At 67.7% G+C, this 225,411-nt stretch carries 228 protein-coding genes, 1 tRNA gene and 1 pseudogene (2 of these 230 cut by a window edge); 102 read left to right on the forward strand and 128 right to left on the reverse strand.

Annotated features, from left to right (window positions below):
* Nucleotides 1-1,025, reverse strand: partial view of an ROK family transcriptional regulator gene (locus tag DMH03_RS04835; RefSeq protein WP_125790754.1) — the 5' portion only. It extends 55 nt beyond the left edge of the window; only the first 1,025 of its 1,080 coding nucleotides appear in the window; it begins with the start codon at nt 1,023-1,025; its stop codon lies off the left edge, out of view.
* Between the two features lie 55 nt (nt 1,026-1,080).
* Between DMH03_RS04835 and DMH03_RS04840 the strand changes: the two genes are divergently transcribed.
* Entirely contained in the window at nt 1,081-2,130 is a 1,050-nt protein-coding gene (locus DMH03_RS04840) for a Gfo/Idh/MocA family oxidoreductase (RefSeq protein ID WP_125790755.1), read from the forward strand.
* 55 nt (nt 2,131-2,185) lie between these two features.
* Here DMH03_RS04840 and DMH03_RS04845 read toward each other — a convergent pair whose 3' ends face one another.
* The 3 genes from DMH03_RS04845 to DMH03_RS04855 all read right to left on the reverse strand — a co-directional run bounded on the left by DMH03_RS04845 (nt 2,186) and on the right by DMH03_RS04855 (nt 8,200).
* On the reverse strand, nt 2,186-4,732 hold the full coding sequence (locus DMH03_RS04845) for a transglycosylase domain-containing protein (protein WP_125790756.1): 2,547 nt from the start codon (nt 4,730-4,732) through the stop codon (nt 2,186-2,188).
* A 161-nt stretch (nt 4,733-4,893) separates the two neighbouring features.
* Nucleotides 4,894-7,281 carry a transglycosylase domain-containing protein gene (locus DMH03_RS04850; RefSeq protein ID WP_125791546.1) on the reverse strand — a complete coding sequence of 796 codons (2,388 nt, stop codon included), beginning with the start codon at nt 7,279-7,281 and terminating at the stop codon, nt 4,894-4,896.
* Between the two features lie 505 nt (nt 7,282-7,786).
* The gene (locus DMH03_RS04855; RefSeq protein WP_125780012.1) at nt 7,787-8,200 is read right to left on the reverse strand and encodes a DUF5318 domain-containing protein; all 414 of its coding nucleotides are present in this window, start codon (nt 8,198-8,200) and stop codon (nt 7,787-7,789) included.
* A gap of 248 nt (nt 8,201-8,448) precedes the next feature.
* Here DMH03_RS04855 and DMH03_RS04860 point away from each other — a divergent pair, with 248 nt between their 5' ends.
* Both DMH03_RS04860 and DMH03_RS04865 read left to right on the forward strand, forming a co-directional pair.
* Nucleotides 8,449-8,994 (forward strand): PadR family transcriptional regulator, encoded by a 546-nt coding sequence (locus DMH03_RS04860; RefSeq protein ID WP_005168208.1) that lies wholly within the window; start codon nt 8,449-8,451, stop codon nt 8,992-8,994.
* A 63-nt stretch (nt 8,995-9,057) separates the two neighbouring features.
* Complete coding sequence (locus tag DMH03_RS04865) at nt 9,058-10,140, forward strand: inositol-3-phosphate synthase (protein ID WP_125790757.1); 1,083 nt, start codon at nt 9,058-9,060, stop codon at nt 10,138-10,140.
* Between the two features lie 90 nt (nt 10,141-10,230).
* Here the strand turns inward: DMH03_RS04865 and DMH03_RS04870 are convergent, their stop codons facing one another.
* Nucleotides 10,231-10,872 (reverse strand): HAD family phosphatase, encoded by a 642-nt coding sequence (locus DMH03_RS04870; protein ID WP_125780009.1) that lies wholly within the window; start codon nt 10,870-10,872, stop codon nt 10,231-10,233.
* A gap of 77 nt (nt 10,873-10,949) precedes the next feature.
* Between DMH03_RS04870 and DMH03_RS04875 the strand changes: the two genes are divergently transcribed.
* The 8 genes from DMH03_RS04875 (at nt 10,950) to DMH03_RS04910 (ending at nt 21,979) form a co-directional block, all read left to right on the forward strand.
* A complete protein-coding gene (locus DMH03_RS04875; protein WP_125790758.1) occupies nt 10,950-11,411 on the forward strand; it encodes a MarR family winged helix-turn-helix transcriptional regulator in 462 nt (153 codons plus the stop codon).
* On the forward strand, nt 11,401-12,618 hold the full coding sequence (locus DMH03_RS04880) for an MFS transporter (protein WP_125790759.1): 1,218 nt from the start codon (nt 11,401-11,403) through the stop codon (nt 12,616-12,618). The genes DMH03_RS04875 and DMH03_RS04880 overlap by 11 nt, the downstream gene beginning before the upstream one ends.
* A gap of 98 nt (nt 12,619-12,716) precedes the next feature.
* On the forward strand, nt 12,717-14,759 hold the full coding sequence (locus tag DMH03_RS04885; RefSeq protein WP_125790760.1) for a PhoX family phosphatase: 2,043 nt from the start codon (nt 12,717-12,719) through the stop codon (nt 14,757-14,759).
* A gap of 179 nt (nt 14,760-14,938) precedes the next feature.
* Nucleotides 14,939-17,041 (forward strand): PhoX family phosphatase, encoded by a 2,103-nt coding sequence (locus DMH03_RS04890; protein WP_125790761.1) that lies wholly within the window; start codon nt 14,939-14,941, stop codon nt 17,039-17,041.
* A 125-nt stretch (nt 17,042-17,166) separates the two neighbouring features.
* Nucleotides 17,167-18,771 (forward strand): SdrD B-like domain-containing protein, encoded by a 1,605-nt coding sequence (locus DMH03_RS04895; RefSeq protein WP_125791547.1) that lies wholly within the window; start codon nt 17,167-17,169, stop codon nt 18,769-18,771.
* Nucleotides 18,772-18,803: 32 nt separating this feature from the next.
* A complete protein-coding gene (locus DMH03_RS04900) occupies nt 18,804-19,427 on the forward strand; it encodes a class I SAM-dependent methyltransferase (RefSeq protein ID WP_125790762.1) in 624 nt (207 codons plus the stop codon).
* A 53-nt stretch (nt 19,428-19,480) separates the two neighbouring features.
* Nucleotides 19,481-21,208, forward strand: coding sequence for a hypothetical protein (locus tag DMH03_RS04905; protein WP_125790763.1), 1,728 nt, complete (start codon nt 19,481-19,483; stop codon nt 21,206-21,208).
* A gap of 84 nt (nt 21,209-21,292) precedes the next feature.
* The gene (locus tag DMH03_RS04910) at nt 21,293-21,979 is read left to right on the forward strand and encodes an SDR family oxidoreductase (RefSeq protein ID WP_125790764.1); all 687 of its coding nucleotides are present in this window, start codon (nt 21,293-21,295) and stop codon (nt 21,977-21,979) included.
* Nucleotides 21,980-22,241: 262 nt separating this feature from the next.
* On the opposite strand, the gene DMH03_RS04915 is transcribed toward DMH03_RS04910, so the two are convergent.
* From DMH03_RS04915 to DMH03_RS04925, 3 genes are read right to left on the reverse strand one after another with little or no spacing between them, the layout of a single operon-like run.
* Nucleotides 22,242-23,549: an amidohydrolase family protein gene (locus DMH03_RS04915; protein ID WP_125790765.1), complete on the reverse strand. Its 1,308-nt coding sequence runs from the start codon at nt 23,547-23,549 to the stop codon at nt 22,242-22,244.
* 14 nt (nt 23,550-23,563) lie between these two features.
* Entirely contained in the window at nt 23,564-24,214 is a 651-nt protein-coding gene (locus DMH03_RS04920) for a response regulator transcription factor (protein WP_125790766.1), read from the reverse strand.
* On the reverse strand, nt 24,211-25,986 hold the full coding sequence (locus DMH03_RS04925; RefSeq protein WP_125790767.1) for a sensor histidine kinase: 1,776 nt from the start codon (nt 25,984-25,986) through the stop codon (nt 24,211-24,213). The genes DMH03_RS04920 and DMH03_RS04925 overlap by 4 nt, the downstream gene beginning before the upstream one ends.
* A 180-nt stretch (nt 25,987-26,166) precedes the next feature.
* Here DMH03_RS04925 and DMH03_RS04930 point away from each other — a divergent pair, with 180 nt between their 5' ends.
* Nucleotides 26,167-26,862, forward strand: coding sequence for an ABC transporter ATP-binding protein (locus DMH03_RS04930; RefSeq protein WP_125790768.1), 696 nt, complete (start codon nt 26,167-26,169; stop codon nt 26,860-26,862).
* Nucleotides 26,862-29,111: an FtsX-like permease family protein gene (locus tag DMH03_RS04935; protein WP_125790769.1), complete on the forward strand. Its 2,250-nt coding sequence runs from the start codon at nt 26,862-26,864 to the stop codon at nt 29,109-29,111. Before DMH03_RS04930 ends, DMH03_RS04935 begins: the two co-directional genes overlap by 1 nt.
* 316 nt (nt 29,112-29,427) lie before the next feature.
* Here DMH03_RS04935 and trmB read toward each other — a convergent pair whose 3' ends face one another.
* From trmB to DMH03_RS04965, 6 genes are all read right to left on the reverse strand, one after another.
* Entirely contained in the window at nt 29,428-30,111 is a 684-nt protein-coding gene (gene trmB, locus DMH03_RS04940; protein WP_233611374.1) for a tRNA (guanosine(46)-N7)-methyltransferase TrmB, read from the reverse strand.
* 43 nt (nt 30,112-30,154) lie between these two features.
* On the reverse strand, nt 30,155-30,706 hold the full coding sequence (locus DMH03_RS04945) for a hypothetical protein (protein ID WP_125791548.1): 552 nt from the start codon (nt 30,704-30,706) through the stop codon (nt 30,155-30,157).
* A 159-nt stretch (nt 30,707-30,865) separates the two neighbouring features.
* Nucleotides 30,866-31,618 (reverse strand): hypothetical protein, encoded by a 753-nt coding sequence (locus DMH03_RS04950; RefSeq protein WP_125790771.1) that lies wholly within the window; start codon nt 31,616-31,618, stop codon nt 30,866-30,868.
* Nucleotides 31,615-32,535, reverse strand: a complete 921-nt coding sequence (locus DMH03_RS04955; protein WP_125790772.1) for an ABC transporter ATP-binding protein — start codon at nt 32,533-32,535, stop codon at nt 31,615-31,617. Before DMH03_RS04955 ends, DMH03_RS04950 begins: the two co-directional genes overlap by 4 nt.
* A gap of 149 nt (nt 32,536-32,684) precedes the next feature.
* Nucleotides 32,685-33,416, reverse strand: a complete 732-nt coding sequence (locus DMH03_RS04960) for an ABC transporter permease (protein ID WP_125790773.1) — start codon at nt 33,414-33,416, stop codon at nt 32,685-32,687.
* Nucleotides 33,417-33,444: 28 nt separating this feature from the next.
* Complete coding sequence (locus DMH03_RS04965; protein ID WP_125790774.1) at nt 33,445-34,383, reverse strand: ABC transporter ATP-binding protein; 939 nt, start codon at nt 34,381-34,383, stop codon at nt 33,445-33,447.
* A 190-nt stretch (nt 34,384-34,573) separates the two neighbouring features.
* Here DMH03_RS04965 and DMH03_RS04970 point away from each other — a divergent pair, with 190 nt between their 5' ends.
* Nucleotides 34,574-35,152 (forward strand): TetR/AcrR family transcriptional regulator, encoded by a 579-nt coding sequence (locus DMH03_RS04970; protein ID WP_125790775.1) that lies wholly within the window; start codon nt 34,574-34,576, stop codon nt 35,150-35,152.
* Nucleotides 35,153-36,064, forward strand: a complete 912-nt coding sequence (locus DMH03_RS04975; RefSeq protein ID WP_125790776.1) for an SDR family NAD(P)-dependent oxidoreductase — start codon at nt 35,153-35,155, stop codon at nt 36,062-36,064.
* Nucleotides 36,065-36,305: 241 nt separating this feature from the next.
* Here the strand turns inward: DMH03_RS04975 and DMH03_RS04980 are convergent, their stop codons facing one another.
* From DMH03_RS04980 to DMH03_RS04990, 3 genes are all read right to left on the reverse strand, one after another.
* Nucleotides 36,306-36,719 (reverse strand): VOC family protein, encoded by a 414-nt coding sequence (locus DMH03_RS04980; RefSeq protein ID WP_125790777.1) that lies wholly within the window; start codon nt 36,717-36,719, stop codon nt 36,306-36,308.
* A gap of 85 nt (nt 36,720-36,804) precedes the next feature.
* Nucleotides 36,805-37,461: a response regulator transcription factor gene (locus DMH03_RS04985; protein WP_125790778.1), complete on the reverse strand. Its 657-nt coding sequence runs from the start codon at nt 37,459-37,461 to the stop codon at nt 36,805-36,807.
* Nucleotides 37,458-38,654, reverse strand: coding sequence for a sensor histidine kinase (locus DMH03_RS04990; RefSeq protein ID WP_125791549.1), 1,197 nt, complete (start codon nt 38,652-38,654; stop codon nt 37,458-37,460). Before DMH03_RS04990 ends, DMH03_RS04985 begins: the two co-directional genes overlap by 4 nt.
* Before the next feature lie 165 nt (nt 38,655-38,819).
* Here DMH03_RS04990 and DMH03_RS04995 point away from each other — a divergent pair, with 165 nt between their 5' ends.
* The 11 genes from DMH03_RS04995 to DMH03_RS05045 all read left to right on the forward strand — a co-directional run bounded on the left by DMH03_RS04995 (nt 38,820) and on the right by DMH03_RS05045 (nt 50,721).
* Nucleotides 38,820-40,394, forward strand: coding sequence for a dynamin family protein (locus DMH03_RS04995; RefSeq protein ID WP_125791550.1), 1,575 nt, complete (start codon nt 38,820-38,822; stop codon nt 40,392-40,394).
* Nucleotides 40,395-40,506: 112 nt separating this feature from the next.
* Nucleotides 40,507-40,986 (forward strand): hypothetical protein, encoded by a 480-nt coding sequence (locus DMH03_RS05000; protein ID WP_125790779.1) that lies wholly within the window; start codon nt 40,507-40,509, stop codon nt 40,984-40,986.
* Nucleotides 40,983-41,639 carry a TetR/AcrR family transcriptional regulator gene (locus DMH03_RS05005; protein ID WP_125790780.1) on the forward strand — a complete coding sequence of 219 codons (657 nt, stop codon included), beginning with the start codon at nt 40,983-40,985 and terminating at the stop codon, nt 41,637-41,639. Before DMH03_RS05000 ends, DMH03_RS05005 begins: the two co-directional genes overlap by 4 nt.
* Before the next feature lie 39 nt (nt 41,640-41,678).
* The gene (grpE, locus tag DMH03_RS05010; RefSeq protein ID WP_125790781.1) at nt 41,679-42,164 is read left to right on the forward strand and encodes a nucleotide exchange factor GrpE; all 486 of its coding nucleotides are present in this window, start codon (nt 41,679-41,681) and stop codon (nt 42,162-42,164) included.
* Nucleotides 42,161-43,996: a dynamin family protein gene (locus tag DMH03_RS05015; protein WP_125790782.1), complete on the forward strand. Its 1,836-nt coding sequence runs from the start codon at nt 42,161-42,163 to the stop codon at nt 43,994-43,996. Before grpE (DMH03_RS05010) ends, DMH03_RS05015 begins: the two co-directional genes overlap by 4 nt.
* A gap of 91 nt (nt 43,997-44,087) precedes the next feature.
* Nucleotides 44,088-44,810 (forward strand): DUF6802 family protein, encoded by a 723-nt coding sequence (locus DMH03_RS05020; protein WP_125790783.1) that lies wholly within the window; start codon nt 44,088-44,090, stop codon nt 44,808-44,810.
* Between the two features lie 396 nt (nt 44,811-45,206).
* A complete protein-coding gene (locus tag DMH03_RS05025) occupies nt 45,207-47,030 on the forward strand; it encodes a phosphoenolpyruvate carboxykinase (GTP) (RefSeq protein WP_125790784.1) in 1,824 nt (607 codons plus the stop codon).
* 323 nt (nt 47,031-47,353) lie between these two features.
* Entirely contained in the window at nt 47,354-48,226 is an 873-nt protein-coding gene (locus DMH03_RS05030; RefSeq protein ID WP_125790785.1) for an LLM class F420-dependent oxidoreductase, read from the forward strand.
* Complete coding sequence (locus DMH03_RS05035; RefSeq protein WP_125790786.1) at nt 48,223-48,828, forward strand: ABC transporter ATP-binding protein; 606 nt, start codon at nt 48,223-48,225, stop codon at nt 48,826-48,828. The genes DMH03_RS05030 and DMH03_RS05035 overlap by 4 nt, the downstream gene beginning before the upstream one ends.
* Nucleotides 48,822-50,069 carry a DUF6297 family protein gene (locus tag DMH03_RS05040; RefSeq protein WP_125790787.1) on the forward strand — a complete coding sequence of 416 codons (1,248 nt, stop codon included), beginning with the start codon at nt 48,822-48,824 and terminating at the stop codon, nt 50,067-50,069. Before DMH03_RS05035 ends, DMH03_RS05040 begins: the two co-directional genes overlap by 7 nt.
* A 76-nt stretch (nt 50,070-50,145) precedes the next feature.
* Complete coding sequence (locus tag DMH03_RS05045; protein WP_125790788.1) at nt 50,146-50,721, forward strand: EndoU domain-containing protein; 576 nt, start codon at nt 50,146-50,148, stop codon at nt 50,719-50,721.
* Here the strand turns inward: DMH03_RS05045 and DMH03_RS05050 are convergent.
* Both DMH03_RS05050 and DMH03_RS05055 read right to left on the reverse strand, forming a co-directional pair.
* Nucleotides 50,718-50,993, reverse strand: a complete 276-nt coding sequence (locus DMH03_RS05050) for a helix-turn-helix domain-containing protein (protein ID WP_125790789.1) — start codon at nt 50,991-50,993, stop codon at nt 50,718-50,720. The two genes, DMH03_RS05045 and DMH03_RS05050, sit on opposite strands and share 4 nt — an antisense overlap.
* Before the next feature lie 156 nt (nt 50,994-51,149).
* A complete protein-coding gene (locus DMH03_RS05055) occupies nt 51,150-52,766 on the reverse strand; it encodes an alpha/beta hydrolase (protein WP_125790790.1) in 1,617 nt (538 codons plus the stop codon).
* A gap of 205 nt (nt 52,767-52,971) precedes the next feature.
* Here DMH03_RS05055 and DMH03_RS05060 point away from each other — a divergent pair, with 205 nt between their 5' ends.
* Together DMH03_RS05060 and mctP are read left to right on the forward strand one after the other, a co-directional pair.
* Nucleotides 52,972-53,250 carry a DUF3311 domain-containing protein gene (locus DMH03_RS05060; RefSeq protein ID WP_199746190.1) on the forward strand — a complete coding sequence of 93 codons (279 nt, stop codon included), beginning with the start codon at nt 52,972-52,974 and terminating at the stop codon, nt 53,248-53,250.
* Nucleotides 53,247-54,890, forward strand: coding sequence for a monocarboxylate uptake permease MctP (mctP, locus tag DMH03_RS05065; protein WP_125790791.1), 1,644 nt, complete (start codon nt 53,247-53,249; stop codon nt 54,888-54,890). The genes DMH03_RS05060 and mctP overlap by 4 nt, the downstream gene beginning before the upstream one ends.
* 1 nt (nt 54,891) lies before the next feature.
* On the opposite strand, the gene DMH03_RS05070 is transcribed toward mctP, so the two are convergent.
* From DMH03_RS05070 to DMH03_RS05095, 7 genes are all read right to left on the reverse strand, one after another.
* Complete coding sequence (locus DMH03_RS05070) at nt 54,892-55,512, reverse strand: hypothetical protein (RefSeq protein WP_125790792.1); 621 nt, start codon at nt 55,510-55,512, stop codon at nt 54,892-54,894.
* Between the two features lie 268 nt (nt 55,513-55,780).
* Nucleotides 55,781-56,986 (reverse strand): RNA polymerase sigma factor, encoded by a 1,206-nt coding sequence (locus DMH03_RS05075; protein ID WP_125790793.1) that lies wholly within the window; start codon nt 56,984-56,986, stop codon nt 55,781-55,783.
* A 19-nt stretch (nt 56,987-57,005) separates the two neighbouring features.
* Nucleotides 57,006-57,353 carry a YciI family protein gene (locus DMH03_RS05080; RefSeq protein ID WP_125790794.1) on the reverse strand — a complete coding sequence of 116 codons (348 nt, stop codon included), beginning with the start codon at nt 57,351-57,353 and terminating at the stop codon, nt 57,006-57,008.
* Nucleotides 57,354-57,422: 69 nt separating this feature from the next.
* On the reverse strand, nt 57,423-58,346 hold the full coding sequence (locus tag DMH03_RS05085; protein WP_125790795.1) for a helix-turn-helix domain-containing GNAT family N-acetyltransferase: 924 nt from the start codon (nt 58,344-58,346) through the stop codon (nt 57,423-57,425).
* Between the two features lie 235 nt (nt 58,347-58,581).
* Nucleotides 58,582-58,731, reverse strand: a complete 150-nt coding sequence (locus tag DMH03_RS42260; protein WP_007032374.1) for a hypothetical protein — start codon at nt 58,729-58,731, stop codon at nt 58,582-58,584.
* Nucleotides 58,732-59,316: 585 nt separating this feature from the next.
* Nucleotides 59,317-60,507 (reverse strand): ATP-binding protein, encoded by a 1,191-nt coding sequence (locus DMH03_RS05090; protein WP_125790796.1) that lies wholly within the window; start codon nt 60,505-60,507, stop codon nt 59,317-59,319.
* Nucleotides 60,508-60,695: 188 nt separating this feature from the next.
* Entirely contained in the window at nt 60,696-61,457 is a 762-nt protein-coding gene (locus tag DMH03_RS05095; RefSeq protein WP_199748675.1) for a MerR family transcriptional regulator, read from the reverse strand.
* Nucleotides 61,458-61,528: 71 nt separating this feature from the next.
* Between DMH03_RS05095 and DMH03_RS05100 the strand changes: the two genes are divergently transcribed.
* Complete coding sequence (locus DMH03_RS05100; protein WP_125790798.1) at nt 61,529-62,560, forward strand: glycerophosphodiester phosphodiesterase family protein; 1,032 nt, start codon at nt 61,529-61,531, stop codon at nt 62,558-62,560.
* 129 nt (nt 62,561-62,689) lie between these two features.
* Nucleotides 62,690-63,196 carry a DoxX family membrane protein gene (locus tag DMH03_RS05105; protein ID WP_125790799.1) on the forward strand — a complete coding sequence of 169 codons (507 nt, stop codon included), beginning with the start codon at nt 62,690-62,692 and terminating at the stop codon, nt 63,194-63,196.
* Nucleotides 63,197-63,256: 60 nt separating this feature from the next.
* On the opposite strand, the gene DMH03_RS05110 is transcribed toward DMH03_RS05105, so the two are convergent.
* From DMH03_RS05110 to DMH03_RS05125, 4 genes are all read right to left on the reverse strand, one after another.
* A complete protein-coding gene (locus tag DMH03_RS05110; protein ID WP_125790800.1) occupies nt 63,257-63,628 on the reverse strand; it encodes a YciI family protein in 372 nt (123 codons plus the stop codon).
* A 99-nt stretch (nt 63,629-63,727) separates the two neighbouring features.
* Nucleotides 63,728-64,531, reverse strand: coding sequence for an ABC transporter permease (locus DMH03_RS05115; protein ID WP_125679465.1), 804 nt, complete (start codon nt 64,529-64,531; stop codon nt 63,728-63,730).
* On the reverse strand, nt 64,528-65,481 hold the full coding sequence (locus DMH03_RS05120) for an ATP-binding cassette domain-containing protein (RefSeq protein WP_125790801.1): 954 nt from the start codon (nt 65,479-65,481) through the stop codon (nt 64,528-64,530). The genes DMH03_RS05115 and DMH03_RS05120 overlap by 4 nt, the downstream gene beginning before the upstream one ends.
* A 69-nt stretch (nt 65,482-65,550) precedes the next feature.
* Nucleotides 65,551-66,840, reverse strand: coding sequence for an acetyl-CoA C-acetyltransferase (locus DMH03_RS05125; protein WP_125790802.1), 1,290 nt, complete (start codon nt 66,838-66,840; stop codon nt 65,551-65,553).
* A gap of 92 nt (nt 66,841-66,932) precedes the next feature.
* Between DMH03_RS05125 and DMH03_RS05130 the strand changes: the two genes are divergently transcribed.
* Nucleotides 66,933-68,267: a 3-oxoacyl-ACP reductase gene (locus DMH03_RS05130; protein WP_125790803.1), complete on the forward strand. Its 1,335-nt coding sequence runs from the start codon at nt 66,933-66,935 to the stop codon at nt 68,265-68,267.
* A gap of 2 nt (nt 68,268-68,269) precedes the next feature.
* Complete coding sequence (locus DMH03_RS05135) at nt 68,270-69,115, forward strand: MaoC/PaaZ C-terminal domain-containing protein (protein WP_125779916.1); 846 nt, start codon at nt 68,270-68,272, stop codon at nt 69,113-69,115.
* On the opposite strand, the gene DMH03_RS05140 is transcribed toward DMH03_RS05135, so the two are convergent.
* Nucleotides 69,098-69,763, reverse strand: a complete 666-nt coding sequence (locus DMH03_RS05140; protein ID WP_007032385.1) for a TetR/AcrR family transcriptional regulator — start codon at nt 69,761-69,763, stop codon at nt 69,098-69,100. The two genes, DMH03_RS05135 and DMH03_RS05140, sit on opposite strands and share 18 nt — an antisense overlap.
* Nucleotides 69,764-69,890: 127 nt before the next feature.
* Here DMH03_RS05140 and DMH03_RS05145 point away from each other — a divergent pair, with 127 nt between their 5' ends.
* The gene (locus tag DMH03_RS05145) at nt 69,891-70,526 is read left to right on the forward strand and encodes an SCP2 sterol-binding domain-containing protein (protein WP_125790804.1); all 636 of its coding nucleotides are present in this window, start codon (nt 69,891-69,893) and stop codon (nt 70,524-70,526) included.
* A 92-nt stretch (nt 70,527-70,618) separates the two neighbouring features.
* Nucleotides 70,619-71,203, forward strand: a complete 585-nt coding sequence (locus DMH03_RS05150; protein WP_125791551.1) for an SCP2 sterol-binding domain-containing protein — start codon at nt 70,619-70,621, stop codon at nt 71,201-71,203.
* Between the two features lie 462 nt (nt 71,204-71,665).
* Here DMH03_RS05150 and DMH03_RS05155 read toward each other — a convergent pair whose 3' ends face one another.
* The 7 genes from DMH03_RS05155 to pdhA form a co-directional block, all read right to left on the reverse strand.
* The gene (locus tag DMH03_RS05155; protein ID WP_125790805.1) at nt 71,666-72,148 is read right to left on the reverse strand and encodes an FxsA family protein; all 483 of its coding nucleotides are present in this window, start codon (nt 72,146-72,148) and stop codon (nt 71,666-71,668) included.
* Between the two features lie 58 nt (nt 72,149-72,206).
* Nucleotides 72,207-72,713 carry a DNA topology modulation protein FlaR gene (locus tag DMH03_RS05160; protein ID WP_233611281.1) on the reverse strand — a complete coding sequence of 169 codons (507 nt, stop codon included), beginning with the start codon at nt 72,711-72,713 and terminating at the stop codon, nt 72,207-72,209.
* The gene (locus DMH03_RS05165; RefSeq protein ID WP_125791553.1) at nt 72,710-74,659 is read right to left on the reverse strand and encodes an ABC transporter ATP-binding protein; all 1,950 of its coding nucleotides are present in this window, start codon (nt 74,657-74,659) and stop codon (nt 72,710-72,712) included. Before DMH03_RS05165 ends, DMH03_RS05160 begins: the two co-directional genes overlap by 4 nt.
* A gap of 26 nt (nt 74,660-74,685) precedes the next feature.
* Nucleotides 74,686-75,264: a TetR/AcrR family transcriptional regulator gene (locus DMH03_RS05170; RefSeq protein ID WP_125791554.1), complete on the reverse strand. Its 579-nt coding sequence runs from the start codon at nt 75,262-75,264 to the stop codon at nt 74,686-74,688.
* A 142-nt stretch (nt 75,265-75,406) separates the two neighbouring features.
* On the reverse strand, nt 75,407-76,759 hold the full coding sequence (locus DMH03_RS05175; RefSeq protein WP_125790806.1) for a dihydrolipoamide acetyltransferase family protein: 1,353 nt from the start codon (nt 76,757-76,759) through the stop codon (nt 75,407-75,409).
* Nucleotides 76,760-76,775: 16 nt separating this feature from the next.
* Nucleotides 76,776-77,768 (reverse strand): alpha-ketoacid dehydrogenase subunit beta, encoded by a 993-nt coding sequence (locus DMH03_RS05180; protein ID WP_125780070.1) that lies wholly within the window; start codon nt 77,766-77,768, stop codon nt 76,776-76,778.
* 1 nt (nt 77,769) lies between these two features.
* Nucleotides 77,770-78,975 carry a pyruvate dehydrogenase (acetyl-transferring) E1 component subunit alpha gene (pdhA, locus tag DMH03_RS05185; protein WP_125790807.1) on the reverse strand — a complete coding sequence of 402 codons (1,206 nt, stop codon included), beginning with the start codon at nt 78,973-78,975 and terminating at the stop codon, nt 77,770-77,772.
* Nucleotides 78,976-79,348: 373 nt separating this feature from the next.
* On the opposite strand from pdhA, the gene DMH03_RS05190 reads away from it, so the two are divergent.
* Together DMH03_RS05190 and DMH03_RS05195 are read left to right on the forward strand one after the other, a co-directional pair.
* A complete protein-coding gene (locus DMH03_RS05190; RefSeq protein WP_199748677.1) occupies nt 79,349-80,761 on the forward strand; it encodes a M20/M25/M40 family metallo-hydrolase in 1,413 nt (470 codons plus the stop codon).
* An 84-nt stretch (nt 80,762-80,845) separates the two neighbouring features.
* A complete protein-coding gene (locus DMH03_RS05195; protein WP_125790809.1) occupies nt 80,846-81,703 on the forward strand; it encodes an alpha/beta fold hydrolase in 858 nt (285 codons plus the stop codon).
* A 108-nt stretch (nt 81,704-81,811) separates the two neighbouring features.
* On the opposite strand, the gene DMH03_RS05200 is transcribed toward DMH03_RS05195, so the two are convergent.
* Nucleotides 81,812-82,810 (reverse strand): ABC transporter substrate-binding protein, encoded by a 999-nt coding sequence (locus tag DMH03_RS05200; protein WP_125790810.1) that lies wholly within the window; start codon nt 82,808-82,810, stop codon nt 81,812-81,814.
* Nucleotides 82,811-82,924: 114 nt separating this feature from the next.
* Here DMH03_RS05200 and DMH03_RS05205 point away from each other — a divergent pair, with 114 nt between their 5' ends.
* Both DMH03_RS05205 and DMH03_RS05210 read left to right on the forward strand, forming a co-directional pair.
* Nucleotides 82,925-83,908 (forward strand): iron ABC transporter permease, encoded by a 984-nt coding sequence (locus DMH03_RS05205; protein WP_125790811.1) that lies wholly within the window; start codon nt 82,925-82,927, stop codon nt 83,906-83,908.
* Nucleotides 83,905-84,909 (forward strand): iron chelate uptake ABC transporter family permease subunit, encoded by a 1,005-nt coding sequence (locus tag DMH03_RS05210; RefSeq protein ID WP_125790812.1) that lies wholly within the window; start codon nt 83,905-83,907, stop codon nt 84,907-84,909. Before DMH03_RS05205 ends, DMH03_RS05210 begins: the two co-directional genes overlap by 4 nt.
* A gap of 160 nt (nt 84,910-85,069) precedes the next feature.
* Here the strand turns inward: DMH03_RS05210 and DMH03_RS05215 are convergent, their stop codons facing one another.
* The 3 genes from DMH03_RS05215 to DMH03_RS05225 are packed head-to-tail and all read right to left on the reverse strand — an operon-like array spanning nt 85,070 to nt 88,530.
* A complete protein-coding gene (locus DMH03_RS05215; RefSeq protein ID WP_125779889.1) occupies nt 85,070-85,912 on the reverse strand; it encodes a transglutaminase family protein in 843 nt (280 codons plus the stop codon).
* On the reverse strand, nt 85,909-86,856 hold the full coding sequence (locus tag DMH03_RS05220; protein WP_125790813.1) for an alpha-E domain-containing protein: 948 nt from the start codon (nt 86,854-86,856) through the stop codon (nt 85,909-85,911). Before DMH03_RS05220 ends, DMH03_RS05215 begins: the two co-directional genes overlap by 4 nt.
* 12 nt (nt 86,857-86,868) lie before the next feature.
* Nucleotides 86,869-88,530 carry a circularly permuted type 2 ATP-grasp protein gene (locus tag DMH03_RS05225; RefSeq protein WP_125790814.1) on the reverse strand — a complete coding sequence of 554 codons (1,662 nt, stop codon included), beginning with the start codon at nt 88,528-88,530 and terminating at the stop codon, nt 86,869-86,871.
* A 148-nt stretch (nt 88,531-88,678) separates the two neighbouring features.
* Between DMH03_RS05225 and DMH03_RS05230 the strand changes: the two genes are divergently transcribed.
* The 3 genes from DMH03_RS05230 to DMH03_RS05240 all read left to right on the forward strand — a co-directional run bounded on the left by DMH03_RS05230 (nt 88,679) and on the right by DMH03_RS05240 (nt 91,129).
* The gene (locus DMH03_RS05230; RefSeq protein WP_125790815.1) at nt 88,679-89,500 is read left to right on the forward strand and encodes a transporter substrate-binding domain-containing protein; all 822 of its coding nucleotides are present in this window, start codon (nt 88,679-88,681) and stop codon (nt 89,498-89,500) included.
* A 70-nt stretch (nt 89,501-89,570) separates the two neighbouring features.
* Nucleotides 89,571-90,377, forward strand: coding sequence for an amino acid ABC transporter permease (locus tag DMH03_RS05235; protein ID WP_125779879.1), 807 nt, complete (start codon nt 89,571-89,573; stop codon nt 90,375-90,377).
* Nucleotides 90,374-91,129 (forward strand): amino acid ABC transporter ATP-binding protein, encoded by a 756-nt coding sequence (locus DMH03_RS05240; RefSeq protein ID WP_125790816.1) that lies wholly within the window; start codon nt 90,374-90,376, stop codon nt 91,127-91,129. Before DMH03_RS05235 ends, DMH03_RS05240 begins: the two co-directional genes overlap by 4 nt.
* Here DMH03_RS05240 and DMH03_RS05245 read toward each other — a convergent pair.
* The 5 genes from DMH03_RS05245 to DMH03_RS05265 all read right to left on the reverse strand — a co-directional run bounded on the left by DMH03_RS05245 (nt 91,126) and on the right by DMH03_RS05265 (nt 94,958).
* Nucleotides 91,126-91,869 carry an ESX secretion-associated protein EspG gene (locus DMH03_RS05245; protein ID WP_125790817.1) on the reverse strand — a complete coding sequence of 248 codons (744 nt, stop codon included), beginning with the start codon at nt 91,867-91,869 and terminating at the stop codon, nt 91,126-91,128. The two genes, DMH03_RS05240 and DMH03_RS05245, sit on opposite strands and share 4 nt — an antisense overlap.
* Nucleotide 91,870: 1 nt before the next feature.
* Entirely contained in the window at nt 91,871-93,076 is a 1,206-nt protein-coding gene (locus tag DMH03_RS05250) for a hypothetical protein (RefSeq protein ID WP_125790818.1), read from the reverse strand.
* Nucleotides 93,073-93,690 (reverse strand): DUF3558 domain-containing protein, encoded by a 618-nt coding sequence (locus DMH03_RS05255; protein ID WP_125790819.1) that lies wholly within the window; start codon nt 93,688-93,690, stop codon nt 93,073-93,075. Before DMH03_RS05255 ends, DMH03_RS05250 begins: the two co-directional genes overlap by 4 nt.
* Nucleotides 93,691-94,194 carry a hypothetical protein gene (locus tag DMH03_RS05260; protein WP_125790820.1) on the reverse strand — a complete coding sequence of 168 codons (504 nt, stop codon included), beginning with the start codon at nt 94,192-94,194 and terminating at the stop codon, nt 93,691-93,693.
* Nucleotides 94,195-94,367: 173 nt separating this feature from the next.
* Nucleotides 94,368-94,958: a DUF3558 domain-containing protein gene (locus DMH03_RS05265; protein ID WP_125790821.1), complete on the reverse strand. Its 591-nt coding sequence runs from the start codon at nt 94,956-94,958 to the stop codon at nt 94,368-94,370.
* Nucleotides 94,959-95,222: 264 nt separating this feature from the next.
* Here DMH03_RS05265 and DMH03_RS05270 point away from each other — a divergent pair, with 264 nt between their 5' ends.
* Together DMH03_RS05270 and DMH03_RS05275 are read left to right on the forward strand one after the other, a co-directional pair.
* Nucleotides 95,223-97,568 (forward strand): oxidoreductase, encoded by a 2,346-nt coding sequence (locus tag DMH03_RS05270; RefSeq protein ID WP_125790822.1) that lies wholly within the window; start codon nt 95,223-95,225, stop codon nt 97,566-97,568.
* A 35-nt stretch (nt 97,569-97,603) separates the two neighbouring features.
* The gene (locus DMH03_RS05275; RefSeq protein ID WP_125790823.1) at nt 97,604-98,101 is read left to right on the forward strand and encodes an SRPBCC family protein; all 498 of its coding nucleotides are present in this window, start codon (nt 97,604-97,606) and stop codon (nt 98,099-98,101) included.
* Here the strand turns inward: DMH03_RS05275 and DMH03_RS05280 are convergent.
* A complete protein-coding gene (locus DMH03_RS05280) occupies nt 98,068-98,637 on the reverse strand; it encodes a hypothetical protein (RefSeq protein ID WP_125790824.1) in 570 nt (189 codons plus the stop codon). The two genes, DMH03_RS05275 and DMH03_RS05280, sit on opposite strands and share 34 nt — an antisense overlap.
* Before the next feature lie 179 nt (nt 98,638-98,816).
* Here DMH03_RS05280 and DMH03_RS05285 point away from each other — a divergent pair, with 179 nt between their 5' ends.
* Genes DMH03_RS05285 through DMH03_RS05295 form a run of 3 tightly spaced genes read left to right on the forward strand, consistent with a single transcriptional unit; the run spans nt 98,817 to nt 102,834 of the window.
* A complete protein-coding gene (locus DMH03_RS05285) occupies nt 98,817-100,625 on the forward strand; it encodes an NHL domain-containing thioredoxin family protein (protein ID WP_125791555.1) in 1,809 nt (602 codons plus the stop codon).
* 40 nt (nt 100,626-100,665) lie between these two features.
* The gene (locus tag DMH03_RS05290) at nt 100,666-100,959 is read left to right on the forward strand and encodes a co-chaperone GroES (RefSeq protein WP_007032412.1); all 294 of its coding nucleotides are present in this window, start codon (nt 100,666-100,668) and stop codon (nt 100,957-100,959) included.
* Between the two features lie 30 nt (nt 100,960-100,989).
* Nucleotides 100,990-102,834: a VanW family protein gene (locus DMH03_RS05295; RefSeq protein WP_125790825.1), complete on the forward strand. Its 1,845-nt coding sequence runs from the start codon at nt 100,990-100,992 to the stop codon at nt 102,832-102,834.
* A 104-nt stretch (nt 102,835-102,938) separates the two neighbouring features.
* Here the strand turns inward: DMH03_RS05295 and DMH03_RS05300 are convergent, their stop codons facing one another.
* The 6 genes from DMH03_RS05300 to mug all read right to left on the reverse strand — a co-directional run bounded on the left by DMH03_RS05300 (nt 102,939) and on the right by mug (nt 108,076).
* On the reverse strand, nt 102,939-103,655 hold the full coding sequence (locus tag DMH03_RS05300) for a leucine-rich repeat domain-containing protein (protein ID WP_125790826.1): 717 nt from the start codon (nt 103,653-103,655) through the stop codon (nt 102,939-102,941).
* Nucleotides 103,656-103,687: 32 nt separating this feature from the next.
* On the reverse strand, nt 103,688-103,987 hold the full coding sequence (locus DMH03_RS05305) for a GlsB/YeaQ/YmgE family stress response membrane protein (RefSeq protein WP_125790827.1): 300 nt from the start codon (nt 103,985-103,987) through the stop codon (nt 103,688-103,690).
* A 71-nt stretch (nt 103,988-104,058) separates the two neighbouring features.
* Entirely contained in the window at nt 104,059-104,334 is a 276-nt protein-coding gene (locus DMH03_RS05310; RefSeq protein WP_125790828.1) for a GlsB/YeaQ/YmgE family stress response membrane protein, read from the reverse strand.
* Between the two features lie 123 nt (nt 104,335-104,457).
* Nucleotides 104,458-106,302 carry an acyl-CoA dehydrogenase gene (locus tag DMH03_RS05315; RefSeq protein WP_125790829.1) on the reverse strand — a complete coding sequence of 615 codons (1,845 nt, stop codon included), beginning with the start codon at nt 106,300-106,302 and terminating at the stop codon, nt 104,458-104,460.
* Nucleotides 106,303-106,441: 139 nt separating this feature from the next.
* Entirely contained in the window at nt 106,442-107,242 is an 801-nt protein-coding gene (locus DMH03_RS05320; RefSeq protein WP_125790830.1) for a response regulator transcription factor, read from the reverse strand.
* A gap of 282 nt (nt 107,243-107,524) precedes the next feature.
* Nucleotides 107,525-108,076, reverse strand: a complete 552-nt coding sequence (mug, locus tag DMH03_RS05325) for a G/U mismatch-specific DNA glycosylase (RefSeq protein ID WP_125790831.1) — start codon at nt 108,074-108,076, stop codon at nt 107,525-107,527.
* A 28-nt stretch (nt 108,077-108,104) separates the two neighbouring features.
* On the opposite strand from mug, the gene DMH03_RS05330 reads away from it, so the two are divergent.
* From DMH03_RS05330 to DMH03_RS42265, 3 genes are all read left to right on the forward strand, one after another.
* Nucleotides 108,105-108,296: a methyltransferase domain-containing protein gene (locus tag DMH03_RS05330; protein ID WP_125790832.1), complete on the forward strand. Its 192-nt coding sequence runs from the start codon at nt 108,105-108,107 to the stop codon at nt 108,294-108,296.
* On the forward strand, nt 108,257-108,529 hold the full coding sequence (locus DMH03_RS05335) for a hypothetical protein (RefSeq protein WP_125790833.1): 273 nt from the start codon (nt 108,257-108,259) through the stop codon (nt 108,527-108,529). Before DMH03_RS05330 ends, DMH03_RS05335 begins: the two co-directional genes overlap by 40 nt.
* 97 nt (nt 108,530-108,626) lie before the next feature.
* Nucleotides 108,627-108,803 carry a hypothetical protein gene (locus tag DMH03_RS42265; protein ID WP_199748678.1) on the forward strand — a complete coding sequence of 59 codons (177 nt, stop codon included), beginning with the start codon at nt 108,627-108,629 and terminating at the stop codon, nt 108,801-108,803.
* Here the strand turns inward: DMH03_RS42265 and DMH03_RS05340 are convergent.
* Nucleotides 108,744-109,391 (reverse strand): VanZ family protein, encoded by a 648-nt coding sequence (locus DMH03_RS05340; RefSeq protein ID WP_125790834.1) that lies wholly within the window; start codon nt 109,389-109,391, stop codon nt 108,744-108,746. The genes DMH03_RS42265 and DMH03_RS05340 overlap by 60 nt on opposite strands.
* 150 nt (nt 109,392-109,541) lie before the next feature.
* On the opposite strand from DMH03_RS05340, the gene DMH03_RS05345 reads away from it, so the two are divergent.
* The 4 genes from DMH03_RS05345 to DMH03_RS05360 all read left to right on the forward strand — a co-directional run bounded on the left by DMH03_RS05345 (nt 109,542) and on the right by DMH03_RS05360 (nt 113,070).
* Nucleotides 109,542-110,030: a GNAT family N-acetyltransferase gene (locus tag DMH03_RS05345; protein ID WP_125790835.1), complete on the forward strand. Its 489-nt coding sequence runs from the start codon at nt 109,542-109,544 to the stop codon at nt 110,028-110,030.
* A 14-nt stretch (nt 110,031-110,044) separates the two neighbouring features.
* Entirely contained in the window at nt 110,045-110,830 is a 786-nt protein-coding gene (locus DMH03_RS05350) for an alpha/beta fold hydrolase (RefSeq protein WP_125790836.1), read from the forward strand.
* A 106-nt stretch (nt 110,831-110,936) separates the two neighbouring features.
* A complete protein-coding gene (locus tag DMH03_RS05355) occupies nt 110,937-112,622 on the forward strand; it encodes a bifunctional UDP-sugar hydrolase/5'-nucleotidase (RefSeq protein WP_125790837.1) in 1,686 nt (561 codons plus the stop codon).
* A 109-nt stretch (nt 112,623-112,731) separates the two neighbouring features.
* Nucleotides 112,732-113,070: an MmcQ/YjbR family DNA-binding protein gene (locus tag DMH03_RS05360; protein ID WP_125779836.1), complete on the forward strand. Its 339-nt coding sequence runs from the start codon at nt 112,732-112,734 to the stop codon at nt 113,068-113,070.
* Here the strand turns inward: DMH03_RS05360 and DMH03_RS05365 are convergent.
* Nucleotides 113,067-113,594 carry a GNAT family N-acetyltransferase gene (locus DMH03_RS05365; RefSeq protein ID WP_125790838.1) on the reverse strand — a complete coding sequence of 176 codons (528 nt, stop codon included), beginning with the start codon at nt 113,592-113,594 and terminating at the stop codon, nt 113,067-113,069. The genes DMH03_RS05360 and DMH03_RS05365 overlap by 4 nt on opposite strands.
* Nucleotides 113,595-113,632: 38 nt before the next feature.
* The gene (locus DMH03_RS05370) at nt 113,633-114,022 is read right to left on the reverse strand and encodes a pyridoxamine 5'-phosphate oxidase family protein (RefSeq protein WP_125790839.1); all 390 of its coding nucleotides are present in this window, start codon (nt 114,020-114,022) and stop codon (nt 113,633-113,635) included.
* Nucleotides 114,023-114,058: 36 nt separating this feature from the next.
* Between DMH03_RS05370 and DMH03_RS05375 the strand changes: the two genes are divergently transcribed.
* Nucleotides 114,059-114,460 (forward strand): DUF4279 domain-containing protein, encoded by a 402-nt coding sequence (locus DMH03_RS05375; RefSeq protein ID WP_125779830.1) that lies wholly within the window; start codon nt 114,059-114,061, stop codon nt 114,458-114,460.
* Between the two features lie 61 nt (nt 114,461-114,521).
* Nucleotides 114,522-115,175 (forward strand): hypothetical protein, encoded by a 654-nt coding sequence (locus DMH03_RS05380; protein ID WP_125790840.1) that lies wholly within the window; start codon nt 114,522-114,524, stop codon nt 115,173-115,175.
* Nucleotides 115,176-115,178: 3 nt separating this feature from the next.
* On the opposite strand, the gene DMH03_RS05385 is transcribed toward DMH03_RS05380, so the two are convergent.
* From DMH03_RS05385 to DMH03_RS05395, 3 genes are all read right to left on the reverse strand, one after another.
* Nucleotides 115,179-115,667 carry a GNAT family N-acetyltransferase gene (locus DMH03_RS05385; protein ID WP_125790841.1) on the reverse strand — a complete coding sequence of 163 codons (489 nt, stop codon included), beginning with the start codon at nt 115,665-115,667 and terminating at the stop codon, nt 115,179-115,181.
* A gap of 14 nt (nt 115,668-115,681) precedes the next feature.
* Complete coding sequence (locus tag DMH03_RS05390) at nt 115,682-116,206, reverse strand: hypothetical protein (RefSeq protein WP_125790842.1); 525 nt, start codon at nt 116,204-116,206, stop codon at nt 115,682-115,684.
* Between the two features lie 344 nt (nt 116,207-116,550).
* Nucleotides 116,551-116,621 (reverse strand) — tRNA-Gly (locus tag DMH03_RS05395).
* Nucleotides 116,622-116,733: 112 nt separating this feature from the next.
* Between DMH03_RS05395 and DMH03_RS05400 the strand changes: the two are divergent.
* Nucleotides 116,734-117,940, forward strand: a pseudogene (locus DMH03_RS05400) (oxygenase MpaB family protein).
* Nucleotides 117,941-117,953: 13 nt separating this feature from the next.
* Nucleotides 117,954-118,535, forward strand: coding sequence for a dCTP deaminase (gene dcd / locus DMH03_RS05405; protein WP_125679521.1), 582 nt, complete (start codon nt 117,954-117,956; stop codon nt 118,533-118,535).
* Here the strand turns inward: dcd and DMH03_RS05410 are convergent.
* Complete coding sequence (locus tag DMH03_RS05410) at nt 118,532-119,704, reverse strand: NAD(P)/FAD-dependent oxidoreductase (protein WP_125790843.1); 1,173 nt, start codon at nt 119,702-119,704, stop codon at nt 118,532-118,534. The two genes, dcd and DMH03_RS05410, sit on opposite strands and share 4 nt — an antisense overlap.
* Nucleotides 119,705-119,777: 73 nt before the next feature.
* Here DMH03_RS05410 and DMH03_RS05415 point away from each other — a divergent pair, with 73 nt between their 5' ends.
* Nucleotides 119,778-120,245, forward strand: coding sequence for a MarR family winged helix-turn-helix transcriptional regulator (locus tag DMH03_RS05415; protein ID WP_125790844.1), 468 nt, complete (start codon nt 119,778-119,780; stop codon nt 120,243-120,245).
* A 121-nt stretch (nt 120,246-120,366) separates the two neighbouring features.
* Nucleotides 120,367-121,059: a CAP domain-containing protein gene (locus tag DMH03_RS05420; RefSeq protein WP_125791556.1), complete on the forward strand. Its 693-nt coding sequence runs from the start codon at nt 120,367-120,369 to the stop codon at nt 121,057-121,059.
* Here the strand turns inward: DMH03_RS05420 and DMH03_RS05425 are convergent.
* The 3 genes from DMH03_RS05425 to DMH03_RS05435 all read right to left on the reverse strand — a co-directional run bounded on the left by DMH03_RS05425 (nt 121,053) and on the right by DMH03_RS05435 (nt 125,030).
* Nucleotides 121,053-122,036, reverse strand: a complete 984-nt coding sequence (locus DMH03_RS05425; protein WP_125790845.1) for a cation diffusion facilitator family transporter — start codon at nt 122,034-122,036, stop codon at nt 121,053-121,055. The two genes, DMH03_RS05420 and DMH03_RS05425, sit on opposite strands and share 7 nt — an antisense overlap.
* A 30-nt stretch (nt 122,037-122,066) precedes the next feature.
* Entirely contained in the window at nt 122,067-122,579 is a 513-nt protein-coding gene (locus DMH03_RS05430; protein ID WP_125790846.1) for a DUF742 domain-containing protein, read from the reverse strand.
* Nucleotides 122,580-122,735: 156 nt separating this feature from the next.
* Nucleotides 122,736-125,030: a (Fe-S)-binding protein gene (locus tag DMH03_RS05435; RefSeq protein ID WP_125790847.1), complete on the reverse strand. Its 2,295-nt coding sequence runs from the start codon at nt 125,028-125,030 to the stop codon at nt 122,736-122,738.
* A 152-nt stretch (nt 125,031-125,182) separates the two neighbouring features.
* Between DMH03_RS05435 and DMH03_RS05440 the strand changes: the two genes are divergently transcribed.
* The 3 genes from DMH03_RS05440 to DMH03_RS05450 are packed head-to-tail and all read left to right on the forward strand — an operon-like array spanning nt 125,183 to nt 126,527.
* Nucleotides 125,183-125,509, forward strand: coding sequence for a multidrug efflux SMR transporter (locus DMH03_RS05440; protein ID WP_125790848.1), 327 nt, complete (start codon nt 125,183-125,185; stop codon nt 125,507-125,509).
* Nucleotides 125,510-126,070, forward strand: coding sequence for a TetR/AcrR family transcriptional regulator (locus tag DMH03_RS05445; RefSeq protein ID WP_125790849.1), 561 nt, complete (start codon nt 125,510-125,512; stop codon nt 126,068-126,070). It begins immediately after the preceding gene.
* A 22-nt stretch (nt 126,071-126,092) separates the two neighbouring features.
* Nucleotides 126,093-126,527 (forward strand): GNAT family N-acetyltransferase, encoded by a 435-nt coding sequence (locus DMH03_RS05450; protein WP_125790850.1) that lies wholly within the window; start codon nt 126,093-126,095, stop codon nt 126,525-126,527.
* Between the two features lie 325 nt (nt 126,528-126,852).
* Here DMH03_RS05450 and DMH03_RS05455 read toward each other — a convergent pair whose 3' ends face one another.
* On the reverse strand, nt 126,853-127,392 hold the full coding sequence (locus tag DMH03_RS05455; RefSeq protein WP_125790851.1) for a YbhB/YbcL family Raf kinase inhibitor-like protein: 540 nt from the start codon (nt 127,390-127,392) through the stop codon (nt 126,853-126,855).
* Nucleotides 127,393-127,716: 324 nt separating this feature from the next.
* Between DMH03_RS05455 and DMH03_RS05460 the strand changes: the two genes are divergently transcribed.
* From DMH03_RS05460 to DMH03_RS05490, 7 genes are all read left to right on the forward strand, one after another.
* Nucleotides 127,717-128,484 (forward strand): DUF4097 family beta strand repeat-containing protein, encoded by a 768-nt coding sequence (locus tag DMH03_RS05460; protein ID WP_125790852.1) that lies wholly within the window; start codon nt 127,717-127,719, stop codon nt 128,482-128,484.
* Between the two features lie 27 nt (nt 128,485-128,511).
* Nucleotides 128,512-129,183: a DUF4097 family beta strand repeat-containing protein gene (locus DMH03_RS05465; RefSeq protein WP_125790853.1), complete on the forward strand. Its 672-nt coding sequence runs from the start codon at nt 128,512-128,514 to the stop codon at nt 129,181-129,183.
* Nucleotides 129,180-130,586, forward strand: coding sequence for an alpha/beta hydrolase (locus DMH03_RS05470; protein ID WP_125790854.1), 1,407 nt, complete (start codon nt 129,180-129,182; stop codon nt 130,584-130,586). Before DMH03_RS05465 ends, DMH03_RS05470 begins: the two co-directional genes overlap by 4 nt.
* A gap of 167 nt (nt 130,587-130,753) precedes the next feature.
* Nucleotides 130,754-132,640 carry a molecular chaperone DnaK gene (dnaK, locus tag DMH03_RS05475; RefSeq protein ID WP_125790855.1) on the forward strand — a complete coding sequence of 629 codons (1,887 nt, stop codon included), beginning with the start codon at nt 130,754-130,756 and terminating at the stop codon, nt 132,638-132,640.
* Nucleotides 132,637-133,413: a nucleotide exchange factor GrpE gene (gene grpE, locus DMH03_RS05480; protein WP_125790856.1), complete on the forward strand. Its 777-nt coding sequence runs from the start codon at nt 132,637-132,639 to the stop codon at nt 133,411-133,413. The genes dnaK and grpE (DMH03_RS05480) overlap by 4 nt, the downstream gene beginning before the upstream one ends.
* Nucleotides 133,414-133,446: 33 nt before the next feature.
* Complete coding sequence (gene dnaJ / locus DMH03_RS05485) at nt 133,447-134,622, forward strand: molecular chaperone DnaJ (protein ID WP_125790857.1); 1,176 nt, start codon at nt 133,447-133,449, stop codon at nt 134,620-134,622.
* Nucleotides 134,623-134,627: 5 nt separating this feature from the next.
* Nucleotides 134,628-135,056, forward strand: coding sequence for a heat shock protein transcriptional repressor HspR (locus DMH03_RS05490; RefSeq protein ID WP_125790858.1), 429 nt, complete (start codon nt 134,628-134,630; stop codon nt 135,054-135,056).
* Between the two features lie 174 nt (nt 135,057-135,230).
* Here the strand turns inward: DMH03_RS05490 and DMH03_RS05495 are convergent, their stop codons facing one another.
* The 4 genes from DMH03_RS05495 to DMH03_RS05510 all read right to left on the reverse strand — a co-directional run bounded on the left by DMH03_RS05495 (nt 135,231) and on the right by DMH03_RS05510 (nt 139,491).
* The gene (locus DMH03_RS05495) at nt 135,231-135,830 is read right to left on the reverse strand and encodes a DUF305 domain-containing protein (RefSeq protein ID WP_125790859.1); all 600 of its coding nucleotides are present in this window, start codon (nt 135,828-135,830) and stop codon (nt 135,231-135,233) included.
* Nucleotides 135,827-136,579 (reverse strand): lytic polysaccharide monooxygenase, encoded by a 753-nt coding sequence (locus DMH03_RS05500; protein WP_125790860.1) that lies wholly within the window; start codon nt 136,577-136,579, stop codon nt 135,827-135,829. The genes DMH03_RS05495 and DMH03_RS05500 overlap by 4 nt, the downstream gene beginning before the upstream one ends.
* A gap of 160 nt (nt 136,580-136,739) precedes the next feature.
* A complete protein-coding gene (locus DMH03_RS05505) occupies nt 136,740-137,840 on the reverse strand; it encodes a globin domain-containing protein (RefSeq protein WP_125791557.1) in 1,101 nt (366 codons plus the stop codon).
* 445 nt (nt 137,841-138,285) lie between these two features.
* A complete protein-coding gene (locus DMH03_RS05510) occupies nt 138,286-139,491 on the reverse strand; it encodes a globin domain-containing protein (RefSeq protein ID WP_199748679.1) in 1,206 nt (401 codons plus the stop codon).
* 270 nt (nt 139,492-139,761) lie between these two features.
* On the opposite strand from DMH03_RS05510, the gene DMH03_RS05515 reads away from it, so the two are divergent.
* The 4 genes from DMH03_RS05515 to DMH03_RS05530 all read left to right on the forward strand — a co-directional run bounded on the left by DMH03_RS05515 (nt 139,762) and on the right by DMH03_RS05530 (nt 145,084).
* Complete coding sequence (locus tag DMH03_RS05515; protein ID WP_125790861.1) at nt 139,762-140,226, forward strand: MarR family winged helix-turn-helix transcriptional regulator; 465 nt, start codon at nt 139,762-139,764, stop codon at nt 140,224-140,226.
* 75 nt (nt 140,227-140,301) lie between these two features.
* Nucleotides 140,302-141,486 carry an MFS transporter gene (locus tag DMH03_RS05520; RefSeq protein ID WP_125790862.1) on the forward strand — a complete coding sequence of 395 codons (1,185 nt, stop codon included), beginning with the start codon at nt 140,302-140,304 and terminating at the stop codon, nt 141,484-141,486.
* Between the two features lie 88 nt (nt 141,487-141,574).
* A complete protein-coding gene (clpB, locus tag DMH03_RS05525; RefSeq protein WP_125790863.1) occupies nt 141,575-144,172 on the forward strand; it encodes an ATP-dependent chaperone ClpB in 2,598 nt (865 codons plus the stop codon).
* Between the two features lie 201 nt (nt 144,173-144,373).
* Nucleotides 144,374-145,084, forward strand: coding sequence for a hypothetical protein (locus tag DMH03_RS05530; protein ID WP_125790864.1), 711 nt, complete (start codon nt 144,374-144,376; stop codon nt 145,082-145,084).
* On the opposite strand, the gene DMH03_RS05535 is transcribed toward DMH03_RS05530, so the two are convergent.
* Nucleotides 145,081-146,205 (reverse strand): hypothetical protein, encoded by a 1,125-nt coding sequence (locus DMH03_RS05535; RefSeq protein ID WP_125790865.1) that lies wholly within the window; start codon nt 146,203-146,205, stop codon nt 145,081-145,083. The two genes, DMH03_RS05530 and DMH03_RS05535, sit on opposite strands and share 4 nt — an antisense overlap.
* Nucleotides 146,206-146,326: 121 nt before the next feature.
* Between DMH03_RS05535 and DMH03_RS05540 the strand changes: the two genes are divergently transcribed.
* Nucleotides 146,327-147,094 carry an SDR family oxidoreductase gene (locus DMH03_RS05540; RefSeq protein WP_125790866.1) on the forward strand — a complete coding sequence of 256 codons (768 nt, stop codon included), beginning with the start codon at nt 146,327-146,329 and terminating at the stop codon, nt 147,092-147,094.
* Nucleotides 147,095-147,102: 8 nt separating this feature from the next.
* Here DMH03_RS05540 and DMH03_RS05545 read toward each other — a convergent pair whose 3' ends face one another.
* Nucleotides 147,103-147,783: an MgtC/SapB family protein gene (locus DMH03_RS05545; RefSeq protein WP_125790867.1), complete on the reverse strand. Its 681-nt coding sequence runs from the start codon at nt 147,781-147,783 to the stop codon at nt 147,103-147,105.
* Nucleotides 147,784-147,843: 60 nt separating this feature from the next.
* On the opposite strand from DMH03_RS05545, the gene DMH03_RS05550 reads away from it, so the two are divergent.
* The 6 genes from DMH03_RS05550 to DMH03_RS05575 all read left to right on the forward strand — a co-directional run bounded on the left by DMH03_RS05550 (nt 147,844) and on the right by DMH03_RS05575 (nt 153,666).
* On the forward strand, nt 147,844-148,326 hold the full coding sequence (locus DMH03_RS05550; RefSeq protein WP_125790868.1) for a PepSY domain-containing protein: 483 nt from the start codon (nt 147,844-147,846) through the stop codon (nt 148,324-148,326).
* Between the two features lie 71 nt (nt 148,327-148,397).
* The gene (locus DMH03_RS05555) at nt 148,398-149,156 is read left to right on the forward strand and encodes an ABC transporter ATP-binding protein (RefSeq protein WP_125790869.1); all 759 of its coding nucleotides are present in this window, start codon (nt 148,398-148,400) and stop codon (nt 149,154-149,156) included.
* Complete coding sequence (locus DMH03_RS05560; protein ID WP_125791559.1) at nt 149,156-151,690, forward strand: FtsX-like permease family protein; 2,535 nt, start codon at nt 149,156-149,158, stop codon at nt 151,688-151,690. The genes DMH03_RS05555 and DMH03_RS05560 overlap by 1 nt, the downstream gene beginning before the upstream one ends.
* Before the next feature lie 58 nt (nt 151,691-151,748).
* Complete coding sequence (gene pyrE, locus DMH03_RS05565) at nt 151,749-152,312, forward strand: orotate phosphoribosyltransferase (protein ID WP_125790870.1); 564 nt, start codon at nt 151,749-151,751, stop codon at nt 152,310-152,312.
* Nucleotides 152,313-152,605: 293 nt separating this feature from the next.
* Nucleotides 152,606-152,998, forward strand: a complete 393-nt coding sequence (locus DMH03_RS05570; RefSeq protein ID WP_125790871.1) for a DUF2784 domain-containing protein — start codon at nt 152,606-152,608, stop codon at nt 152,996-152,998.
* Between the two features lie 14 nt (nt 152,999-153,012).
* Complete coding sequence (locus DMH03_RS05575) at nt 153,013-153,666, forward strand: TrmH family RNA methyltransferase (protein ID WP_125790872.1); 654 nt, start codon at nt 153,013-153,015, stop codon at nt 153,664-153,666.
* Between the two features lie 70 nt (nt 153,667-153,736).
* Here DMH03_RS05575 and DMH03_RS05580 read toward each other — a convergent pair whose 3' ends face one another.
* Nucleotides 153,737-155,872 carry a molybdopterin oxidoreductase family protein gene (locus DMH03_RS05580; RefSeq protein ID WP_125790873.1) on the reverse strand — a complete coding sequence of 712 codons (2,136 nt, stop codon included), beginning with the start codon at nt 155,870-155,872 and terminating at the stop codon, nt 153,737-153,739.
* 73 nt (nt 155,873-155,945) lie between these two features.
* Between DMH03_RS05580 and DMH03_RS05585 the strand changes: the two genes are divergently transcribed.
* On the forward strand, nt 155,946-156,962 hold the full coding sequence (locus DMH03_RS05585) for a glycoside hydrolase family 76 protein (RefSeq protein WP_125790874.1): 1,017 nt from the start codon (nt 155,946-155,948) through the stop codon (nt 156,960-156,962).
* Nucleotides 156,963-157,324: 362 nt separating this feature from the next.
* Here DMH03_RS05585 and DMH03_RS05590 read toward each other — a convergent pair whose 3' ends face one another.
* The 3 genes from DMH03_RS05590 to DMH03_RS05600 all read right to left on the reverse strand — a co-directional run bounded on the left by DMH03_RS05590 (nt 157,325) and on the right by DMH03_RS05600 (nt 159,898).
* Nucleotides 157,325-157,858, reverse strand: coding sequence for a GNAT family N-acetyltransferase (locus DMH03_RS05590; RefSeq protein WP_125790875.1), 534 nt, complete (start codon nt 157,856-157,858; stop codon nt 157,325-157,327).
* 47 nt (nt 157,859-157,905) lie between these two features.
* A complete protein-coding gene (locus DMH03_RS05595) occupies nt 157,906-158,775 on the reverse strand; it encodes a LacI family DNA-binding transcriptional regulator (RefSeq protein WP_199748680.1) in 870 nt (289 codons plus the stop codon).
* A gap of 88 nt (nt 158,776-158,863) precedes the next feature.
* On the reverse strand, nt 158,864-159,898 hold the full coding sequence (locus tag DMH03_RS05600) for a LacI family DNA-binding transcriptional regulator (protein WP_125790876.1): 1,035 nt from the start codon (nt 159,896-159,898) through the stop codon (nt 158,864-158,866).
* Nucleotides 159,899-160,027: 129 nt separating this feature from the next.
* Between DMH03_RS05600 and DMH03_RS05605 the strand changes: the two genes are divergently transcribed.
* The 7 genes from DMH03_RS05605 to DMH03_RS05635 all read left to right on the forward strand — a co-directional run bounded on the left by DMH03_RS05605 (nt 160,028) and on the right by DMH03_RS05635 (nt 165,725).
* Complete coding sequence (locus DMH03_RS05605; RefSeq protein WP_125790877.1) at nt 160,028-161,044, forward strand: substrate-binding domain-containing protein; 1,017 nt, start codon at nt 160,028-160,030, stop codon at nt 161,042-161,044.
* Nucleotides 161,041-162,030 carry an ABC transporter permease gene (locus DMH03_RS05610; protein ID WP_125790878.1) on the forward strand — a complete coding sequence of 330 codons (990 nt, stop codon included), beginning with the start codon at nt 161,041-161,043 and terminating at the stop codon, nt 162,028-162,030. Before DMH03_RS05605 ends, DMH03_RS05610 begins: the two co-directional genes overlap by 4 nt.
* Nucleotides 162,027-162,836, forward strand: coding sequence for an ATP-binding cassette domain-containing protein (locus DMH03_RS05615; RefSeq protein WP_125790879.1), 810 nt, complete (start codon nt 162,027-162,029; stop codon nt 162,834-162,836). Before DMH03_RS05610 ends, DMH03_RS05615 begins: the two co-directional genes overlap by 4 nt.
* Before the next feature lie 28 nt (nt 162,837-162,864).
* A complete protein-coding gene (locus DMH03_RS05620; protein ID WP_125790880.1) occupies nt 162,865-163,740 on the forward strand; it encodes a PfkB family carbohydrate kinase in 876 nt (291 codons plus the stop codon).
* Entirely contained in the window at nt 163,737-164,384 is a 648-nt protein-coding gene (locus tag DMH03_RS05625; protein WP_125784801.1) for a nucleoside/nucleotide kinase family protein, read from the forward strand. The genes DMH03_RS05620 and DMH03_RS05625 overlap by 4 nt, the downstream gene beginning before the upstream one ends.
* A complete protein-coding gene (locus DMH03_RS05630) occupies nt 164,381-165,127 on the forward strand; it encodes an SDR family oxidoreductase (protein ID WP_125790881.1) in 747 nt (248 codons plus the stop codon). Before DMH03_RS05625 ends, DMH03_RS05630 begins: the two co-directional genes overlap by 4 nt.
* A 184-nt stretch (nt 165,128-165,311) precedes the next feature.
* Nucleotides 165,312-165,725, forward strand: coding sequence for a VOC family protein (locus DMH03_RS05635; RefSeq protein ID WP_125679557.1), 414 nt, complete (start codon nt 165,312-165,314; stop codon nt 165,723-165,725).
* On the opposite strand, the gene DMH03_RS05640 is transcribed toward DMH03_RS05635, so the two are convergent.
* From DMH03_RS05640 to DMH03_RS05650, 3 genes are all read right to left on the reverse strand, one after another.
* Nucleotides 165,722-166,390 carry a DedA family protein gene (locus DMH03_RS05640; protein ID WP_125790882.1) on the reverse strand — a complete coding sequence of 223 codons (669 nt, stop codon included), beginning with the start codon at nt 166,388-166,390 and terminating at the stop codon, nt 165,722-165,724. The genes DMH03_RS05635 and DMH03_RS05640 overlap by 4 nt on opposite strands.
* 259 nt (nt 166,391-166,649) lie before the next feature.
* Entirely contained in the window at nt 166,650-168,911 is a 2,262-nt protein-coding gene (locus tag DMH03_RS05645; RefSeq protein ID WP_125790883.1) for an MFS transporter, read from the reverse strand.
* A gap of 4 nt (nt 168,912-168,915) precedes the next feature.
* Nucleotides 168,916-169,434: a MarR family winged helix-turn-helix transcriptional regulator gene (locus DMH03_RS05650; RefSeq protein ID WP_125784806.1), complete on the reverse strand. Its 519-nt coding sequence runs from the start codon at nt 169,432-169,434 to the stop codon at nt 168,916-168,918.
* A 204-nt stretch (nt 169,435-169,638) separates the two neighbouring features.
* On the opposite strand from DMH03_RS05650, the gene DMH03_RS05655 reads away from it, so the two are divergent.
* Nucleotides 169,639-170,061, forward strand: a complete 423-nt coding sequence (locus DMH03_RS05655) for a PPOX class F420-dependent oxidoreductase (RefSeq protein WP_125790884.1) — start codon at nt 169,639-169,641, stop codon at nt 170,059-170,061.
* Between the two features lie 71 nt (nt 170,062-170,132).
* On the opposite strand, the gene DMH03_RS05660 is transcribed toward DMH03_RS05655, so the two are convergent.
* Nucleotides 170,133-170,660, reverse strand: a complete 528-nt coding sequence (locus DMH03_RS05660; RefSeq protein WP_125790885.1) for a TetR/AcrR family transcriptional regulator — start codon at nt 170,658-170,660, stop codon at nt 170,133-170,135.
* Nucleotides 170,661-170,751: 91 nt separating this feature from the next.
* Between DMH03_RS05660 and DMH03_RS05665 the strand changes: the two genes are divergently transcribed.
* Complete coding sequence (locus tag DMH03_RS05665) at nt 170,752-172,236, forward strand: MFS transporter (protein ID WP_125790886.1); 1,485 nt, start codon at nt 170,752-170,754, stop codon at nt 172,234-172,236.
* Between the two features lie 19 nt (nt 172,237-172,255).
* The gene (locus DMH03_RS05670; protein ID WP_125790887.1) at nt 172,256-173,644 is read left to right on the forward strand and encodes an FAD-binding oxidoreductase; all 1,389 of its coding nucleotides are present in this window, start codon (nt 172,256-172,258) and stop codon (nt 173,642-173,644) included.
* A gap of 67 nt (nt 173,645-173,711) precedes the next feature.
* On the opposite strand, the gene DMH03_RS05675 is transcribed toward DMH03_RS05670, so the two are convergent.
* The 4 genes from DMH03_RS05675 to DMH03_RS05690 form a co-directional block, all read right to left on the reverse strand.
* On the reverse strand, nt 173,712-174,434 hold the full coding sequence (locus DMH03_RS05675) for a DedA family protein (protein WP_125790888.1): 723 nt from the start codon (nt 174,432-174,434) through the stop codon (nt 173,712-173,714).
* Nucleotides 174,435-174,487: 53 nt separating this feature from the next.
* Entirely contained in the window at nt 174,488-174,874 is a 387-nt protein-coding gene (locus tag DMH03_RS05680; protein WP_125790889.1) for a hypothetical protein, read from the reverse strand.
* A gap of 17 nt (nt 174,875-174,891) precedes the next feature.
* Nucleotides 174,892-176,094: an N-acetylglucosamine-6-phosphate deacetylase gene (gene nagA / locus DMH03_RS05685; RefSeq protein WP_125791561.1), complete on the reverse strand. Its 1,203-nt coding sequence runs from the start codon at nt 176,092-176,094 to the stop codon at nt 174,892-174,894.
* A gap of 91 nt (nt 176,095-176,185) precedes the next feature.
* The gene (locus DMH03_RS05690; RefSeq protein WP_007032484.1) at nt 176,186-176,761 is read right to left on the reverse strand and encodes a SigE family RNA polymerase sigma factor; all 576 of its coding nucleotides are present in this window, start codon (nt 176,759-176,761) and stop codon (nt 176,186-176,188) included.
* Nucleotides 176,762-176,902: 141 nt separating this feature from the next.
* Between DMH03_RS05690 and DMH03_RS05695 the strand changes: the two genes are divergently transcribed.
* Complete coding sequence (locus tag DMH03_RS05695) at nt 176,903-177,187, forward strand: YciI family protein (protein ID WP_125790890.1); 285 nt, start codon at nt 176,903-176,905, stop codon at nt 177,185-177,187.
* Nucleotides 177,188-177,191: 4 nt separating this feature from the next.
* On the opposite strand, the gene DMH03_RS05700 is transcribed toward DMH03_RS05695, so the two are convergent.
* From DMH03_RS05700 to DMH03_RS05725, 6 genes are all read right to left on the reverse strand, one after another.
* Nucleotides 177,192-178,196 (reverse strand): PDR/VanB family oxidoreductase, encoded by a 1,005-nt coding sequence (locus DMH03_RS05700; RefSeq protein WP_125790891.1) that lies wholly within the window; start codon nt 178,194-178,196, stop codon nt 177,192-177,194.
* On the reverse strand, nt 178,193-179,059 hold the full coding sequence (locus DMH03_RS05705) for a metal-dependent hydrolase (RefSeq protein WP_125790892.1): 867 nt from the start codon (nt 179,057-179,059) through the stop codon (nt 178,193-178,195). The genes DMH03_RS05700 and DMH03_RS05705 overlap by 4 nt, the downstream gene beginning before the upstream one ends.
* Nucleotides 179,056-180,528, reverse strand: coding sequence for an NAD(P)/FAD-dependent oxidoreductase (locus DMH03_RS05710; protein ID WP_125790893.1), 1,473 nt, complete (start codon nt 180,526-180,528; stop codon nt 179,056-179,058). The genes DMH03_RS05705 and DMH03_RS05710 overlap by 4 nt, the downstream gene beginning before the upstream one ends.
* Nucleotides 180,529-180,609: 81 nt before the next feature.
* Nucleotides 180,610-181,083, reverse strand: coding sequence for a pyridoxamine 5'-phosphate oxidase family protein (locus tag DMH03_RS05715; protein ID WP_125790894.1), 474 nt, complete (start codon nt 181,081-181,083; stop codon nt 180,610-180,612).
* Nucleotides 181,084-181,089: 6 nt separating this feature from the next.
* The gene (locus tag DMH03_RS05720) at nt 181,090-181,980 is read right to left on the reverse strand and encodes an SDR family oxidoreductase (RefSeq protein WP_125790895.1); all 891 of its coding nucleotides are present in this window, start codon (nt 181,978-181,980) and stop codon (nt 181,090-181,092) included.
* A 148-nt stretch (nt 181,981-182,128) separates the two neighbouring features.
* Entirely contained in the window at nt 182,129-183,040 is a 912-nt protein-coding gene (locus DMH03_RS05725; RefSeq protein WP_125790896.1) for an aldo/keto reductase, read from the reverse strand.
* Between the two features lie 50 nt (nt 183,041-183,090).
* Here DMH03_RS05725 and DMH03_RS05730 point away from each other — a divergent pair, with 50 nt between their 5' ends.
* Together DMH03_RS05730 and fbaA are read left to right on the forward strand one after the other, a co-directional pair.
* A complete protein-coding gene (locus DMH03_RS05730; RefSeq protein WP_125790897.1) occupies nt 183,091-183,912 on the forward strand; it encodes an LLM class F420-dependent oxidoreductase in 822 nt (273 codons plus the stop codon).
* Nucleotides 183,913-183,995: 83 nt separating this feature from the next.
* Nucleotides 183,996-185,024 carry a class II fructose-bisphosphate aldolase gene (gene fbaA, locus DMH03_RS05735; protein ID WP_125790898.1) on the forward strand — a complete coding sequence of 343 codons (1,029 nt, stop codon included), beginning with the start codon at nt 183,996-183,998 and terminating at the stop codon, nt 185,022-185,024.
* A gap of 230 nt (nt 185,025-185,254) precedes the next feature.
* On the opposite strand, the gene DMH03_RS05740 is transcribed toward fbaA, so the two are convergent.
* Genes DMH03_RS05740 through DMH03_RS05755 form a run of 4 tightly spaced genes read right to left on the reverse strand, consistent with a single transcriptional unit; the run spans nt 185,255 to nt 187,987 of the window.
* On the reverse strand, nt 185,255-185,545 hold the full coding sequence (locus tag DMH03_RS05740) for a hypothetical protein (protein ID WP_125790899.1): 291 nt from the start codon (nt 185,543-185,545) through the stop codon (nt 185,255-185,257).
* Between the two features lie 54 nt (nt 185,546-185,599).
* On the reverse strand, nt 185,600-186,013 hold the full coding sequence (locus DMH03_RS05745) for an Imm1 family immunity protein (RefSeq protein ID WP_125790900.1): 414 nt from the start codon (nt 186,011-186,013) through the stop codon (nt 185,600-185,602).
* Entirely contained in the window at nt 186,010-186,798 is a 789-nt protein-coding gene (locus DMH03_RS05750; protein WP_125790901.1) for a DddA-like double-stranded DNA deaminase toxin, read from the reverse strand. Before DMH03_RS05750 ends, DMH03_RS05745 begins: the two co-directional genes overlap by 4 nt.
* 58 nt (nt 186,799-186,856) lie before the next feature.
* Nucleotides 186,857-187,987, reverse strand: coding sequence for a helix-turn-helix transcriptional regulator (locus DMH03_RS05755; RefSeq protein WP_125790902.1), 1,131 nt, complete (start codon nt 187,985-187,987; stop codon nt 186,857-186,859).
* Between the two features lie 1,023 nt (nt 187,988-189,010).
* Here DMH03_RS05755 and DMH03_RS05760 point away from each other — a divergent pair.
* Genes DMH03_RS05760 through DMH03_RS05770 form a run of 3 tightly spaced genes read left to right on the forward strand, consistent with a single transcriptional unit; the run spans nt 189,011 to nt 190,092 of the window.
* Nucleotides 189,011-189,301, forward strand: coding sequence for a hypothetical protein (locus tag DMH03_RS05760; RefSeq protein WP_125790903.1), 291 nt, complete (start codon nt 189,011-189,013; stop codon nt 189,299-189,301).
* A 9-nt stretch (nt 189,302-189,310) separates the two neighbouring features.
* A complete protein-coding gene (locus tag DMH03_RS05765; protein ID WP_125790904.1) occupies nt 189,311-189,748 on the forward strand; it encodes a hypothetical protein in 438 nt (145 codons plus the stop codon).
* 17 nt (nt 189,749-189,765) lie between these two features.
* Nucleotides 189,766-190,092, forward strand: coding sequence for a helix-turn-helix domain-containing protein (locus tag DMH03_RS05770; RefSeq protein ID WP_125790905.1), 327 nt, complete (start codon nt 189,766-189,768; stop codon nt 190,090-190,092).
* A 52-nt stretch (nt 190,093-190,144) separates the two neighbouring features.
* On the opposite strand, the gene DMH03_RS05775 is transcribed toward DMH03_RS05770, so the two are convergent.
* From DMH03_RS05775 to DMH03_RS05790, 4 genes are all read right to left on the reverse strand, one after another.
* Entirely contained in the window at nt 190,145-190,570 is a 426-nt protein-coding gene (locus DMH03_RS05775) for a hypothetical protein (protein ID WP_125790906.1), read from the reverse strand.
* A 194-nt stretch (nt 190,571-190,764) separates the two neighbouring features.
* A complete protein-coding gene (locus DMH03_RS05780; protein ID WP_125790907.1) occupies nt 190,765-191,190 on the reverse strand; it encodes an Lsr2 family protein in 426 nt (141 codons plus the stop codon).
* A 377-nt stretch (nt 191,191-191,567) separates the two neighbouring features.
* Complete coding sequence (locus DMH03_RS05785) at nt 191,568-192,092, reverse strand: hypothetical protein (RefSeq protein ID WP_125790908.1); 525 nt, start codon at nt 192,090-192,092, stop codon at nt 191,568-191,570.
* Between the two features lie 33 nt (nt 192,093-192,125).
* A complete protein-coding gene (locus DMH03_RS05790; RefSeq protein ID WP_158633060.1) occupies nt 192,126-193,067 on the reverse strand; it encodes a sigma factor-like helix-turn-helix DNA-binding protein in 942 nt (313 codons plus the stop codon).
* Nucleotides 193,068-193,547: 480 nt separating this feature from the next.
* Between DMH03_RS05790 and DMH03_RS05795 the strand changes: the two genes are divergently transcribed.
* Nucleotides 193,548-193,727: a hypothetical protein gene (locus DMH03_RS05795; protein ID WP_125790910.1), complete on the forward strand. Its 180-nt coding sequence runs from the start codon at nt 193,548-193,550 to the stop codon at nt 193,725-193,727.
* A 46-nt stretch (nt 193,728-193,773) separates the two neighbouring features.
* Here DMH03_RS05795 and DMH03_RS05800 read toward each other — a convergent pair whose 3' ends face one another.
* From DMH03_RS05800 to DMH03_RS05850, 11 genes are all read right to left on the reverse strand, one after another.
* The gene (locus tag DMH03_RS05800) at nt 193,774-194,220 is read right to left on the reverse strand and encodes an endonuclease VII domain-containing protein (protein ID WP_125790911.1); all 447 of its coding nucleotides are present in this window, start codon (nt 194,218-194,220) and stop codon (nt 193,774-193,776) included.
* Entirely contained in the window at nt 194,217-194,882 is a 666-nt protein-coding gene (locus tag DMH03_RS05805; protein ID WP_125790912.1) for an HNH endonuclease, read from the reverse strand. The genes DMH03_RS05800 and DMH03_RS05805 overlap by 4 nt, the downstream gene beginning before the upstream one ends.
* Nucleotides 194,883-194,946: 64 nt before the next feature.
* On the reverse strand, nt 194,947-196,806 hold the full coding sequence (locus DMH03_RS05810) for a DNA polymerase (protein WP_125790913.1): 1,860 nt from the start codon (nt 196,804-196,806) through the stop codon (nt 194,947-194,949).
* An 83-nt stretch (nt 196,807-196,889) separates the two neighbouring features.
* Entirely contained in the window at nt 196,890-199,295 is a 2,406-nt protein-coding gene (locus tag DMH03_RS05815; protein ID WP_125790914.1) for a phage/plasmid primase, P4 family, read from the reverse strand.
* A 173-nt stretch (nt 199,296-199,468) separates the two neighbouring features.
* On the reverse strand, nt 199,469-200,152 hold the full coding sequence (locus DMH03_RS05820) for a hypothetical protein (protein WP_125790915.1): 684 nt from the start codon (nt 200,150-200,152) through the stop codon (nt 199,469-199,471).
* 55 nt (nt 200,153-200,207) lie between these two features.
* Entirely contained in the window at nt 200,208-200,624 is a 417-nt protein-coding gene (locus DMH03_RS05825) for a hypothetical protein (RefSeq protein WP_125790916.1), read from the reverse strand.
* Between the two features lie 20 nt (nt 200,625-200,644).
* The gene (locus DMH03_RS05830; RefSeq protein ID WP_125790917.1) at nt 200,645-201,442 is read right to left on the reverse strand and encodes a hypothetical protein; all 798 of its coding nucleotides are present in this window, start codon (nt 201,440-201,442) and stop codon (nt 200,645-200,647) included.
* 139 nt (nt 201,443-201,581) lie between these two features.
* Nucleotides 201,582-202,163 carry a hypothetical protein gene (locus tag DMH03_RS05835; RefSeq protein WP_125790918.1) on the reverse strand — a complete coding sequence of 194 codons (582 nt, stop codon included), beginning with the start codon at nt 202,161-202,163 and terminating at the stop codon, nt 201,582-201,584.
* Nucleotides 202,164-202,238: 75 nt separating this feature from the next.
* Entirely contained in the window at nt 202,239-203,027 is a 789-nt protein-coding gene (locus DMH03_RS05840) for a hypothetical protein (RefSeq protein WP_125790919.1), read from the reverse strand.
* Nucleotides 203,028-203,220: 193 nt separating this feature from the next.
* Complete coding sequence (locus DMH03_RS05845) at nt 203,221-203,478, reverse strand: hypothetical protein (RefSeq protein ID WP_125790920.1); 258 nt, start codon at nt 203,476-203,478, stop codon at nt 203,221-203,223.
* Nucleotides 203,475-204,020 (reverse strand): hypothetical protein, encoded by a 546-nt coding sequence (locus tag DMH03_RS05850; protein WP_125790921.1) that lies wholly within the window; start codon nt 204,018-204,020, stop codon nt 203,475-203,477. Before DMH03_RS05850 ends, DMH03_RS05845 begins: the two co-directional genes overlap by 4 nt.
* A 322-nt stretch (nt 204,021-204,342) precedes the next feature.
* Here DMH03_RS05850 and DMH03_RS42015 point away from each other — a divergent pair, with 322 nt between their 5' ends.
* Nucleotides 204,343-204,507 (forward strand): hypothetical protein, encoded by a 165-nt coding sequence (locus DMH03_RS42015; RefSeq protein WP_158633061.1) that lies wholly within the window; start codon nt 204,343-204,345, stop codon nt 204,505-204,507.
* 58 nt (nt 204,508-204,565) lie between these two features.
* On the opposite strand, the gene DMH03_RS05855 is transcribed toward DMH03_RS42015, so the two are convergent.
* The 15 genes from DMH03_RS05855 to DMH03_RS05925 form a co-directional block, all read right to left on the reverse strand.
* Nucleotides 204,566-205,495: a peptidoglycan-binding protein gene (locus DMH03_RS05855; protein WP_125790922.1), complete on the reverse strand. Its 930-nt coding sequence runs from the start codon at nt 205,493-205,495 to the stop codon at nt 204,566-204,568.
* 106 nt (nt 205,496-205,601) lie between these two features.
* Nucleotides 205,602-206,312, reverse strand: a complete 711-nt coding sequence (locus tag DMH03_RS05860; protein ID WP_125790923.1) for a hypothetical protein — start codon at nt 206,310-206,312, stop codon at nt 205,602-205,604.
* A 175-nt stretch (nt 206,313-206,487) separates the two neighbouring features.
* Nucleotides 206,488-207,573, reverse strand: coding sequence for a hypothetical protein (locus tag DMH03_RS05865; RefSeq protein ID WP_125790924.1), 1,086 nt, complete (start codon nt 207,571-207,573; stop codon nt 206,488-206,490).
* A complete protein-coding gene (locus tag DMH03_RS05870) occupies nt 207,570-208,724 on the reverse strand; it encodes a hypothetical protein (RefSeq protein WP_125790925.1) in 1,155 nt (384 codons plus the stop codon). The genes DMH03_RS05865 and DMH03_RS05870 overlap by 4 nt, the downstream gene beginning before the upstream one ends.
* Nucleotides 208,725-208,748: 24 nt before the next feature.
* The gene (locus DMH03_RS05875; protein ID WP_158633062.1) at nt 208,749-209,681 is read right to left on the reverse strand and encodes a phage tail domain-containing protein; all 933 of its coding nucleotides are present in this window, start codon (nt 209,679-209,681) and stop codon (nt 208,749-208,751) included.
* 4 nt (nt 209,682-209,685) lie between these two features.
* Nucleotides 209,686-212,013, reverse strand: coding sequence for a phage tail tape measure protein (locus tag DMH03_RS05880; RefSeq protein ID WP_125790927.1), 2,328 nt, complete (start codon nt 212,011-212,013; stop codon nt 209,686-209,688).
* Between the two features lie 183 nt (nt 212,014-212,196).
* A complete protein-coding gene (locus DMH03_RS05885) occupies nt 212,197-212,451 on the reverse strand; it encodes a hypothetical protein (protein WP_125679284.1) in 255 nt (84 codons plus the stop codon).
* Between the two features lie 15 nt (nt 212,452-212,466).
* Nucleotides 212,467-212,859 carry a hypothetical protein gene (locus DMH03_RS05890; RefSeq protein ID WP_125790928.1) on the reverse strand — a complete coding sequence of 131 codons (393 nt, stop codon included), beginning with the start codon at nt 212,857-212,859 and terminating at the stop codon, nt 212,467-212,469.
* Between the two features lie 92 nt (nt 212,860-212,951).
* Nucleotides 212,952-213,950, reverse strand: a complete 999-nt coding sequence (locus DMH03_RS05895) for a phage tail tube protein (RefSeq protein ID WP_125790929.1) — start codon at nt 213,948-213,950, stop codon at nt 212,952-212,954.
* Nucleotides 213,951-213,962: 12 nt separating this feature from the next.
* Entirely contained in the window at nt 213,963-214,400 is a 438-nt protein-coding gene (locus DMH03_RS05900; protein WP_125790930.1) for a hypothetical protein, read from the reverse strand.
* A 5-nt stretch (nt 214,401-214,405) separates the two neighbouring features.
* On the reverse strand, nt 214,406-214,771 hold the full coding sequence (locus DMH03_RS05905; RefSeq protein WP_125790931.1) for a hypothetical protein: 366 nt from the start codon (nt 214,769-214,771) through the stop codon (nt 214,406-214,408).
* Between the two features lie 111 nt (nt 214,772-214,882).
* Nucleotides 214,883-216,637, reverse strand: a complete 1,755-nt coding sequence (locus tag DMH03_RS05910) for a phage major capsid protein (protein ID WP_125790932.1) — start codon at nt 216,635-216,637, stop codon at nt 214,883-214,885.
* Nucleotides 216,627-217,985, reverse strand: a complete 1,359-nt coding sequence (locus DMH03_RS05915; protein WP_158633063.1) for a phage portal protein — start codon at nt 217,983-217,985, stop codon at nt 216,627-216,629. The genes DMH03_RS05910 and DMH03_RS05915 overlap by 11 nt, the downstream gene beginning before the upstream one ends.
* 251 nt (nt 217,986-218,236) lie before the next feature.
* Nucleotides 218,237-219,712 (reverse strand): terminase large subunit domain-containing protein, encoded by a 1,476-nt coding sequence (locus DMH03_RS05920; RefSeq protein ID WP_125790934.1) that lies wholly within the window; start codon nt 219,710-219,712, stop codon nt 218,237-218,239.
* A 12-nt stretch (nt 219,713-219,724) separates the two neighbouring features.
* The gene (locus DMH03_RS05925) at nt 219,725-220,180 is read right to left on the reverse strand and encodes a phage terminase small subunit P27 family (RefSeq protein WP_125790935.1); all 456 of its coding nucleotides are present in this window, start codon (nt 220,178-220,180) and stop codon (nt 219,725-219,727) included.
* Between the two features lie 164 nt (nt 220,181-220,344).
* Here DMH03_RS05925 and DMH03_RS42020 point away from each other — a divergent pair, with 164 nt between their 5' ends.
* Entirely contained in the window at nt 220,345-220,638 is a 294-nt protein-coding gene (locus DMH03_RS42020; RefSeq protein WP_158633064.1) for a hypothetical protein, read from the forward strand.
* Here the strand turns inward: DMH03_RS42020 and DMH03_RS05930 are convergent.
* The 4 genes from DMH03_RS05930 to DMH03_RS43015 form a co-directional block, all read right to left on the reverse strand.
* Complete coding sequence (locus DMH03_RS05930; RefSeq protein WP_233611290.1) at nt 220,635-221,231, reverse strand: transglycosylase SLT domain-containing protein; 597 nt, start codon at nt 221,229-221,231, stop codon at nt 220,635-220,637. The two genes, DMH03_RS42020 and DMH03_RS05930, sit on opposite strands and share 4 nt — an antisense overlap.
* Before the next feature lie 167 nt (nt 221,232-221,398).
* The gene (locus DMH03_RS05935) at nt 221,399-222,244 is read right to left on the reverse strand and encodes a DNA cytosine methyltransferase (protein ID WP_233611292.1); all 846 of its coding nucleotides are present in this window, start codon (nt 222,242-222,244) and stop codon (nt 221,399-221,401) included.
* Nucleotides 222,241-223,167 (reverse strand): site-specific DNA-methyltransferase, encoded by a 927-nt coding sequence (locus DMH03_RS05940; RefSeq protein WP_125790938.1) that lies wholly within the window; start codon nt 223,165-223,167, stop codon nt 222,241-222,243. The genes DMH03_RS05935 and DMH03_RS05940 overlap by 4 nt, the downstream gene beginning before the upstream one ends.
* A 395-nt stretch (nt 223,168-223,562) precedes the next feature.
* Nucleotides 223,563-223,886: an HNH endonuclease gene (locus tag DMH03_RS43015; protein ID WP_125790939.1), complete on the reverse strand. Its 324-nt coding sequence runs from the start codon at nt 223,884-223,886 to the stop codon at nt 223,563-223,565.
* 323 nt (nt 223,887-224,209) lie between these two features.
* Here DMH03_RS43015 and DMH03_RS05950 point away from each other — a divergent pair, with 323 nt between their 5' ends.
* A complete protein-coding gene (locus tag DMH03_RS05950; protein WP_125790940.1) occupies nt 224,210-224,398 on the forward strand; it encodes an AlpA family transcriptional regulator in 189 nt (62 codons plus the stop codon).
* On the opposite strand, the gene DMH03_RS42275 is transcribed toward DMH03_RS05950, so the two are convergent.
* A complete protein-coding gene (locus DMH03_RS42275; protein ID WP_199748682.1) occupies nt 224,395-224,532 on the reverse strand; it encodes a hypothetical protein in 138 nt (45 codons plus the stop codon). The genes DMH03_RS05950 and DMH03_RS42275 overlap by 4 nt on opposite strands.
* Nucleotides 224,533-224,683: 151 nt before the next feature.
* Here DMH03_RS42275 and DMH03_RS05960 point away from each other — a divergent pair, with 151 nt between their 5' ends.
* Nucleotides 224,684-225,411: the 5' portion of a tyrosine-type recombinase/integrase gene (locus DMH03_RS05960; RefSeq protein WP_125790942.1), read on the forward strand. 481 nt of this gene lie beyond the right edge of the window; only the first 728 of its 1,209 coding nucleotides appear in the window; the start codon lies at nt 224,684-224,686; its stop codon lies beyond the right edge, outside the window.

The raw sequence follows: 225,411 nt of genomic DNA on the forward strand, positions 1-225,411 counted from the left end.
GCGCCGAACGCGACGACGTCGTCGCCCATCTCGTCGAGATCGACCTGGATCCGTTGCCAGTGCGGCAAAGGCAGGAGTTCCCGCAGTCGAGCGGCGACGGTGTCGCGGTACACCTCGGGTTCCGCGCGGACCGAACGGCCGGTCAGCACGACACGTTCGAGGTCGAGCACCTGGACGAGGTCGGCGAGCCCGATTCCCAGCAGGCCTGCCGCCTCCTCGGTGGTCGCCGCCGCGTTGTGCAGCACCTCGACGCAGCCGCGACGGCCGCATGCGCAACGCGGTCCGTCGAAGGCGAGCGTGGTGTGCCCGAATTCGCCCGCGTTGGTCCGCGGCCCGCGGTACAGCCTGCCGTCGATCAGCAGGCCGACGCCGATCCCGGTGCCGACGAGCACGACGGCGGTCGCGGTCTGGTCGCCGCCGGTCCACTGCTGGGCGAAGGCGGCGGCGTTGGTGTTCTTGTCGAGCCGCACGGGCAGTCCGGTGCGTTTCGCGAGCAGGTCGCGCAGGGGGACGTGGTGCCAGCCCGGCATGTTGGTGGCGTCCCGGACCACCCCTTCACGGTGGTCGAGCGGGCCGACGGAGCCGACGCCGAGGCCGAGGACGCGTTCACGCTCGACACCCTCCAGTAGCTCTTCGGTCGCTTCGCCGAGGGCGGAAACCGCCTGGTCTGGAGTGAAGCCGGGTGACAGCGGCCCGCCGCGCGACGCGATGATCTTCCCGGTCAGGTCGGTCATGAGTACCCGGAACGAGTCCCGGTCGAGCTGGGCGCCGAGCGCGTGCCGGGCGTCCGCGCGGACCCGCAGGAGTGTGCGCGGTTTGCCGACGCCGGACGCGGGCTGGCGTTCTTCGTCCAGCAGGCCGGCTTCGAGCAGTTCGGGGACGATCTTCGAGACGGCCTGCTGCGTGAGCCGGGTGCGTTCGGCGAGTTCGACGCGGCTGAGGCCGCCCGCGCGCAGGATGTGCGTGAGCAGCAGCGCCCGGTTGTGCTGGCGCAGGCCGCGCAGATTGACCCCGGTCTCCGGCATAGCGCGCATCCTGCCATGACTGGCTGATTACGCAACACTGTTGTTTAATGGGCGCATGGCTGACTTGCGAGTGGGGATCTTCGGATACGGCACCGGCGGGCGCGTCTTCCACGCCCCGTTGGTCAACGCGACGCCGGGGCTGACCCCGGCCGCCATCGTCACCTCGAACCCGGACCGGGTGGCGCAGGCAGGCGCCGACCATCCGGACGCCGACGTGCTGCCGGACGCGGACGCGTTGTTCGCGAAGGCCGGCGAGCTGGACCTGGTCGTGATCAGCACGCCGAACCGCACGCACGTCCCGCTCGCGCTTCGGGCGATCGAGGCAGGGCTGCCCGTTGTCGTCGACAAGCCTTTCGCGCCGACAGCGGCCGAGGCGGCGAAGGTCGTCGAAGCGGCGAAGGCCAAGGGCGTCGGTCTGACGGTGTTCCAGAACCGGCGGTTCGACTCGGACTTCCTCACCGTCCGGAAGGTCCTCGACGCGGGCCGCCTCGGCGACGTCTTCCGCTTCGAGTCGCGCTACGACCGCTGGGTGCCGAAGCCGCGGGAAAACTGGCGCGAGTTCGGCGATCCCGCCGAGGCCGGCGGGCTCCTGTACGACCTCGGTGCGCATATCGTCGACCAGGCGCTGCAGCTGTTCGGCCCGGTCACCGAGGTCTACGCGGAGGTCGACAAGCGCCGTGCCGGGGTGTCGGTCGACGACGATGTCTTCGTCGCCCTCCAGCACACGAACGGCGTGCGCTCGCACCTGTGGGCGTCCGCGCTCGCGGGGACCCGGAACCCGCGGTTCCGCGTGCTCGGCGACAAGGCGACCTTCACCAAGTACGGCCTCGACGTGCAGGAACCCCAGATCAAGGACGGACTGCGGCCGGGCGACCCCGGCTGGGGCGTCGAACCGTCGTCGGACGCCGGCGTGCTCGGCGTGAACGACGACGTCGAAACCGTGCCCACCGAAGTCGGCCGCTACGAGGACTTCTACGCGCAGGTGCGTGACGCGCTGCTCGGCAAGGGTGATTTCCCGGTCGATCCCGCCTCCGCCGTCGAGGCGCTCCGGGTCATCGAAGCCGCTCACCTTTCGGGTGCCGAACGGCGCGTGGTCACCCTCTAGCTCGGGGAGCGAAGGGGCCCTTCACCGCATGACATGCGGTGAAGGGCCCCTTCAGCTACTCGTTGTCGCCTCTGCCGCCCCCGCGGCCGGGACCGTTGTTGCCGCCGCCTTCTTCGCCGCCGTTGTTCTCACTGGACGTAGGCGGGTTCCGCGAGCTGGACGGCGGTTCTTCCTCGTTCCGCGAAGAGGAAGGCCCGGTCGACGGTCCGGTCGACGGCGTGCCGGTCTCGGTCGAACCCTCGTCCTCGCCCGGCGGCGGGGTCTGCGTCGACGGGACGGTGTTGTTGTCGTCCCCGCCGATGATCTTGACCTTGTCGAAGCGCTCCCCCGGTTTCCCGTTCAGGTACAGGGAAAGGAACTTCTGCCAGATCGGCCCGGCGATCGTCGAACCGAAGATCGCCTTGCCGTTCTTGCCCTTCAGCGGCTTGTCACCGTCGCCACCGACCCAGACCGCGGCCGAGATCGACGGCGTGTAGCCGACCATCCAGGTCTGCGAGTTGGAGTCCTTCGCCGACGCGGGCTCGCCCGACCGATAGGTGTGCTGCTGGGTTCCCGTCTTGCCCGCGCACTCATGGCCGTTGGGGCACTTGAGCTTCGAGAACGGGATGACACCCTTGAGCGACTCGGTGACGTTGCCGGCGATCTGCTTGCTCTTGTCGGAGTTGTCGGAGAACGCGGGCTTCGCCTCTTCCGGGGCCGAGTAAGCGGCCTCGTCCTGCGAGTTGGTCACCTTGGCGACGAAGTGCCTGGTCCGCCGCTGGCCATCGCCCGCGAAGGTCGCGTACGCGGCGGCCATGTCCTCCGGGCTGACGGCCGTCTTGCCACCGCCGAGCGCGATGTTGTTGTCGGCGAACAGTTCGGAGGCGCCTTCGGGGGCGGGTTTGATCCCGGCGTCCTTGGCGGCCTGCGCCACCGGCCCGGGCTTGGTCACGTTCACGACCATGTCGTAGAACACCGTGTTCGCGGAGCGCTGCATCGCTTCGGACACCGTGCACTGCGCCGAACACGAGCTGCCGGGACCGGCGTTTCGGATCATCTGCTTCCCGAACTGCCGGTTGTTGGAGCCGTCGAACGTCGAGTTGATGCCGCCCTTGCCCATCTGCAGGTACGCGGTGAGGTCGAACGGCTTCATCGACGACCCGGGGTTCTGCGGCGTATTCGCCCAGTCCCGGCCCTTCTGGTCTTTGCCGTCGGGCCCCTTCACGATGGACGGCCCGCCGTAGTACGCCTTCACCCCGCCGGTCTTCGGGTCGATCGCGACGAGCGCGTTGAGCAGGTTCTCGTCGGTCTGGCCCTTCATCCCGTCGGCGACCGCTTGCTCGGCCGCGGCCTGCGCCTTCTGGTCGATGGTCGTGTAGACCTTGTAGCCGCCCCGGTAGTAGACGTCGTCGGTGATGCCGTTCGCGGCGAGCTCTTCCTTGACCTTGTCGCGGATGAACGGGTTGACCACGCCGGCCTGCTCCTTGTCGGCCTGCGGGATCGGCGTCGGGAACTGCAGGTTCGCGCGGTCGGCGGCGGAGAGGAAACCGTTCTGCACCATACGGTTCAGCGCGACGGTCCAGCGTTCGTTCGCGACCTTCGGGTTCTCCGAACGGCCCGGCTGCTGGATGAGGCCCGCGAGCAGCGCCGCCTCGGACGCGTTGAGTTCACCGGCGGGCTTGCCGAAGAACGCCTGCGAGGCTGATTCGATCCCGTACGCGCCGCGCCCGAAGTAGATGATGTTCAGGTACGCCGAGATGATGTCCTTCTTCTCGTACGTCTGGTTCATCTTGAAGGATTTGGCGAGCTCGGTCCATTTACGGGCGAATGTCGATTCGTCGTCCCCGCTGGCGACCTTGATGTACTGCTGGGAGATGGTGGAACCACCGCCCTTGCCCGCGGTGACCTGGTTGTAGACCGCGCGCAGGATGCCGCCGATGTCGAAGCCCGAGTTCGTCTCGAACGAGGCGTCCTCGGTGGCGATGACGGCCTTCTTGACGATGTCCGGGATCTGCTCCGGCGTCAGGATCTGCCGGTTGCCGCCCTTGGGGACGTCCTTGCCCATCTCGGTGTTGTCGGCGTAGTAGTACGTCACCGCCTGGCCCTGCGTGGCCGCGATGGCCTGCGGCGACGGGACGTCGACGGCGAAGTAGGTGATCACGAACGCGATCGCCGGGAGCACGAAGAAGAGACAGAACAGCGCGAGCAGCACTCGCCGGATGCGTCTCCACCGGCGCTTCTTGCGCTGCGCCGGGGTGAGGATCGGCTTCCCGTTCTCGTCGGTCTCCGGGGCGTACTGCTCGTCCTCGTACGGCTCTTCGTATTCACGACCGCCGCGATCGACGGTGCCGTTGTGCTCGTGATGCGTGATGAGGTCCGGCTCGTGCTGCGGCGCGACCGGCGGCCGCTGCGAACGACGCGGTGGCGGTGGGGGCGGCTGCTGCTGAGGCCCGCCCTGCCGTTGCCACGGTGCCTGCCCTTGGCCCTGCTGGCCGGGACCCTGCTGCTGCCCGTAGCCCGGAGGCGGTCCGGCGGGGCGGCGGGGCGGTCCGGCCGGGCGTTGCGGACGACGTGCGGGGTCAGGGTCCTGACCTGGCCATCCGCCGTGGGGATCGTCGTTCACTGGGACGTCCTCCGAACCTTCCGTGGGTGAGCGCGGTCCTGCGGTCGCAGGTCTCCTTCTAGTTAAGACGTATCGGATCGGTTCAGGTTCACCGGCGTGAAGAAAAAAGGTGTGCCGGGCGACCGCCCGGCACACCTTCCTTCATGCGTTTCGCCCGGTCATCACGGGTCTTCGGCGTTCGGGAACAACGGATCCGAAGTCCCCGGTCCAGGCCGTGTCGGTTTGGTGGGCTTTGTCGGCTTTGTCGGCCAGCCGCCGGTTTCCGTCGGCTCCGTCGGCGAGGTCGGCGTCGACGGTGTCGGGGTGGTCGACGGCGTCGAGGGCGGTGTCGACGGCTCCGGCGGCTTCTGTGCCGTCGTGGACGGCACGTACCGCGCGTCCTTGCCGATCGGTTTGACGCTCTCGAACTTCTCCGAAGGCTTGCCGGTCATGTACCGGGACATGAAGTCTTCCCAGATCGGACCGGCGATGGTCCGGCCGTAGATCGGCTTGCCGCTCTTGTCGTGCAGCGGCTTGTTGCCGTCGCCGCCGACCCACACCGACGTCGAGATGCTCGGCGTGTAGCCCACCATCCAGGTCTGCGCGTTGCGGTCGCGGTAGCTCGCCGGGTCGCTGTCCTTGAAGTCGTACTGCTGCGTCCCGGTCTTGCCCGCGCACTCGTGGCCCTTCGGGCACTTGAGCTTCGAGTACGGGATGACCTCTTCGAGCGCGTCGGTGACGTTGCCCGCGATCTGCTTGCTCTTGCCGGCGTCGTCACTGAAGGCGGGGGCTCCCTTGGGAGCCGTCTCGTCGAACTCGACCTCGTCCTGCGAGTTGGTCAGCTTGGCGACGAAGTGCTGCTTCTGGCGGACGCCTTCACCGGCGAACGTGGCGAAACCGGCCGCCATGTCCTCCGCGGTGGTGACCGTGCCACCACCGCCGAGCGCGATGTTGATGTCGGGGCTCAGCTTCGCCTTGCCGCCGTCGGCCTCCACCATCACGCCGGCTTCCTTCGCGGCCTTCGCCACCGGGTCGACCTTCGTCTCGTTGCGCACCATGTCGTAGAACACGGTGTTCGCGGAGACCTTCATCGCCTCGGCGACCGTGCACTGCGTGCCGCAGTTGGAGCTCTCGCCCGCGTTCCGGATCGTGCGACCGTCGAACTTCCGGTTGTTGGAGCCGTCGAAGGTCTCGCCGAGTCCCTTGCCCATCTTGAGGAACGCGGCGAGGTCGAAGGCCTTGAACGCCGAACCGGGGTTGTGCGGCACGTTCGCCCAGTCGATGGCCTGGACGTCCTGGCCCTGCGCGTTCTTCGTCCAGTCCGGACCGCCCCAGTACGCGACCACGCCGCCGGTCTTGGGGTCTATCGCGACCAGCGCGTTCAGGATGTTCTCGTCCGTCTGGCCCTTCATCCCCTCGGCGACGGACTCCTCGGCCATCTTCTGCGCCTTGGGGTCGATCGTCGTGGTGATCTTGAAGCCGCCCTGGTGCAGCCGGTCCTGGTCGTAGCCGCGGGCTTCGAGTTCGTCGATCACCCGGTTGCGGATGTGCAGGCTCAGCGTCCCGGCGTCGTCGGCCTTCGCCTGCGCCTTGGGGATCGGCTTCGGGAACTGCGCGGCGGCGCGCTCACCCGGATCGAGCCACTTGTTCGCCACCATCTGGTCCATCACGAAGTTCCAGCGTCGCTGCGCGTACGCGTCGTTCTCGGACTTGCTCGGGCCCTGGATCAGCCCGGCGAGCAGGGCCGCCTCGGACGCGCCGAGCTCCTTGGCCGGCTTCTTGAAGTAGGCCTGCGCGGCCGCTTCGATGCCGTTCGCGCCGCGGCCGAAGTAGATGGTGTTGAGGTAGGCGGTGATGATCTCCTCTTTGGACATCTGGTTGTTCATCTTGAAGGATTTGGCCAGCTCGGTCCATTTACGGGTGAGCGTCGGCGCCTCGTTGGCCGTGGCCTTCTTGATGTACTGCTGGGAGATCGTCGAACCGCCGCCCTGGCCGCCGGTGACGTTGTTGTAGACCGCGCGCAGGATGCCGCCGACGTCGAATCCGGAGTTCGTCTCGAACGACGAGTCCTCGGCCGCGTACACGGCCTTCTTGACGGTGTCCGGGATGTCGCCGGGCTGTAGCAGGTACCGGCTGCCGCCGCTGGCGGGCGCGATCTTGCCCATCGGGCTGCCGTCGGCGTACATCAGCGTGATCGGCTGGCTCTGCAGGCTCGCGACGCTTTCCTGCGTCGGGACGTCCACGAAGAAATAGGTGATGACGAACGCGATCGCCGGCACCACGACGAACAGGCCGAACATCGCGTAGAGGACGCGGCGGATGATCCGCCAGCGTCGCTTCTTGCGCTGCTTCGGCGTGAGGACCTTCTTCTTGTCGCCGTCCTCGTCTCCGGCGGGCTCGTCCTCGTACGGGTCTTCGCCCTCGGCACCGAGTGCGGCGCTTTCGTGACGATCGTCATAGCGATCGTCGTACGGGTCGTAGCCGTACGGGTCTTCGGTGCCGTTGTGCGCGTGATGCGTGATGAGGTCCGGCTCACGCTCGTACGGCTCCGGTTCGACCGGCCGGACCAGCGCGGTCGCCTGGTCGGCGGGAGCCGGGGGACGGCGGTTGCCGGGCGGAGGCGGCGGCGGACGGTGGCCGGCGGCGCCCTGACGGACACGATGGTCACCGGCGGGGCCCCGGGCGGGCACCGGCGGCGGGGGTCCCTGCCTGCGCGGCGGCATGCCGTTGGGGCGGCGCGGGGCCGCGGGACGGCGCGGTTCGTCGTCTGACGGCCACTCCGGTCCGCCACCGTCACCGCCGGGCCACTGCGGATTCGGCGGGTTCGGTGGAGTCACTGAGCGTGGCGGGGTCGAGCGGGGAGTGCCGTTCGGAGGTGTCCGGCGCTGGGGGCGGCGCGGGGGTTCTTCGCTCGGCCAGCCGGGTTCGTCGGCTTCACCCGGCCACTGGGCACGGCGAGGTGCATCAGGCTCCTGGCCTGGCCAGGAGCGGTTGCGGTCGTCGTTCACGAATGGGCCTCCCAGACCGGCGCTTCGGGGGACGCCGCTCTGTGCTCAACTGCGTTTTCGATACCTGTCACTGACCCGCTGTCCTCTGCGAACGGGTCCGTGGCCGGGTGGTTCCCGGATCTCCTGTTCCGAGGACGTAGGAGCGCACCAGGTGGTTCCAGTGACAGCTCCCGCAGACCTCGACCTCGTAGACGGTGAACTCCGCGAAGAGCCCGTCCATCCGTACCAGTTCTTCCGGTGTCTTGGCCGATCCGGCGGCGTGCTTGAGCTCGTCGCCGTACACCCAGGACACCAGGGTCAGTTCCTCCCGATGGCAGACCGGGCAGTCCTGCTCACCTGGTCGTCCGTGGAATTTCGCGGCCCGCAGGAGGTACGGGCCCGCGTCGCAGACGTCGTACGTGCCGACGCGTCCGGAGTGGACGCCCTTGAGCAGCGAGCGCCGCTGTAAGGCGTAGTCCACGACCTGCCGCTGGTTTCGCACGCCAACAGAGTACGGGCTATTGCTGTGTGGTCCACGCCCCGTTCGCGAGGGGACCGTCCGTGCGCGGTCGGACACGCCGAAGATTCGATAACTGTCCGATGAATTTCGGCCGGATTTCCGGGTACCCGATCGGGGTTAGCTACACCACTTCGATGTATCGGCGCGATATAGTGGGCCGGTAGGTTGACCGAGCCGGTCTCGGTGGCCAACGCGACCGGTCGCGGTTTGTTCCCGGAAGGGGGTGCGGTGTGCTCGAGCTCGCGATCTTGGGGCTGCTGCACGAGACCCCCATGCACGGTTACGTGCTGCGCAAACGTTTGCATGAGACGCTCGGGATGTTCCGGACGTTCTCGTACGGCTCGCTGTACCCGACCTTGCGCCGGCTGCTTCGCGCCGGTTACCTCGTCGAGGAACTCGAAGAGGTGGAAGACCGGGCATGGGCACGCCGGGGCAAGCGCGTGTACAAGCTCACCGCCGAGGGCAAGGAACGGTTCGCCGAACTGCTCGGCGACGCCGGGCCGCAGACGTGGGACGACGAAGGCTTCGGCGTCCACCTGGCGTTCTTTTCGAGGACACCGGCCGACGTCAGGATGCGAATCCTGGAAGGCCGTCGTCGTCGGGTCGAGGAGCGCCGAGAAGGGCTTCGGACGGCAATGGCGCGGGCCGAGGAGAAGATCGACCGCTACACCCGTGAACTGCACCGGCTCGGGCTGGAGTCCAGTGAGCGGGAGGTGCGCTGGCTCAACGAGCTCATCGCGCACGAACAGGCCGAGCAGCGTGGACCGGAGACCTGAGGCGCTCCGGAGTGCTCGCTGCGCACCACCTACAACTGTTGAACTAATGAAGGAGAAACCGGCATGGGCGAGAACCGCCGCGTTCGGGTGGCCATCGTGGGCGTCGGCAACTGTGCGGCCTCGCTGGTCCAGGGCGTTCAGTACTACCGCGACGCAGATGCCGGCACTCGCGTGCCCGGTTTGATGCACGTCGTGTTCGGCGAGTACCACGTCCGCGACATCGAGTTCGTCGCCGCGTTCGACGTGGACGCCAAGAAGGTCAGCCGCGACCTGTCCGAGGCGATCTTCGCCTCCGAGAACAACACCATCAAGATCGCCGACGTGCCGCCGCTGGGCGTCACCGTGCAGCGCGGTCACACCTACGACGGACTCGGCCGCTTCTACCGCGAGACCATCGAGGAGTCCGACGAGACCCCGGTCGACATCGTCGCGGCACTGCGCGAGGCCGAGGTCGACGTGCTCGTCTCGTACTTGCCGGTGGGCTCCGAAGAGGCCGACAAGTTCTACGCGCAGGCGTGCATCGACGCCGGTGTGGCGTTCGTCAACGCGCTGCCGGTGTTCATCGCCTCCGACCCCGAGTGGGCGGAGAAGTTCCGCGCGGCCGGCGTCCCGATCGTCGGTGACGACATCAAGTCCCAGGTCGGCGCCACCATCACGCACCGTGTGCTGGCGAAGCTGTTCGAAGACCGCGGCGTCCAGCTCGACCGGACGATGCAGCTCAACGTGGGCGGGAACATGGACTTCCTGAACATGAAGGAGCTGGAGCGGCTCGAGTCGAAGAAGATCTCGAAGACCCAGTCGGTCACGTCGCAGGTCGACCGCGAGCTCGGCAAGGGCAACGTCCACATCGGGCCGTCCGACTACGTGCAGTGGCTCGACGACCGCAAGTGGGCCTACGTCCGGCTCGAGGGCCGCGCCTTCGGCGACGTGCCGCTGAACCTGGAGTACAAGCTCGAGGTGTGGGACTCGCCGAACTCGGCGGGCATCATCATCGACGCCGTGCGCGCCGCGAAGATCGCGAAGGACCGCGGCATCGGCGGCCCGATCCTCTCGGCTTCCTCGTACTTCATGAAGTCGCCGCCGGAGCAGTACGACGACGGCACCGCGCGTGACGAGGTGGAGAAGTTCATCGCCGGCGAGGCGTGACCCTCCCGTAGCGCGCTATGAACGGTCCGTTCCTTGCAAATTTCGCAAGGAACGGACCGTTCCTTGCATTTGAAGCGAGGTACGCCCGCTTCAGTCCTTCGCGTCCTGAAGCGCCGCCGGCAGGTCCGTGATCTTCCCGACCACAGTCGTCTCCGCCAGCACCGCCGGATCCGGCGGGAAATGCGGATTCGGCACCGCGTACACCTTCATCCCCGCGGCCAGCGCCGCGCGCAGCCCGTTCGTCGTGTCCTCCACGGCCGCGCAGTTCTTGGGCTCCGCGCCCAGCAGCTCGGCCGCCTTCAGGTACACGTCGGGCGCCGGTTTCCCCGCGCCGACCTGCTCCGACGACACCGCCGTCGGCACCGGCAGCCGCGTGATGTCGAGGAACGCCTTGATCAGCAGCGGCGGTGAAGAGCTCGCGATCGCCACCGGCCAGTGCTTCGCGACCTCGCGCACGACCCCCGGCGCGCCCGGGATGATCGGCGGTTTCTCCGCGTATCGCCGCGCCATCCGCTCGATCACCACCTGCGCGACGTCCGACGGCCGGAGCCGTACGCCGAGGTCGTGCGCCAGGTAGGCGGCCCATTCGGGGGTGCTCATCCCCTGCATCGCCCTGGTCGATTCCTCCCGCCAGGTGCCGTGGAACTCGTGGACGACGGATCGCCGGACCTCGTCCCACATCGTTTCCGAATCCACCAGGACACCGTCGAGATCGAAGATCACCGCTTCCACGCCCCCAAGCCTAGGCGGTGGAAACCTGTGCGGCATATTACTTAGCCATGCTCAGTACTTTTAGTTAGCATGGCTAAGTGACCACGAAAGTCGCCGACCTCGCCCACCGGCTCCGCCCGCTGGTGTTCCGGCTGTACTACCTCGTCCGCCGGGAGACGCCGCAGGTGCAGCTCACCCTCACCCAGGGATCGGTGCTGTCGGAGCTGCTGAACGGCGGTCCGCGCCGGATGAGCACGCTCGCCGGCCTGGAACGGGTCCGGATGCCGACGATGACCGACGTCGTCCGCCGTCTCGAACGGCTCGGCCTGGTCAGCCGCCGTCGCGATCCCGCCGACGGCAGGGCGGTGCTCGTCGAGGTCACCGAACAGGGGCAGCGGTTCCATCGGCGGTTGATCGTCGCCAGGGAGGAATTCCTCCGCGAGCGGCTCTTCGAGCTGGACGAGACCGACCGCACCGCGATCGAAGCCGCGCTCCCCGCCCTCACCAGGTTGCTGCAGGACGACAACAAGAAGGAGGAACTGATCCGCGATGAGCGCTGAGCACCACTCGAGCCTGTTGGACGCCGTCAAGGGACAGCCCAAACAGGTATGGATCACCGCGTTCGCCGCGGTCATCGCGTTCATGGGCATCGGGCTGGTCGACCCGATCCTGCTGTCGATCGCCGAAGGCCTGCAAGCGACACCGTCCGAAGTGACGCTGCTGTTCTCCAGCTACCTCGGCGTCCAGGCGGTCGCCATGCTGGTGACCGGCGCGATGAGTGCCCGGTTCGGGGCCAAGCGGACCGTGGTCGCCGGGCTGACACTGGTCGTCGTCGCCACCGCGCTGTGCGCCGCGTCCGGGTCGATCGAGCAGCTCATCGGGCTGCGCGCGGTCTGGGGTCTCGGCAACGCCTTCTTCATCGCGACCGCGCTTTCGGTCATCGTCGGCGCCGCGACCGGCGGCCAGGCGAGCGCGATCCTGCTGTACGAAGCCGCGCTCGGTGTCGGTCTCGCGGTCGGTCCGCTGCTGGGCGCCCTGCTCGGCAGCATCTCGTGGCGTGGCCCGTTCTTCGGCACTTCGCTGCTGATGCTGTGCGGTCTCGTGCTGTGCTCGATCTTCCTGACCGCCGACGCGAAGGAGCAGCGGCCCAAGATCCGCCTGCTCGACCCGTTCCGCGCGCTGAAGCACGGCGGCCTGCTGCGTACCTCGATCGGTTCCGCGCTCTACACCGCCGCGTTCTTCGTGGTGCTGGCCTGGTCGCCGTTCGTGCTGGAGTGGAGCGCCGTCGCCGTCGGCCTGATCTTCTGCGGCTGGGGCCTTTCGGTCGCCGTCGCGGGCGTGGTGCTGGCGCCGAAGCTCGCCGCGAAGCTCGGTGAGCGGCACGCGACCGTGGTCGCCGTCTTCGGCTACGCCGTGCTGCTGCTGGTCATGGCGATCCCGAGCAAGCCGGTGCTGGTGGTCGGCATCATCCTGTCGGGGCTGGTGTCCGGTCTGCTCAACACGCTCTTCACCGGTACGGCCATGTCGATCAGCGGCGCCCCGCGTCCGGTCGCGAGCGCGGGCTACAACTTCTGCCGCTGGCTCGGTGGTGCGGTCGCCGCGACCGTCGTCGGTCACCTGGCCGAGTGGTTCGGCGCGAAGCAGGCGCCGTTCGTCATCGCCGCGATCCTGTGCGTGCTCGCCGGTGCCCTGCTGACGATCCGCGAGAAGACCGCCGACCCGCACACGATCCCGGCCGGAGCGGTCCTCGTGGGCGAAGAGATGTGAATCGGAACAAAAGGTGAACGCCGGACCAACGAGGGGTTTCCTCTCGTTGGTCCGGTGCCTTAGCGTCGACCTCCCGAACTGCCTGACCGGAGGTCCGAGTGAAGTTCCTTCCGTTGCTGGCCGGCCACTCACCAAGCCGGGCCTCAGTGACCTGTACCTACCGCTGTGGCGACGCGTGCTTCCACGACGCGCCGAACACCTCGGACAACCCCACCTTCGCCGACGTGCTCGGCGCGGTGAGCCGCCGTGGCGCGTTGAAGGCAACAGCCGTCGTCGCGCTGGCCGCCGGCACCCCGCTCGCGCTCGCCGCGCCCGCGTCGGCCGCCCCCGAGGGGCGTCCGAAACCGCCACCCGGCACCGACTACAAGCGGGTCCAGCCGAACACGCTCGACGCCGTCGTCGTTCCGGAAGGCTACGAGCAGGGCATCGTGATCCGCTGGGGTGACGCGGTGCTGCCCGGCGCGCCGGAGTTCGACTTCGACCACCAGACCGCCGAAGCGCAGGCGAAGCAGTTCGGCTACAACTGCGACTTCGCCGCGCTGCTGCCCCTTGATCATTTCGGACTCTCCTCGCTCCTGGTCACGAACCACGAGTACACGTCGGAAGAGTTCATGTTCCGCGGTTACGACCGGGACAACCCGACCGAGGAACAGGTCAAGATCGCGTGGGCCGCCCACGGGCTGACCGTCGTCCAGGTGTCGCGCGGACGCGACACCGGGCATCTGCGGCCAAGGATGTCCCGCTACAACCGGCGGATCACGCTGCACACGCCGTTCAAGGTGACGGGTCCGGCGGCGGGCAGCGACCTGCTCAAGACCGCCGCGGACCCCACCGGAACGGTCGTGCTGGGCACGATGAACAACTGCGCGGGCGGGGTCACGCCGTGGGGCACGATCCTGTCCGGCGAGGAGAACATCAACCAGTACTTCGGGAACGCGGACACGGTGGCCGACCCCGTGAAGCGCAAGCGATACGCGCGCTACGGCATCAGGGGCACCGCGACCACCCGCAAGTGGGAGCGGTTCGACGCGCGCTGGGACATCGCCAGGGAACCGAACGAGGCCCACCGCTTCGGCTGGGTGATCGAGCTGGACCCGAACGATCCGGACAGCACCCCGGTCAAGCACACGCATCTGGGCCGGTTCAAGCACGAGACGGCGAACATCCGTATCGCCAAGGACGGCCGCGTGGTCGCCTACTCCGGCGACGACGAGCGCTTCGAGTACATCTACAAGTTCATCTCGAAGGGCCGGATGAAGCCGGGCGACAGCGCGCACGCCCGGCGGCACAACATGACCCTGCTCGACGACGGCACGCTCTACGTCGGCCGGTTCACCGGCGACAGCCCGGCCGCCGAAATCGACGGAACCGGGAAACTGCCCAGTGACGGCGAATTCGACGGCAGTGGCGAGTGGATCCCGCTGGCGTCGGGCAACAAGTCCTTTGTGGACGGAATGACCGCCGAAGAGGTGTACGTCTTCACCCGCGAGGCGGCCGACAAGGTGGGCGCCACCAAGATGGACCGCCCGGAGGACATCCAGGCGCATCCGCGCACCGGCCGCATCTACTGCGCGCTCAGCAACAACGTCGAGCGCGGCAACCCCGGCAAGGAAGGCGCCACCGAGCCCAACCCGCGGCTGAACAACAAGCACGGTCAGGTGCTGGAGTTCGAGGAACGACGCGGCGACGCGCTCGCGCTGACGTTCAGCTGGCGGTTGTTCCTGGTGTGCGGTGATCCCGCGTCGCCGGACACCTACTTCGCCGGTTTCCCCAAGGACCAGGTCTCGCCGATCTCCAGCCCGGACAACGTGGCCTTCGACGATCACGGCAACCTGTGGATCTCCACCGACTCGGCGGGCGCGCTCGGCATCAACGACGGCCTCTACTCGGTGCCGCTGGAAGGCCGCAACCGCGGGGAGCTGAAGCTGTTCCTCACCGTGCCCCGCGGCGCGGAGACCTGCGGGCCGATCGTCGAACGGAAGATCGTCACGGTCTGTGTCCAGCATCCGGGTGAAGTCGACGGTGCGAACGCCGACAAACCGGCCTCCCATTGGCCGGACGGCGGGGAAACCCAGCCCCGGCCCTCGGTGGTGGCGGTCTGGAAACCCGGCAGGCACGGCCTGTCCGACATCGGTTCTTAGTCGGTAAGCAACGATCTAGCAGTACTTTTCGTCGATGGCGCGCGGCCGGGTCCGGCAGCGCGCCATCGCTCGTTCGCGCGCTGTTCATCTGCTGGCCAGAGCTGGATCGTTTTGGTCGCTTACCGTCACGACGTTCCCCCGACTGGACTACGTGTACCCACCGCGACCATGGAGGCCCTGTGTCCTTCGAGCCTCAGCGGCTGCTGCCGTTGATCACCTCCCACCCCGGTGGCCGCTCCGCGGTCACCTGCGAGTACCGCTGCGGCAACGCGTGCGCCCACCCCGAGCCGAACACGTCGGACAACGAATACTTCGGCGACGTCGTCAAGAACATGCTGTCCCGTCGTGGCGCGCTGAAGGCGAGCGCCGTGATGGCCGCGGCCGCCGGTGGTTTCGCCGCGCTGTCCGGTACGGCCGCCGCCGAAACCCCCGCCGATGTCTCGGCCGCGGGCCACGGCAAGCCGGGCCGTCCTGGGCGTCCGGTGCCCGGCACCGACTTCGAAGCGGTGCCGCCGAACACGCTCGACGCGGTCACCATCCCCGAGGGTTACGAGCAGCGCGTCGTCATCCGCTGGGGCGACGCCGTCGAATCCGGCGCGCCGAAGTTCGACTTCACCAAGCAGACCGCCGCCGCGCAGGCGAAGCAGTTCGGCTACAACTGCGACTTCGTCGGCCTGATCCCGCAGGATCCGCTGGGGATTCGCAACCTCATGGTGGTGAACCACGAGTACACCACCGAGGTCCACATGTTCCCGGTCGACCAGTACGACCCGAAGAACCCGACCGAGGAGCAGGTCAAGATCGCGTGGGCCGCGCACGGCCTTTCGGTCGTCCAGGCCTTCCGCGACCCGATCGGTGGCGCGCTGCGCGTGACGCCGAGCCCGTTCAACCGCCGCATCACGCTGAACACCGCCTTCGAGGTGCGCGGCCCGGCCGCCGGTTCGAAGTACCTCAAGACCTCCGCGGACCCGACCGGCCGCAAGGTCTTCGGCACGCAGAACAACTGCGCCGGCGGCGTGACCCCTTGGGGCACCGTGCTTTCCGGTGAGGAGAACGTCAACCAGTACTTCGCCAACGCGGCCAAGGTCACCGACCCGGTCGCGGCGGCACGCCTGAAGCGGTACGGCTTCTCCGGCACCGAAAGCACCCGCAAGTGGGAGCGGTTCGACAAGCGCTGGGACCTCGCGCAGGAGCCCAACGAGGCCAACCGGTTCGGCTGGGTCGTCGAGATCGACCCGAACGACCCGAACTCGACGCCGATCAAGCACACCGCGCTCGGCCGGTTCAAGCACGAGGCCGCGAACATCAAGATCACCAAGGACGGCCGCGTCGCCGTCTACTCGGGTGACGACGAGCGCTTCGAGTACATCTACAAGTTCGTCTCCAAGGGCAAGTACAAGCCCGGCAAGAGCGCGCACGCGCGTCGTCACAACTCGGCGCTGCTCGACGACGGCACGCTGTACGTCGGCCGGTTCACCGGCGACAGCCCGGCAGCCGAGATCGACGGCACCGGGAAGCTCCCGGCGGACGGCGAATTCGACGGTGTCGGCGAGTGGATCCCGCTGGCCGCCGGTGACAAGTCCTTTGTGGACGGTTTCACCGCCGAAGAGGTCTACATCTTCACCCGCGAAGCCGCGGACAAGGTCCAGCCGACCAAGATGGACCGGCCGGAGGACATCGAGCCGAACCCGGTCAACGGCCGGATCTACGCGGCGTTGACCAACAACAGCCAGCGTGGCCCCGCAGGCAAGGCGAACGTCGACGAGGCGAACCCGCGGCCGAACAACCGCAACGGCCACATCCTGGAGTGGGAAGAGAACGGCGGCGACGCCGCGTCGACGAAGTTCTCCTGGCGGCTGCTGCTGGTCTGCGGTGACCCGAAGACGGCGGACACCTACTTCGGCGGCTTCCCGAAGGACCAGGTCAGTCCGATCTCCTGCCCGGACAACGTCGCGTTCGACCGGCACGGCAACCTGTGGATCTCCACCGACGGCAACGCGCTCGGCTCGAACGACGGCCTTTTCTCGGTCCCGGTCACCGGTCCTCAGCGCGGGCAGGTCAAGCAGTTCCTCACCGTGCCGAACGGCGGAGAGGCCTGTGGCCCGGTCGTGACCGATCACCTGGTGCTCGTCGCGGTCCAGCACCCCGGTGAGGACGCGCCGAACTCGGGTAGCCCGGTGTCGCACTGGCCGGACGGCGGCACTTCGCAGCCGCGGCCGTCGATCGTGTCGGTGTGGAAGAAGGGCCGCTGGGGCCAGGTCGGCCGCATCGGCGTCAAGTAGTGCCTCCGGCGCCCCGATCACTCTCGGCGAGACTCTTCTGCCTGATCGGGGCGCCGGACGACACCGTTCGGTGATGACGGGACCCCGTCGCGCTCATTAGCTTCAGCCCTGTGAAAAGGGCACTGGTGTTCATGGCGGCAGGCGCACTCGTGGCGGGTACCGTTCCCGCGTCCGCGCAGGCCGCGACCGTCCCGTCCGGCTGCACCGGCGGCGCCGCGCCGAATCCGAGCGTGGAACAGGGCAGCCCGCCCGCCGGGTACACGTTCAACCCGGCCGCCCCGGTGCCCAACGGAACGCCGAGGAGCAAGCAACCGCGGCTGTCGACGGCCGGCGGCTACCAGTCCGACGGCGGCAAATACGCCCTGATCTCGACGCCGGACAAGATGATCAGCACCGCCTACGCGGCGATGAAGTTCGTGCCCGGCGCCGTCTACACGCTGACCGACTGGACCGGCACGAACGACGGCAACCTCCGGCGCGCGGACGCCGTCCAGGAGACGGGGCTGCGGTTCTACGACGGCTCCGGCAAGGTCGTCCTGGAGAACAAGCTCAAGGTCGTGCACGCCGTCGAGGCCGACGGCAGACTGGCCCGGCAAGACTTCCCGCCGTCGACCGCCCCGCCGTCGGCCGGTTCGGTGAAGTTCTTCGCCGCCACCGACCGCAACTGGGTCATGTGGGACTGCGTCCACCTGCGGGTCGACTCGTTCTCGGCGAAGGCGGAGGTGCGGGATCCGGCGAGCGGCGCCTGGGGCGCCACGGCCACCCTGGAGGCGGGCACCACCGCGAACTACCGGTTCACCGTCACCAACGACGGCACCACGACGCTGACCGACATCAAGGTCGAAGACCCGTATTGCGACGTGAAACCCGCCCCGATCGCGACCCTCGAAGGCGGTAAGTCCGCGACCGTCACCTGCGACCACAAGAACGTCACCGAAGCGGACAACGGCCACGTCAGCACCGTGACCGTCTCCAGCGGCACGGTGCCGAAGAAGACCGCGACCACGACCATCAAGGTCACCCCGCCACCCGCGATCGACGAGATCGGCGAGTTCGTCTGGAACGACCTGGACCGCAACGGGCTGCAGGACTCCGGGGAACCGGGCGTGCAGGGCGTGAAGGTGACGTTGAAGGACGCGTCGGGCACGGCGCTCGGCACCCTCACGACGGACGCCGGCGGAAAGTACCGCTTCACCAAGCTGAAAGACGGCATCTACCAGGTCTGCTTCGACATCAGCGGACTTCCCTTCACGTACACGACGAAGGACGCGGGCGACGACGCGAAGGACTCGGACGCCGACCCGGCGACCGGCTGCACGGCGACCACCACGGTCGGCCCTCGTAAACGCCTCGACCTGACGCTCGCGGCGGGGTTGACCGCGCCGACGAGCAAACTGGGCGACTTCGTGTGGCTGGACAAGGACAAAGACGGCATCCAGAGCCGCGACGAGCTCGGCGTCCCGGACGTGAAGGTGACGCTGAAGGACGCTTCGGGCAAGGAAGCAGGCTCGACCGTGACCGGGCCCGACGGGCGCTACGCCTTCGAAAGCCTGCGTCCGGGCTCGTACCAGGTGTGCTTCGACGTCGGCTCCCGTCAGCTGACCCGGCCAGGCGCGGCGCGGTACAACGGCACCGATTCGGCGGCGGATCCCGCGACCGGCTGCACGCCGGTGGCCGAACCGGGGGCGCCGGAGGACCTGACCAGGGACGCCGGACTGCTCGAACCGTGAATTGTCGGTGGGTGCCGCTAACGTCGCCCATCGTGACCGAACCTTCGTTCCTGACCAGCACCCGCGAGTCCTACGACACCGTCGCCGAGGACTACGTGGCGCGGATCGCGCCGCTCTTCGAACAGGAGCCGATCAGCCGCGCGATGCTCGCCGCGTTCGCCGAGCAGGTGCGCGGCCCGGTCGTCGACGTCGGTTGCGGCCCCGGCCATGTCACCGCCCATCTGGCGTCACTCGGCCTCGAGGTCACCGGTGTCGACTTGTCGCCGAAAATGATCGACATCGCTCGCCGTCAGCACCCTGAGCTGCGGTTCTTCCTCGGCTCGATGACCGCCCTCGATCTCCCGGACGGCGAACTGGGCGGTCTCGTCGCCTGGTGGTCGATCTTCCATCTGCCGCCGGAGGTGCTCCCGGCGGCGTTCGCGGAGTTCCGCCGCGTGCTCGCGCCGGGCGGGCGGCTGCTGCTCGGGTTCCACGTCGGCGACGAGCGCCTGAGCCCGGAGACGGCGTACGGCCACCCGGTCACCTACGACGCGTACCTGCTGGACCCCGGCAAGGTCGCCGACCTGCTGGTGAGGGCAGGCTTCGAGGTCACCGCGCGGCTGGCCATGGAAGGGAGGAAGCTGCCACAGTCCTGTCTCGCCGCCAGGGCGGTTTGACTCTTGGGTCGCGGACCTGATCTCCTGCGCACGCAACCGAGGCGGGCGGGGCCATGACGCAGACGAACACGACGATGGGTGAGAACACGCCCGACTGGCCTTCGCGTACCTGGTTCCGGCGGCCGTCGACCTGGACGTGGTCCGGGTTCGGCCTGGTGCTGATGGTCTACGCCGAGCTGGCCTGGCGCCGCCGCTGGATGAGCGACGACGGGCTGATCGTGCTGCGGACGGTCCGCCAGATCCTGGCGGGCAACGGGCCGGTGTTCAACATCGGCGAGCGGGTCGAGGCCAATACCAGTCCTTTGTGGACAGCGGTGCTGAGCGTGCTCGGACTGATCCCGGGAGTGCCGCTGGAGTGGATCTCCGCGGTCACCGGGCTGCTCTTCTCGGTCGCCGGGCTGTTCTTCGGTCTGGACGGCGCCCGGCGGCTCTATCAGCCGCTGGCGTTCCACGGGCTCGCGCCCGCCGGCGCGCTGGTGGTGTGCGCGTTGCCGCCGTTCCGCGACTTCGCGACGTCCGGGCTCGAGACCGGCCTGATCACGTTGTGGCTGGGCGGTACCTGGTGGCTGCTCGTCCGCCGTATGTCCACAATGGACGAGCTGCGCACTTGGCCGGTCGCGTTGGTCGCCGGGCTGGGGCCGTTGGTACGGCCCGATCTCGCGCTCTTCAGCGCCGTCGCCTTGGCCGCGCTGTTCGTGCTCGCGCGGCCGGGACGTCGTCGCGTGCTGGGTCTGCTGGCGGTGGCGGCCGCGCTCCCGTTGGCCTATCAGGTGTTCCGGATGGGCTACTACGGTCTGCTGACACCGAACACCGCGCTGGTCAAAGAGGCGTCGGAGGCGAACTGGGCTCGCGGCTGGGCGTACCTGACCGACCTCGTCCAGCCGTACTGGCTGTGGCTCCCGTTGCTGGCGCTCGCCGCCGCCGTGGTCACCGTCGCGTCCACTGTGGACAAGACGTTCGCGGTGCTCACCGCGGTCCCGGTGGTCGGCGCGGTGTTGCTCGCGCTGTACGTGATCCGGGTCGGCGGGGATTTCATGCACGGGCGCATGCTGCTCCCGGCGCTGTTCTGCCTGCTGTTGCCCGTGCTCGCCTTGCCGGTGACGAGGGTGACCGTGGTGCTTCTGGCCGTCGTAGGGATCTGGGCGGTCGTGGCAGCCGGGTCGCTTCGCCCGTCGTACTCGGCTTCTCCGCGCGCTGTCGGCGTCACGGATGAGCGCTCGTTCTGGTCGCGAGCGACCGGGCACGAGCACCCGGTCCTGGCGGAGGATTACGCCGATCACCTGTTGATGCCGACGACACTGGAAGCGATCCGCGGCGTGAGCGGCCCCGCGGTGCTGATCCAGGACTACGCGACGAGACGCTGGTACGCGTACTCGACGGATCGGCCATACGTGACCGTCGCCGCGGACAGCATGGGCGCACTCGGCCTGCTGATCCCGCTCGACATGCGACTGCGTGACGGATACGGCCTCGCCAACCCGTTCGCCGCGCATTCGACGTCGCTCGTCAACGGCAGGCCCGGCCACCAGAAATGGCTGCCCCCGGTGTGGGAGCTGGCGAATTCGGCGCGGCTCCCGATCGCCGAGGGCGGTCCGGCCCGCGGCGAGGACGTCGCCGCCGCACGAGCGGCACTCGACTGCCCGGCCATCGTGGAGATCGACGCGTCGGTGCGGGATCCGCTGACGGCCGGACGGTTCGCGGACAACCTCATCGGGTCGTTCACGCGCGGTTCCGTCCGGTTCCCCCGGGTGGCGACGCCGCCCGTCGTGTGCGGCAACTGAACACGCGAGTTCCGCGCTCAATCACGCGAGATCGCTCTCTGGACACGCGCGAGCGGTTCAAACCCGAACCACTAGCGTGGCGGTATGGCTGATCTCCCCTTGGCTCTCGTCACCGGCGCCACCCGCGGTATCGGCGCCGCGGTCGCCCGCGCGCTCGCCCCGACCCACCGGTTGCTGCTCGGCGGTCGCGACGCCGACGCGCTCGGTGCGCTGGCCGGCACACTGCCCGACGCCAGGCCGTGGCCGATCGACCTGACCGACACCGAGACACTGGAAGCGGCGACCGCCGAATTCGGCGAACTGGACGTGCTGGTGCACTCGGCGGGCGTCGCGCGGCTCGGCACGGTCGAGGCCGCGACCGACGCCGACTGGCGGGCGAACTTCGAGGTCAACGTCCTCGGAGTCGTCACGCTGACCAGGCAGTTGCTGCCCGCGCTGCGGGCCGCGAAGGGGCACGTCGTCGTGATCAACTCGGGTGCCGGGCAGAACGCGCGCCCCGGCTGGGGTCCGTACGCGGCCAGCAAGTTCGCCGTCCGCGCCTTCGCCGACGCGCTGCGGGACGAGGAGTCCGCGCTGCGGGTGACGTCGGTCTACCCCGGCCGCACGGACACCGAAATGCAGCAGGCGATCGTCGCCGACGAAGGCCGCGCGTACGAGCCGGAACGCTTCCTGCGCCCCGAATCCGTCGCGGCCGCCGTGCTCGCCGCGGTTTCCGCCACCGGTGACGCGCACCCCACGGACGTCACCCTCCGGCCGCGCGGCCTGGTCTAGCCGCTCGCGCTTGCTTCGCCGCTCGCGTGTTCCGGACTCGGGTTCCACCCCCAGCCGCGTTTGCGCCCAATGTGGCATTAGGGTCGCTCAACGTCCCCAATGCCACATTGGGCGCCCAGGCCCAGCGGCGAGTTGCCCACAGCCTCGCACCGTTGTGGACAACCAGGCCCTGATCAGCGCTTTTCCGCAGGCCCCAGCCCCAACCCCGATAGACTGGCCTCGGGGCCGCCCCCTGGGCCGGGTGGGGGGCTGGGTAGGTGAGTTAAGAGCGCAGCCGCGCCGAGGTCTCCGCGACTTCGGCCTGCACCTTCGCGCGGTCGACGCGCAGGGATTCGCCGTCGCCGACGACCTGCTCGCCCGCCACCCACACGTCGCGGACGCGCCGCGAGCCCGCGGCCCAGACGAGGTTCGAGAGCAGCTGCTCGTCCGGGACGTCGATGCCCGCCGCGAACGCCGGGTCGTCGAGGTCGACGTGCACCATGTCCGCCCATCGGCCGGTTTCCAGCGCGCCGATGTCGGTCCGGCCCAGCGCGTCCGCGCCGCCGCGGGTGCCGAGCAGGAACGCGTCGGCCGCGGTCAGCACGGTCGATTCGCCGGTCGCGAGCCGCGCGAACATCGCCGAGAGCTGCAGTTCCTCCCACAGGTCGATGTCGTCGTTCGACGCCGGGCCGTCCGTGCCGAGCCCGACGGCGACGCCTGCCTTCCGCAGTTCCGTCACGCGCGCGATGCCCGAAGCGAGCTTCGCGTTCGAGCCGGGGCAGTGCGCCATCCCGACGCCGCGTGCGGCGAACAGCGCGATGTCCTCGTCGGACAGGTGGATGGCGTGCGCGGCGAGCGTCCGGCCCCGCAGCATCCCGACCTTCTCCAGCAGCGCGGGCACCGAACCGTGCTCTTCACGCTGTTTGACGTCTTCGAGCGCCGCCTCGGCCACGTGGATCTGCACCAGCGCACCGCGTTCGGCCGCCGATTCCGCGGTCGCGCGCAGCGCTTCGGCGTTCAGCATGTACGCCGAGTGCGGCCCGTAGCCGACCTCGATCCGCTCGCCGGGCCCGAACCGGAGGCCGTCGGTGTCGATCCAGCGTTCGATGCTCTTCAGCATCGCGCGCCAGTCCATCCCCGGCAGTTCCATGATCGGCGGACCCAGCACCACCCGGCCGCCGGTGGTGAGCACCGCGTCCGCGAGCTGCTCGCCTTCGAAGTACATCTCCGCGCTGGTCGTGACGCCGTGCCGCAGCATTTCGACCGAGCCCAGCATCATGCCGGTGCGGATGTCGGCGGGCTTCAGCTTCGCCTCGGTCGGCCAGATGATCTCGGTGAGCCACCTCAGCAGCGGCAGGTCGCCGCCCATCCCGCGCAGCAGCGTCATCGGGCTGTGCGCGTGCGCGTTGACCAGGCCGGGCAGGAGAAGACCGCTCAACCGGGTCACGGGAGCGGACGTCTCGGGAGCCCCGGACGCGGGACCGACATGGGTGATACGCCCCGTTTCGTCCACGTCGACCACGGCGTCACGCAGCAACGAGCAACCGGGGTCGGCGGGGAGTACGACGGGAGCGTGGAAACGGCGTTGCATGTAAAGAGCTTAGGTCAGTCCACGACACCGCTCCGCCACGCCCAGGCCGCGATCTCCACCCGGTTCCGCGCGCCGACCTTGCCCTGCACCGACGCGAGATGTGTCTTCACCGTGGACAGCGAAAGGAACAGCTCGGCGCCGATCTCCGTGTTCGTCAGCCCCTTCGCGGCCGCCTTGACCACATCGAGCTCGCGCGCGGTCAGCGGTTCCGAAGGCGGGCTGACGTCGCGTTTCACCGTCCCGCCGTCGAAATGCTTCAGCAGCCGGACGGTGATCTGCGGCGAGACCAGCGCGTCCCCGCGTGCGGCCGCGCGCACCGCCTCGATCAGCAGCGCGGGCCCGGCGTCCTTCAGCAGGAATCCGCTCGCGCCGTTCCGCAGCGCGGTGTGCACGTATTCGTCGAGATCGAACGTCGTGACCACCACCACCTTCAGCGGATCGACGACGTCCGGCCCCGCCAGCTGTTTGGTGACCTCGAGCCCGTCGATCCCCGGCATGCGGATGTCCAGCAGGCAGACGTCCGGCCGCAGCTCGCGCGCCTTCGCGACCGCCGAGACGCCGTCCGCCACGTCGGCGACCACCTCGATGTCGTCCTGCGCGTCCAGGATCATCCGGAAGCCGATCCGCACCATGTCCTGGTCGTCGGCGATCAATACCCGGATCACTCTTCTCCTTCAAGTGGTAGCCACGCTTCGACGCGCCATCCGCCGCCCGGCGCCCGTCCGGCGGAGAGCCGGCCGTGGAGCAGGGCGACACGTTCGCGCATGCCGATCAGACCGTAGCCGCCCGACCCGCCTGCCGGACGGCGCTCCGGCTCGCGTCCGTCATCGGTCACCTGGAGGTGCAGTTCGTTCCCGGTCACCTCGGCGATGACCAGCGCCTCCGTGGCGCCGGACGCGTGCTTGCCGACGTTCGTCAGCGACTCCTGCACCAGCCGCAACGCCGACCGCCCGACCTCGTGCGGCACGTTCGACGGCAGTTCGAGCTTCATCGACGTCTTCACGCCGTGGTTCGACCGTTCGATCAGCGTCCGCAGGTCGGCGGCGAGATCGGTGGTGGCCTGTTCGCTGAACTCGCTGCTCCCGGCCGGGGCGTCGCCGCGCATACTTCGCACGAGCCGCCGCATCGCCGCGAGCGCCTCCACTCCGGCGTCCTCGATCCGGCCCATCGCCTCGACCGCGACCTGCGGATTCTTCTCGCCCATCATCTTCGCCGCCTGCGCCTGCACGACGATCCCGGTGACGTGGTGGGCGACGACGTCGTGCAGTTCCCGCGCCAGCGCCATCCGCTCCGAGGTCTGCGCGTCGCTGATCGCCGACTGGATGACCTGCGTGCGTTCCGAATCCCGCGACCGCAGCGCCAGGCCGACCGCCACCGAGATGCCGAGCAGCAGCAGCGCGATGACGGCGAAACCGGCGAGGTCGTCCGGGTCGGTCGTCAGGTTGGGGGTCGGCCGCTTGGCGTTGAGGACGCAGGCCAGGGCGACCACCACGGACAGTCCGGCGATCCGGGGCACGGCCTTGCTCAGCCCGACCGCGCGGACCAGGGTGACGACCAGGCCCATCCCCGCGACGACCTGTGTTCCCGGCACTCCGCCAGGTGTCGGGTAGCCGTACTTCAAGCGCAGGAACGGCGTCACCAACGCCGAAAGCAGCATGACCGCGGTGAGCGCGATCATCGCGTCGGCAGGCCGTCGCGGCGCGGCGACCGCGATGACCGCGGCGATGATCGAGCACACCAGGATCGGGAAGCCGTGCGCCCCGCTCTCGTAGGTGAAGCCGAATTCCAGGATCAGCGCGATGCCAAGCAGGCCGATGAGCGGCCATTGGCCCATCACCAGCTTGTTGAGCTTCTGCAGCTTCTCGTAGCGGTTCGGGTGCGCCGTGCGGTCGCGTCCCGGGATCGCGAAGACCAGGGTGCAGCCCAGCAGGATGCCACCGAACAGCATCGCCTGCGCCATGGTGCCGTTCGAGTTGTCGCCGGAGTAGTACCGGCCGGACACCGCGGTCAGCGTGGCCAAGACCAGGCCGGAGATCACGGCGAACGCGACACCCGGCCGCGTCCGGCGGGCGGCGTAGAACAGGATCTCGACCCCGGCCACCACCTCGGTGATGGACAGATGGGCGAGCACGCTCGAGTAGGTCGGGATGTCGAAATACCGGACGACCAGGGTGTACGCCACCAGGACGACCGACGCCGCGACCGCCGCGACGGCTGCCCGTTTCTGCGCCCAGAGCGCGCAGAACACCATTGCGAAGATGCCGGGGAACAGCAGCAGGTCGATACCGCGAGGGCCCGTGTCGTCGAGTGCGGCGTCGGTGATGAAGAACAGGTCGAACGCGAGCGCGGCCAGCAGTACGACGGTGGGCATGCCGAGGCGGCGCGCGAGCGAACCCGCGCGTGCGTAGAACTTGTTCTGGGATGGACCTGCTGTCACACCGTGACGGTAGAGGATCCGCCGCCGTCCGCACCTTGGCCGACCGGCCCGACCCGGGTCGGCCGATCGGCCGATGCGCGCGTGATCAGCACTGGCCGTCTGCCCGAAGTGGACACAGGTGGTTCACCGCGAAGCTCTTCCCCGAAGCCGAACACAAGTGACTGATTAGGGAGACTCGCGGTGGTAGATCCACAGTGGACAGGGCAGCCGGTACTCGCCGGGCGTGGACTGGTGAAGCGGTACGGCACGCAGCACGCGCTGGCCGGGATCGACATCGACATCCAGGCGGGGGACGCGGTCGCCATCGTCGGGCCTTCCGGCTCCGGCAAGACCTCGCTGCTGCACGTGCTCGCCGGGATCCTCCGCGCCGACTCCGGGCAGATCTTCCTTGCCGGGCAGCGGGTCGACCAGCTCAACGAGCGCAAGCGCAGCGAACTGCGGCGCACCGAGTTCGGTTTCGTGTTCCAGTCCGGGATGCTCGTCGCCGAGCTGAGCGCGGAAGAGAACGTCGCGCTGCCGTCGCTGCTGAGCGGCAAGGGACGCAAGGAATCCATCGAGGCCGGCCGCGAATGGCTGGCGAAGCTCGGCCTCGCGGGCAAGGAGAAGCGCCGCCCCGGCGAGCTCTCCGGCGGTGAGGCGCAGCGCGTCGCGATCGCGCGGGCGCTGACGCACCGGCCGAAGGTGATCTTCGCCGACGAGCCGACCGGCGCCCTCGACACCCGCACCGGCCGCGCCACCATGGACGCGCTGCTCGCCGCGGCCGCCGACAGCGGTGCCGCGGTGATCGTGGTGACCCACGACCGCGAGCTCGGCGAAGCCATGCCGCGCACCGTCTCCATCCGCGACGGCCTGATCGCGACGAGGCTGGCCGCGTAATGAACAGTTTCCAGCTGGCCATGCGGGTGCTCCGGGTCGACCGCCGGACCCGCACGTCGGCCATCCTCACCGCGGTCGGGGTCGCCGTCGCGACCAGTCTGGTGATCCTGCTCGCCTCCCTCCCGGGTGCCACGCAGGCCCGCGCCCAGCGCGCGATCTGGCAGGACATCCACAGCTACTACTCCGAGTCCGATCAGCCCCAGCGCGCGGCGCCGCTGCTGATGGCCGCGAACAAGGACTACTCGGGTGACCGCGAGATCACCCGCGTCGACATCGCCCAGACCGGCACGTCGCCGATGCTCAGCCTGCCGCCGGGCATCCCGCGGCTGCCCGCGCCCGGCGAGGCGATCGTCTCCCCGGCGCTCGGGAAGCTGATCCAGTCGACGCCGCAGGCGCAGCTCGGGGACCGGTTCGGCAAACTCGTCGACTCGCTCGGACCCGATTCCCTGCTGTACCCGGAGCAGCTGGTCGCCGTCGTCGGCCACACCCCGGAGTCGATGCCGACGTCGGCGATGGCCGCGGACGGCTTCCCCGTCAAGGAAGCGAAGCCCGACCCGCTGCTCGCGCTGCTCGCCTGGGTCGGTGTCATCGTCCTGCTCGTGCCGAGCCTGGTGCTCGTCGCGTCTTCGGCCCGGCTGACCGCCGCCCGGCGTGAGCTGCGGATGGCCGCGTTGCGGCTGGCGGGGGCGACCCCCGGCCAGGTGACGAAGATCGTCGCCGCCGAGACGGCGTTGTCCGCCAGTGTCGGTGCCCTGCTCGGCATCCTCGTGGCACCCGCGCTGCAAGGTCTCTCGACGTTCGTCCCGTGGGGCGGCGGCACGTGGCTCGCGTCGGACTTCAGCCTTTCGATCGGCTCGACCATCGCGATCGCCGTGGCGATCCCGCTACTGGTGGTCTTCGCCGGGATCCTCGGCATCCGCCGCGTGCTGAAGACGCCGCTGTTCGCCGCTTCGGCGCACGCTCGCAAACCACTGCACTGGTGGCGTCTTCTCGCGGTGCCCGTGGCCGGTGCCTTCTTCCTCTTCGCGGTCAGCCAGGACAACGCCAGCATGATGATGGTGATGCTCGGCCTGTTCCTGCTGGTCGGCTCTGCGGCCATCGTCGGACCGTGGGTCACCTCGGCGGTCGGCGGCACGTTCGTCCGGATCTGGCGCAAACCGGCGTCGCTGCTGGCCGGCCGCAGGCTCCGCGACGACCCGAAGAGCGCCTACCGCGCCACCGCGGGTGTCGTGCTCGCCGTCTTCACCGGTTCGATGGCGCTCACCCTGCTGCCCTCGTTCGAGTCGATGGCGGGCGGCGGCCGGACCTTCAAGGACAACGTCCTCTACGCCGAGTCGGACGCGGCCCACGCGGGGCAGACGGTCGAGCAGACCAACGCCTCCCTCGCCCGAAACGGGATCCCCGACAAGGCCATCGCGGTCGGTCAGGTCTACCTGGCCACCGGTGAGACGGGGACCCGCAGCCAGTCGCTGAACCGGGCGTTCGTGATGACCTGCGAGGACGCCACGAAACTGCTGCGGGTGAACATCGGCGGCTCCTGCGCGCAGGGCCCCGCGATCTACAGCACGCACAAGATCGACCCGGCGGCGTACCGCGTGACGTCGGAGTACGACAAGGCGGGAACGGCGCTGGATCCGAAGGTTCCGGTGCAGCTCTACCCGAACGGCGACGAGGACACGTCCAGCACGATCGTGATCGACCCGGCCCTGCTGCCCGCGGGTGTCGAGCCGAAATACGTCGACGTGGTGGTGCCGACCACCCCGGCGAACGCCGAGGTCGTCCGGACCGCGCTGGTCGGCGCGGCACCCGGCCAGGAGGTCGGCAGCCGCGGCCTGCACCTGATCGGCCAGCAGCAGGAACTCGGCGACCTGCGCCGGGTCACCGTGATCGGCCTGATCGCCGCCGGCGTGCTCGCCGGATGCAGCGCGGCCGTGGCGACCGCGGGTTCGGTGATGGACCGCCGCCGCACCTTCGGGGCACTCATCGCGGCCGGGACACCGGTCCGGGTGCTGTCGAGGGCGCTGCGGATGGAAGCGGCCCTGCCCGCGATGGTGGCCACCATCGGCGCGGGTGTGGTCGGGATCGGCGTCGGCATGGGGCTCTACAGCCTGGTCGAGAAGGAAGCGGTCGTGCTGAGCCCGTGGCTGCTGGCGCCCGTGGTGCTGGGAATCGGGGTGGCGTTGCTCGGGGCATCCGTCTCGACCCCGGCGCTCAAGCGGGTGCAGTCGGAGCCCCTGGCCGACGAATGAGAAAAGTTCGCCCGAATGGCGTCATGGCATCCGGGCGGGCAGGTCTCGTGGGTGGAGTCGGTGATGATCCACCCACGGGCCGGGTGCCCGGTCGTCCCTCTGTCGGGGGAGGGATGAACGGGCGCCGGGGATACGCAGGGGGTATCCCGAGGTGCGGGGTGTGAGAAAGGGCCGGTCAGGGACGTGGGGACGTCCTGACCGGCCCTTTCCGTCGTTCTCGTGAGCAGCGGAGGACGGTTAGAGCCGAGGGTGCGCTCACGTGAGTTTCACGACATAAGAGCTCGGCGCCGGCCAATCTCTTACGGCTCACGACTCGCTAGACCCGCTCGAAGATCAGGTCGTGCGAGACCCGGCCTTCGACGTCGGCACGGTTCTCGAACTTCGTGACCGGCCGCCACTCCGGCCGCGGCGCCCAACCGCCGGGCTCGCCGGCATGACGGTTGCGCAGGAGCGGCTCGGCCGAGCAGACCTCCATCATCTGTTCGGCGTAGTTCTCCCAGTCGGTCGCCATGTGGAAGGTCCCGCCCGGCGCGAGCCGCGAGGCGATCAGCGACACGAACTCCGGCTGCACGATCCGCCGCTTGTGGTGCCGCTTCTTCGGCCACGGGTCCGGGAAGAACAGCCGGACCCCGGACAGCGAGCCCGGCTCGACATGCGAGGTCAGCAGCACGACGGCGTCACCGTGCATCAGCCGCAGGTTCTCCACCCCGAGCTTCTCGGCACGCAACATCAGCTGGCCGAGGCCCGGTTCGTACACCTCGACCGCGACGTAGTTGAGCTCCGGGGCGGCGGCCGCGAGCTGGGACGTGGTCTCGCCCATGCCCGAACCGATCTCCACCATGACCGGGGCCCGCCTGCCGAACCACCCGTCGAAGTCCACTGGGCCCTCGGGCAGTTCGCCGACGGTGCGGCCGAGCGACGGCCAGAGTTCGTCCCAGGCTCGTTGCTGCCCGACGGTCATCCGGCCGCCGCGGTTGACATAGCTGACCACGCTGCGCATCCGTGGCTGGTCCTCGTTTTCCACCCACCCATTAAACGTGGGGTTACCGGACCGCTTCGAACTCCCCCAGCCGCGAGCGCAGGCCCGCGAATCCGGCGACCGGGATCGGGGCCGGCGTCGTACTGGAATGGGCGGGGAGGACGTCGATCCAGCCGTCGTGACGGCTGGTGTTCAGCACGGTGGTCGGGATCGAAAGTCCGGACGCTCCACGTTCGGAAGGCATGAACTCCCAGTAACCGGATTCTCCGTCCGCGGCCCACGGGACGAATTCCCAACCTGGTCGCCTGCCGAGCAGGCCTGCGATGCGATCTTCGATGCGGAAACCGAGTTCCCGCGATTCGAGCCTGCCTTCCACGACGGCGCGAAGCCACCACGGCGCGGGAATTTCACCGTGCATTCCACTGGACGCGCGGTACAGCGCGACAACGAGATCTTCGGGTGCGCGGTGCACCCACGCGCGGCGGATATCGGATGGCCGCGTCGCGGACGCGACCGTGCGGGGCAGTTCGATCGCCTGTGACCATTCCAGGTCGAGCATGGGCTCGAGCCGGGGCTGCATACTTTCCGTGCGGGCTTGCGGGATCTTGCGTTCCACTCCCTGACCGGAATCCACCGTCAAGGATCACCTCCGGGGCCGAAGAGCCGAAATAGGCTCATCCCGAGCATCGCCCGGTCGGGAACAGTATGTCCGCTTCCTGTGAGAGAAGCCACAGCCTCTTAACGTGGACTTAACTCCTTTGGAGGCGGTAAAAGCTCACGCGTCACGGCGATGGGTGATCATCAGCCCGGCCGCATACACAATCACGCAGATGCCGCCGAAATAAGCCAAATAACCCCACGGCCCCAACGGCGGCTCGAGTTTCAACATCGCCACCGTGAGATCCGGTCCCGAAAACTGATTGGCCGCGAAGAACGGCATCCACTGGTAGATGTCGCCGCCCACTTTCGGAATCAGCACGACGAGGCCCTCGATCAGCTGCGTCCAGACCAGCGCGAACCCGAGGGCGAACGCGGGGTTGCGGAACAACAGGCCGAGACCGACGCCGAGCAGCCCGGTCAGGAGGAAGGTCAGGCCCTGGCCCGCCACCGCGCGCCAGTCGGCTCCCGAAGCGATGCCCAGGCCGGCGGCCGGTTCGATCAGATACGCGACCGCCCACGAGCCGAAGCCCACCAGCAGCCCGATCAGCCCCGAGAACACTCCGACGACGGCGCCCTTCGCCAGCAGTGCGGGCACCCGCGAGGGCACCGCCTGGAAGGTGAGCTTCATCGTGCCCCAGTTGAACTCCGTCGCCGCCGCGAGGATGGCGAGGACCAGCACCACGGTGCGGCCGAGCGCGCTGGCGACCTGGGTCGAGTTGACGCCCGTCTGGCCTTCGAGCGGTACGAAGCCGAAGAAGAGCGCGGTGTAGGCGAGCGCGACCACGACCGCGATCCCCGCGCACCACCAGGGCGCGCGGGTGCTCAGCAGTTTGATCCGTTCCGCGCGGAGCATGTTCGCCGCGGTCATCGGACGACCTCCGGAACCGGGCCGGTGCCGTATTCGACGGCTCCGGCGGTGAGCTGCATGTACGCCTGTTCGAGCGAGCCGGTGAGCGGCTTCAGCTCGTGGAGGGTCGCGCCGGCGGCGAACGCGAGTTCGCCGATGTCGTCGCTGTCCATTTCGGACACGATGAGCGCGCCGTCCTCCTCGCGGAATCCGGCGCCCTTCTCGGTCAGCGCCGTCCGCAGTTCGGGCAGCTGGGGGCTGCGGACCCGGACGCCGAGGCCCTTCGCCCGGCCGATGAAGTCCTCCATCGTGCCCTGGTAGATCAGCTTTCCCCGGCCGATCACGACGAGGTCCTGCGCGGTCTGCGCCATCTCCGGCAGCAGATGGCTGGACACGAACACGGTGCGGCCCTCGGCGGCGAGCGCGTGCATCAGCTGCCGGATCCACACGATGCCCTCGGGGTCGAGCCCGTTGACCGGCTCGTCGAACAGCAGCACGCGGGGGTCGCCCAGCAACGCCGTGGCGATCCCGAGCCGCTGCGACATCCCGAGCGAGAACTGCCCGGCCCGTTTGCGGGCGACCGAGTCCAGCCCGACCAGCCGGAGCACCTCGTCGACGCGCTTGTCCGGCAGGCCGTTGGTCGCGGCGATCCACCGGAGGTGCTCGCGCGCGGTGCGGCCGGGATGCCGCCAGGTGGCGTCGATCATGCCGCCGACCGTCCGAAGTGGATCATGCAGTTCGCGGTAGGCCTTGCCGTCGATCGTCACCGTGCCCGACGTCGGGTTGTCGAGCCCGAGCATCATCCGCATGGTGGTGGACTTCCCCGCCCCGTTGGGGCCGAGGAATCCCGTCACCCGCCCGACTTCGGCGGTGAAGGAAAGGTCGTCGACGGCGAGCTTGTCGCCGTAGCGTTTCGTGAGTCCGGTGGCCTCGATCATCAGCCCTCCCTCCGGTGGATTCCGACATTACGCGGGAAAGGACCGGGCTGCCCCCCGATTAGGCGGCCCGGTCCTTGTTCCCCTTTTTCTCCCCGGCCGGACGTCTCACTCCCCCGAGTGAGGCGTCCGGCTTTCCCCTGTGGAAGTCCTTACGCGTCGCGCTTGTTCGCGACGAACAGCGAGATGACCAGCAGCACCAGCGCGAAGCCCGCGAAGTAGGCCAGCGATCCGGCCTGGCTCAACGGTGCTTCCACCCTGGCGGGCCCCGAACCGGTGAGGAACCTGTCGGCGACACGGAACGGCATCCACTCGTAGATGTCCTTGCCGATCTTCGGGATGAGCTGGATCAGGTTCTCCACCGCGAGGGCGTAGATCAGCACGAGCGAAATGGCCCCGGCGCTGTGCCGGATCAGGATGCCGACGGCGATCGCGATCACCGAGGCGAGTGCGAACACCACGCCGACCCCGGCGACGCTGGTCCACTCCGCGGCGGTGTTCAGTGCGAGGTCTTCCGGCCGCATGACCGAGGCGAGGCCCCAGGCGCCGAACACGGCGATCTCGCCGACCACGAGCGACAAGATCGCGACGACGCCGGTCTTGGCCAGCAGCGCCGCGGTGCGGTTCGGCACGGCCTGGAAGGTGGTCCGGATGGTGCTGAAGCGGTATTCGGTGGTCACCGAAAGCGCGGCGAGCACCATGATCACGGCCATGCCGAAGCCGTAACCGAACTGGGTCAGGCTGACGTCGGTGAGTTCCCCTTCGGGTGCGGCACCGGAGACGATGGCGGCGAAACCGATCACGACCGCCAGTGCGGCCAGCGCGCACCACCAGGGTGAGCGTGTGGTGAACAGCTTGATGCGTTCCACGGCGAGCAGAGTCATGGCTTTTCTTTCCTCGGAAGGTGAGCGGCTACTGGGCGGCTGTGACCACTTCGGCGGCTTCGGCTTCGAGACCCGTGTGGTACTCGACCGAATCGCCGGTGATCTGCATGAAGGCCTGCTCCAGGGAGCCGGTCTGCGGGCTGAGCTCGTGCAGCACGATCTGGTTGGCCGCGGCGATCTCGCCGATCTTGTCACTGTCCATACCGGACACGACGAGCGACTTGTCGGCGTCGGTGACCTGTGCGCTCGCCTGCGCCAGCGCGGCGCGCAGCGCGGGCAGTTGCGGCGACCGGACCTTGACCGTGTTCTCGGCGGCCCGCGAGACGAAGTCCTCGGTGGAGGACTGGGAGATCAGCTGCCCCTTGCCGATCACGACCAGGTGGCTCGCGGTCAGCGCCATCTCCGAAAGCAGGTGCGAGGAAACGAATACCGTGCGGCCTTCGTCGGCGAGCCGGTGCATGAACTTCCGGATCCAGAGGATGCCCTCGGGGTCGAGGCCGTTCACGGGCTCGTCGAAGAGGAGGACCTCCGGGTCACCCAGCAACGCCGCCGCGATCCCCAGCCGCTGCGACATGCCGAGGGAGAAACCGCCGGCGCGCTTTCCGGCGACGCTGGTGAGCCCGACGGTCTCGAGTACCTCGTCGACCCGGCTCTCCGCGATCTTGTTGGACTTCGCCATCCACCGCAGATGCGACCGAGCCGACCGGTTGGGGTGCACCCACTTGGCGTCCAGCAGCGCGCCGACCGTCCGCAGCGGTTCCTTCAGCTCGCGGTACAGCTTGCCCCCGATGCGCACCTGGCCCGCGGTCGGATTGTCCAGGCCGAGGATCATCCGCATGGTCGTCGACTTGCCCGCCCCATTGGGGCCGAGGAATCCGGTGACCTCCCCGCCCGCGACGGAAAAGGACAGGTCGTTCACCGCCAGTGTCTTGCCGTACCGCTTGGTGAGGCCCACTGCCTCGATCATGTCTGCTCCCCTCGGCGACTGCGAAAACAATCGTCGTCCATGTGGGTGGTCGAGCGCGTCATCCTGAGGTGCCAACCTGATACCCGACCTGAGACGTAGCTTGCCGTCTCCAGGCGGCGTACGCGATCGGTGATCCCCCTGAGAATGACCCTGATTCGCCAGGGTTAATGAATCGTGGTTCAATAACCACATGGCGAGGCCTCGCACCATCACCGACGAACGACTGCTGACCGCGGCGGAGACCGTGATCGGCATGGTGGGCCCGGGTTTCACGCTCGCCCAGGTGGCGGCGGAAGCCGGGGTCGCGGTCGGCACCGTCGCCCAGCGATTCGGCTCGAAAAACGGCCTCTTGCAGGCATTGAGCCGGTTGAACACGCGGTCGGTCGTAGGGCGGATGCGGGACTGCGGCGAGCTCGCCGATCCCGTCGAGGCGCTGCGGGCGGCGGTCGTCGTGGTCTACGAGGGTCTGGGTACCCCGGAGACGGCGGCGAACCATCTCGGGCAGCTGGGGGTGGACATCGGGGAGCCGGAACTCCGTGCCCTGCTGGGTGAACATTTCACCGCCGTGGAGGCGGAATTGCGGCGGCTGACGCGCGTCGCGGCACGGGACCTGCCGGGCGCGCCCGGCGTCGTCCGTGCGGCGCGCGTGCTGCTGGGGGTGGCGAACGGGGCCGCGCTGGACTGGTCGATCCGGCCGAAGGGCCGAATCGCCGACCGGCTGGGGCAAGACGTGGACGCGGTGCTGACCGCATGGAAAGGAGTGTCCTGAATGGACCGGAAAGTGGCCGTGGTCACGGGGTCGACGCGGGGCTGTGGCCGCGCGATCGCGGTGGAACTGGGCAGGCTCGGCTGGACGGTGTTCGTCACCGGCCGCACGACGCGCGAACAGCGGTCGCCGATGAAGCGGTCGGAGACGATCGAAGACACCGCGGAACTCGTCGACGCGGTGGGCGGCCGGGGCATCCCCGTCCGGACCGACTTCACCGTCGTGTCCGATGTGGACGCCTTGAAGGCGCGTATCGAGTCCGAAGTGGACGGCCGGATCGACGTACTCGTCGACGACGTCTGGGGTGGCGACCCGTTCGCGGACTTCGAAGGGGCGTACTGGGACTCCAGCCTCGACGACGCGCTCACGCTGGTGCACAACGCGATCGACACGCACCTGATCGCGTTGCACCGGCTGCTTCCGCTGGTGGTGAAGCGGAAAGGCGGTCTCGTCATCGAGGTCACCGACGGCGACCACGACGAGTACGTCGGCGCGGGGATCCCGTACTTCCTCGCGAAATGCGGCATCCGCGCGATCGGCAGGGCGCTCGGCGCCGAACTGAAGAAGTACGACTGTGTCGGCATGACCGTCACGCCCGGCTTCCTGCGCTCGGAAGCCATGCTCGACCACTTCGGGGTCACCGAGGAGACGTGGCGTGACGCGGTCGGCAAGACGGCGCCGGTCGACTTCGCCATCTCGGAGACCCCGGCGTTGCTCGGGCGAGGTGTCGCGAAGCTGGCGACCGACGCGGAGGTCTCGCGGTTCGCGGGCAAGACGCTCGCGTCGTGGACGCTGATGAACGAGTACGGCCTGACCGACGTCGACGGCTCACGCCCCGACTTCGGCAAGTGGATGGCCGAAGTCCGGGACGCGGGCAAGGATGCGGAGACGGCGGACCACGCCCTGTACCGCTGAGAGCGTGCTGGCGGGCCCGATTTGGGCGGTTTTGCGAGGGGTCGTGAGTGGTAAAGAGGGTTAGAACGCTACTTGCCACTCACGACCCCCGCCGAAAACCGCACATGTAGTCACAAAGTAGACATTTGCCGCCAGTGGCTCCCGTCGACCGTCCGGAACAATGCCGTGAGGGCCTCCTTCCCTACTCTCAAGGTAGGGAAGGAGGCCCTCACGGCATGGCACGTTGGCCTTGCCTTCACGGCTACTTCGTTCCGGCCAGCACGTCCAGGTAGTGCTGGTTGAACATGACGCCGAGGACGTTGCCGAAGGGGTCGACGACGGCCGCGGTCACGAAGCCCGGCCCGCGCTCGATGATCGGCTCGTACTCCTTCGCGCCCTTCTCGAGCAGCTTCGCGAAGGCGTCCTCGACGTTGTCGACGGCCCAGTTCGCGATGGCTCCGCCAGGACCGGGCTGGGCCAGCGGCGGCCGGTAGTCGCCCCGGACCACGCCGAACTCGTGCTGGTAGTCGCCGATCCGGAACTCGACGTAGGCCGGAGCGCCGTCGGGACCGTTGCGGACGAAGTACGGCTCGATCCCGAAGAGATCGGAGTACCACTCGATCGCGGCGGCCATGTCGTCGGCGTAGAACGTGGTGGTGGTGAGACCTCGCAGCATTTCCTTCTCCTCCATCAAGTGGCTCTGGAGACAAGGATCCACCGCAAAGTGCTCACCGAATGACCACTTTTCCGCAGAGATCGCCTCAGCTGACCCCGGGGCGCGCCAGACCGGTCTCGTAGGCGAGCACCACGGCCTGCACCCGGTCGCGCAGGTCGAGCTTCGACAGGATCCGCCCGACGTGCGTCTTCACCGTCGCCTCGGACAGGAACAGCGTCTCGGCGATCTCCAGGTTCGAGAGGCCCTTCGCGATCAGCACGAGCACCTCACGCTCCCGTTCGGTGAGGACGTCGAGTTCGGCCGCGTCCCGCATCGGCTTCCCGCCGGCGCCGACGAAGCGGTCGAGCAGCCGCCTGGTCACCGAAGGCGAGACCACGGCGTCGCCCGAAGCGACCGCCCGCAGCGCCGACACCAGGTGATCCGGCTGGGTGTCCTTCAGCAGGAACCCGCTCGCGCCGCCCTGCAACGCCGAATAGACGTACTCGTCCAGGTCGAACGTCGTCATCACGAGCACCCGCGCCGTTCCGGCCTCGACGATCCGTTTCGTCGCCTCGACCCCGTCCAGCACCGGCATCCGGACGTCCATCAGCACGACGTCCGGCCGCAGTTCCTCGGCGAGGCGGATGGCCTGCGCCCCGTCGCCGGCCTCGCCGACCACCTCGATGTCGGCCTGCGCGCCCAGGACCATCCGGAACCCGACGCGCATCAATTCCTGGTCGTCGACGACCACCACCCGTATCACGTCGCCAACCTAACCGGGAGCCTCGCGTGCACCTGCCACCCTCCACCGGGAGCGGGTCCGACCTCCAGCGTGCCGCCGAAGACGTTCGCCCGTTCCTTCATTCCGATCAATCCGTTCCCACCGGGGACGGTGAGTCTCCGCGGCCCCGACGGCGCGCCGTGCGACCCCGTCTTCGTCGCGGCGGGTACCAGCTGTTTCGCGCGGCCGGCGCCGTCGTCGGTGATCCGGACGTCGATCATCTCGGCCTCGCGGCGCACCAGCACTTCCGCCTGCGCGCCCTGTCCGGCGTGTTTCAGCGTGTTCGTCAGCGACTCCTGGACGATCCGGTACACGCCGAGCGAGACACCGGCGGGCAGCCCGGCCAGCGCGTCGGAACCGATCGCCAGTGTCACCGGCACACCGGCCTGGCGGATCCGGTCCGCGAGGTCGGTCAGCGCGCTGGCGTCCGGCTGCGGCACCCGCGGCTCGTCGTCGCCGTCACTGCGGAGCACGTCCAGCAGCCGCCGCAGCTCGGCGAGCGCGCCGCGGCCCGTTTCCGAAATCGTCTGCAAGGCCCGTTTCGCCATCTCGGGATTCCCGTCGACCGCGTAGGACGCGCCGTCGGCCTGCACGACCATCACGCTCACCGCGTGCGCGACGACGTCGTGCAGCTCACGGGCGATCCGGCCGCGTTCCTCACCGACGGCGATCCTGGTCGCCTGGTCTCGTTCCGTCTCAAGCAGATGCAACCTGGCTTCCACCTCCTCGTGATAGGCGCGCCTCGCGCCGGCGAACTCGCCGAGCGTCCAGCACAGTGCGCTGGAGAAGATGCCGATGATCGCCAGCACCCACACGTCCTCCGGCGGGTCGGCCCACAGCTGGAGCCCTGAGGTGACCAGCGTCGCCAGCAGATACAGCAGTCCCTGTTTGCGTCCGACGTAGACCAGCACCGAGTAGATGCTGATCATCACCGCGAACGCGCTGGCCGCGCCCAGCTCCAGCGCCCCGTGCGGGATGCCGATCAGCAGCACCAGATACGCCGACCACAGCGTCGCCTTCCGCCGGAAGACCAGCGGCGCGACCATCGCGATGTCCAGCGGCACCGCCACGTACCAGGGCGGCATCGACGGCACTTCCGGCGTCTCGGCGGCGGCGACGTAAAGCAGCAGGTCGGTCAGCAGCAGGATGACGGCGATGGAACTGTCCCCCGCCATGGGGTGGGCACGCATCCAGAGGCTCAACCGTCGCACCTGGTAACACTATGTCGGCCTGTGCCGTCCGCGCGTCGGTCGCCGGTACCACCTTCGGTGCGACCCGAGGATGAGCGGCATGGCACGATTCTCCTCGGCAGGCTCGACGACTGGGAGGGGCAGAGCGCCGTGACGTCACCTTCGGAGCAGGGACGGCTCGCCGGTCCGCTGTCGATGTCGGTGGCCAATCTCTGCCATCGTCTGCAACCGCAGGTGTCCGCGCGGACCGCCGTCGGCTTCGCCGAAGTGCTGCGCAGGCTGGGCGGACCGCTGCAGGTCGCCGTCGCGGGCCGGATCAAATCGGGTAAGTCCACCCTGGTCAACGCCCTGATCGGGCGCCGGGTCGCGCCGACCGACGTCGGCGAGTGCACGCGACTGGTGACCAGGTTCCAGTACGGCACCGTCGACCGCGTCGAGATCGTCTTCAACGACGGCCGCAAACAGGTGCTGCCCTTCTCCGCCGACGGGATGATCCCGGCGGAGCTGGGCATCGACATCGACAAGGTCTCGCATATCGAGGCGTACCTCACCAACGCGGTCCTGCAGGGCATGACCGTCATCGACACGCCCGGCCTCGGCTCGCTCGACGCCGCCTCGGTGTCGCGGACCGAGGAGCTGCTGGGCGCGGCGAAGCACCGCAAGCCCGACGGTGACGAGGACGAGGACGAAGAAGAAGGCTCCGACGAGCTGGACGACACCTCGCGCAACGCCGTCGCCGGTGCCGAAGCCGTGCTTTACGTCGTCACGCAGGGCGTCCGCGCCGACGACCAGCAGGCCTTGGCCGCGTTCACGGCCGCGACCGCGAGCCGCGAGGCGGGTCCGGTCAACGCGATCGCCGTGCTCAACAAGGCGGACACCATCGCGCCGGAGTCGGTCGAAGGCTCGGGCGGCGACGTGTGGAAGGCCGCCACGCTCCTGTCGGAGAAGCAGGCCTCGACGCTGAAACCCCGCGTCGCGGACGTGCTGCCGGTGATCGGGCTGATCGCGGAGTCGGCCGAGTCCGGCGGCTTCACCTCCCCTGACGCCGAAGCACTGCGCCAGCTGGCCGAGATGGACGACGACATCCTCGAGACCATGCTGATCTCGGCGGACATCTTCACCAGCTGGGAATGCGACGTCGCGGCGGGCACCCGGCTGCGGCTGCTGGAGAAACTGGACCTGTTCGGCGTCCGGTACGCGGTCGAGGCGATCCGCAAGGAACCCGAGATCACCGCGGGCTCGCTGCGGCGGAAGCTGCTCGACGCCTCCGGGCTCGAAGCCGTCCGCCAGCGGCTGAGCATCGTCTTCGCCGCCCGCGCCGACGGCATCAAGGCCGCCGCCGCGCTGGCTTCGGTCACCGCGCTGGCCCACGCTTCCGGCGACCCGGCCGAACGGCAGCGCGTCCACGACGCGATCGAGGTCCTGCTCGCCAAGCCCGAGGCACACCAGCTCCGGCTGCTCGAAGCGCTCACGCTGGTCGCTTCCGGCGCGGTCGACATGCCCGAGGACCTGTCCGAGGAGGTCCTGCGGGTCGGCAGCAACGCCGACATCGGCGCGCAGCTCGGCAAGCCGGGTGCTCCGCGCGCCGAGCTGGCGGCTCACGCCCTGGAACGCGCCGGCTGGTGGCGGTCCTTCGCGTCCTTCGGCGCGACGCCCGCCCAGAGCCGCGTCGCGCACGTCGTGCACCGGGCGTACTTCCTCATCTGGCAGCAGATCCGCGACTGACCTCCCGCATTTAGTCCTCTGGATGCGGTCCTTGCACGCGCAACTACCGCATCCAGAGGACTAAACGCGCCCCGAGATTGATAAACCGAGCGCTCGGTCTAATAATGGGCGCATGGAAACGATCGTCGACGAGCCCCAGTGGCTGCGCACGGCCTCCTGGCTCGGCTGTCCGCTGGCAGGCGCCGCGCTCGGCTGGTTCCTCCAGTCGATTTCGGGCTGGGTGGCGTCCTTGAGCTGGGTCCCGTTCAAGGGCCCCTTCCAGCTCGTCTCGGATATGCCGCGGCCATGGGGCATGGTCACCGGGATCGGTGTCGGCCTGGTGCTCGGCCTGTTCTTCGCCGCGGTCTGGGCGCACGAAAGGCTGATCGTCAAGGTGACGCCGACTCGCATCACGCTGACCACCAAGGGCCGCAGCCGCGCCTACGAAGCCCGGCTCGAGGCCGTGTTCCTCGACGGCAAGGAGCTGGTCCTGCTCGCCGCGGACGGCCGTGAACTGGTGCGGCAGAAGGCCGACGTCGACCGCGAAGCCGTCGCCAAGGCCTTCCTCGACCACGGCTACCCGTGGCAAGACGAGCCGCCGGCGGTGAAATGAGGACGGTCGACCCGGCCAAACACGAGGCGAAACGCCGCGCCATCCTCGACGCCGCCGCGGGCTGTTTCGCGATGAAGGGCTTCGAGAAGACCACGACGGCGGAGATCTGCCGCGCGGCGGGGATCAGCACCGGCAGCCTGTTCCACTACTTCCCGAACAAACGCGCGGTCTTCGTCGGCATCTTCGAGCAGGACGGCGACGAGACCGCGGCCCTGCTCGCGGCCGCCGGGGAGATCGAGGATCCGTGGGAGGCCATCCTCCACGTCATCACGTATGTGTCGGAGCAACTCCTGCAGCCTCTCGCGGCCAAACTCGTCCTCGAGGTCGCCGCGCAGTGTTCCCGCGACGCCGATCTGGCCAGGCTCGTCCAGGGCAACGACCGTGCCCTCCGTGACGGGTTGACCGACCTCGTGACGGGGGCGATGGAAGCGGGCCGGATCGATCCCGGACTCGATGCGAAGACGGTGGCGAGCTGGCTGGTCGCGTTGGTCGACGCACCGCTTTCACGCGTGATTCTGGAGCCGGACCTCGATCCGAAAGCGGAACTCGCGGTGATGAAGGAGCTGATCACCAGATTCCTTCGTCCCGTTCTGTCGATTTCGCCCCCGGCCGACGGGCGATTGGTCGACACTGGTGGAATCTCCCCGGGCTGATCAGCAGGCCCGGGACACCAGTTACGGGGGTCGATTCGGGTGGGTGCTTGGCTGCGCAAGAAGGCGGTCGACGAGGTGGACCCGGACGAAGTGCCGACCGGCCAGATTTCGGCGGCGATCATCGCCGAGGCGGATGGCGTGACTTCGCCGCCCGAGGGAACCGTGGCCGTCGAAGCCGCGTCGAAGACCGATGTGGAGTCCACGACCACGGGTCCGGCCGACCTCGAACAGGCTCTCGCCGACCGGCAGGCGCTGATCCAGCTCTGCCTGTACGCCCTCGATCGCGCCCGCAGCGGCGGCGTCGTCGAGCGGCTGGAACACGGTCTCGCCGGGATCGGTGTCCGTGCCCTGCGCCCGGACGGTGAGCGGTTCGACCCCGCCGTGCACGAGGCGGGCGGCGCGGTCGCGACCGAGGATCCGGCGCTCGAAGGGCTCGTCGCGGAGACCGAGGTCGTCGGGTTCGCCGATCACGACCGGGTCTTGCGCGCGCCGATCGTCATCGTCTACGCGAAGAAGGCCCAGTGACCGCTCCGAGCGCGGCGACCAATCTCCCGGCGGTCGTGAAGAGCACGCGCGAGCAGCTGCTCACCGTCGTCCGCGAAGCCGATCCTCAGGCCGCGAAATGGGTCGAGGACATCCGGAAGGCGCGGCCGAAGAAGCCGTCGGTCGTGGTGGTCGGCGAGACCAACCGCGGCAAGAGCTCGCTCGTGAACGCGCTCCTGTCCATGCCGGGACTGTCCCCTGTGGACGCAGACGTCGCCACGGCGACGTATCTGGTCTTCGAGCACGCCGAGCAGTGGTCCGCGCAGGCCTGCTACCCGGGCCAGCTGGCGTCGGTGCCGATCAACCTCAACGACCTGATCCACTGGGTTTCGGCCGCGCACGAACTGCCGGAAGGGCAGATCCCGCCGCGTTACGTCGAGGTCTCCGGTCCGGTCCCGCTGCTCGAACGAGTGTCCATTGTGGATACCCCGGGCGTCGGCGGGCTCGACTCGATGCACGGCGAACTGGCGAAGGAGGCCGCCGCGGGCGCCACCGCGCTGCTGTTCGTCGTCGACGCCTCCTCGCCGTTCACCGCGCAGGAGCTGCACTTCCTGCAGGACATGGGCGAGCGCGTCGAAACCGTGCTGTTCGCGCTGACCAAGACCGACCAGTTCCGCGGCTGGCGCGAGGTTCTCGAAGCCGACCGGCGGCTGCTCGCCGAGCACGCTCCCCGGTTCGCCGACGCGGTGTTCCATCCGGTTTCCGCGCGGATGTTCGAGACGGCGGCCAAGGCCCCGAACGAGCAGATGGCCATGATGCTGCGGGAAAAGGCCGGGATCGGCGCACTGCAGGGCGCGTTGCAGGAGATGCTGGTCGGTCGCTCGGCGATGCTGGGCGAGGCCAACACCCTGCGGGCGCTGTCGAGTGCCCTCGGCGAGCTCAAGGCGAAGTTGCAGGCGGAAAGCCGTGCGCTGTCCGCCGGCGAGGCCGAGGCGGAGCAGCTCCGCCAGCGCCGCGACGACCTGACCACCGAACGGCGCTCGTCGACCCGGGGCTGGCAGCTGAAACTGCGCGCGGAGATCCAGCGGACCCGCGTCGAGGTCGGACACGAGACCAGCAGGCAGATGCGCGACGCGTCGACGCATTTCCGGCAGCAGATCGACGGCGCGAAACGGGACGCCCTCGCCGCGCTGCCCCAGCAGGTCGACATCGCGTTGCAGACGACGTCGCAGCGGATCTCGATGCTGCTCTCCCAGCGGCTCAATCAGGTCACCAACGTCGCGCTTTCGGAGCTTTTCTCGGCCGAAGAGCTCGCCATCATCCGCGGTCAGTTCGCCAGGGCGGGCGGCCCGCCGGTCGTGCTTCGCCCGCCGGACAAGAAACCGCCGACGGCCGAGGACAAACTGCTCATCTTCATGGGCGTTTCCGGTGGTCTCGGTGCCGGGAAGGTCGCCGCGCTGCCGCTGGCCGGCGTCGCGATCCTGAACCCGGTGATCCTGCCCGCCACGATCATCATCGGCCTCGGCGCCGGCTGGTGGATGGCACGCACCCGCAAACACGCCTCGGACAAGCAGCATATGAAGCAGTGGCTGGTCGAGGCGATCGCGGACGCGCGTTCCACGCTGGACCAGCTCGTCGCGGAGCAGCTGATCGAGGCCGAACAGCAGCTGTCGATGGCGCTCGACGAAGCCCTCGGCCGCCGCATCGACGCGATCGAGGCGGAGCTGAAGGAAGTCGACAAGACGATCAAGATGGGCGCGCAGGAACGGGCGAAGAAGATCTCGGTCGTCGCGAAGCGCCTGAAGGACGTCTCGGACGGTCGCGATCGCGCTGAGGCACTGCTCGGTCGCATTCGGTCACTGCGCGACGCCTGACCAGGGTGGTCCTGTTGTGGACCGGAACCGAACCGGCCTACGGTGAGTCCTAAGCTTCGACACACCAGCAGGTCAACGAGGGGGTTATCCCATGTGGGTCGACGAGAGCGGCGGCACGGACACCGAGGCGGGCTCCACGGAGGCGGTCACGGTCCACGTTGACGGCGAGGAGTACCAGGCCGAGCTCAACTACGACCTCGACAAGGACGGCGTCAACGACGCCGCGGTCATCCAGCACGAAGACGGCACCGGCCAGGCGTTCGTCGACACCGACGGCGACGGCGAGGCCGACCAGTACGCGGTGCTGGACGAGAACGGCAAGGTCGTCCAGGAAGCCGTCTACGACGAGGCGTCCGGCGCCTGGGTCGAGGCCGGTGGCGGTAGCGACGACGGCGGTTCCGACGCGGGCACCAGCGGCACCATGCACGCCGACATGCCCAGCGGCGACGTCGAGATCGGCCCGCCGACGATCGACACGAACGGTGACGGGACTCCCGACACCGCCGTCGTCACGACGGAGGACGGCCGCACGATCGCCTTCACCGACAAGGACGGCGACGGCAACGCCGACATCGCGGTGGAGACCGACGCCTCCGGCAACTCCAAGACCTACGAGCACACCGGCCCCGGCCAGTGGACCGAGGTCAGCAGCGGCGTGGTCAACGACGACATCGGCTCGGCCTTCGCGAGCACTCCGGCCGCCGTCGATGGCGACCCCGCGGGTGACGCGGCGTGGGGTGGCGCGGGCACCGAAACACTCGAAGGTGTGGCGAAGATCGATTCTTCGACCGGCCAGTGGATCAGCCTCAACTGATTCCGGAAATGGTTTAAACCACCGCTAGAATGGTCTAGGCCATTTTAATAGCCGAATTCGTGTAATCCTGGTCACAGAGCAGCCCGGTACGAGACCTCGTGCCGGGCTTTCTCATGTCCGATTCGCCCCGTCACCGTGCTGTCGATCACCGGAAGAATTTCTGCGTATGGCCCATTCCGGTGATACTGAATCGATTCCCTTATCGTTCTTGTGAGAGAACCGACAGGTCAGCTCTCGGTTACCTGCCGGTCATCCGGCTACTCTCGGGGAATCCCAAAACCTGCACACCGGCCTTCCCGCCGGTGTGCGAAGCCATTCGGTCGCCGGCATCGAAGCCCGCATCGGAACAGCGTCGTTCCCGGTGTGGGCTTCTGCCGTCGGAAGTCAGGAGTAGAGATGACCGCAGTCGCCATCCCCGGACTGGAAAATGCGCCGACGACGCACAGTGGCGTGCTGTCCTGGGTCCGGGAGGTCGCCGAACTGACCACTCCGGACCGCGTGGTGTGGGTCGACGGGTCCGACGAAGAGGCCGCGCGCATCAACGCCGAGCTGGTCTCCGCCGGCACGTTCGTGCAGCTCGACGCGAAGCCCAACTCGTACTGGGCCGCTTCCGACCCGAATGACGTCGCCCGCGTCGAAGAGCGCACCTTCATCTGTTCGGAGAACGAAGACGACGCCGGTCCCACCAACAACTGGATGGACCCGGCCGAGATGAAGGCCACGATGACGGAGCTGTACCGCGGCTGCATGCGCGGTCGCACGATGTACGTCATCCCCTTCTGCATGGGCCCCCTCGGCGCCGAAGACCCCAAGCTCGGCATCGAGATCACCGACTTCGCCTACGTCGTCGCCTCCATGCGCGTGATGACCCGCGCCGGCAAGGCCGCGCTGGACAAGTTCGTCACCGAGGACGGCACCGAGCGCGCGTTCGTCCCCGCCCTGCACTCCGTCGGCGCGCCGCTGGAGCCGGGTCAGGAGGACGTCTCCTGGCCGTGCAACACCACCAAGTACATCTCGCACTTCCCCGAGACCCGCGAGATCTGGAGCTACGGCTCCGGCTACGGCGGCAACTCGCTGCTGGGCAAGAAGTGCTACTCGCTGCGCATCGGCTCGGTCATCGCCCGCGACGAGGGCTGGCTGGCCGAGCACATGCTGATCCTCAAGCTGATCTCGCCCGAGGACAAGGTCCACTACGTCGCGGCGGCGTTCCCGAGCGCCTGCGGCAAGACCAACCTCGCCATGCTGCAGCCGACCATCCCCGGCTGGCGCGCCGAGACCCTCGGTGACGACATCGCGTGGATGCGGTTCGGCGAGGACGGCCGCCTGTACGCGGTGAACCCCGAGTTCGGCTTCTTCGGCGTCGCGCCGGGCACCGACTGGCACACCAACCCCAACGCGATGCGCACCATCGAAAAGGGCAACACGGTCTACACGAACGTCGCGCTCACCGACGACGGCGACGTCTGGTGGGAGGGCATGGGCGAGAAGCCCGCGCACGCCACCTCCTGGAAGAAGCAGGACTGGACGCCGGAGTCGGAAGAGAAGGCCGCGCACCCGAACTCGCGCTACTGCACGCCGATGTCGCAGTGCCCGATCCTCGCGCCCGAGTGGGACGACCCGCAGGGCGTGCCGATCTCGGCGATCCTGTTCGGCGGCCGCCGCAAGACCACGGTCCCGCTGGTGAACGAGGCCCGCGACTGGCAGCACGGCGTGTTCATGGGCGCCACCATGTCGTCGGAGACCACCGCGGCCGCCGCCGGCGCGGTCGGCAACGTGCGCCGCGACCCGATGGCCATGCTGCCGTTCCTCGGCTACCACGCCGGTGACTACTTCAAGCACTGGCTGGACCTCGGCAAGAACGCCGACGCGGACAAGCTGCCGAAGATCTTCTACGTCAACTGGTTCCGCCGCGGCGACGACGGCCGCTTCCTGTGGCCGGGCTTCGGCGAGAACTCGCGGATCCTGAAGTGGGTCATCGAGCGCGTCGAGGGCAAGGGCAACGCGAACGAGACCCCGGTCGGCTTCGTGCCGAAGGCCGAGGACCTCGACACCGAGGGCCTCAAGGAGCCGCTGGCCGACATCCAGGCCGCGCTGGACGTCTCCGCCGACGAGTGGCGCCAGGAACTGCCGCTCATCGAGGAGTGGTTCGAGAAGATCGGCGACAAGGTCCCGGCTTCGCTGCGTGACGAGCTGGACGCACTGAAGCAGCGTCTCGGCTGATCGACTGAACGACATCGGCGTCACTCGACTGCTCTGTGTGTGCGTGACGGAGGAACGGTGCCGAGGCACACTCGCGACGATGTAGGAATCGGGACACTGAACGTCCCGATTCCTACATCGTCAGCGCCGGGGACAGGTCAGGCGTGGGTAGGCGAATACTGCCTCACCTGCCCCACAGACCATCCGGTTCACGCGGTGCTGGTGCTGTGTCACATCAGGCGTCGCGAAAGTGGCTTTCGCGACACGCCACCGTTGTGAGCCTCATCCTCGGAGTCATTCCCGGGGATGAGGCCTTCTTCTTTCGCGCTCGGTACCGTGGCCGCATGGTCAAATTCGGCGTCAACATGGTCGTCCCGGAGACCCGCGCGGCGTGGGTCGGCAAGTGCCGCAAGGCCGAAGACCTCGGGTTCGACGTGATCGGCGCGGCGGATCACCTCGGCATGGCACCGCCCTTCCCGGCGCTCGTGCTCGCCGCCGAGGTGACGAGCCGCCCCAGGCTCAACACCTTCGTCATCAACACGGCCTTCTACAACCCGGTGCTGCTCGCCCGCGACGTCACCGGCACCGACCAGTTCACCGAGGGCAGGCTGGAGCTCGGCCTGGGGGCCGGGTACGTGAAGGCCGAATTCGAAGCGGCGGGAATGGAGTTCCCCCGCGCCGGACAGCGCGTCGCCCACCTCGAAAAAACGATCAAAGAACTCAACCGGCTCTATGCCGACGAAAAGCACAAACCGGCCACCGTACAGAAACCGGGGCCGCCGCTGATGATCGCCGGCCGCGGCGACAGGCTGCTCACGCTCGCCGCCGAACACGCCGACATCATCGCGTTCACCGGCACGGCCGCCGTTCCCGACGGAGGAGAACTCGCCGTCGACGACGCCGCCGGAATCGCGGAGCGGGTGGACTTCGTCCGCGGAAAACTGAAGGGCCGTGCCGCCGAATTCAATATCCTCGCGCATTTCGTCGCCGTGGTCGAAGACCGGCGAGAGGGTTTGGAGAGCTTGCGAGAGCTGCTCGGGGGCAAGCTCACCGTCGACCAGCTCGCCGAACTTCCGACGGCGCTGGTCGGCACGCACGAGCAGATCGCCGAACAGATCCTGGCGCATCGCGAGCGGTTCGGGTTCACCTACTTCACCGTGCTGGAGCACAACATGGACGCGCTCGCACCGGTGATCGAGTTGTTGCGCGCCACATGATCGACGTACGCGGGCTCGGCGTCCAGGCCGGGGATCTCTGGTTGTTCGACGGCCTCGACTTCGAGGTCGATGCGGGCGAATGCGCGGTCATCGTCGGCCCCAACGGGGTGGGGAAATCGACCCTGTTGCGGTGTCTGTACGGCACGCAGACCCCGCAGCGCGGACGCGTCGTCGTCGCGGGCGGGAAACCCGACGAACGCGAGGTTTCCTTTCGCCGCAAGGTTTCCGTGCTGTTCGACGATTCCGATTTCTTCGCCGAACTGACTCCGCTTCAGCATCTCGAACTGCTGGAGGGCTCGTTCGGGGCCGATCTCGGCGATTTCGACGCGTTGCTGGCGGACGCGGGCCTCTCGGAACGCGCGAAGGTCACCGCGGGCAAGTTCTCCGCCGGGCAACGCCGTCGCCTGCTGCTGCTCGGCGCGACCGCGCGGCCGCACGACGTCCTGCTGCTCGACGAGCCCGAGCGGGCGCTCGACGTCGCGGGGAAGGAATGGCTGACGTGGTTGATCAAGCGCTCGACCGACGCCGGGGCGGCCGTCGTCGTGGCCACGCATCATCCGCCGCTGCTCGAAGCGGCCGACTCCACCCTCGAGTTGTGGTGACCACGAAAGCCCCCACGCATGTCCCGGGACGACAGCGATTCGGCGGGTTGTTCAACGGGGATTACCAGACCTTCCTGGCACTGTTCGGCTTCGGCGCGCTGTTCACCGCATTCCAGAACCTGCCGAAACTCCGCGACTTCCTTTTTGGACAGTCCGTTGTGGACTTCCCGGCGGTGTTCGGCCTGCTGGTGGTGCTGTGCGCGATGTTCTGGCGCAGCCTGCTCCGCCGCGGCTTCGTCTGGGCCGAGCCGGCGGCGCTGACCTGGATGGACTTCGCCCGCGTCGACAGGCGCCGTGTCGTCGTGAAGCGGATGTGGACGCTCTGGTCCGGGCTGGTCGTCGTGGTCGGCTACACCGGGGCGCTGGTCACCGCGATCGGTGGCGGGTCGAAGGACGTGTGGATCGCGATGTCGGCGTTGACCGCCTCCGGCGCGATCCTGGCCGCCGTCACCGCGCGGCGGACGGCGATCCGCGGGGAAACAGCCGGCCCGGTCGTACTCGCGCTGGCCGGTCTGGCGACGGCGTCCGCGGGGCTGGGCCCGATCGCGATCGAGGTGCTGGCAGGCGCGCTGTTCGTGGTGGCGGTGGCGGTGGCCTTCGGCGGCGAGCCGATGTCCGGGGTCGGGCGCCAGGAACTCGTCGACGGCTGGAACGCGCGGCTCCTGCGGGCGATGGCCGCGGTCTTCATGGACCCCATGCTGCTGATCCCGGAATCGAAGCCGGTGCCGTGGCTGACGCTGCGGCGTCCGACCACGCTGCGGCTCGCGTGGGCGGGCGTGCTCGGCCGGATGCGTTACGCGGCGGCCGGCGTGGTGATCGCTTGTCTGGTCGGTCTCGGGCATCTGGCCTTCTCGGCCGTCCCCGTGGTGCCGCTGTTCGCGCTCGGCGCGTACGCGGCGCTCGTGCCGTTCGTCGGCGGGCTCGGCGAACTGTGGCGCAATCCCGGCCGCAGGCGATGGCTTGGCGCGTCCGACTGGGAGTTGCGGCTGGTCAACGGCCTGGTGTTCGCCCTGCTCGGCCTCGGCTGGGGAGTGCTGCTCGGCCTGGTGACGCTGACCCTCGGGGTGACCCCGGCCTGGCCGGTGTGGCTCGCGATCCCGCTCGCCGTGGTCGCGGCGCTGCGGACGGCGACCCGGCCGCCGATGAACTATGACGTCGGCGGCGGCGCGGCCGGATTACAGGCCCTGCGAGGCGTGGACGTCCTGGCCGTCGGCACCGTCTTGCTCAGCGTGATCGCCTGAGGTCACCCGTTCCCGCGTTCGGATCATCCGGATACTCCGAATGCGGGTTACCCTCGATGCGACGAAAGGAGCACGAGTGGGCGGCGGGCACGCACCGGGAAAGGGACGGCGGGCGACCAGCGAGTTCCCCGCGGGCTGGACCGACGAGCAGATCATCGCGGTCATCAAGGACGTCGCGAACGATCCGAGCGAACCCCGCGTCAGACTGCCCAACGGCCGCTGGCGCTGTGCCGGCGAGCGCTACGGCGTGCATCTGATCGTGCTGGTCGAGGACAACGGCCACGTCAAAACGGGCTATCCGGTGGCGGGTCCCGGCGTGGTCCGCAATCCCGACACCGCGGCCGACCCGGCGAACCCGACCGTCGCCGACCTCGCCGCCGGCCGCATCAGCTTCTTCGGCGACAGCCTGCTCGACCAGATCGCCGACCGGATCACGCCGGACGTCCTGGCCTTCTACCGCACGCTGCACTGGTCCGGCGAGTGGGAAGAGCTGGCCGACGTCCTCGTCGCACACGCGATGAAGGAGAACCTGCGGCTCGGCGTGGACGAGTACGCCACCCTGGAAAGCCTGCTGAGCAGCTTCGACCTGCCGATCGACGGCTTCCTCTACCTGAACGACCGGGCACACGCCCTGGCCGCCCTTCGCCCCTAACTCGCCTCAGCGACCTGTTCGGTACTGCCCTCGGCCGCCGCGCGCAGCGAGTCCAGCGGCAGCCCGACGGCGTCCGCGATCGCCATCACCGTGAAGAAGGCGGGCGTCGGGATCCGGCCGGTCTCGATCTTGCGGAGTGTCTCCACCGAGATCCCCGCCTCCGCGGCGACCTCGACCATGCTCCGCGACGCCGACGCGCGCGCGTCCCGGAGCGCCAGCCCCAGCCGCTCGCCGCGTTCGCGTTCCTCGTCCGTCAACGGCACTCGCACCATGACGCCAATACTAATACCGGTCCGGCCAGGCGCACGCGAGTTGTCCCCACCAAGTTACCCCCAGCCTGTGGATAACTCTGTGCACAGGTCGTGGACAACCCCAAAGAAAAGGCCCCGCCGAGCCGAAGCTCGACGGGGCCACAATCCCTAGTGGCTTCAGGCGCCCGCGGGCACCGGAAGTGGGAGTCCGGGGAGGCTCTGGTCGTTCGGCACCTTGCCGTCGACGAGGAAGTCCTCCACGACCTTGTCCACACCCGCGTTGCCGCCGGCGTAGATACCGTGGTCGCCTTCGCCGGTCACCGTGATCATCCGCGAGCCGGCGAACGCGCGGTGCGCACGGGTCGCACCCTCGATCGGGGTCGCGGGGTCGTTCACCGACTGGACGATCAGCACCGGCGGGACGCCGCGGCCGTCGAGCTTCGGCAGGTCGACCGGCTTGTTCTTCCAGAAGATGCACGGCTGGATCAGCCAGCCGGCGCCGAGCAGCGGCAGGTCGCGGTCGATCAGCTTCTGCGACTGGCGGATGACGCTCTGCCGGTTGCCGGTCCACTTGCCCTCGTTGCAGGGGATGGTCCAGAAGCTGGCGTTGTAGGAGTCGCCGTCGGTCGGGACGAACAGCGGCTGCGGGCCGATGACGCCGTCACCGTCCACCGTCTCCGCCTTGACCTTCTGCGCGGCCGCCGACTTCTGCTGCTGCGTCGAGGTGCCTTCGGTCAGCGTCTTCAGGTTGACCAGGTAGTCGGCCAGCGCGGGGAAGTTGCGCTTCGAGTAGAGGTACCCCGCGATGGTCGAGTCGAGGGCGTTGGCCGAAACCGGGACGCCGTCCACCTCGACCGGGTTCTGCGTCAGCGCGAAGCGGACCTTCTCGTACGTCTGGCGCGCGGCTTCACCGGTCTTGCCGAAGCCGTAGACCTTGTCGTACTTGCCGATCCACGGCAGGAAGTCCTGACGCCAGCGGCGCTCGAAGCCGAGCGGCTGCCCGTCGAACGAGTTCTGCCAGGTGGTGGTGAACTCGGTCGAGGAGTCGAGCAGGAACTTGCCGGTCCGGGTCGGGAACTGCTGCGCGTAGTGCGCGCCCATCCAGGTGCCCGCCGAGTAGCCGACCCAGTTGATCTTGTCGCGGCCGAGGAGGACGCGCAGCAGGTCGATGTCGCGGATGGTCTGAGCGGTGTTGATGAGCGGGCCCAGCTCGCCGGACTTCACCTGGCAGGAGTCCGCCGCGTACTTGGTGGCGTCCAGGATCAGGTTGAGGTTCGCCCGGCTGCGGTCGCGCGGGTCGAGGTCGGAGCCGGTGCCGATCGCGTTGCCGCAGGTGATGTTGGTGCTCTTGCCGGTGCCGCGCGGGTCGAGACCGATGATCTCCTGGTTCGCGCGCAGCTTCGTCTGGTTACGCAGCCGGGCCGGGAAGTTACGGCCCGGAGCGCCGGGGCCACCCGGGTTCGTGATCACGCTGGCGGTCGCGTTGCCGCTGGTGGCGGCGAGGCGGCTGACGGCGATCGTCAGGTCGATGGCCTCGTTCGTCTTGTACCAGTTGCGCGGTGCGCGGTAGGTCGCGCACTCGATGTTCTCGGCCCCCGGAGGCGGCGCGGACGGCAGCTCACCGGCGGTGCACTTGTGCCAGTCCAGCTTCTGGTCCGCGTACTTCGCCGGAATGTTGGTGGAGTTCAGCGGCTGCTGCCGAGCAGCCTCCGGTCCTGCGAACGCAGGCGTGAACCCGGCCAGCATGGTGCCGGCGACAGCCGGGATCACCACCGCATAGCGGAGTTTCTTCATCCGATGCCCCTTTGATCTTGCGTGCGAAGTTCCTGTTCGCGACTTGCGGCTATTGATATCCGGCGGGGAGCGGGACGGCAACCGCCCTTCGTCGTATGGGGCGCCGCTGATCAAATCGATATCGGGCACGCGTGACCCGGGTGGGGGAGAGGTTCTAGGGTCATCGGGACCATCCGGGGGTACGGGAAACGTTAGGTGAGGTCCGATGGCGTCAGGTAAGGCAGACGGGAAGGTGAGGGGCTTTCAGTTCAGCCCCTGGAACCTCCTGTTGATCATCCCGTTGCTGGTACTGATCACGTCCTTGTTCAATTCGGACGGGCCGCGCGTGTTCGGGATGCCGTTCTTCTACTGGTTCCAATTCGTGTTCGTGGCCGTCGGCGTCCTGTGCACCTGGATCGTCTTCGTGATGACCAAGGACAAGCCGACCAGTGAGCGTCCCGACCGGCTGTCCGTGGACGAGCTCGACGAGGGGGACGCCAAGTGAGCAACATCCAATGGCCAGAGCTGATCATCTTCACGATCCTCTTCGCGGTGGTTACCGTGCTCGGCTTCGTCGCTTCGCGCTGGAAGGCCGGCAACACCCTCGACCACCTGGACGAATGGGGCCTCGGCGGCCGCAAGTTCGGTTCGTGGATCACCTGGTTCCTGCTCGGCGGTGACCTCTACACGGCGTACACGTTCGTCGCCGTCCCCGCGCTGATGTTCAGCGCCGGCGCGATGGGCATGTTCGCGCTGCCGTACACGATCATCGTCTACCCGATCGTGTTGATGCCGGCGCTGCGCATGTGGTCGGTTTCCCGCGTCCGCGGCTACGTCACCCCCGCCGACTTCGTCCGCGGCCGTTTCGGTTCGCCGACGCTGGCGTTGCTGATCGCGATCACCGGCATCATCGCGACGATGCCGTACATCGCGCTGCAGCTCGTCGGCCTCGAAGCGGTGCTGCGGACCATGGGCATCAACGGCTCCGGCGTCGTCGGCCACCTGCCGCTGCTGGTCGCCTTCATCATCCTGGCGGTCTACACCTACCAGTCCGGCCTTCGCGCGCCCGCGCTGATCGCGTTCGTCAAGGACATCCTGATCTACCTCGTGATCATCGTGGCGATCATCTACCTGCCCTCGAAGCTCGGCGGCTGGTCGGCGATCTTCGACGCGGCCGACGCCAAATTCGACAAGACGCCGTCCCAGGCGGACGGCATCCTGCTCAACGCCAACAACCAGTTGCAGTACGCGACACTGGCGCTCGGTTCGGCGCTCGCGCTGTTCCTGTACCCGCACTCGCTCACCAGCGTGCTCGCTTCGCGCGGCCGCAGCGTGATCAAGCGGAACATGGTCGCGCTCCCGGCGTACTCGCTGGTGCTGGGCCTGCTGGCGCTGCTCGGCTACGTCGCGATCAGCGCGTCGGTCTCGCCGATCACCAACAACGCCACCGGCAAGCCCGATACGAACACCGTCGTCCCGGTGTTGTTCGACTCGCAGTTCTCGTCGTGGTTCGCCGGGATCGCGTTCGCCGCGATCGGCATCGGCGCGCTGGTGCCCGCGGCGATCATGTCGATCGCGGCGGCCAACCTGTGGACCCGCAACATCTACAAGGAGTACATCAAGAAGGACGCGACGCCGCGCCAGGAAGCGAAGCAGGCCAAGCTCGCTTCGCTGATCGTGAAGTTCGGCGCGGTGGCGTTCATCCTGTTCATCGACCCGCAGTTCTCGATCGACCTCCAGCTCATCGGCGGCGTGCTGATCCTGCAGACGCTGCCGGCGGTCGCGATCTCGCTCTACACGCGGTGGTTCCACCGCTGGGGCCTGATCGCCGGCTGGGTGGTCGGCATCGGCTGGGGCTTGGTCATGCTCTACAACATCCCGAACGCGTCGACCGGCAAGGCGCACTTCGGTGGCTCGGCGCTGAAGCTCGGCGACCTGTCGATCTTCGGCTGGCACCCGCTCAGCGGGTCGCAGTTGCAGATCTACGTCGGTTTCGTGGCGCTGGCCGCGAACCTGCTGATCGCCGTGATCTTCACGGTGATCGCGCGGCAGATGAAGGTCTTCAACGGCACGGACGACACCGAAGCCGAGGACTACCACGCCGACGAGCACGACAAGGATCTCCGCGAGATCGGCGTCCACTGAGTCAGCTGTGAGAGGGGGCCGCGTCCTGCCGGGACGCGGCCCTTTTCGTTGAGGCGTCCGCGACGAGATAGAGCACGAGCCCGTTCAGCAGGTGCCACAGGAAGTGGGTGCCGGCGGGGAAGTTCCCGCACACCGTGTGGTCGGCCGTGCGGAACGAAAGGGACACCCCGAAGACGCCCGCGGCGACGGCGAATCTGCGGCGGTGCTCACCCTTGAGGATGACCGCGAAGATCACCAGGCCGATCAACGCCGAGAGGTACAGCCCGCCGCCCAGCGACGCGACAAGGGCGGTGAACGCGAGGAACACGGGGACGCCGATCCAGGACAGCCTGCGGCCGACGCCGAAGAACACGTGCGGGAACACGGCGGCGTAGTACAGGACGAACACCAGGATGAAACCGGTGTCGGCGGCCGCGGACCAGCGGGTGGCGAGCAGGTGGAAGGCCGTGCTGCCGAGGAACACCAGTCCGATGAGGACCGCGAGGACACGGCCGTTCGGTCGTCGCCAGACGGCGATCGCGGCGACCAGGAACGCGAGATTGCTGAGGCTGTTGAGCGGCTCACCCCAGAGGCCGGGGGCCAGGCGTTCGCAGTAGCCGTCGATGTACGCCGTCCAGTTCACCTCTCCAGATAACCGTGCCCACGTGAACTGCGGGTGTCGCCGGTCAGCAGGCCCGAACGCCGACGTGTCGCGAACGCCCACTTTCGCGTGTCTGGATGGACGACACGCGTGATTGGACAGACAGCACCCGTGTCCAGCCGGACGACTCGCGACGGAACTCGTCCGCCTCGCGTGTCGTCCATCCAGTCACGCGTGTCGTCCGTCGGATCACGCGTGTCGTCCACTCAGTCACGCGCACTGCCGTCTGAACCGTTCAGGGTGTCGCCGGTCAGCAGGCCTCCAGGCGTCGGGTCAGGAAGCGGCGTTGCGGCTCCGAGCAGGGCAGCGCGAGCGCTCGCCGATAGTGCTCCGCGGCTCGCACAGGATCGCCTGCCCGCAGCCACAGCGCGCCGAGTACGGCGGGCAGCAGGGTGTAGTCCGGCAGGTCGGCCTCGACGGCTTCGAGTTCGGCGATCCCGGCGACGGCACCGTCCACCATGGACAGAGCGATCGCGCGGTTCAGCCGCGCCACCGGCGACGGGCGCAGCGCCAGCAGGTCGTCGTACAGGCCGACGATCCGGCGCCAGTCGGGCGGCTGGGCCGTGCTGTGGCACAGTGCGATCGCCGCCTCGACGTGGTACGCCGACATCTCCGGCCCGGTGCACGCCCGTTCGAACTGCCGTGTCCCCTCGGCGATCATCGCGTGATCCCAGCGGTCGCGGTCCTGTTCGTCGAGCAGCAGCAGATCACCGTCGCGGTCGACCCGCGCGGGCAGCCTGCTCCCCTGCAACAGCATCAGCGCCACGAGCGCCCGCACCCTCGGCAGATCCGTCTTCGGCTCGGCGAGCAGCAGCCGTCCCAGCCGGATCGCCTCACCGCACAGCTCGCCGCGCACCGCGACCTCGCCGGCCGTCGCGTCGTAGCCTTCATTGAACAGCAGGTACAGCACGGCCAGCACACTGTCCACTCTGGACTCCAGTGCGTCCGGCCCCGGCAGGCTGAGCGGTTTCCCCGACGCGCGCAGCCACTTCTTCGCCCGCACGAGCCGCTGCGCCACCGTCGCCGGTTTCGTCAGCAAGGCCGCCGCGATCTCGTTCACCCCGAGCCCGCCGACGGTCTTCAGGGTCAGCGCCACCTGCGACACCATCGGCAGCGCGGGATGGCAGCACAGCAACATCAACACGAGTTCGTCGTCCGTGCGCCGATCGGCTTCGTAGCCGTCGAGCTCCACGAGCCGCGGCAGCAGCGCGCGCAGGGTCTGCTCGCGCCGGACGACGTCCATCGCCCGGTTCCGCGCGGCCCGGAACAGCCAGCCCCGCGGATTGTCCGGGATCCCGCACCGCGGCCAGGTGCGCAGCGCCTGTTCCAGCGCGTCGGCGACGGCCTCTTCGGCCAGGTCCAGCCGTTCGGGGCCGAGCGCCCTGGCCAGCGTGGCGACGATCCGCCCGGCACTGTGCCGGAACAGATGCTCCACCACGCCGGCCGGGCGGCTCATGACGACTCTGCCTTCGGCATCATTCCTCGCAACCGCGTTCGCCGACCTTGCGTACCTCGATCGGCCCGAACTCCAGATGCGGATGCGTCGCGAAGATCTTCTCCGCCTGGTCGAGGTCCGCGGCCTCGATCACCTGGTAGCCGCCGACGATCTCGGTGGCCTCGGTGTGCGGTCCGTCGGTCGCGCCTCCGGAACCACGCAGCACCCGGCCGCTCTTCGACAGCCCGCCGCCGTCGACGAAGCGGCCTTCCTTCGTGCGCTCCTCCGCCCAGGCCAGGTAGTTCTCGAGCACACGTTGCGCTTCGTCAGGGCCGAGGTGGTCGTGCGAGTCCTTCGTGGCGCGGATGAAACCGATGTAGTGGGGCATGGCGTCCTCCTTGGGATCGATGGTCCCTAGACGAACAAGCGCTCCGCGAATCGACATCATCCGAACAGGTCACAGCTCCAGCCGCCAGGTCTGGCCGGTCAGCTCGTAACCGAAGCCCTCGATCGTCTCTTCGCCGACCAGCCGGAAACCCGCCTTCCGGTAGATCGCCCTCGCCGCGTCCAGCAGTGAGACCGTCCAGAGTTCCATCGCCGGGTAGCCGGACGCCCTCGCGAACTCGACGCACTCGCTGACCAGGCGTTTCCCGACGCCGCGGCCACGCGCGGCCGGTTCGAGGAGCAGCATCCGCAGCTTCGCGGTGATGCCGTCTTCGGCGGGCATGCAGAAGATGCTGCCGACGCGTTCCCCGTCGAGTTCGGCGATCCAGCCCGCTTGGCGAGGGTCGCCGCGCCTGTCGACGTACTCGGCGACGACGCGGGCGACGAGCGCTTCGAAGCGTTCGTCCCAGCCGTATTCGCGGGAGTACAGGGCGCCGTGGCGGTGGACCACCCAGCCGAAGTCGCCGGGCCGGGGCGGGCGGAGGACGAGCGTGGGATTCGGGGCGCGCTCGCCGACCAGCGAGGTGATCGTGTCCATGGCGCCGAGCAGCCGATCTTGCTCGTCTTCGCCGAACTTGCCGAGCAGCGAGCCGATCCTGCCGACCGAGCGTTGGTCGAGGACGGCGAAGGCCTTGCGGCCGTCTTCGGTCAGCCGGACGATCTGACGGCGGGCGTCCTCGTCGCTGCGCTCGCGAGTGAGGAGGCCTCGCCCCTCGAGCCTCGCGAGCAGCCTGCTCGCGTATCCGGCGTCGAGGTCGAGACGTTTGCGCAGGTCGGTGACCTGGGTGGGGTCCTGCTGTGCGAGTTCGAAGAGGACCCTGGCTTCGCTCAGGGAGTACTCGGCGTCGGCCGGTCCTTCGTCGAGGACGCCGATCACGCCGGTGTACAGGCGGTTGAAGGCCCGGACGGTCGCCACCCGGTCCGCGGAACGATTCATTTGACCACCTCAACAGATTCGTTGACTAGGTCAAGTGTTACTCCACCGAGCGGTGAAGGCAAGAAATCTTTCCGGGGGTGGACATATGGAAACCCCGTGATGCTGCCAGGTCGGGGGTCCGCCAGCATCACGGGGTCGTAGTGGGTATCGACGCCACGTTCAGCGGCGTTACACCTCACGCACTATGTGTCGTAGGTCACTCGAATGGGCGACACCTACAACGGTTGTTGTCGGGTCAGCGCATGTGCGTGTGACGCGCCTGGGAGATAGCGATGAGCTCCTGACGAACGGTCGCGGTGGCCGCGGTGTCGATCGCCCGGTTCAGGGCCCGGCGAGTGCGAGCCTCGGCGCGACGGGCACGGAGCTTGGCGGCGATGTTGTTCATCGGTTTTTGTCATCCCCTTGGGAGTAGATCTTGCGTCTTCGTGGCTGTGCTTCTAGTATGCACCCTTTTTCACAAGGAAGCCAACGATTATCCGGTGACTTGGCACACCTGCCGATGAATCATCGGCAACAAGAGCGTAAAACCGGAGAGATTTGGTGGTGCCGGTCACTTCTTGGTAACGCTGGAGGTCTCTAGCGTCTGGCCTATACAGCGGAAGAGGGCGCGATGAAGCGGCGGTAGGACTCTCTACCGCTTTCTAGCGCTGAGGCGATAAAGCCGCAGAGGGGCTTAGTCGCTGTCCTGCCTGTAAGTGATGTTCGCGGTGATGCTGTGGACGGGCCGGGTGGACCGACCCGGAGGCGAGAGCAAAGGTCCCTTGCTCTCTTGCGCGGTGACCGTGTGGATTTCGGGACATCTGACGCCCCAAAATCCACACAGTCAGCGATGGTCCTGACAGTGAGTGAGAGGTGTGTGGATACAGGGACACTCAACGTCCCTATATCCACACACCCCCTCCCGCGAGAGCAAAGGTCCCCCGCTCCCTTTCCGCAGGTCAGCACACCGGCGATAAAGCCTGAGAGAGGCTTAGTCCCGGCCGAGCAGGTAGTGGCCGAAGTGCGGGACGGTGAAGGCGATGTGGCCGCGCTCGGCGGAGTACACGAGGCCCTTCTTCATCAGGCTGTCCCGCGCCGGTGACAGCGACGAAGGCTTGCGTCCCAGGTAGACGGCCACATCGGCGGTGCCGGCGGACTCGTCCTTGCCCTGGGTCAGCTCGGCCATCGCGAGCAGGTACTCACGCTCGGCGGGCGTCGCGCGTTCGTACCGGGAGCCGAAGAAGCCGACCGCGAGCTCCGATTCGGCCTCCGGCGCGGCGACCTGGACGTCCTTCACGGTGATGGGGTCGGCGGGCGCGGCATCCCAGGCGGCTTTGCCGTACGCCTGGATGAAGTACGGGTATCCGCCCGACGCGTCGAACAGGGCGTCCAGCGCCTCCGGTTCGATGCCCGCGTCCTCGCGTTCGATGGGCGCCATCACCGCGAGGTCGGCGTCTTCGCGATCGAGCCTGTCGATGCGCGCGTAGCGGAACAGGCGCTCCGAGTACGACTTCGACGCCGAAAGGACCGCGGGCACGTGCGGCAGCCCCGCGCCGACCACGACCAGCGGCGCCCCGGACTGCGAGAGCTCGTGGCAGGCGGCGCAGAGCGCGGAGACGTCCTCGGGCAGCAAGTCCTGGATCTCGTCGATCAGCAGCGCGACCCCGGTGCCGACGTCGGCCGCCAGCTCCGCGACCTCGGTGAACAGCTCGACCAGGTCGATCTCGATGTCACCCGAATCGGCGCGCCCCTGCGCGGCGGGCACGTCGATGCCGGGTTGCCAGCGGTCGCGGAGCTTCGCGTCCGGTTTGTTGGCGCGCAGCGCGAACGCCTTGAGCACGCCGAGCACCTGCTCGACCCGGTCCGGCGCGCGATGGCGCACGGCGAGGTCGCGGATCGCGCGATGCAACGCGGCCGAAAGCGGCCGCCTGAGCTCGGTGTCCGGGCGGGCTTCGATCTTGCCCGCACCCCAGCCGTGCTTGATGGCCCGCGAGCGCAGCTCGCCCAGCAGCACGGTCTTCCCCACGCCACGCAGGCCGGTCAGCATCAGGCTGCGTTCGGGTCTCCCGCGGGCGACCCGTTCGAGCACGACCTCGAAGGCCTGGAGCTCGCGCACGCGGCCTGCCAGCTCGGGCGGCCGTTGACCGGCGCCCGGGGCGAAGGGGTTGCGGATGGGATCCACTCTCACACGCTATCGGCGTTTCTAGCGTGGAGCCGATATTCCGCCATAGAGGGATAGGCGTGTCGCGCCGGGTTACGCCGACCGGCGTGCAATGAAGGGGCCTTTCATAGCAAATTTTGCCATGAAAGCGTCCTTCATAGCGTCCTGGTGGCTCCGAACGGACGGGTCTGCAGCCCCGCCCCTCGGTCTTAGTCGCGCAGGTTGCGCTCGGCGTAGACAGCCATCGCGTCACGGATGTACTCCGCGGTGCCCGCGCCGTGCTTCTCGTCGTACTGCCCGTAGCGCGGGTCGTCGACGTACAGCTGCCCGAGACCGGCGAAGTAGCCCTTCGACACGGCCCGCACGGCCGGCCGGAGCCACTCGTACAGCCGCTGCGTGATCGCCTGGGCCTCGTCGCCGTCGGCGGGCAGGCCCTTGGCGTGCGCTTCGCCGAAGGCCGCCGCGATGTCCTTCTGTTCCTGCTGGTGCGCCTTCTTGTCCTCGGCGCTCAGCGACTTCCACCACCGGTCCCCCTGCTTGTAGGCGTCGGCGCCCCAGCGTTCGGTGACCTCCTTCTCGTACTTCGTATGGTCGAAGCCGTCGAACACTTCCGTTGCCATCAGTTGTTCACCTCTTTCTGTCTTCTTCAAGGTCGTCCTGACCGATTCGATCTGCCGTCCGAGCCGCTGTCGCTCCTGCTCCAGCCACTTCAGGTGCGTGCGTAGTGCCGCTGTCGTGTCCTGCTCTCCTTCGAGCACTTCGCCGATCGCGGGCAGGCTCAGCCCGAGTTCGCGAAGCAGCAGGATCCGTTGCAGCCGCACCAGCGCGTCCTGGTCGTAGTAGCGGTATCCGTTGCTCCCCACCCGGCTCGGTTCGAGCAGCCCGATGTCGCCGTAGTGGCGCAGCGTGCGGCTCGTGGTCCCGGCCGAGCGGGCGATGTCCTGGATCGACCACTCCGTCTCGTTCGGCATGTCCACGAAGGTAGAGGTTGACGTTGCGTCAAAGTCAATCGAAGTTCACCCGACCGTGGCATGGTTCACGAATGAAGACATTCGCGCTGGTCATGGCCGCTGCGCTGACCTTGACGACGGCCGGGGTCGCCGACGCACACCCGCGTCGCGCCTTCGACATCCAGGCCCACCGCGGCGGGCTCGGCCTCACGGTCGAGAGCACGCTCGCGTCGTTCGGCAAGGCGATGGAGCTGGGGGTGACCACGCTCGAACTCGACCTCCAGATCACCAAGGACGGTCGCGAGGTGATCACCCACGACCGCAAGACGACACCCGCGAAGTGCCGCGACACTGCGCCCGCGACGCCCGGCGACCCGGCGTACCCGTATGTCGGCAAATACGTGAAGGACCTGACGTTCGCGCAGGTCCGCACGCTCGACTGCGGGTCGATCCGCCAGCCCGCGCATCCCGGCCAGACGCTCTCCCCCGGCGCCAAGATGCCGACGCTCGCCGAGCTGTTCCAGCTGGCCAGGGACCACCGGGCCTGGGGAATCAAGTTCAACATCGAGACGAAGGTCGAGGCCGCCGCGCCGCACGAGACCGCGCCGCGTGAGCAGTTCGTCCAGCGGGCGGTGCGCGAGATCGTGCGTGGAGGGTTCGCGCACAACGTCTCGATCCAGAGCTTCGACTGGGGCGCGCTGATGCGTTTTCGCGAGGTCGCGCCCTGGCTCCCGACGGTCGCGCTGACCCAGCCCGAGTTCCTGCAGGTGGGGCAGCCCGGCAAGTCGCCGTGGCTCGGCGGGCTCGACATCGACGACTTCGGTGGCAACCCCGTCCGCGCGGTGAAGTCGTTCGGCGCGAAGGCGCTCTCGCCGGTGCACGGCAACCCGCAGGGCGGCAAGGTCGGCGACCCGGACTACCGGCCGTTCACGACGAAGGCGCTGGTCACCGAGGCGCATCGCGCGGGGATCAAGGTCGTGCCCTGGACCATCAATGACCCGGCCACCATGCACAAACTGATCGACGACGGGGTCGACGGCATCATCACCGACTATCCCGACCGCCTGCGGGAGGTCGCGGCCGACCGCGGCTTCAAGCTGCCGAAGGCGTATCGGGCACGCTAGGGAAATCTAGGCCCGTCTAGTACCAGAGAAATATTCTCGGATACTCCGTTAGCGCGGTTCGGCGATGTGGCGGGCGGGAAGACTGGGGATAGGTTTGTTTCCCGGGTCCGGATCAGAAAGGTTACGACCGTGATTCTCCGTCGCGTCGCACGTCCGCTCCTCGCCGCGATCTTCATCTCCGGTGGGATCGGCGCGCTGAGGGACACCCAGGGGCACGCCAAGGCCGCGGAGCCGTTCCTCACCGAGTCCTTCGACAAGCTGGAAGGCGTGGTGCCGGAGTCGGTGCCGCGCGACCCCGCCACCCTCGTCCGGATCGACGCCGCGGTGAAGGTCGGCGCCGGAGTCGCGCTCGCCGCGGGCAAGGCGCCGCGCCTGGCCTCGCTGCTGCTGCTCGGCAGCCTCGTCCCGACCACGCTGGCCGCGCACCGGTTCTGGGAGATCAAGGAACCGGCCGAACGTCAGCAGCAGCAGATCCAGTTCATCAAAAACGCCGGTCTCGCCGGTGGCCTGTTGCTGGCCGCCGCCGACACCGCCGGTAAACCATCGCTCGGCTGGCGTGCCCGCCGCGCCGCGTCGAAGACGGAGAAGCACGCCGAAAAGCTGGCGAAGAAGGCCGAGAAGGCGATCACCAAGTAGCGACCCGCGTTTAGTCCTCTGGATGCGTCAACGCGCATCCAGAGGACTAAACGCGTGGGGTCATGAGGTGAGGGCGGCGATGTCCTCTTCCTCGACGACCGTCCGCACCTCGACCTCGATCTCGTCGAACAGCGCGGCGTAGGACTCGGCGAACGAGACGGCCTCGGCCAGATCCTTGGCGTTGATCAGCGCGAAGCCACCGATGACCTCCTTGGCCTCGGTGAACGGGCCGTCGGTCGCGGTGATCTTGCCGCCGCGCACCTTGCGGACCTTCGCGCCCTTCTCCGACGGGTGCACACCCTCCGCCGTGATCAGGATGCCCTTCTCGAACGAGTCCTGGATGAAGGCGCCCATCTGCTCGATGAACTCCTTGCTGGGGTTCCAGGCTTCCGGGGCGCTCTCGTCGAGCCGGTGCATCATCAGAAACCGCATCGCTGCTCCTCAGTGTCTTGGCGGGGCTGTTTCTACCCCGCCTTCACCGACGCGTCGAGCGGCTCGACGGCGGTTCGACATTTCGACACAGAAGTTTTTCTAGCGGCTCGCGACCTTCTTGTACTGGGCCGTCGCGAGCGGCGCGAAGATCGCGATGATGGCGACGCAGCACAGGATCGCGTACAGCGAAGCGTTCTCGGCAGGCCAGCCCGTCGGTGCCGCGCCGAAGCGGTTCCCGAACAGGTCACGGGCCGAGTTGATCACCGCGGTGAACGGGTTCCAGTCGGCGATCGCCTTCAGCACCCCCGGCAGCTTGTCCGCCGGGACGAACGCCGTCGAGATGAAGCTCAGCGGGAACATCCACATCAGCCCGGCGCTCTGCGCGACCTCGACACTGCGTGCGACGAGCCCGATCCACGCGCCGACCCAGGACAGCGCCCAGGCGAACATCAGCATCACGAGATAGCCGAGCACCGCGTCGAGGAAGCTGCCGCGGATCCGCCAGCCGACGAGCAGGCCGCACAGCGACATGACGATCAGCGCGACCACGCTGATCACCAGATCCGAGGTCGTCCGGCCGAAGATCACCGCGAGGCGGGAGATCGGCAGCGAACGGAACCTGTCGATGATGCCCTTCTGCAGGTCGTTCGCGAAGCCGATCACGGTGAACGCCGAGTTGAACGCGACCGTCTGCGCGAAGATGCCGGCGATCAGGAACTCCCGGTACGCGAGCCCGCCCGCTTCGCCGCCGATCGCGTCGCCGAAGACGTACGCGAACAGCAGCACGAACATGATCGGCTGCAGGGTCGCCGCCATCAGCCAGTCCGGGTTGCGCTGGACGTTCTTCAGGTTCCGCCAGGTGATCACGCCACCGTCGGAAAAGGCCTTCGCGACCGCGCTCACTTCTTCTCCCCCTCGTCCGTCGCGTGCCCCGTCAGCGAAAGGAACACGTCGTCGAGCGTCGGCCGGTGCAGCGCGACGTCCTGAATGGCGACGCCGTGGCCGTCCAGCCGCCGCAGCGCCTCGATCAACGCCTTCGGCCCGCCCTCGACCAGGACGTCGACCTTGCGGGTGTGCTCGTCGACCGACGGTGTCCCCGAGCCGACCTCGGTCAGCACCTGCGTGGTGACGGCGAGGTCGCTCGCGTTCGCCACGACCAGCTCCAGCCGCTCGCCGCCGATCTCCTGCTTGAGCTCGTCGGCCGTGCCGCGCGCGATGACCTTCCCCTTGTCGATCACCACGATCGAGTCGGCGAGCTGATCGGCCTCCTCCAGGTACTGCGTGGTCAGCAGCACCGTGGTGCCGTCGGCGACGAGTTCCTTGATGACCTCCCAGGTGTCGATCCGGCCGCGCGGGTCGAGCCCGGTGGTCGGTTCGTCGAGGATCACCACGGTCGGCTCGGCGACCAGCGCGCCCGCGAGGTCGAGCCGTCGCCGCATACCGCCGGAGTACGTCTTGGCGGGGCGATCCGCCGCGTCCTCCAGCCGGAACCGGGCGAGCAGTTCACGTGCCCGCGTTTTCGCCGCGGCCTTCTTGCTCCCGTACAGCCTGCCGACCATGTACAGGTTCTCGAACCCGGTGAGGTTCTCGTCCACGGCGGCGTACTGCCCGGACAACCCGATCGACCGCCGGACGGCGTCGGGCTGGGCCAGCACGTCGTGCCCGGCCACCTCCGCCTCGCCCGAATCCGGGCGGAGCAGGGTGGTCAGGATGCGGACGGTCGTCGTTTTGCCGGCACCGTTCGGCCCCAGCAGGCCCAGCACCTTGCCCTTCGGGATCGACAGGTCGACCCCGTCGAGCGCCCGTGTGGACCCATAGGTCTTGACCAGCGCTTTCGCCTGAACTGCGAACATGCGCACACGCTAGACCCGGGCACCGACAAAAGGCACCCGGGTTTTCCCCGATCCGCTGCGGGCGAACGGTTACTTTTCGAGGATCGCGGTGACGCCCTGGCCGCCCGCGGCGCAGATCGAGATGAGTCCGCGGCCGGATCCCTTCTCGCCCAACAGCTTCGCGAGCGTGGCGACGATACGGCCGCCGGTCGCGGCGAACGGGTGCCCGGCCGCCAGAGACGAGCCGTTGACGTTCAGCTTCGCCCGATCGATGGCGCCGAGGGGCTCGTCGAGGCCGAGCTTCTCCTTGGCGAACGCCGGGTCCTCCCACGCCTTGAGGGTCGCGAGCACCTGCGACGCGAAGGCCTCGTGGATCTCGTAGAAGTCGAAGTCCTGCAAGGTGAGCCCGGCGCGCGTGAGCATCTGCGGGACGGCGTACGCGGGCGCCATCAGCAGTCCCTCGTCGCCGTGGACGTAGTCGACGGCCGCGGTCTGCGAGAACGTCAGGTACGCCAGCACCGGCAGCTTCCGGGCCTTGGCCCACTGCTCGGTCGCGAGCAGGACGGTCGACGCGCCGTCGGACAGCGGCGTCGAGTTGCCCGCGGTCATCGTGCCGTCAGGACCACCGAAGGCGGGCTTCAGCTTCGCGAGCTTCTCGACGCTGGAGTCCGGCCGCAGGTTCTGGTCGCGGGCCAGCTTCAGGTACGGCGTCACCAGGTCGTCGAAGAAGCCCTTGTCGTACGCGGCGCCGAGGCGCTGGTGGCTGGTCGCGGCGAGTTCGTCCTGCGCCTCGCGTGTGATCTCCCAGACCTTCGCGGTCAGCGCCGCGTGCTCGCCCATGGACAGGCCGGTGCGCGGCTCGGAGTTGCGCGGGATCTCGGGGACGATGTGGCCGGGGCGCAGCTTCGCGGCGAGCTTCAGCCGGTCGGGGAGCGTCTTCGCGGCGTTGAGCTGCACGAGGATCTGGCGCAGGTCGTCGTTGACCGCCAGCGGCGCGTCGGACGTGGTGTCGACGCCGCCCGCGATGGCCGAGTCGATCTGGCCGAGCGCGATCTTGTTGGCGACGTTGATGATCGCCTGGAGGCCGGTGCCGCACGCCATCTGCACGTCGGAGGCCGGGGTGGCGGGGTTCAGCCTGCTGCCGAGGACGCTTTCGCGGGCGAGGTTGAAGTCGCGGGCGTGCTTGAGCACGGCGCCGGCGGCGACCTCGCCGATCACCTCGTCCTGGAGGGAGAATCGGCTGACCAGGCCGTCGAGGGCGGCCGTGAACATGTCCTGGTTCGACGCTTGCGCGTACGGGCCGTTCGAGCGGGCGAAGGGGATCCGGTTGCCGCCGATGATCGCGACCTTGCGCACGGGTGCCGTCCTTTTCGTGGCCATTTTTTCCACTCCTCCGTAGGCTCTCTCACACTGTAACCTACTAGCGAGTAGGTTAGAATGCGACGTGACGCAAACTGCACGGGAGGCAAGCGATGGCTGACAGGTACCAGCAGTTCACGAAATCCCCGGTGGGGAAGTTCGTGGTGCCGAAGCTCGGCCTGCCGAATCCCGCGACGCTCCGCCGGTACAAGCCCGGTCAGCCCCCTCTCGAGGGTCCCGCACTTCTCGGTGCCGCGCCGGGCGGTCGCCTCGGAAAGGTGATCGAGGCGCAGCTGCACCGCGCGGGTATCGAGGTCCTCTCGACGGCGGCTGACAAGCACGCCGCGCTCGTCTTCGACGCGACAGGCGTGAAGGACCCGAAGCAGCTTCGCGAGGTCTACTCCTTCTTCCACCCGGTGATCCGGAGCGTCGGGCCGTCGGGCCGCGTCGTCGTCCTCGGAACGCCGCCGGAGCTGGCCGAAGGACACGAGAGGATCGCGCAGCGCGCGCTCGAAGGCTTCGTGCGCTCCGTCGGTAAGGAACTGAAGCGCGGCGCGACCGCCCAGCTCGTGTACGTCGCCGAAGGTGCCGAAGAGGCCACTGAGTCCACGCTCCGGTTCCTGCTGTCGTCGAAGTCCGCCTTCGTCGACGCCCAGGTCATCCGCGTCGGCACCGAGACCAAGACCGCCTCCGCCCCGGCCGACTGGACGAAGCCCCTCGAAGGCAAGGTCGCCCTGGTCACCGGCGCTTCCCGCGGTATCGGCGCCGCCATCGCCGAGGTGCTGGGCCGCGACGGCGCCCACGTCGTCGCGCTCGACATCCCCGCGCAGGGCGCGGATCTGTCCAAGGTGGCCAACAAGGTCGGCGGCTCGTCGCTGCAGCTGGACATCACCGCCGCCGACGCGCCGGAGAAGCTCGCCGAGTACCTGACCACACGCCACGGCGGCGTCGACATCGTCGTGCACAACGCGGGCATCACCCGCGACAAGACGCTCGGCAACATGACCGAAGGCGGCTGGGACTCGGTCATCGCGGTCAACCTCGCGTCGCAGCTCGCGGTCAACGAGAAGCTCGTGGCAGACAAGGTGCTGCACGAGAACGGCCGGATCATCGGCGTCTCCTCGATCGCCGGGATCGCGGGCAACGTCGGCCAGACCAACTACGCCACCAGCAAGGCGGGCGTCATCGGCATGGTGAACGACGGCGCGCCGAAGCTCGCCGAATACGGCGGCACGATCAACGCCGTCGCGCCCGGTTTCATCGAGACCAAGATGACCGCCGCCGTCCCGCTGTTCATCCGCGAGGCCGGGCGACGGCTCTCCAGCCTCGGCCAGGGCGGGCTCCCGGTCGACGTCGCCGAGACGATCGCCTGGTACGCGAACCCGGCTTCGGCCGCGGTCAACGGCAACGTGGTCCGCGTCTGCGGCCAGGCACTGCTGGGGGCGTGATCATGGCGGTCAAGGAACTCCGCGAATCGCCGAGCCTGTCTTCGCTGTACCCCAAGGCGTTGCTCGGCTCGCTGCGAAAGAGCGGCGGGAACACGTTGCCGGGCACCGAGTTCGTCCGCGAGGGCGTCGTCGTCGACCCGGCGCACCTCGCCGCGTACAACCAGGTGTGCGGATTCCGGCTGGACGACGTCCTCCCGGCGACGTATCCGCATATCCTCGCGTTCCCGCTGCAGATGGCGTTGATGACCGAGGCCGACTTCCCGTTCCCGTTGCTGGGCATGGTGCATGTCGCCAACCGGATCACCCAGCACCGGCAGCTGCGGCTCGACGAGACGTTCACCCTGCGCGTGCGCGCCGAGGACCTGCGCCCGCACGAAAAGGGCAAGCAGTTCGACGTGATCAGCGAGCTGCTCGTCAGCGACAGTCCGGTGTGGACGGACGTCAGCACGTACCTGCGCCGCGGTGGCGGCAGCGGCGAGAAGACCTCACGCGGTCAGCTCTCGCAGCCGTCGCCCACCGCGATCTGGCAGGTGCCCGGCGACATCGGCCGCCGCTACGCCGAAGTCTCCGGCGACCGCAACCCGATCCATCTGCACTCGATCACCGCGAAGGCGTTCGGCTTCCCGTCCGCGATCGCGCACGGCATGTGGACGAAGGCGCACGCGCTCGCGGCGTTCGAAGGCAGGCTTCCGGAGGCGTTCACCGTCGACGTGAAGTTCAAGCAGCCGGTGTTGTTGCCGGCGAAGGCGGCGTTCACCACGTGGAGTGAAGGCGAGGGCTGGGCCTTCGAGCTCTGGAACGCGCGCAAGCCGAAGCCGCACCTGGAGGGCTCAGTCGTCGCTCTCTGACGGCTTCCAGATCTCGCCCTCGACGAGGTCGTTGAACCCGAGCCACACCAGGTTCATCAGCCACGAGGCGAGTACGCCGTCGGAGACATCGGGGTGGTCGAGGGCCCAGTCGGCCAGCGACTCGGCCGCCCCGACCAACGCGGCGGACAGCCCGGCGCCGGAGAACTCGGCCTGCTCGCCGAGACCCTTGCGGGTGCCCGCGGAGACGACGAGCGCGGCGACCAGTTCGATCGCGCGGGTGCGCATGTCGGTGATCTCCGCGGCAAAGGCACCGCCGACGGTCATGGCCTGCCGATGCAGCACCGTCCAGGACTCGCGGTAGTCGGCGACGAACCGGTAGAACGCGCGGAGCCCGTGCCAAAGCTGCATGTCGGGCGGCAGATCGGGTTTGATCCCGTCCTGCACCGCCTCCAGCAGGCGGGTGGCTTCGCGGCGGATGCACGCGCCGAAGAGGTCTTCCTTCGAGCCGAGATAGGTGTAGATCATCGGCTTGGACACGCCGGCGACCTCGGAGATCTCGTCCATCGACGCGGAGTGATAGCCGTAGCGCGAGAACACCGAGACCGCTGCGTCCAGGATCTGGCGTTCCCGCACCGCTCTCGGCAGCCTTTTGGCGCGTTCGGCGGGACGCGGTACTTCCTCGGACACTCAGGACCTCCCCTTAGTTCGCGTAAGACGCTACCGGGCTACCACCGGCAAGGGTGATTTCGGCACGCTTGCCCGCCTACCTACTCGCGGGTAGCCTTACGCTCGGGTAGGCGGAACTGGAGGGAAGATGACCGAGACCGTGGGGCTGACCGGCCGCGCGCTGGTCGACGCGCTGGAGCGGATCGAGCCGGATTCCGCCGAAGCGCACTCTCTCGACGTCAACGAGGTCGCGGGCGCCATCGACCCGAAGGACCTCGGCAAGGACGACGTCCGGCGGCTGCTGGCCGCGCTCGGGCGGCTCGCCGAGTCCGCGCCCGCGTTCGACCTCCGCAAGGTCGACCCGGCCCGCTTCGCGAACCTCGTCGCGCGCGCCTCGCGTACGCAACTCGAGAGCGTCGTCGCCGAACGGCCGCTCCGGGACCGGGTGCTGCGCGAGATCTTCGACCGTATGGGCGCGCACATCCGGCAGGACCGCGCGAAGACCCTGCACGCGGTGGTGCACTGGCGGCTGTCCGGCGGCACCGGGGACGGCGGGTACGACCGCTACGAGACGGTGATTTCGCACGGCGAGTGCACTGTCAGCCGGGGCATGAGGGAGAAACCGAGGGTGACGATCACGATCGCGCCCGTCGATTTCTTCCGGCTCATCACCCACCAGGCGACGCCCGCTGTGCTATTCGTCACCGGAAAGATCAAAGTAAAAGGTGACCTGGCATTCGCGGCCGGTCTGATCGGTTTCTTCGACCTGCCGAAGCCGTCCTGAACCCGGCCGAGCAGATACACTTCCGTGCCGTGCCCCGAAATTCTCCGATCCGGCGCTGGCGGGACAAGGTACGCCTTTCCCGCCCGTTACGGCTGCACAAGACACGCACCGGTGGCGAGCACGTCGTCAACGCTTTCGCGGAGAAGCTCGAGCTCGCCAAACTGAGCCCCGAGCAGTTCACCCAGGTCCTGGAAACCCTGCACATGCTGGGCGAAACCGGCGCGGGCATCGAGCTGAGCTCGCTGGAGACCGAGGTGCTCGTCGACGTCGTGCAACGGGCGTCACGCGAGCAACTCAAGGCGATCGCCGATCATCCGGAACTGCGTGCGGCGTTCCTCGACGAGATTTTCCGCAGAATGTCGGATCATTTCGCACCGGAACGCGCACGGCACGTCGACTTCGTCGTCGCATGGCGTTTTACCGACGGTCACGGAGAAGACGGTTTCGATCGCTTTCAAACGGTCATCGAAGACGGCGTCTGCGTTTCCAGCACCGATCTCGCGCGCACTCCGGACACCACCATCACACTGTCCGTCGACGACTTCATCCGGATGGCCACCGGCAACGCGGCCGTGGCGGCGATGTTCGTGACCGGCAAGGTGAAGGTCAAGGGCGAGTACGCGCCGGCGGTGCGGTTCAGCGGGTATTTCGACATTCCGAAGCCGAGCGGGTCGTAGCTTCGCCGGTCTAGCGCCTGTTTCATGTTGAGGGGTAAGTCAAACGTGTCGTGGCCGGAGTTGGCGGCTGGGGCGGGACTGGCCGAAGAGACGCTGACTGTCCATTAGGGACATTTCCCGAGGTGTCAGTGTCCGAGTTGGGCGAGTTGTGCGGTTTGAGGAGGGGGTCGTGAGTGGTAAAGAGGGTTAGAACGCTACTTGCCACTCACGACCCCCTTTACTCAAAGGGGCATATGTCTTAAAGTGGACATTTCGTCGCTGGAATGCGTCTCTTGTGGACACTCAGAGCGCGGCTGACTCCTGCCGGCCAGTCCAGAACCACGCTTGGGCGCGAAGACCGCGAACTTGGCTTATGAAACGCGCGCTAGTCGAGGGTTTGCTGCGGCGTCGCCGCCCTAGCTTAGACACAAGCTTAGACACTGGAGTCTAGTGGCGAAGCTAGTGTCTAAGCTGGAGCGGCACTCAGCCCTCGACGATGCGGCCCTCGATCACCGGCGGCTGCTTCTTGGCGGCCTCGGCGGGCGGGGTGTCCGCGACGACCTCGCTGTCCACCACCATCACCGGCCCGCGCGTGCGGTTGGCGAACTTGACCGCCCGGCGCGCCATCCGCTTCTGCCAGACCTTGCGCGCGACACTCCGCGTCGGCGGCAGGATGAACAGCAGGCCGATGACGTCGCTGACGAAGCCGGGCAGCAGGATCAGCAGACCGCCGAGCCCGATCAGCATCCCGTCGGTGAGTTCCTTCTCCGCGTCTGCCGATCGCCCGAGCCGCGCGGACTCGGCGAACGCGCGGAAGGCGCGGCCGCCTTCGCGGCGGGCGAGCCAGGAGCCGACGAACGCACCGGCGAAGAGCAGCGCGATCGTGCCGACCACGCCAACGGCCGAGCCCACCGCCCACACGGCGGCGATCTCGGCGACGACATAGAGCAGGAACGCGACAGCCATACTTGGACAACGTACGGCTTGCCCGTTTTGCTCCCAACCCCCGATACGGTGACCGAGGTCAACCGATCCGGCGTAGGAACTCCTCCGCCTCACGCGGCCTGGTCAGCACGATCCGCCGCGCGTGCGCACCCTGGTCCGCCAGCCGACGCACCGTTCGTTCCCGGTGGTCCTTCGGCCAGCGCCAGACGTAGGAGTAGAACTCCCGGTCGAAGTGCTCGGGGCAGCCGGGTGCCTGTTTGTCCTGCCCGTACTCGCGCAGAGACCGCACCAGCACCCGCCGGAAGCAGACGCGGCGTGGGAAGTCGAGGAAGAAGATCGTGTCGGCCCGCGGCAGTCGCAGGTGCATCGACGCCCCGTAGTTGCCGTCGATCACCCAGGCGTCGGACTCGACGATCTCCTGCTGCGCGGCGTGGAACTCGTCCTCGGGCGCCCGGGCCCACCCCGGCCGCCAGAAGAGCCGGTCGAGGTGGGTGACCGGCAGGCCGAGAGCGGCGCCCAGCCGACGTGAGAACGTCGACTTCCCGGCGCCGCTACAGCCGACGACCATGATCCGCCGCATCGTCATCCGACGGCGTCGTCAAGGTACGCGGCGGCCTGAAGGGTGAACAGCTCGGCGTAGCCCGCCTTCGCCGCCATCAGCTCGTCGTGTGTTCCGTATTCGGCGACCTTTCCGTTCTCCAGCAACAGAATCCGCTCCGCCTGCCGGACCGTGGAGAACCGGTGCGAGATGTACAGCGTCGTGCGTCCCTCCGAAAGCTCCCGCAGCCGCGAGAAGAGGTCGTGCTCAGCCTGGGCGTCCAGCGCGGACGTCGGTTCGTCGAGGATCAGGATCGGCGCTTCCCGCAGGAACGCCCTGGCCAGCGCGATCTTCTGCCATTCGCCGCCGGAGAGGCTGACACCCTGGTCGAACCAGCGGCCGAGTGGAGTGTCGTAGCCGCTGGGCAGGCGCTCGATCCGCTCGTCGGCGCCGGCCCGTTTCGCCGACGTCTCGATCTGTTCGCGGTCGATTAGGTGGGTCAGGTCGCCGAGCCCGATGTTCTCGGCCGCGGTGCCCTGGTAGGTCACGTAGTCCTGGAACATCGCGCTGATCCGCCGCCGCAGTTCCACCGGGTCGTATTCGCGGATGTCGACGTCGTCGAGCAGGATCCGCCCGCCCGTCGGGTCGTACAGCCGGCACAGCAGTTTGAACAGCGTCGACTTCCCGGCTCCGTTGCGGCCGACGACGGCGACCGTCTCGCCCGGCCGGATCTCGAAGCTCACGCCGTCGAGAGCGGCGTCGGGTGCTCCGGGATAGGTGAAGGACACTTCTTCGAAGCGGATGTGTCCCTCCACAGTGGACGGAAGGGGTCTCGGCTCCGGCGGCGCGACGATCTCCGGTTTCGTCCCGAGGAAGCGATACAGCGTGTCGAGGTAGAGATTGTTCTCGTACATCCCGGAAAACGCGGTGAACAGGCCCTGGACGGACGTCTGCACCGACGCCGCCGCGGCCGTGTACAGCGCGAGATCGCCGAGGGTGAGCCTGCCGCCGACGGCCTCCAGCGCGATGTACAGCGCGATCGCGGATCCGGCGGCGGTGCTGAGCAGCCCCCACGACGTCGAGCTGACGCTGCGCTTGCGGGTCAGTGTCCGTTGACGGTCGTAGGAGACCTGGCCGAGCCGCTGGAACCGGTCGACGAAGTACGGCCCGAGCCCGAAGAGCTTGGTCTCCTTGGCATAGGTGTCCGTGGTGACCAAAGAGGACAGATAGTCCATGCGTCGTTTCAGCGGGGACATCATCAACGTCAGCCAGAACGCGCGGGCGCCGTACTTCGACTGCGAGATGAACGCGGGGATCGGCGCCACCAGCGCGACGAGCGCCAGCAGCGGGCTGATCGAGACGAGCAGCGCGATCATGCTGCCGAAGGTGATCAACGTCCGGATCAAGCCCAGCGCCGAGTTCATCATCGACAGCGGCCGCGTCGGCGCCTCCTGCGCGGCTTGGCGCAGCATGTCGTAGGACGCGGAACCCTCGAAGTACGAAAGCTGCAGTTCGCTCGCGTGGCTCATCACCTGGTGGCGGATGGTCAGCGTCATCCGTTCCTGCAGCAGTGTCTGGCCGTAGGTGGTCAGCGCCTGCGAAACCGCGGTGAGCACGAGGACGCCGAACTGGAAGAGGGCGACGCCGACGATCGCGCTCTTCGTCCCGTGTCCCTGGATCGCCGCGACCACCGAATCGATCAGCAGCTTCGCGATGTACGCGGTCGCCGTCGGGAGGAGACCGGAAAGCAGGGTCACCAGGGTGATCACGATGGTCAGCGCCGGGCTTGCCTGCCAGGTCAGCTTCGCGACCTTCGGCAGGCCACGGACCGTGCCCGCGATGTTGACCCACATGCGGTTAAGCCGGGACTTCAGATCTTTCGGGAGGGCTTCGGGTTCGGGCTCCGGGATGTCGACCGGGCCGGTCAGGCCGCTGTCGGGCACCGTCGACGGCGGGCGACGGCGCCTGCCGCCGCGCGCCATGAACAGTTCCAGGCCGCCTCCTCCGCCGGGCGGGCCGATCACGCGGTCCCCAAGGCGCCGTTGAGGAACACGTCGACGAGTTCCATCGTGGTGGGTTCGTCGCCGGTCTCGCTGAACCGGATCCGGCCGCTGAACAGCAACGACAGGAACAGCGCCGCGGACTGCGCCGGCGGCAGGCGGAGACGGTCCTTCTCCGGCTCGAACAGTTCGGCCATGGCGTCGCGCATCGCGCTCATCGACTCTTTCCGCCGGTCGCTGTGGTCACTGTGGTCGCCGCGGCGATGCTCCGGCCGCTTACCGGAGCCGTGCATGACCGCCATCAGCGCGCCCATCCGCTGGAGATGCGCGCTGAGCGCGTCGGCCGCCTCGATGAGCCTGTCGTCGAGGGACTGGTCGAGGTCGATGACCGCGATGGCGTCGAGTACCTGGTCGGGTTTCAGGGCCTCCGCGAAGCAGGTGGCGAACAGTTCGTCCTTGTCCTTGAACACGCGGAAGACGGTGCCCTCGCCGATGCCCGCGGCGCGGGCGATCTGGCTGGACGTGACTCCGGCGCCGTACTCCACCAGCAAGGGCAGCACGGATTGGACGATCATCCGGCGCCGCTCGTCGGCACTCATTCCCGGCGCTCTCCGCCGGGAGGCGGTTTCTGTCATGCCTCCAGTGTGCGGAGTGAGCGCTCACTCCGTCAAGCGATTAAGGCAGCGGTCCGTGAGGGCCTCCTTCCCTACCCTGAGAGTAGGGAAGGAGGCCCTCACGAACTCAGTAGGTGATCGCGACCGCGGGGTCGGCCAGCAGAGCGCCGACGTCGGCCAGGAACTCCGAACCCTGCTGCCCGTCGACCACGCGGTGGTCGAAGCTCAGCGAAAGCTGGAGCACCTTGCGCACCTTGATCTCGCCGTCGACCACCCACGGGGTGTCCTTGATCGCGCCGAGGCACAGGATCGCGGACTCGCCGGGGTTGATGATCGGCGTCCCGGTGTCGACGCCGAAGACGCCGACGTTGGTGATGGTGATCGTGCCGCCGAGCATGGCCGCCGGGGTGGTCTTGCCCTCGCGGGCGACGTCGGTCAGCTCGGTGAGCGCGATCGCGAGTTCCTTGAGGGACATCGAATCCGCGTCACGGACCTTGGGCACGACGAGCCCGCGCGGGGTGGCCGCGGCGATCCCGAGGTGCACGTAGTCCTTGTAGACGATCTCCTGCGCCGCCTCGTCCCACACCGCGTTGACGTCCGGAGTGCGCTTGGCCGCCAGGCAGACGGCCTTCGCCGCGAAGGTCAGCGGGGTGACCTTGACCCCGGCGAACTCACGCGACTTCTTGAGCTTCTCCCGGAATTCCATCATCGGCGTGACGTCGATGGTGAGGAATTCCGTGACGTGCGGGGCGGTGTAGGCGCTCTGCACCATCGCGGCGGCGGTGGCCTTGCGGACGCCCTTGATCGGCACCCGGCGTTCCCGCGTCGCGGGGTCGTAACCACTGTCCACACTGGACACGGCGGCGGCCGGTGCGGCGGAACCGTTGGCGGCCGCCTGCACGTCGTCACGGGTGATGACGCCGCCCTCGGCGGTGCCGGTGAGCGCGTGCAGGTCGACGCCGAGGTCCTTGGCGAGTTTGCGCACCGGCGGCTTCGCCAGCGGCACGTACCCGCCCTTCGGCTTCGAAGACACGGCGGGCGCAGCGGGCTTGGCAGGAGCGGGCGCCACAGCCACCGGTGCGGCGGCAGGAGCGGCCGGAGCAGCGCCCTTCCGCGCACGCCGCTGCGTGACGACGGCCTTGGAGCCGTAGCCGACCAGCGGCTTCATCTCCTCTTCCGCCGGCTCTTCCGCAACGGGGGCGGCAGCGGCGGGCGCGGGGGCCGCCTTGCCGTCCGGGTCGACGTCGATGGTGAGGATCGGCGCGCCGACCTCCACCGTCTGGCCCGGTTCGACGAGCAGTTCGGTGACCACGCCCGCCCACGGGATGGGCAGTTCGACGGCGGCCTTCGCGGTCTCGACCTCGACCACGATCTGGTTCACCGTCACGGTGTCACCCGGTTTGACCTGCCAGGCGATGATGTCGGCCTCGGTCAGCCCCTCCGCCGTGTCGGCGAGGGGAAAGTGTTTGTATTCGGGCATTTCAGGAACTTCCCCCTTACCAGGCGAGTGAGCGGTCGACGGTGTGCAGGACCCGGTCCAGATCGGGGAGGTAGTGCTCCTCGAGTTTGGCCGGCGGGTACGGCGTGTCGAATCCGGTCACCCGCAGCACGGGGGCTTCCAGCGAGTAGAAGCATTCCTGCTGCACACGCGCGGCGATCTCCGAGGTCAGCGACGACTCCGACGGCGCCTCGCTCAGCGCGATGAGCCGTCCGGTCTTGCGCACCGACTCGAACACCGGCTCCAGGTCGAGCGGGGACAGCGTCCGCAGGTCGATGACTTCCAGGGACTTGCCCTCGTCCTCGGCGGCGGCCGCCGCGTCGAGCGCGACCTTCACCGACGGGCCGTACGCGACGACGGTCGCCGTCGTGCCTTCGCGGATGACGCGGGACTTGAACAGCGGGTCCGGCGTGGCGTCGGTGTCGATCTCGGCCTTCAAAGCACCCGAGTGGTACAGCTTCTTCGGTTCGAAGAACAGGATCGGGTCGTCGGACTTGATCGCCTGCTGGATGCCCCAGTAGGCGTCGACGGCGTTCGAAACCGACACGACCTTGAGCCCGGGGATGTGCGCGAACAGCGATTCCGGCGACTCCGAGTGGTGCTCGACCGCGCCGATGCCGCCGCCGAACGGCACCCGGATCACGATGGGCATCTTGATCTTGCCCTGTGTCCGGTAGTGCAGCTTCGCGACCTGGCTGGAGATCTGGTCGAAGCCCGGGAAGATGAAGCCTTCGAACTGGATCTCGCACACCGGGCGGAAACCGCGGACGGCGAGGCCGACCGCGGTGCCGATAATGCCCGATTCGGCCAGCGGCGTGTCCAGGACGCGCTGCTCGCCGAAGTCCTTCTGCAGGCCGTCGGTGATGCGGAAGACGCCGCCGAGCTTGCCGACGTCTTCACCCATGACCAGGACCTTGGGGTCCTCTTCCATGGCACGCCGGAGGCCGAGGTTGATCGCCTTGCCGATGGTGAGTTTCTGGAGGTCGGCCATTTCAGTGCTCACCCGCCCCGACGAAACCGTCCATGTAGGACAGGAACTCTTCGCGCTGCGCGTCCAGCAGCGGCGTGGATTCCGCGTACACGTTGGAGAAGATCCGCTCGGGTGGCGGTTCGGGCATGTTGAAGCAGTACTCGCGCAGCTCGGCCGCGAACGCGTCCGAATCGGCCTGCACCTGGTCGAAGAACGCCTGGTCGGCGCCGCCGCCGCGGGCGAGATACGCCCGGACGCGCTCGATCGGGTCCTTCAGTTTCCACTCCTCCAGCTCGTCGGAGAGCCGGTAACGGGTGGGGTCGTCGGTGGTGGTGTGCGCGTCCATCCGGTAGGTGAACGCCTCGATCAGCACCGGGCCGTTGCCGTGGCGGCATTCGTCGAGCGCCCAGCGGGAGACCGCGAGGCAGGCGAGGACGTCGTTGCCGTCCACGCGGATGCCGGGGAAGCCGTAACCGCGGGCGCGCTGGTACAGCGGCAGCCGCGACTGGCGTTCGGTGGGCTCCGAGATCGCCCACTGGTTGTTCTGGCAGAAGAACACGAGCGGCGCGTCGTAGACGGCGGCCCAGACGAAGCCTTCGTGCACGTCGCCCTGCGAAGTCGCTCCGTCACCGAAGTAACAGATGGTCGCTTCGCCGTCGTCGTCGCCGACCTTGCCTTCGAACTTCTGGCCCATCGCATAACCGGCGGCGTTGAGCACCTGGTTGCCGATCACGATGGTGTACGGGTGGAAGCCGTGTTCCTTGTAGTCCCAGCCGCTGTGGTCGGTGCAGCGGAAGATGCCGAGCACCTCTTTGAGGTCGACGCCGCGGGCGTACGCGACACCGTGTTCGCGGTAGCTGGGGAAGGCCATGTCCCGCTTCTGCAGCGCGCGGCCGGAGCCGATCTGCGCGGCCTCCTGGCCGAGCAGCGGGACCCAGATGCCGAGCTGGCCCTGGCGCTGCATCGCGTTGGCCTCGCGGTCCGCGCGGCGGACCAGGACCATGTCGCGGTAGAGGCCCTTGAGGGCTTCGATGTCGATGTCGTCGACGTAGCGGTCGAATTGCGGCGAGGCGACTCGTTCGCCTTCGGGGGTGAGCAGCTGAGTCAGCTCAGCGCCACCTTCGCTCGTTGCTCGCAAACCGGCGATCACCTGTTCGGGGGAAGGTTGCGCCGCTACGGCGGCGGGACCATCTCCAGGCTCCGGGTGCGTCCAGTGTTCGGACGGCATGCGCTGCTCTCCTTGATGTCTGCGCCTCTGGCGGCCACTTGTGGCGGCCACAGTGACTGCGCCGGCGGGGACCAGCGCGTCGGATCTGAAGCGCTGGGTCACCATCGGCGTTGACGGTTCGTGCGCACATCCTGGCATGCCGGACGCCGTTTTGGTCAGTGGCGGATGCTGATTTGTTGCTGAGAAAGGGTGTCTGATCAGGGAAAATGCTAGGAAGCCCGAGTGTGGGGCCGCCGAAAGTAGGGAATTCACCCGCGGGCCGACCAGCGGACGGTTCGTCCGGACGGGTGTCCTGCCCGGCTTGATCGATGACGATCCGTGCCCGCCGCTGTGACCCATCCCACCCTCCCGGACCCGTGGCAGGATGGCGGACGTGGAGCAGAAATCCGTACGCGAAACCGTGGTTTCGAACTGGACGAACGACGTCCTTCCCAGCCTGTCCGGCCTGGTGGCGATCCCCGCCTTGTCGCCGGCATTCGACTCCGAGTGGGCGAAGACCGGTCATCTGGCCGCCGCCGTCGAGCACGTCCGGTCCTGGATCGCCGCACGGGAGATCCCCGGCGCGACGCTCGAGGTCGTGGAGCTCGAAGGCCGCAGCCCGCTGCTGGTCGTCGACATCCCGGCGACGTCCGCGGCGGCCGACAAGGGCACCGTGCTGATGTACGGGCATCTCGACAAGCAGCCCCCGGTGGGCGGCTGGTCCGAGGGGCTCGACCCGTGGACGCCGGTGATCCGCGACGGGCGGCTGTACGGCCGCGGCGCGGTCGACGACGGCTACTCGGGCTACGCGGCGACGACGGCGATCGAGGCCGTGCGCGCCGCCGGTGGCGAGCACTCCCGCGCGGTCGTGCTGCTGGAGACCGGTGAGGAATCCGGCAGCCCGGACCTGCCCGCCTACGTCGAGCACCTGAAGGAGAAGCTCGGCGCCGTCTCGCTGGTCGTCTGCCTCGACGCCGGCGGCACCGACTACAAGCGCCTCTGGCTGACCACCAGCCTGCGCGGCATGCTGCACGTCAACGTCACCGTGAAGGTGCTCGAGTCCGCGCAGCACTCGGGGATGGCCAGCGGCATCGTCGCGAGCTCGTTCCGTGTCCTGCGTGCCCTGCTCGACCGGATCGAGAACGTCGAGACCGGCGAGATCAAGCTCGCCGAGCTGAGCGTCGACATCCCGGAGAACCGCGTCGAGGAAGCCCGCGGTGTCGCCGAGATCGCGCCCGGCGCGGCGAAGACGCTCTTCCCGGTGGTCGGCCGGACGGTGTCCGACGACGACCTGGAACTGCTGCTCAACAACTCGTGGCGGCCGACGCTTTCGGTGATCGGCGCGGAGGGCTTCCCGCTCCCGGCCGAGGCGGGCAACGTGCTGCGCGGCAGCACCACGCTCACCCTGAGCCTCCGCCTGCCGCCGACCGCCGACGCGCAGGCCGCGATGGAGGCTGTCCGCCGCGTCCTCACCACCGACGTGCCGTACGACGCTTCGGTGGAGCTCGGCGACTTCCAGGCCGAGAACGGCTGGAACGCACCGGCCACCGCGCCGTGGCTCGACGACGTCCTGCACCACGTGAGCGGCGAGGTCTTCGGCGCGCCGCACAAGAGCTACGGCATGGGCGGGTCGATCCCGTTCATGGGGCTGCTCGGCGAGAAGTACCCGGAGGCGCAGTTCGTGGTCACCGGCGCCTGCGGGCCGGACTCGAACATCCACGTGCCGGACGAGTGGCTGAACATCGACTTCGCGCAGCGGGTCACCGAAGCGGTCGCGCACATCCTGGACGCGCACGCACGGAGCTGATCTCCCCGCTCACGCTGCAATGAACGGTCCGTTACTTGCAAAATTTGCAAGTAACGGTCCGTTCATGGCGTGTACGGGAGGATCATGTTCGAGGGTTTCGAGCTCGAAAACGTCGATGTCGGCGAAGTGACCCTGAGGGTCCGCTACGGCGGATCGGGACCGCCTCTCGTGCTCCTGCACGGACATCCCCGCACCCACACCACCTGGTACGACGTCGCACCCCGGCTCGCCGACGCGTTCACCGTCGTCTGCCCTGATCTCCCCGGCTACGGCCAGTCCTCGAAACCCGAGACCACCGAAGACCACTCCGCGCATTCGAAGCGCGCCATGGCGAACGCCATCGTCGCGCTCATGAGCCATCTCGGGCACGAACGGTTCGCCGTCGCCGGTCATGATCGCGGCAGTTACGTCGCGCACCGGCTGGCGATGGACCACCCCGAAAACGTCACGAAGCTGGTCATTCTCGACGGCGTCCCGATCGGCGAAGCGCTCGCCCGCGCCGACGCGGACTTCGCGCGGAAATGGTGGCACTGGTTCTTCTTCGGCCAGCTCGCGAAACCCGCGGAGCGTGTGATCAACGCCGACCCGGACGCCTGGTACGGCGGCGATCCCGAGGCGATGGGCGCCGAGAACCACGCCGACTTCCTGCGCGCGATCCACGATCCCGAGACCGTCCACGCCATGCTCGAGGACTACCGCGCCGGCCTCGGGCCCGACCGCGAAGCCGACGACGCCGACAAGGCGGCCGGGCGGAAACTCAGCTGTCCCTTGCTCATGCTGTGGTCCAGCCGCGACGACATGGCCGACCTGTACGGCGACCCGATCGCGGTGTGGCGCGAATGGGCGGAGGACGTCCGCGGCTTCGCCATCGAGTCCGGGCACCACGTGGCCGAGGAGAACCCGGCCGACCTCGCGGCGGCGCTGCGGGAGTTCCTCGGCTGAGGTGGTCGTGAGTGGTAAGTGTCGTTAGAACGACACTTACCACTCACGACCAACCCGACCCACGCCTCACCGCCGCCCTGCCTCACCGCCTCACCGCCGCCCTGGCCCCTAAGCGAACTTGTTCAGCGCGGCGGCGAGCTCCGTCAGCTGCGGCGTGAAGCGCTGGTACGAGAACGGTGTCTCGTTGTTCCAGGGGATCAGCTTCCCCGCCTTGACCGCGGGCAGCCGGCCCCAGGTCGGCACACCGCCGAGCCCGTCCGGGCCGAGGGAGAGCGAACCGCCGCGGTTGTCGTACATGATCACGTCGGCCGTGTACTTGCCGATGTTCTCCCAGCTGATCTGCTGGTAGTAGCCGCCCTGGCTCTGGTCCGGCGCCTCGGGGAGGACGAAGTTCATGCCCTTGTTCTGGTAGTGCCTCGACGTCGCGAACGACGGCGGGTTCGCGATGTAGACGGTGTCCTTCTGCGCGGAGATCAGGAGGATCTTCAGCCCGGTGGCCTTCTTGATCGCGTCGCCCAGTGCGGCGTCGGCCTTCTCGTACTCGGCCTTCGCGGCCTGGATCGCCGGAGTGTCCGTGTCGGCCCCAAGTGCCTTCGCCAGCGCGATGAACTTCGCGATCCCCTCCGGCATCGCGAGCCCCTGCAGCCGGACGCCGACGCTCGGCGCGGCCTTGTCGATCTTCTCCGTCTGTGTGTCCGGGATGTACCACATCTGGTCCTTCAGGTACATCACGCTGACCAGCAGCTGGGGGTTGAGCGAGACGAACTTGTCGAAGTTGAACTCGTTGTAGACGTTCCCCAGCGAGGTCACCGCGTTCAGGTCGACGCCGCCCGCCTGCGGGTCCGGCTTGCCGTCGGCGAACTTCGACGGGCCGAAGATCCCGACCGACTTCACGCCGAGGTCCCACAGCGCGGCCGCGGCGGTCACCTGCGCGACGATCCGGGTCGGCCGCTCGCCTTCGAGTTTGCGGCCACGGTCGTCAGTGAACGACCAGGTCGCGCCCGCCCCCGGGGCGGGTGCCTCTTCCTGATAGCCGCAGGCGGTCAGGAGGCCGGTGGCGCCGAGCGCCGCGGTGCCGGCGAGGAAGCCGCGTCGAGAGAGGTGCATGGAGATCTTCTTTCACCGAGGGACCGAAGTTCGGCGTTAGGCTAGCCTTCCCTTATCGTGAACGCCATGGTCCAGGTCACGGAGCGCGTCAGAACACCGAGGACCAGTGTTTCCGTGCGAACGCTGGTCCTGACGGGGTCGCTCGTAGCGCTCGCCGCGGTCGTCCTGCTGTCGATCGGCTTCGGCTCGAACCGCCTTTCCCTCGGCGAAGTGCTGCACGCTCTCTTCGCCTACGACGGCGGCTACAACGACGTCGTCGTCCGCGACGATCGCCTGCCCCGCACGTTGCTCGGTGTCCTGGTCGGGATGGCGCTCGGGCTGGCGGGCTCGCTCATGCAGGCGATCACCCGCAACCCGGTGGCGGAGCCCGGTCTGCTCGGCATCAACCACGGCGCCGCCGTCGCGATCGTGCTCGGCTCCGCGGTGTTCTCGGTGACTTCGCCTGGCGAGTACGTCTGGTTCGCCTTCGCCGGTGCGCTCGCGGGAACCGCGCTGGTCTCGGTGATCGGCGGCACGCGGGGCGCCACGAGTCCGCTGCGGCTGGTGCTGGCCGGGGTCGCGGTGCAGGCGGTGTTCGTCGGGATCAACCAGGGCATGCAGATGATCAACACGCACAACCTGGAGGCGATGCGGTTCTGGCTGGTCGGCTCGCTGGTCAACCGGAACGCGGACCAATTGTCCGTGCTGCTGCCGTTCTTCGTCGCGGGGGTGGTGATCGCGATCGTGCTGGCCCGCGCGCTGAACGCGCTGGCGCTCGGGGAGGACACCGCCCGCGGTCTCGGCGCGAATCCGGCGCTCGTCCGCGTCGCCGGGATGGTCGCCGTCGGGTTGCTGTCGGCGGCGGCGACCGCGGTCTGCGGGCCGATCGCCTTCGTCGGCCTGATGATCCCGCACGTCGTCCGGTCGCTGGTCGGCCAGGACGAGCGCTGGGTGATGCTGCTTTCGGCGCTTCTCGGGCCGGTGCTGCTGCTCGGCTGCGACGTCCTCGGCCGCCTGCTCGGCGCGCCGGGTGAGATCCAGGTCGGCGTGATGACCGACGTGGTCGGCGGGATCGCGTTCGTGATCGTGGCCAGGCGACTGAAGGCGGTGCGCCGATGACCGCCCCCGTCCGCCGTGAGTCCAGTTTGGACAGACGATCGCTGGTCGTCATCACCGCGCTGGCACTGGTGGTCCTGGCGCTCGTCGTGCTCTCGGTCGGCACGGGCGACTACGAGATGAGCCCCCGCGGGGTGCTCGCGACCCTGGCAGGCCAAGGAACGAAGGCGCAGTACCTGGTCGTCATGGGACGGCTTCCGCGGGTGCTGGTCGCGATCCTCGCCGGCGCCGCGCTCGCGCTGGCCGGGGCGATCTTCCAGACGATCACCCGAAATCCGCTGGGCAGCCCGGACATCATCGGCTTCACCACGGGTTCCGCGACCGGCGGCATCGTGACGTTCCTGGTCTTCGGCGGCAGCCCCGCGGTCGTCTCGTTCGGCGCGCTGGCGGGCGGGTTGCTGACCGCGCTGGTCGTCATGGCGCTGTGCGCGCCGCACGGCCTGCTGAGTTCGCGGCTGGTGCTGCTCGGGATCGCGGTCAGCGCGGTGCTGGTCGGCGTGAACTCGTACCTGCTGGTGAAGGCGAACCTCGAAGCCGCCGCGCAGGCCGTCGGCTGGCTGGTCGGCGACCTGTCCGGCCGCGACTGGAGCTATTTCGTGCCGCTGGCGGTCGCGATGGCGGTGTTCGCCCCGGTCGTCTTCGCCAACGGCCGCGCGCTGCGCATGCTGGAGATGGGCGACGACACCGCCACCGGCATCGGCGTCGACGTCCACCGCGTGCGGCTGACGCTGGTGCTCGTCGCCGTCGCGCTGGTCGCCGCCGCCACCGCGGCGACCGGCCCGCTCCCGTTCATCGCCCTCGCCGCACCACAGCTGGCGCGCCGGATGACGCGGCTGCCGGGGCCCAATCTGGTGGCGTCGGTGTTCGTCGGGGCGACCCTGGTCGTCGCGGCGGACTTCCTCGGTCAGCGCCTCTTGGCGTCTTCGCTGCTGCCCGCGGGCGTCGTCGCGGCGGCCCTCGGTGGCGCCTACCTGCTCTGGTTGCTGCTGCGGCGCAGAGCTTAGGCGCTGTCCTGCAAGTCATGTTCGCGGTCTTCGCGCCCAGGCGGTCCCTGACGGCACGGGCGGATGCGGCCGAGTACGACCCGGTACGAGGCCGATCCGCCCGCACCGCCAGGAACCACCTGGATCACGAAGCCCATCGAACAGACTTACAGGACAGCGCCTAGGTCAGCCGGGTCAGCTGCACCGAGACGTCCAAAGTGGACTGACCGCCACCGGTGAAGATGCCCTTGAGCGGTGGCACGTCGGCGTAGTCGCGGCCGTAGGCGACCCAGACGTGCCGCGGTCCGACCGGGATCGCGTTCGTCGGGTCGTAGGCCCACCAGCCGCCGGTCCACACGTCGACCCATGCGTGGCTCTCGCCCTCGACCGTCTCGCCGAGCTTCGCCTCCGGTTTCGTGTGCAGGTATCCGGAGACGTACCGCGCCGGGACGCCGATCGCGCGCAGCATCACCAGCGTCACATGCGCGAAGTCCTGGCAAACCCCTTCGCGCGCACGCCAAGCGTCGGTCGCCGTGCTGTGCACGCCGGTCGTCCCCGGCTGGTACTTGAGCTGCTGGTTGACCCATTCGCAGACGGCGAGCACGGCCTCCGCCGGGTCGAGCCCCTTCCGCAGTTCGCGCGCGACCTTCGTCAGTTCCGGATCGCGCGGCGTGTACGGCGTCGGCGTCAGGTACTCGGTGCGATGGTCGACCACCGTGTCGCCGCGCAGGTCCTTCCACGACGCCGAGCGGATCGGCTCGCCCTCGTCGGCGGTCTCGACCACCGACGTCGCGAGCACGGTGAACTCGGTGTGCGGCGCGTGAAGGTCGAACGAGGTCACGACGGTGCCCCAGTAGTCCGTGTACCGGTAGGCGCGGGTCGCGGGCGTCGTCTCGACCCGGTTCACGACCGTGGTCTGCCGCCGATCGGACCGCGGGGTCAGCCGCGCCTCGTTGTACGACTGCGTGGCAGGCGTCGCGTACCGGTATCCCGTGCGATGAGCCACCCGAAGCTGCCAGGTCACAGCGAAACCTCCGCACCGCTCCAGGCCACCCAAGGCGACGAATGGAAGTACTGCACCGAAACCGCGTCGCCGATGTCCTTGATCGACGTCTGGAGCGCGCCGAGCCGTTTCGGCAGGTCCTCCAGCAGATCGGACTGCCGCAGGAACTCCAGCTCACTGCGGGCGCGGCCGAGCTGCCGCAGCGCCTCGGACTTCTCGTTGGCCCGCGAGTTGACGCCGGGATCCAGCCGTTCCAGGCATTCCTCGGCCTGGCGCAGCGCGTGGAACACCGAACGCGGGAACAGCGTGTCGCGCATCAGGAACTGCACGACACGGGCCGCGTCGAGCGCGCCGCGATAGGTCCGCAGGTAGGTGTCCTGCGCGCCGGCCGAACGGAGCACGGTGATCCAGCCGGGGGACGACGCGCTGTCCTGGACCCGCGAAAGCAGCAGCCGCACCACCATGTCCGCCCGTTCGATCGACCGGCCGAGCACCATGAACAGCCAGCCGTCGTCGCGGCTCATCGTCGAATCCGCCAGCCCGGCGAACATCGCCGCGCGTTCCTCCACAAAGGACAGAAAGGCGTGCGGTCCGGCGCGGCGCGCGTACCGTTGCCTGTCCGGCACCGCGTTCCAGGTCGCGTTCAGGCATTCCCACAGCTCGGTCGAGACGACCTCGCGGGCGCCGCGCGTGTTCTCGCGGGCGGAGTTGATCGAACCGACGATCGACGCCGGATTGTCCTTGGCGTAGGCGACCAGTTCGGTCAGCTTCCACACGTCGAGCGAATCCATCCCCTCCGGCGAGATGCCGAGGACGGCGAGCAGCTGGCGGCTCGCGTGGTCCGGGTCGACGCTCGCGTCTTCGAGCAGCTGGTGCACGGAGACGTTGAGGATGCGGGAGGTGTCGTCGGCGCGTTCGACGTAGCGGCCGATCCAGTACAGCGATTCCGCGTTACGGGCTAGCACGTCAACCTCCCTTTAGGCCTGTTGCTGCTGTTGCTGCTGGGTCGTGGTCAGCTCGGGGCCCTGCTCGGCGACCAGTCCGTCCACTTCGGACAGTGCGCCGAGCGCGGGGCGCTCCAGCTCCCGTTCCGCCGTCGAAGACCGCGGCGCCAGCACCCAGGTGTCCTTGGAACCGCCGCCCTGCGACGAGTTGACCACCAGGCTGCCCTCCGGGAGCGCGACCCTGGTCAGCCCGCCCGGCAGCACGAAGATCTCCTTGCCGTCGTTGACCGCGAACGGGCGGAGGTCGACGTGCCGCGGCGCCAGTCGTTCGTCCACTTTGGACGGCACGGTGGACAGCTGGACCACGGGCTGCGCGATCCAGCCGCGTTTGTGCGCCCGGACCTTCCGCTTCAGCGCGGCCAGTTCCGCCTGCGACGCCTCCGGGCCGAACACGATGCCGTATCCGCCCGAGCCTTCGACCGGTTTGATCACCAGCTCGTCCATATGCCGCATGACGTGGTCGAACTCGTCCGGCAGCCAGCACCGGAAGGTGTCCACGTTGGGCAGCAGCGGCTTCTCGTTGAGGTAGTACTTCACCATCTCGGGCACGTAGGTGTAGACGAGCTTGTCGTCACCGACACCGTTGCCGACCGCGTTCGAGATCACGACGTTGCCCGCGCGCGCCGCGTTGAGGATCCCGGCGACCCCCAGCACGGAATCGGGCCGGTAGTGCACCGGGTCGAGGAACTCGTCGTCGATCCGCCGGTAGATGACGTCGACCTGCCGTTCGCCCTCGGTGGTGCGCAGGTAGACGACGTTGTCACGGCAGAACATGTCGCGGCCCTCGACCAGCTCGACCCCCATCAGCCTGGCCAGCAGCGAATGCTCGAAGTACGCGGAGTTGTGCACCCCCGGCGTGAGCACGACGACCATCGGATCGGCGACGTTCGCCGCGGCCGCCGCCCGCAGCGCGCGCAACAGATGCGAGGCGTAGTCGCCGACCGGGCGGACCCGGTGCTGGGCGAACAGATCCGGGAACACGCGCGCCATCGTGCGGCGGTTCTCCATCACGTACGAAACACCCGAGGGATTGCGGAGATTGTCCTCCAGCACCCGGAAGGTGCCCTCCTCGTCACGCACCAGGTCCACCCCGGACACGTGGATGCGGACGCCGTTGGGCGGGTTGATCCCGAACGCCTCGCGCTGGAAATGCTCACACGAGGTGATCAGCCGGCGCGGGAGCACACCGTCACGCAGGATCTGCCGATCGCCGTACACGTCGGCGAGGAAGGCCTCCAGCGCGCGGACCCGTTGCGCCACACCGCGTTCGAGTCTGGTCCATTCGGACGAGGTGATCACGCGCGGCACCAGGTCGAGCGGGAACGGGCGTTCCTGGCCGGACAGCGAGAACGTGATGCCCTGATCCACCATCGCCCGGTCGATCGCCGCCGACCGCGACGAAAGATCCGCCGACGTCAGCGAGGAGATCGACTCGTACAGCGCCCGATACGGCTGGCGGACCGTGCCGTCGGCGGTGAACATCTCGTCGTACGCGCCCGCGTGCGGCCGGGACGGCGAGAGATAGCCGTCGAACTGCGCCCCGGGCTTCGCCGCACGCCGCGCCGACGTCGTCGTCCTCGGGCGGCGGCCCGCAGGTGGGAGACGCGGCGCCGGGTTGTTGTTCATGGTCGCCATACTCGCTCACCCTGCCATGTCGGCGCGATACCCCAGGTAACACCCGTGACGGCCGAAACGGCGCTGTAACGTCTCGGTGCTGTGATTGCCGCCGGATGAGTGGCAATATGCGTGCTCTCGACACATGGGAACTACAAGGAGTGACGACGTGGCCCGATTGAAAGCGCTCGCCCTGATCCCGGCGCTCGCCCTAGCCGCGGGTGCGCTGACCGCGTGTGGCGAAGAAGGTGGGCAGAGCACCGCGGCCGGTGGCGTCCAGCTCGTCGCTTCCGGCAAGCTCACCACCTGCACGCACCTGCCCTACCAGCCGTTCCAGGTCAAGCAGGGCGACAAGATCGTCGGCTTCGACGTCGACCTGGTCGACCTCGTCGCGAAGAAGCTCGGCGTCGAGCAGAGCATCGTCGACATCGCCTTCGAGAACATCGAGTCCGGCGAGGCGATGAACACCGGTCAGTGCGACCTCGCCGCCGCGGGCATGACGATCAACGACAAGCGCAAGGCGAAGTTCGTCTTCTCCGACCCGTACTTCGAGGCGTCGCAGGCGCTGCTGGTCAAGACCGGTTCGCCGATCAAGGACCTGAGCAACGTCGCGGGCAAGAAGATCGGCGTCCAGTCGGCCACCACCGGTGCCGACTACGCCAAGGAGAAGGCCGCCGGCGCGGAGATCGTCACCTTCGACGACCTCGCGCTGCTGGAGCAGGCGGTCAAGAGCGGCCAGGTCGACGCGGGCGTCAACGACAACGGCGTGCTCTACGACTTCGTGAAGACGAACCCGGACACCACCGTCGTCACCGAGTTCAAGACCAACGAGTTCTATGGAATCGGCATGAAGACGGGCAACACCGCCCTCCTCAACCAGGTCAACGAGGTCCTCAAGGCCTCGGCCGCCGACGGCTCGTACGCGCAGATCTACCAGAAGTGGTTCGGCAAGGCGCCGACCTGGCAGCCGGGCAGCCCGGCCGCCGGTTGATAATCCGTCCTCTGTGGCCGGTGCCCAGCGCACCGGCCACAGGCTTGTCACCACCTGTTTGAGGAGAGAAATGGCTCTGAGCCGCCGCCAGCGACGATCGGCGTTCCGGTGGGCGCAGTACGGTCTGCTGCTGGTGATCGTCGTGGTGTTCGCGCTGCTGGCCGACTGGGGACGACTGGGCAAGGCGTTCTTCGACCTCGAAGTCGCCGCGAAGCAGTTCCCGGACGTCATCACCGTCGCACTGAAGAACACCATCATCTTCACCGCGCTGGGCTTCGCGCTCGGCCTCGGGCTCGGTCTCCTGCTCGCGCTGATGAGACTGTCCTCGGTCGCCCCGTACCGCTGGTTCGCGCGCGGGTACATCGAATTCTTCCGCGGCCTGCCCGCGCTGCTGATCTTCCTGGCGGTCGGTGTCGGGGTGCCGATCGCCTTCCCGAACGTGTTCCTGCCGCGGAACATCTCGATCATGCTGGCGCTGGGCATCGTGTCCTCGGCCTACATGGCGGAGACCATCCGCGCCGGTATCCAGGCGGTGCCGCGCGGACAGGTCGAGGCCGCGCGGTCGCTCGGCATGTCGCCCGCGCGCACGATGATCACCGTCGTGATCCCGCAGGCGTTCCGGATCATCCTGCCGCCGCTGGCCAACGAGCTGATCATGCTGACGAAGGACTCTTCGCTGGCGTTCCTGCTCGGCACCACGCCGGCGCAGCAGGAACTCGCGCAGTTCAGCCGTCAGGCGCTGCTGGAGGCCAAGGGACTGACACCGATCGTCGTCGCCGGTCTGTGTTATCTCGTCATCACCATTCCGCTGTCGATCCTGCAGCAGCGGCTAGAGAAGAAATACGGAGCCGGAGTGCCCGGCGGAGGAACGGTATGAGCGCCCAGACGATCGTCGAGGTTTCAGGACTGCACAAGGCGTTCGGCGAACTCGAAGTGCTCAAGGGCATCGACCTGCACGTCGAACGCGGCCAGGTCGTCTGCATCATCGGCCCGTCGGGCTCCGGCAAGTCGACGTTGCTGCGCTGCGTCAACCTCCTCGAGGAACCGCAGCAGGGCAAGATCGTGGTCAACGGCAGCGAGATCACCGATCCGGACGTCGACATCGACGGCGCCCGCACGAAAATCGGCATGGTCTTCCAGTCGTTCAACCTCTTCTCGCACCTGAGCGTGCTCGACAACCTCACCGTCGCGCAGCGCAAGGTGCTGAAGCGCGGCAAGGACGAGGCGGAGCGCATCGCGCGGGAGAACCTCGCGAAGGTCGGGTTGGCGGAGAAGGAAACTTCGCTGCCGACACAGCTTTCCGGCGGGCAGCAGCAGCGCGTCGCGATCGCCAGGGCACTGTCGATGGACCCAGACGTCATGCTGTTCGACGAACCGACGTCGGCGCTCGACCCCGAACTGGTCGGCGACGTCCTCGCGGTCATGCGGCAACTCGCGCAGGAGGGCATGACGATGCTCGTCGTCACGCACGAGATGCAGTTCGCCCGCGAGGTGGCCGACACCGTGCTGTTCATGGACGGCGGTGTCGTCGTCGAGCAGGGTTCGCCTGCCCAGGTGATCGGCGACCCGCAGGAGGAACGCACGAAGGCGTTCCTCTCGCGGGTGTTGAACCCGAACCACCAGGGCTAACGTCCCCGGAGCTGCGCCTGGAGCTGGACCACCTTCGAGACGATTTCGTGCGGCCCGGCGCCCATGAGGCTCACCCAGCCCTTGGCGTCCGGGCCGAACACGACGCGGCCCTGTTCGGTGTCCATCCAGCCCGGTGGCCTTTCGACGCGTTTCCGGTTGCCGCCGCCGTCACGGATGGCGACGTACAGCCTGCCGAAGAAGGTGTGCGGCGACCGGATCCACTGGATGATCTTCTTGGCGTCGCGGATGCTCGGGCCGGTGCCGGTCAGCGTTTCGCCCTTCATCAGGACCTGCAGATCGGCTTCCGCGCAGTTCAACGACGGTGTGCGCGCGGCGGGAGCCTCCGGGAGCAGACCGGTGAAATCTTGCGCGAGCGTGTCCGGCCTGGTCGGCTTCAGGTACACGACCTTGTCGACCAAGACGACCGTGACCGCTTCCCGGCCACTGCCCGCGGCGCGAACGGTCCGCTCACGCCCCTCGGACTTCACCCACGAGTAGTACTCCACCGCGGGCCGCTGCAGAAAACGCAGCGCGTCGAGGAATTCGTCGTCGATCCGGCCACGCCGGAGCAGGCCCTGTCTGTCCAATTCGGACTGTGCGGTCGCGGCGAGCTCGCGACGTTCCTCGGGCAGGTACCACTGCGCGCCACGGACGAGCGTCGGGTGGATGTCACCCAGATTGTGTTGATCCAGCAGGGTTTCGTAAGTCTGGAGCGTCAGTTCGACGGGTTTCCGCAGCACGTTACGCGCCGATCACCGGCGGAACCGGCTTGTCCCCGTCGTAGCCGCCGAAGAGGGAGTCGCCGTCCTCTTCCTGCAGCGTGATCTTGCGCTGGTGCTCCTCGTCCTCGCCACCCTTGCCCTTGGCGCCGCCCATCCCGCCGCCGCCCATCCCCGGCGCGCCGGGACGTCCCGTGGCGGGGCCGCCCGCCGGCGTCCCGGCCGGTCCTCGCATCGCGCCTTCGCCGGGCATCCCGGCGCCCACGCCGCGACCGGGCCCCATGCTCCCCGGCCCGCCCGTCGACCCACCCGGCCCGAATCCGCCACCAGGCCCGAATCCGCCGCTGAACCCACCCGACCCCGGGCCGAATCCGCTGCCACCACCGCCGGGCCCACCGGTTCCTGGCCCGAAGTTCGGCGGCGGGAAGTTGCCTGGACGCCCCTGGACCTTGTCGTCCGCCTTGGAGGACAGGTCGGTCCGATCGTTGGGCTGCGGCGAAGGCCGCGGACTCGGCATCTGCGGCATCCTCGGCGGCTGCGGAATCTGCGGCGGCCTCGGCGCCTGATACCCCTCGGCCCCCGGAGGCGCGCTGTACGAACTCGGCCCGCCGGTGTACCCGCCGGGTCCACCATGCCGCCCCGAGTCACCGGGCCCACCGCTGAACCCGCTGACCTTGGTCTGACCAGGATCGACCGGATCCGGCGTGATCGGCCCGGACGAGACGTTCGGATCGTGCGCGGCCGGATACGCCGGCGCGAGCGACTGCTGCCGAGGCTGCGTGCCCTGGTAGTACGGCTCGTAGATCTCGACGTTGTGCTTGGTGTCCGCGTCGAACTTCGCGGCCGCGATCTCGTCGTCACTCGCACCGATGGACAGAACGTCCTCCGGCCCGCTGTCCCCCGCGCGCTCCTTCTCGACCGGCCGGACATTGCCGCGCGTGTAATGGAAGGAAGCGTTCTGGTCGTACATCGACTGCCGCGCGCGGTCCATGTTCTCGCCCGCGATCTTGGAAGTCGCGATGAGCGGAGCTAGGCCCGCTACGCCGCTGTCGGCGGCTTTGCCCTTCCAGAAGGAACTCAGCGTGGTCTGGCTGTTGGTCATCGCTTTGCTGATGTCCTCATGGATGACCAACAACTTGTGGGAGGCTACCTGTGCCGCGTCGAGTCGCTTAGTGGTGTTGGGATTGGCGTTGAGTTTGTCGAAGATCTCCCAACCGCTGTAGGTCATTGCGCCGCCTTGAGATGCTGAATTGCGAACGTGGCGAGCTTGGTGGCCATTCCACAGGGGTCGGAGCGGTTCGGGTTGCTGGTTCCAGGGGTCGCGACGATCGTGTACATGAGGTCGTTGCGGACTCCGACGGCGAGATTGCAGACATAGCTGCGCTCGCCACCGTTCGCGAAGACCACAGAGGGATATCCGTCGATCGGTTCCGACGGCTTGAAGGTCGTGAGGCCGCTGCCCTGTGCGTTCAACGCGTACAGATGACTGAGACCATCACGTTCACCAGTGTTCATCCCCGCGCTTATCGTGCCCAGTCCGTTGGCGAACACCCACGTGCAGACCTTGCCGGAGGACAGGTCTTCCACCCGGGACCGGTCCACTGTGCCGCCACCGAACGTTTGTACCTGATCGTTCTTCACAACGCTGCAAGGATCGGCTTCGGCGGCAGCGGTGTCGAGAGGCTGATCGATGTTCGGTGCACCGGCCCGCGGTAGCGAACCCGCCTGCCCTGCGGATGACGACGGGGCTGGTGTTGTCGGGTTGCCGTTGCGGGAATCGCTGCACGCGCTGACGAGCAACGCTGCTGTCGCCAAAACCAAAAGGGCCGAACGCGATCCCATTCAAACTGCCTTTCCGACGTCGCGAATGGCGTCCAGGGCGGCCTGGTCCTGCCGTTGGTACGCATCGCGGATTTGCCTCAATGTATCCACATAGGCGGTGGTGTAGTCCACCGCGCTGCGAAGAAACTCCTGGTAGGCGGCGCCGGAAGCGTTGGCTTTGGCCACGTATCCCTCGCTGCCCACCTCCTTGCCCATGGCATCGATTCCGGTGAGGAACGTCGCCTCGACATTGGCGCGGCTGTAGTCGTTGTCCAAACTGTCTTGAAGTGCCTTGATGACCTTGTCCATGGCTGCTGGGTCGAACTCCCAGCCACCGTTCGCCGACGCGGCCGCGAAGTCGGCCTTCGCTTGACCGCTGCCCAACTCGCCGTAGTTCGGCGGCGGAGGTGGCGGCGATGAGGCGGCGGCGCCCTGAATCAACCCCGAGTTCGGCGGCGGCGCCTGTGGTCCTGGCCCGTTGATCTGGTCGTAGACCCCTTGAGGGCCGCGTCCCGGTCCTGTCATTGACGTGCCTCCCCGCACGGGCCGCGATGGGGGTGCGACCTACCCGTAGTTTCCTACTGACTCCAACCGGTGACGATAGCAGCAGGTAAACCGTTGATCAGCCACTTCGAGGAAGATCACCATCGAAAGATGGGGTGGCCGCGTGCTTTGTCCTGATCGACGGTTTCGTGTGGTCAGGACCTCTTGAGGTGCTTGATCGCCGTCGCGGCCACCTTGGTCGCCATACCGCATGGGTCGGCGACCATGGGATTCCCGGATGACAGGTGCGGGATGACTGTATAGACGAGGTCGTCTCGGATGCCGACTGCGAGAGTGCAGGTCCCTCTACCTTCGCTGCCGTTGGCATAGATGACCGCGGGATGTCCGCCGACAGGGTCCACGGGCTTGAACGTGGTAAGGCCACCGGTCGAGTTCTGCGCGTATAGAGCGCTTAGGCCGTCCTTGTTGCCAAGGACCAGCCCAGCACTGACCGTGCTAGGGGCTTCAAGGAAAAGCCAACTGCAATTCAGTCCTTCGGATAGATCGACAGTGCGAAATCGCTCGACCTTGCCGCCGATCGCCTCGATCTCGGCCGTCGGGATGGCGCTGCACGGGTCCCTCTCGACCCTTGCCGTGTCGTTGATCGGGGCTGTCACCGCCGGTGCTCCATCGGACGGAAGCCGCGCCGAGGAAGGTGCGCTCGTCGTCGCGGTGCCGGTCACCTGTGTGCCGCAACCACTGGTCAAGAGTGATGCTGCCGCTGCCAAGAGCAAGAACCGCCTCATCTCGTGCCTCCCCGCACGGGCCGCGAAGGGCGCGACCTACCCGTAGTCCACCACCGACTCCGCTGAGTGACCGTAGCAGCGAACCGTCGCCCCGACGCCGAATCCGGCCAAGATCACCAAAGACCCTGGTCCGGAACCCGGGGTGGCTGTTCTGCCGTCGTAGTCCTGTGGCAGGTTCCGGTCTACTGTCCTGGGCCACTTGCGAATCCCGTGCGTGATCGGCTTCGCTGGTGGCCGGGGAACGATGGGGAGGGAAGCGAGACGATGCCGGGTTTTCGGCGCAACAACGGGCCGCGCGATCCGGGGGAAGGTGATCAGAACGGCGACACGTCCCTGCCGCCGCTCGACCCGTTCGATCCGAACCCCGACAAGCGGTACGAGGTCCCGGCGTCCGAGCTGATGAAGCCGGGGTCGACGGGGCTGCTCCGGTGGCGTCGCCAGGCGACCAACGCGCCGATCGTGCAGGTCGAGGACGCGTACATCACCGGGACGCTCGATCTGCGCGCGGCCGACATCAAGTATCTGTTCCGGTTCGAGCGGTGCCGGTTCGAGCATCCGCCGGACGTCCGCGAGGCGCATCTGCTGGGGCTCGTGTTCCGCAAGTGCTGGCTGCCCGGGCTCAAGGCGCGCAATCTCCGTACCCGCAACGACGTCCGCCTGATCCGCAGTGTCGTGCACGTCGACGCCGAGCACGAGATCGAGGAGACCACGGTCCAGCGCGGCGACGATCGCGAGCGTGGGATGCCGAACGCGGCGGTCAACCTCACCGACGCGGTCATCGAGGGCTCGGTCGTGCTGACCCGCACGGTGATCACGCATCCGCGCGGCAAGGCGATCCAGGCCGACCGGGTCAACATCGTCGGAGCGTTGCTGGCGTATCGGTTGGTGGCCAACGGAGAAGTCCGCATCCCGGGGATGCGGGCCGGCGGTAACGTCAACTTCTCCGGCGCGACGCTGAACAACCGGGACGGCTTCGCGCTCAACGGGAACGGGATCCACATCGGCGGCAGCCTGCTGTGCGAGGTGGACAACTACGGGCCCGCCGCGCAGCGGAAACGCTTCTCCGCCAGCGGGATCATGTTCCTGCCTAGCGCCACTGTGGACAGTGACATCATTTTCCGCGAGGCCAAGCTCTCGGTGAATCAGTCCGGGCCGATCGTCGTCGACGCGTGGAAGTCGAACGATCCGTACATCGATCCGCGACCGGCGCTGGTCGCGGATCGATGTACGGTCAACGGAAACCTCGAGCTGAGCGACGGTATGCAGGTGACCGGGACGCTGCGGATGGTCAACGCCCGGATCGGCGGTTCGCTGCGGCTGGCGGGTGCCGAGGTCCAGGTCGTCCGCGGGCAGAGCATTCCTTACTACGACCGCGCGATCCATCTCGACGGGACCACCATCGGCGGCGATCTCGAGGCGACGAGCCTGCGGGTGCCGTCCGGGCAGTTGCGCATGGCCGACATCACCGTCGGCGGCAACGTGCTGGCGTGGAACTCGATGTTCCTGCATCCGCGCCGTGACGTCTTTTCCGCGCGGCGCGCGAAGATCGCGGGCAACTTCCAGCTCACCGACGCGACCGTCCAGGGCACCTTGCGGTTGCAGGGCGCCGAAGTCGGCGGCAGTGTGAACCTCTTCGGCACGAGCCTGACCGAGCCCGGCGCGCGCACGCGCACCAGTTACTCGCTGGACGTCCGCACCGCGCGGATCGGCCGGGATCTGATCCTCACCGAGAACAAGGAGCGTCCGTTCATCGCGCAGGGCGGGGTCAACCTCGACGGCGCGCAGGTCGCGCGGCGCGTCGACTTCCGCGGCGCGCGGCTCGGTTCCCTTCCGCAGCACGGGGTCGCGCTCGACGGCAGTGACGTTTCGGCCGACGAGTTCCTGCTCACGCCGGGCACTCCGCCGGACGGCCGGATCGTGTTGCGGCGCGCGCATTGCGGGACGCTGGGCGACAACGAGGCGTTCTGGGCGTCGGCGACGGGGATCGAGCTGGAGGATTTCCGGTACGACGCACTGCAAGAGGACATCGCGCTCGACGACGACAGGGCGATCGATCATCGGATCGTGTTGCTGCGCAAGGCGATGGACGGTTACCGCCCGGGACCGTACGACCAGCTGGCGGCGACGCTGCGCGCGTCCGGTAATGAAGAGCACGCGTCCACGGTGCTGCTGAAGAAGCAGCAGTTCCGGTACGAAGCACTCGCGAAGGGCTTCAAGTTCTTCGGCCCCGGCGTGCATGTGTGGAGCTGGTTGCAGCGGTCGATGGTCGGTTACGGCTTCCGTCCGGTGCGCGCGCTCGGCTGGCTGCTGACGCTGCTCGTGCTGGGCAGTCTGTGGTTCGGGCTCGGCGTCGACGACTGCATCACGAATCCGAAGCTCACGGTGAGCGGGCCGCGCTGCCTGGTCAACCAGGACGACACCGGCCTGCAGTGGAATCCGGTGCTCTACACGATCGACCTTCTGGTGCCGATCGTCGACTTCGGCAACAAGTCGCGCTGGTACATGCACGGGATGGACAACTGGGTCGCGGCCGGGTTCACCGCATCGGGCTGGGTGCTGGCGACGACGGTGGCGGCCGGGATAAGCCGCATGCTCCGCCGCGACAACTGAGGGTATTTCACATACCATCAGTACGGAGGTATGTCATGACGGAGCCCAGCGCCACCGGCAAGATCACGATCGCCGCCCCGCCCGAGAAGGTGTACGCCCTGGTCAGCGACCCGGGCGCGCTCGCGGGCATGGCCGAAGAGTACGAAGGGCACCGTTGGGTCGGTGCGGCGAAGGAGCCCGCCGTCGGCGCCAAGTTCCGCGGTCGCAACCGCCACGGGATCCGTCGTTGGAGCACCCTTTCGACGATCACCGACGCCGACGAGGGCAAGCGGTTCGCGTTCGAGGTGACCACCGTCGCCGGACTCCCCGTGGCGCGCTGGCAGTACGACATCGAGCCCACGGGTGACGGTTGCGTGGCCGTCGAAAGCACGTGGGACCGGCGGCCGGGCTGGCTACGCGGACCGACGTCGCTGTTCACCGGGGTCTGGAAGCGGGACGACGCCAACCGGGCGAACATCGCCGCGACGCTGGCCCGGCTGAAGGCCGCTGCCGAGTCCGCTCACTCCACGAATCGCGACCAGAACTCGATCTGACGCGGCCCGCCCGCCGGTGGCGGGCCCAAGGGCTGGTCGCAGAAGTCGTGCCGCAGGTATCCCCGCAGGTCGTAGCCGTAATAGACGATGTCGGTCTGATACACCGACAGCACCGGATACCCCGTGCTCCCGGCGATCCCGGGCAGGTACCGATGCCCGCAGACGGGCACGAGCTGAGGGGCGCGCGCCAGCTGCGAGCGGGCTCGCGAAAGCGCGTCGTCGAGGTCGATCGGGCGCATGCCCCAGTCCGGCAGCCAGAAGCCGTTGTGTTCGACGTCGTAAAGCACCCCGTCGACCGGCCAGTCCAGGCGTTTCCGCAGCTGGTCGGGGTTGCCGCAGCGCCAGTCCGGCCAGCGGTCGCCGATCGGCACCCCGGCGGACAGGAAAGTGCGGTGATCGGCGGCGAACCGGAAGCCGAATCGGGCTTCGACGTCGTCGAGCTCGGCCTCGCTCAACCCGGGACGCACGGGTTCGGCCAAGCTCGCCTGGAGGTCGTGTGCCTCCTCGATGGTGAAGGCGTGCTCAACAGTGGACATGTGTTCGAGCCTAAATTGCGTACCGCGCGGGCGCCTTCTCTTTTAACACCACTCCCTCATCACCCACATGAGGCTCCTCCCCCGGGGTGAGCTCGCCCTCTCAACGCCTGGACCTCGGAACAGAGCGGCCATCGGTGTAGTTCACTCATGTCGTGACTTCCCCACGAACGCAGTCCCGTGTGCGGGCGCCCGAGCTCGCCGGTGACGTGTGGCTCAACACCGGCGGCGAGCGGCTCACGCTCGCCGGGCTGCGCGGCCGTGTCGTCCTGCTGGACTTCTGGACCAGCGGCTGCGTCAACTGCCTGCATGTGCTGGACGAACTGCGCCCGCTGGAGGCCGAGTTCGCCGACGTCCTGGTGACCATCGGCGTGCATTCGCCGAAGTTCCTGCACGAGGGCGAGGCGGCCGCGATCGAGGCCGCCGTGCGGCGCTACGAGGTGCACCACCCGGTGCTCAACGACCCGAAGATGACCACCTGGTCGCAGTACGCGGTCAAGGCGTGGCCGACGCTGGTCGTCGTCGACCCCGAGGGTTACGTCGTCCACGTCGCCGCCGGTGAAGGGCACGCCGAGGCGTTGCGCCGGGTGATCGCCGATCTCGTCGCGACCCACGAGGCCAAGGGCACGCTGCGCCGCGGCGGCAGCCCGTACGTGCCCGCCGAGGAGCAGCGCACCGAGCTGCGCTTCCCGAGCAAGGCCGTCACCACCGCCGAAGGCCGCATCCTGGTCGCCGACACCGGCAACCACTCCATCGTCGAGTTCGCGTCCGACGGCGAGACGATCATCCGCCGCTTCGGCAGCGGTGAGCGCGGCGCGCAGGACGGTCCGTTCGACCTGGCGAGTTTCACCGAGCCTGCCGGAATCACCCTGTTGCCGTACGAGGTCGCCGAGCGCGCGGGTTACCACGCCGTCGTCGCCGACACGGCCGGTCACCGGCTGCGCGGTATCGACCTGATCACCGGCGAGGTCTCCACGGTCGCCGGCACCGGCCGCCAGTGGCGCGACGGCGTCGACACCGGCAAGGCGCTCGACATCGACCTCACCAGCCCGTGGGACGTCGCCTGGTGGGGCCCCGCGGGCGGCGTCGTGGTGGCCATGGCGGGCAACCACACGCTGAGCGTGTTCGAGCCGGTCTCGGGCTCCATTCGCCGCTTCGCCGGTACAACCGTCGAGGGCCTGCGTGACGGCGACGTCCACGAGGCGTTCTTCGCGCAGACGTCCGGTCTCACGCCTCACGGGCAGAAGCTGTGGCTCGCGGACGCGGAGACGTCGGCGCTGCGCTGGATCGAGCCCGAGGGCGAGACGTTCACCGTGCACACAGCGGTCGGCGTCGACCTGTTCTCCTTCGGTCACGTCGACGGGCCCGCGGACAAGGCGCTCCTGCAGCATCCGCTCGGCCTCGCCGTGCTGCCCGGCGACACCATCGCGATCGCCGACACCTACAACGGCGCCGTCCGCCGCTACGACCCGCTCACCCGCCAGGTGACCACGCTCGCGTCCGGTCTCGCGGAGCCGTCCGGTCTGCTGGTGCACGACGGCGAACTGCTGGTCGTCGAGTCGGCGGGCGGCCGGATCGGGCCGGTGCCGCTCGGTGAGCAGGCCGTGGCAGGCGACGCGCACGCGGTCCGCCGCCCGCCGACCGTGCTGGCGCCGGGCCGGCTGGAGTTCTCCGTCGTCTTCACCCCGCCCCCCGGCGAGAAGCTCGACGACCGTTACGGGCCCTCGACACGGCTGGAGATCAGCGCGTCGCCGCCGGAACTGCTCGCCGACGGCGCGGGCGTGGGCACGGACCTGTTCCGCAAGCTCCGCTTCGCCGAAGGTGTCACCGCGGGCGTCCTGCAGGTCGTCGCGCAGGCCGCGAGCTGTGATGACGGTGGCGAGCACCCGGCCTGCCGCATCACCCGGCAGGACTGGGGCGTGCCGGTGCGGTTCGAAACCGGTGGAGAAAGCGTGCTGAGCCTGGTCATGGCGGGCGATCCGGGTAAGTAGAGTCGTACTCGTGTCAGACGGGCCGAAACTCGAGATTCAGATGCTGCAGGACAGGGTGCTCGTGAAGCTGTCCCCCGAGGACGGAGAGCGCCGGAGTTCCGGCGGGATCGTCATCCCCGCCACCGCGCAGGTCGCGCGGCGGCTCGCCTGGGGTGATGTACTGGGCGTTGGCAACAGTGTGCGCAACGTGAAGACCGGCGATCGGGTGCTGTTCAACCCGGACGACCAGCACGAGGTCGAGATCCAGGGCGAGGGGCACCTGGTGATGCGGGAGCGGGACATCCACGCCGTGGCGACCGAACGGACCGAACACGGCACGGGGTTGTACCTGTAGCTCGAGCCGCGGGAGGGGTGGTGAGGGAAGGTGCGCGATGACCACGAGGAGCCGGGCACCGATCTGTTCACCGACGACCTCCTGCCCCCAGCGGACACCGACGAAGACCTGGTCGACGAGCTCTTCGAGGGCGACAGGGTGGTCCAGCCGCCACCGACACCCGCGTCGAAGTTCCGCCGGGGCCTCGGCAAGGCCCTCATGGTCACCGGGGTCCTCATGGGCCTGTTCGTGCTCGCGTACGCGGTCGATCTCATCGTCAGCGCCGGGGACGTCCCGCGTGGCGTCACGGTCGCCGGGATCGACGTCGGCGGCCTGACCCACAAAGAGGCCGAGTCGAAGCTTCGCCGTGAGCTGGAACCGAAGCTGATCGAGCCGGTCCGCGTTCGGGCGGGAGACGTCCGCACGGTGCTGTACCCGACGTCGTCCGGCCTCGGCCTGGATTGGCCGCAGACGCTGGGCCGCGCCGGTCACCAGCCGCTGAGCCCGTACACGCGGGTGATGTCGTTCTTCACCAGTCGCGAGGTCGGCGTCGTCACCTGGACCGACGCGCCGAAACTCGAAAAGACCGTCTCGGATCTCGCCGCCGCGCAGCTGAACCGCCAGCCGATCGAAGGGAACATCACCTTCCGGCCGGTCGAGGGCACCGACGGCGGGGTCGTCCCGGCGGCGGTCGAACCGCGGGCCGGACAGTCGCTCGCCGACGTCAAAGCGGCCGTCGCCGCGGTCATCGATGGCTGGCTGAGCGACGGCGGCGTGGAGTTCAAGGTGAACGTCTCGCCGGTCAAGGCGACTTCGCCGGGGGTGCACGCGGCGCTCGCCAAGATCGTCGTCCCGGCGGTCGCGAAGCCGCTCGTCATCCGCGGCGAAGGCAAGGACGCGACGCTGAAACCGGACACGATCGCGGCGTCCTTCCAGTTCGCCGCGCGCGACGACGGCAACCTCGAAGTCCGCATCGACCAGGGGAAACTGCGGGCCGCGGCGCAGCCGCAGCTCAAGGAGACCGAGACCGACGGGGCCGACGCGCAGATCGTCTTCGTCGGCGACAGGCCGGCCGTCCAGCCGTCGAAGGACGCTCGGAAGGTCAACTGGGGCCTCACGTTCTCCGCGCTGACCTCGACGCTCGCCAAGAGCCAGGACAGGGAACTGAAAGCGGTCTACGACGCCAGCAGCCCGGCCGTCAGCACCGACGCGGCGAACGTCCTCGGGATCAACGAGGTCATCGGCGAGTTCACCACGTCAGGCCTGAGCGGGCCGGCGATGACGAACGTGCAGGCGCTGGCCGCCCGGGTCTCCGGCGCCATCGTGAAGCCGAACGAGACGTTCAGCCTCGGCGCGCGATCCGGGCCGAGGACGGCTGAAGCGGGCTACGTCCCCGCCCCGGTGAACGAGGACGGCACCGGTCCGGTCGTGGTCGGCGGCGGCGTTTCGCAGCTCGCGACGACGCTCTACAACGCCGCGTACCTGGCAGGCATGGCCGACGGCGGACATCTGGAGCACGACCACTACCTCGACCGTTATCCGGTCGCGCGCGACGTGAAGGCGATCGACAACAACGGCTCTCCGGTCGAGATGCAGATCGTCAACGACGCGCCGACCGGGATCGCGATCCAGGTGCTCCCTGCCAACGGCTCGGTGACCGTGCGGATCTGGGGCACGAAACGGTTTTCGGTACAGAGCGTCGGCGGCGACCGGCACTCCTTCGTCCCGCAGCCGGTGCAGGCAGGCTCGGGGCCCGGCTGCGTGCCGGATCCCGGCGCGGCCGGTTTCAGCACCTCGGACACGCGGGTGCTCGTCGACGTCGTCACCGGCACGGAGGTCCGCCGGGAGACCCGCAACGCGACCTACTCGCCGCGTGCCACCGTCATCTGCGCTTGAGCGGTAAGGCGAACGTGGGGTCGTGAGTGGTAAGTGTCGTTCTAACGCTCTTTATCACTCACGACCCCACGCGAAACCAGGCAAATCGGGCCAATTGTGTGACATCACCGCAGCACCATGCAGCCGCGGGCTTCGAAGTCCGCAAGCCACGACGGTTCCCGCAACTCCTTGTTCCACCGCAGATCCAGCTTGTCCAATTTGGACAACTGAGCGATCGACGACGGCAGCGAGGTGAGCTGATTCTCGCGCAGGTCCAGTTGACGCAACTCGCTCAGCTCCCCGATTGAGGGCGGCAACGCCGTCAGCCGGTTGCGCCGCAGGTGCAGCTCGCGTAATGCGGACAGTGTCCCGATCGACTCCGGCAGCTCGGTCAACCCGTTGCCGTACAAGCGAAATTCGCGTAACGAAGCCAGCCCGGAGAGGTCGTCCGGGAGGGTGGAGATGCGATTGTCCGTACACCCCAGGTATTTCAGCCTGCCGAGCGAGCACAACGCGACAGGGAACTCGGTCAGCCGGTTGTCGCTCACATAGAGGTATTCCGTCAGCGCCGAAAGCTCGCCGAGTTCGTCCGGCAGGGTCGAAAGCTCGTTGTGCCCCAGATCGAGCGTGTGCAGATTCCGCAGGGCGCCGATCGACGGCGAGATGGTGGTCAGCCGGTTGGTCGCCAGATTCAGCACGCGTAGCCCGGAAAGGGACCACAGGTCGTCGGGAACCGACGTCAGCCGGTTGTCGTAGAGATCCAGGTATTCGAGCGAGGCCGGGAGGGGAAGTCCGCGCAAGGAGGTCAGCCCCTGGCCACTGAGTTCGAGCCGAGTGGTCACAGGGGCCGACCGTAGGCGATGGACCAGTGGGCTCAGGTCACGGCCCGGTGCCCTCCGCCGCCCTTGACCTTCGCGTAGATCGCCGCCGCGCCGATCACGCCGACGATGGCCGCGCCGACCTGGAAGGCGTGCCGGATCCAGTCGATGCCCGCGGTGTCGCGGACCCCGAACACCCCGGCCAGCCAGTTGCCGATGAACGCGGCGATGATGCCGACGATGATCGTCAGCCACATCGGGATCTTCTGATCGCCCGGCGCGATCATCCGACCGATGACACCGAGGATCAGGCCGACCACGATCGTGGTGATGATGCCCCAAAGGCCACCCAACATGGTTCCTCCTTAGCTGGAAATCGATGAGCCCACGGTGGCACCGATTCGGGCTCGTCGCGCCTCAAGACCCCTTACCGGGTGACACTGCGGCGTCCGTAGAGGTTCGCGGCCAGGGTGACCCCGAGACCGGCGATGACGATCTGGGTGATGAGTTCGAGCCAGTCGAAGCCCTTCGTGTCCGCGTAGCCGAGTCCACGGGCGATCGCCGTACCGATGAAGGCGGCGACGATACCGACGATGATGGTCAGCCAGATCGGGATGGACTGCTTGCCGGGTGCGAAGAACCTGCCGAGCACCCCGAGGATCAAACCGACCACGATCGCCGTGATGATGCCGGTGACTGTCATTGAGACTCCTTTGCCGAGGTCTCCGCCCGGAGGCGGACTCAGCACGGTGATGCCCGCCCGAAACCCCCTCGAAACCAGAAAGGCCCTCTCCACGAGGGAGAGGGCCTTTCGTCACGAAAACGTTTAGAACGCGGCTTCGGAGATCTCCATGAGGCTGTTGTCCGCGGCCTCGACGATCGCGCGGCGCGCGGTCAGCTCCGGCAGCACGCTCTTCGCGAAGAACGACGCCACGGCGAGCTTGCCCTCGTAGAACGGGGTGTCCTTCGCCGACGCGCCCGCGTCGAGCTTGGTGATCGCGACCTCGGCGTGCTTGATGAGCTGCCAGCCGATGAGCAGGTCGCCGACCGACATCAGCAGGCGGACCGTGTGCTGGCCGACCTTGTTGATGTTCTGCGGGTCTTCCTGCGACGAGGTCAGGTAGCCGATCAGCGAGCCGAGCATGCCCTGGGTGTCCTCGAGCGCCTGCTTGAGCAGACCGCGCTCGTTCTTGAGCCGCCCGTTGCCGATCTCCGACTCGATGGTCTTCGTGATCTCCCCGGCGACGTAGGCCAGCGAAGCACCCTTGTCGCGGACGATCTTGCGGAAGAAGAAGTCCAGCGACTGGATGGCCGTGGTGCCTTCGTACAGCGAATCGATCTTCGCGTCACGGATGTACTGCTCGATCGGGTAGTCCTGCAGGAAGCCGGACCCGCCGAGGGTCTGCAGCGACTGCACGAGCTGCTCGGTCGCGCGCTCGGAGCCGACCCCCTTGACGATCGGGAGCAGCAGGTCGTTGACGCCGTGCGCGACCTTCAGCGAAGCCTCGTCGCCCTCGCCGGTCCACACCTGGTCCTGGAAGGTCGCCGTGTAGAGGTACACCGCGCGCAGGCCCTCGGCGTACGCCTTCTGCAGCATCAGCGAACGGCGGACGTCCGGGTGGTTGGTGATCGTGACGCGCGGCGCCGCCTTGTTCAGCATGTTCGGCAGGTCGGCGCCCTGGACGCGCTCCTTGGCGTACTCGAGCGCGTTGAGGTAACCGGTCGACAGCGTCGCGATGGCCTTCGTGCCGACCATCATGCGGGCGTACTCGATGACCTGGAACATCTGCGCGATGCCGTCGTGCACCTCGCCGAGCAGCCAGCCCTTGGCGGGGGTGCCGTGCTGGCCGAAGGTCAGCTCGCAGGTGGTGGAGGCCTTGATGCCCATCTTGTGCTCGACGTTGGTGACGAAGGCGCCGTTGCGCTCGCCCAGCTCACCGGTCTCGCCGTCGAAGTGGAACTTCGGCACGAGGAAGAGCGAAAGGCCCTTGGTGCCGGGCCTGGTCTCGATGCCGGGGCCCTCGGGGCGGGCCAGCACCAGGTGCATGATGTTCTCGACCATGTCGTTCTCGGCCGAGGTGATGAACCGCTTCACGCCGTCGATGTGCCAGGAGCCGTCCTCCTGCTTGACGGCCTTGGCGCGACCGGCGCCGACGTCGGAACCGGCGTCGGGCTCGGTGAGGACCATCGTGGCGCCCCAGCCGCGGTCGATCATGATCTGCGCCCAGCGCTTCTGCTCGGCGGTGCCGTTCTTGTCGACGATGCCGGCGAAGTTCGGGCCCGCCATGTACATGAACAGCGGCGCGTTGGCGCCGAGGATCAGCTCGGCCGCGGCCCACTGCACGGTCGGGGGCAGGCCGAAGCCGCCAAGCTCGTTCGGCAGGCCCAGCCGCCACCATTCGCCGTCCATCAGCGCCTGGTAGCTCTTCTTGAACGACTCGGGGATCTTCACCGAGAAGGTCTTCGGGTCGTACACCGGCGGGTTGCGGTCCGCGTCGGCGTACGAATCGGCGAGGGGACCGGAAGCCAGCTTGTTCAGCTCGGTCAGCACGCCGCGGGCGGTCTCCTCGTCGGACTCCGCGAGGACGCCCTTTCCGAGGCGGTCCTGCACGCCGAGTACCTCGAAGAGGTTGAACTCCAGGTCTCGGACGTTGCTCTTGTAGTGGCCCATGTCGTCACTCCAATGTGTTCGGCTCCCCGGCCGGGCACATGTTCCCTACTCGCCGGTAACATAAGGATATTACCTGTGGGTAACCGGCGGCAAGTGAATGGCCACTGTTGTGATGTGTAAATCAGCAATACGGGGGGTCTCAGCGGGTCGACGGCGCGATCGAAGTGGCCGGCGTCGCATCGGCCGGGGTGTGCGTGTCGTCGGGGGTCGCGATCAGGATGCCGGAGCGGAACGCGATGGTCACCGCGTGCGTCCGGTCTCGGGCCGACAGCTTGCGCAGGATGCTCTTGACGTGGGTCCGCACGGTTTCCACGGACAGGAACAGGATCTTCGCGATCCCGGAGTTCTCCAGTCCCTCGGCGACCAGTTGCAGGACCTGGTACTCGCGGCGGGACAGCGGCATCAGGCCGCGCGCGGTCGCGGGCTTGGGGGCGTCACCCGGCTTGGGGAGCACGGGCTGGCGTTTCGGCCGGGCGGTCAGCGCCGCCAGCGTCGGGTCGATGTACCGGCGGTCGCTGTGCGCGCGCCGGATCGCCTCGGTCAGATGCCGTCCGTCGGTCGCCCTCGGCACGATCGCGTGCACGCCTGCCGCGATCGCCGCGGCGAGGTACTGCTGCGTGCGGTTGGTGTCCCTGACCAGCGTGATGATGACCAGCGCCGGATCGCCGCCGCTGAGCAGCCGGGACAGATGGCAGTTCGGGTCGAGCGCCGAATCCAGCACGATGACGTCCGGTTTGAGCTGCTCGCACAGCTGGAGCGCGGCGTGGTGGCTCGACGCGTGCCCGAGCCACTGCAATCCCGGCGTGCGGTGGACCAGCGAACTCAGTCCCTCGCAGAAGATCGGGATCGGGTCGACGGCGGCCACGCCGAGGCCTCGGCCGCCTGGTGACAGGCCACCAGGCCTGCCGGCCTGCGTTCGGTTCGGCTCGATGCCTCGCATCACGGACCCCTCCGTTTTCCTGCCCGTCATCTCCGGACGAGAGGACTCGAAAGTCCATTCGGTGACCACCGCCCCCCGGCGTGGTCACCCTCGTCAACCGGTCCCCCCTGCGGGACCGGACAGAGATGACACCTCGTAACTATTACGAGTCAGCAGGTCGGTGCACGTGACGCGATATCCCCCTCATAGATGTATCGCCTCGTCGCAGCAAACTCTGCGTATCAGCTGGTCGTGGATCTCTGGCTCGAATGAGCGCGACGAGGGGAGATCTTGGCGTGTTCACTACTCAGAGTGGACTTCGGCCTGCAGACGGCCGAACTCGTCCCCGAGCGCCGCAGGCGTCCAATGCGCGTTCAGTCCACTCGGATTGGGCAGTACCCAGACCCGGGCCCCGCCGATCTCGGCGTCCTGCGGGCCGACCTTCGCCTTCGGCAGGCCGAATGCGGCCCGGAACGCCGTGATCCCTACGACGGCGAGCCAGCGTGGCCGGTATTCGGCGACCCGCGCCGCGAGGAGCCGTCCGCCTTCGCGGAACTCGTCCGGGGTCAGCTCGTCGGCCCGCGCCGTCGTCCGCGCGACGACGTTGGTGATGCCGAGGCCGAGTTCGAGCAGTTCCTCCTGCTCGCTGGGGTCGAGCAGGCGCGGGGTGAAACCGCCGCGGTACAGCGCGGGCCAGAACCGGTTCCCCGGCCTGGCGAAGTGCAGGCCGAGCGCGCCGGAGTAGAGGCCGGGGTTGATCCCGCAGAACAGCACGTCCAGATCCGGCGCGATGACGTCGTCGATGGTCCTGCCGTAGGCGGCGGCCAGCTCTTCCTTGGTCGGTTTCGTCCTCACCCGGCCAGTTTCCGGCACGCCGGCGGGTATGGGCGAAGGGGCGGTCCCGGATGGTGCCTCGATCCTGGAACTCGGCAGCGGCGTCGGGCGGGTCACGCACGCGCTGCTGGACCTGGGGTATCCGGTGGTCGCGGTGGACGATTCGCCGGAGATGCTCGCCGGTGTCCGCGCCGAAAAGGTGTGTTCGAAGATCGAGGAGCTGCGGCTCGACCGGGCCTGATCAACACCGCCGCCGATGCCGGTCGCGCGGACTTCCTGGCCACCGCCCGCGCGCATGTCGCGCCCGGCGCGGGGGGTCGTCCGGTACTCGGCAGGGGCCGCTCGTGGACGCGGGCCTTCACCTGCCGCCGGCTGGAACTCCCGGCACTGGAGGCCGCGCTCGCCGACGCCGGACTGGTCTTCGAGCGCTGGTGCACCGGCGACCGGACCTGGTTCACTGCCGTCCCCGCGTGATCCACGACACCCACTTTCGTCGCAAGGGGTGGCCAAGTCACCACGACGTGCGTACTGTTTGTGATCTCGCACACAAGGTCGTATTCGGGGAGGCGTCTTGCAGTTCTCGCTCGTCCTCGGCGTGGTCGCGTTGATCTTCGTGGTGGCGACCGTGCTGGTGATCGCGGAAGACCGGCGGTCCGCGCGGCGCGCGGACCAGCGACGGCAGGCGAGGCTAGCGGATCTGGGCGAGGTCGACCCGCTCGCGGCGCGGAAACTGAAGCTCGACCGTTGACGGAACGGGCTTCCGCACGAGGCTGAGCAGCAGTGCCCCGGCGATCCAGCCGAGCATCGCGCCGCCGGTGTTGTTGAGCAGATCGTCGACGTCGAAGATCCGGTACACGTAGGGCGCGGTGCCGAAGTTCGCGGTGAATTGCGTGATCTCGATCAGCAGCGAAGCGGCGAGACCGATCAGCGTCGTGCCGATGAGGCCGCGCTTCCAGAGCGTCCTGGCGAAGAACCCGAGCGGCACGAACAGCAGCACGTTCATGGTGGCCTGCTGGAAGGTCTGCGTGGTGAACCAGTCGGCGGCTGGCAGTCCGTGCTTGAGCAGTTCGGTGTGGATGTCGGCGATCCACTGGAACGGGTTCAGCTGCACGGTCTGGCTCAGCCGTTTGACGCCGGGGCCGGGCAGCGGCAGGAAGGTCACCGCCAGCGTCATGCTGCCGTAGAGCAGCACGGCGGCCATGGTCAGAACCGGACGAAGACGCACCCGGCCGTGCCGCGAATGCAGGATGATCAGCTGTGGGATCAGCGCCGTCGCCCAGAGCGCGAAGAAGCCGATCAAGCCGTACTGCAGGGCGATGACCTGTGCGTTCGTCATGCCGTCGACGTTATGGATCCGGCAGGTCCCGCCACTTCGGTCGAAGGGCCGCGACAGCCGGGGCGGGATCGGCCGAGTGGCCGACCCCGATCTTGGCCGATCGGCGATATTCGTTCCGCGCTTCGCCCGCTGACATGGGAGTCTGCCCGGATGCTGCTCGTTCGACGGCTCACTCCCGCGGACCTCGACGTCTTCCGTGAGATCCGCCTGCGCGCCTTGATGGACACCCCCGAGAACTACGGCTCGGTCGCCGCGGCCGAGCGGGCGCAGTCCGACGAGGAATGGCTCGCGAAGCTGGCGGGTGACGCCTGGTTCGCGGCCTTCGACGAAGACCGTCCGGTGGGTCTCGTCGCCGGGCGGGCGCGTGACGACGGCTGGATCCTCTATTCGATGTGGGTCGCGCCCGAAACGCGCGGCCGCGGGCTGGCCACGAAGCTGATGGACGAGGTGCGGTCGGCCGCCGAGGCCGACGGCGCGCGTGAGGTGTGGCTGCACGTCGCGGAGGACAACGACCGGGCGCGGCGGCTGTATTTGAAGCTCGGGTTCATCGCGACGGGTGACCTGGAGCCGATGCCGAACGACGTCACCCGGCGGCGTGAACGTCTCTATTTACCTGTTACCGGAGGTAGCACTAAATAGCTTAATCTCGCGGGATGGACAACGTCGTCTTCGACCGCGCGGGCAAGGGTGAGCCGCTGGTGCTGATCCACGGGGTCGGCCACCGGCGTCAGGCCTGGTCGCCCGTGCTCGGCCTGCTCACCCCGCACCGCGACGTCATCACCGTCGACTTGCCCGGCTTCGGCGAATCCGCACCGCACTCCGGCGGTTACGGCGTCGAGGCCGCTGTCGAGATGTTCGCGAAGTTCTTCGGCGAACTCGGCCTCGGCAAACCGCACGTCGCGGGCAACTCGCTCGGCGGCCTGCTCTCGCTCGCGCTCGGGGAAGCGGGTCTCGTCCGCAGTGTGACGGCGTTGTCCCCGGCCGGGCTGTGGACGCCGCGGCAGCAGCGATACGCGCTGAGCATGCTGCGCACCCACCGGCTGCTGGCCGAGCGTATCCCCGAACGCACCGCCCGGCGCCTCGCCGCGACACCGGCGGGCCGGTCGATGCTGACCGGGATGATCGTCGGCCGTCCGGACCGGCTCACCACGCAGGTCGTGCTGGAGGACATCCGCGCGCTCGCCTGCTGCCCCGGCTTCCGGCCGACGCTGGAGCAGGCCCGCGGCGGTTTCCGGTTCGACGACGTCGTCCGCGACGTCCCGGTGACCATCGCGTGGGCGGAACGCGATCGCATCCTCGCCCGTCCGAAGGCCGCCGAGCTGCGCCGTATCGCGCCGAAGGCCGAGCTGCTGGTGCTGCGCGGCTGCGGGCACGTGCCGATGAACGACGAGCCCGAGCTGGTGGCGCGGGTACTTCTGAACGGTTCGCGCGCCATGTGACGTTTGCTTATCGTCCGGCTATTTCCTCTGGTGATCGTCAAACTCGCCAGGCAGACTCCTCCGCCGTGCGCCCGATGGGGACGTTCGGGCGCGAATCGGAGGAAGAATGAAGCTCTCTACCCGGCTGGCCGTCGTCACCGGTGCCGCGCTGACCGCGCTGGCCGCCGTCGCCGCGCCCGCGTCCGCCGCGTCGGCGACCACCGACGTCCGGATCATCACGTTCAACGACCTGCACGGCAACCTCGAACCGCCGTCCGGTTCGAGCGGCAGGGTCACGCTGCCCGGCGGTGGGACGGTCAACGCGGGCGGTGCCGCCTACCTCGCGACGCACCTGAAGAAGCTCCGCGGTGAAGCGGCCAACTCGGTCGTCCTCTCGGCAGGCGACAGCATCGGCGCGTCGCCGGTGATCTCGGCGTTGTTCCACGACGAACCGACCGTCGAACTGCTGAACCAGCTCGGTGTGCGGGCATCCGTGGTGGGCAACCACGAATTCGACGAGGGGATCGAGGAACTCCGCCGGATGGAGCACGGCGGCTGCCACGAGACCGACGGCTGTCAGTTCCGGAAGTCCTTCAAGGGCGCGAACTTCCCGTTCCTCGGATCCAATGTGTACTACGAGAACGGTGTCCCGGCACTGCTGCCGTTCAGCATCGAGTTCTCCGGCGGCGTCCCGATCGGCGTCATCGGCGCGACGCTGAAGGATCTGCCGCAGGTCGTCACTCCGGAGGCGATCAAGGGCCTGAAGTTCGGTGAAGAGGTCGAGGCGATCGACCGCACCGCGAAGCTGCTCGACCTCTTCGGCGTCAAGGCGCAGGTCGTGCTGCTGCACCAGGGCGACGGCTCCGAGACCGCCGGCCCGGACGAATGCAAGGTCAAGCCGGGTGCGGCGACCGCGATCGCGCAGAAGGTGACGTCCAAAGTGGACGCCATCTTCACCGGGCACAGCCACCAGCAGTACAACTGCGTGCTCGCCGACCCGGCCGGCAAGCCGCGTCCGGTGATCCAGGGCGCGTCGTTCGGCCGCCTGCTTTCGGTCGTCGACCTGAAGATCGACCGCCGGACCCGCGACGTCGTGCGTGACGAGACCAAGGCGCACAACCAGATCGTCACCCGCGACGTCAAGCCCGACCGTGCCGTGCAGGACCTGATCGACGAGGCGAAGACCAAGGCCGCGCCGATCGCGAACAAGGCCGTCGGCACCATCACCGCGGACCTGGACGACGAGGGCGCGGCCTCCGGTGAGTCCCCGCTGGGCGACGTCATCGCCGACGCCCAACTCGAAGCCACACAGTCGAACGGCGCGCAGATCGCCATGACGAACCCCGGCGGCATCCGCACGGACTTCACCTACCTGTCCTCGCCAGCCGGCGAAGGCGACGGCGTCGTGACCTACGGCGAGGCGTTCGCCGTGCAGCCGTTCGCGAACATCATGCAGACGATCACGCTCACCGGCGCGGATCTGAAGAACGTGCTCGAACAGCAGTGGCAGGCCAACGGTGTCGTGCGGATCCTGCAGATCTCGAAGTCGCTGAAGTACTCGTACTCGGCGTCGGCCGCCCAGGGCGCGCGTATCTCGAACCTGACGCTCAACGGCACGCCGATCGACCCGGCGGCGTCGTACCGCGTCTCGGTGAACAACTTCCTCGCCGCCGGCGGGGACGGCTTCACCGAATTCACCAAGGGGACCAACCTGTCGGGTGGTCCGGTGGACCTGGACGCGCTGATCGCGTACTTCGCGGCGCACCCGGGCATCGCGCCGCCTCCCGCGGACCGGATCACCGTGCTGCCGTAGGTCCCGCGAGTGCCATGAACGGTCCGTTACTTGCAAATTTCGCAAGTAACGGACCGTTCATGGCGTCTGCGGGGTGGTTTTGTCAGTGACCCAGGGCACAATGGCCGCCATGACGACCTGGGAAGAAGTCGTGGCTCTGGCGGGCAGGCTGCCGGAGGTCGAGGAGTCCACTTCGTACCGCACGCCGTCGCTCAAGGTCGCGGGCAAGAGCTTCGCCCGCCTGCGCACCGAGGCCGAGGGCGGGCTGATGCTGCTGTGCGAGCACGCGGAGAAGGAGGCACTGCTGGCCTCCGGCGACCCCGCGTACTTCACCACGCCGCATTACGACGGCTACGGCGCGATCCTCGTCGATCTGGAGAAGGTCGAGAAGACGCAGCTGCGTGAGCTCATCGAAGAAGCCTGGCGGATGAAGGCACCCGCCAGGCTCACGAAAGGACTGAACGACTAGCGGAGTTCCCCTTCGAGCAGGCTCATCAGGTACTCGTCGTGCCACTGGCCGTTCTGGCCGCGGAACGACTGCCGATGCCTGCCGTCCACCTGGAACCCGAGCTTCTTGTAGACGTGGATCGCGGCCTCGTTGTCGACCACCACCCACAGCGCGATCAGGTGCAGCCGCATCATGTCGAAGCCGTAGCGGCAGAGCGTGCGCATGGCGTCGGTGCCGTAGCCGCCGCCCCAGTGGTCCTTCTCGCCGAGATAGATGTCGAGCTCGGCGCGGCCCCCTTCCGGCGTGGCGTCGCGCAGCGTGCAGGTGCCGATCAACGTGCCGACGGCGAGGCTCTCGATCGCGAAGTCCACCTGGCTGAAGCTGTTGGGCTTCCGGAGGGCGAAGCGCTCGCGGATCTGGGCGAGGGATTCCGGATGGTCCGCGGGCAGCCAGCGGGTGACCTCCGGGTCGTTGTGCCAGCGCCACAGCGTGTCCGCGTCCTCGGGTTCCAGCGGCCGCAAGCGGATCAGTTCACCGGTCAGCATCGTCCATCCCAAGATCGGTATCCGGACTTTCCAGACTATTAGGCGACACCCGCGAGCAGCCACCGCTTAACGGGGACTTCCAGCAGCACCCTGGCGCCGAACGGCTCGATCTCCTCGCCTGCCGCCCAACCGTCGTACTTCGCCGCCAGCGCCGCGAGAACGTCTTCGCGGAGAGCCCCACGATGGACGCGTGCCACGCCTTCGGCGACAGCGGGGGCGTCGCCGTCTTCCAGCGCGAGGCTGACGCGCGGATCGATGCCGATGTTGCGCACCTTCACGTTCCGCTCGCCGCTGCCGATCCAGAAGACGTCGTCGAGATACACGAACCACACCGGCGTGACGTGCGGCGAACCGTCCGCGCGGAGCGTGCACAACCAGACGTTGCGCTCCCGCGCGAGACGTTCGATAAGCGATTGATCACGTTTCACCTGGTCAGCTTGCCCGAAAGCTAGGGTGCCGGGCGTATGAAGGTCCACCAGTACTGCTACTTCGCCTTGAAGAGCGAAACCGTGTCCGCCGGGGAGATCACCGCGCGGCTCGGCATGGCGCCCGACGAGGTATTGGTGCTGGGTTCGCGGTCCGCCGAACACCGGTTGCCGCGGATGCACGCCTGGAAGGTGACGCATCGCGGTTCCGAACCGGTCGACGACCAGATCGAGAGTGTGATCGGCAGGCTCGCCCCGGTCCGCCCGGGGATCCGGAAGCTGGTGGACGAAGGAGCGAGCGCGGTGCTGCAAGTGGTGCGCTACTTCCACCACCGCGACGGCGGCGAAGAATTCGGCTGGCACCTGTCGCCGGCCGTGCTCGCGTTCCTCACCGAAGCCGCCGCCGCGCTCGACGTCGACGAGTACGACCTCAGCGAATGACCTTCCGGCGGTCATGGTGGGATGGGGCCCCACAGCCGGACAACCCCGTTGGGAGCCCAGCATGTCGAGCGAGAACTGGCCGCTGCGTCAGGTTCCCGAATCGCCGGTGATCATCTCCCGGTCGCTGGTGGACGATCCGTCGAACCTCGCGTTCGTCGTACTGGACGACGATGGTGACTGGTTCATCAGCGACGGCAACGAGTTCTCCGAGGACATGGACCTCAACCGCGACGCGTTCGGCGCGCTGCCGCTGCGGGAAGCGGTGGAGCTCATCCCCGAACTCGTCGCGCTCGCCGGCCTCCCCACCGGCATGGCCGCCGACTGGGACCAGGAACGGCGCACATGGCTGCTGAGCTCCGTCGCCGACTCGGATGACGACGAGGAAGACCTCCTGGTGCGCGCCGCCCGCCTCGCCGCGTGGACGCATCCGGGCTCGCCGCTGGAAGAAGTCCAGGTGAGCACCGAACTCGCCGAGATCTCCGCCGACCCCGCCGCCCCGGCCCGCGCCGTGCGCCAGGTCGTGCGCGAGGCCGACGGCAGCTGGCTGCTCGTCGGCTTCGAGGTGCCGGAGAACGAGGACTTCGAGGTCGAAGCCCTCGAAATGGAGCACGCTGTCACCCTGTACCCGGACGTCGCGCTGGTGCTGAGCGCCGCGCCCGGCCAGGTCTACGACCGGCCGAGCGCCGACGCCCCCTGGGAACTCGTCGAAGGCTGACCTTCAGCCGAAGTCGCAGTACATGACGTGCAACCCGATGCGCCCCAGCGTCGGATGCTCGAACGCGCCTGGCACCGTGCCGACGATCTTGAACCCGAGCCGCTCGTAGACCCGGATCCCGGCGACGTTGGATTCGGCCACCGCGTTGAACTGCATGCCCGCGAAACCCTGTTCCTTGGCCCATTCCAGGACATGCGCGCACAGCGCACTGCCGACACCCTTGCCGCGCAAGTCCTTGTCCACCATGAAACTGGCCGTCGCGATATGCGACCCCGGCCCGCCATGGTTGGGACCGGTCTTGGCCGTGCCGAGCACGCGGCCGTCCTCGACCGCCACCACCGTCCGGCCCGGCGGCGTCTGCACCCAGGTCCCGCGAGCGGCTTCTTCGGTGAGGTTCGGGTCGTAGGTGTACGTGTCCGCCGCCCGCACGACTTCGTGCACGATCGGCCAGATCTGTACCCAGTCGTCTTCGGTGAACTCCCGGATCTCCATGTCCGGCACCGTAGTCAAAAACCGGCCCGGCGGTTCTGGTGCCATCGCCAGGCGAAGCCGGAACCCAAAAGCAGTCCGGCCCCTGCCAAGGCCGCGCCGATCCAAACCTCCGTCGAGCGGGATTCCCGCTCGACCCGCGTTCCCGGCGGCAATCCGGCCGCGATCCCGTCGATCTTGGCCTGGACCGACCGGTGGTCGAAGACGCTCAGATCGCCGTCCTCCGCCAACGTGGTCAGCCAGCGGCGAACCTCGTCGTTCTGCTCAGCGGAGAAACCGGGAAACTCGACCGCGGACGTCCGGAGCAGCCCAGGACCCATGCACCTCAACGGCTCGCCGGTGGACGCGTCGAGATATTGCCCGGTCGGTCCGCATTCCTCACCCGCCCTGGCGAAAACGACGGTGTACGGCCCCGGCCCGCTGCCCGCGTTCAAGCCGATGAGGAGGAAGACCACGCCGACCAGCACCAGCGGGAAGATCAGCGACCCAGCCAGCACGGTCAGTACGACGGCCGCCGTGCTGTCGTGCGCTTTTCTCCCCACGCGCGAGAAGGTAACAGTGGGGCCGGGGGAGGAGTCCCGAACCGATCGGCGCATGCCCTGACTGAGGCAGGATGACGGTATGACGACTGGCGAAAGCCCGGAACCGGTTCTGCCTCGCGAGGAGGCTCGCCGTTTTCGCACCGTCGGCGTGTTCGACGGTGAACCCGATCTCGGACGGGCTTGCAAGCAAGCAGCCCGTCACGAACGCGGAGACGACGGTCTGAGCGGCAAGCCCGAACCGATCGGCTAATGGCACATGAATGGCCCAGCCGGAAGATCGGCCGGACAAAGCGAAAGCACCAGGTCCACAGTGGACATCCACTGACCTGGGGCTTTCGCAGCTGAGCGGATGACGGGAATCGAACCCGCGTATTCAGCTTGGGAAGCTGATGTTCTACCATTGAACTACATCCGCAGTGCTCGGCCAGCATACATGGTCCGGATCTCTCCTTGCCAAGACCCCACCTCGTCTTGACGCCGCCGCCTTCAAGTGACAACACTTGTTGTCTACGTCGGAGGTGAGCCGGATGGACGAGAGGCTGCCCGACCCCGAGCTGTTCCGCCAAGGCGGGTTCCGGGTCGCGTCGAGGTTGTTCATCGAGGGCGACATCAGGGGTGACGAGCGCCAGGTGGCCCGGTTGCGGGGGTTCGCGCAGCGGGAGGATCCGGCGGCCGACGTGCTGGTGCCGTTGCTGCGAAAAGGTGCCCAGGGACAGTTCGAACAGGCGCTGCGGCAAGGCATCGAGAGTGTCGAGAGTCCGCCGGAGGAGCTCGAAGCCTTCTTTCGCGACGTCGAGGCGACGCCGTACTGGGTCGATCAGGACCGGTTGGAGCGCGGAGCGCGGGCGATCACGCGTGCCGGGTTGCTGGGGCTCTTTCCGCTCGGTGACGTTTCGTTGATGGGCGGCTATCTCGCGTCGCGTGCCACGAAGTCGCTCGTCGGCACGGGCGAGATCGAGTACAAGGCGGCGCGGCGCCTCGTCGAGACGGCGACTTGGTGGATCCACGTGACGACGCCGGGTGCGCTGGTGCCCGGCGGGCGCGGGTACGAGGCCGCGTTGCGGGTGCGGATCGTGCACGCGCATGTCCGCGCCGCGATGAACCGCCGCAAGGATTGGGATTACGCCGCTTGGGACAGGCCGGTCAATCAGGTCCAGACCGCGGGCACGCTCCTGCTCTTCTCCCTCGTCTACGTGTTCGGCACACAACTGCTCGGGCTTCGCTACAGCGCCCGCGAGCGTGCCGACATCCTGCACCTTTGGCGTTACGTCGGTTGGCTGATGGGCGTCGACGAGGAGCTCCTGCCCGCCGGCGAGGACGACGCCTGGCGGCTGCTGTGGCTGCTCCGCCACCACCGAGTTCATCCCCGACGACGATTCCAAACGGCTCGCCGCGGCGCTCATGAAGTCCCACGCCTCGATCGGCGAGGGCCGGGGCGCGGTGGGCAAGGTGCTTTCGCATGTGTCGGTCGCGGCGCACGGGTCGATCAGCAGACTCCTTCTCGGCAAGACCAACGCCGACTTCCTGGAGCTGCCGGACGATCCGATCGCGCAGGCGGCCGTGGTCGCGGTGGCGGGTGTCAACTTCGCCGCCGAGACGGTTCGTCGGGTGGTGCCCGGCGCGACGGCGCTCCAGGAGCTGATCGGGGCCGCCGGCCGTCGCCACTACCTCCGGCAGGTCACCAAGGTGTTCGGGCTCGACCCCACCTACGGCAGGCACATGAAGGCCGCTTGACTACGCTGACCGCGTGCTCCTCAGCGACCGTGACCTCCGTAAAGAGCTCGACGCCGGCCGTCTCGGTGTCGACCCGTTCGACCCGACGATGGTCCAGCCGTCGAGCATCGACGTGCGACTCGACCGCTATTTCCGCGTGTTCGACAACAGCAAGTACACGCACATCGACCCGCAGCTCCAGCAGGACGAGCTGACCTCGCTGGTCGAGAAAGAGGGCGAAGATCCCTTCGTCCTGCACCCCGGCGAGTTCGTGCTGGGTTCGACGTACGAGACCGTCACGCTCGCCGACGACCTCGCCGGCCGTCTGGAGGGCAAGTCCTCCCTCGGCCGCCTCGGCCTGCTCACGCACTCCACCGCGGGCTTCATCGACCCGGGCTTCTCGGGTCACATCACGCTGGAGCTGTCGAACGTCGCGAACCTGCCGATCACGCTGTGGCCGGGTATGAAGATCGGTCAGCTCTGCATCTTCCGCCTGTCCAGCGCGGCGGAGTTCCCGTACGGCTCGAACGAGGCCGGTTCGCGCTACCAGGGGCAGCGGGGCCCGACCCCGAGCCGCGCGTACAAGAACTTCCACCGCGTCGACACCTGGCGCTAGCTCACCGGCGCTTCCCACTCGATCCGGTGCCGCCACATGAAGGCGTTCGGATCCTCCTTCGGCGGGTTCTTGAACGCCCGCGTGAGGAAGAAGTCGCGGATCACCCGTCCGACGGGGCCGACCGCCTTCGCGTCGCCGTTGCGCTTGCCGCGCTCGACGACGGCCTCGACGCGCTCGCGTCGCAGTCCTTCGTAGGCGGCGCGCGCTTTCGGGATCGAGGGCACGTCGCGCAGGCATCGCGCCAGCGTGACGGCGTCCTCGACGGCCATCGCCGCGCCTTGTCCCGCGGCCGGTGAGGTCGCGTGGGCGGCGTCGCCGATGATGACCATCCGGTCCGTCCGCCAGGTCGGCACGCTCGGGAAGTCGTACGTCGCCCACGGCCGGTAGATCTCCCGCGTCGCGCGCACGATCTCGACGGCCGGAGTGCGGTCCACCGCGAGTTGCCGGATCAGGTCCTCGCGCCAGGTGCTCATTTCGGGAAGGTCGGCATGCTTCCGGGGCACGTTCGCGAACCACCAGACGCCGCCGTCCGGGTGGACGACGTGCGCGAAGAACAGCCGCTTGCCGAAGGTCATGTGCATGACGCCGGGTTCGTCGTCCAGCCGCAGGCCCTCGGCCAGCCCGCCGGTGTTCAGCAGGGGCACGTAGCGCGGTGACGGCGCCCGCGGGTCGATGATCGTCCTTACCCGCGAGCGGAGCCCGTCCGCGCCGATCAGCAGGTCGCCCTCGGCCGACGAGCCGTCCTCGAACGTCGCGAGTACGCCGGAAGCGGTCTCGCGAGCGTCGGCCAGGCGCTTGCCGTAGCGGACCTCGATGCCGCGTCTGACGGCTTCGTCGCGAAGGCCGATGTAGAGGTCGGAGCGCAGCACGGTCTGGCTCGTGGTGCCGTCTTCCAGCCTGCCGCCGAGCGCGAGGTCCGCCAGTTCACGCCCGTTCCCCAGCCGCATCTTGATCCGCGGCGTGTCGAATCCCAGGTCTTTGACCAGGTCTTTCAGTCCCAGCGGTGCCAGCGCGTCGAGTCCGTTCACCGCGAGTGTCAGAAACGCGCCGACGCCTTCCGCGGTCCGGTCGTACGCCTCGTGGATGACCGGTTCGTGGCCGATCTCGTGTAGCGCGATCGCCGTGACCGTGCCCGCGATACCCCCGCCGGCGATCAGTACCTTCGCCATGTCGTTCACCCCATCGAATATCTTAGAAACTAATTCGTTCTATCGAACTAAAGACTCCGCTAGGCTGGCCGACGTGTCAAGTGAGCGGGCGGAACTGGTCGAACGGGTCCTCGGCGGATCGCGGGCGCTGTCGACGGAGACGGTCATGTTCCATACGGCGATCGCCGAGCAGCGCGGCCTTTCGGCCGTCGAAAGCAAGGTGACCGACTACCTCGCCCGCCTCGGGCCGCAGACGCCGAAGGCGCTCTCGCAGCTCTCGGGGCTCGCCCCGGCGTCGATCACCGCGCTCATCGACAGGCTCGAGGGCAAGGGGATCGTCGCGCGTAAGCCGCATCCCGAGGACCGGCGCAAGGTGCTCATCGAGATCGACGGGGCGGCGATGGCCTCCGCCGCGCCGTTGTGGGACCACCTGGTGAAGTCGGTCCGCGAGACCTGCGAGAACTACACGGACGGTGAGCTCGAGGCGGTGGTCCGGTTCCTCACGGACGCCGCGGCGATCACCCATGAGTCGACCGAGTTGATCACTCAGGGCGACCGCTGAGCGGTATTACTACTTTCGGGGGTATTGCCGTAACCGGTTCGTGATAGTTTTCGGCCTCGTGTCCCCCAATAGAACACGAAGCCGGTTACTGCTGGTCACGCTCAGCGTCCTGCTGGGCGGGGTGATCGCCAGTGCGAGTTACCTGATGGTGACCGATCGGTTCCAGGGTACTGCGCTGAGTAATCTGTCGCTGAGTGTTCCCGACACCAAGGGCAGACCCGGCGACGCCCTCGCGAAGCCTCCCTCTTACTTCGGCCAGACGTCCGCTCCGGCCCCTGGCGGCCCCGCGTCCGACTCCGCGGCCCCGACGTCTTCTTCGGCCGCCCCCACGTCTTCCTCCGCGCCGCCGAGCTCGTCGTCCGCTCCGGCCGAGCCGCCGGCCCAGAGTTCCGAAGCCCCGAAGCCGGCGCCCAGCAAGGCCCCGGAGCCGCCACGTTCGCAGGACAGCTCGCTCGCCGCGCAGGTCGTCGACCTCGTCAACGCCGAGCGTGCCGACGCGGGCTGCTCGCCGGTGAGCAACGAGTCGCGTCTCGCCGCCGCCGCGCAGGGCCACAGCGACGACATGTCCGCCAGGAACTACTTCTCGCACACCACGCCGGAAGGCGTCACGTTCGACCAGCGCATCCGTGCCGCCGGCTACGACAAGCCCGGCGCCGAGAACATCGCCAAGGGCCAGTCGAACGCCGCGAAGGTGATGGACGCCTGGATGAACTCCGAGGGCCACCGCGCGAACATCCTCAACTGCAAGCTGAAGAAGATCGGTGTCGGCGTCAACACCAAGGGCATGTACTGGACGCAGAACTTCGGCTACTGACCCTTGTCCCAGTCGCCGTAGCGGGCCAGCACGGCCGCGCGCAGTTCGGCGTCCGTGCGCGGGACCGGTTCGATGAACACCTCGGTGACGTCGCCGAAGGTCCGCGTCAGTTCGCTCGCAATCCGGACACAGGCGCGTTCGACCTCCGCGGCGGAGAGTGCGTCGTCGAAGTCGACGCGGGCGCAGACGAGCACCTGATCGGTGCCCATCAGCATGGTCTGCAGGTCGACGACGGCCTCGATCTCCGGCGCGCCCATCAAGTGGTCGCGCACCGCGCGCACCAGCCTCGGATCGGCCTGCCTGCCGATCAGCAGGCCGCGGTTGGTGCGCCCGAGCACGTACGCGACGAGCGCCAGCAGCACCCCGATCGCGATCGACGCCGCGCCGTCCCAGACATGCGATCCGGTGAGCTGGTGCAGCCCGATCCCGGCGAACGCGAGCAGCAGGCCGATCAGCGCGGCCGAGTCCTCGAACAGGACGGTCTTCGGGGCCGGGTCGTCGATCATCCGCAGGTACACCGAGACCTTCTGGCCGGACTCCGCGGCGTCGCGCCGCACCTGCCGCACGGCCTGGAACCACGAGACGGACTCGAGGACGAACGCGATCGCGAGGACGACGTAGCCGACGATCGGATCGGACTGCTCGGTCGCTTCGCCGAACACCGTCGAGAAGCCTTCGTAGAGCGCGAACATCGCGCCGGAGGCGAAGATCGACACCGCCGCGAGCAGCGACCAGAAGTAGCGTTCCTTGCCGTAGCCGAAGGGGTGGACGCGGTCGGCGGGGCGGTCCGACCGTTTCAGCGCGGTCAGCAGGAGGACTTCGGTGATCGTGTCGGCCACCGAGTGCGCGGCCTCCGACAGCATCGCGCCGGAGCCGGTGATGATCCCGGCGATCAGTTTCAGCACGGCGATGGCGAGGTTGACCCCACCCGCCAGCACCACGGTCAGCGTGCTTTCGTCACCGGATTCTTCACTCACCTCGCGTAGCGTAGTGCGAGTGAGTCGATCTCACAGGCGACGCAAACCCTGCAGTACACGTTCCATCAAGGCGAGTGCCGGATGACCGTCGAATTCAGCCTGCGTTTCATGAACGGTGACCAAACCGAGTTCGGCCATATCACCCAAAAGGACCTTTGCAACGCCGAGTGGAACGCTTAGTGACGCCGCTACTTCGGCGACGGAAGTCGGACGACGGCACAGTGTTCTCACGGAATGGAATTCGACGCTGAACCCTGGCGCGTTCCACGGTGCGTCGTTCCGGACGGAAATCATCGCTTCGATGGCGAAGTTCCGTTTGGACTGTGTGCGTCCGCCCGTGCGGACGTACGGGCGGACGCGCGTGCGACGGCGTTCCTGCCGCGGTGGTCGCCTGGCTGCCGGGATGCTGGGGATGGTCGCTTCCTGGGCCATTCTGGCGAGTGCCGCGGTCGACGGGACGCGAGCGGGCGGGCGAACGGTCGGCGGCCCCGGCATGGCGAGCCGGTGTTCCTTGACCGAGCGGAGTTCGTGCCGGTTGCCCATCGATTTCCTCGCCCCCGTTTTTCCGAATCCGCTGCAGCCTATCGCCACGGTGTACCGCCGAACGGGTAACGGGACCGAATGGTCCGGACCGGATAAAACAAGAGGGGACATTCTCTCGCATTATGTGCGAGAGAATGTCCCCTCCGGTTGTGACCGCTACTTGTCTTCCTCGGGGAGTGGTGTCCCGGTGGCTGTTTCGTCGGTGGGCACGTCGGCCTTTCCGTCGAGTTCGGCATCCGAGACGCCGTCCAGGGACGGCGCTCCCGCCGGGACCAGTTGCGGCTCCGGCTTCCGCTTGACGGCGGTCAGCAGCAGCTGGGCGACGTCGACGACCTCGACCTTCTCGCTCGCCTGCCCGTCGCTCTGGCGCGCCGTGACGCCGTCGGTCAGCATCACGCGGCAGAACGGGCAGCCGGTCGCGATCTTCGAAGGCGCGGTGCCGAGCGCTTCGTCGACTCGCTCGACGTTGATGCGCTTGCCGATCTTCTCTTCCATCCACATCCGCGCGCCACCGGCACCACAGCACATCGAACGGTCGCCGTGCCGCGGCATCTCGCGCAGCTGCGCGCCCGAAGCGCCGACGAGTTCACGCGGAGCGTCGTAGATCTTGTTGTGGCGGCCCAGGTAGCACGGGTCGTGGTAGGTGACGTCCTCGGCGACCGGGGCGACCGGGGTCAGGTGCTTCTCCCGCACCAGGCGGTTGAGCAACTGCGTGTGGTGCACGACCTCGAACTGGCCGCCCAGTTCCGGGTACTCGTTCGCGAGCGTGTTGAAGCAGTGGGCACAGGTGACGACCACCTTGCGCTCCTTGCGTTCGCGGCCCTCGAACACCGAGTTCAGGATCTCGACGTTCTGCTGCGCCAGCATCTGGAACAGGAACTCGTTGCCCGCGCGGCGGGCCGGGTCACCGGTGCAGGATTCCTCCGAGCCGAGCACGGTGTACTTGACGCCCGCGATGTGCAGCAGTTCCGCGACAGCGCGCGTGGTCTTCTTCGCGCGGTCCTCGAACGCGCCGGCGCAGCCGACCCAGAAGAGGTACTCGGTGTCGCCGAGGTCGCCGTCGAACACCGGCACCTCGAACTCCAGGTCCTCGGTCCAGGCGAGCCGGTCCTTGGCGTTCTGGCCCCACGGGTTGCCCTTGTTCTCCAGGTTCTTGAACATCCCGTTGAGCTCGCTGGGGAACGAGGACTCGATCATCACCTGGTAGCGGCGCATGTCGACGATGTGGTCGACGTGTTCGATGTCCACCGGGCACTGCTCGACGCACGCGCCGCAGGAGGTGCAGGACCACAGCACCTCGGGGTCGATCACGCCGCCGTCGTCGCCGATGAGGGCCTTCTGCGACTCCGCGATCGCGAGGACGTCGATACCCGCGTACATGTCGTCGCCGGACAAGCCGACCTCGTCACCGGCCATGTCACGCTTGCCGCCCGCGAGCAGGTACGGCGCCTTCGCGTAGGCGTGGTCGCGAAGCTGCGTGATGAGCAGCTTCGGCGAAAGCGGCTTGCCGGTGTTCCACGCGGGGCACTGCGACTGGCAGCGGCCGCATTCGGTGCAGGTGGAGAAGTCCAGCCAGCCCTTCCAGGTGAAGTCCTCGATCTTGCCGACGCCGAAGGTGTCCTCGTCCGGGTCGGCCTCTTCGAGGTCGAGCACCTTGCCGTTGCTCATCATCGGCTTGAGCGCGCCCAGCGCGACGCCGCCGTCGGCCTCGCGCTTGAAGTAGATGTTGAAGAAGGCGCTGAACCGGTGCCACGCGATGCCCATGGTCATCGTGCGCGCGATGACGATCAGCCAGATCGTGGCGCTCATCAGCTTGACGAACGCGAACACCGAGACCAGGTTCGGGCTCGCGGGCAGCAGCTCACCGATCGGATGCGAGACGAACGCGGCCCAGACCGGGGTCTCGTGGACGTTCAGCGCGGACTTCGCGGCGCGCACGCCGATGATGCCGATGCCCTCGATGAGCACGACGGCCTCGATGAAGTACGCCCACTTGAAGTTGGAGCCCTGGAAGCGGGACTGCCGGTCGGCGCGGCGCGGGTGGTTCTTCTGGCGGACCCAGATCAGCACCAGGATGCCGACGATGGTGCCGACCCCGAGCAGCTCCATGAGCAGCTGGAACAGCGACCAGTCGTCGAGGATGGGCCAGCCCCACGTGGGAACGAAGACCTCGCCGTACGCCTCGAAGAGGGCGAGCGACCCGATCAGGAAGCCCCACATGACCAGCCAGTGCGCCGGGCCGACGCTCTTGACCTTGTTCATCCGGGTGTGCGCGGCGAATTCCTTGATCAGGGTCTTCATGCGCGGAATGAACGGGCCGTTGCGGGTCGAGTCCGGCTGACCGAGGCGGATCACCCGCACGAAGCGGGCGATGGTCGCGAAGAACATTCCCCAGGCGACGACGCCGAGCAGGACCGAGATCCCGCCGAGCGTCAGCTGTACAGCGCCCATCGTCGGGTGCCTTTCGTCCGAGTGAAGCTGTGGTGGTTCGGGCAGACTAATGCTTCTTACTGATGGGTAACCCACTGGCCGCGCCCAAGTCCCACCGATGTGGTGTACGCCTCTCTTGGTTTTAAGACGATCGTCCAGGTAGTTTTTGTGACATGGGTGCGTACCTTCTTCTCGCTTTGGCCATCGCGGCAGAGGTATCCGCGACGGTGTCGCTGAAACTTTCCGAGGGCTTCAGCAAGCTGGGCCCGTCGATCGTCGTGGTCCTCGGATACGCCGTCGCGTTCGTCGCGCTGGCGTATGTGCTGAAGGCGGGCGTGCCGGTGAGCGTCGCCTACGCGATCTGGGCCGCGGCCGGTGTCGCGCTGGTGGCCGCCGTCGGCATCGTGTTCTTCTCCGAACCCGTCAACTTCTCCGTGATCGCCGGATTGGTACTGGTGATCGGCGGCGTCGTGCTGATCGAGGCAGGGGGCGCGCACTAAGTGAAGATCCAGATCGACGGCCGGAAGGCCAGGGGCGAGAAGCGGCGCGACGAGATCATCGCGGCCGCGTTGCGGGTGATCGAACGGGACGGCGTCGCCGGCGTCACCCATCGGACGGTCGCCGCCGAGGCAGGCGTGCCGACGGCTTCGACGACCTATCACTTCTCCAGCCTCGACGACCTGCTGATCGCCACCCTCATCTCGTGCGCGCGGGATATGGCGACCGAGGTCTACTGGATGATCGACCGTGCCCGTTCGCGCGGCAGCCGCGGCGCCGAAGAGGTCGCCGGACTGCTCGCGGAGGCACTGGGCCCGCGGCGCGGGCGGACGATGGCGGAGTACGAGCTGTACCTGCTGGCAGCGCGCAAACCCGAGCTGCGGCCCGCCGCCCGGCGCTGGCTGGACGTGCTGACCTCGATGGTCCGGCACGACGACGAGGTCGCGTTCCGGGTGTTCCTCGCCGGTATCGACGGTCTCCTGATCCAGGGCCTCATCGACGACGAGCCGCCGTCCGCGGAGGAGCTGCGGCCGGTGGTCGACTACCTGCTGAAACCCCGTTGACCTGCCGGGTAACTTTCGGATCATGAGGACTGTCGGCGCATACGAACTGGACGACGACCCGGCTCGGGTGGACCTCGACATGGTGTGGAAGTACTTGTCCACCAGCGTTTACTGGGGTAAGTGGCGAGACCGCGAGCTGATCGAGAAGGTCTTCAGGAACGCGTGGCGAGTCGTCGGCGCGTACGAGAGCTCGACAGGCCGTCAGGTCGGCTTCGCGCGGGCGTTCTCGGACACCATCGGCAGCGCGTATCTCGCGGACGTCTTCGTCGTCGACGAGGCGCGCGGCTCGGGGCTCGGCAAGGAACTGGTCCGGGAGATGATCGACAACGGGCCGGGCGCTGAGTTCCGGTGGATGCTGCACACCGCCGACGCGCACGGGCTGTACCGGCCGTTCGGCTTCGGCGACCCGCCCGAGGGGCAGTACATGGAGCGGAGCCGGGCCAACGGCCAGGTCTAGGGAGGGCTAAAGGGGCCCTTCCCTGCATCTCAGGGTCAGAGCCTCACCCGGCTCTTGACTGTCCACAAGGGACACTTCTCGAGACGGATGTGCCTGGTTTGGGCGATTTGCACGGTTTCGCGAGGGGGTCGTGAGTGATTTTTGTTGTTCTAACCCTCATTATCACTCACGACCCCCCCGCGGAAACGTACATAGCGACATCAATCGGACACTCAATCGTCCTGCGGTCTCCCTGGTGGACACTGAAGCCCGCCGGTGTCCAGAATCAGGTCTGCCCTACCTCGACTTTGCCGGACCCTGACGCTGAGAGTGGCGAAAGCGTCCTTCAGCCCTTGTTCTCGTGCAGGGCCGTAAGCGTGGCCCGGCCGATGGCGTGGCCGAAGAGGTTGAAGCCGAGGAAAGCCGGCGTAGCGTCTTCGCCGACCTCAAGCTTTTCGACGTCGACAGCGTGCACCGCGAAGATGTACCGGTGCGGTCCGTGTCCGGGCGGCGGGGCGGCGCCGAGGAACTGCTTCACGCCCCCGTCCCCCTTCAGAGTGACAGCGCCCGCCGGCAGCCCGGAGCCCGTCTCGTCGCCCGCGTTCGCGGCCAGCGCCGTCACCGACGCGGGAATGTCGAAGACCGCCCAGTGCCAGAAACCGCTCGCCGTCGGGGCGTCGGGGTCGTAACAGGTCACGGCGAAGCTCTTGGTCCCCTCGGGAAAACCCTCCCAGGACAGTTGCGGGGAACGGTCTTCGCCGCCCGCGCCGAAGATCCCGGAAAGCTGGGCTGTCGGCAGGAAACCGCCTTCTTCGATGTCGGTGCTGCTCAAGGTGAAGGCAGGCAGATCGGGCAGGAAGTCGTACGGATCGGGTGCCTGCGGCATGCGTCCTCCTGATCGTGGAACCGATGACGAAACCAGGCTAGGTGCTGTCCTGCAGGTCTGTTCGATGGGCTTCGTGATCCAGGTGGTTCCTGACGGTGCGGGCGGATCGGCCTCGTACCGGGTCGTACTCGGCCGCATCCGCCCGTGCCGTCCGGGACCGCCTGGGCGCGAAGACCGCGAACATGACCTGCAGGACAGCGCCTCGGACCCCTACGACCCCGGTGCGGGATCAGGGACGATTCCGGGGGTTACCCCTATGTCCATCCCGCCGTGCTGCCCTTAGCGTCGAGCTACACGAAACCTGCTCTGGAGGGACTCAAGACCATGGCGCGCCCACTCCTCGCGATCGGAGGCATCGCGTTGATCGGCGTCGGTGTCCTCACCGGACTCGGCTGGTGGTGGCCGTCCGACGCGGAGGCCACCGCGGAGGTGACCCAGCCGATCCGCAGCGTGCGGATCGAGAACGACGAGGGTGGCATCAAGATCCGCACCGGCGAGGGGCCGGTCCGGGTCCACCAGGAGTTCGAGTACCGCTGGAACAAGCCGGGCGACTCGTTCCGCGTGGACGGCGACACCCTGGTCCTCGCCGGCTGCGGCAGCAACTGCGAGGTCCGTTACGACGTGGTGGTCCCGGCGGGAACACCGGTCACGGGCAATCTGGACTCCGGGTCGCTCGACATCGCTGGAGTGTCCACTGTGGACGTCACGGTCGACTCCGGCCGGGTCGAGGTGCGGGACGTGCCGGGCACGGTGAAGGTGCGGTCCGACTCCGGTCGCGTCGAACTCGCGAACATCGGCCAGGCCGTCACGGTGCAGGCCTCGTCCGGCGCCATCAAAGGGGAACGGCTCGGCGGCAACGCCGAGGTCCGTACCGACAGCGGCCGTATCGAACTCGAACTGATCAAGGGTGCCGACATCACCGCGCAGACCGACAGCGGTTCGGTCGAGGTCACCGTCCCGGCGGGTGACTACAACGTCACCGGCGCCAGCGACAGCGGCCGCCGCGACATCGACGTGAACCAGTCCGGTTCGGCCCAGCACAAGCTCGATCTCAACACCGACAGCGGAAGCGTCAAGGTCAAAGCGGCCTGACGGAATTCATCGGGGGAAGACTTTTTCATGGGAACCACAGAGAAGCGCGTCCTCGGCGCGCTCGCTCTCGGCGCGCTGACCGCCTTCGGGATCGTCGGCTGCACGACCGAAAGCCACGAGAAGCTGAGCGACGGCGCGCCCGTCACCGAGCAGATCACCGCGATCCGGGTGGACGTCCCGGTCGGCGCGGTCACGCTCCGGGTGGAGGACGGCGCACCGGTCTCGCTGCGCCGCGAAGTGACGTACACCGGCAAGAACCCAGGCAAGACGTACAGCGTCGAGAACGGCACGCTGGTCCTCGGCGGCTGCAAGCAGTGTGGCGTGGACTACGACGTCGTGGTGCCGCGCGAGCTGGCGATCTCCGGGTCCATCGGCACCGGCAAGATCACGCTCGCCCGCGCCACTTCGGTCGATCTGAAGGGGGACGTCGGCGACCTGAAGGTGCTGAGCACGTCCGGGCCGGTCAACCTGCGCACCGGCACCGGTGACATCGAGGTCGGCCTCGCGAAACCGGGTGCGGTCACCGCGAACGCCGAGGTCGGCAAGGTCGTCGTCACCGTGCCCGACGGCGCGTACCAGGTCCGCGCGAAGGCGGAGGTCGGCAAGGTCGAGACCGGCGGCGTCCGGCAGGACCAGGCTTCGGCGAACGTCCTCGACCTCCAGTCCGGCACCGGCTCGGTCACGGTGAAGCCCGCATGAAGACACTTGCCGCGATCACCGCGCTGACCCTGCTGCCGCTTTCCGCGGTGCCCGCGTCCGCCGCGCCCGGGATCGACTGGAAGCCGTGCGCGACCGAGTACGCGCCGACGCTGGAATGCGCGAACCTTCCGGTGAGTGGCGGCTTTTCCATCGCACTGGCGAAACTGCCCGCGACCGATCCCGCGCGCCGCGTCGGTTCGCTGCTGACGAACCCGGGCGGGCCGGGCGGTGCCGGCGTCACCGTGCTCAAGTACGGCGGCCGTGGGTTCGCGTTGGACCGGCCGGAAATGGCCGAAGTGCGGCAGCGGTTCGACGTCATCGGGTTCGACCCGCGTGGTGTCGGGGACAGCAGGCCCGCGATCGGTTGCGCGCCGAACCTGCACGATCCGGCGCTCAGCCGGTTCCCGCGGAGCCGCGCGGACTACGAAAAGCTCATCGCGCACAACCGCGCTTCGGGCGACGAATGTCTCAAAAGGACAGGGCCTGCTTTGTCCTCTGTGGACACTTGGCGCGCCGCCGACGATATCGAAGCGATCCGGGCCGCCCTCGGCGAGCCGAAGGTGAACTGGCTCGGTGTCTCCTACGGTTCCGAACTCGGCGCCGTGTATGCGGAGAAGTACCCGAAGCGCGTCAGGACGATGGTGCTCGACGGCGCCATCGACCACTCCCGGCCGACACGGCTGGCGATCCTCGACGAGGCCATCGCGACCGAGGGCGCGCTCAACGACTTCGCGAAGTGGTGCACGACGTCTTCCGACTGCGTGCTGCGCGGCAAGGACGTTCTCGCCACCTACGACAAGCTCATGCGGACGCCCGGCGGCGTGCCGTCGAAGCAACTGGGGCGGAACGTGACCGCCGAGGAGATCGCGGCCGGTGTCTACGGCGGGTTGATCCTGCCGGCGTTCTGGCCGGACGTGGCGAAGGGCATCGAGGCCGCGACAGCGGGGAACGCGGACGGGCTGGTGCCGTACTCCCAGCTGGACCCGTCCTACGGCGCGTACCGCTCGATCGGCTGCCACGACTTCGGCTCGCCGTTCACCTCCTACCCTGACATGAGGGCGATGCAGGGCCTGGTGAAGACCCTGGCGCCGCACAGCTGGCGGTACACGGAGTTTTGGGACATCGCGAGCGGGTGTACGGGCTGGCCGGTGCCCTCGGCGTACCTGCCGCGGCCGCAGAAGGTCTCGGGTGCGGCGCCGATCCTCGTGGTCGGCGGCGAACACGACCCGGCGACGCCGCTCGTGTGGGCGAAGGGGCTCGCGCGGAACATCGAGAACTCGACCTTGCTCGTCGACGCCGGGTACGGGCACACGGGGCTGCTGAACTCCGCCTGCGTGCGCACCGAAGAAGTGAAATACCTGGTGAGCGGGGTCACACCCGCTCCGGGCAAGGTCTGCCGGTAGCCCGGGAACAAGACGCCCGTGCCGCTCGTTGAGCCGGATACAAGGTTGAGTGCGGTCGGCTCAAGTCCAGCTTGACGGAAGCCGCACCGGCCCGATACAACTTGCGTTGAGCCCGCTCAAGGTGGGCGAGAACGTGCAGGTCACGAAACTAGCAGGAGGATCACACCATGGCGCGAGCGGTCGGCATCGACCTCGGCACGACCAACTCGGTCGTCGCTGTCCTTGAGGGCGGCGAGCCGACGGTCATCGCCAACTCGGAAGGTTCACGCACCACCCCGTCCATCGTCGCCTTCGCCAAGAACGGCGAAGTGCTGACCGGCCAGCCGGCGAAGAACCAGGCCGTGACGAACGTCGACCGCACCATCCGGTCGGTCAAGCGGCACGTCGGTACCGACTGGAAGACCGAGATCGACGGCAAGGCGTACACCTCGCAGGAGATCAGCGCCCGCGTGCTGATGAAGCTCAAGCGCGACGCCGAGGCGTACCTCGGCGAGACCATCACCGACGCGGTCATCACCGTCCCCGCCTACTTCGAGGACGCGCAGCGGCAGGCCACCAAGGAGGCCGGGCAGATCGCCGGCCTGAACGTGCTCCGCATCGTCAACGAGCCCACCGCGGCGGCGCTGGCGTACGGCCTGGACAAGGGCGAGAAGGAACAGACCATCCTGGTCTTCGACCTCGGTGGCGGTACGTTCGACGTCTCGCTGCTGGAGATCGGCGAGGGTGTCGTCGAGGTCCGCGCGACCTCGGGTGACAACCACCTCGGCGGTGACGACTGGGACGAGCGGATCGTCACCTGGCTGGTCGACAAGTTCAAGTCGTCCAACGGCATCGACCTCACCAAGGACAAGATGGCGCTCCAGCGCATCCGTGAGGCGGCCGAGAAGGCGAAGATCGAGCTCTCCAGCTCCAACTCGGCGGGCATCAACCTGCCGTACATCACCGTGGACGCGGACAAGAACCCGCTGTTCCTCGACGAGCAGCTCTCCCGCGCCGAGTTCCAGAAGATCACCTCGGACCTGCTCGAGCGCACCCGCAAGCCGTTCAACAACGTCATCCGTGACGCCGGTGTCGCCGTCGGCGACATCGACCACGTCGTGCTCGTGGGTGGTTCCACCCGCATGCCCGCCGTGTCGGACCTGGTCAAGGAGCTGACCGGCGGCCGCGAGCCGAACAAGGGCGTCAACCCGGACGAGGTCGTCGCCGTCGGCGCCGCGCTGCAGGCCGGTGTGCTCAAGGGTGAGGTCAAGGACGTCCTGCTGCTCGACGTGACCCCGCTTTCGCTGGGCATCGAGACCAAGGGCGGCGTGTTCACCAAGCTCATCGAGCGCAACACCACGATCCCGACCAAGCGTTCGGAGATCTTCTCCACCGCGGACGACAACCAGCCGTCGGTGCAGATCCAGGTGTTCCAGGGTGAGCGCGAGATCGCGGCGCACAACAAGAAGCTCGGCATGTTCGAGCTGACCGGTCTCCCGCCCGCCCCGCGTGGCGTGCCGCAGATCGAGGTCACCTTCGACATCGACGCCAACGGCATCGTGCACGTCCTCGCGAAGGACCTCGGCACGAACAAGGAGCAGTCGATGACGATCACCGGTGGCTCCGCGCTGCCGAAGGACGACATCGAGCGCATGGTCAAGGACGCCGAGGCGCACGCCGAGGAGGACAAGCAGCGCCGCGAAGAGGCGGAGACCCGCAACCAGGCGGAGACGCTGGTCTACCAGACCGAGAAGTTCGTCAAGGACAACGAGGACAAGCTGCCCGACGAGCTCAAGGGCAAGGTGAAGTCCGCGATCGACGAGGCCAACGAGGCGCTCAAGGGCACCGACTCGGCGAAGATCCGCGAGTCCATCGAGAAGCTGAACACCGCTTCGCAGGAGCTGGGCACCGCCCTCTACGCCAACGCGGCAGGCAACGCCGCCGACGAGGCCGCCGCCGGTGAAGGCGCGACCGGGACCGCGGGCGCGGGCACCGGTTCGCAGGCCAAGGACGACGACGTCGTCGACGCCGAGATCGTCGAAGAGGACGAGAAGGACAAGAAGGACAAGAAGTGACGGGACGCTACGACGAAACCGAGGGCCGGGGCCCGGACGAACCGGTGGTCGTGCGGGACCGCAGGCGGATCGATCCGCTGACCGGTGAGGTCCGCTCGGCCGAGCCCGAGGCCGAACCCAAGGACGGTCCGAAGCACGCCGCTCCTGCCGAAGAGCCGGCTGTCCCGACGGAGCCGGAGCCCGCGGAACACGCGGGCCCCGGCCTCGGGGAGTCCATTGTGGACGACTCGGTGTCGGTGGCGACCGGGCTGGAGAAGGAGCTGGCGGAACGCACGGCCGATCTCCAGCGCCTCCAGGCGGAGTACGCCAACTACCGCAAGCGCGTCGACCGTGACCGCGAGCAGGTCGTCGCCGGCGCGAAGGCGTCGGTCGTCGGTGACCTGCTCCCGCTGCTCGACGACCTCGAGCGCGCGGAGCAGCACGGCGATCTGACGGGTGCCTTCAAGGCGGTCGGCGAGAAACTCGTCGGGAGCCTGCAGCGGTCGGGGCTCGAGCCGTTCGGCGCGGAGGGCGAGCCCTTCGACCCGAGCGTGCACGAGGCCGTTCAGCACAGCACGTCGCCGGATGTCGCCGGGCCGACGGTAACCACGGTCATGCGCCGCGGTTACCGCTTCGGGGAACGCGTGCTGCGCGCGGCGCTGGTCGGGGTCACCGACCACGAGCCGGGTGCCGCTCCGGCGCCCGCGGCGGCGACGCAGGACGCCCCGGTGGACCCGCCCGTCGGCGGCGAACTGCCGCTCGAGGGCGAACTTTTCGATGAGAACAACCGCTGATCGGCGATACGGCGTGAAAGGAGGAGACGTTCGGTGAGTGCACGGGAATGGATCGGTAAGGACTTCTACCGTGAGCTGGGCGTCTCCTCCGACGCCACCGCGGACGAGATCAAGAAGGCCTATCGCAAGCTGGCCAAGGAGAACCACCCCGACGCCAACGCGGGCAACGCGGAGGCCGAGAAGAAGTTCAAGGCGGTCTCCGAGGCGTACGGCGTGCTGTCCGACACGGCCAAGCGCAAGGAGTACGACGAGGCTCGCCGCCTCTTCGGCTCCGGCGGTCCCGGCGGCTTCGGCTTCCCGGGCGGCGGTGGTGGCAGCGGCGGTTTCGACGTCGGCGACATCTTCGGCCAGGCCGGCCAGCAGCAGGGCGGTTTCGGCGGTCTCGGTGACATCCTCGGCGGTCTCTTCGGCCGCCGTGGTGGTGCCGCCGGTGCCACCGCGAACCGTCCGCAGCGCGGCTCGGACGTGGAGACCGACGTCCGGATCGACTTCACCGAGGCGGTCAAGGGCGCGACCCTTCCGCTGCGGCTGTCGAGCCCGGCGACCTGCTCCACCTGCGGCGGAAACGGCGCGAAGCCGGGAACCTCCCCGAGGACGTGTTCGACCTGCCAGGGCAGCGGGCTGGTCAGCCGGAGCCAGGGCGCGTTCGCGTTCTCCGAGCCGTGCCGCGACTGCCGCGGTCGCGGCACGATCATCGACGACCCCTGCCCGGAATGCGCGGGCGAGGGCATCAGCACCCGCACCCGCACGCTGACCGTGCGGATCCCGCCGGGCGTCGCCGACGACCAGCGGATCCGCCTGGCGGGCCAGGGCGAACCGGGCCGAGGCGGCGCGCAGCCGGGCGATCTGTACGTCCGCGTGCACGTCGCACCGCACACGTTGTTCGGGCGCCAGGGCCTCGACCTGACGATCGCCGTGCCGGTGTCCTTCGCGGAACTGGCCCTCGGCGGCACGATCACCGTGCCGACGCTCGAGGGCAAGGTGTCGCTGAAGGTGCCGCAAGGTACGGCGAGCGGCCGGGTGCTTCGCGTGCGCGGCAAGGGAATCGCGAAGCGTGACGGCTCGCAGGGCGACCTGCTGGTCACCCTGCAGGCTGCCATCCCGGCCAAATTGGACGACAAGGCGCGTGAAGCGCTGGAGGCCTACGCCGAGGCCATGGCCGACCACGATCCACGACCGGAGATCACCGAACTTCTCGAAGGCAGGTGAGCGCGATGTTCGGCGGGTTGCCGCACGGTGCGGACGAGGACACGCCGGTGTTCGTCATTTCGGTGGCGGCGCAGCTGTCCGGCCTGCACGCGCAGACCCTGCGGTCCTACGACCGCCAGGGTCTCGTGTCGCCGGGCCGGACCTCCGGCGGTGGACGGCGTTACTCGATGCGGGACATCGCGTTGCTGCGCGAAGTGCAGCGACTGTCCCAAGAGGACGGTGTCAACCTCGCGGGCATCAAGCGGATCATCGAGCTGGAAAACCAGGTCGACGCCCTCCGGGCGCGCATCGCCGAACTGACCGAAGAGCTCACGGCGGCGTACCTCACCGCCGAACAGACGGCCGCGGCCGTGCACGCCTCCTACCGCAAGGACCTCGTCCCGCTGCGGCAGCAGACGGCCCTGGTCGTCTGGAAGCCCAAACGCCGCACGTAGTCCCGCGTGCTCGAAGCCGTCATTCGCGTGACTGAGCGCGTAACTCACGTGATTGGAGCCGTAACTCACGTGATTGGAGCCGTAACTCACGAGTGACGGCTCCAAGCACGCGAGTTACGGCTTCAAGCACGCGAAACCGGCGGCGGGAAGCTCGCATTCAGAGGACTAAATGCGTTATTGGCCGGGGACGAGGGTCCGGATCTGCTGGACCTCGCCGGTGCGCGAGTCCATGATCCGCTGCGCCAGCGCCTTCGCCTCCGGGTTCTTGCCGTCCTTCAGCTCGGTCCTCGCGAGCGCGACCCCGTTGTGCTGGTGCGCGACGAAGATGTCCGCGAAGTCGAGGGTGAACTCCGAACCATCCTTTTTGGACAGTGCTTCGAGCAGCCCCTTGTCCGTGAGCCCGTCGCCACCGTGATGGTGGTGCGCGTGCGGATCGGCGGAACCCGTCTCGGGTTTGCCCCAGCCCTTCAGCCAGTTCCGCATTTCGGTGCTCTCGGTCTGCTGCGTCGCCTCGATGGCGGCCGCGAGATCCTTGAGCTCCTGCTTCTGCGCCTGCTTGGCCTTCACCAGCTTGACGATCTCCACGCCCTGGTTGTTGTGGGCGATCATCATCTGCAGGAACATCACGTCGGCGTCGTTGTACTCGGCGGACGCCGCGGCGGCGGATTGGGGGACCGGGGAGATCGGGCCGCCGGCGGTGGTCGGTGAGCCATCACCGGTCCCGCAGCCCGCGAGGGCCACGAGACCGGCGACGAGAACGAGGGCCAGCTTCACTGCCGGGTCCAGAGTGCGGGGGTGTTCGGCGGTTCCCAGCCCTGGAGCGCGGTGTGCGCCAGCTGGCAGCGATAGGTCGCGCCGCCGTAGGTCACCGTGCTGCCGACCGCGTAGGCCGTCCCGGCCGCCCAGGTGCCGCCGGCGGGCGGGTTGCTGGTGCTGGTGGGCGGGTTCGACGTCGTGGGCGGGTTGCTGGTGGTCGGCGGGTTGCTCGTGGTGGGCGGGTTGCCGCCGCCGATCTGCAGGTCGATGCAGCTGTAGAAGGCCATCGGCGTGTCCGCGATGTTCCAGATGGCGAGCACCTTCTGGCGGCCGCTGAAGCCGTTCAGGCTCACGGTGTGCGACGTCGGGTCCTTCGGCGCGGAGTTGTTCCCGCTGATGTCGGCGATCTTGGTGCCGCCGATGTAGTACTCGTAGTTCGTGGTCCGGTGGTAGGCGGTGAACTTCCAGTTGAAGGTCACGCTGTTGCCGACCGAGGCGGCGGGCCACGGCTTGGATTCGTCGTTGAGCTCGGCGAATCCGGGAAGGCCGCCGTTGCAGCTGCGGAGCCCCTTGGGGCCTTCGACGCTCTGGGGTTCGTAGACGATGGCGCCGCAGCCGGAAACCTTGCCCTGGGCGCAGTTCGCCTGGCGGCTGGGCGGGGACAGCACGTAGCCGTGGGCGCTGGCCGCCTGGGGGATGGCGACGATGGCGATCGGGGCGAGGATCGCACCGGCGGCGGCTGCCACGAGCTTGCGTTTGACGGTCATGCCGGCTCCTGGGGGATGGAACGACGGTGTTCCCGTGAGGGGGAGCAATGTGGTCTAGACCATAAATCCGCCGGTGACCGCGGTCAATGATTCACTGACCTACTGCTGCGTCGAGCCCAAGTGGTACAGCCGATCGGCCTAATACGAACGGAGTGCCGGCTCAGTCCAGGGTGAAGGGGTCGTATTTGATCCGCGCCAGGTCCGTGCCGGCGGCGAGCAGTTTCGCGATCGTCGCGCGGATCATCGAAGGCGACCCGGCGACGTAGACGTCGCGGTCCTTCCAGCGGCCGCGCTGCGTGACCGCCGTGGCCAGCGTGCCGCGGTCACCGCCGGTGATGGTGCCTTCCTCGGTCACCGGGGTCACCGTCAGCCAAGGGCAGGTGACGGTCAGCCCGCGGAGCTCGTCGAGGGCGTAGAGGTCTTCCGGCTTCCGGCCGCCGAAGAACAGGTGCACCGGCGGGTTGTTCCGCCAGCGCGACATGTCGTCGAGCAGGGCGAGCAGCGGCGCGAGACCGGTGCCGCCGCCGATCATCAGCAGCGGACGGCTTTCCGTGTGGTGCACCGAAAGCGCGCCGAGCGACGGGCCGATCCGCCAGACGTCGCCGGGCCGGGTGTGGTGGACGATCGCGCGCGAGACCCAGCCGCCGCGCACGGCGTGCACGTGGAACTCCATCGTCCCGTCGTCGTGCGGCGCGGTGGCGGGCGAGAAGTAGCGCCACATCCGCGGGCGCTGCGGGACTTCGACGCTGACGTAGCCACCGGCCCGGTACGGGAGCGGCTGGTCCGTGCGCACCTTGATGACGGCGACGTCGCGGGAAGCGAGCCGGTGCTCGACGACGGTCGCCTTCCACCACGCCGGCCCGGCTTCCTTGCCCGCGGCCTCACGCATGCTCTTCGAAATGACGCCGTACGCGGTGATCCAGGCGTCTTCCACCTCGGGCGTCCAGTCGTCCTTCGAGAATCTTTTCAGCGCGGCGATCAGCGCGACTCCGACGGCGTCGTAATGGCGGCCGAGGACGTCGAACTTCCGGTGGTCCCGGCCGAGCTGGCCGAGGAAAGTGGCCAGTTCGTCCGGCCGGTCCACCATCTGCACCACGTAGACGAGCGCGCGCAGCAAACGATTTCGCTGGGTGGCCATGTTGATCGGGAACAACGCCCGCGCGTCCGGTGCGATGGTGAAGAGCGCCCCGTAAAAGTACTGGGACAGCTCCTCTGCCTTCGTTTCGACGGCGGCGAAACTTTCCCGGATGAGCTTGGCCATCCGGACGGTCTTGTCCGCCGCGGGTGTTTCGACCAGGGGCGGAACGGGAATCGGTGAGGATCTCGACGAACTCGGTGGATGCTCGTATTTCACTGTTTCGGCAGTCATGGGTGAACGATTTTCTCCAGTTGGATCGGGCATATTCTCCAGACCCGATGTCATCTTGCTCGTGTTTCCCCCGAGGGTTCCCGACTGTATGCCCGGAAGTCGCAAAAGGATCCGCTAATGGTTGTTTCCCGCTCGAACGGAGCAAACGATATACGCGCGGTCAACACCGTCTGGCACTAAGTAAAGGTGATCAAGCAGGCAGGGTTTCCCTTGCTCACCAGTGGTTTTCGCCAGTTCGGCAGGATGGCGTGATCCGCCGATCGGGTGGCTTTTCTCCGTGATTACCGCGTCACGTAACGACACGAACCCGACGACTGATCCACCATTGTGGAATCGGTTAGTCGATGGTGAAGGGGTCGTACGCGATCTGGTCGAGCGCGCTGCCCGCGACCAGCATCCGGGACACCGTCGCCCGGATCATCGCGGGCGAACCGGCGACGAGGACGCGGTGCCCTGGCCAGGATCCGTTCTGGGTGACGGCTTCCGCGAGCGTGCCCTGGACGCAGCCGGGGGCTTCTTCACCGTGCTCGACCACCGGGGTCACGGTGAGCCAGGGGTTGGTGGACGCGAGGGCACGCAACTCGTCGAGGTCGTAAAGGTCCTCACGCGACGGTCCGCCGTAGAACAACTGGACCTTCGGGTTCTCGCCCCATTGCGCGAGGTCGTCCAGAATGGCGCGCAGCGGCGCGATGCCGGTGCCGCCCGCGATCATCAGGACGCCGCGGCCGTCGGTGCGGTCGACCGAAAGCCTGCCGAGCGGCGGCCCCAGCCGCCAGACGTCGCCCGGCTGCGTGTGGCTCACGATCGCGCGGGACACCCAGCCGCCGTCGACCGCGCGTACGTGGAACTCGATGCCGCCGTCTTCGCGCGGCGCGTTCGCCGGCGACAGATAGCGCCAGAGCCTCGGCCGCTGCGGGACTTCGACGCTCATGTACTGGCCGGGCTGGTACGGCACCGGGAATTCGGGCTGGACGCGGACCAGGGCGAGATCCCAGGTGAGCCGCCGGTGTTCGAGTACGGTCGCGGACCACGACGCCGGGTTGACGTCGGCCGCGGCGGCCTCCTGCATCGCGCGGGCGACGATGGTGAACGCCTCCGCCCAGGCCCGCTCGACCTCCGGTGTCCAGTCCGGACCCAGGTGGTTCTTGAGCGAGGCGAGCAGTGCGGTGCCGACGGCCTCGTAATGCCGGGGGATGACGCCGAACTTGCGGTGGTCGCGGCCGAGCTGGGTCAGGAACGGCACCAGGTCGTCCGGCCGGTCGACCATCTGCACGATGTGGACCAGCGCGCGCACCAGCCTGCCGCGCTGGACCTCCATGTTGATCGGGAAGAAGTCGCGGGTGGCGGGCGCGAGGGTGAACAGCATCCCGTAGAAGAACTGGGAGATCTCCGGGATGAAGGGCTCCGACTTCGCCCAGGTGTCCCGGATGAGCCGCACCATCGCGGTGACCGCGGGCGGGGCTTCCCTCGGTGCCGAGGAACGCGGCACCGGACTGACCGCGTCGGCCGTCACGGGCTGGGAGTCGCTGATCGGGAAGCGCATACCGGAAGACAGTTCCCCAGGTTCACGAACGAGGGTCCACTGGAGAAGAATTCACGGGTCATTCACCTCTCCGGTCAGTGGCTTTCGGGCCGGTCGGCTGGTTCCGGCTCGCTCGCGAGACTAGCCGCCTAGAGACCTTTTGCCTGCATCGTTGCTCCGGACGGGTGTACTCGAAACCGGTCGGCAGTGGGGGATCTCACGAGGTAAACAGTTGTCTTACGCAAGCGTCGCCGAATAAAGTTGTACTGTACAAGTAGCCGGGAGGCACCGATGAGCTCCGCAGACGACGCCAGGGTCGAGTTGATGCGTGAGTTGAAGGCCGCCTCCCAGCTGCAGCACGCCTGGATCATGCAGGCATGGCAGGACGAGCCCGGTCTGCATCCGGCGGCCGCGATGCTGTTGTCGGACCTGGCGAAGCACGGCGAGGCGCGCCCCTCGGAACTGGCCAAACGACGCTTTGTGGACCTTTCGGTCGTAAGCCGTCAAATCTCCCAGCTGTCCGCGGCGGGGATGGTCGACCGCCGTCCCGCGCCCGAGGACGGCCGCGCGTCGATCATCAGCATCTCCGAACGCGGACACGAGGAACTGGGCCGCAGGCGGGCCGGTTATCTGGAGTTCATGGAGCGTGCGCTCGGTGACTGGGACGACGAAAAGGTCCTCGGCCTGACCACTCGCCTCGCCGAGATGAACGCCGACCTTCGCACGGCCTTGTCGACGCAGACTTGCGACGTCTGACGGCCGCCATTACTACCCGCCGGTCTTGACTGAACGGACCTTTCGCCTGGCTGTCACGCCGGTAGCGTCGATGTTGTGCGGAGCAGGGTCGCGTTGCTGGTCGCCTTGGGAATCGACAACTTCGGCTCGGGACTTTTTCTTCCGCTCGGGCTGGTCTTCGTCATCCGTGTGGTGGGTTTGCCCCTCGCCCAGGCGGGGGCGGCGGTCACTCTCGGTGCGTTCGCCGGTCTGCTCGTCCCCGCACTCGCCGGGCGCATCGTCGACCTGATCGGCCCGCGGACGGTGATGATCTGCTCCCACGTTCTCCAGGCCGCCGGAGCGAGCGCTTTTCTGCTGGCCGACGGTTTCGCCGGGGTCGTCGGCGCGTCCGTCATGCTCGCGGCCGGGCAGCAGCTGTTCTACAGCTCCCAGTTCTCGCTCATCGCCGACGTCGCGGGCGAAGGGCCGAAGGACCGGCCGTTCGCCGAAGCCGCGATGGTCCGCTCCGCGGGCTTCGGGCTGGCCGGGGCCGCGGCGGCCGGACTACTGGTGTGGATCGGGCGCGACGGCCTGTACGTCGCCGTGATGGTCGACGTCGCGACCTTCGTCGTCGCCGCGGCCATCCTTTCGACGCTGGTCACGCCGGTCCCGCGGCGCTTGCCGCGCTGCTCGGGGCCCGCGCGGGTCTGGCGGAACCGCCCGTACCTGGCGCTCATCGTGTTCAGCGGACTCTTCGCGCTCACGATGGACTTCTTCCTCATCGGGATGCCGGTGTACGTCTTCAACGCCTTGCAGGGCCCGCGGTGGCTTCCCGGCGCGATCATCGCGCTGCTCACCGTCGTCACCAGTCTGGGTGGAGTCGTCGGATTGCGGCTCACCAGGAACCTGACCCGGATCGCCGCGATGCGCGCGGGCTCGGCGTTGTTCGCGGTGTGGTGCCTGGCGTGCCTCGTGGTGGTGTTCGTGCCGAAGGTCTTCCAGCCGGTTTACCTGCTCGGCGCGACCCTCGTGCTGGCCGCCGGCGATCTCGCGTTCGGTCCGCGATCCGGTGCGCTGGCCGAAGCCGCGGCGCCGCCGGAGGCGCGAGGCCGGTATCTGGCGGCGTTCCAGTACGCGTTCACGCTCGCCGCGGTGATCGCTCCGGCCGTCGTCGCGCTGTTCTCCGTGGCAGTCTGGATCCCGTGGGTGCTCGTGGCCGCGTGTGCCTGCACGGCCGTCGTCGGCCTCGGCCGGGTGGGTCCGCGTCTGCCCGCGGAGGCCGTGTCGCCGACCGGAGGCTGAACTTTTTCAGAGTTGAGCGGAACAGACTCAACTTTGCTGACGTTGTACCGGTCGACGGACTTACGCAGGACCTAGTACGAGGTGAGGGATGGACGCTTTCAACCCGACCACGAAGACCCAGCAGGCGATCTCGTCGGCGGCGCAGGCGGCCACGATGGCTGGCAACCCGCACGTGGCGGCCGCGCATCTGCTCGGCGCCCTGCTGGCGCAGGGTGAGGGGCTCACCGCACCGCTGCTGACCGCGGTCGGGGCCGATCCGGAGCAGGTGCACAAGGAGCTGGAGCCGCTGATCGCGGCGCTGCCGTCGGCGACCGGCGCGACCGTGTCGAGCCCGCAGTTCGACGCGCACGCGGTCAAGGCGCTGACGCACGCGCAGAAGCTCGCGACCGAACTCGGCGACGAGTACGTCTCGACGGAGCACCTCCTCGTCGGCCTCGACATCGAGGGCGGCCCGGTGGCCGACCTGCTCAAACGGCACGGCGCCACCCCGGACGCGTTGCGTGACGCGTTCGCCAAGGTGCGCGGCTCCGCGCGGATCACCAGCCCGGATCCGGAGAGCACCTTCAAAGCGCTGGAGAAGTACGGCGTCGACCTGACCGAGCGCGCCCGCGCCGGCGAGCTGGACCCGGTGATCGGCCGCGACACCGAGATCCGCCGCGTGGTGCAGGTGCTCTCGCGCCGCACCAAGAACAACCCGGTGCTCATCGGCGAACCCGGCGTCGGCAAGACGGCCATCGTCGAAGGGCTCGCCCAGCGCATCGTCGCCGGTGACGTGCCGGAATCGCTGCGCGGCAAGCGAGTGGTGGCGCTGGACCTCGGCTCGATGGTCGCCGGGGCCAAGTTCCGCGGCGAGTTCGAGGAGCGGCTGAAGGCCGTGCTCAAGGAGATCACCGACTCCGCGGGCGAGGTCGTCACCTTCATCGACGAGCTGCACACCATCGTCGGCGCCGGCGCGACCGGCGAGGGCGCGATGGACGCGGGCAACATGATCAAGCCGATGCTCGCCCGCGGTGAGCTGCGGATGGTCGGCGCGACCACACTCGACGAGTACCGGCAGCACATCGAGAAGGACGCCGCGCTGGAGCGGCGCTTCCAGCAGGTGCTGGTCGGCGAACCGTCCACAGAGGACACCATCGGCATCCTGCGCGGGCTCAAGGAGCGGTACGAGGTGCACCACGGGGTGCGCATCACCGACGCCGCACTGGTCGCCGCCGCGACCCTGTCCGACCGCTACATCACCGCCCGGTTCCTGCCGGACAAGGCGATCGACCTTGTCGACGAGGCAGCGTCGAAGCTCCGCATGGAGATCGACTCGCGGCCCGTCGAGATCGACGAGGTCGAGCGCGCCGTGCGGCGGATGGAGATCGAGGAGATGGCACTGTCCAAAGAGGACGACGCCGCCTCCAAGGACCGGCTCGCCGTGCTGCGCTCGGAGCTGGCCGAAAAGCGCGAGACGCTGACCGCGCTGACAGCGCGCTGGCAGAACGAGAAGGGCTCGATCGAACGCGTCCGCGACCTCAAGGGGCAGCTGGAGCAGCTGCGCGGCGAGTCCGAACGCGCCGAACGCGACGGCGACCTCGGCAAGGCCGCCGAACTCCGCTACGGCCGGATTCCCGCGCTGGAGAAGGAGTTCGAGGCCGCGATCGCCGCCAGCGAGGTCAGCCAGCAGAACGTCATGCTCAAGGAAGAGGTCGGCGCGGACGACGTCGCGGACGTGGTCAGCGCGTGGACCGGCATCCCGGCCGGACGGCTGCTGGAGGGCGAGACGGGCAAGCTGCTCCGGATGGAGGAGGAGCTCGGCAGGCGCGTCGTCGGGCAGAAGGAGGCCGTGCAGGTCGTCTCGGACGCGGTGCGCCGCACCCGGGCAGGCGTCGCCGACCCCGACCGGCCGACCGGTTCGTTCCTGTTCCTCGGCCCGACCGGCGTCGGCAAGACCGAGCTGGCGAAGGCGCTGGCCGAGTTCCTGTTCGACGACGAGCGCGCGATGCTGCGGATCGACATGAGCGAGTACGCCGAGAAGCATTCGGTGGCGCGCCTGGTCGGGGCGCCTCCGGGCTACGTCGGCTACGACCAGGGCGGGCAGCTGACCGAGTCGGTGCGCAGGCGGCCGTATTCGGTGGTGCTGCTGGACGAGGTCGAGAAGGCGCACCCGGACGTGTTCGACGTGCTCCTGCAGGTGCTCGACGACGGACGGCTCACCGACGGCCAGGGCCGCACGGTGGACTTCCGCAACACGATCCTGGTGCTGACCTCGAACCTCGGTTCGCAGGCCATCGCCGACCCGGCGCTCGACGAGCGTCAACGCAACGACGCGGTGATGTCGGTGGTGCAGCGGCAGTTCAAGCCGGAGTTCCTGAACCGGCTGGACGACATCGTGGTCTTCCACGCGCTCGGCACCGACGAGCTGACGTCCATTGTGGACATCCAGATCGACCGGCTCGCCACCCGGCTTTCGCGGCGTCGCCTGACGCTGGACGTCACCGCCGGGGCCCGCGAGTGGCTCGCGCTGAACGGCTTCGACCCGATCTACGGCGCGCGGCCGCTGCGGCGGCTGGTGCAGTCGGCGATCGGCGACAAGCTGGCGAAACAGCTGCTGGCCGGTGAGATCCGGGACGGCGACACGGTCCGGGTCGACATCCCGGCCCAGGAGGCGTCGGACGCGCTCACGGTCACCCGGGTGGACTGACGCCGCCGGCCGGTCACCTGCCGGACGCTATGAAAGGTCCTTTCCTTGCAAAATTTGCAAGGAAAGGACCTTTCATAGCATTGGCGACACAGCGATTTGTCGACGTTTCGGCCGGTCTTCGGGGCGCGGCACCGAAAGGGGTGGCGCGACACGACGCCCGGCGATCACGTCCGGTGAGTGCAGGGGGATACCCTGACCGGCGTGGGTATTCCGGCGTGGATCTGGTTCGTCATCGCCGCCGTCGCCTTGGTGGCGGGGCTGGCGCTGCTCGCGGCCGACCGGGCGAAGGAGGGCTCGCGCAATCGCGAGCGAATGCGCTGGGCCGAGTTGCGCGGCTGGCAGTTCGTCGAAGAGGACGAGCGGCTGCCGCGGCAGTGGTCCAAGGGCGCGATCGGATACTTCGGCGCGCAGCTGGCGGTCAACGTCGTGGCCGGGTCCACCTTCACCTCCGACGGGCGGCGCCCGGTCTTCATCTTCGACATCGAGACCGAGGGCCAGATCCCGGCGGTCGTGGTCGCCGTCCGGTGCAACCGTGTGCACGAGGTGCCGCTGGAGATGTGGCTGTCCAGCGTGCCGTTCCAGCGCCAGGACATGCCCGAGATGCTCGGCCCGATCGGCCAGCGCTACGCCTTCGCCGACGACTCCGAGGGCGCCCGCAAGGTGATCACGCAGGACCTCGTCGACGCGGCCGATTCACTCGGCGGCGACGTCGGCGTGGCGTGGCTGGAGAACGAGTGGGTGCTCGCGAGCGTCGCCCCGAACGCCGGGCCGTCGCGGCTCGAGCGGCTGCTGCGCGACCTCGGCGAGATCGCCGACATCGTCGACCCGTTCGACGAGGAGTACGACAACGCCTCGACCCCGGGCCGCCACTGGCAGGCCGAGGCCGCCGACGACATCGAGCCGCAGGGCTAGGAACGCTCGAGTTCCAACGGAAGCGCTCCGGCGGTCGCGCCGGTGTGCCACGACTGACCGAGCACGGTCAGATCCAGCGTCCCGGACTGCGTCACCCGCCCCGCCTGTGCGGGATCGGTGGTCGGCAGGACGCCGCGCAAGGTCGTCGTCGTGGTGCCGCGGGCGGATGCCGCGTCGCCGATGCCGAGGTCTCCGCTGATCCGGTGCGAACCGGCGCCGGTGAGCCCGGCGCCGTGCTGCGCCAGTTCCATGTCCTGCCCGGTGGTCACCAGCCCGGACGACGGGCCGATGGTGCCGCCGAGCGCGTGTTCCTGGCCGAAGCCGGTGCCGGAGCCGACGTCCAGCGGCAGGAGCCCCTTGAACCGGCCGTTGCCGTGCTGCGCCGACGTCGTCCCGACGGCGGCGAGTTCGCCGACATCGACGGCGTGCCCGGAAGACCGGCCCGCCTCCAGCACGCCGCCGAGGTCACCGGAGAAACCGCCGTCGAGCCGCAGGGCCCGGTCGAGGCCGCCGCCGACGTGCTGTTCCGTCTCGTTGATCACGCCGACCCCGGGCAGCGGCCGGACGGCGTGATAAGTCCCCTCGGCCGCGCGGAGACCGCGGCTGTCCTCGGAAACAAGGGTGGGGACGCCGGTGAGCGTGGCCTCGGTCAACCGGGTGCCGGTCCGCTCGAGTTCCGTCTCGTTCCCGGCGACGACACTGCCGTAGCGGTCGAGCTTCACCGCTTCCCGCTGGCCTTGCTTGACGGCTTCGGTGGTCTTCGCAGCGGCGAGCACTCCGACCTTGTCCGGACGGGCCGTGACACCTTCGCGGGTCTCGACGGTCTCGCTCACCGACCGGCGGACGTCCGCGACGGCTTTGACGTCGCCGACGTCCTTGCTGAAGACGTCCCGTTCGGTGTTGGTCAGGAAACCGCGGAAGACGGACGTGTCGCCTTCGCTGGTGAAGCCGACACCGCGATCGAGGGTGCCTTCGCGCTGGTGATCGAGTGGAAGCGGGATCGACGGATCGGTCTGGGCGGCGAGTGCGCCGGCCGGACCGGCGAACAACAAGGCCAGCGGCGCCGCGCCGGCCGCTACTTTGGGCAGGTAGCTCGGCTTGCGCCTGCTGTGCTTCCCCATGGGGCCGGACGATACTTCCCGACTTGAGCGGTTGCACGTCAAATCCCCACGGTGGGTGACCCCCACACTCGCCCCTTCAGGCACTCTCCGCCGAACCCGACCGAGGAGTAGGTTCGGCGACATGACCCAGACCGCACTGATCACCGGCGCCACCGCCGGCATCGGCGCGCAGTTCGCGCGCACGCTCGCCGCCGAGGCGTACGACCTCGTGCTCGTCGCTCGCGACGTCGACCGGCTGGAGAGCTTCGCCGCGGAACTGGTCGATGCGCACGGTGTCGACGTCGTCGTCCTGCCCGCCGATCTGTCCGAAGTGGACGGACGTGCGCTGGTCGAGACCCGGCTGGCCGAAGAGCCGGTGGACCTCCTGGTGAACAACGCGGGCTTCGGGCTCAACGGCGACTTCTGGACCATCCCGCCGGACGCACTGCAACGTCAGCTCGACGTCAACGTCACCGCCGTCCTGCGGCTCACCCGCGCGGCGCTGCCGGGGATGATCGACCGCGGCGAAGGCGCGATCATCAACGTCAGCTCGGTCGCGGGCTTCTTCAGTGGCCGCGGTTCGACGTACACGGCCAGCAAGAACTGGGTCACCTCGTTCACCGAGGGCATCGCCGCCTCGCTGCCCAAGAACATCCGCATGATGGCGCTCTGCCCCGGGTTCACCACCACGGAGTTCCACGAGCGGGCCGGACTGGCCAAACCCGGTCCGAAGGCGTTCTGGCTCGGCGTCGACCAGGTCGTGGACGAGGCGCTCGCGGATCTGCGCCGCGGCAAGGTGATCTCGGTGCCGAGCCTGCAGTACAAGGCACTCGTCGCGGTCGGCGGACTGCTGCCGCGCGCGGTGCTGCGGAAGCTCGGCGGCGGGTTCGGCGGCAAGGGTCGCACTTAGGACACGGCCTAGTCGTCGTCCGCGGTTTCGATCGACCGCACGCCGTCGGCCCCGGCGAGCACGGTGGGGGCGGCGGTGGCGTCGGGGCCGGTGAGGTCGAGCGTCACCGTCACTTCGCCGTCGCGGTCGTCGGCGATCCGCAGGGAAGTGATCGACCATCGATGGCTCGTGCAAAGTGCCAGCAGATCACGCAGAACCCCTTGCCCGTCCACATAACTCACGCGCAGCCTGGTCGTGCGCGTGCCGCCGGGAAGCCGTGCGGTCAGCCGGGTGAAACCGAGCACCACCACGAAATGCATGGCCGTCACCACGACGGCCAGCAGCAGTAATCCGGCGCCCGCCGCCATGCCGATGGCCGCGGTCTCCCAGACGGCGGCGGCCGTGGTGAGTCCCCGGATCGCGCCCTGTCTGGTGATGATCAGCCCGGCGCCGAGGAAACCGACACCGGAGACGATCTGCGCGGCGATCCGGGACGGGTCGAGTACCACCTGCCCGGTCGCGAGGATATCGCCGAAACCGTACTTACTGACCAAAAGGATCAACGCGGACGCGGTGCCCACGATGGTCTGCGTCCGCAGTCCGGCGCTCTTGCCCCTGAGCTGCCGTTCCAGTCCGATCGCCGCCGACAGCGCGAACGCCGTCGTCAGCTCACCGATCTGGAGCCAGCCTTGTCCGTTGGAGAGCATCACCCCACATTGTCATCCCGCGGAAGACGGTTCGAGCCCCTGCCGGACGGGTACGCGTGGATCATGAAGTCATCACTTCTTGTCATCGCGGTGGCGCTGACGCTGGCCGCCTGTTCCACCGAACAGGCACCCGCCCCGGCGGCACCGGGGCCGGTCGAAGCCCAGCCGGTGAAGGCGATCCAAGCGGCGGCGGGCGCTTTGCCCGACGGACGGGTGTTCGACGTGGAGCCCGTGAACGACGGGTGGGAGATCAAGGTCGCGTCGCACGGGCAGGAACACAAGGTGCGCGTGAGCCCGGACGGCGGCCAGGTCCTCGGCAAGCAACAGACGGCCAAGCCGAGCGACGACTTGGCGAAGGTCGAGCAGGCGGGTGTGGACGCGGTCAAGGCACTTCAGGCCGCGCAGCAACGTCAGCCGGGCGACCTCGACGAGATGGAGGTCGACTACGCCGCCGACGGCACCCTTGTCTGGGAGGTGGGGCTCCGCGACGGCAAGGGGATCGAGCACGACGTCAACGTCGACGCCAGGACCGGCGCGGTGAGGTAGGGCCCGCCCCACCAAGGAGACGCACGTTCGCACCAGGGTGTGTCCGGCCGGGAATTCCTAAGGTTTTCCCCATGAACACTGGGTGGAACGGTGACGCGGTCCGGCTCGACGGCGTCCGCAAGGAATACGGCAAGGGCGTCGTCGCCCTGGACGGGGTGACGCTGGCGTTCCCGCGCGGCGGTTTCACCGCGGTGATGGGCCCCTCTGGCTCGGGCAAGAGCACCTTCCTGCACTGCGCGGCCGGGCTGGACCGGCCGACGTCGGGGTCCGTCGTACTCGACGGGCAGGAACTGGCCGGGATGAACGAAACGAAGCTGACGAAGCTGCGCCGCGACCGGGTCGGGTTCATCTTCCAGGCCTTCAACCTGCTCCCGGCGCTGACGGTCGAGCAGAACGTCACGCTCCCGCAGCAGCTGGCCGGCGCCAAGCCGGACCGCCGGGTCGTCGAGGAGATGCTGACCCGCGTCGGACTTTCCGGCCGCCGCAAGCACTTTCCCGGCGAACTGTCCGGCGGGCAGGCGCAGCGCGTCGCGATCGCGCGGGCGCTGGTCACCCGGCCCGCGGTGGTGTTCGCCGACGAGCCGACCGGCGCGCTCGACACCCGCACCGCCGCCGAAGTCCTCGCGCTGCTGCGCGATTCGGTCCGGACGACCGGCCAGACGGTGATCATGGTGACCCACGATCCGATGGCCGCCTCCTACGCCGACCGCGTCATCTTTCTCGCCGACGGCCGGATCGCGGACGAACTGCACGCGCCGACGGCGGACGTCGTCGCCGAACGCATGATCCACCTGGGTGCCTGGGGCAGCCAGGTCAGGGCCGGTGCGTGATGCTGCGACTCGCCTTCCGGACCCTGCGCCTGCGCAAGGGCGGATTCATCGGCACCTTCATCGCCGTCTTCTTCGGCGCGTTGATCGTCGCCTCCTGCGGAGGCCTGATGGAGACCGGGATCCGCAGCAACGCGGAACCCCAGCGCCTCGCCGCCGCGCCGATCGTCGTCACCGGCGGCCAGACCTTCGCACTGCCCAAGGCGGACCCCGCCTCCCTCGAAGCCGGTGACAAGCGCAAATTCGAGGACGCGAGGCTCCCCGAGCGTGTGCGGCTCGACGACGGGCTGGTTTCCCGCCTGCGGTCCGTCCCCGGTGTCTCGGACGTCGTCGGTGAAGTGAGCTTCCCGCTCGCGGCTGGCGGCAAGCCCGCCCTCGGCCACGCTTGGGACTCCGCCGCGCTGACCCCGTACACGCTGGCCGAGGGGCTCGCGCCCGCCGCGGGCGAGGTCGTCGTCGAGTCGACGTCCGGTTTCAAACCCGGCGACCGGATCGACGTCGCCGCCCACGGCGAAAGCGAAGGCTTCCGGGTGTCGGGCGTGGCCGGTGCGCCGCGTTCGATCACACAGGCCGCCATGTTCTTCTCCGCCGCCGACGCCGCCCGGCTCTCCGGTTACCCCGGCAAGGCCGACGTCATCGGCGTCTTCACCGACCCGGGCGCCGACATCGAAGCGGTGCAGGCGAAGGTCGCCGAGGTCGCGACCGGCGCGAACGTCCTGAGCGGAATCGACCGCGGTGTCGCGGAGTTCCCCGAGGCCGATTCGAGCGGGACGAACCTGATCGTCATCGCCGCGGTGTCCGGTGGGCTTTCGGTGATGGTCGCGATGTTCGTCGTCGCCAGCACGCTCAGCCTGTCCACCCAGCAGCGTTCGCGTGAACTCGCGCTGATGCGGGCGATCGGCACGACCCCGCGCCAGCTCCGGCGCATGGTGCTCGGCGAAGCGCTGGCCGTCGGCCTGCTCGCCACCGCACTCGCCGCCGCCCTCGGCCCGTTCCTCGGCGAGTGGCTGTTCGGGCAGCTCATCGAAAACGGTGTGGTGCCCGGGGTTCTGCGGTTCTACCAAGGCTGGCTGCCCGCCGTCGTCGGTGCGGGCGCCGCGATGCTCGCGGTGTTCATCGCCGCCTTCTTCGCGGGCCGCCGCGCCGGGAAGATCCGGCCGACCGAGGCACTCGCCGAGGCCGCGGTGACCCGCCGCTGGCTGACCCCGACGCGGGTCGTGTTCGCCGCCCTCTGCTTCGGCGGCGGCACCGCGCTGGCCATCGTGACCGTCGCGGTGATGACCGGCCCGATCGCGGCCAGCACCGCCGGACCCGCGGTGATCCTCTGGGCGCTCGGCGTCGCGATGATCACCCCCGGCGTCGCCAAGGCGATGACGGCGATCCTGCAGTGGCCGATGCGCCTGTTCGGCGGGATCTCCGGGCACCTCGCCGTGCTCAACACCCGTGCGGGCATCGTCCGGGCGGCGGGCGCGGTCACCCCGATCATGCTCGCCGTCGGGATCGCGACCGCGAACATCTACCTGCAGACCACCCAGGAGGAACTGGCGAACCAGGCGTTCACCGAAGACGTCCGCGCCGACGCCGTGATCGCCTCCGCGGCGGGTGGGCTGTCCCCGGACCTCGTCCAGCGGATCCAGGCCGTGCCCGGGGTCGCCGGAGCGTCCGAGTACGTCACCAGCAGCGTGTTCCTCGAGGAGCCGTACGACTCCTCCGACGAGGGCCGTCCGGCGATCGGTCTCACCGCCTCCGGCGCGGCCGCGACCACCGACACCAAGGTGACCCAGGGCGACCTGAAGGCGTTGACCGGGATGACCGTCGCGCTCCCCGAGGTCTTCGCGAAGGACTTCGGCCGCGGCGTCGGCGACAAGCTGAGCCTGCGGCTCGGCGACGGCACCCCGGACGGCGTCAAGGTCGTCGCGGTGACCAGTCAGCGCCGCGGTTTCGAGAGCCTGCTGCTCCCGGCCGGTCTGCTGGCCCCGCACACCACCGCCGGGCTCGCCCCGCAGATGCTGGTCCGCGCCACCCCGGACGTCGATCCGGCGGCGCTCACCGAACGCCTTCGCGAGGCGACGGCCGGGCAGCCGGTGTCCGTCGGCGACCGGGACGCGCTCGTCGCGGCGCACGCGAAGGACCAGGCCGTCGGCGCGTGGGTGAACTACCTGCTGGTCGGGATGATCATCGCCTACACGGTGATTTCGGTGGCCAACACGCTGGTGATGGCGACGGTGCGGCGGCGCCGCGAGTTCGGCCTCCAGCGGCTCACCGGCTCGACCAGGGCGCAGGTGCTGCGGATGGCCGGCTACGAAGGCGGGCTCGTCGCGCTGCTCGGGATCGTGCTCGGCACCGTCGTCGCGGCGGGCTCGATCGTCCCGTTCTGCCTGGTGGCGACCGATTCCCTGCTGCCGATGGGCTCCCCGCTGATCTACCTGTCCATCATCGGGCTCGCCGCGACGCTCGCGCTGGCGGCGACCCTGGTCCCGGCCTGGCTGGCGACCCGCGGGCAGGCCGTGGACGCCGCGACATCCGGCAGTGACTGAGCGCACTGCGGGAAACACCCCGGTGGTGCGCCGCGAGCCGTGTGTAAGACTCTCGGCCGTGGCGTACCCCGGTGTTGATCAAGCGGCGAAACTCGAACTGGCGAGACTGGTCGGCGAACTCTCCGTCGTGCACGGCAAGGTGACCTTGTCCTCCGGCAAGGAAGCCGACTACTACATCGATCTCCGGCGGGCGACGCTGCATCACGCGGCCGCCCCGCTCATCGGGAAGCTGCTCCGCCAGCTCACGCACGACTGGGACTACGTCGCCGCCGGCGGCCTGACCCTCGGCGCGGACCCGGTGGCGCTGGCCATGCTGCACTCCGCGGCCACCGACGGCGTCGTGCTCGACGCGTTCGTCGTCCGCAAGGGCGCCAAGGCGCACGGCATGCAGCGACGGATCGAAGGCGTCGAGGTGCTCGGGCAGCGCGTGCTGGCCGTCGAGGACACCTCGACCACCGGCGGCAGCGTGCTCACCGCCGACGAGGCGCTGCGCGAGGCCGGAGCGAACGTGGTCGGCGTCGCGACCGTCGTCGACAGGGACACCGGAGCGCGCGAGGCCATCGAGAAGGAAGGCCTCGAATACCGTTACATTCTGAACAAGGACGACCTCGGTCTGTCCTGACGCCTGCGGTGAACCCGCGTCCGCGATCGACGTCGACAGGGCGCTGCTCGGACATTCCCCGTCCCGACGGCGGATCAGGCGCCCTGCCACCGCGATAGCGGGGCCTTCGGCCGGGGCGGGTTCACGCGTTAGGTCGCGTTTCGGGCCCATCTTCAGCTCCGCCCACTGTCGCTGAGTAAAGCGTCCCGAACGGGGCATCCTCCGTGGATGAGGAGGATGCCCCGTTTTTTCGTGAGCGTTTCTCAATACGAGAGGGGTAACGTCCCAGGTAGGGGTGTGAAAGGGGGCTTGAGGTGGCGGGTTTCCTGGCGAACGTGACAGTCGCGGTGCACATTTTCGCGCTGTTGTTCATCGGATTCGGTGGTTTTCTCGCGTGGCGGTGGCCGAAGGTGATCTTCGTGCATGTGTTCTTCGCCGCATGGGGGGTCCTCGTCAACGTCTTCCCGTGGCCTTGCCCGTTGACGGCGGCCGAGAACTACTTCCGGCACCAGCAGGGTCTCGGCGACCTGCCCGGCGGCTTCAACGCCTACTACCTGTACGACACCGTGTTCCCGCGCTCGTCGCTGCCGATCGTCGTCGTGATCGCGATGGCGACGGTGATCATCTCCTACGTCGGCACGGTCCAGCGCTGGCGGCACCGTCACCACGACGGGGAAGCACCGGCGCACCGCGTCAGCATGGGCTGAGTGACAATCACCGAGTGACTGAGGAAGAAGCCGGTCCCACCGAATGGGTGGCGAAGGAAGAGATCGGCGTCGGTCCGTGGGAGGGCGAGTGGCCCTCGGACGAGCGCTATGACCCGGAACTCCTGGCGAACGGCGACCGGCGCAACGTCGTCGACCCGTACCGCTACTGGCGGCGCGAGGCCATCGTGTCCGATGTGGACAGCCGTCGGCACCCGTTCCACGTGGCGATCGAGAACTTCCAGCACGACCACAACATCGGCACCGTGGTCCGGACGGCGAACGCGTTCGCCGCGGCCGCGGTGCACATCGTCGGGCGGCGGCGCTGGAACCGGCGCGGCGCCATGGTGACCGACCGCTACCAGCACCTTCTCCACCATGAGGACGTCAACGGGCTGCTGACCTTCGCCGCGACGGAGGGGCTCGCCGTGGTCGCCGTCGACAACACTCCCGGCTCGCAGCCCGTCGAGACCGCCGAACTGCCGCGTGACTGCGTCCTGCTGTTCGGCCAGGAAGGGCCGGGTCTGTCGGCCGAGGCGCAGAAGACGGCTGCGCTGGTCGTCTCGATCGCGCAGTTCGGCACGACCCGCTCGATCAACGCCGGCGTCGCCGCCGGGATCGTCATGCACGCCTGGGTCCGGCAGCACGCCGACCTCACCCAAGCCTGGTGACCTCCCGCATTTCGTCCTCTGAATGCGATCCTTGCGTGTGCAAGTATCGCATTCAGAGGACGAAATGCGGCTAGACGGGGGCGACCTCGACCGGGATGCCGTTGAGCACGGCGGTTCCGGACGGGACGTCGAGCAGGGTCTCGTCGGCGACCAGGTTCGAATTGACCCCGGCGTGCGCGGCCGCGACCCGCGTGCGCGTGCCGTCGGCGTCGTGACCCCAGCCGTGCGGCATGCTCACCACGCCGGGCCGGACGTCGGCCGTGACCTCCACCGGGACTTCCAGCTTCCCCGCCCGCGACGTCACCGACGCGAGCCCGCCGTCGGTCAGCCCGAGCCGGGAGGCGTCGTCCGGGTGAACCTGGACGGTGCACCGGTTCCCGCCGCGGACCAGCGGTGTCAGGTTGTGCATCCACGAGTTGTTCGAGCTCAGGTGCCGCCGTCCGATCAGCAGCAGACCGCCGTCCGGTGCCTTGTCCAGCTCCGCTCGCAGCCGCGGGACATCCTTCGTGATCGCGTCCGGGGCCAGCTCCACCTTCCCGCTGGCGGTGGTGAGCACCTCCGGCAACCGCGGCTTCAGCGCGCCGAGGTCGATGCCGTGCGGGGCGGCTTCGAGGTCCGCCAGTTTCAGCCCGTACGGTCCGCCGCGCAGCATCAGGTCGACCATCCGCGCCGGTCCCGTGCGGCCTTCGGCGAGCGACAGGTCGACGCCGGTGCGCCGCGCCGTTTCGCCGGCGACCATCGTGTCGAAGGCGACGACGTCGACGTCCGGGCCCTGGCCGGCGGCGATCCCGGCCATCCGCAGCAGGGTCGCCCACTCCTGCGGCAGGTCCGTTTCGAGCGGCTGCGGAGTCCAGTTCGCGACGTTGCGCACGGCGAGCGCGTACAGCGCGACGTCGTAATGCGGCCGCTCCAGCGGTGACGGGCCGGGCAGGATGACGTCGGCGTGCCGCGTGGTCTCGTTGAGGTACACGTCGAGCGACACCATGAAGTCCAGCTGTCGCAACGCTTCCGTGAGCCGCGCGGAGTTGGGCGTGCTCAGCGCCGGGTTGCCGCTGATGGTCACCAGCGCCCGCACCCTGCCCTCGCCGGGGGTCTCGATCTCGTCCGCGAGCGTGGCCACCGGCAGTTCGCCGAGCACCTCGGGATACCCGCGCACCCGGCTCGTCCAGCGGCCGCTGGTGAACGGCGAGGACCGGCGCGGCCGCCAGAGCGCGGGCAGCGGGAACATCACGCCGCCTTCGCGATCGAGGTTGCCGGTGAGCGTGTTGACGACGTCGACCAGCCAGCTCGCGATGGTGCCGAACGACTGCGTCGTGGTCCCCATCCGGCCGTACACCGCGGCGCGCTCGGCGTCCGCGAGTTCGAGTGCGATGCGGCGGATCTCGGCGGCGTCGATCCCGGTCGCGGGCGCGACCGCCTCCGGGGTGAACGGCTCCGCGAGCACGCGAACCTCGTCGACGCCGTTGACGTGCTCTCCCGGATCGACCCGATTCTCCGCGAACAGGACGTTGACCAGCGCGAACAGGAACAACGCGTCGGTGCCGGGCCGGATCGCGTGGTGTTCGTCGGCGAGCTGGGCGGTCCGGGTGCGGCGCGGATCGAGGACGACGATCTTGCCGCCGCGCTTCTGGATCCCGCGCAGCCTGCCCCTGGTGTCGGCTGCGGTCATCAGGCTTCCGTTGGACACCAACGGGTTCGCGCCCAGGATGAGCAGGTGTCCGGTGCGGTCGAGGTCGGCGACGGGAATGGTCTGCGGGTCGCCGAAGAGGTAGCCGGAGGAGAAGTGCTTCGGCATCTGGTCGACCGTGGTCGCGGTGTAGAAGTTCTTGGTGCCCAAGGCTTTGAAGAACACGCGGCCGTAGAGCACCAGCGCCGCGTTGTGCACCGTCGGGTTGCCGGAGTACACCGCGACGGCGTTCTTGCCGTACTCGTCGGTGATCGGCCGGAGCCGCCGGTCGATCTCGGCGAAGGCTTCGTCCCAGGTGACTTCGACGAACTTGCCGTCGCGTTTCACCAGTGGTGCCGTGAGCCTGTCCGGGTCGTGGTGCAGCGCGCCGAGCGAAGCGCCCTTCGGGCAGATGTAGCCCTTCGAGAAGACGTCCTCGCGGTCACCCTGTACACGGGTGACCAGGCTCTTCTCATCGATCGTCACCTCCAGCCCGCAGGTGGCTTCGCAGAGCGGGCAGGTCACGTGCGCCGTGGTCATGAAGCACCTCGCGGGTTCGGGAGTCTCCCCAACATACTGAGCGGTATGTCAGCGGGCAAGGGATGATGGCGCGATGACTGCTCTCGCCGACCGGGCCGCGGCCGCCGAGCGCGCGATCCGCGACCGGCATCTGCACGGTGTCTGGGGACTGCCCGGCACCGTGCTGGGCCGCAGCGGCTGGCCGCCCTCGATGGGCCAGCGCGTCCACTGGCACTGGAACTACTGGTGGCAGGCGCATCTGCTGGACACCCTCGTCGACGCGCAGTTGCGGGACCCTTCACCGGATCGGTTGAAGCTGATCGACCGGTTCGTGCTGTCCATGCGGTTGCGCAACTTCGGCAAGTGGATCAACGACTACTACGACGACATCGCCTGGCTCGGCCTCGCGCTGCAACGCGCCGGGCAGCTCGGGCTGGACGTCCGCGGCGGGCTGGAGGCGATCAGCTCACGGCTGCGCGAAGGCTGGACCGACGACGCGGGCGGCGGAATCTGGTGGCGCGTCGGCGACGATTTCAAGAACGCCCCCGCGAACGGCCCGGCCGCGATCTTCCACGCCCGCGAAGGCGCCACGCAGCACGCTCGTGGTTTGACCGATTGGATGACCGAGCGGCTCGTCGATCCGGAGAGCGGGCTGGTGTGGGACGGCCTGCGCGTCGGCAGCGGCGAGCTGGTCAAGCATATTTTCACGTACTGCCAAGGGGTTTATCTCGGTGCTTGCCTCGAACTGTCCGAACTGGACAGGGTGGAGCGCACGATCCGCGCGGTCGCGGAACACGTCGCGCCGAACGGGGTGATCCGGGGGCAGGAAGGCGGTGACGGCGGCCTGTTCGGCGGGATCCTGGCCCGGTACCTGGCGCTCGCTGCGCCGCTGTCGTCGAGCGGGATCGCCCGCGACCTGGTCATCCGGTCGGCTGAGGCCTGCTGGTCCGGCGCCGCCGAGACGCCGCACGGGCCGCTCTTCAGCGCCGACTGGGCGACTCCGGCGCCTTCGCTGCCCCTCGCGGGTGATGCCCCGGAACGTGACCTGTCCGTTCAGGTGAGCGCGTGGATGCTCCTGGAGGCCGCGGCCACTCTGGATCACCGCGTTTAGTCCTCTGAATGCGGGTCAGAGCGACTACGGCGGGGGTCGTGAGTGGTAAGTAGCGTTCTATTGAGGAGTAAGGCAAAGGTGGCGTGATGGTCTGGGTGACAGGAGCGAGCTTGCCGAAGAGGGTCGGCGCGGTCCTGAGCATCCACAAAGGACACTTCCTCGACCTAAAGTGACCGATTTGGGAACTTTGCGTATCTTCTCGCGGAGGTCGTGAGTGGCAAGTGGGGTTCTAACGACACTTGCCACTCACGACCCCATCGTGAAACCGCGCACATTGCCCAATTCGGGCGCCAGTATCTCGGGGAGTGTCCCTTATGGACGGTCGGAAGCCGCGGTACCGCATTTAGAGGACTAAATGCGGGTTACCAGACGTCGCCCGCACGCCAGTCGCAGGTGATCTCCCCGTCCAGATCGAGGGTGACGCCCACCGGCAGCACGTGGATCGACCCGTCTTCCTCCTTCGTCGGCTCCACGCCCGAAGGCGTCATGGCCGACGAAGTCCCGCGCCACAGCAGCCACCCGCGCGACGCGTAGAACTCCAGAGCCTCCTCGGACGCCGAGAGTGCCCCGAGGTCGTAAGCCTTCCGCAGGACCCGCTCCAGCGCGTCCATCATCGCGGCGCCGTGCCCGCGCCGCCGGTGATCCGACCGGACGGCGACCGCCTCGACATAACCCGTGCGGAGGACCCGCCCGTCGTGCACGAGCCGCCGCTGGACCAGTGACGCGTGCCCGACGAGTTCGCCGCTCTCCCACACCAGCGTGTGCATGCCGCCGAGGGCGTTCTCCCAGTCGTGGTCGCTGAAATCGCCGTCGAAAGCGTCGTCCAGCAGAGCGCGTGCCGCGGTCAGCACATCTGCTCCGAGGTCGGCGGTGTGCACGGTCCACAGGTCGGTCATTCCGCCATCATCACCCGGCGGCGGGCTTCTGACCAGCGGGTTGTGATTCAGCAGCCGCACGAATGACGGTGTATGAAGCGCGGTGCGAGCCGTACGGATTCGGGTCGTCGCTCAGGGTCGGTGATCCGGGCCAGTAGGAGTTCGACGGCCTTGCGCCCGATCTCCTCGATCGGCTGCGCCATCGTGGTGACCGCCGGGGTCACCTGTCCCGCCCACTCCATGTCGCCGTAGCCGACGATCGCGAGGTCGCGCCCGATCCGGATGCCGAGCCGGTGCGCCTCGTACTGGACGCCGATCATCATCGCCTCGCTCGCCACCACGAGCGCGGTCGGCGACGGCCAGCTGTCCAGCAGTTTCGAGGTCGCGGCGGCCGCCCCGCCCGGGGTCGACTGCCCGCACGCGACCAGCTGCGACGTCCACCGGAGGCCGGAGCGGCCGAGGCCGAGCCGGTAGCCAAGCGCCCGCTCCTCGTAGGTGGTCATGTCCTCTTCGCCCGAGATGAAGCCGATCTTGCGGTGCCGCAGCCCGGCGAGGTGCCGCACGAGCGCGCACACGGCCTGGATGTTCTCGGAGCCGACCTGGTCGACGTCGTTGCGGCCGGCCATCCGGTCGACGAGCACGGTCGGCACGCCCATCCGGACCAGTCCGTTGATCACCGCTTCGTCGCCTGCCGCCGGGACGAGCAGCACACCGTCGACGCGGTCCGCCCGCAGCGCACGGATGACCGCGGCTTCTTCGGCGACGCTGTCGCCGGTGTCGGCGAGGGTGATTTCGCAGCCGTGACGGCGTGCGGCGCGGCGGATGGCGCGGACGAGTTCACCCGAATACGGGTTCGCGTGCATCGCCATGGCCACCCCGAACCGGTGGGTGACAGGGGTGTCCTCCCACAGGGGTAACGCCGGGGACAATGCGGTCATCGCTCCACGCCTTCATCCGAGCCTGAATGACGGTAACGGCTGACGGAGCGTCGCTCGGCGGCGAGACCGGAAAGTCTCCCAACAATCATCAATGTGAGTGAACGAGAGCGCATCCGCAGGACGCGCGATGGCGGAGCGTAGGCGGAATACGCATCGTCTGGGCCTTGCGTGCCGGATCGTTGATCCGGGCCAGCAGGAGGCGCACCGCCTGTGTGCCGATCTCCTCGATCGGCTGAGCCATCGTGGTCAGCGGCGGATCCACCAGATCGGCCCATTCGACGTCGTCGTAGACCACGACCGGCAGGTCGACGCCCGCCCGCAGCCCGCGGCGCCGCAACTCGTGCAGCACGCCGACCATCATGGTGTCGTTGGCGACCACCAGCGCGGTCGGCGGCTCGGGCAGCGCGAGCAGCGTGCTCAGCGCGAGGGCCCCGCCTGCCTGCGAGGACTGCCCGCACGCGACCAGGTCCTCCGACCAGGTCAAACCCGAACGGCCGAGCCCCAAGCGATAGCCGAGGATCCGCTCTTCGCTGGTGCTCAGCCCGGCCGTGCCGCTGATCATGCCGATCCGCTGATGCCCGAGCGACGCCAGATGCGCCGTCAGCGCGGACGTCGACTGGATGTTCTCGGCGCCGACCTGGTCGACGTCGGTGCGGGTGGAGAGGCGGTCGATGAGCACGGTCGGGACGTCGAGCGAGACGAGTTCGCCGATCACCGAACCGTCGCCGGGCGACGGCGTGATCAGCAGCCCGTCGACCCGGCGCGAACGCAGGGTCCGCACGGTCTCACGTTCGGTGTCGACGGTGTCGTGCGTGTCCGCGAGCAAGACCGTGTACCCGGCCAGTGCGGCTTCGCGTTCAATCGCCTGGATCAAGACGGCGAAGTACGGGTTCGCGACCAGGGAGATCGCGACGCCGATCGACCTCGTCCCGCCGGTCACCAGCGAGCGGGCGATGGCGTCACCGGTGTAGCCGGTCTGCTCGATCGCGCGGAGGACGGCCAGCTTGGTCTCTTCGGCCACCGCCCTTGTCCCGTTGACCACGTGGGAAACGGTGGTGATCGAGACTCCCGCCAGCTCGGCGATGTCGCGTTGGGTGGGACGGGACGAGCGAGACGGCGGCATTACCAATCCTCGTGAAGTGCTCTGTCGAAAGAGTCTGGGGCAAGCGTTTGCGCAAACGCTTGCGAGTGAGCATAACCCTGTCTACCTTCCGGTCCATCACGGACAGCCTTGAATCGGAGGGCATCCCCCATGAGACAGCGCAGTCTCTTAGCGCTCGCCATGGTCGCCGCACTCGCGGTGACCTCGGCCGGGTGCACCGTCGAACGCCACTGGGGTGGCGGTTCGAACGCGGGCGGCGGTGGCAAGGCCAAGGTCGGCCTGGTCACCAAGACCGACACCAATCCCTACTTCGTGGAACTGAGAGCGTCCGCCAAGGCCGCCGCCGAGGCGAACGGCGCGGAGTTCAGCGCGCTCGCCGGCCAGTTCGACGGTGACAACGACGGCCAGGTACGGGCCATCGAGAACCTCATGCAGCAGGGTGCGAACGCCATCCTGATCACGCCGAGTTCCTCGACCGGTGTCCTCGACGCCATCGACCGCGCCCGCAAGGCCGGGGTACTGGTCATCGCGCTCGACACGGCGACCGAACCGGACACCGCCGTCGACGCCACCTTCGCCACGGACAACTTCGAGGCCGGACGCAGGCAAGGCGCCTACGTCAAGGCCGTGCTGGCGGGCAAGCCGCCGAAGCTGTTCATGGTGGACGGCACCGCCGGGTCCACAGTGGACACTCAGCGGCACACCGGGTTCCTCAAGGGCATCGGGCTGACCGACGCGTCGCCGGAGATCAAGGGCAAGACGCCCGCGAACGGCGACCAGAGCCTCGCGCAGCAGGGGGTCGAGAACCTGCTGCAGCGCACCACCGACATCAACGCCGTCTACACGATGAACGAGCCGATGGGCCGCGGCACCTACGCCGCGCTCCAGGCCCGCGGCCTGGTGAACCAGATCGTGATGGGCTCGATCGACGGCGGCTGCGAAGGCGTCAAGAACGTGCGCGACGGCCAGTACGCCGCCACGGTCATGCAGTTCCCCAAGAAGATGGCCGAGCAGGGCGTCCTCGCCGCCGTCGAATACGCCAAGACCGGCAAGAAGCCGAGCGGGTTCGTCGACACCGGATCCGCGGTGATCACCGACAAGCCGATCCCCGGCGTGGAAAGCCAGGACACCAAGTGGGGCCTCGAGAACTGCTGGGGGACGAAATGACCACGGCAACCCTCAAAGGGAACGAACGGCCGTCGATCGGTGAGTTCTTCCTGCGCGCACCGGCCGTCGGGCCCGCGCTGGCCCTGCTCGTCGCGATCGTGGTGTTCTCCCTCTCGACGGACACCTTCCTCGACCTCGACAACCTTTCCCTTGTGGTGCAACAGTCCCTGGTGGTCGGCACGCTCGCGCTCGGGCAGACGCTGATCATCCTGACCGCGGGCATCGACCTGGCCAACGCGGCCGCGATGGTGCTCGCGACGCTGATCATGGCGAAGCTCGTGGTCGGCGGCGTCTCCGGGATCTGGGCGCTGCTGCTGGGAATCGTGGCGACGGTGGTGATCGGGATGGTCACCGGTTCACTGGTCACCCGGATCAAACTGCCGCCGTTCATCGTCACGCTCGGCCTGCTGACGGTGCTCACCGCGGCCGCGAAACTGTTCGCCGACGGCCAGGCCGTCCCGGTCGCGGACGAACTGCTCAAATGGCTCGGCACCCGCCGGTACCTGTTCGGCGGCATCCCGATCACCTACGGCATGACGCTCGCTTTGCTGATGTACCTTGGCCTTTGGTACGCGCTCACGCGGACGCCGTGGGGCAAGCACGTCTACGCGGTCGGCAACGCGCCGGAATCCGCGCGGCTGTCCGGCATCAAGGTCAACCGCACGATCCTTTCGGTGTACATCGTCGCCGGGGTGATCGTCGGGATCGCCGCCTGGCAGGCGCTCGGCCGCGTGCCGAACGCCGACCCGAACGCCTTCCAGCTCGGCAACCTCGACTCCATCACCGCGGTGGTGCTCGGCGGCGCGAGCCTGTTCGGCGGCCGGGGTTCCGTACTCGGCACGATGATGGGCGCGCTGGTCGTCGCGGTCCTGCGGTCCGGGCTGACCCAGCTCGGGGTGGACGCGCTCTACCAGGACGTCGCCACCGGTGCCCTGCTCATCGGCGCTGTCTGCGTCGACCGTTTCGCGAGGAGGCGGCAGTCATGACGACACCCACGTTGTCGGCGCGGGGCCTGGTCAAACGCTACGGCCGGGTCACCGCCATCGACGGTGCCGACTTCGAACTGTTCCCCGGCGAGGTGCTCGCCGTCGTCGGCGACAACGGCGCCGGGAAGTCGAGCCTCATCAAAGCCCTTTCGGGAGCGGTGATCCCGGATTCCGGTGAGATCAAAGTGGACGGTGAGACCGTCCACTTCAAGTCCCCTTTGGACGCTCGCCACTACGGAATCGAGACGGTGTACCAGGATCTCGCCGTCGCGCCCGCGCTCGACATCGCGTCGAACATGTTCCTCGGCCGCGAAAAACGGCGCAAGGACCTCTTCGGGAGAGTGTTTCGCAAACTGGATAGCGCCGCGATGCGGGCCGACGCGCAGCGGATCCTCGACGAACTCGGCATCAACATCAAGTCCATCACGCAGCCGGTGGAGACGTTGTCCGGCGGACAACGCCAAGGTGTCGCGGTCGCGAGGGCGGCCGCGTTCGGCACCAAGGCGGTGATCATGGACGAGCCGACCGCCGCGCTCGGCGTCGCCGAATCCGGCAAGGTGCTCGACCTGATCAACCGGATCCGCGAACGCGGCCTGCCGGTGGTCCTGATCAGCCACAACATGCCGCATGTGTTCGACATCGCCGACCGCATCCACGTGCACCGCCTCGGCAAACGGGTCGCGGTCGTCTCACCGAAGACGCACACCATGAACCAGGTCGTCGGCCTGCTCACGGGTGCGCTGAAGATCGGCGAGAACGGCGAGGTCGAAGAGGTCGCTTCGGCCGTCCACACGGGTCTGAGCTGATGGCATCTCAGCGGGAAAAAGTACTTCGATGCTAGTGAAGGTACTGCTGGCGGGCCTGTGCACCGTCGACCAGGTTCAGCGCGTCGCCGAGATCCCGGCGCCGGGCGAGAAGGTGCGTTCGCTGTCGATGGACGTCGCCGCCGGGGGGCCGGCGACGAACGCGGCGGTGACCGTGGCCGCGCTCGGCGCCGGGGCGACGCTCCTGACGGTCGCCGGTGCGCATCCGCTGGCGGCACTCGCCCGTGCCGACCTCGAAGCGCACGGTGTCGACCTTGTCGACCTCGATCCCGAACGCCCCGATCCGCCCGCGATCAGCGCCATCGTCGTACGGGATTCCGACGGCGAACGCACCGTCGTCTCGCGCAACGCCCACGCCTCTATGCATTTCGTCCTCTCGATGCGGTCCTTGCACGCGCAACTACCGCATTCAGAGGACGAAATGCCCGGGTGCGTGCTCCTCGACGGGCACCATCCGGAGGTGGCGCTGGAGGTCGCGCGCTGGGCCAGGGAGCGGAAGGTGCCGGTGGTGCTCGACGCCGGGAGCTGGAAGCCGGTCTTCCCCGAACTCCTGCCGCTGGTCGACATCGCCGCCTGCTCCTCGCTGTACCGCGGGGACGATCCGCGCGAACACGGCGTGCCGGTGGTCATCACGACCGCGGGCCCCGATCCGGTGCGCTGGTCGACGGCGGACGGATCCGGTGCGGTCCCCGTCCCGGTCACCCGGGCGCGTGACACGCTGGGTGCGGGCGACGTGTGGCACGGGGCTTTCGCGTACGCGGTCGCCAGGGACCGAGGGGACGTCCCGGGCTGGATCGAGTTCGCCAACGAGGTGGCCGCCGAACGGGTGCGGCATGAAGGACCGAGGTCGTGGACGGCCGCGGTCGCGAAGAAAGGACTGCCATGACAGCCATGCCTCCGGTGTTCGAGGACCTGTTGAGCAGGGCTCAGACGCTGGCGAAGCCGGGACAGCGCAGTGTGCTCGGCATCGTCGGCGCCCCCGCGTCCGGCAAGACGACGCTGGCCTGGGGCCTGGCGAAGGCGCTGGGCACGAGGGCCGCGGTGGTCGGGATGGACGGCTTCCACCTGGCGCAGGTGGAACTGCAACGGCTCGGGCGGGCGGAGCGCAAGGGCGCGCCGGACACCTTCGACGCCGCCGGGTACGTGCACCTGCTGCGCAGGCTCGCCGAAGGCCGCGAGACGGTCTACGCGCCCGAATTCCGCCGGGAGATCGAGGAGCCGATCGCCGGTGCCGTCGCGGTCACGCCGGACGTCCCGCTGGTCATCACCGAGGGGAACTACCTGCTCATGCAGGACGACCCGTGGAGCGGCGTGAAGCCGATCCTCGCCGAGTCGTGGTTCCTCGCGCCCGACGAGCCCGAGCGCATCGAGCGGCTCGTCTCACGGCACCGTCGCTACGGCCGTTCGCTGGTCGACGCGCGTCGCCGCGCGCTCGGTTCGGACCAGCGCAACGCCGATTTGATCGCCTCCACCAGCAGCCGGGCCGACCTGGTCCTCGAGAACCTGCCGCTGGTTAACTTCGCCATATGACAGGCGTTCTCATCGTCACCGGCGGCAGCAAAGGCATCGGCGCGGCGGTCTGTGAACTGGCCGCCGCGCGCGGTTACGACGTCGTCGTCAACTACGCGGGTGACGCCGAAGCGGCCGAAGACGTCGCTTCGCGCGCTCGGAAGCACGGCGTCCGGGCGATCACCCAGCGCGGCGACGTGGCGTCCGAGGATGACGTGGTGGCCCTGTTCGACGCCGCCGTCGAGCTCGGCCCCGTCGCCGGGGTGGTCGCGAACGCGGCCATCACCGGCAACACCCCCGGCCGCTTCGACGAATACGACGTCGACGTCGTCCGTCGCGTCGTCGATGTCAACATCACGGGTGTCTTCCTGTGCGTCCGCGAGGGCATCCGCCGGATGTCCACCCGGTACGGCGGCGAGGGCGGCGCGATCGTGACGCTGTCCTCCACCGCCGCGCGGACCGGTTCGCCAGGGGAATGGGTCCATTACGCGGGCACCAAGGCCGCGGTCGAAACGATGACCTATGGCGTCGCGCAAGAAGTGGCGAAAGAATCCATCCGGGTCAATGCCGTCGCGCCGGGCATGATCCACACCGGACTGCACGCCGCGGCGGGAATGCCCGATCGCATGGAGCGGATCGCGCCGACCATTCCGATGGGACGCGCGGGCGAACCCGGCGAAGTCGCGGAAGCCGTGCTGTGGCTGCTTTCCCCGGCCGCGTCGTACACCACCGGGACGGTGCTGACCGTCGGTGGAGGACGTTGACACGCGGGACCACGGAGCGGTCACGAGGTGATATCGGGTCCGCGTGCGGTTCAGCCACTTTTTAACACTTTTTCCCGGCGGATATCACGATTCATGTGGGAAGTCGGCGGATCACCTCGTCGCCACAGGCGCCTGTGTCACCCTGGTGGCGCCCCCAAGCTCTTGATCAGGACGGTCATCCCCGATGTCCAAGCTCATGTCTGTGCACCACCTGGCACTCACCGTGACCGATGTGGATCGGAGCGTGCCCTGGTACGCCCGTGTGCTCGAACTCGAAGAGTTCACACGTCGCGAAGACCCCGAAACGGGTCTTCGGAAGGTCGTGCTCAGGTCGCCGAGCGAGGGTTTCGCGGTCGTGCTCGTCGAGCACCAGGACACCGAGCGGCCGCGATTCGACGAACGCCGGACAGGTCTGGACCACGTGGCGTTCAAGGTCTCTTCGCGATCGGAACTGGCCGAATGGGAAGCGCGGCTCTCCGAATACGGCGTCTTCTACACGCCTTCGAAGGGATCGCGGACCCTGGAAGGCTCGTCGGTCATCGTGTTCCGTGACCCGGACGGGATCCAGCTGGAGATCTGGGCCGATCCCGAGGTCTAGGCAGTGCTCTCTTCGGTCTCTTCGGCGGGCCGCCGCATCTCCTGGCGGTAGCGGATCACGCCGTAGGCCGTGCCCACCACGAAGAACGCGATGCTGATCCACAGTGCCGCCGTCTTGACCCACGGCAGCTGGTCGAGCAGGCCGGCGCCGTAGTAGCCGAGCAGCACCAGCGTCGGCACCCAGAGCAGCCCGCCCAGCGCCGTCGCGAGCGCGAACCGGCGCGGATCCATCCGCGCGGTCCCCGCGATGAGCGGCGCCAGCGTGCGGATCCACGGGATCCAGCGCGCGGCCACGATGGCGAAGAAACCCCTGCGATCCAGGAACGTTCTGGCGCGGTCGAGATTGTGCCGGTTCAGCACCTTGCCGCCGCGGCGCGCGATCAGTTTCGTGCCTGTCGTACGGCCGATGTAATACCCCACCTGGTTGCCGAGGATCGCGACGAGCAGCGCGGCGGCCGACAGCAGCCATGCGTTCAGGTCCGAGCCGTGCTGCGCGAGGACGACCCCGGCCGCGAACAGCAGGGAGTCTCCTGGCAGGAACAGCCCGATGATCAGCGCGCACTCCACGAAGATGAAGCTCAGCACGATCACCCAGACGAGCACCGGCCCGGCGGTGTCGAGCCAGCTGACGCCGATGCCCGCGGCCTCGGTGTACACCTCAGTCACGACGCGAGCCTACGTGTACTTCGAGAACCGCACGCGGCCGAACCATGGAATGGGGGTGTCAACGGTCCGGTCACCTGCTCGGGATGCGGCATGAACGGTCCGTTCTTCGCGGTCGGCGAGGTGGTGGTTCCGCCGTTGTTGATCTTTGTTGGCCGGGCTGGGGAGGATCGGCTCCACACCGGCGGCCGCCCCGCCCACGCAATGAAAGGTCCTTTCCTTGCAAAATTTGCAAGGAAAGGACCTTTCATGGCACTCCGGACTAGTGCTCGACGAGCTCGTCGAGCGCCTGGTCGTAGCTCAGCCGGACGTCGTGTTCGGCCTGGTCACCGCCCAGCAGTTCCACCCGGCTGGTCGCGGGCGGGTAGCCGCTCGCGATCACCGTGTAGGTCCCGGCGGGCAGGTCGCTGACCGTGTAGTTGCCCTCCGCGTCGGTCCTCGCCACGGCGGCGACGCCGCCCGAGGAGTCGAGCACGGTGATCCGCGCGTCCGGCACCACCCGGTCGCCGTCGGTGCGGGCGACCCCGCTCAGCAGGATCGTGCTGACCAGTTCGAAGTCATGGCGCAGCACCCCGGCCCCGGTTGCGGTCAGCGTCGCCGCGATCGGCCGGAACCAGCGGCCGCTGGCGACGAGCGTGTACCGCCCGCCCACGATGCCGGCGAACGAGTAGACGCCGTTCTCGTTCGTGTGCGTCCTGGCCACCTGATTGCCGTTGTGGTCGATCAGGGTCAGCGCCGCACCCGCGACGTTCGTGGCGTCGTCCCGGCGGACATGCCCGCTGATCTGCGCGGACCCGGCCCGGTATGCCCCGTTCCCGTTGGTCATCGCGTGCTTGCCCGGTTCGACGGGCGCGGTCACGGCCGTCTTCTCGGAGGCCGTTTCGACAGGAGCGTCGTCCTCCTCAAGGAGAGCTTCGCCGCCTTCGAGAGCCGAAGCCGCCGAAGGAGCCGAGCCGCCGAGCAGCGGGATCTCCTTCATGAACATCAGGACCAGCGTCGCCAGCAGCGCGACCGCGCCCGCCACGTAGAACACCGTGGTGATCGACTCGGTGAAGCCGATCAGCACCGGGGTCTTGATGGCCTCGGGCAGGTTCGCGATACCGCTCGTGTTCGTGGTGATGTCACCCAGCGCCGCGGCGCCTTCACCGGTCGGCGCGTTGCCGCCGAACGCCTTGGTGATGTTGCCCGGCAGGACGTTGAACAGGATCGTCAGGAACACCGCGACACCCGCGGTACCACCGATCTGGCGGAAGAACGTCGCCGAAGCGGTCGAGACGCCCATGTCGCTGCGCGGGCCCGCGTTCTGCACCGCGATGATCAGCGTCTGCATGCAGGAGCCGAGGCCGAGACCGATGATCGCGGCCGCGACCAGCGGGTGCCACAGCGCGCTGTTGTACTCGACCTGCGCGAAGAAGAACGCGCCGCCCGCGATCAGCAGCGTGCCGATGACCGGGAACACCTTGTAGCGACCGGTCTTGCTGGTGATCTGGCCCGAGATGATCGAAGCGCTCATGATGCCCGCCATCAGCGGGATCATCAGCAGCCCCGACACGGTCGGCGAGTAACCCTGAACGACCTGCATGTACTGCGGGATCATCATGATCGCGCCGAACATCGCGACACCGACGATGATGCCGCCGACGATCGCGACCGTGAAGGTCGAGTTCTTGAACAGCCGCAACGGGATCAGCGCCGCGTCCTTCATCAGCCTTTCGATGAAGATGAAGGCGACCACGCCGATGGCGCCGATGACGTAGCAGATGATCGCGTTCTGCGAGCCCCAGCCCCACTTGTTGCCCTGCTCGGCGACGATCAGGAACGGCACCACGGCGACGACGAGCGCGAGCCCGCCCCACCAGTCGATCTTGTGGTCGTGGCGCTGGTGCGGCACGTTGAGCACGCGGGCGACGACGAACAGCGCGACGATCGCGATCGGCACGTTGATCAGGAACACCCAGCGCCAGCCGGCGATGTCGTAGCCGAAGACGGTGCCGAGCTTGTCGAAGTCGGCGAAGAACCCGCCGAGCACCGGGCCGAGCACGGTGGAGATACCGAACACGGCGAGGAAGTAACCCTGGTAGCGGGCACGTTCCCGGGGCGGCACGATGTCGCCCATGATCGTCATCGCCAGCGACATCAGACCGCCGGCGCCGAGGCCCTGGATCGCGCGGAACGCGGCCAGTTCGTACATCGACGTCGCGAACGCCGAGGCGATCGAGCCGATGAGGAAGATCGAGATCGCCGCGATGTAGAACGGCTTGCGCCCGTAGATGTCGGACAGCTTGCCGTAGATCGGCGTGACGATCGTCGAGGTGATCAGGTAGGCCGTGGTGATCCAGGCCTGCAGGTCGAACCCGTTGAGGTCATTCGCGATGCGGACGATCGAGGTGCCCACGATCGTCTGGTCGAGCGCCGCCAGGAACATGCCCGACATCAGGCCGATCAGGATCGTGACGATCTGACGGTGACTGAGCCGGGGTCCGTCTTCTTCGACGGCTGGTGGACTTTCTACGGTGGAACTCATTGCTTCAGGCCCCCTTGGCCTTCGACGCCGACGCGGGGTCGGCGAACTGTGGAGATGTTTTTTCGAGGTCGTCGTTCAGCCGGTGGAACAGCGAGTTGAGGGTTTTCCGGTCGTCGTCGGACCAGTCGCCGAGCACCTCGGCGAGCCACTGGTTCCGCTGCTTGCGGTTCTCCTCGAACACCCGATGCCCTTCGGCGGTCGGTGCGAGCAGGCAGGCGCGGCCGTCTTCGGGGTCGGCCAGGCGCTCGACCAGCCCGTGCTGGACGAGAGAGCTCGACTGCCTGCTGATGGTCGAGATCTCGGAGTGCAGGAACTCGGCGAGTTTGCTGGTCCGCTGGGGGCCGACGTGGATGAGGCAGAAGAGGATCGCGTACGCGGCCCGCTCGATGCCGTCCGGTCCCTGCTTGGACACCTGGGACTTGGCCCGGTTGACCAGGCGAACGAGCCGCACGAGCTCGTGCCCGAGGGTGTCGGCCAGGTCGAGGTCGGCCTTCGACCTGGTGCCGGGTGTCGTGGGTGTCATCGCCGTCTCTCTCGCCGGTTGCTTGGTCACTGCAACTAGTTGCCTAGAGCAAGGATGTTCCTCTCAGGAGAGCTTCGCAAGAAGAAAGTGACGTTGTGTGTCGGACAACACTTTAGTTGCCGCATGCAAGCACATTTATTCGTGCATGTTTGTCCGGTTCGCCCGTCTTGGGCCGCTGAGCTGCACTTTTGCTTTGATGGAGGGATGACCGACTCCGCGCTCTACGCGATCCTCGCCGACCGAAACTTCGGCACCCTCGCCACCATCAAGCGCGACGGCAGGCCGCAACTGTCGACCGTCAATTACCTCTACGACGGGGACGCCGGCGCGATCCTGATCTCGATCACCGCACCGCGCGCCAAGACGAAGAACCTGCAGCGCGACCCGCGGGCGACGTTCCACGTCTCGACCGAGAGTGGTGACGGCTACGTCGTCGTCGAGGGGCCTGCGGTGTTGACGCCGACCGCCGCTTCGCGCGACGACGCGACCGTGGACGCGCTGGTGGACCACTACCGGCGGGCCAGGGGCGAGCATCCGGACTGGGCCGAGTTCCGCGACGCCATGGTCGCCGACCAGCGCGTTCTGCTCACCATCCCGATCGAGCGCGTCTACGGCCTGCAGATGTAGGCCCCTCTGCGTTTAGTCCTCTGAATGCGGTAGTTGCACGCGCAAGGACCGCATTCAGAGGACTAAACGCGTCAGCGCTGGATGCGGGCCTTGATCTCGTCGATCCGGTCGAGGAGGGCGCTCGCGTCGTCCCGGCCGAGTGCCGCCCGCAGGTAGAGACCGTCGCCGACCAGGATGATCAGTTCGGCGGACAGCGGGTCGCCGACGTGCTCGCTGATCAGGTCGTGGATCTTCTGGTTGTAGACCTGGACGACCTCGGCGACCCGCGGCTCGTTGAGCATGATCCGGATCGTCGCCATGGTCGTGCGGTGCAGCGGCTTGCGCTGGGTCACGTCGGTGATGGCGGTGCGCAGGTACCAGGAAACGACGCCTTCCGGCGCCGTCCGTGCCTGTTCGAGGTCTGCGTCCGACAGGGTTGCGAGACGTTCCATCAGGCCTTCGACCAGGGCATCCTTCGAGCCGAAGTGGTAGAGCAGACCGCCCTTCGACACCCCGGCGCGGGCGGCGACGGCTTCCAGGGTGACCCCGCCGGGGCCCTGTTCGATGAGTATCTCCTCGTACGAGTCGAGGATGTGTTCCTTCGCCGAGGTCTTCGCCATATCAGTTGACTATACCGTCTGGACGGTTTACCTTCGATCAGGGCGGTAACTGTACCGTCCGGACGGTTTACCTAATTGAGGAGAGTGCGCCATGGCGGGGCGCAAGCAGTGGTCGGCGTTGGCGGTACTGGTGCTTCCGGTGCTGCTGATCAGCGTGGACATGACGGTGCTCGGGTTCGCGCTGCCGTTCCTGTCCGAGGATCTGGCGCCCACCGGTGCGGAGCAGTTGTGGATCGTCGACATCTATTCGTTCATGCTGGCGGGCCTGCTGGTCCTGATGGGCACGCTCGGTGACCGCATCGGCCGTCGCAAGCTGCTGCTCATGGGTGCCGCCGCGTTCGGTGCCGCGTCGGTGCTCGCGGCCTTCTCGACCAGCGCGTTCATGCTGATCATCGCGCGGGCGCTGCTCGGTGTGGGTGGCGCGACGCTGATGCCGTCGACGCTGTCGCTGATCCGCAGCATCTTCGTCGACGTCAAACAGCGCCGGACCGCGATCGCCGTCTGGAGTGCCGGGTTCTCCGGCGGGATGGCGCTCGGGCCGGTGCTCGGCGGCTGGCTGCTGGAGCACTTCTGGTGGGGTTCGGTCTTCCTCATCAACGTCCCGGTGATGGTGATCCTGCTGGTCGTCGGCCCGTTCCTGCTGCCGGAGGCGCGTGACCCGAAGCCGGGCCGCTTCGACCCGTTGTCGGCACTGCTGTCGCTGGCCGCGATGCTGCCGGTGGTCTACGGCATCAAGCTGGTCGCCGAACACGGCTTCACCTGGAAGGCCGCGGTCAGCGTGCTGATCGGGCTCGCGCTCGGTGTCGTGTTCGTCCGCAGGCAGAACAGCCTCGACGAGCCGATGCTCGACCTGAAGCTGTTCTCGAACCGGGCCTTCAGTGGTTCCGTGGTGACGAACATGCTCGGCGTCTTCGCCATGGTCGGACTGCTGTTCCTGGTGCCGCAGTACCTGCAGCTGGTGCTCGGGCTGACCCCGGTCGTCGCCGCGCTGTGGATGCTCCCGGCGACGGTCGCCGGTGTCGCCGGCGCGCTTCTCGCGGCCTGGCTCGCGAAGCGGATCCGGGTATCCGTGCTGGTCAGTGGCGGTCTCCTGGTCGCCGCGGTCGGATTCCTGGCGTTGACCCAGGTGTCGTCCGGCGGCGGGCTCGCGTACGTCGTGGTGTCGTTCACGCTGCTCGGCGGCGGTGTCGCCCTGTCGGAAACGCTGACGAACGACCTGGTCATCTCGGCCGCTCCGGCCGAACGGGCCGGGGCCGCGTCGGCGATCTCCGAAACCGGGTTCGAGCTGGGCGGCGCGCTCGGCACGGCCATCCTCGGCAGTGTCGCGACCGCGGTCTACCGGTCCGGTCTGCCGGAAGGGACGGCCGACGCCGCCCGGGACACCCTCGGTGGCGCCGTCGCCACCGCGCAGCAGCTCGACCCTGTCGCGGGACAGGCGCTCCTGGAATCGGCTCGCGAGGCCTTCACCCAAGGGGTGCACGTGACCGCATGGGCGGGTGTCGCCGTGCTCGTCTATACAGGTGTTCAGGCGTTCATCCTGCTCGATCGGAAAAAAATTTCCGCAGTGCGGACGTAATCGCGCCTACGATGAGGGCATGAACAACCATGCCCTGGTCACCCGGCTCCGCGAGCGTCTCGGCGACGCCGCGGTGCTCACCGACACCGACGTCACGGACGCCTACTCGCGCGACATGATGCCGCTGGCCGCCAGCGGCAAACCCCTCGCGGTGGTACTGCCGTCCGACACGGAGGGTGTGCAGGCCGTGGTGAAGGCGTGCGCGGAGTTCGAGGTGCCGATCGTGCCCCGCGGCGCCGGCAGTGGTCTGTCCGGCGCCGCGAACGCGATCGACGGCTGTGTCGTGCTGGTGCTGACCAAACTCGACCAGATCGTCGAGATCGACGAAGGCAACCGGCTCGCCGTCGTGCAGCCCGGCGTGGTGAACCTCGATTTCCGCAACGCGGTGGAGAAGCACGGCCTGTTCTATCCGCCGGATCCGTCCAGCTACGACTGGTGCACCATCGGCGGGAACCTGTCCACCAACGCCGGTGGGCTGTGCTGCGTGAAGTACGGCGTCACCACGGATTCCGTGCTGGGACTGGAAGTCGTGCTCGCCGACGGCTCACTGCTGAAGACCGGGCGCCGCACGGTGAAGGGTGTCGCGGGCTATGACCTCGCGCGGCTCTTCGTCGGCAGCGAGGGCACGCTCGGCGTGATCACCCAGGCGACCGTCGCGCTGAAACCGTTGCCGCAGTTGCCCGCGACCCTCGTCGCCGCCTTCAACAGCACGGAAGCCGCGGGCGAGGCCGTCGCGCGGGTGGTGCGCGAGGGGCTCGTGCCGTCGCTGCTGGAGATCATGGACGCCACGTCGATCAAGGCCGCCGAGGCGTATCTCAAGACCGACCTCGGCACGAGTTCGGACTGCAAAGCCTTGCTGCTCGCGCAATCCGACTCCGGCGGCGAGGTCGCGCGCCGGGAACTCGCCGCGCTGGAACAGATCTGCGTCGACTGCGGCGCGGATCTGGCCTACGCCACCGAGGACATCGAAGAGGGCAAGATGCTGCTGCAGGCGCGGCGGGTCGTGCTCACCGCGCTGGAGATGTACGGCGTCTGGCTGACCGACGACGTCTGCGTGCCGCGCACGCGCATCGCCGAACTGATCGCCGGCTGCGAGCGGATCAGCGAAGAAGTCGGCTTGCGGATCGCCGTCGTCGGCCACGCGGGTGACGGCAACATGCACCCGACGATCGTTTACGCGCAGGATTCCGAGGAGGAGTTCGCCCGCGCGCGGACGGCCTTCGACGCGATCCTCGACGTCAGCCTGTCGCTGGGCGGCACGGTCACCGGCGAGCACGGCATCGGCCGGATCAAACGCGAGTGGCTCGTCAAGGAGATCGGCGAAGTCGGCCTTCAGGTGCATCGCCAGATCAAGCGGGCTCTCGACCCGGGGAACCTCTTCAACCCCGGCTCGATGTTCTCCCTCTGAACGCCATGAACGGTCCGTTACTTGCAAAATTTGCAAGTAACGGACCGTTCATGGCACGCCGGAAGGGTCAGTCGCGGATGCGCGGGATCTGCTGCGTGATGTCCTCGGCGGCCTCGGCGACGAGGCCGGTCGCGGTGTCCGCGTGCTTCTTCTCGCGGCGGGCCTTGAGGTACTCGATCACGATCGGCACCACGGACACCAGCACGATCAGGATGAAGATCGCGTCGACGTTGTCGCGGATGAACGCGACGCCGCCGAGCAGGTGGCCGAGCGCGGTGATCCCGGCGGCCCACAGGATGCCGCCGATGACGGTGTAGGTGAAGTACTTCTTCGGGTCCATCTTGCCGATGCCGGCGATCCAGGTGATGAACGTCCGCACGAACGGCACGAACCGCGCCAGCACGACGGCCTTCGGCCCGTGCTTCTCGAGGAAGGCGTGGGTCTGGTCCACGTACTTCTGGTTGAAGAACTTCGAATCCGGCTTGCGGAACAGCCAGGGCCCGACCTTCCGGCCGAGGCCGTAGCCGACCGCGTTGCCGACCAGTGCGGCGACGGTGACCAGGACGCACACCAGCCACAGCGGCGCCTCGATCGAGCCGTTCGCGATGAACAGGCCGGCGGTGAACAGCAGTGAGTCACCGGGCAGCACCGGGAAGATGCTGCTCTCGACGAAGATGATCAGGCAGAGCACGGTGATGACCGGAACGGTCAGCCCGCTCAGCAGGTGCTGCGGGTCCAGCCACTCCGGCAGGAGGCCCATCGTCGTCACGTTGTTCTGCGCCAGGATCACACCAAAACGGTACAGGGTGACGCTGAGTGCTTTGACCCGACGGGAGAGGCGGCTCAGATCAGCGTGAGCAGCCCGATCACGGAACCGGCGGCCAGCCCCAGCAGCACGGCGAGCAGCAGCACCCAGTACGCGGGCAGGGGCGGGCTGCTCGGCGAAGGCGCTGAAGGCGCCTGAGTCGTCATCGGACGCTCCGCCAGCCTGGCCGTTTCCGCGTCCTCAAGCGCGACGCGTTCCCGTTCGAGCGAGTCGGCTCCGGCACCGGAAAGCAGTCCGTATTGCGGGGGCAGTTCGTTCTTACCGGAAGGGACACTACTCTCCGTGTCCGTTTCGGCCGGTTTGTCCGTAGTCGATTCGGAGATGCGTTCCGCCGAAGGAGCGAAGACGGCCTGTGCGCGCAAGGCGTCGGCCAGGAGTTTCTCCGGGTCCTTGGGCTCGCTCATCCGGTCTCCCTTCGCCGCTACCCGTCGCTGACCGACACACCGCCTTCGACCGCGCCGCTCAGCGGGGCCGTGGCGCTCAATGTAGCCGCAGCGTCGTCCTTGACCCATTCGCCCTGGCGCAGCACCTTGACCGGCCGGAGGTCGCGATCGAGCACGACGACGTCGGCCGCGAGCCCGGCGCGCAGCGACCCGGTCCGGTCGGCGAGGCCGAGCAGTTCGGCGGGCCGTCCGGAGGTCGCGCGGACGGCGTCGAGCAGGTCGATGCCCGCGCCGCGGACCAGGTTGCGGAAGGCCGCGTCCATGGTCAGCGTGCTGCCAGCCAGCGAACCGTTCCCGGCGAGGGTGGCGACGCCGTCGCGGACGTCGACCTCCAGGCGGCCGAGGATGTAGCTGCCGTCGGCGGCGTCGGTGGCCGACATGGCGTCGGTGATGAGCACCGTCCGGCCCTTGCCCGCGTGGTGCGCGGCGAGCCGCAGCACGGTCGGGTGGACGTGGACGAGGTCGCAGATCAGCTCGACGGTGATCCGCTCGTCGTCGAGGAGGGCGCCGATCGGGCCCGGCTCGCGGTGGTGGAGGGGCCGCATGGCGTTGAAGAGGTGGGTCGCGACGGAGGCGCCCGCGTCGATCGCGGGGATGATCTGGTCCTCGACGCCGTCGGTGTGCCCGATGGCGGCGATGACGCCCGATTCGGCCAGTTGCCGGACCGCCTTGATCCCGCCGTGCAGTTCGGGGGCGAGGGTGACCATCCGGATGTCGCCGCGGCCGGCGCCGAGCAGCGCGTTGACCGTGGCCGTGTCCGGCTCGATCAGCGTCGCCGGGTCGTGCGCTCCGCAACGAGCCTTCGAGATGAAGGGTCCTTCAAGGTGAATTCCGGCAAGTTCACCCTCTTGGACCAGCTCACGCAGGGCGGCGATCTGGTCCCTGAGCACCGGGACGGGGTCCGAGACCAGACTGCCGAGCATGGTCGTGGTCCCGTGCCGCCGGTGCGCGCGGATGGCGCGGAACAGCTCCTCGGGGTTCGCACTGGAGAACGACCCGCCCCCACCGCCGTGGCAGTGGGTGTCGACGAAGCCGGGCACGACCAGGCACCCGTCGACATCGACGCGATCGATGTCCGGGGGTGTCCCGGAACCGACTTGGACGATCCTGCCGCCGGCGATAGCCAGCCAGCCGTCGTCGAGTACACGGTCCGGGGCGACGACCCGGCCGCCCACGATCACGAAATCTCCGGCGCCTCTCACGTCCCCCAGCATATATTGGTCTGGACCAAGCATGGCGGCACAACCCAGCGCTCGAGATTAAAGCCGGGTGTCAGTTCGGCGACTGCATCGCTTTCTGCAGTGCCTCCAGCGCCCGGCTGGCGGTTGACTTAACGGTACCTTTCGAAATCCCGGCGGCCTCGGAGATTTCGGCCTCACTCAGCCCACCGTAGTAACGGAGGACCAAAACCTCGCGCTGGCGAGGGGGCAGTTTGGACAAAGCGCTCACCACGGCCTGATGTTCACTCGACAGCATGGCGAGGCTTTCGGCCGAACGCGCGTTGACGGCGTGCGGCGCGACGTACTCGCGGGCGGTCTTGCGGCGGCGCAGCACACTGCGTGATCCGTTGACCACGGCGGTGCGCAGGTATCCGACGGCCGCGGCGGCGTCGCGCAGGCGCCCCCAGTTGCGGTGCAGCCCGGTGAAGGCCTCCTGGACGACGTCTTCGGCGGTCGCCGGTTCGTCCACGAGCAGGATGGCCAGCCGGACGAGCCGCATCCGGTGCTGGCGATAGAGATCCTCAAGGGTCAGCGGTGCCGCAGGCGGCGGTGGCGTGACCGGTCCGTCCATGGTGCGCAGATGGCCGAGGGTCGCCTCGACACTGCGTTCCGCATTGCCCTCGAGCATGTACCCCTACCTGTTCATTTACCCCTTTGACGCACAACCTGTGCATGGCGCTCGATCAGCGTATCGGGTGGGGCGGGAGTCCTGCCTGATCGGATCCTGAGAAGCTGGGGGGCGTCTGTTGGAGCGACCTTGGAGATGTCGATGGCCTGGTTCCTGGTGGAGATCACGTACGTGCAGGAGAAGCTGGCGGATGTGCGCCCCCGGCACCGGGAATTCCTGTCCGCCCTCGCCGGCCAGGGCGTCGTCGCGCTCGGCGGCCCGCTGGGCGACGGCTCCGGCGGTATCTCGATGTACCAGGCGGCCGACGAAGCGGCGCTGCTCGAAATCATCAATAAGGACCCGTACCACCTCGAAGGTGTTGTCGCGGAGCGGACCGTCCGCGAGTTCAAGCCGGTGATCGGTTCCTGGATCCCCAAGGAAGCCTGACAGCTCAGAGATCGAGGGTGACCGGCTCGCGTTCGACGCAGACCCGGACGCGGTCGCCGGTCACGGTCGGCAGTTCGCACGTCCCGCAGAACCCCTGACGGCACGAATAAGCGATGCCGGGCACGGTTTCGCGCAGGACGTCGAGCGCCGTCCGGTCGGCGGGCACGTCCAAAATCCGGCCGCTGCGGGCCAGTTCGACGCGGAACGGCTCGCCGCCGACGATCGGCGGCGTCGAAAACCGTTCGAAGAACACCGGCCCCGAAGCACGCAGCGCCGCGTCCGTGCGGACACCGACGATCATCGGAACCGGGCCGCAGCAGTAGATCGGCGCGCCTTCCGGTGCCCCTTCGAGGAGTTCCGCGCCGGAAGCGGGGATTCCGTAGTCCGTGTCCGGACGAATCCAGACACGATCCCCGAATTCGGACAATTCCGCCAGGAAGGGCATCGAGGCTTCGTCGCGACCGGTGTAGACCAGTCGCCAGTCCGCGCCCGCCGCGGCGGCTTGCCGCACCATCGGCAGGATCGGCGTGATCCCGATGCCGCCCGCGACGAACAGGTACGCCGGGCTCGCGACGAACGGGAACGCGTTGCGCGGGCCCCGCGCCGTGATGCGAGCGCCCTTCTTCAGCGCGTGCACCGCCGTCGATCCCTCGCCGAGCAACCGGACGCCGACGCGGTAGGCCGAGCGGTCTTCCGGGTCGCCGCACAAGGAGTACTGCCGGACCAGTCCCGGCCGCGGCGCGAGGTCGATGTGCGCGCCGGGCCGCCATCGCGGCAGCGGTTCGCCGCGTTCGTGCACCAGCCGCAGCCCGGCCACGCCGTCGGCTTCGGCACGGACTTCGTCGACGACCAGCGGAAGATCACGGTCGACGACGGCCACCGGTGGACGACGGCGTCCGCTCACCCCGCTGAGCCTGCGGTACAGCGCGACGACACCGGTCAGCGACGCCATCGCGCGGTCGGTCCGCCCGCTGCCGTCGAGCCGCAGTGGGCGCGTCGGCGGCGTCACTGGGGTTCGTCGGCGGCCAAGGCGGCCGGGGAACTCGCGAGGTACGCGACGGCCTGATCGGTGTTGCCGGTCTCGGTGGGGTGATAGGACTTCCGGAAGTACGGCCGGATCTCGCGCCGCAGCTGCCTGCCCGAGGGCAGCAGGCCGAGCTTCGCGACGCGCAGATAGGTCCGGAAACTCGTCTTGCCCGGCCGCGTCGGATCGTTCTTCATGAGGAACCTGGTGCCCCGCAAGAAGACCCACGCGAGCACCGGCGTCACCACGAGCATGCTGCGCACGCGGCGGGTGTAGCGGCCGTCGAGGTGCATGAACAGATCGAAGGCGACAGAGCGGTGCTCGACCTCTTCGGCGCCGTGCCAGCGCAGGAGATCCAGCATCGTCGGGTCGGCGCCCGCCTTGTCGAGCGCTTCGGCGTCGAGGATCCACTGGCCGAGGAAAGCGGTGTAGTGCTCGATCGCGGCGATGATGGCGAGCCGCTCGATCAGCCATTCCTCACGCCGCTTGGCGGAAAGGTCGCGGTCGCCGAGCAGGCGGCGGAACATCCACTCCATCTGCGCGATGTACGGCCGCACGTGGACGCCCGCCGCTTCGAGGTGTTCCGCGGCGCCGTCGTGCGCTTCGGCGTGCATGGCCTCCTGGCCGATGAAGCCGAGGACGTCCTCCTTGAGCCGCTCGTCGCGGATCAGCGGCACGGCCTGCTTGAACACCTCGACGAACCAGCGTTCGCCCTCCGGCAGCGCCAGATGCAGCACGTTGATCGTATGCGTCGCCTGCGGTTCGCCCGGGATCCAGTGCATCGGCAGCGACGCCCAGTCGAACTCGACGTCGCGCGCGTGCAGGACGACCTGCTCGTGGTCGGTCACGACGACCTCCCGCTGAGCTCGTAGTCGCTCGGGTCGACCTTGCGGGTTTCGAGCCAGTAGCGCCAGGTGAACCCGGGCCAGATCGTCCGGTTGACGCCCTTCGCGTCGAGATACCAGCTCTTGCAACCGCCCTGGGTCCACACGCCCTTGACCAGTTTGTCCTGGATCTCGCGCTGGAACTTCTCCTGCACGCCGGCGCGGACGTCGAGCGCGGCGGCACCACGCGAATCGGCGAGTTCGATCGCGTCGACGACGTACCGCGCCTGCGACTCGATCATGAAGACCACGGAGTTGTGGCCCAGCGCGGTGTTCGGGCCGAGGAGGAAGAACAGGTTGGGGAAGCCGGAAACGGTGATGCCCTTGTGCGTGTGCATCCCCTCGGTGGCCCATTCCTTGGCGAGGTCGCGGCCGTCGACGCCGGTGATGTCCAGGTATTCCAAGGCATCCGTGACCTTGAAGCCGGTGCCGTAGATGATCGCGTCGACCTCGTGCTCGACGCCGTTCCCGTCGACGACGCTGTGCGCCTTGACCTCGCGCACGCCTTCGGTGTTGACGTCCACATTGGACCGATTGATCGCCGGGTAGTAGTCGTTGGAGATCAGCACCCGCTTGCAGCCCATGGTGTAGTCCGGGGTGACCTTCTTGCGCAGCTTCGGATCCTTGATGGCCTTGCCGATGTGGCGCTTCGCGATCGCCTCGCCGGCCTTCATGATCGCGGGGTGGCCGTTGAAGCCGACGGCACGCACTTCGAGGAACCAGTAGAGCGCGTTGCGGTAAAGCCGTTGCACGCCGGGGATGCGGCGGAACGCGGTCTTGGCCCAAGCGGGCATGGCGTGGTCGGGCTTCGGCATGATCCACGGCGGCGTGCGCTGGAACAACGTCAGCTCGTCGACCTCGGGGGCGATCTTCGGGACGAACTGGATCGCGCTCGCGCCGGTGCCGACCACGGCGACCTTCTTGCCGCGCAGGTCGTACTCGTGGTTCCACTGCGCGGAATGCCAGGTCTGGCCCTTGAACTTCTCGATCCCGGGCAGCTTGGGCACCTGCGGGATGTGCAGGCCGCCGACGCCCGAGACGACGAACTGAGCCTCGATGTCCTGGCCGGATTTGGTGTGGACGTGCCAGCGGCGCGCGGTGTCGTCCCAGGTGGCGCCGGTGAGCTCGACGCCGAACCGGATCTTGCTGCGCAGCCGATACTTGTCGGTGACATCCTTGAGGTACTGGAAGATCTCCGGGGCCGGCGAGAACGACCGCGACCAGTCCGGGTTCTGCTCGTACGAGAACGAGTACATGTGGGACTGCACGTCGCAGGCGCAGCCGGGGTACGAGTTGTCGCGCCACGTACCGCCGACTTCGTCCGCCTTCTCCAGGATCACGTAGTCGGAGATCCCGGCCTTTTCGAGCTGGATGGCCTGGCCGAGCCCGGAGAAACCGGTGCCCACGATCACGACCTTGACTCGCTCGGTCATCTGGCAATCCTCCACTTCGAGGCGTTCGTGCCCAGATGACGTTACCTCAAGTAACAGTTACTTGCTAGTACTCCCTACCCGTCAGTATGTGCCGCCGAGCTTCGAGTGGTCCCAGCTCACGATCTTCGTCGGCCGGAAAATCAGCCCGATCCGCTTCGGGGCCTGCTTGCCGATGAAGTCCGCGAGCTCGTCCGGAACGGGATCGCCCGGCTTCGCGCCCGCGTACCGCTGCATGAGCTTGATGCCCATCTGGGTGACCGCGGCGGTATCGGTGATGACCTCGACGTCGGCTTCGAGGGAGATCCCGCGGAGCTTGTCGTAGCTTTCGCCGTCCTCGATGAGCACCGTGGCGCGCGGGTCGCGCTCCAGGTTCTTCGCCTTCTGGGACGAGCCATAAGTCCAGGTCGCGATGCCCGGCTCGTGCGGGTAGTACCAGAGCGGCGCGAGATGCGGGCGTCCGTTCGGGCCGATCGTCGCGACGTTGATGACCTTCTGCTCGTCGAGGTACGCGGTGAGCTCGTCGGGCGTCATGCGGATCTGGTCGCGACGGGACATACGTTGTCAGCCCTTCTTGGTTGCCGCCCGGCCTGCTTGACCGGTTATCGAAGATTCGTACGCGCCGCGCTGCTCGATGTCCACGAGTGCGGCCGCGTCCGCCTTCTTGATCCGGCTCTTCGCGCCGAGCTCGATGATCGGCGGCAGGAACGCGCGGATCAGCTTGAGCCCGCCGACCCAGCGCGGCACGTGCACGGTGCGGGCGCGTTTGTTGACCCCGGCCTGGAGGTGGTCGAGCGCGACGGACAGCGGGTAGGTCTTGCCGAGCAGGCCGGGCATGCCGGTGCGGAGCTTGCCGAAGACCGGGTGCTGGTCCGCGCTCTCGACGAGGTCGGTGCGGATCCAGGTCGGGTGCGCGACGCCGACCTTCACGCCGAGGTGCGCGACTTCGGCGCGGAAGCTGTTGCAGAACGCCTCGACGCCCGCCTTCGCGGCGGCGTAGTTGGCCATGCCGGGCGCGTGGGTGATCGCGGCCAGCGAGGAGATCGCGAGCAGGTAGCCCTTGCGGTCGAGGACATGCGGAAGGGTGACGCGGAAGGTGCGCCAGACGCCCAGGAGGTCGACTTCGATGACCTTCTCGAAGGCGGCCGGATCCACCGACCGGACGAAACCGGAAGTCGCGATGCCGGCGTTCGCGATGACGATGTCGATGCCGCCGAAGTGCTCGACGACGCCGGCGGTGGCCCGCTCGAGGTCGTCCCAGCTGGTGACGTCGGCTTCCCAAGCGTGCGCGCTGGGGCCGATCTTGTCGGCGACCGCCTGCTGTTCCTTGGCTTCGATGCCGACCAGTGCGACCTTCGCGCCCTGCGCGGCCAGGCGTTCGGCGAGCCCCGCGCCGATGCCCCTGGCGGCGCCGGTGATCAGGACGACCTTGCCGTTCACGCTGTTCTTGGCCACGTTGCCTCCTCGTCCGAGCCCTAAGGCTTTCGGACGGTACCTCAACCTACCCGGAGTAAGCTACCCACAAGTAAGTACGCATTCAGTCCTCTCGATGCGGTAGTTCGTGGTGCCAACTACCGCATCGAGAGGACTAAATGCGGGGTTGTCAGCGCGAGGCGGTGGTGAGGGCGTCGACCTCGGCAGGGGTGAGGTCCAGGTCGACGGCGGGCAGGAGATCGTTCAGCTGCTCGACCGAGCGGGCGCTCGCGATGGGCGCGGTGACGGTCGGCCGGGCGAACAGCCACGCGAGCGAGACGGCCGCGACCGAGACGCCGCGAGCGGCCGCGATCTCGTCGAGCGCCGAGAGCACTCGCTCACCGCGTTCGTCCAAATAGGACGAAGCGCGGGCGGCACGCGGACTGTCGCCGAGATCGTCCTTCGACCGGTACTTCCCGGCGAGAAAACCCTTGGCCAGCGAGAAATACGGCAGGGCGGCGAGGTTCTCGCGTTCGACCGTCGGCGCCAGGTCCCGCTCGTAGTCCCGCTCGACGAGGTTGTAGTGCGGTTGCAGCGCGACGTACTTCGCCAGCCCCTCACGGTCCGAAATGGACAGTGACTCGCTCAGCCGTTCCGCCGAGTAGTTCGACGCCGCGACGTAGCGGACCTTGCCCGCGCGCACGAGCGCGTCGAAGGCGCGCAGCGTCTCCTCGATCGGGGTCTCCGGATCGTCGATGTGCGCGTAGTAGAGGTCGATGTGGTCGGTACGGAGCCGGCGCAGCGAGTCTTCGGCCGCCGCCGCGATGTTCGCCGCCGACAGTCCCTTCCGCTCGTCCCACATGCCGGTCTTGGTCGCGATGACGACGTCGTCACGGCGGCCGCGGCGGGCCAGCCAGTCGCCGATGATCGTCTCGGAGCCGCCCTTGGAGTACAGGTCGGCGGTGTCGATGAAGTTGCCGCCCGCCGCCGTGTAGGCGTCGAGGACGGCGAAGGACTGCTCCTGGTCCGCGGTCCAGCCGAAAACGTTCCCGCCCAGGTTGATCCCCCGGACGTCGAGGTCGGTGTTGCCGAGTTTCGCCATACCCCGAACTTAAGGGAAGACATCGGCCGTCCGCGGCGTTGGCCCGGTACATGGGAATCGAACTCGGCCGGATCGGCATCTGGCAGCACGAATCCGTTTTCACCCCGGGCCTGGCCCGTGAGCTGGAGAAACTCGGCTACGGCACGATCTGGCTCGGCGGCTCGCCGTCGGGTGACCTCGCGAAGGCGGAGGAAATCCTCGACGCGACGGAGACGATCAAGGTGGCCACCGGCATCGTCAACATCTGGAAGGACGACGCCGCCACGGTCGCCGAGTCGTACCAGCGCATCGCCGCGAAGCACCCGGACCGGTTCTTGCTCGGTGTCGGCGCCGGGCACCGGGAGCACACCGCCGAGTTCAAGAAGCCGTACGCCGCGCTGGTCGAGTACCTCGACGCGCTCGACGCCGCCGGAGTGCCCGTCGAGGGCCGCGCGCTGGCCGCCCTCGGCCCGAAGGTGATCAAACTCGCAGGAGACCGCACAGCGGGAGCCCACCCGTACCTGATGACCCCCGAGCACACCCGCCAGGCGCGCGAGATCCTCGGCGAAGGACCGCTGCTCGCACCCGAACAGAAAGTCGTCCTCGAAACCGACCCGGCGAAGGCCCGCGAGATCGGGCGGGGCACCGTCAAGTTCTACCTCGGCCTCGTCAACTACACGAACTCCCTGCGGAAACTCGGTTTCACCGATGAGGACCTGGCAGGCGAGGGCAGCGACAAGCTGGTCGACGCGCTGGCCGTCCACGGCGACGCCGAGACGGTCGCCCGCGGCGTCACCGCGCATCTCGAAGCCGGGGCGGACCACGTCAACATCCAGGTACTGAACCAGGACCCCCTGCCGGTCTACCGGGCGCTCGCCGGCGTCCTCCTCTGACGCGACGGCTGTAGGCACCTCCCGGCCGACCTCGTACGATGCGGCCGAGAGGTGCACCAGCCTGCTTCGAGGAGGAGTAAACGATGCCCATCGCCACCCCCGAGGTCTACGCGGAGATGCTCGACCGGGCGAAGGCGAACGAATTCGCCTACCCGGCCATCAACGTGACCTCGTCGGAGACCCTGAACGCCGCCATCCGCGGGTTCGCCGAGGCGGAGAGCGACGGGATCATCCAGTTCTCCACCGGCGGCGCTGAGTTCGCGTCCGGCCAGAAGGTCAAGGACATGGTGACCGGTTCGGTCGCGCTCGCCGAGTTCGCCCAGGTCGTCGCCGCCAAGTACGACGTGAACGTCGCGCTGCACACCGACCACTGCCCGAAGGACAAGCTCGACGGCTTCGTCCGCCCGCTGATCGAGATCTCGGCGGAGCGCGTCAAGAACGGTCAGCACCCGCTGTTCCAGAGCCACATGTGGGACGGCTCCGCGATCGACCTCGACGAGAACCTCGAGATCGCGCAGGAACTGCTCGCCAAGGCCGCGGCCGCGAACATCATCCTCGAGGTCGAGATCGGCGTCGTCGGCGGCGAGGAAGACGGCGTCGAAGCCGAGATCAACGAGAAGCTGTACACCGCCGAGGGCGACTTCCTGAAGACGATCGACGCGCTCGGCTCCGGCGAGAACGGCCGCTACCTGCTGGCCGCGACCTTCGGCAACGTGCACGGCGTCTACAAGCCCGGCAACGTGAAGCTGCGCCCGGACGTGCTCAAGGGCGGCCAGGAGGCGGCCTCGAAGAAGCTCGGCCTCCCGGCCGGTTCGAAGCCGTTCGAGCTGGTCTTCCACGGCGGTTCCGGCTCGCTGCCGGAGGAGATCCGCGAGGCGGTGTCGTACGGCGTCGTGAAGATGAACGTCGACACCGACACGCAGTACGCCTTCACCCGGCCCATCGCGGACCACTTCTTCAAGAACTACGACGGCGTCCTGAAGATCGACGGCGAGGTCGGCAACAAGAAGGTCTACGACCCGCGTAGCTACCTGAAGGCCGCCGAGGCCGGTATGGCCGCGCGCATCGTCGAGGCCGCTCAGTCGCTGGGTTCCGCCGGCAAGAAGCTCTGACCAGTACGCATTTAGTCCTCTAAATGCGGAAGTACGTGAAGGCCCCCTTCTGTAATGGCCGGTTTCTGACCTGCGCAAACGCGCCGGGAGGGGCGTTGACCAGCGAAAACCGACCCTGTTAGTACCGGTCGCTACCGGCCCTTATCGATGCTCCTGTGTACCCAGCGTGTACCGGTACGCAAGCCGTTGGCCCCCACCTTTGCCCAGGTGGGGGCCTTCTGCTGTGCAGGTCACGGGGCGCGGGTCTCACGCGGGCTCAGGGCGTCCGAGACGACCCATTGAGACCGAGAGTCACTTTCCATCGCGAAGACGACCCATCCGACCCAATGGCCCGTCGTGGTAGCTCTCCACATGCCCAACAGGCCGGGCACCTTGGCAGTCAGGTCGAGCCCGTCCGACACGACGGAGGCGGTTTCCGCGACCGGATAGACCACGCTGAGATCAACCCAGACGGGCCGCGACGGGCGGACCATGTGCAGGTACGGCGTCCTTGGTGACGCCGTGTCTCCCGTGTCGAGCATGAGCCGATTATGCACCAGGGTCGAACGCCTGTTCGCCCCGAAAGAAGCAAAGCTCTAGAGCGGGCCGTCTTGCTCTGTCCAGTTCACGCCGGAGGGTCGTTGCCCGCCGGAGGTCAGGAAGTCGTGGGCGGCCTTCCGGGCGACGTTTGCGGGGATTTCCGCGTCGTCCGGGTACTCCCGAGGGTTGTTCATGAAGTAGTAGAGAACTTCGCCGTGTTCCGGCAGCGAGAAGGTCCCGCCTTTCGAGTGCGCTCCGTTCGGTGCGTCGTCGCCCACGTACCTCAGACTTGCCCGTTCGCCGTGTAGGCCGATCTCAAGCCACGATTTCTCCGGGTCGCCGTCCGTGTACAGCTCAGCGAGCGTCGGCCCGTTCATGGCCGCCACGGCGTCTAGAACGCGGTCGAGATCGGCCGCAGTGGTGACCGTGGTCGCTCCGGTCGCGTTGCCGTCGTACCAAGCTTCGATCATGGCTTCTTTCTCTGTCCGAGGTAGGTCGTCCCGATCGGGGTTCCGTCCGGTGTGGTCCCGTACACGGTGAGCGCGCTTCCTTGAGGAAGGATCTTAGGGACCAACGTCTCACAGCCGAAGGGGCCTTTGCAGACTTCGTTGTTGACGGCGACGGTTGCGCTGGTGATGCCCTTGTTCTGCATGTGAACGGCTAGTTTCACCTCGACATCGGCCGTTGTGGAAGGCATCCGCCGGGCGCCCTGGTCCTTGAAGAACTGGACGGCTGCGGCTTCCATGTCATCACGGCCGCTCACGATGTGCCCGGCGTCCCCTTCGCCTGAGTCCGTGACCCACTGCCCGTGTGTCTTCTGCCCTTCTCCACGGTCGACACGCGGCGGAAGGTCTCGTTTCAGCTCGTCCACGCGGTCTTGTGAAATCGGGTCAGGCTTCGTTGGCGTGGTTGTGGTGTGCACCCCATGCCGGCCGCGGGGCCGATCTTCACGCCTCGCCCCTGTGACCTCGGTGTTTTCCGGTGCCGCAGACGCGCCGATGCTGTCCCGATACGCCGATATCTTCGCCTTCACAGCCTCAAAGTGGCTGATGGCCTGCTCTGCGGTCTGCTTTAGCTCGTCGTACCGCCCTGGTAGGGCGCCCATCTCCTGGTCGGTGGTGCCGTAGACCGCTTCACCGAGTTGCAAGGCAGACTCTTCGAAGCCTCCGGCGGCCTGCCGCATGGCCTGCCCTGCCTGCTCAAGGGAGGTGACGGCGGCGCCGAGAGCTGCGGCTACCGCCTCAAACTCGCTCACGCTGCATCCCCTGTCTCCCCGTGCCGTGGATCATGACACGGGGTCCGACAAGGAGCGTCTAGTCCGAGGTTGCCAGCAGGCGCCGAAGATCTTGAAGGCTGCTTGTAGCCCGGCCGGAACGTACGTCTGAGAGCGCGGCTGCTGCCTGATTCGCGAGGTCGCGCGCCTGCTCAAGGCGGCCTTCATGGGCATACAGCGTTCCGAGGCTGATCACGATTCCAGCCTTGGCACGGGCTCGATCAGTTCCAAACTGCGGAAGGATGGCTTCGAATCGGCGTATGGCTTCTTTGCGTTCGCCCGCTGCGCTCAGAGACTCGGTGATCAGCTTGTCGACGTGAGCGGGCGTGAGGAAGGTGGCCCATGCCGGAGCGTCGCCCCCACGCGCGGACAGCTGCTCCGCCAGGTGGATGTGTCGGCGAGCCCGTGAGGTCTCTCCGGCGTTCGCGAGGTGCCGCGCACACACCGCGTGCAGGTTGGCCTGTTCAAGCGTGCACACGCTCGTATCCGAGAGCGCGACGCTAACGATCTTCGCAGCTTCGGCGGGCGCTTCCTTACCTATTTGAGATGCCGTGTCGATCAGGACATGAGCGCGCAGGTCTCGATCGTTGCCATCGTCGGCGGTTGCCAGAGCCAGTTTGGCGAGTTGGCGCGCTGAGTACTTCCGCCCGGCGTCGTAGTGCGTCCATGCGGTCCGATCGGCCAGCGCCGCGACGGCCGATGACAGGGCGGTCCTGGTCGTATCCGTCATGGAGGCGTCAAGCAAGCTAACGGCCCACTTCAGGGCGCCCGTGGATACATCGGCGGCTGCTGCGCCACCCAATCGGAGGTCAATCGCGGTGTAGGCGTTGGTAGCTTGAAGGACTGCCTCCACCTCGGACGTTCCCACCTTGGAAGGCACGTCAGGGGACACCAAGCCGTCAAGCAGGCGCGATAACGGTTCAGGAGACACAGCACCAGCGGCCATTGCCGCGACGGCGGCCAAGAGTTCCCTGCGGTTCACATCCTCACCTAGCCCTTGCACACCAAGCGTGCGTTCGTAGGCTGCTACCAGCTCTGGGGCAGCTGTCCGCTTCCCATTCTCCACCAAACTCAGCATGGACTTGCTGTAGCTGGTCCGCTTCGCCATGTAGTCAAGGCCGACCTTGGCGTCCATGCGTGCCGCGCGAAGCACGTTGCCCGTCTCAGACATCTTGAGCGGCCCCCTCGCGCGGTTGTCAACGGCTGTCAACAGTTGATCAGTTCCAAGTACGCCGCGTAGTGCCGACACTACTTGAGGGTGTATGCGGCGCCAACCTCCGCCGATCCGGGGGGAGCGCCCTCCGAGACAGCACTCATTGGTCACGTCGGCGTCAGGGGAGCAGGTAGGGCTATGGAGAGCGCAGCGGTCTGGATTGCTAGCGGACTCTTCCTCCTAGCCGGAGTGCTCGGCGTGATGACCTTCAGGCGTCAGCGGCAAGAGCGGCTCGCACGTGGCTCTAACCGTGCTCCTGTCCCTTGGGCAGTGCTCAACGCACGTATCAAGGAAGAGCGGCAGCCCGAGACCGCCACCGCTGCGGCATTGCGTCGTCAGCGTCAGGGCGTACCGGCCTCTCCGGGGCCTAGGCACAGGGTGCCTCAATACCTTATCGACCACCTGAATAGCCCGGCTGCACGCTCACCAAAAGATGTCGCAGTCATTGTTCCGAAGCAGTCTAGAGCGGAATTAACGGCGCCTATGCCCATCGTTGGCCACTTGAAGGTATGAAATGGATATCGAAGAAGCTCTTGAGGAACTTTCAAACGGTAAGTGGGAAAAATGGGCGTTCGGGGCCGAAGATGATCCGGTCGGGCTTGTCTTCATCTTCTGGTGGGGCGAATGCGCGGATGTCGTCCTGCTCAGAAGCCAAGAGTCCGCCAGTTCTTGGCGCGCACGCCTCACTGAAGAGGCTCACCCGTTCGCACCCAAAATAGTAGATTGGTTCTTCTGCGGAAGAACCGCTGACGCAATAGGGCGGCTTCTGCAACTGCCACCGCCGGGTCATTCGCAAGCGCCCGAACGCTGTTACAGATTCATTGCGTCGGCACGAGTTCCTCTAACTTGGATGCAAGGACCGAAACGGCTCATTTCGACCGCTGCGCAACGCCCGGATCTCTGTTAGTCCATCGCACGGCCCAAATCCACGGCGGGTGCATCTGCCAAGCGCCCCTGAGCGCTCCACGCGATGTACCCGCCGTGCTCCATCTGATCAAAAGGCAAAGCTTGAGTAGCGATGATGTAAGGCGAGGCATTGAAATGTCTCGCCAAGGGATCACGGACGACCTCGACCTTGCTTGTAAGCATGTCGAGGACAAGTGGGCCGAGGCGTTCCTGGTCTTTGAGCAAGCGGTCGAGGGGTATCAGAGCTTACCGAACGTCAGGGCTATCAAATTTGGATTCATCGAGGTAGATGAGCTTCTAACAAATCTGTCCGCGAAGCGCTCGTACATGAGCGCGATGATGCACACGATAAAGAACCAGCTCTAGAAGGTCGACATGAGAAAAACCTCTGATCTAGTTGATCCATACATCGACAAGATAAGTTTCGGTATCGAAATTGGGATCTTGACTGAAGACTTCAGCATGGCGCTGAGCGCAATACAGGAGATGATTGATACAAGCCGCGCAGTCTTACCTGCATCGACATTTCTGATCCAACTGGCGTTCAGCAGGGAATTAGATCGCTGGCCTGCCGCAGACCAGAAGGGGCGCAACTTTCGAAGCATCGATTCACTGCTCAGTCAAAGGATCTGCAACGTCTTTGAAATCGCAGACGCGATGTACGCGAACCTGATTCGACGCGGTAGGAAAAAGGGGTACCTGGAGGGTCAGTTGCATGACCTGCTGCTAGAAACTTCTACGTACTTCCCAGGTTCGAAGTTCACGAGACATGCCCAGAAGATCCGGCGTGGGTCTGACTCAAAGTTCGACTAGTCAAAGGTAAGAGACAGTTGGAATCTGAAGTCGTGCGCCTTGAAAGGGCAGCGTTTGCAGCGGCAGCGTTAGCATCGGTTACCAGACTGCATTTACTGCAACTACTTGGCAACAACCCGTTGCTCCCCAGCCATCATGTCAGCGAAGTGGATGAAGACGGCGGCGTGGGGCTTACGTTGTTGACTCATGCAGTTCGATTGGGTGTTCCGGCAGTGCTGAAACACCTGGATATGTTGCGGCATGCTGGTCTGGTGAGAAAAACCGTTGTGGACCGACGGGCGTACTACCGCCGTGACGAAGACGCGCTTCGTAAGGCCCTAAAGGATATTCGGGAAGCCTTGTGAATGAGAGAGGCCCCCTCCCGGCGCGGGGAGGGGGCCTCTCGTGTCTGTGGCGCTAGTTCTCACACCGCGTCGGCCCACCTTGGTTCTGGTGGGCAAGGGTGCGGTCGTCGGCGCTGCGGACGGCCACACTCTGAAAGTCGACCTTCGTGTCTTTCGCGGCCTTGAGCGCGGCCTCACAGACGGCCGTGGACGTCTTCTTGTCGCTCTTGGTGAGCGACGTCGCGACGATGACTGCGCGGCCGTCCAACGTGATCTGAGAGACCTTGTCGGCCCACGGGGCGGACTTGGCCGCAGCGGTGAAGGTGTCACGGAGAGCTGCGGGTGTGTCGGCGGCCGGAGCGGACGACACCGGAGGGGCGGAGGACACGGGGGTCGTGGTGGTCTCGGCGCCACAAGCGGCCGTCAGGAAGAGCCCGGCGAAGGCCACGGCGGACACGGTGAAACGGCGGACGGACTTCGTCGTAAAGGAGAGGTTCACGCGCTCTCTATCGCCTTTCGCTGGTCGTTAGTTACTTTGTGGTGTGCACTACAAGAATTGAGAAAAAAGAAAGGCCCCCCACCCGGAGGTGAGGGGCCTAACTGTTCGGGTTAGAACCGGCGTATAAGTCCGTCCCGGCCCGAGACGCGCTCAGAGTACCAGCACACCCCAGGGCGCGGGAGCGACCTTCGGCCCTACTTTGCGGCGGCCTTCTTGCGGGTCGGCTTCCGCGCGGGGGCCTCCTTGACGGGCCGCTGTTTCGCCTCCTCATACTCAGCCTTTACGGACTTCGGGATTGCGCCCCGCGTGCCCAGGTTGTAGCCGTTCTCGGCGGCCCAAGCTCGAATGGCGGGTCCCTCCGGGTTAGCAGGCTTCCGGACGTAGGCAGGTCGGTCCGGTTGCGTGGCGCTCAGGACCGGACGGGCGCCCTTGCGGACTTTGTTCCCGCTGACGCGTCGGGCACTCGCGATGTACTTGCTCAGGTACGTCCGCAGGTCGAATGCGTGTTCGCTGGACAGGTCGATTTCGTAATTGACTCCGTCAAGCCCGAACCAGACCTGTTCCGCGTCCGGCTCGCCGGTGACGTCGCACACCAATTCAGTAGTGATCTTCTCGGCCATGGTTGTTCCTTACCTCCAGCTCCCCATCTAACGCGCTCATCGTAACCCGTAGCGCACCAGCGTTTTGCAATACCCCGCAATTGCTTCTTTGCTATCCGGCGCATTGTGGTGCGCATTTCAACCGGCCTGAAAACAGTTGTGGTGCACACACCACAAAAGGCCCCGCGGCCGGCGAAGGGACTCTTGTGGTGCGCACTCCACCTAGCGTCGGACGGTGTCCGGGTACTTGTCCGTCGTGACCAGGTGCGTTCGTGGGAAGCCGTTCTTCGTGCGGCACTCGCGGACGCTGAACTCGGAGCCTGCGAGTAGCTCCCGGATGTGGTGTGTTGTCCCGTGCTCGCAGGGCGAGACGCGATGCAAGGTCACGGGCTCGGCCCTCACGCAGCCTCCGCTGCGGGGTCGGCCGCGACCCACTCCGCAGCTTCGAACAGGTCCACGTCTCCGACCTCGAACACGGTTGCGGTGATCTTCAGGGCAGCGGCCCGGCGGGTCAGTTCGGCGAACGTCTCCGCCGTCGCGGCAGGGTCGGCGCCTTGCCTGCGGTCGTCGGCTTCCGACGCGGTCAGGGTGAGCTTGTCGGCAGCGTCGGCCGCGTCCGTGCGGGAAAGAATGACGCTGCGGCTCGTGCCGCCGTCGACACCAACGCCGATGAGGATGCCGGGGTCATCGGTGGTGCGGCCCAGGAAGACGCCGGAGACTTCGCCCGCCTTGCCCTGTTCGGCGAGAAGCGCGCGGATCTTGTCGGCAACCGCGCGGGCGTCGTCGCCGGTGATCTCCAGTTCGGCCGCGTCGGAAAGCCCGTCCGTGGGTTCGGCCTCGTTGACGGTGATCAGGACAGACGAGCCAAGGGCGGCAAATCCGATGAAGTCCTCCTCATCGGTGACACAACGGAATACGTGCATTCGTGGTTCCTTAAAAGAAGTCGTGGCCTGGAATCAGGCGACGCAGCGCACGCTTTCGGGCGCGCGGGGCTGAACGATTTCGGGGGCCTGTTCGTCGTTGTCGGCGCCGTGCTCGCGCGTGACGCCGATGTCGTCGGCGGCCTGCGTCAGTTTGGCGAGCGCCGATGCCCGCAGCCGCTTCACATGGCGGGTGGACATGCCGAGTAGTTCGGCGGTTTCCTCCGTCGTGGCGGCCAGGCCGTGAAACCCGAAAATCGCTTCGATGACGTCATGTTCGCGCAACGTCAATTCGGCGCGCTCAATGGTGCGTTGAACGTCGTCTCGGTCCTCTACGCGGGCGAGTGCTTCGGCTGCGGCAGGGTCGGCGGTGGTCTCCGCGAAGGAGAGTCCGCCGGAGCTGCTCGCGTCGTTCCACTGCACGGGCGCACCGAATGCGCTTCCGTGCACCGCCCAGAAATGGGCGAGGCTCCATCCGAAGTGATTGCGGGCGTACTGAACCGCCTTCAACGTGTTGTACGACGCGTCCGCGTTCGCGGTGGCGTTGAGGGCTTCCCGCAGACGTCGCCGTTCCCGTCCAGGAATCGGCGGACGGCCGGGGCGCTGCGAGTCGACCAGGTCCACCAGGTGCCGACGGAGGGACCGCCCGATGTACGGGCCGATAGCTCCGCCGAATCGATCCCCGACCAGTCCGGCGCGCACGTCTTCAATCAGTCGAAGCGCTCCTTCCTGGTGGAGGTCTTCCCGGCTCAGTGCAGCGTCTCCCGCCACGCGTGCGGCCGTCCGTTCCAGGTCCGTCGCCACCCGTACGTACAGCGGCAGCTCCGCCGTGCGGTCGCCCTGCGCGATGTCCGCGACGAGATCCGGTGTGCCCCTGGTGTCTTCGTGTGCTTCTTCCGCGAGCCCGCTTGTGGCGAGTCGCGCGATGTGCCCCGGCAGAGCTGCGCCCTGCGCTTGAACCGCTTTGCCTGCGTCCAAGCCGTCACGCAGAGTGTTGACTAGCGCTCTCTGCCGGGTTGTGCCTTGAGCCAATCCCCTCGTCCTCCCCCTACCTCGCGTCGTGTCCCCCGACCGAGCTTTCGCCAGGCCAAGCTAGCGCCATTGAGCAGGACACGCCCTCGTAAAAAAAGTTCGGCAAAACATGTAACGCGCAGGTCAGGCCATGTGGCTACTGCTCAGTTCAGCAAGGTTGAAACTTGAATTACCTGCTCTGCCTGCCACCTGTCTCGAACGCGTGTTCGAGAGCAAAAGGGACGTACTGCCGTGGTTTACGAAACTGGTGTCAATACGGCACCGAACAATGGACAGGGACGTGACGAGCATCACTTTTGAACACTCTCCGACGCTAGGCCGTTCGAGTGAATTTGATCATGAAGCCGTCTGCGCGCGTTCCAATGAACGGGCAGCGTCTCGCGTCCGCCGGGTTGCTGCTTCGGTGTGCAAGACGGCTTGCACGGCGTGACGGCGAGTAGCGTCCAGCGCCCAGTACAGGCCCGTGCTCTCGCGCGCCAGGACTACGTCTTCCACGGGGCGGCTCACCCCGTCGACCGGTCGAGCGGGCAGGCCCTGCGGAGACATCGCGGTCGCGGAGTCGGCAACTCCGGCCACGGCCTCGAACGCGTCGGCGGCCGTCCGTAGCCTCCGCGCGATTGAGACGAAACTGTCGGTTCTCAAGCTCAATTCCTCATTTCCTCTCTTCGTCGGCAATCGCAAGCAGTTCATCCGCGCGGGCCAGATACGCCAGGGCTGCATGCAAGATCTGCGGAGACTCGCGGAAATGACCAAGCCCCGCGTTGCATGAGTGGCACAGCAGGGCGCGCACGGTCCCGGATTGGTGGTCGTGGTCGACCATGAGGCCGAGTGGTAAGCGGTCTTCGTGTCGGCCGCACAGGGCGCACCGGTAGCGCTGCGCGGCCCGCAGCTCGTCCACGTCGGCGGCCGTGATCCCGTACCGGGCGACGTACCGGCGGTTGCGTGCCGCGTCGCGGGTGGCCTGGTGACGGATGGCGGCGGCCCGGCGGGTGCACGTCGCGCAGACTCCCCGGCGGCCGTCCCGGCTCGACGCGCGGCGGTAGTACTCGGACAGGACCTTGGGCGTCCCGCAGCGGGCGCACACCTTTATGTCCGTCATGCGGCCGTCCAGGTGCGCCACAGGCCCCGGACGGCGGTCCGCTGGTCGTCGGTCAGGTCGGTGAGCCTGCCGGGCAGCCACTCGCCCAGCGTCCGCCCGCCCTTGGACAGGTTGCACGGCGAGCAGGCCGGAGCGAGGTTCCACGGCGCGTCATCCCCGGCCAGCACGAGCGGCCACACGTGGTCTAGGTGCTCCGCCTTCCCGCCGCAGTAGGCGCACCGGTCGCGGTAGAGCCTGCGCAGCCACGGCACGTCATAGGCGAGGGCGTACACGGCCCGCTGATCGGCTCGCAAGGCATGGCCGCGTGCTCTCTGCCGATCTCGGTAGGACGGGAAGACCCGATACGCCTGGTCGGCGAACAGCCGGAAGTACCGGACTGACTGTGCGGCGAGCGCGTCCAGGCAGGCCCGGACGTCGTCGGCGACTTGTGGTGTGCACGCCAATCCGGCCCCGCGGCCGGCGAGCGGTGCTCTCGTGGTGCACACACCAAGGTCGGGCCGCTCCGTGTCGGCCCGCAGCGCGACGTGATGAGCCTCCGCCCGGCGGGCGGCCTGGTCCGTGTCGCCGTACTGCGCGAGCAGTCGCGCCGTCTCCTGTCGGCGCCGGGCCTTGAAGTGCTCACCCGCGCACGAGCGGCACAAGAACAGCTTGCGCGGCCACATCGGGTAGACCCGGACCCTCTCGGTTGCTCCGCAGCGACACCGCGCCATGGTTCCCCCTCTTCGCTCAGGCGGCGGCCCCGTAGAGCGATCCCCAGGTGCGTCCGCCGATGTCCAGATCTGTCGTGAGCGGCACGCCGAAGAAATCGGGCACCGCCATTGCCGCTTGAATTTCGAGACCGACCTCTTTCGCGTCGTCGGCCGGGGCGACGAAGACCACTTCGTCATGCACCGGAAGCCGCAGGAAGTCGGTTAGGCCGCGCTCGTCGAGCCGCAACAGCGCTTCGGCCAACACGTCGCGCGAGGTGCTCTGAACCATGTAGTTCGTGGCCGCGTAGAGCCGTCGTCGGTCGAGCGGGAGACGGCGCCCGGACGGGGTGATGACCTCCTTGGCGCCCCACTCGGCCCGGTTCTGAAGCCGCTTCGAGTACCGGCGGACCCCGGCATAGGCGCGGTCATAGGCGCGGATGGCGGCCTTGACCTGGTCCAGCGGCGCCCCGGTCTGACGGGCGAGCGTGTCCGGGCCTCCGCCGTAGACCTTCCCGAACCCAATGCCCTTGCAGACCTTGCGGTGGTAGTCGGTGAAGCCCGGCCCGTAGATCAGCTCCGCCGTGAATCCGTGCAAGTCCTTACCTGCGTGGATTGCCGTCGTCATCTGGACGTCCCCAGACAGCGCGGCGAGTACCCGCAGCTCGACCGCTTGGTAATCGACCGCGCCCACGACACAGCCGGGTTCGGCTTGCATGGCGCGGCGGATCATCCAGTCGCCGGACGGGAGTTGCTGAAGCGGCGGACGTGAGATCGACATCCGCGCCGTGCGAGCCTGAAGACTCGCGATGTCCGGGTGAATCCGGTTCTGCGCGTCCCTGCGAGACAGCATGGCGTCCGCGTAGGACGTCGCCCACTTCGACGCGCGTTTCGCCCGCAGCACAGCGTCCGCAAGCGGATTCGCCTCACGTGCGCCGATGCGCTGCCACTTGCGGTCAAGATCCGCAATCGGCAACAGCACTTCCTTGTCGACCTTCAGCGCACCGGATTCCGTTGTCTCCGTGAGGGTTTCACCCATGCCTTCAAGCGCTGCGGAGATCTGCGCCGGAGCGTTGACCGACGACACCCCAAACCTGCGGGCAACCGCGCTCCACTCGTCCGCTTCGGCGAGCAGCCGCGCGGCAAGGGTTTCGGTGTACTCGACGTCCAGCAGGAAGCCCTTTGCTTCCATTCGCGCGCACACCAGCGCTACCGCGTGCTCAAACTCCGAGAGCCGCTCATACCCGGCGGCCTGCGCGAGCGGACCCAGCACGCGGAAAAGCCGGGCCGTCAGGATGACGTCCAGCCCCGCGTACAGGGTGTACAAGGGATTGCGGATGTCGATTGCGGCCCAACCGGTCTCCTTGGTGTGCCCGATCTTCCGGAACTCGCCGTACAGTCCGGCTTGCGTGTCCGGCGCGTCCGGGTCGACGTGCCGTGCGGACAACGGTTTGAGCCCTTGGCCGATGCCGCCGGGGTCCTGCGGTCCGCGCGGGTCGAGCAGGTGCGCGAGAATCCGCGTGTCTGTGATCCTGCGCCAGAGCCCCGCCAAGTCCACGCCGAGATGAGCCCACACGGTGAGCGCATCGAATTTCGCGTTGTGCGCCAACAGGAAGGGCAACGTTTCGAGCGCTTCACGGACAGCGGCTTGTGGTGCACACACCAGGCCGGCGAGAGGGTCGACCGGAAGGACCCACGCTTCGCGTTCGGTGCCGAACTGGACCAGGCGGACCCGGAAGCCGGGTGCGAAGATGTCGAGCCCTGTCGTCTCCGTGTCGAACGCGACCGGACGGTTTTCGTTGCTGCGACACCAATCCAGGAACGCGCGGACATCCTCTGACGTCTCGACGTTGCGGACGATGACCTGTTCCCCGGCGATCCGGTAGCGCTGTACGCGCATAGCCCCCCTTGCTGAAAGCGCGCAGGACTGACCAGGCCACAAGGAAACGCTGCGGCCCGGCCTGTCTGCTTAGTGGTTGCGGGCTATGCCGCGTGAATCTCGTCCGGCCGCGCGACTCGCACTCCGAGCAGCTTCTTGCCCGCGTTCGCGCGAGCGCTCTTCACCTTGCGGGATTCCAAGTTGCGGGAGAACTCCCTTGGTCCCCAACGAAGGACTTGCATCACCTGCTCTTCGTCCCGCCAGTTCTGGAACATGTCCCACGCCTGTTTTTGCAGGATGCTTCCCTGAGGGTCGCGCACGAGCAGGCCCGGCAAGAAGCCGTCCAACAGGTCGGACTCTTGCCGATAGTCGGCGACGGCCGCGCGGACTGACACGGGCTCGCGTAGGCCCCCGGCGTACCACTCGGCCGCCCCGCGCACGACCCACGCGAGGATGCCCGGCGCTTCGGCGAGCAGGGCACGCGGAAGCATCGGGTCCTTCTCGTCGTCACTGAACGCACGCGTGAAGGGGATTAGCCTTGTCCTGCGCCAGAAACCGTCATCCTGACCGCGCACGTCGGGCCGGTAGTTCGTGGCCATGAGCATTAGCGCGGTGGGCTGGAAAGTGAAGACGCCCTTGTACAGCTCGCGTGCCGTGACGGGGTCGCCTGCGGTCAACTGTTTCAAGAGAGCTTCGTTCAGCCGCAACCCATCCGACAGTTCGGACAGCACCGCGAGCCGGACACCGCGCAGCGCGGCAAGAGCCGGGTTCGCGGCGCCCGGATCGTAGCTTCGCTGATAGGCGATGGCCGCCTGTGACACGTGTCCCGTGATCCCGCGCAGCACGTCCGCCAGGGTGTTGACGAACACGCTCTTTCCATTCGAGCCTTGCCCGTAGAGCAGCGCGAAGGCGTGCTCTCGCATCTCGCCGGTGATGCCGTACCCGATGAGCCGACGCATGTACGCGGGTAGCTCCGGGTCGTCCGGGAAGATCTCCGCGAGGAACTGTGTCCATCGTGGACACTCCGCGTCCGGGTCGAAGTCGGCACGGATGTACTTCGTGAGCCGGTCGTCCCGTGAGTGAGGGCGAAGCTTCCCGCTGCGCAGGTCTACCGTGCCGTTGGCGAACGTGAGCAAGTGCGGGTGTGCGTCGAAGTCCTCCACTTCGTGCCCGGTGATCGTGCGCAGGTGCTCCAGCGCGGCCCGGATTCCGGAATCCATGTGCATCCGGCGTGTCGTCTTCAGCGCGGACTTGTACATGTTGGACTCGTCGCCGAACCGTTCGCGGATCTCGGCAAGCTCCGCCAACATCGCGTCGGCCACCCGGTGCCCGATGGCTCGTTCCCGCGTGGCGCTCATGACCGACCACACGGAGCCCGTCCACGTCAGGAACCCGACTCCGTCCACATAGGCCGTGTCCTTGCCGACGATGTCCAGCGCCCGGCGGGCGTTCGCGATATCCGTTCCCTCCATCGGCACCCGCTCCCTTCGCGGCTTGGTCGGTGTCGGCGGTGTCGCTTGCGGGTCCGTCCAGGCGGGCGCGTCAGACACGGCCGTGTGCAGCGCTGCGGCGAACTCGCCCGGTGCGGTCGCACGCCACGCGGCGAGATCCTTGATCCCTTCCGGTATCGCGAGGACGCACACCTGAACGTCGAGCGTGGCTAGTTGCGCGCCAAGCGCGTCGTTGAACTCGCGGCCTGATCGGTCGTTGTCTCCGGCGAGTACGAACAAGGCCCCGTCCGGTGCCCCGTCGACCAGCTCCCGCGCCGTGCGCTCCGAACGCGCGACCCCGGAGCCCCGGACGGCCACGGCGGTGTACCCGGCGGACACGGCCGTGAGCGCGTCGCCTGGTCCCTCGGTCACTAGGACCGTGTCGAAGGAACCGGAGGTGCGGAAGACCCCGGTAGCGCTCCAGCGCATCCCCTCCGCCGGGCTCGCGAGGTTCACCCAGCGGGCCGGACACTTCCCCGCAATGTCGCGACCTTGAAGCCCGCGCGGGGTGCCGTGCCAATCGAGCATGGGCACGACCAAACGCGGGTGAGCGGTGTACGCCTGTGTGCGGAAGTCCTTGCCCCGTGTCGTCACGGTCCCGTCGTCGTGGCCAAGCTGAAGCTCTCGCCCCATGTCCTCGGTCACCCCGAACCGCTCCAGCGCGTACACGGCGCTTTCAGAGCCGGGAAGGCGGGCCGCTGCGGCGGTCACGTATTGCATGAGCGCGGCGACGGCGCCGGGGTCCAGCTCCACGGGCGGAGTGTCGGAAAGCGTCGGCTCACCGCTCACCCCGAACAGATCGGCCACCCGCAGCCCGGCGGAGGACAGGACGGCATCTGTCGAGCATCCGGCGCGGCAGTGGATCAGCGCCCGGCCGTCAGGCTTGAGCGAGACGAACAGGCTCGGTCGTCCGTCTCCGTGCGCGGGACAGCTCACCAGGACCCCGCCCCGGTCTTCGAGCACGGCCCCGCCACCCAACCGCTGTAGCAGCGCGTCAACGTGCAACGTCTTCCCCCTCATGGTCAGTTGATGTGTGCACCACAAGCCGCCCTCGCCGGCCGCGGTGCCATTCGTGGTGTGCTCACCACAAGAACGTAAGGCCGTTTTCAGCCGGGCTGTCTACAATTTGTAGACGCGAAAAAGGCCCCCGAAGCCGTCCAGGTGGACAGCTCCGGGGGCGGTAGCGCGAGCGCCTACGCGGCGCCCTTGATGGTGATCTCCGGGCGGTGGTACTCGACGTGGCGGCCCGCCTTCGTGTCGTACTCGACGAAGGTCAGTTTCAGGTCAGCCTTGACCGGGCCGTCCGCCGCGCTCAAGGCACGTTCCAGCTCCGGCAGGTCGTTCACGAGCGACCACGAGCCGGACGAGAACAGGAACAGCCCGATCTCCGGGTCGTCGGTCAGGCGGAACCGCAGCGAGATGTCCGGCTTCGGTCCCCGGCCGCTCTTGGCCTGTTCCTTGCGCTTGGTCAGCTCGCGCGGGCAACCGCAGGCTTCGCCGATCTCGTCGTCGGCCGGGTGGCCTTCGATGAAGAACGCGCCGTCACAGATGTGGATCGGCCCGGCCTGCCCGTACAGGGCCATGCGGGTACGCAGCGCGGAAGCGCCCTCGATCGCGACGGACACGCTCTTGGTCTCGGTGAGGACCTGGACGTTGTCGGACTTCTCGGTGTCCCACTCCTCCGGAGTACCGCCGTACAGCTCCGCCATGCGGTCGGCGACGTCCGGGTCATCGGTCGTCACACGCCACTCTGACAGTGCCTGCGGGCGGCGACCGATCAGGATGCCGGAACGGAAACGCCCAACGATGTCGTCGGCGAAGGTGTTCCGCGTCTTCGGCTTGGCGTCCGGATCGGTCTCGAAAATACGCAGCGACAAAAGGAATCCTCGCTGTCGTGTGCGGACCCCGCTGGTCCGCAGTGGTGCAGAAAACTCAGAAACGGAAAGGATTCACGTACTGCGGCGCCCGAAGCTCGCGGTACAGGCGATCCATGTAGGCCGCGTTCCGGCGAGCCGCGAGCCTGTTCGCCTCCGCCTTGCGCGCCGCTTCCGCCTTCTCGCGCTCGACCCGCTCACGGGCGGCGATATCAGCGGCCTTGATCAGGGTTTCGCCGATCTCGCGGGCCTGCGCTTCGGTGAGCGGAAGCCCCTTCGCCTCCCCGCCTTCGGCCGTGATCTTGATGGTTGCGGCGTTCTCGTCACTCGCCACCACCCGATTGACCCGCAGCGTCCGGCGGTGCGCCGTGACCACGGCCGGGAACGGCGAGATCTGTTCGACCTTCGCGCCGGTCGGCAGGGCCTTCGGGTCGGGCTTGTCGGTGGTCTCGTACGTGACCTTGTGCGTTGCCATGAAACGGTTTCCCCTCTTGATTACTTGCTGGACGAGCGACGCTCAGAGCCCGTCGAAGCCACGGACTCGTGAAGCGGTTTGCCGATGACGGTTGACGATTCGGTGGTGACCCAGTCGAAAACCTTGCGCAGGGTCAGGAAGTAGCCGAACACCCCGGCGTCGACACGGGCCGGAACGAGCTTCCAGCCCTCCGGCCGCAGGTGCAGCACCGCGCCCGCGTGGATCTCCGGGACGGGCACCTGTTCGCCGTCCTGCGTCACGATGTGGTCGGCGTAGCTGTAGGCGGAGAGCTGTAGCGCCACCTCTTCGTGCACTCCGGACCGTGTCGACTTCGCGTCGAGCATCACCGTTTCGCCGTCGATGTCACAGATGGCGTCGAAGCTTCCGGCGTACTTGTGGGTGTTCGACCACACCGTGTCTTCGATGTGCCGGTATGTCGGCTGGTACTTGTCGTGGAACTCGCCGATCCAGCGCACGTACGGCTCAAGGTCCGGATGCTGCCTCCCGATCCGGTCACCCCGCGCCGCTTTTTCGTACAGCGCATGGACTTCGGTCCCGATGTCGGCCGCTTCGTTCGTCGTGCGGCGGTGCGCCCGCTTGAGGTAATCGACCGCGCCCGTGGGGTCGTTCATGGCCAGACCGACCACCGGGCCAATGTTCGACACGGCCGACGCCGCCGTGACCTTCGCCGCCCAATAGGTCAGGAAAGGCTTGGGCAGCATGGAAAGTACGGACGTGACCCCAGGCAGCTTCTCGCGGGTCTCAGGATGCACGTAGAAGCGGCTTCCGCCGCGCTTGATGGTTTTTACTGCGCTCACTCAATTTCCCCTCTATCGCGCTCTCAACCCGTTCAGTGGCGGTGGAGCGGCGCGAGGGGACACGATCCGACGAGAAAGTTTCAGAACATGAAAAAGCCCCCTCCCGACAAGGGAAAGGGGCTCAATCTTCGAGCTGCGGCTACGGGCTTTCGGGCGCCAATCGGGCGCGCAGGTGGTTGCACGCGGCGGCCGTGTCGGCGAGGACGGTGCGGACCTTCTCGGCGGTCTCCGTGTCCAAGGTGGACGCTTCCGGCGAGTCGACCAGCGCGGCGGCGAGCGCGTGAAGCTCCGCCACCTGATCGGGCAGGCTTGCCGGGGCGTTGGTGACCTGGTCGGCATCCGGGCCGGACGCGCCCTTGCGGCGCGGGGCGTTGCGGTCCTGCGGGTTCAAGTCGTAGTCGGCGAGTTGCTCCGTGCTCAGCTTCCGCCGCAGCACGATTCCGACCTGATGGCGAACCGACCCTTGCACGCGCTTCGAGTCCTCACGGGACAGCCCCGACGCTTCGTAAAGCGCGGTCACGGCGGACCGGTATGCCTGCGACTTCCCCGCGTAGTCCGGCCTGCCCTTGTCGTCCTGGAACGTCTCCCGCAGCTCGACCAGGACACGGCCTAGGTCTTGCTTGGCGTCGAGCGAGTCGCGCAGTACGGCGGTCTTAGCGAGGTCCGCCCCGGTGCGGACAAGCGCGGCCTGCCTGGTCGTGAGGTCCGGTTGTGCTCCCATGTCTCCCACCCTTTCACGGGGCGAGCCCTCCGCGTGGACTCGCCCCGTGACCATGGTAACGCAGCTCTTGCGTGCTTAGTCTTCGTCCTCGTCGCGCGGCTGGAATGGCGCCATGCAGTCGCCGCAGAGGATCGGGGCACGCTCCAAGCGGCCGGGGGTGATGGGGAACGGGTCGGCCGTTGCGCAGATGCACGTGACGTAGATCCGCTTTCCGCCCCGCGTCCCGCCGCGCGAGCCCTTGCCGCGCTTCTGCGTGCCGCTTCCGCCGTCGCCACCTTCCCCGCCGTCTCCGCCGTCGCCACCAGCGGCGCCGGGGTCGCCGTTCTCGAATCTCCGGCCCTCCGCCAGGTACGCGAGGCGGGCCGCTTCGAGCTTCTCGATGACCTTTTCGTACCGCGCGGCGGTCGCGTCGATGATCTCGACCTGTGAGAAGCCGATGGACTTGTGCGGCGCCTTGCCCTCCGGCCAGATAAGACCCAGCTCGTTCGCCGCCTTCACGAACGTTTTGTTGTGGCGGCCGTTGATGTTGGTTCCATGCTCCCCACGAGCATGGTTGAGCCCGTGCGCGGCTTCGTGAAGAAGGGTCTGCATAATCCGGCGGCCGGGAAGCCCGAGCAGCTCGCCGGACACGAACAGCTCCGGCTTGCCGGTAAGGATCTGCTGAACGATGTTGACCGGGGCGCCCTCCTTGCCCTCTTCGTCCTGCGTCCAGCGTCCCGGCCAGAAGTGCGCCCACTTCGGGCTCTTGCCGTGGAAGCCCGCCCCGGTCACGGCGACGACATCCGGGACATCCTTGTGCTTGCGCTGGATTGCACGCCACGCCATCTCGATGGCCTTGATGATCTCGCTACCGGTCTTCGTCATGTCCGCTTCCCTCCGTCGTGGCCTGCTGAAACAAACCTAAGCTGCGTTACCATGGTAACGCAGCTATTTGTGGTGCACACCACATCGGCACAGCTGTGCCCGGCTTGGCGTGCACACCACAAGGAAGGCCCCGCGGCCGGCTCGAGTGCGCTTGATGTGCACACCACAAGCCGGACGCGGGCAGGCCACGGGCTCAGTCGGCCGGGGAGGTCTCCGGCTCCGGCGCGACGTCTTCGAACTCGTATTCGTGGGCGCGTAGGCCGCGCTGGTCGGCCGGGACGGTGGTCACCCGGCGGTGGATCTCCACGCCCGCGATGAGCGAGACCGCAGCGGCGGCCACGTCGAGCAGGGCGCCGTCCGGCAGGCCGGGCACCAGGTGCACGAGCAGGCCCACCAGGGCGCCCACGAGCGTGAGCACCAGGGCCGGGAACTTGCGGATGTAGGCGATCAAAGTACGTACTCCTTCACGAGCTGGTGGACGCGGTCGGCGAGCGCGTCCGGGGTGGAATCGTTGGTGACGGTCACGTCCGCGCGGATGGCGTCGGACTCGCTTTCGGACACGTGCGGGTCGGCAACGGTCAGGCCGGGCCGATGCACGCGGAGGATCACGAAGCCCCGTGCCCGCAGCTCCGCCGCTTCGTTGATGAACCGGCAGTCAGGGACGACTACGGGACTGTGGACCAGGCGGACGCGGTCGGTGAGAGCCTTGACCCAGACATCCGGCCCGAGGGTCTCCCGTGCGCTCACACCGAGCCGCTGAAGGACACGCCGGGCCTCCGGGTAGTCGTCCTTCGCGCGCTCCCAGCCCAACCGGTCGACCACGTCTGCGAGCCGCTCGCCCTCCCGCAGGATCGGGCTCGTCTCGTATGCCATGGTCTTCAGCGGGTCGGCGAAGCCCATCCGCGTGTACCCGTGGTGACGGGTCAGCACTCCGGCGGCCGTGTCCTTCCCGGACCTCATCCGGCCGACGATGCCGACAGACCGACGTGTCATCTCTTCCCCTCCCTGTAGATGCCTCTCGCTTCGTCTTCAGTGGCGGTAGGAGGGCAAAGGGGGACATAGGCAGATGGGATATTCGGTTGTTAGCCACTGCCACTACTAACCCAAACGGAGCAGCGCTCTCAAACGCGCAACATGGAATACCCAAGTCACTCCGTAGGCCAACGCTTGGGGAACCCGCGACATGTAGTCTCTGGGAGTCGGTCCGACACCTCCCTCTCTAAGGGGGAGTAGCTGGCGCGGCTGTAGGGCCGACAGCAGTACGTGAGTTTGAAACTCGCGTGCGGCTTACCGACGCCCAGAAAATGGTAGAGAAATGAACTATCTGCTAGGTCTCATGATCGTTTCAAGTACCGCGCTCATGACCTTGCGAATATCAGCCAAGTATAAGCGCAGCGTCGAGTTTACGTTCCTCGGCATCAAGCTCAAATCTGCCGCTGACAGGCCGCAGGAAGATGAGAAGGGCAACCTGGCGCCGTGAACATTCGTGGGCCTGCGCCTTAGCTAAGCGTGGCTAGGGCGCAGGCCCACGAACTTGCTTATAGCTTCAGGGCCGCGAGCGTGCGCGGACCCGCGATGCCGTCCGCGACGAGCCCGGCCCGGCGCTGGAACTCGCGCACGACGCTTTCCGTCCCGGCGCCGTAGACACCGTCCGCCGTGAGATGCGAGTACGCCGGGAACCACGCGTTGAGTCGCCGCTGAAGCGCGGTGACCGCCGGACCCTGCGAACCGCGCTTGAGCGTGCTCCCCGGCGGCGCAGGTGCAGGAGTGCCCCCGCCAGTGCCAGGAACAGCGCCACCAAGACCGGAAGTGATTCGTCCCCATGTGGCGGGGCCGACAATCCCGTCAGCGGTGAGGCCCTGTCGGGACTGGTAGCGCTTGACGGCCGATTCCGTGTCAGCTCCGAAAATGCCGTCCGCCTTGAGACCGAGGAATCGTTGGACAAGCGCGACGTCGGCCCCGGAGGAACCGCGCTTGAGGGTGGCGCGCCCACCGGAGCCGGAGTCAGGAGGGGACGTGTTGCCGCCCCCGTTCAGCCGGGCCGCGACCACGGCCACGCGGGAATGCGGAGCGTTGATCTCGAAGTGCATTTCGTCGGCCCTGCCGGAGTAGTCGCCGCCCCAGCGCACAACGTTGTCCACTTCGGACAGAATGCGGTGGATCTCCGCGACCTGCGGGCCGGTGAACGTGCCACGCTTGCCAAGCGGGTGCCGCGTCGCGTTTGCGTCGGCGGCCGTGGCCGACGCGTGGTTGCTGGTCGCGGTGCCGCCCCTGATCGGACGATTCGCGTAACCCCAATCGTCGGCGCCCTGGTCGAGATCCTCAACGCGCTTGTCGAACTGGGACAGCACATACATGAGCACGTCGCCCGCCGGGCCATCGGCCACGACGATACGGACGTTCGTGCCGGGTACCGTGCGAGACGAGCGCGGTGGGTTCACGGGCCAGCCGTTCTGAGAAACAGCCATAGGGAACTCCTTGCAGCAAAAGGAAAAGGGAGAAGGCTTGTGGTGTGCACGCCAAAGGGAAGGCCCCGCGGCCGGCGAAGGGCCGCTTGTGGTGCACACGCCAAGGTCAGTAGCCGAAGCCGCGCGGCTCCAGCGGCCAGGCTCCGTAGGTATCCGGGAACGGCGATGGCTCGCCGGGAGACGGCTTCGGAAGGTCGGGCGTCTCAAGGACAGGCAGCGGTGGAGGCGGTACGCGCTCTGGCAGCTCGACCGGTTGGGGCGCGGACGGAGTCGGCTCGTCTGGCGGTTCGCTGGCGAGCATCTGTCGTTGCTTGGCGAAAGAAGCACTCGGTGTTCCTCGAAGCAACGTCCCTTCGGTTGTCGCCGTCGGGTAAGACGACAAGGGCGCCAAGAACATGTACTCCGGCTCGAAAACGGGAACCGCGTAGGTGTTCTCACGTGGAGTCACCCAGCTTTGGAGGACGTTCGCTTGCGTCACCGAAAATCCGTTGGCCGTTGCGTCGGATTGAAGGCTGCTTGGTCGGGCAAACCACACGTGGTTGGCGGTGGCTTCGGCGAAGTATCGGACCACGCACTTCCGGAGCACCGAAATCGCTTCGGTGTCCTGCCATTCGTCCACGGGCATCCCGTGCAGCCATGCCAGTTCGAACACCTGCACGTTGTAATCATCCGGGTTGGTACGGCCACGCATGGTGAATATGCGCGTAGAGGTCGTCAGTCCGCCTAGCGTCGCCTCAAAGTTGAACCTGAGAGCGGACGTGCCGAACGCCTGGATCATGAAGCGGGAAACCAGAACCGGGTACTTGGGATTGACCATCCCGCTTGCGTAGACGGCTTGGCGGCCGTCCCGCGCAAACATCGCGCGAGCTACCGCCCCGTCGTTCGTCGTCAGACGGTCGCGGTAGGTGACCTTCCGCTCTCCACGCTCAAGGGCACTGATTCTGTCCGCCAGGCCCCGAAATTCAGCCTGTAGCGATGGGGGAAGCGTCGGGTTAGCCAGTGGGTTCACCTCCGAAGACCTCGCGGGACGCAGCGGTCAGCGTGATCTGTTCGGTGCCGGATTCGTCCACGGACACCGAAAGCTCTGTGATCCGCCACATCCCGTCAATGGGGACCAGGCCGTACCCGCCGCGAATGGTCATCGCGTCGCCAAGGTCGAAATCATCGAGTCCGGGCGAGCTGTCCGGATACAGCGCGATCGACGGGAGCACGACCGGAAAGGCGCCGATGCGGGCGCGCTCTTCCGCCTTCGCTTTCAGTGTTGAGTACTCCTTGATGTCCGAGAAGGACTCAACAGCTTCCAGTCGAGGGAAGATCTTCGACGGACTACCAGCCGATGCCCACACCTGATCGGCGCCGTCGCCGGAACCCAGCGCAAAGGCGTGCGTCACCACGGACTTCCCGCCGACACTTGCGGCGACGATGTCACAGTTCCGGCCCTGCTCCAGGGTGACAGCACGCGCACGGCCTACGGTCGGGAAGTGAATGCGGAACGCCGTGCGTAGATCGGCATCGCTCCACTCGGTGTCGAAGCTGAAATCGAATCCGTTAATCACTGCGGCGAGCTGTTCGACGGCTTCGCCGATGCTCTTGTGTTCGGCCTCCTTGTACGTGCGGTCACGCTTGACGCCGGTCTTTTCCAGGCCGTACGTGATCATTCCCAGCCGGGAACCGTCGCCGTATTGCCCGGCGTGCTGAAGCAGGGAACGCGCGATGTCGGCTTGGTCGACTTGAGTAAAGGCAGTCGTCGCGTGGTAGTGCCGAAGTCGGTAGTAGCTCAGCCATCCTTCGCATTGCAGTTCCATCGTTCCCGCTGCGAAGTCGGCTTGCGCGTCCCACATGAGGCCCGACCAGACGAAACGGCCGTTCCGTTCGATGTAGACGGCGGTCGCGCCTCCGGTCACGATTGTCTGTCGGTTGACTCGTACGATTCCCGGATTCAGGGCAATGGTGATGGACGCCGAACCGGGCGCATTCAAAGTGTTGACGTAGGAGAACTTCTCCGCAGGCAATTCACCGTGAATGATTCCGGAGAGCACGTCTTGAAAGAGCACGCGATATGAGGCGGTTTTTGTCACGGGCCGCGCCACACGGCAGAGAATCCGCTGACGTGATCATTGGGCGCTTCTCTGGTGATTGCAGCAGCTACGGCCGAATACGAATAGCACCCGAAGGTGGTTCCTGCGGCGAGCTTCTTCGTGGCGGAGCAGTTCACATTCAGCGCGTAGTCCGCCGTGCTGTCCTTGGCCCACAGTCGATCAGGGGCCGCGCCGATCATGGCGTATTTGTCGAATGTGCCGAAGGTGTAGCGGAGGTTCAGCGCCAGTTGCCACCATCCCGCGCGCTGGATCGTGAAGATCCCCGACGAGTCAACAGAGATACCCTGCGGGGAGGTGATCACGTCGGGGAACGCAATGAGCTTCGCCGTCGCGACCGACGACTGATCACCTGCAATCCGCCATTCGCCGCCGGGTGTCGACCCGCTCATGTCGGCTACAGACAGCCATTCCGTGCCGCTCCAGCGGTACAGCGCACGGTCCGTGCTCCGGATGATGAGTTGATTGATGTACGGCGCGGAGATCTCGGACGGGTTCGCCACGGCTTGGATTCCGGGTCCGAGACGTTGCCACGTCGCACCGTTGTAAACCCATGCTTCGCGGGTCGAGCTGTCCGTCCAGACCTGTCCAGGACGGTTGAACGCCGGACGTTCGACGCCATACAGCGAAGGTCCGGAAATGTATTGCTGCCCGGAGGAATAGCGCCGGTCAGTCCCGGACGGCTGCGTGCCTTTCGACTGCGCCGGAACAAGAAAGTCTTGCACCACATAGGCCGCTGGTGTCGACGGAGGCTGCGGCGACGCGGCTGGGTCACCCTTGCGGATCTCCAGGAACCAGCGCCCCCGCTCTGCGGCCGTGGCGGGAGGGACGACGTAGGCCACAAGGCGATCGATACGATCGCGGGTCGCGTCGGCCGGGTCGAGCGTGAGGACCGTGGACGCGGTCGCTTCCACGAAGTACACGCCCGTTTCCGTTGCCGGGGTGGGGACCGCGACCCTGCCGGGGGACACGGTCACGGTCGAGCCGTCCAGCGACACCGCGAAGTCCGAGACGCCGAACATTCCGACCTGACTGCCGACAAGGCGACTGAAGATGCGGCGGACGAGTCCGGCGGCGTACTCCGTGTTGTCCGCGAAGATCGGCGGTGAATCCATTTCTTTGCTCAGAACCATAGAGCGAAACCAACTCCGATTCAGTTACACCCAGGCGCTAGCCCATTCGCACGTCAAGGACGCCCCGTCACCGGCGGGGCCGGGGTCGAGCCGGAATCCTTGGAAAGCGAATTCGGTTATGCCGGGCGGACAGGTCAACCAGGTGTTACCGGTGCCAGCGGTGGCGAACCGTGGCGCGGTGCCGTTCAAAAGGACTTCATGCGTGTACGTGTCGACGTCGAGCCATTCACCGCGCAGCAAGGTGTATTTGAATGTCAATGCTTCCGCGGTTGCAATGTTCACAATTTGCGGATCGGTTACCGGGCCTCGCACAATGAAACGCGGATACGTGGCGAAGGTGCCATCGTTCGCGACACGGATTACTCCACGTTCCGAAGGGACGCCGAATTTGATGGGGAACCTGAACGGTGTACGTATCCCTCCGCCCAAGGAATCCGGAACCGGAAGACCGGTGGTGCGACTCCGGATTGCCGGGTCGACAATGAGAGGGCTACCGCAATACATTTCGATGGTGACCATGGCGAGCCCGTTGCTGTATTCCACGTTTACCGGGATCGTGCGCTTGCGGACGCGGGCCGCCACGAAGCGGACTCCGCCCCCGGCGATTCCGGGGAAGCGGAACACCAAGGGCGCGTCCGGCCGGGCCGGGGCGAACGCGTCGGCTACCTGATCGAGTGCGGCGGCCAGCTCGTGCCGCTCGCGGCCGTACGCCTCGATGGTGAGTGTGATCGTGCGGGCTCCGAGGTAGTCCGACCCGCTCACGTCGCCGTGACGGCTCAAGGCGGCCCTGTCAGAGGTACGCACACCGGGGATATCCAAGAGGCCGTCGACGGCGACCAGGGACAGCGGGGAGTCGGGGGCGCCGATGACGAGCCCCCGGTATTCCGCCATCCACTCATCGGGGACGTCGAGCGCTCCGCGCTGCGCAGCGGCGAACAGGTCTGGGACCAACTGCATTCGGCTACCTCCCGCCTGTTCGCATGGCCCACGCGACTTCGCGGCCGATGGCGTAGGGATTTGCGTTTGTTTGCGCGTAGACGTTGACGACCGCGCCATTTCCGGACCCCATGCCGGACGCGGAGTGATTGGGGATTACTTGCGCACCTTTCGGCAATAGGACTTGTTCGGGTCCTCGCTCGCCTACGGTGTAGACTCCGGTCGCAGAGATCGGGCCGCCCATCGCACGAAAGGGGTTGATGCTCGCAAGGAAATTTCCGACGTCTGAGATGCGATCCTGAATCCACTGAATCGCACCCTTGACCTTGGACACGACCCAGTCGAAAGCGTCACCGATGGCACGCCGGATGTCGGCTCCGAGATTGAAGAAGAAGCCCGTTACTCCGGACCAGATATCGAGCACCCAGTTATAGGCGGAGCGGACTTTGTCGACCACCCAATTGAAATGATCAGACACGGTCCGGACGATCGCTCGACCGGCGGACACGATGAAATCTACGACCGCGTTCCAAGCGTCGACGGTCCATTGTTTTACAGAATCCCAATTCGCGATGATCAACGCGACCAAACCGACGACGGCGGCGATGATCCAGCCGATCGGCCCCATAGCCATGACCCAGGCTGCGGCCATCTGCGCGCCCCGAATCAGGGACTGCACGCCGAGTGCGACCCATCCGGCAACGAGCACCGCGAAGGCGGGCACCTGCGCGGCAAGAGAAGCGAGGGCTTCCACTTTGGACAGAACCCAGGCGCCCGCGATGGCCGCGCCCTGGATCGCTGCTTGAACGCCCAAACCGGCCCAGGCGATACCCAGTGCGACGAACGCGCCCGCCTGTACAGCGAGCGACGCGGCGCCCTGGACTTTAGAAAGGACCCATGCGGCAGCGACTTTCGCCGACTGGATCATGCTTTGCAGCCCGAGACCGAACCACAGCGCGGACAGCGACACGAGCGCGGCCGACTGTGTGACGAGTGACGCGATCGCCTGGACTTTGGACACAGTCCACGCAGCGACGGTTTGCGCGGCGCTGATCGTTGCCTGCACGCCCATGGCGACGAGCGCGGGCAGGAACACGGCAGTGATGACCCCGGCAACGACGGTCAGCCAATCACTATTCCGCCCGACCCAGTCCACAAGGGACGTCAGAGCCGGAAGTACCGTGCTGGTCAAGATCCCTGCGGCGACACTGAACGCGGGTCCGAGGACGGTCGCGAGTACGCCCGCCACCTTCTCGATGAGCGGCACCACGTGCGCGCCGAGTACGGTCACGAGCCCGCTCGACAGTGTCCGGCCGAACGCTTCGAGTCGCGTCTGCGCGTTGTCGTGCAACGTGTTTCCAGTCGCAGCAGCAGCGCCGGACACTTGGCCCAGGCCCGCGACGGCGGTTGACGGGTCGAGCGCGTAGAGCGCGTCTTGAAGGTCTTCCGCCTGTGTCCCAAAGAGGTTCACAGCGGCCGTCGAGCGTGCTACGGGGTCGGGGATGGCGCGAAGTCGGTCTAAGGTGAGGTCGAGCGCTGCGGCAGCGACCGGTCCGCCTGCGGCGAACTTGGCCGCCATGTCCGACGCGCTCAACCCGATGGCCTTGAAGCCGTCTTCGGTGGTCTTGCTGCCATCCTTCGCGCGGATGGCGAACTCTTTCAACGCGTCGGCAACTTTGTCCGCGTCCCGCGCCCCCGCTTGAAGCCCTTGGGACAGGAGGCCGGTTGCCGTCTGTCCGTCGAGCCCAAGGGCACGGAACATGGTGCCGTACTCGTTGAGTGTTTCGAGGAAGTCGCCGGACTTGTCCACGCCGTGCTGAAATCCGGCGGTGATGATGTCGAAGGCTTCATCCGCGTTCGCGGCAAGCCCGGTTCGGATCATCTGTCCGACGGCGCGAGTGACTCCACCTAGCTCCTGGTCGAAGATCTTGGCCGTATCACTGGCCTTCGCGCCGATCCGTTCAAGATCGGCCTGCGAGGCAGTGCCCATACCGTCGATGTTCTGCACGACACCGCGAATGGCTTCGGTGATGTCGGCCATCGATTCGCCATACCCCTTGGCGTACAACGCCCCTGCGGCAGAACCGTAGGTCTTCGCCTGCGCTCCGGTCGCACCAAGCTGCGCGTTCAGCTTGTCCGTCAACGACTCTTGCGCGAGAGCGTCAGAGATGGCGGTACCGATGCCCGCGACCGCACCGGACACGAGAGCGAACTTCGCGGCCATGCCTGCGACTTTTCCCGCGACGTTGCCGAGTGACACCCCGAAGCCGGACACGGCCTGTTCGCCGTCGTCGAGCTTCTTGGTGAGGTCCGAGACGTCACCCAGGATCGTTACCTTGATCGGCTTAGCCATCGGCGCCCCCTCACGTCATGACCGGGGTACGACGCGTCCCCGGCTCGTGTCCTCCGCCGTGTCGGCGGTTGCGGTCCTTCAGGTCTTTGTCCATTGCGGACACCAACGCGTTGAACTCCACGAGCCGCAGCGTGTGCAGGTCCGCCCACGTGACGCCGAAGTGCGCCACAAGCCGTGCTTTCGTTACTGCGCGGCGGGCACGGTAGGGTCCGGCTTCCCCGCCGGGCGCTCGACGCGGATCTTCAGGCTTCCGGCCTGCTCGATGGTGAAGGCGGGGTCTTCACGGCGCTTCACCACGAACGCCAAGGCTCGAAGGAACTTGCCCTTGCGGGAACCGGGCTTGGCCACCGACTCAATGGACGCGTCGATGATCTCTTCTACGGTCTCGATTTCATCGATGGTCAGTTCATCGATGTCAATGGAAATGAAGTCGGACAACGATTCTCCAGTCTTCTAGGAGCCGAGAGCGCGCCGTACAAGCTGCGTGATCCGGTAGCGGAACACGCGTGTGTACTCATCTTGTTTCTTCCCGGCGGTGTCGAAAAGGAAGGGCTGCGCGCGGATGTGCCGCTTGCGCCACCCGAAATGGATAGGTCCGGCGTACGGGACCGACGAGCCGCGTCCCGCGCGAACGATGGCGCCCTTGACGCTCGCGCTCGGCTTGACCGTGCGTGCCAGTCGGCCGGAGCGATGCGGAGCCGCACGGCTCGCGGGCTGCGCGACGACATCGGCGGTGTCCTTGTGCGCCTGCGCTAGTTCCTTGCGCAGGTCGGCATCCTTGGTGCGGCGGATGGCGCTCCGCAGCTCCCGGAGCCCGTCCACCCGGACTTCGAAGTCACGTGCCATGGGTGAAAGTCCTCCTTGTGGTGTGCACACCAAGCCCCCTTCGCCGGCCGCGGGGCCTTCGGGTTGTGGTGTGCACACCAAGCGGGCCGGGCTCAGCCACCCGCCGGAGGGGTCGGAGTCGGCTCGGTGTAGACGAGCTTCAGCGCGTCGGCATTGCCGGGGTCGAGAATCCGGAACGGCAATTCCATGACGGTGATTTCATCGATGGACGCTTCCGGGGAATCGCCGGTGAACTGGATCGCCGGAGCCTCGATCACGAGTCCGCTAGGCTTCCCGTCACTGGCCTTCGTCGCGCCCGTGTAGGTGATGCGAGCGGACAGCACGGCGCCCGCAATGAATGCCTCATACAGGGCGAGCGTCGAGTCATCGAATTCTGCTTCGAAAGACCCTTCGTATGTCGGCACGGCCGCCCGAACAGGTGCCTTCTTCAGCGGATTAGCGCGGACAAATCGCCGGTCGGTCTTCAGCCCGGACTCAGCCGAGATGGTCCACTTCGTGACGTCGAGCGGCGTATACGCGGACGCGCCGGGCATCTTGACCTCAACCACGCCCGCCGTCCAGTCGTACGGGAAGGCTTCAGCCGGGTAGGCCGGGGCGAGAGGGGCCGCGCCGTGCGTCACGGTCTGAAAGTCGAACGCGACTTTGACCGCGAGCGGTGAGCCGACTTCCTGTGTCAGCTCAACGGTTGTCGCGACGCACCCGACGTGGCGGAAGGAGGTCACGCCTCCGGATGCTTTGGGGCGCACCATTTCGGCGGTGAAGCTCTTGCCGCTTCCGGTGCTCGCGGACGTGAACGTGTGCACCGTGGTCTTGCCTGCGGGCTTGCTCTCGTGCCGGTCGAAGGCGGAGGCGAACAGGGTAGCGGCCCCGGCGTCGAGTACATCGCACTCGATCTCACCTTCGCCGCCCATGTCCACGATGCGGCGGCGGTCCGCGCGGGCGGTCTGAAGACCGGTGCGGAAGCCCACGGATTCCATGAACTCGCGGGTGGTCTTCCAGCTGTCCCCCTTGCCTTCGTAGCCGTCCACAGTGGATGCGGCCGTGCCGTAGGCGGTTTCCGCGCCCAGGGCGATTGTTGCGTCTAGGGCCACGTGGGCGCCCTCCTATGTGTGTATGCGTGCCCGAAGGGCGAGCGTGACGTCTGCGACGGCGGTTGAGCCGTTGCCGCCTTCGCCATTGGTCACGGCGACGCGCACGGGCCGGGCGTCCATGAGCCCGGACACGCGGTGCGGGTGGAAGTCGTCCAGGACGGCCCGCTCGATGTCGGCACGTAGCTCGTAAGCTGCGGTCTCAGCTCGGACCGGGTCGCCGGGCACCGTCGCCCATGCCCTGATGGTCAGTTCGGCGGAGATGTTCGACGGCTTCCGTCGTCCGGCCGCGAGTGCTACGGGCTCTATTTCCGGTTCCACGGTGTCGGTGAACCAGACGGAGCGGCTTCGTGCGTCGGCGGGTTCGGCGTAGGAGACCTGGACCCCGCTACCGGCGAACCGGGCCTTGAGCGCTTCGTACAGGGCGAGCTTGGCGGCAAGGATCACGTACACGGGCGTCACCCCCACGGGGGCCGGGTGCGGTAGCGGTTCAGGACCGCGTTCACCTCCGGCAGGGACGTCGGGCGCCAGTCACCCCCGGCTTGCGCAAGGGACACCTGCCCGAACTCTGAGTTGATGGACAGGGCGCGGTCCGGCATCCGGGAGTGGAGATCCACGGCCCACTGTCGCGCGATGGTCCGCACGGCCCACCTGATGGCCGTAGGCGGGCGCTCCGGCCACGCCTGGCCCGTGTACCCCTCGACCGTCTCCACGGCGTAGGAGAGGGCCTCCGACAGGTCCGCGTCGGTGAACAAGTCGGTATCGGCAAGCCCGTCCAGCCGCCGCAGCTCCGGCAGGGTCGCGTACTGGTCAAGAGCAGCCACACGGCACCTCCGTTCTTGTGGTGTGCACCCCAAGGCACGCCCGCGGCCGGCGAGAGTGCGACGTGTGGTGCGCACTCCAACCGGCCGGGGCATTACCGCAGGTGGGACGGATCAGGCACCCGCGCCCGGAGCGGGCAGGGTGAGCAGCGCGGAGCCGGTCGCGTCGAGCAACGAGCCCCCGGCGCGCTGAACGAACTTGAACGAGACCAGGTCCTCAACGAACTTGGCTTCAGTGCTGCGGGCAACCCGCAGCGGCCCGGCAAACCGGGTCATGAAGCCACTCAGGTCCGACAGGACAACCTTGGTGTTGTCGTTGTCGAAACCGGCGTCCCGCAGGACCGGGCGGCCCATGAGCGTGAGGGCGGTACCGTCCGCGACGCTCTTCAGGAGGTACTGACCGTTGCCGTCCTTGAGCTTGCGCAGACGCGCGATGGACTTACGGCCCATGAGCCACGAAGCGCGGTTCGCGGCTGCGGTCGGCAGCTCATAGAAAAGATCGATGACGAAATCGGCCGCGTCGGCTTCCTTGGTGAGCTTGGCCGGGGTCTCCTTGATCACGATCCCGGCGAGCAGCGCCGCGAGGAAATCCCTGCCCATCTGGTCGGCGAGGTTCGGCCCGGCGTCGGCCGCCAGGAACCCGACCAGGTCCACCACGTCGTCCTGAACCAACTCGGCCGACAGGTGGCTGACATAGCCGTACTTCTCCGGGACGTTGCTCACCGTGTCGGTGGACGGGTAGTTCTCCGGCAGCGCTTCGGCTTCCTTGGTCTTGGTCTCCGGCCGCTTCGGCGTGACGCGGGGGAAGGTCAGCTTCTCGCCCGTACCGGTAGTGACGGAGCGAGCACCACCGACGATGACGTTGGACCGCTCCGCGATGATCTCGATGAGCTGCGTGTACAGCGTGTCCGAAGGCGTGGCCTTGCCCGCCTGCTTGTTCGCCGCGTCCACGCCCACACCCATGACCGCGCGGAACTCGGCCGTCTCGCCGACATTCAGGGCACGAAGCGAAGCACCGTCCTTCGCGCGGAGGTCGGGGGCCTGCGGCTGCGGGGCGCCCTGCGCGAGCAGCCCCACGGCGAGGCTGCGGGCTTCTTCGGTGCGCTGCGCGGCCTGCTCCCGCGCTTCGGCGGTCTTGGCGTTGGTGAACAGGTCGGCGAAACGGGTGTCCAGCCGGTCGAGCAACTCCAGAATGCGGGCGCTCGTGTCGGCGGCGCCGTCCGCGTCGGCTGCGGTGAGGGCGTGCTCTGCGCGGGCGCGCTCTTCGGCGGTGTCCTGAAGCTCAGTGGTCAAGGTGGTGGGGCTCCCCTTCGGTATGGCTGCGGCCGTGACGGGCCGCGCGCCGGATGCCTGTGCGCTGCGGGCCTCATGAAGGGCGCGCAGGGCTGCGGTGGTGTCGGGGTAGGCCGGGTTCAAGACCGGGCCCAGCTCCACGACGTTGATACGGCGAAGCGTCCGGATGACTTCGCCGTCCGGTGTGTCTGTCCATTCCTGATCGGAACGTGCGTCCGGAAGCGAGAACGTGAACGAGGACCCGCGCAGGACACCGCGCCGGATCAGTTCGGCGACGTCGCGGGCGGTGCTGGTGTCCGGTAGGTCGATCTCGTACCAACCTCCGGTGTCGTCCTCACCGACCCGCAGACCCGCGCCCGACCGGGCAAGCGGGGCATCCGCGTTGTGGTTGAACGTGGCCACCAGGTCGTTGTGTGCCAACGATTCGCTGCCCGCGCCGTGCTCGATGCGCTCCCGGAACCCACCAAGGTCATGGGACAGCGCGCCGAAAACGTAGGCGTAGCCTCGAATAGTGGTGTTCTCGCCTTCGGTCCGCAGCTCGACCGTGCGCGCGTAGTCGCGCCGCTCAGTGGTCAACGGGTGCGGTCTCCTTGGGCTTGTCGGCCGACTCGTCGTCGGTCTCGTCCGCGTCGGTCGCGGGGTCCTCCCCGGTCTCGTCGGCGGTGCCGTCCGGCTCGTCGTCCGGTTCGTTCGTGCTCTTCCCGGCGGACAGCGACAATGGGCCGTCCGGGGTGAGCAATGCGAGGTTCAGCGGGAGTTGAAAGTAGTCGCCGTACTCGGTGTCCGGCGGAAGATCTTCGAGCGCTCGCACTTCGTTGCGGGTGTAGATGCCGGACGCGAGACCAACACGGTAGGTGTCCATGCGGTCTTTGATGGCGCCGCGCTGGATGGCGTCGAGACTCAAGCGGACAAACGCTTTCGGGTCGCCCGTGTCGGCGACGAGCAGCGCGGTTAACGCCTCTTCGATCCGCTCGACCCATGGCCGGGTGGAGTACTGCGCAAAGCTCGTGTTCTGCTCCGACAGGCCAGAACCCCATGACGTCGAGTTGGTGGCGTCCGCGATGAGATGCGGCGGAACACCGAAAAGCCTTGCCACGTCGGGAACCTGGAACTGACGTGTTTCCAAGAACTGTGCTTCGTCCGGGCTGATCGTTACTTTCTGGAACGTCGCGCCCTCGGTCAGGATCGCGAGACCGTGCCGGTTTCCCCTGCCACGATGGATATTGCGCCACGTCTGCCGGGCGGCCTTCAGCCCCTCCGGCGACATCGGGCCGGGGACGTTGACCACGGCGCCGGGAAGCGCGCCATCCCTGAAAAAGTCGCCGCTGTATTCCAGTGCCGACAACGCGGAACCGATGGTGAGCGCTGCGGCCTTGAGTGGTGAGACTCCTCGCAGGTCTCCGGCGAGCGGAAGCCCTTGCAAGTGAAGGACGTCCTTCGGGTCGAGTGCTCCGACGACGTCCGCCGGTTCCTCTTCGCCTGCGACAGAGAGTTGGTACACCAGGCGTTTGCGGCCGGAACGGGTCGCGACGTAGCGCGGCTCCACCATGGACGCGGGGATGACGTCGAGTGCGACCACTCGGCCACCCGAACGAGAGACCAGGATGTAGGCGTTGCCTTCAAGGAGAAGGCTCGTCATGATCTGTCCGAAGAACGTGATACGGCCGATGTCCGGATTCGGCTTGATCAGCCAATCCGGTGTAGGTAGTGGACGGCGTCGTTTGGCCACGCGACGGTACGTGTCCACAGGCAGTGTCGCGATGTTGTCCGATAGCAGCCGCACGCACGCGAAGACAGCCGAGACTTTCAGCGCTGTCTCACGCGTCAACGGCTCGTCGTCCGGAGCGTCCACCCCGAACAGTTCGCCGCTGGTCTTGGCCTGCTCGACCGGGACGGGTGCGGAGCGTTTCTCCACAAAGGACATGAAGCCCACTAGGCCGCACCGCCCTTCGACTTCGCGGCGCACACGGCGCCGATCACGGCGAGCACTCCGCCCGTGATCCATCCGGCGGGGCCGTAGATGGCTGCGGCGCCGGTCGTGATTGCCGACGCGCCACCGGTCGCGAGGATCTCCGGCGAGCTTTTCCGCCACAGTGCGGCGGTTCGCCAACGGATTTTCTTCGTGGCATAGGTGATTCGCTGCCACTTGTCAGTGTTGAGAACTGCGGCCTCCTTTCACCACGTGTCGTCATCCTCGAAGTCATCCCAGGGCTTTCCGTCCACCAGGAAACCGTCACTTGTGCTTCGGTCCTCGCGGAAGAGCTGCGCGCGGTGAAGGGCGCCGATCAGGCATACGGCGAGGTCGATCTTTCTTTTGCTGCCCGCGCTTTCCTTGTGGATTCGCGGGCCTCGCGTGTCCTCGCGCACGACCGCGTTGGCAAGGTGGCGCGCTAGGGCCGGGTCGCCGGAGTGCGACATCCGCCCTTCCGTGATCACCTCATACGCGCTTTGCGTCGCGGGAACCATGCGCGCAAGGGAGTTGGTCGGGAACTCGACCACGGGCAAGCCCTCTTCGGCTAGCTCCTGCATGGCGACTTCCCACCGGTATGGGTCGCCGGGAACCTCCGCGACGCGGTAGGTCCGGCATATATCCCGGATTCTCTGCTTGACCTCGCCCAGTGGTGTACGCCAGTGCGGGTCATCCGGCGGGGCCTCCCAGTGCCCGAGTACCTCCGCGTGCAAGTCGGACAGGCGGACACCGACGATGCCGGTTGAATCGCCTTTCCACGCTGCGTCAACGAACGCGACGATTTCGTCGCCGGGTTCAAGCCGCTTGTCCGGTCGCGCGAGCGCTTCCCACGCGCCGTGAGGAAGCCACGTTGAACCGCCCCGTACGAATTGGTTCAGCCGGTACATGCGGAAATTGGCTTCCGGTGTCCGCTTGCAGCTCGCGGCGAAGTCGTCCGTGTTCATGATTTCCCACGACGGATTGCAGCGGCGCCACACGTCGGGGTCGCGGTGATCCACGGTCTCGCCGGGCTGGACCCCGTACCAGCGAGACCAGAAGGAAGGATCGTCTTCTTCGCCGGACGCGACACGGCGGCCGTACTCGACCAGGTCCGCGAACGGCCCATCGGGCAGCGGCCCGGCGGTCGAGATCACCAAGAACAGGGGCTCGTTCCGTTGCGCAGAGCCAAGAGTGAGCGCGTCGAACAGGTCACTGTTCTTCGCCTGCGCGTACTCGTCCATCACGATCATGGACGGGTTCAGCCCTTGCTGTAGTCCGGCGTCGGCGGACACGGCCTTGAACCGGCCGCCCGTGGCGTGACAGATGATCTGATCACGTTGGACAGTGCAGATGTCCGACAGAAGCGGAGACATCCGCACCATGCGGGCGGCTTCGGCGAACAGTAGCCGGGCCTGGTCGCGGGTGTTGGCGGCGCAGATGACTTCCGGCGCCGCGTCGCGGGTGTCCGCGCACAGGTGGTACAGCGCGAGCGCTGCGGCAAGCTGTGTCTTGCCGTTCTTGCGCGCGACACCGAGAACCGCCGTCCGGTAACGGCGTCGGCCGTCCGGGGTGAGCCGGTAAATCTCGTCGATGGCGTCGCGTTGCCATGTGAGCAGACGGAACGGGCGCCCGAGGTACGAGCCGCCTAGCGTTAGGTGCTGGACGAATCGGCGTACGCGTCGTCCCTCTGTTTTGGGGGACAACGGTTTCGCCTCCTAGTCGTCGGGGTCGCCCAAGATGTCGTCAAGAGTCGTCCGGCGCGCAGCGTTCGCGGCGATGCCCAGACGAAGGCGGGCTTCCAGGTTCAGCCCGAGAGTTGTTTCTATGGCGCGTAGTTCCTTCTCCGTGGACTCGACGTACCGCAACGCCGGATGAATCACGGTCTGCCCGGTACTGCCCACCGTGGTGAGCCCGTCGATTTCCACTTCGCGCAGCAGGGCGGCCCGCCGGTCGTGCAGTTCGCAATAGCGCTCGATCACGAACCGGTCGGTTGCCGGAAGGTAGGCGCCTTCGCCCGCAGCCCACACGGCCCGCCAGATCTCGCGGCCGACGTCGCCCAGCTTCGCCGGAACTCGGGGTGCTCGTCCGGAATGGACGGTAGGCGCGGACGAAGAACCGGCTGCACTGCGTGGATTCCCGGAGCGATCCTCCGGTCGCTTCGCGTGCGACATGCCGGTTACCTCCGCTTGATGTTGTGGTGTGCACGCCAACCGGCCCTCTCGCCGGCCGCGGGGCCTTCTTGCGGTGTGCACGCCAACGGCGCGGCCGGATTCCCGTTCGAGTGAACCTGTTCTCATGGCAGTACTTCCGCGTGAGCAACTGAGATCCTCGCGGCATGGAAATCACACCCTTGCCCGAGTACGAACCTCCGACACGCGAGAGGGTCAGCGCTCTGGAACTTGCGGCCTTGCGCGCCGTACGTGACGGCTCAGTCGTTCGTTCGGCGGGAACCTGGTCCGTGGCACACGAAGACATGGACGGGGACCGCGCTACGGCCTTCACAGTCCTTCTAGGCCGTGGCCTGATCTCGTTACAGGCGAAGGACTTCGGACACGGCAACCAGGCGGACGTCACACTGCGCGGGCTTGGCGTCATCGGCGCGAACGACCACCGCGCGGCGGAGATCTAGTAGCCGCTGTACCGGGCGCCCGTGCGTCTGCCGACGACTCCGGGCACGTGGCTTTCGGAGCCGTAGCGGCCACGGGCGTAACGAACTCCCGCAATGATGTTGTCGACCGGGTGGCGGATGTCGCCGTATCCGGGTAGCGCCCACCGGTCGAAGGTCGGCCGGATGGTCTGCACGAGCCCGATAGACGGCGTGCCGCGTCGGGCGTTGATGTCCCAGTTGTTCACGGCGCACGGATCGCCGGAGGACTCCGCCGCGATGATGAGCCGCAGCGCGTCCCGGTCGGTGATCGGGCGTTCGCCGACGTGCTCCAGCGCGGCGGAAGCCTGCGCGATCCATCGGTCAAGCGCGTCACCCTTGGCAGGACCGCACGACGGGTTCGAGTCCTTCGCCGGAGGTTCGGGGTCCGGGCCTGCCCCGGCGGGCTGCGGGCTCGCAGGCACCGACGGCGGAGCGGGCCGGGCCGGTTCGGCGGGCTGCGACCACACCAGGGCCGGGCGCGGCCGGGGTGCCACGGCCTGAACCGTGGAGAGCAGGAGAACGGCGACCAATGCCCCGGCGATAACGCGGTCGGTCGCCGACACGGAGCCGGGCAAGGTGCCTCCGTTCAGAGGTCGGCCGGGGACCGCCTGCGCGGACCGGCGTGTAAGTCCGTCCTGCGGCCGTCGCCCGGCGGGCACGGAAGATGGGGACCACCCCGCACGGGGAGCACCAGGCCGCGAGAGGGGGCGCGGCCGGGCTCGAACCCGTACGGGGTGGTGGTCTAGGCAGGCTGCGCGGAAGCGAGCTGCGGGAGGAGAAGACGGAGAGCGAGGGCCGCTTGCTGCGGCACGACACCGTTACCGAGAAGGCGGAGTTTCTGCGCGCGGGACAGGCCGGGCATGTCCGCCACGTAGCCGGGCGCAAGGCCCATGAGCCACTCAACGAACGGTGCTGTGAGCAGGTGCGTACCCCGGTCGGTCTCGAAGGAAGGAACCGGAGCTACTCGCCCAAGGGCGTGTTCCCATCCTCGGACGGCGTCGGTGTACTTGCCCCAGTCGAGTCCTCCACCAAGCGTGATATCGCCGTCTGAAGGTTGAGCCCTCCCCGGCGGCCCCCCGACCAGGCGCCCGCGTGGCACGTCGCGTGCGGTGTCGGCAGCAACCACGAAGAGCCTCCGCCGAACGTGCGGTGCCCCGACATCACCAGCGGATACAACCGCCCATGCGAATAGATACCCACCTTCGGCAAGGTCGGCGAAGACGTCTCCGGCGCCGCGCTTGAGATGTCCGGCAACGTTCTCCAACACGATGACTCTTGGTCGAAGTACGCGAACGGCGCGAGCGATCCAGGGCCAGAGATGGCGGGGGTCTTCGGTACCACGGCGCCTCCCAGCGTGCGAGAAAGGTTGGCACGGGTACCCGGCGCACAGGACGTCGACAGGCGGGACGTTCTGCCACTCGACCGTGCGGACGTCGCCCAGGTTCGGGGCGTGCGGGTGGTAGGCGGTCATGACCGTGACGGCCGCAGGATCGATGTCGGCCCACCACGCGAGCTGTCCGCCGAAGACGTCGACGGCCGCGAGGTCGAGCCCGCCGAGACCGGAGCACAGAGACCCGATCGTCGTCACTTGCCTGCCTGGCATCGGTCGAGCGCAAGGGCGAGATAGTCCGGGTTCAGGTCGACCCCGATAGCGCGCAGACCTGCGGCGCGGGCTGCGACGAGCGACGTTCCCGACCCGCAGAAGGGGTCAAGGATCGTGGGGTGTGCACCACAAGATTCGGCCCCGCGGCCGGCGAGGGGCGTCTTGTCGTGTGCACCACAAGTAGGCACGGACGCGGCAATGCAGCGTTCGGCGAGCCGCAGCGGCATCGGCGCGAAGTGGGCGCCCTTGAAAGGCTGCGTCGGCAGCGTCCACACGTCGCCGGGATTGTGGCCCCGGTCTTCGTGCCCCGGCGGCGGCCACACGCTCGTGACGCTGTTGGCCTTCTTCGGCCCCGGCTTGCGCGCCCGTCGAGACGGGGAGCGGTCGCCCGTGTACGGCTCACGAACCGCGTCCAGGTTGAACCGGTACCGGTTCGACTTCGTCAGCATGAACACCGACTCGTACCGGTTCGAGAACCGGTCTTGCACGCTCTCCGGCATCGCGTTCGGCTTGGCCCACACGATGGCGTTCCGCAGAAACCAGCCGTCCGCCTGAAGCGCGAAGGCGACCTTCCACGGAAGCCCGATCAGGTTCTTGGGCCGCGTCCCGGTCGACCCGGCCCGCAGCGGCCCGGACTTCGCCGTGTAGGCGTCGCCCAGGTTCAGCCACACAAGGCCATCGTCGGCAAGTACCCGGCGCACTTCGGCGAACACGGACACGAGCCGTTCGACGTACTCCGCCACGGTCGGCTCACGGCCGATCTGCGCGGCGTCACCGTAGTCGCGGAGCCCGAAGTACGGCGGGCTGGTGACGACGGCATTAACGGAGCCGGGCTCTAGCGTGCGGAGCACGTCGGCCGCGTCGCCCTGGTGAAGGGTGAGCGTCTCGTCTCGGTAGTACTCGGCCACGCGCTCACCTCCAATCGATCGGCGCGGGGAAGCCCGTCACAGGGAACTCTCAACGCGGGTCAGACACCCGCCCGCGAAGCGCTCGACCCGTGACGGGCTGGAATGGCTGCCTAAGCCCCTGTTTCCAGGGGTTTTAGGCACGTTTCGGAGGGCTTTCGCCCTGTTTCCGGGCAGCATGAACGGCCCTGCGAGCAGGTAAAACGCAGGCTCACGGACTGTTCACACTGGTCAAAAATCGGACTCGCACTCAGGGCGTGTCCAAAAAGGGGCCGGGGTGTTCTACGGCCCCGGAGTGGCCGAACTTTCGCCCCGCCTTCCCCATGGGCGCGCGGCGCGTTCATCTTCAGAGAAGAGCGTGAAGGATCGCAGGATGAGTAAGGGTGTGCCTGCCTGTCCTAGCTCTGCGGCCTGAAGATCCGGCGCGCGTTCTCGTCTTCGGTCTTGTCTCTGTGGCACGCGGTGCACAGCACTTGAATGTTGCCGGGCTCGTCGCGTCCGCCGTCCCGCAGTGGCCGGACGTGATCCACCTGCACGGCCCGCGCGGGGAAGGTATGTCCGCAGCCACGGCAGCGTGCCCGGCCCGCACGGTTGACCGCTCGTCGGACTGCCTGCCGGACGCGGTCACCAGCCGTACGGCGATGGCCACCCCCGCAGCGCTCACAGTGGGCGGCACCGGGAACAGCCGTCCGGGGGCAGGTCATGCACGCACGTCGCAGCATGAGCACCCCCAGGGCTGTTCGCGGCCTCTACTTACTTCAGTGGCGGCAGGGTGACATCCGACCAGGCAAAACGCGTTCCCTGTGTCGCACGCCACACCAAGAAGTGTCGAAGTGTCGATTCAAGCCCTTTTCTGTATTCCCCCTAGAGAGAAGAGAGCTATATAAGACCTAGAAACACCCCTATTTCGACACTTTGACACTCTGCCTCCGCGTCTGCCGCCGCACGGCACGTGCCCGCGTGTCCCCCTTCCGCCACTGAGCAGTAATGACGGGAACTAAGGCGCACGGCGAAGTCCGGCGAGCGCCTCCCGTGGAGGTAGCCCATGGGGGCACTGCTCACCGCGCGGGAAGTCGCGCAGTACTGCGGGGTGCCACTGAAGACCGTCTACGGCTGGAACACGGCCGGAACGGGACCGACGTACTACAGGGTCGGGAAGCACGTCAGATATCGAGCGTCCGAAGTGGACAAGTGGCTAGAACGGCACGCCGTAACCCCGCGCGAGCCCGGCTAGGCCGGGTTGTCACCGGGCATCACGCGATCGTGGTCCCGCGCCCACTTGCGTACGTCGTCGGTACGCCACACGTTGCCCATGGCTAGCCGTTCGACCGGTTCGGGGAAGTCGTCGCGACTGGTGAGCTGATACACGCGTTGACGGCCTACGCCAAAGAGTCGGCCGATCTCGGCTCCGCCGACAAGCTCACCAATCCCACTCACGCTAGGCACCTTACTAATAGTCGATCGACTACTAGTAAGGTGACTAGTACTAGTCAGGTTGCTAGACCACGGGAGGCAAGACATGAGCGTTGAGGACCGGTGGCACCACAAGGGCACCCGCAAGCGCACGGCGGACTACGGCCGGGGCAAGCGGTGGCGCGTGCGGAACAAGGGCGCCCGAACGATGTCCTTTCAGAAGAAGAGCGACGCGCAGGCCCACGACGTCAAGGTGAACAGTGACCTGCTCAAGGGCCTTGTTCCGTTCGATCCGACGGCCGGGCGTGTCCTGGTCTCGGTGGCGGTCCCGAAGTGGCTGAAAGAGCGCTACTCCGACACCGGAACGCGCCGTTCGGTCGCATCCCGGTTCAAGAACCACATCTTGCCGACGTTCGGTCACCTGCGGGTCTGTGACATCACCACGTCGCGGGTCATGGAGTGGTGGGCGGAGATGTGCGAGAAGACGAAGCCCAACGGGGAGAAGTACTCCACCAGCCTGCTTGAGCTTGTCTACGTCCATCTCGGAAGCTTCCTGAAGACGGCCGTCAGCGGCGCTACCAAGCTCATTCCCGTGCACCCCTTCGACGGGTGGGACATGGAGGTGCCCCGGCGTGACAGGCGTGTCCGGAACATCTGGGAGCAAGAGCGGGTCAACACCGTGCTTGGCGCCATGCCGGAGCGGGAACGGCCCATCGGGCTCGTGTCGGCGACCTGCGGGCATCGGCAGGGCGAAGCGTTCGCCGTCGCGCTCGAAGACGTGAACCGCTTCCGCAAGGAGATCACCATCCGCCACCAAGTGAAGCGCGTCGGCGG

This window comes from Amycolatopsis sp. WAC 01376, assembly GCF_003947415.1.
Taxonomy (GTDB): Bacteria; Actinomycetota; Actinomycetes; order Mycobacteriales; family Pseudonocardiaceae; genus Amycolatopsis.

Excerpts from the sequence above, each read along its gene's own strand:
- DMH03_RS04840 (WP_125790755.1), top strand. The coding sequence starts at position 1,081 with ATGGCTGACTTGCGAGTGGGGATCTTCGGATACGGCACCGGCGGGCGC.
- DMH03_RS04865 (WP_125790757.1), top strand. The coding sequence starts at position 9,058 with ATGGGCGAGAACCGCCGCGTTCGGGTGGCCATCGTGGGCGTCGGCAAC.
- DMH03_RS04880 (WP_125790759.1), top strand. The coding sequence starts at position 11,401 with ATGAGCGCTGAGCACCACTCGAGCCTGTTGGACGCCGTCAAGGGACAG.
- DMH03_RS04905 (WP_125790763.1), top strand. The coding sequence starts at position 19,481 with ATGACGCAGACGAACACGACGATGGGTGAGAACACGCCCGACTGGCCT.
- DMH03_RS04910 (WP_125790764.1), top strand. The coding sequence starts at position 21,293 with ATGGCTGATCTCCCCTTGGCTCTCGTCACCGGCGCCACCCGCGGTATC.
- DMH03_RS04915 (WP_125790765.1), bottom strand. The coding sequence starts at position 23,549 with ATGCAACGCCGTTTCCACGCTCCCGTCGTACTCCCCGCCGACCCCGGT.
- DMH03_RS04935 (WP_125790769.1), top strand. The coding sequence starts at position 26,862 with ATGAACAGTTTCCAGCTGGCCATGCGGGTGCTCCGGGTCGACCGCCGG.
- trmB (WP_233611374.1), bottom strand. The coding sequence starts at position 30,111 with ATGCGCAGCGTGGTCAGCTATGTCAACCGCGGCGGCCGGATGACCGTC.
- DMH03_RS04950 (WP_125790771.1), bottom strand. The coding sequence starts at position 31,618 with ATGACCGCGGCGAACATGCTCCGCGCGGAACGGATCAAACTGCTGAGC.
- DMH03_RS04955 (WP_125790772.1), bottom strand. The coding sequence starts at position 32,535 with ATGATCGAGGCCACCGGACTCACGAAACGCTACGGCGACAAGCTCGCC.
- DMH03_RS04960 (WP_125790773.1), bottom strand. The coding sequence starts at position 33,416 with ATGACTCTGCTCGCCGTGGAACGCATCAAGCTGTTCACCACACGCTCA.
- DMH03_RS04965 (WP_125790774.1), bottom strand. The coding sequence starts at position 34,383 with ATGATCGAGGCAGTGGGCCTCACCAAGCGGTACGGCAAGACACTGGCG.
- DMH03_RS04970 (WP_125790775.1), top strand. The coding sequence starts at position 34,574 with ATGGCGAGGCCTCGCACCATCACCGACGAACGACTGCTGACCGCGGCG.
- DMH03_RS04975 (WP_125790776.1), top strand. The coding sequence starts at position 35,153 with ATGGACCGGAAAGTGGCCGTGGTCACGGGGTCGACGCGGGGCTGTGGC.
- DMH03_RS04980 (WP_125790777.1), bottom strand. The coding sequence starts at position 36,719 with ATGCTGCGAGGTCTCACCACCACCACGTTCTACGCCGACGACATGGCC.
- DMH03_RS04990 (WP_125791549.1), bottom strand. The coding sequence starts at position 38,654 with ATGGCGGGGGACAGTTCCATCGCCGTCATCCTGCTGCTGACCGACCTG.
- DMH03_RS05000 (WP_125790779.1), top strand. The coding sequence starts at position 40,507 with ATGGAAACGATCGTCGACGAGCCCCAGTGGCTGCGCACGGCCTCCTGG.
- DMH03_RS05005 (WP_125790780.1), top strand. The coding sequence starts at position 40,983 with ATGAGGACGGTCGACCCGGCCAAACACGAGGCGAAACGCCGCGCCATC.
- DMH03_RS05020 (WP_125790783.1), top strand. The coding sequence starts at position 44,088 with ATGTGGGTCGACGAGAGCGGCGGCACGGACACCGAGGCGGGCTCCACG.
- DMH03_RS05025 (WP_125790784.1), top strand. The coding sequence starts at position 45,207 with ATGACCGCAGTCGCCATCCCCGGACTGGAAAATGCGCCGACGACGCAC.
- DMH03_RS05030 (WP_125790785.1), top strand. The coding sequence starts at position 47,354 with ATGGTCAAATTCGGCGTCAACATGGTCGTCCCGGAGACCCGCGCGGCG.
- DMH03_RS05035 (WP_125790786.1), top strand. The coding sequence starts at position 48,223 with ATGATCGACGTACGCGGGCTCGGCGTCCAGGCCGGGGATCTCTGGTTG.
- DMH03_RS05050 (WP_125790789.1), bottom strand. The coding sequence starts at position 50,993 with ATGGTGCGAGTGCCGTTGACGGACGAGGAACGCGAACGCGGCGAGCGG.
- DMH03_RS05055 (WP_125790790.1), bottom strand. The coding sequence starts at position 52,766 with ATGAAGAAACTCCGCTATGCGGTGGTGATCCCGGCTGTCGCCGGCACC.
- DMH03_RS05060 (WP_199746190.1), top strand. The coding sequence starts at position 52,972 with ATGGCGTCAGGTAAGGCAGACGGGAAGGTGAGGGGCTTTCAGTTCAGC.
- DMH03_RS05075 (WP_125790793.1), bottom strand. The coding sequence starts at position 56,986 with ATGAGCCGCCCGGCCGGCGTGGTGGAGCATCTGTTCCGGCACAGTGCC.
- DMH03_RS05080 (WP_125790794.1), bottom strand. The coding sequence starts at position 57,353 with ATGCCCCACTACATCGGTTTCATCCGCGCCACGAAGGACTCGCACGAC.
- DMH03_RS05085 (WP_125790795.1), bottom strand. The coding sequence starts at position 58,346 with ATGAATCGTTCCGCGGACCGGGTGGCGACCGTCCGGGCCTTCAACCGC.
- DMH03_RS42260 (WP_007032374.1), bottom strand. The coding sequence starts at position 58,731 with ATGAACAACATCGCCGCCAAGCTCCGTGCCCGTCGCGCCGAGGCTCGC.
- DMH03_RS05095 (WP_199748675.1), bottom strand. The coding sequence starts at position 61,457 with ATGCCGAACGAGACGGAGTGGTCGATCCAGGACATCGCCCGCTCGGCC.
- DMH03_RS05100 (WP_125790798.1), top strand. The coding sequence starts at position 61,529 with ATGAAGACATTCGCGCTGGTCATGGCCGCTGCGCTGACCTTGACGACG.
- DMH03_RS05110 (WP_125790800.1), bottom strand. The coding sequence starts at position 63,628 with ATGCGGTTTCTGATGATGCACCGGCTCGACGAGAGCGCCCCGGAAGCC.
- DMH03_RS05120 (WP_125790801.1), bottom strand. The coding sequence starts at position 65,481 with ATGTTCGCAGTTCAGGCGAAAGCGCTGGTCAAGACCTATGGGTCCACA.
- DMH03_RS05125 (WP_125790802.1), bottom strand. The coding sequence starts at position 66,840 with ATGGCCACGAAAAGGACGGCACCCGTGCGCAAGGTCGCGATCATCGGC.
- DMH03_RS05130 (WP_125790803.1), top strand. The coding sequence starts at position 66,933 with ATGGCTGACAGGTACCAGCAGTTCACGAAATCCCCGGTGGGGAAGTTC.
- DMH03_RS05135 (WP_125779916.1), top strand. The coding sequence starts at position 68,270 with ATGGCGGTCAAGGAACTCCGCGAATCGCCGAGCCTGTCTTCGCTGTAC.
- DMH03_RS05145 (WP_125790804.1), top strand. The coding sequence starts at position 69,891 with ATGACCGAGACCGTGGGGCTGACCGGCCGCGCGCTGGTCGACGCGCTG.
- DMH03_RS05155 (WP_125790805.1), bottom strand. The coding sequence starts at position 72,148 with ATGGCTGTCGCGTTCCTGCTCTATGTCGTCGCCGAGATCGCCGCCGTG.
- DMH03_RS05160 (WP_233611281.1), bottom strand. The coding sequence starts at position 72,713 with ATGACGATGCGGCGGATCATGGTCGTCGGCTGTAGCGGCGCCGGGAAG.
- DMH03_RS05170 (WP_125791554.1), bottom strand. The coding sequence starts at position 75,264 with ATGAGTGCCGACGAGCGGCGCCGGATGATCGTCCAATCCGTGCTGCCC.
- DMH03_RS05175 (WP_125790806.1), bottom strand. The coding sequence starts at position 76,759 with ATGCCCGAATACAAACACTTTCCCCTCGCCGACACGGCGGAGGGGCTG.
- DMH03_RS05180 (WP_125780070.1), bottom strand. The coding sequence starts at position 77,768 with ATGGCCGACCTCCAGAAACTCACCATCGGCAAGGCGATCAACCTCGGC.
- pdhA (WP_125790807.1), bottom strand. The coding sequence starts at position 78,975 with ATGCCGTCCGAACACTGGACGCACCCGGAGCCTGGAGATGGTCCCGCC.
- DMH03_RS05195 (WP_125790809.1), top strand. The coding sequence starts at position 80,846 with ATGTTCGAGGGTTTCGAGCTCGAAAACGTCGATGTCGGCGAAGTGACC.
- DMH03_RS05200 (WP_125790810.1), bottom strand. The coding sequence starts at position 82,810 with ATGCACCTCTCTCGACGCGGCTTCCTCGCCGGCACCGCGGCGCTCGGC.
- DMH03_RS05210 (WP_125790812.1), top strand. The coding sequence starts at position 83,905 with ATGACCGCCCCCGTCCGCCGTGAGTCCAGTTTGGACAGACGATCGCTG.
- DMH03_RS05225 (WP_125790814.1), bottom strand. The coding sequence starts at position 88,530 with ATGGCGACCATGAACAACAACCCGGCGCCGCGTCTCCCACCTGCGGGC.
- DMH03_RS05235 (WP_125779879.1), top strand. The coding sequence starts at position 89,571 with ATGGCTCTGAGCCGCCGCCAGCGACGATCGGCGTTCCGGTGGGCGCAG.
- DMH03_RS05240 (WP_125790816.1), top strand. The coding sequence starts at position 90,374 with ATGAGCGCCCAGACGATCGTCGAGGTTTCAGGACTGCACAAGGCGTTC.
- DMH03_RS05250 (WP_125790818.1), bottom strand. The coding sequence starts at position 93,076 with ATGACCTACAGCGGTTGGGAGATCTTCGACAAACTCAACGCCAATCCC.
- DMH03_RS05255 (WP_125790819.1), bottom strand. The coding sequence starts at position 93,690 with ATGGGATCGCGTTCGGCCCTTTTGGTTTTGGCGACAGCAGCGTTGCTC.
- DMH03_RS05260 (WP_125790820.1), bottom strand. The coding sequence starts at position 94,194 with ATGACAGGACCGGGACGCGGCCCTCAAGGGGTCTACGACCAGATCAAC.
- DMH03_RS05265 (WP_125790821.1), bottom strand. The coding sequence starts at position 94,958 with ATGAGGCGGTTCTTGCTCTTGGCAGCGGCAGCATCACTCTTGACCAGT.
- DMH03_RS05270 (WP_125790822.1), top strand. The coding sequence starts at position 95,223 with ATGCCGGGTTTTCGGCGCAACAACGGGCCGCGCGATCCGGGGGAAGGT.
- DMH03_RS05275 (WP_125790823.1), top strand. The coding sequence starts at position 97,604 with ATGACGGAGCCCAGCGCCACCGGCAAGATCACGATCGCCGCCCCGCCC.
- DMH03_RS05280 (WP_125790824.1), bottom strand. The coding sequence starts at position 98,637 with ATGTCCACTGTTGAGCACGCCTTCACCATCGAGGAGGCACACGACCTC.
- DMH03_RS05290 (WP_007032412.1), top strand. The coding sequence starts at position 100,666 with ATGCTGCAGGACAGGGTGCTCGTGAAGCTGTCCCCCGAGGACGGAGAG.
- DMH03_RS05305 (WP_125790827.1), bottom strand. The coding sequence starts at position 103,987 with ATGTTGGGTGGCCTTTGGGGCATCATCACCACGATCGTGGTCGGCCTG.
- DMH03_RS05310 (WP_125790828.1), bottom strand. The coding sequence starts at position 104,334 with ATGACAGTCACCGGCATCATCACGGCGATCGTGGTCGGTTTGATCCTC.
- DMH03_RS05315 (WP_125790829.1), bottom strand. The coding sequence starts at position 106,302 with ATGGGCCACTACAAGAGCAACGTCCGAGACCTGGAGTTCAACCTCTTC.
- DMH03_RS05320 (WP_125790830.1), bottom strand. The coding sequence starts at position 107,242 with ATGCGAGGCATCGAGCCGAACCGAACGCAGGCCGGCAGGCCTGGTGGC.
- DMH03_RS05330 (WP_125790832.1), top strand. The coding sequence starts at position 108,105 with ATGGGCGAAGGGGCGGTCCCGGATGGTGCCTCGATCCTGGAACTCGGC.
- DMH03_RS05340 (WP_125790834.1), bottom strand. The coding sequence starts at position 109,391 with ATGACGAACGCACAGGTCATCGCCCTGCAGTACGGCTTGATCGGCTTC.
- DMH03_RS05345 (WP_125790835.1), top strand. The coding sequence starts at position 109,542 with ATGCTGCTCGTTCGACGGCTCACTCCCGCGGACCTCGACGTCTTCCGT.
- DMH03_RS05350 (WP_125790836.1), top strand. The coding sequence starts at position 110,045 with ATGGACAACGTCGTCTTCGACCGCGCGGGCAAGGGTGAGCCGCTGGTG.
- DMH03_RS05355 (WP_125790837.1), top strand. The coding sequence starts at position 110,937 with ATGAAGCTCTCTACCCGGCTGGCCGTCGTCACCGGTGCCGCGCTGACC.
- DMH03_RS05360 (WP_125779836.1), top strand. The coding sequence starts at position 112,732 with ATGACGACCTGGGAAGAAGTCGTGGCTCTGGCGGGCAGGCTGCCGGAG.
- DMH03_RS05365 (WP_125790838.1), bottom strand. The coding sequence starts at position 113,594 with ATGCTGACCGGTGAACTGATCCGCTTGCGGCCGCTGGAACCCGAGGAC.
- DMH03_RS05375 (WP_125779830.1), top strand. The coding sequence starts at position 114,059 with ATGAAGGTCCACCAGTACTGCTACTTCGCCTTGAAGAGCGAAACCGTG.
- DMH03_RS05380 (WP_125790840.1), top strand. The coding sequence starts at position 114,522 with ATGTCGAGCGAGAACTGGCCGCTGCGTCAGGTTCCCGAATCGCCGGTG.
- DMH03_RS05385 (WP_125790841.1), bottom strand. The coding sequence starts at position 115,667 with ATGGAGATCCGGGAGTTCACCGAAGACGACTGGGTACAGATCTGGCCG.
- DMH03_RS05410 (WP_125790843.1), bottom strand. The coding sequence starts at position 119,704 with ATGGCGAAGGTACTGATCGCCGGCGGGGGTATCGCGGGCACGGTCACG.
- DMH03_RS05430 (WP_125790846.1), bottom strand. The coding sequence starts at position 122,579 with ATGGGCAACCGGCACGAACTCCGCTCGGTCAAGGAACACCGGCTCGCC.
- DMH03_RS05435 (WP_125790847.1), bottom strand. The coding sequence starts at position 125,030 with ATGGGCGCTGTACAGCTGACGCTCGGCGGGATCTCGGTCCTGCTCGGC.
- DMH03_RS05440 (WP_125790848.1), top strand. The coding sequence starts at position 125,183 with ATGGGTGCGTACCTTCTTCTCGCTTTGGCCATCGCGGCAGAGGTATCC.
- DMH03_RS05450 (WP_125790850.1), top strand. The coding sequence starts at position 126,093 with ATGAGGACTGTCGGCGCATACGAACTGGACGACGACCCGGCTCGGGTG.
- DMH03_RS05455 (WP_125790851.1), bottom strand. The coding sequence starts at position 127,392 with ATGCCGCAGGCACCCGATCCGTACGACTTCCTGCCCGATCTGCCTGCC.
- DMH03_RS05460 (WP_125790852.1), top strand. The coding sequence starts at position 127,717 with ATGGCGCGCCCACTCCTCGCGATCGGAGGCATCGCGTTGATCGGCGTC.
- DMH03_RS05465 (WP_125790853.1), top strand. The coding sequence starts at position 128,512 with ATGGGAACCACAGAGAAGCGCGTCCTCGGCGCGCTCGCTCTCGGCGCG.
- DMH03_RS05470 (WP_125790854.1), top strand. The coding sequence starts at position 129,180 with ATGAAGACACTTGCCGCGATCACCGCGCTGACCCTGCTGCCGCTTTCC.
- dnaK (WP_125790855.1), top strand. The coding sequence starts at position 130,754 with ATGGCGCGAGCGGTCGGCATCGACCTCGGCACGACCAACTCGGTCGTC.
- DMH03_RS05490 (WP_125790858.1), top strand. The coding sequence starts at position 134,628 with ATGTTCGGCGGGTTGCCGCACGGTGCGGACGAGGACACGCCGGTGTTC.
- DMH03_RS05500 (WP_125790860.1), bottom strand. The coding sequence starts at position 136,579 with ATGACCGTCAAACGCAAGCTCGTGGCAGCCGCCGCCGGTGCGATCCTC.
- DMH03_RS05505 (WP_125791557.1), bottom strand. The coding sequence starts at position 137,840 with ATGGCCAAGCTCATCCGGGAAAGTTTCGCCGCCGTCGAAACGAAGGCA.
- DMH03_RS05510 (WP_199748679.1), bottom strand. The coding sequence starts at position 139,491 with ATGCGCTTCCCGATCAGCGACTCCCAGCCCGTGACGGCCGACGCGGTC.
- DMH03_RS05515 (WP_125790861.1), top strand. The coding sequence starts at position 139,762 with ATGAGCTCCGCAGACGACGCCAGGGTCGAGTTGATGCGTGAGTTGAAG.
- clpB (WP_125790863.1), top strand. The coding sequence starts at position 141,575 with ATGGACGCTTTCAACCCGACCACGAAGACCCAGCAGGCGATCTCGTCG.
- DMH03_RS05535 (WP_125790865.1), bottom strand. The coding sequence starts at position 146,205 with ATGGGGAAGCACAGCAGGCGCAAGCCGAGCTACCTGCCCAAAGTAGCG.
- DMH03_RS05540 (WP_125790866.1), top strand. The coding sequence starts at position 146,327 with ATGACCCAGACCGCACTGATCACCGGCGCCACCGCCGGCATCGGCGCG.
- DMH03_RS05550 (WP_125790868.1), top strand. The coding sequence starts at position 147,844 with ATGAAGTCATCACTTCTTGTCATCGCGGTGGCGCTGACGCTGGCCGCC.
- DMH03_RS05555 (WP_125790869.1), top strand. The coding sequence starts at position 148,398 with ATGAACACTGGGTGGAACGGTGACGCGGTCCGGCTCGACGGCGTCCGC.
- DMH03_RS05560 (WP_125791559.1), top strand. The coding sequence starts at position 149,156 with ATGCTGCGACTCGCCTTCCGGACCCTGCGCCTGCGCAAGGGCGGATTC.
- DMH03_RS05580 (WP_125790873.1), bottom strand. The coding sequence starts at position 155,872 with ATGACCACGGCGCACGTGACCTGCCCGCTCTGCGAAGCCACCTGCGGG.
- DMH03_RS05585 (WP_125790874.1), top strand. The coding sequence starts at position 155,946 with ATGACTGCTCTCGCCGACCGGGCCGCGGCCGCCGAGCGCGCGATCCGC.
- DMH03_RS05590 (WP_125790875.1), bottom strand. The coding sequence starts at position 157,858 with ATGACCGACCTGTGGACCGTGCACACCGCCGACCTCGGAGCAGATGTG.
- DMH03_RS05595 (WP_199748680.1), bottom strand. The coding sequence starts at position 158,775 with ATGACCGCATTGTCCCCGGCGTTACCCCTGTGGGAGGACACCCCTGTC.
- DMH03_RS05600 (WP_125790876.1), bottom strand. The coding sequence starts at position 159,898 with ATGCCGCCGTCTCGCTCGTCCCGTCCCACCCAACGCGACATCGCCGAG.
- DMH03_RS05605 (WP_125790877.1), top strand. The coding sequence starts at position 160,028 with ATGAGACAGCGCAGTCTCTTAGCGCTCGCCATGGTCGCCGCACTCGCG.
- DMH03_RS05610 (WP_125790878.1), top strand. The coding sequence starts at position 161,041 with ATGACCACGGCAACCCTCAAAGGGAACGAACGGCCGTCGATCGGTGAG.
- DMH03_RS05615 (WP_125790879.1), top strand. The coding sequence starts at position 162,027 with ATGACGACACCCACGTTGTCGGCGCGGGGCCTGGTCAAACGCTACGGC.
- DMH03_RS05620 (WP_125790880.1), top strand. The coding sequence starts at position 162,865 with ATGCTAGTGAAGGTACTGCTGGCGGGCCTGTGCACCGTCGACCAGGTT.
- DMH03_RS05625 (WP_125784801.1), top strand. The coding sequence starts at position 163,737 with ATGACAGCCATGCCTCCGGTGTTCGAGGACCTGTTGAGCAGGGCTCAG.
- DMH03_RS05630 (WP_125790881.1), top strand. The coding sequence starts at position 164,381 with ATGACAGGCGTTCTCATCGTCACCGGCGGCAGCAAAGGCATCGGCGCG.
- DMH03_RS05635 (WP_125679557.1), top strand. The coding sequence starts at position 165,312 with ATGTCCAAGCTCATGTCTGTGCACCACCTGGCACTCACCGTGACCGAT.
- DMH03_RS05645 (WP_125790883.1), bottom strand. The coding sequence starts at position 168,911 with ATGAGTTCCACCGTAGAAAGTCCACCAGCCGTCGAAGAAGACGGACCC.
- DMH03_RS05650 (WP_125784806.1), bottom strand. The coding sequence starts at position 169,434 with ATGACACCCACGACACCCGGCACCAGGTCGAAGGCCGACCTCGACCTG.
- DMH03_RS05655 (WP_125790884.1), top strand. The coding sequence starts at position 169,639 with ATGACCGACTCCGCGCTCTACGCGATCCTCGCCGACCGAAACTTCGGC.
- DMH03_RS05660 (WP_125790885.1), bottom strand. The coding sequence starts at position 170,660 with ATGGCGAAGACCTCGGCGAAGGAACACATCCTCGACTCGTACGAGGAG.
- DMH03_RS05665 (WP_125790886.1), top strand. The coding sequence starts at position 170,752 with ATGGCGGGGCGCAAGCAGTGGTCGGCGTTGGCGGTACTGGTGCTTCCG.
- DMH03_RS05670 (WP_125790887.1), top strand. The coding sequence starts at position 172,256 with ATGAACAACCATGCCCTGGTCACCCGGCTCCGCGAGCGTCTCGGCGAC.
- DMH03_RS05680 (WP_125790889.1), bottom strand. The coding sequence starts at position 174,874 with ATGAGCGAGCCCAAGGACCCGGAGAAACTCCTGGCCGACGCCTTGCGC.
- DMH03_RS05690 (WP_007032484.1), bottom strand. The coding sequence starts at position 176,761 with ATGCTCGAGGGCAATGCGGAACGCAGTGTCGAGGCGACCCTCGGCCAT.
- DMH03_RS05695 (WP_125790890.1), top strand. The coding sequence starts at position 176,903 with ATGGCCTGGTTCCTGGTGGAGATCACGTACGTGCAGGAGAAGCTGGCG.
- DMH03_RS05710 (WP_125790893.1), bottom strand. The coding sequence starts at position 180,528 with ATGACCGAGCGAGTCAAGGTCGTGATCGTGGGCACCGGTTTCTCCGGG.
- DMH03_RS05715 (WP_125790894.1), bottom strand. The coding sequence starts at position 181,083 with ATGTCCCGTCGCGACCAGATCCGCATGACGCCCGACGAGCTCACCGCG.
- DMH03_RS05725 (WP_125790896.1), bottom strand. The coding sequence starts at position 183,040 with ATGGCGAAACTCGGCAACACCGACCTCGACGTCCGGGGGATCAACCTG.
- DMH03_RS05730 (WP_125790897.1), top strand. The coding sequence starts at position 183,091 with ATGGGAATCGAACTCGGCCGGATCGGCATCTGGCAGCACGAATCCGTT.
- fbaA (WP_125790898.1), top strand. The coding sequence starts at position 183,996 with ATGCCCATCGCCACCCCCGAGGTCTACGCGGAGATGCTCGACCGGGCG.
- DMH03_RS05740 (WP_125790899.1), bottom strand. The coding sequence starts at position 185,545 with ATGCTCGACACGGGAGACACGGCGTCACCAAGGACGCCGTACCTGCAC.
- DMH03_RS05745 (WP_125790900.1), bottom strand. The coding sequence starts at position 186,013 with ATGATCGAAGCTTGGTACGACGGCAACGCGACCGGAGCGACCACGGTC.
- DMH03_RS05755 (WP_125790902.1), bottom strand. The coding sequence starts at position 187,987 with ATGTCTGAGACGGGCAACGTGCTTCGCGCGGCACGCATGGACGCCAAG.
- DMH03_RS05765 (WP_125790904.1), top strand. The coding sequence starts at position 189,311 with ATGAGAAAAACCTCTGATCTAGTTGATCCATACATCGACAAGATAAGT.
- DMH03_RS05780 (WP_125790907.1), bottom strand. The coding sequence starts at position 191,190 with ATGGCCGAGAAGATCACTACTGAATTGGTGTGCGACGTCACCGGCGAG.
- DMH03_RS05785 (WP_125790908.1), bottom strand. The coding sequence starts at position 192,092 with ATGCACGTATTCCGTTGTGTCACCGATGAGGAGGACTTCATCGGATTT.
- DMH03_RS05800 (WP_125790911.1), bottom strand. The coding sequence starts at position 194,220 with ATGACGGACATAAAGGTGTGCGCCCGCTGCGGGACGCCCAAGGTCCTG.
- DMH03_RS05805 (WP_125790912.1), bottom strand. The coding sequence starts at position 194,882 with ATGTGGCCGCGCAAGCTGTTCTTGTGCCGCTCGTGCGCGGGTGAGCAC.
- DMH03_RS05810 (WP_125790913.1), bottom strand. The coding sequence starts at position 196,806 with ATGCGCGTACAGCGCTACCGGATCGCCGGGGAACAGGTCATCGTCCGC.
- DMH03_RS05815 (WP_125790914.1), bottom strand. The coding sequence starts at position 199,295 with ATGAGGGGGAAGACGTTGCACGTTGACGCGCTGCTACAGCGGTTGGGT.
- DMH03_RS05825 (WP_125790916.1), bottom strand. The coding sequence starts at position 200,624 with ATGGCAACGCACAAGGTCACGTACGAGACCACCGACAAGCCCGACCCG.
- DMH03_RS05835 (WP_125790918.1), bottom strand. The coding sequence starts at position 202,163 with ATGGGAGCACAACCGGACCTCACGACCAGGCAGGCCGCGCTTGTCCGC.
- DMH03_RS05840 (WP_125790919.1), bottom strand. The coding sequence starts at position 203,027 with ATGACGAAGACCGGTAGCGAGATCATCAAGGCCATCGAGATGGCGTGG.
- DMH03_RS05850 (WP_125790921.1), bottom strand. The coding sequence starts at position 204,020 with ATGACACGTCGGTCTGTCGGCATCGTCGGCCGGATGAGGTCCGGGAAG.
- DMH03_RS42015 (WP_158633061.1), top strand. The coding sequence starts at position 204,343 with ATGAACTATCTGCTAGGTCTCATGATCGTTTCAAGTACCGCGCTCATG.
- DMH03_RS05855 (WP_125790922.1), bottom strand. The coding sequence starts at position 205,495 with ATGGCTGTTTCTCAGAACGGCTGGCCCGTGAACCCACCGCGCTCGTCT.
- DMH03_RS05860 (WP_125790923.1), bottom strand. The coding sequence starts at position 206,312 with ATGGTCAATCCCAAGTACCCGGTTCTGGTTTCCCGCTTCATGATCCAG.
- DMH03_RS05870 (WP_125790925.1), bottom strand. The coding sequence starts at position 208,724 with ATGGTTCTGAGCAAAGAAATGGATTCACCGCCGATCTTCGCGGACAAC.
- DMH03_RS05875 (WP_158633062.1), bottom strand. The coding sequence starts at position 209,681 with ATGCAGTTGGTCCCAGACCTGTTCGCCGCTGCGCAGCGCGGAGCGCTC.
- DMH03_RS05880 (WP_125790927.1), bottom strand. The coding sequence starts at position 212,013 with ATGGCTAAGCCGATCAAGGTAACGATCCTGGGTGACGTCTCGGACCTC.
- DMH03_RS05890 (WP_125790928.1), bottom strand. The coding sequence starts at position 212,859 with ATGGCACGTGACTTCGAAGTCCGGGTGGACGGGCTCCGGGAGCTGCGG.
- DMH03_RS05915 (WP_158633063.1), bottom strand. The coding sequence starts at position 217,985 with ATGTCCTTTGTGGAGAAACGCTCCGCACCCGTCCCGGTCGAGCAGGCC.
- DMH03_RS05925 (WP_125790935.1), bottom strand. The coding sequence starts at position 220,180 with ATGTCGCACGCGAAGCGACCGGAGGATCGCTCCGGGAATCCACGCAGT.
- DMH03_RS42020 (WP_158633064.1), top strand. The coding sequence starts at position 220,345 with ATGGAAATCACACCCTTGCCCGAGTACGAACCTCCGACACGCGAGAGG.
- DMH03_RS43015 (WP_125790939.1), bottom strand. The coding sequence starts at position 223,886 with ATGCTGCGACGTGCGTGCATGACCTGCCCCCGGACGGCTGTTCCCGGT.
- DMH03_RS05950 (WP_125790940.1), top strand. The coding sequence starts at position 224,210 with ATGGGGGCACTGCTCACCGCGCGGGAAGTCGCGCAGTACTGCGGGGTG.